The sequence below is a fragment of the Vibrio sp. 1457 genome, from assembly GCF_033340195.1.
In the GTDB taxonomy this organism is placed as follows: domain Bacteria; phylum Pseudomonadota; class Gammaproteobacteria; order Enterobacterales; family Vibrionaceae; genus Vibrio; species Vibrio alginolyticus.
Genome location: NZ_JAWOWA010000001.1, coordinates 230,686 through 432,724 on the forward strand (window position 1 = coordinate 230,686; position 202,039 = coordinate 432,724).

Below are 202,039 nucleotides of genomic sequence, written 5' to 3' on the forward strand. Positions count from 1 at the left end.
ACTCTACTGCAAGCACCATTAGAAAATATACCGTCATTCTGAACGGCGAGGAACGAGTGTGATTCAGAATCTAATCGCTACTAGCACTGTTGCCGGTTTTTACCCCGAATCAAGAACACTAAATTAAAAAAGCCCCTAGGCTCGAGAGCATAGGGGCTTTCACTTATCTATAGCAAGCTTACTTATGACGCTCTTTCAGTTTGTTCACTACGTCATTCATCGATAAGCCTTGGTCTTGAAGCAATACCATTAAGTGATAAATCAAATCTGCTGATTCACACACTAACTCCTCCTTATCGCCCGACGTCGCCGCAAGCGCGACTTCAACGCCTTCTTCGCCCACTTTTTGCGAAATACGCTTGGTGCCACGGGCATAAAGACTGGCAGTATAAGAGGAATCTGGGTCGGCACTCTTGCGGGCAGCCAATAGCTGCTCAAGTTGATGAAGCCACACCATTTGTGACTCCTCTTGAGGGTCCACATCCCAGCAAGTTGTATTACCCAAGTGGCACGTAGGACCAATGGGATTCACCTTAACCAGTAGCGTATCGTTGTCGCAATCTAGCTGCATGTTCACCAATTGCAATACATTACCGGAAGTCTCACCTTTCGTCCAAAGACGCTGTTTAGTTCGAGAGAAAAACGTCACTTGACCCGTTTCGCCCGTTTTTGCCAACGCATCTTGGTTCATGTAACCCATCATCAGCACTTGGCTTGATTGGAAATCTTGTACGATGGCAGGTACCAGACCATCCACCTTTTCCCAGTTGATTCGCTCAGCTAGCGAACTTACTTCGGCGGCTTTCACACTCATAGTCGTACCTCAATGCCTTGTTGTTTCAAATACTGCTTTAGTTCACCAATATTGATGACTTGCTTGTGGAATACCGATGCGGCAAGCGCGCCATCCACATTTGCTTTTTGGTAGGCTTCTGCGAAGTGCTCCATGGCACCTGCACCACCCGATGCAATCAATGGCACGTTACACACTTCACGCACCATATTAAGTTGTTCAATATCGTAGCCGTTACGTACGCCGTCTTGGTTCATCATGTTCAGTACGATTTCACCAGCGCCGCGTTTTTGTACTTCTTGCACCCAATCACGCGTTTCCCATTGAGTTGCTTTGGTGCGTTCTTCATCGCCAGTAAACTGGTAAACCTGATACTTGCCGGTCTCTTTGTCGTAGTATGAATCGATACCAACGACGATACATTGCACACCAAACTTATCAGCAAGGTCAGTAATCAATTGCGGGTTCGCCAAGGCAGGTGAGTTGATAGACACTTTGTCTGCACCAAACTCAAGAATGCGCGCCGCGTCTTCCGCTGATTTAATACCACCAGCCACACAGAAAGGAATATCAATCACTTCAGCAACGCGAGCGACCCAACTTTTATCGACGACACGACCATCACTTGAAGCAGTAATATCGTAGAACACAAGCTCGTCTGCGCCCTCTTCCGCATAACGCTGTGCCAGAGGAACGATGTCGCCAATGATCTCGTGATTACGGAACTGAACGCCCTTTACCACTTGTCCATCACGGACATCAAGACATGGAATTATTCGCTTTGCCAGCATGCAAATGCCTCCTCTGCTGTGAACTTACCATCTAACAGCGCACGACCAACAATCACACCAGTCACACCACTGCCTTTTAGCGCTTCGATATCTGCTAATGAGCCAATGCCGCCTGAAGATTGAAACTGCACTTGTGGATACTGTTTACATAGGTCGACATAAAGCTCTACGTTTGAGCCCTCTAGCGTACCGTCACGAGAAATGTCCGTACAAAGCACATGCTGCAAACCTACCGTTAAATAATCGTTGATCAGAGCTTCGATGGTCACGCCTGAGTCTTCTTGCCAACCAGAAATCGCTACTTTACGTGTGCCGTCTTGATCGATGTTGATGTCTAGCGCGAGAACGATTTTCTCTGCACCGTATTTTTCCATCCAACCTTTCACAAGCTCTGGCTGTTTTACTGCTGTTGAGCCAACGACAACACGCTGAGCCCCCGCTTCTAGCAGATCAATCACGTCTTGCTCTGTGCGCACTCCGCCACCGATTTGGATGTTCGCTGGCGTGCTTGCTAGTAGCTTTGCAATTAAATCAAGTTGACGTGCTGTCGTGTCTTTCGCGCCAGTTAAATCCACCAAGTGCAGCCAGTTAGCACCAGCTTGGTGGTACAAGTTGAACTGCTCTGCTGGGTCGACTTTGTACTCAGTTACTTGGCCGTAATCACCTTGATAAAGGCGAACCACCTGTCCTTCAATTAAATCAAGAGCTGGAATAATCACACTAAATCCCTTTTATAATCCTAAGAAGTTTTGAATAAGCTTCGCGCCCGCTTTTGAAGAACGCTCAGGGTGGAATTGCACGCCGTAGTAGTTACCGCTTTGTACTGCTGCTGTGAACGGGTTGCCGTACTCGCATTGAGCAATCGTGTAATCCCCAACAGGCATTGCAAAGCTGTGCACGAAGTAGAAATGCTCACCTTCTTCAATATCTTTGAAAAGTGGATTACCTGCTTTTGCAGAGACCGTGTTCCACCCCATATGCGGCAACGGCAAATCGCCAGTTTGTAGTAGCTTCACTTCGCCATCACAAAGTCCAAGACACTCAACTAACTCGTCGGCTTTCTGGCCTTTCTCTTGAGACACTTTGCCCAACAGTTGCATGCCTAAACAGATACCTAACAGCGGCTTTTCTACTTGTTTTACCAAGCTGATAAGATCGCGCTCTTCTAGGTTTTTCATCGCTTCGCTGGCGGTTCCCACGCCCGGTAGGAACAACTTATCTGCCGACAACACAACTTGTGGATCTTTTGAAATTGTTACGTCATAGCCTAGGCGTTCAATGGCAAACTTCACCGAAGAGACGTTGGCACAGCCAGTATCGATAATGACAACTTTCTGTTCTGTCACTGTTTTTCTCCTTGCTAAGGTTAGCCTTAAAGCACGCCTTTACTACTTGGTAGCTCAGTGCCTTCTACTTTGATTGCTTGGCGTAACGTACGACCAAACGCTTTAAATAGACTTTCAATGATGTGGTGATCATTGTTGCCCGCAGAAGAAAGGTGCAACGTACATGCTAATGTGTCAGTCAGAGAGCGGAAGAAGTGAACTACCATCTCTGTTGAAAGATCACCCACTTGCTCACGGCTGAATTGCGCGTCGAACTTAAGGTAAGGACGACCTGATAGGTCTAGTGCGCATTGTGCCAAACACTCATCCATTGGAAGGCTAAAGCCAAAGCGACCAATACCACGCTTGTCACCCAGTGCTTCTTTCAACGCTTGACCTAACGCAAGAGCGGTATCTTCCACTGTGTGGTGATCATCAATGTGCAGGTCACCTTCTACTTTGCACACCATCTGGAACCCGCCGTGTGTCGCGATTTGATCCAGCATGTGGTCGAAGAAGCCAAGACCAGTAGAGATGTCATTGCCGCCTTGTTCGTCAAGATTAACGAATACTTTGATGTCCGTTTCTTTTGTGGTGCGAACCACTTCAGCAACGCGTGCCTTCACCGTGAGATCTTTCAGGATCTGTTTCCAACCCATGGTTTCTGGGTTGTATTGAATGCCACGAATTGCCATGTTTTCTGCAAGTTGAAGATCAGTTTGACGATCGCCAATCACAACAGAATTTTGGAAATCCACTTTGCCACCTTGAAGGTACTCTTTTACCAAGCCCAATTTAGGCTTACGGCAAGAGCAGTTATCTTCATCAAAGTGAGGACAAATCAGCACATCATCAAACTTCACACCTTGAGATTCAAAGATCTCCATCATCATGTTGTGTGGTGCATCAAAATCTTCTTGTGGGTAGCTGTCGGTACCCAAACCATCTTGGTTCGTGACCATCACTAGACGGTATCCTGCATCCTGCAACGACAACAGGCTTGGGATAACAAATGGCTCTAGCTTTAGTTTGTCTAAACGGTCTACTTGAAAATCAATCGGCGGCTCGACAATTAAGGTGCCATCACGATCAATAAAAAGGATTTTTTGTTGTTTGCTCACTCGAACTTCCTTATTGCTATTCTTTTGGCGCTCCCGCTATTGAGCGAGAGCGATAAATTCTGTCTCTATTTATGCGTAGTAGTTTCTGATAAATCCAAGCGTTTTTTCGCACTCGTCACGGTTACCCACACTGATACGCACACAATTTTCAATTGGCGAGTTACGCAAAATAATGCCCGTATCCCAAGCCGCTTTGAAAAGGTCATCGCCATCTGGGAATTTCACCAATAGGTAGTTCCCCCACCCTTCAAACACTTCCAAGCCCGGAATCATTGAAAGGCCAACTTGCAAGTAAGCACGGTTTGCATTCAAATCGAGAACTTGAAACTTCGCTCGTGCTAAACCAGCTTCCGAAAGCGCCTGAGTCGCAATTTCTGCCACTGGAACTGGGACTGGGTAAGGTGCGATAACTTTAAGAAGTACATTAATAAGCTCTTCGTTCGCAAGCGTAAATCCACAACGCAGACCTGCAAGCGCAAAAGCTTTCGACAGAGTACGCAGAATCGCAAGATTCGGGTATTGCGCCAGTAGGTCTACCGTTGACGCTTCTGGACAAAAATCGATGTACGCTTCATCCATCACCACGATTGCACGGTCTTTTGTCATCTCAAGCAGAGACACAATGTCCTCACGCTTAACCAAGTTACCCGTTGGGTTGTTTGGCGAACATACAAAAACCAGTTTCACGTTATCCAGATTAGCTTCGATGCCTGCAAGGTCTAGTTGCCAATCTGACGTTAGCGGCACGGTTTTGCGCTCTACACCGATGGTTTCTGCACTGATGGCGTACATACCGTAAGTTGGTGGGCAGTAAAGAATCGCATCTTCACCCGGCTCACAGAATGCACGAATTAATAACTCAATACCTTCGTCTGCGCCGCGAGAAGTCAGTGTTTGTTCTGGTTTCACACCCGCATACGCTGCGTAAGCGGAAATCAGTTCTTTCGGTTGGCATTCGCTGTAACGATTAAGACGAGCAAAGTCTGTTTTGTATTCATTGTTAAATGGTGATTCGTTGGCATTTAGCCATACGTCACCCGTACCACCGATTCGGCGAGCCGACATATAAGGGGTAAGCTGTTGGACTTGTTTACGCGCTAGCTTTTCCATCTCATTACTCTCTTATTCTTTCTTACTTGCTAATTTTTCTACGCGGATAGTAACAGCACGTTTGTGAGCGTCCAGACCTTCTGCTTCAGCCATCGTGACTACCGTTGGTGCAAGGTTCTTTAAACCATCAGCAGAAAGCTCCTGAACCGTCATTCGTTTAGAGAAATCCGCCAAACCTAAGCTTGAATAAGTACGTGTATAACCGTAAGTAGGAAGGACGTGGTTAGTCCCCGATGCGTAATCTCCCGCAGATTCAGGCGACCAATCCCCAAGGAAGATAGAACCTGCGTTATCTAATAGAGGTAGAAGCTCACGAGGGTTCTTAGTCTGAACAATCAAGTGCTCAGGACCGTAGTAATTGGAAATAGAAACTGACTGCGTCATCGACTCGGAAATAATGATCAAGCTTGATGCCAGAGCCTTTTCTGCGATGTCTGCACGAGATAGCTCCTTAAGCTGACGTTGAACCGCATCCGTCACTTGATCAGCAATCACAGGAGAAGGAGTCACCAATACCACTTGAGAATCAGGACCGTGTTCTGCTTGGCTCAAAAGATCCGCAGCGATAAAGTCTGCATCTGCGGTTTCATCTGCAATCACTAACACTTCTGATGGCCCTGCTGGCATATCAATCGCAGCACCGCGGAAATCATTGCTAACCTGTCGTTTTGCTTCGGTCACGTAAGCGTTGCCCGGACCAAAGATCTTATCTACTTTCGATACAGTCTCGGTGCCATAAGCCATTGCAGCAACTGCTTGACCACCACCGACGTTGTACACTTCATCAATGCCACACAGTTTCGCGACATAAAGGATCTCATCTGCGATTGGCGGTGGAGAACAAAGAACGACTTTACGACAACCTGCAATTTTTGCAGGAACGCCGAGCATCAAAACAGTCGATGGCAAAGGCGCACTGCCACCCGGAATGTACAAACCCACTTTTTGAATTGGGCGTGTTACTTGTTCACAAAGGACACCTGGCTGGGTTTCCACCTTGATCGGTTGCGGCTTTTGCGCTTTGTGGAACTTAGAAATATTGGCGTAAGCTTGCTCTAATGCGCTCTTCATTGACTCTGACAAACGCTCTGACGCTGCCTTAATTTCCTGAGAAGAAACACGAATGGATTCAGGCTTAACACGGTCAAACTTTTCGGTCAGCTCAATAAGAGCAGAGTCACCTTCTTCTCGAACTTTAGCAATAACTTCGGCCACAGCAGTGGTGATATTGGCACCTTCTGCAATAGCAGGGCGCTCCAAAATAGAGTCTTGCTGATTCTCACTTAATGATTGCCAAACGACTGTTCTCATGATGCTTACTCCATCATTTTTTCAATTGGTAGAACGAGAATTGAACTAGCACCCAACTCTTTCAGCTGTTCCATTGTTTCCCAGAACAGGTTTTCAGAACTCACTAAGTGAACAGCCATTTTCTGCTTATCTGCAGAAAGAGGAAGAACAGTTGGGTCTTCAGCACCTGGCAGTAGTGCTTTAATTTGATCTAACTTCTCTGCTGGGGCGTGAAGCATAATGTACTTAGATTCTTTCGCTTGCTGCACGCCTTGCATGCGAGTTAACAGCTTTTCGATTAGCGCCACTTTGTCTGCGTCGAACTCACCTGTGCGTTGAATCAATGTCGCTTTTGATTTGAAGATAATTTCAGCTTCTTTAAGGCCGTTCGCTTCCAGTGTTGCACCTGTAGAAACCAAATCAGCGATAGCATCAGCGAGACCCGCGCGAGGCGCAACTTCTACAGAGCCTGTCAGCATACATGTAGAGAATGGAACGCCGGCTTCATCCATGTACGCTTTTAGAAGTTGAGGATACGTTGTAGCAATACGCTTGCCAGCTAAGTCTTGTGGACCGTTGTACTCTTCGTCCTTGTCGATTGCGATAGATAAACGACAGCCACCAAAATCAAGTCGACGAAGCTGAACAAACTCGCAGGGTTCACCTAATGCTTTGCGGTCAAGGCGAACTTCTTCTAGTTCATTTTCGCCAATAAAGCCAAGGTCAACCACGCCATCCATAATTAAACCTGGGATGTCGTCGTCACGAACCAAGAGTAAATCAATTGGCATATTTTCAGAATGGACAACTAAACGCTCGCCCATTACGTTGAACTTTACGCCGCACTGTTTTAGTAGAGCTTGACTCTCTTTGCTAAGACGACCTTTTTTCTGAATTGCGATTCTTAAACGTTGTGTTTGCATTGCTTTGTCCCTATGCAAGATTTTGATATCTAAGTATTTTTCAAACTAATAAAACTAAAAAACCCTCGGGAGATTGAAGTCTCCCGAGGGTTTAAAATCTGCTTTTACTTTGATTTTACCTCCGGGAGTTTCCTGCCTCCCGGGTATGCGTACATCGCCCGAAAGACTAGATTGGGTGATGATGGTGATGAATGTTCATTACAAAATTACGCATACTTATTTCAAGGCTCTTCTCATTTGCTTTGTTACCAACCACACTAACCAAGCTGATTACTTTTTTCAACCCTTAATTTTAAAAAAATTCGAATTGTATAATACAAATAAAAAAGGAGGCCGAAGCCTCCTACAATTTCACCTTTTAAATCAGTGAATTACGCACTCTGGCAAGACGCTATTTTAGACTTTGAAAGCCATGACAAAATAGCGCAAACGATAACGAATGTTATCGACGCTGCAATGAACGAGAACGCAATTGAAGCAGTCATACCAAGGGCAATAAAGCCGACGCATGAAACAAGCGCGACTGATAATGCATAAGGTAACTGTGTTGATACGTGGTCAATGTGGTTACAACGTGCACCCGTCGATGACAGGATAGTCGTATCTGAGATTGGTGAACAATGGTCACCGAATACCGCACCAGCTAAAACCGCACTCAGCATCGGTAGCATTAGCGCTACATCTGTTGCGCCAGCCATATCACCCGCGATTGGTAGCATGATGCCGAACGTACCCCATGAAGTACCTGTTGAGAACGCCATCAGGCCAGACAACAAGAATAGGATAACTGGTAGCCAGTGCGGGTTAATGTTGCCCTGCGCCATTGTCGAAAGGTAAGTACCAGTCTTCATATCACCGATAACAGAACCAATGGTCCAGGCAAATACTAAGATTAGAATCGCACCAAACATAGACTTAGCACCAATCCAAAGTGTACGTGCGATCTCAGCCATTGGTAGACCTTGCTTCACAACAGTAAACAGTGCAACTGCTAAGCCAAGCAAGCTACCGTAGATTAGTGATGTACCTACATCTGTATTTTCAAAAGCACCAAGAAGCGCAAACTCCTTACCATCAGCAGCCAATGCTTGGCCACCCGTGTAAAGCATTGAAGCGATAGTCGCGATAATCAGCGTCACGATAGGAAGTATCAAATCTGACACTTTACCCTTTTCACTTTCACGGATATCTAGCTCTTCGTTTAGGTCATGCGCTTCTTGCGAGTCATTTTCTTTGTCTTTATCAAAGCCACGACCTTGCGATGCAGAGATCTCATGCTCACGCATTTTACCAATATCAAGACCAAACCACGCAACAGCGAACACCATTAGCAGCGCAAAAACGGCGTAGAAGTTCATTGGAATAAGACGAACATATGCGCCAAGAGCCGAATACTCTGTGATCCCATGTGAGACTAAGATCCCGCCAATAATAGTAATAATGTAAGCACCCCAGCTAGAAGCAGGCATAATTACACACATTGGAGCAGCGGTTGAGTCTAGAATGTACGCAAGCTTAGCGCGAGACACATAAAAGCGATCGGTTACTGGGCGAGAGATCGCACCAACAGCAAGGCTATTAAAGTAATCATCGACAAAAATGAATACGCCTAAAAAGGCGGCAAGAAGTTTGGAGCCGCGTTTACTCTTCACTCGAGATTGTGCCCATTCAGCAAAAGCACGAGTACCGCCAGATAGCGTTAATAAAGCTGTTGTCATACCTAATAAGATTAGGAAACCAACAATGCTCATGTTCCAAGTGTTAATTCCGCCATCTTCAATAAAGACAGAAGAAACTTGAGAACTGACGTAACCTGCGGTGTCGCTGATAGACCAGCTATTAAGTAGCACCGCACCTAGCACGATACCTACACCCAAGGAAACTAATACACGTCGAGTCAAAATCGCCAAAGTCAAAGCGACAATAGGTGGCAATAATGAAACAGGAGAACTAGAAAAATCTATTAAATTCATGATCTTCAAAAACCAAAGTTTGGCTAGAGATCTACTGCAGACAAGTCACGTAGCATACGATACGTGCTCATGTTGAACTTAGCGACAGGGAAGCGAACACTCCACCCAACCCTACAGTAGCGCTCCATAGTTTAATGTGAATATATACTATGGCAGTGTTGTTCCTTTCAGATACAACCCCAGCAAGTAACTTTGATGAGTTACTTACTTCGGCAATCTTCGCCTTCCACTATTATTCATTGGCATCACCCCAATAATAGCTACTCTTCGAGACCGCGCCTCTACGGCAACAACAAACAATTAACCACTAACTGTACAAATTAACAACAAATTGTCTGCAATATTGCATCAGGTGGCAGCCATTGTACTTATGATGAGAGTCAATGCAACACATCAAACTAAATTAAACAAATAAATAATGACTGAGATAATTTATAAACCTTGCCTACTTCCATAAGTTTTGTGCAACTGAAATCACATCAATCATGTTATTTATGAAACATTATTACTACCTTAGAAATATCATGGTTTATCTTATATCAATAAATTAAGGATATATGACACAGCATTAAAGATGGATGCTTCATATTTTTAAGTAATAACTCAAATTTTTTTATAAAAAACCAAGCTGTCACTCTCTCTATACAATAATGATTGTTGATTTTAGTTCTCATCTAATAATGATTTATTTCGAGTGTAATAATATTAATTGCTTTAAAAAATAGTCAAATTTAAACAAAATCTTGATTTAGCATTTGCACATAAGGAAAAGATAAAGTTAAATATAAGGACTCTTTGTTTATTTATAGATTGGCATTATTTAATCGTAACGATAAAAAGTGCCCAACACATTAACCTTTTAATAGGAATCGTTATGTCAGAGCTGACTAAAACCCTTCTAAATATCCGTAGCCTTCGTGCATTTTCTCGTGAGCTGACTCTAGAACAATTGGAAGAAGCTCTAGATAAACTCACTACTGTCGTAGATGAGCGTCGTGAAGCAGAAGAAGCAGAACGCGCAGCACAAGCAGAGCAAGAAGCTAAGCTTGCAGAGATTGCTGAGAAAATCGCTCAAGACGGTATTGATGTAGAAGCACTTATTACTGCGCTATCTGGCGAAACTAAGACGAAAGGCAAAGCGAAGCGCGCACCTCGCCCTGCTAAATACAAATACACAGATTCAAACGGTAATGAGAAAACTTGGACTGGCCAAGGTCGTACACCTTCGGCGATTCAAGAGCAACTTGATGCAGGTAAATCTCTGGATGAGTTCCTAATCTAGATCCGTGCTATTTTTAAAAGGCTCCCATAGGGAGCCTTTTTTATTTAAACCATTACAAATAAAAAAGGCACATTTCTTAATGCGCCTTTTACTTTAGTTACAGAATAGTTAATTAAACCGCTTCGTATTAACGTTCCCAGTATGCTTCTTCTAGGCTATCTTCTCGCTCAGGAAGTCCGCGCGACAATCGTGGTGAATGTTGCACGAGAACTTCGTAGCTCGCACGGTTTGCGTATTTGCAGACTTGAGAAAAAGAAGAGTAAGTTAAATACTCGTTACTGTGCTTGCTTGAATTAGGCACATTTTCTTTATGGTATTTATTTGCTGCCATATCATGAAGAACAGCAGATAACGCGGCATCACCTGCGCCATTTGTATTCTTAATTTTTTCTGGACCACCCATATATGGCGAGATATGCGAGTACACTTTTATTGGCGTCTCGCATGAGTCTTTTTTCGCCGGACGACTAAATTCATAACGATTAAATTCAGCAATTGACCCTGGAAGTAATGGCAAAGAAGTTTCGCGCTTCGCGCTATCTTCCGTATACCCAGCCATAAATAGACCTACAGGACCCGCCGTGCACAATACTAAATCAGCCCACTCCAATGTTTTATCAGACGCAGCAAGTGGATCAGATTCCCCCGTCAGTGCTTCTGCTTCATCTTCATTCATCGCAACGACTGAAACGTTATCTCGAATGAATTCTTGCCAATATTTAGGGTCATCTTGAATAACAAACTTTGTGCCTAAAGTCAGAACAACAGGCACATCATTCTTTTTCGCGTACTCAATCGCTTTCATTGTTGCTTCCGGCATTGGGTCGCCGTCTTTGCAACGTACTAGATATGACGTCAGTACAAGTGCTGATGCATTTTTAAAGATTTTCTCTGGAATGCTATCAGGATGGAGTTGGTTCATTTGCCCTTCGCTGATAGCAAAAGTACGTTCGCCGTCTTCTGTGATAAGAGCAAAACAACGGCCAATTGCACCATCTACACCTTGTAGGTAGTTCAAGTCCATGCGGCTTGATGTATTACAAAGATAACGGTAACCGTAGCTGCCAATCTTAATATCCTGGCTCATCACTCCAAGTAGTGTGGAGCGATCATCCGCTAGCACGGAGTAGTTATGTAGCGTGTTACCAATGGTACCGCCCGCATACTCATTGGTAATCAAGTTCTCTTCTTTCAGTTGCTGGTATAACTCTTCTGCTCTTTCGTCATCGATAACCAAAGAGTGACCTTTACTCAGACCGTACTTTTCAATCACATCCGTTGTAACTTTTGCTTCAATATCAACCAAGGTTTGGTCAATACCAATGATGTGAGTGCGCGTCATCTTCTTGCTTTCTTGTGCTTGGCTCACCAGCGGGTCACGAGCATGAACAGGAAAATAGTGCTTCGATTTGCGTTGTCCAGGAAATTTCATATTGTCAGTCTGAGTAAGGGGATGAAAAGGAGAGCGGATTCTATACCGCTAATAATAAAGCAGCAATAAAAGCGATTATAGCAAACGTTTGCTGACAGCTTTTTTCTTTTAGGTGGCTTATTCACCTTCCATAAAGCTGAGATCTGGTAGTTGCTCAAGGTGCTCGCTATAACGCTTTAGGTTGAACTCACCTTCATTCTTCATTACATCAAAAATCTCAATTGACATCGCACATGCCATCATCGCAACCGCATCTTCACGTGGTGTGCCAGTCATCATTAAACGCATAAGGGTTTCTTTTACTTTAAGCGGGTTGCCATCTTCGAGCTGATTTTCAACAATTTCAATCAACTCACTTTCTTGCATAAATTGGTTTTCTTCTGTCATTTGGTGTTTCCTCTTGGATTTTGGCCAACTATGCCATATATACCTCTTCTATACTTGCGAAATTACTCGTTCGAATCTTTGTTGAAGAAAAATCCAGCGAAACGAATTGTGATTTCGATCTCGGATCTGTCACCGGTCTGTGGATTCTGATAGAATCTGCATCCCGTTTATTTAAGTGGTGTTTAGTAATGTCTGATAACAGCCAAAAGAAAGTCATCGTCGGTATGTCCGGCGGCGTTGATTCATCTGTTTCCGCGTATCTTCTAAAGCAGCAAGGCTACCAAGTAGAAGGCCTTTTCATGAAGAACTGGGAAGAAGATGACAACGAAGAATATTGTACAGCGGCAGAAGATCTTGCTGACGCTCAGGCAGTATGTGACAAGCTAGGCATCCACCTACACACTATCAACTTTGCTGCCGAATACTGGGATAACGTATTTGAGTACTTCCTTGCTGAATACAAAGCGGGCCGTACTCCGAACCCTGACATTCTTTGTAACAAAGAAATCAAGTTCAAAGCATTCCTAGAATTCGCTGATGAAGTACTTGATGCTGATTACATTGCAATGGGCCACTATGTGCGTCGCTCTTTCCCAGAAAACGGTGAAAAACCACAAATGTTACGTGGTCTAGATGGCAACAAAGATCAAAGCTACTTCCTGTACACATTAAGCAACGAGCAAATCGCACGTAGCCTATTCCCTGTTGGTGACCTAGAGAAACCAGAAGTACGCCGCATTGCGGAAGAGCAAGACCTAATTACTGCTAAGAAGAAAGATTCAACTGGTATTTGTTTCATCGGTGAACGCAAGTTTACGGAATTCCTAGGTCGCTACCTTCCAGCTCAGCCTGGTAATATCGAGACTCCAGAAGGCGAAGTGATTGGTCAACACCAAGGCCTGATGTACCACACACTTGGTCAGCGTAAAGGTCTACACATCGGTGGCCGTAAAGGCGGCGGTGGTAACGAGGACCCATGGTTCGTTGGTGAGAAAGATCTAGAACGTAACGTTTTGATTGCTGTTCAAGGTAAAGACCATCCAATGTTGAAATCAGAAGGTCTACTTGCATCACAACTTCATTGGGTAGATCGTGAGCCAATTCGCGATGTTATGAAGTGCACAGTGAAAACTCGTTACCGTCAGGAAGATATTCCTTGTACAATCATCCCTATCGATGATGAAAACATTAAAGTTATCTTTGACGAGCCACAAATTGCTGTAACTCCAGGTCAATCAGCAGTGTTCTACAAAGGTGACGTGTGCCTAGGTGGCGGCATCATCGAGCAACGCATTAAATATTCTCAAGCTTAGGAGTCGTTACGTGGCGAATACACTTTATGACCGTACTATCGCTTTCGCTGGGATTTGCCAAGCTGTTGCTTTAGTTCAACAGGTAGCGAGAAACGGACATTGTGATCAAGATGCTTTTGAAACATCAATCAACGCTATTTTGAGCACGAACCCTGCTAACACAGTTGGCGTATTCGGTCGCGAAGCCGATCTAAAGCTCGGCCTAGAATGCTTGGTTAAAGGGATTGATAGCACACCATCAGGCAGTGAAATTACTCGTTACATTATTAGTTTAATGGCGTTAGAGCGTAAGTTAAGCTCTCGTAACGATGCTATGTCTCAGCTTGGTGATCGTATTCAAATGGCCAAGCGTCAGTCAGAGCACTTTGAGCTACTAGACGATCAAATGATCAGCAATTTAGCGAGCATCTATCTGGATGTCGTTAGCCCTATTGGCCCACGCATTCAAGTAACGGGCACGCCATCTGTACTGCAGCAGACGGCAAGCCAACACAAAGTTCGTGCGCTGTTGTTATCTGGCATTCGTAGTGCAGTTCTTTGGCGTCAAGTTGGTGGTAAGCGTCGCCACCTAATCTTCGGGCGCAAGAAGATGGTAGAGCAAGCACAAATCCTTCTTGCTCGTCTGTAGTAAAATATCAAATAAGCAGCTCGCGTTTATCGCGAGCTCATTTTTTTCGACTAAAACAAATCCCGCGCAAACGTTTGCGCAATATTCGTGACAATTGCCACAGTTATTGGTATAAAGCTCACGAAATTTAGAAACCCAATTCAGGAGAACATCATGGAACTGTCAGCATTGACTGCTGTTTCACCAGTAGACGGCCGTTACGGAAGCAAGACAATTGCGTTACGCGAAATTTTCAGTGAATACGGTCTACTAAAATACCGTACTATCGTTGAAATCCGCTGGCTACAAAAGCTTGCTGCTACTGCTGAAATTGCAGAAGTGCCAGCGTTTAGCGCAGAAGCAAACCAATTCCTAGACGACCTTGCTGCAAACTTCTCTGAAGAAGATGCACGCCGTATCAAAGAGATCGAGCGTACAACTAACCACGACGTAAAAGCGGTTGAGTACTTCCTAAAAGAGAAAGTAGCAGACGTTCCTGAACTGCACGCAGTAAACGAGTTCTTCCACTTCGCATGTACTTCTGAAGACATCAACAACACATCACACGCTCTAATGCTTAAAGAAGCGCGTGAGAACGTGATTCTTCCAGAAATCCGTAACCTAATCGACGCTATCAAAGCACTAGCAGTGGAATACCGCGACATTCCTCTTCTATCTCGTACACACGGTCAGCCTGCTTCTCCATCTACTATGGGTAAAGAAATGGCAAACGTGGCGTACCGTATGGAGCGTCAATTCAAGCAAATCGAAAACGTTGAGATCCTAGCGAAAATCAACGGTGCAGTAGGTAACTACAACGCACACCTTTCTGCTTACCCAGAGCTAGATTGGCACAAGTTCTCTGAAGAGTTCATCACAGAGTCTCTAGGCGTAACTTGGAACCCTTACACAACTCAAATCGAACCGCACGATTACATCGCTGAGCTGTTCGACGCTATCGCTCGTTTCAACACTATCCTGATTGACTTCGACCGTGACGTTTGGGGTTACATTGCACTAGGCCACTTCAAGCAAAAAACTATTGCTGGTGAGATCGGTTCTTCAACAATGCCTCACAAAGTTAACCCAATCGACTTTGAAAACTCAGAAGGTAACCTAGGTCTTGCGAACGCTGTATTCGGCCACCTAGCACAGAAACTGCCTATCTCTCGTTGGCAACGTGACCTAACTGACTCAACGGTTCTACGTAACCTTGGTGTTGGTGTTGGCTACGCTATCATCGCTTACACTTCGACACTTAAAGGCATCAGCAAGCTAGAAGTAAACCGTGAAGCCCTTCTTGCTGAACTAGACAAGAACTGGGAAGTACTAGCTGAGCCAGTACAAACCGTTATGCGTCGTTACGGCATCGAGAAGCCATACGAGAAGCTGAAAGAGCTAACTCGTGGTAAGCGTGTAGACGGCGAAACAATGCGTAACTTCATCGACGGTCTTGAGCTTCCTGAGCACGAGAAAGCACGTCTGAAAGAGATGACACCAGCGAACTATATCGGTCAAGCAATCGAGCTGACAGATAAGCTGTAATACTCCTGTAACGACCAGATACTTAAAAGGTTGACGCGAAAGCATCAACCTTTTTTAGTTAGGAGAGTTAGGTCGGGAGAAAATAATTTTAGTTATATGGAATGGATTATTAATTGAAGATCAGCCCCATTTGTTATGGCAGCTTTTGGAAGAACAAGGTTATTGTTCCTACTTCCACACCAAACTTTTTTATTTTCGTTAGATTGAAAACGTGTCTGTCATCCTGACGATAAAGCCAATCATCAAAAGCAACCGTCACTGATGAATCCTCCATTTGTAGCTCAAAGTCATATTGCCACTGTAGCGCATTGCCCTGCTCTTCCCCTGTTGCCACACCTATAATATCGTCTGCCTTACCTTCATAACGACCGTCTTCTAATCTAGTGATAACCCAAATTCGCTGGTCCACCTCTCCGTCATCAAACACGAAGTCTTCCACCAGCGTCAGCGTATCACCCGCTACAGTACCCACTATATCGACTTCAAAGCGACGCGTTTGCTGTCCGGTATAGTCTTGCACCATCCCCCACGCCTTTATGTCGCCTTCGAAATAACCGAATACGTCAAAAGTCGGTTTAGAAGAGCGGTAATTATCAATGTCTGCGGAACATGCCGAAAGAAAAACAGCTGCCACTAAAGTCGCTGATTTAAAAATTCGTTTAAACACTATCTAACCTGCCCTATCAATTGTTTTCGGAGTTTCGGAAATTCTGTGTTGGGTGATAACCATATAGCCAAAAATGCATCGTTCATTCGTTCGTCTTCAATGATGCCAACGTTCTTTACTTGCACGTCCCCAACCCGCTTATAAAAAAGCTGACCAGATTTTCCATCTGTTAGATAAGTAAGCTCGTCACCTTTTTGAATATCAGGAAACATACGATCGAGCTCGCTGATCCAAGCTTTTCGATATGAGTCCGTAAAACCCAATTTCGCCCACTGCTCATCCGTCACATCAAGCAGCTGTTGCTTACTGATGTCTCTCTTGTAATTAATTTCCAACGCAAGGGGATGTGGCGATACGTCATCGCTTACGATGAACTTTCCATCAGGCGCTTTTAATCTTGAGTGATAAATATCGAAGATGAACCAAGTAAGTTGGGCTTCTCCAACAGTTTTCCATCCCTTCCAATTCGCAATGTTGCTAGCAGCTTCGCTGTTTCCAACAGGTTGAGCTTGCAGAGCAAAAGAGCCAGTTACTATTACCAACGCAAGCAGCCTAGTCAGTCTCTGAGTTAAGTCTCTCTTCAAGCTTTTCATTTCCGTACACCTTGAGTATCAAGAGCATCATGACGCACCATTCGACAAACAACATTGCCAGTGTAGCGCCAGTGCTAAATCCAAATTCAACGGCTTGGAGCTTATAGCCAGCAAAGTAGCTCGCTGTTCCTCCGAGTCCGCCTACTATTGATACGTAGGTTTTTGGGAAACGGTACAAAATTGACTTGAGTTGATAGGCATACCAGGCGAACAGAATCCAAAGGCACAAAAGCCAAAGGGGTAACCATTGAGTGGCAAACATGAAAATTGAAAATTGCTGATTTAATGTATCAAGCACGAGACCAATCGTGGCGATAACACCAATACTTTTGAGCGAAGATGCGTCAGTTTTCAAACAATATAGTAGGGTTGCCAAAGTAAGGAATAACGTCACCCATTGCCATTGATAGGTTCCAAGCACCGCTGCAAACCAGCAGAGTTGGAACCATGTCGAAGCAAGAAACACCTTCATAACGAACTACGGGCGTTGAAACGTCATGTGAACGGCACTGATCGTGCGAGCCAAAAAGCCACCTTCACAGTAGCTCAAATAGTAGCGCCACATACGCACAAAGCGGTCGTCGTAGCCAAACGAGCGCACTTCATTCTCTGCTCGATTAAAACGTAAGTGCCATTCGTTCAGCGTCTTGGCGTAGTCCAAACCAATATCGAACAAGTCTCGCGTCACTAAGTCACTGTACTTTGTTGTTGCTTGGGTTAGTGAGGTTACCGACGGTAAAAAACCACCCGGGAAAATGTACTTTTGGATAAAGTCGACGTTGTTACTGTAGTAATCGTAACGCTGATCGGCAATCGTAATCGCTTGAATCGCCATCAAGCCACCAGTCTTCAATAAAGACTCACAGACCTTAATGTACGAAGGCAGGAATTGTTTGCCCACAGCTTCAATCATTTCAATAGAAACGAGCTTGTCATAAGTGCCGGTTAAGTTACGGTAATCTTCTTTGAGTAGTGTGATTTTATCTTCTAAGCCACGCTCTTTGATTTTTTGCTCCGCGTACGCGTGTTGCTCTTCAGATATCGTTGTTGTGGTGACCTGACAGCCGTATTGTTCGGCCATGTAAATCGCCATAGCGCCCCACCCAGTGCCAATTTCAACAACATGATCAGTGGGCTTCAGCTCAAGTTGCTGACATAGACGATCCATTTTGTTGATTTGAGCCTGCTCTAGAGAGTCGTCCGCATGATTGTAAAGCGCCGACGAGTACAGCATATTGGTGTCAAGGAACGCTTCGTATAGGTTGTTACCCAAGTCGTAATGCGCATGGATATTTTTACGTGAGTTCTCTTCAGAGTTTCTGTTTGACCAATGACTGAACTTGTACAGTATTTTAGTCAACCAACTGCCTTGCTCTTCGAGTTTATCTAGAGCACGCATGTTAAGGGCCATCAGTTTCATTAATGAGGTTAAATCGGGGCTATCCCACCACCCATCCATATAAGCCTCACCAGCAGCAATACTGCCGCCCTGCAAGATCCGTGAATAAAAGCCTGGATGTTTTACCTCTATAGTAGCGACAACAGGTTGACCACTGTACTCCCCATTTGGCGCACTAAAACGCTCGCTTCGCTCTGTCGTTTCCGTCTTAAAACTTTCAATAACTGTTAAGCAGCCGATTTCCATTTTTTGCAGACATTGAAAAATAACTCCGCGAGCCGCTTTTTGCGTTGTCGTCAATTTACGCGGCAATGTCATAGAACTAGTATTTAACATGCAGAATTCTCCTTGTGCTTTTTATTTTTTTTGTCTGTTTTTTCAGTATCGGCTTCTATTTCTTCATGCGTTGAATATTTAGGATGAGAATAAAAAGGTGCGCCTTTCACCCAAAGTTTTAATGCGTGCCAATAAATACCAACCATTACTTTTACCGTTTGTATTGGTGTAACGATCAAACACCTCAATAAGGTTTTGCTTGAAAGTGGCTTGGCTTTCATAACCATGGTGGCATCAAAGTGTTTCTCTCCTTTGTGACATTCAAGATGAATATTCAACTTGTCTGTCAAAGGTTTAATTCTCCAGCGGTAGAGTTGGTCAATCGGGTTGAATGGTGAAACATGGAATGCTTTATCTTGTTCCCAACCAAACTTTTCTTCTTCTTTATCTGCTGACACCACGTAGTAATGTCGTTCATTCCAAGGAGTGTTACTCACCTCTGCGAGGAGATACTTCCATTCTCCTTCCTTGTTATAAACGTAGTAGAAATTAACGGGACTGAAATAAAGTCCTAGATAACGCAAGTGACAGACTGCGATTACCTTGCCGGTACAGCGAACACCTGTCAGTTCTTCAATTTTGCTGTGCACTGCCGACTTGACGCTACCTTCACCAATGTAATCACTGCGCTTGAAGCGAGCCCAATGCCACCAACGCGAACCAAAACCCCATACTTTTTTCTCTAAAGCATCGATCTCGTCTACATCGATGGCGGGCATAAATAAAGAGTAGTTCAACTCATGATTCACAGGCGTGAATCGACGGTGACGAACGTTGCCTATAAACAATCGGCTGTTCATTTGGCTATCCATATCACGCTGCGCCTTTTTCGAAAGGAACCACATTTTGTTCGCGGTACTTTTCTTCTAGTTCTTTCACAACATCAAGCGCGCTACGCACGCCATCTTCATGAAAACCGTTGTACCAATAAGCGCCGCAGAACCAGGTACTTTGTTTACCCTGTATCTCATTTTTGCGCTGCTGCGCTGCAATAGACTCAGTGGTGAATACTGGATGATGATAAGTGAACGAACGCAAGACTTTATTTGAGTTAATTTGCTCAGTACTGTTCAACGTTACACAAAACGTGTGTTCTGATTGAATATGCTGAAGAATGTTCATGTTATAAGTGAGCGAAGGGAGGCGTTGCTGTTCCTCTTCACTGCCTTCCAATAGGTAGTTCCATGATGCCCATGCTGCCTTACGTTTTGGTAATACGGCAGAGTCGGTATGAAGAACAACTTCATTTGCTTGGTATGTCATATCCCCCAAGATTTCCTGCTCAATTGGGCTGATATCCTCTAGCATTCTCATTGCTTGATCACTGTGACAAGCAAAGATAACGTCATCAAACCAATGCGTTTCTCCGCGAACTTGAACGCCAACCCCTTTTTCGTTGCGAACCACTTTTTCGACAGGACTATTAAGACGAATATTCTCGGCAAAGCCTTTGGTCAATGGTGGAATGTATGAACGTGAACCACCTTTAATCACATACCATTGCGGTCGGTTAGTCACATCTAGCAGACCGTGGTTGAGGAAGAAACGTAAGAAGAACATAAGAGGGAATGCGCGCATGTCAGCTAAAGTCGACGACCAAATCGCAGCACCCATCGGTAAAATGTAGTTATCGGTAAAGAAAGCACTGAATTTGTGTTCGTCAAGGAACTCACCTAACGTCTGAGAGTGCGAGGATTGCTCGCTAGCGAAGCGCTTGGCAAGTTTATTGAAACGAAGTATCTCGAAGATAAATCGATAAAATTTGGGGTTTGCCCAGTTGCGTTTTTGAGCAAACAATGTCGACACTGTGTGGCCGTTGTACTCTAGTCCGTTCCCATCGTTTCTGACACTGAAGCTCATTTGAGTAGGCAGACCTTCAACGCCAATCTCGCTCATCATTTTAATGAAATTAGGGTACGTACGGTCGTTATAGACGATGAACCCAGTATCTATCGCGTATTCTTTACCATCAAGGCTCACATCAACGGTTGCAGTATGGCCACCGATGTAATCGTTCGCTTCAAACAGCGTTACATCATGTTCTTTATGCAAGTAATAACCACAAGTAAGGCCAGAGATTCCCGTTCCCACAATCGCTATCTTCTTTCTTCCTGCTGTTTTCATTTTTATTCCTTCTTATGATACGAGTTTAGCAGTTAGGCGAGCTTGCCAACTGTATGGAAGTAACGAGATAAAACGTAAAATACTGGTAAATCTCGCTGGGAAATAGATATAGGTCTTGTTGGCGGCTAACTGCTTCCTGATAGAGTCCGACGCTTGCTGAGTAGAAATGATCATTGGCATTTCGAAGTCGTTTTTGTCAGTCAACGGCGTTTCAACAAAACCAGGAAACACCGTTACCACATTGATCCCTTTCTTTTTCAAGTCGACGGCGAGCGTGCGTGCAAAATAACTGACTGCCGCTTTGGATGCGCCGTAAGCTTCAGCACGAGGCAGTGCCACTTCTGATGCGATAGAGCCAACAATAACAATGCGGTGCCCTCTCTCTAAATGCACTTGGCAGCCTTCAACGCAGTTGGCAACACCGACAACATTTACGTTCATCACACGCGCCATGAGTTTCGCGTCGACCACTCCCTCATCCATGTACTCACAATCGCCTGCGTTAAAAACCCATGTGTTTGGCGTAAAGGGCAAATTAGAGAGCGCCTGCTGAGTTTCCTCATAATTTGTCACGTCAAACTGCAATGTATGAATTTTGGAAGAAACTGCCTCCAGTTCTGCAAGAACATCTTGATTCCGACCACAAGCAATCACATTCCATTCTGAGTTCGCGTAATCTAGCGCAAGCTGTCTTCCTATTCCGGAGGTGGCGCCTGTGATCAAGATGGTGTTGTTCATTGTCCTAACCTCTGCTTGATGGTTTTAACGACTGAACCAAGTAACGGTAAATGCTCATAGAGCATCTCTCCGAGATCAAAATAGTCTCGGTGATAAATGACCTGACCTTCGCTAAATTTGAGGTGCGAAACACCATTGACGAGAATAGGCGCACCCTTCTGAAGTTTGGGATGCTGAAGGTCCATTGTCCAAGTTAGGAAGCCTGTATCTCCGACTTGTTGATGCTCATGGATTACAAAGTCACAACTGATGACGTTGGCATATAATGAGGTGAAATAATCCGAAAGTGCTGGCCATCCTTCTAAACGATGCGCTGCGTCCTCAAATACTACATCTTGGTGATATATATCCTTAAGCAGATGTAAGTTCGCTTTGTTGAGCTTTTGATAGATATTGCCAACAGACTGTATGTCCATTTTTTACTCCTACACGCCCATTAAGTTGTACAAAATTATTATATGTACAAGATAGTTCATTCCACCAAAGTTGTACAAAAATAATTTTGTATAACTTTATTTCTGTAAGTAGTACGTGATGAAGTTCGCACGCGATCAATCGGCGAAAAAAAAGGCTTGGTCAAAACCAAGCCTTTTCAGCAGATTAACAATTATTTAAGTAGGAACAATTAGTATTGCTGGCCTCGCAACGCTGCAATACGTTTATCTAGCGGAGGGTGGCTCATTAATAGCTCAGTCAGCGACTGCTTGCCATTGATACCAAACGCCATCATGGTGCCATCCAGTTGAGATTCATGACTCACCTTCAAACGCTCTAGAGCCGCAATCATTTTTTCTTTGCCAACGAGGCGCGCAGCACCTGCGTCCGCGTGGAATTCGCGATGACGGCTGTACCACATAGTCAAGAAGCTAGCTAGGAAACCAAATACCAGTTCAAGCACCATGGATACGCCAAAGTAAACCATCATATTTGTACCTTGGCCTTCTTCATCATCGTTCGATGCCACGATATTGGCAATAAAGCGTGATAGGAAGATAACAAACGTGTTCACGACACCTTGCATCAACGTCATCGTGACCATATCACCATTTGCAATATGGCTCACTTCGTGTGCAAGTACTGCCTCTGCCTCATCACGAGTCATATTGTGTAAAAGACCAGTAGAAACGGCGACAAGAGAGTCATCTCGTTTTGCACCTGTCGCAAATGCATTGATATCTGGTGAATCATAAATAGCCACCGTTGGCATACCAATACCCACTTGTTGAGCTTGACGACCCACAGTTTCGACTAACCAATGCTCCGTTTCGTTGCGCGGGCTTTCAATGACCATACCACCAACCGAGCGTAGCGCCATACCCTTTGACATCATCAACGAAATAAATGCGCCACCAAAACCGAATACAGCAGCCATTACAAGTAAACCTGACAGACTGCCTGGTTGCATTCCAGTTACAGCGTAAACAATATTCAGAACAACACTAAGCACTAGCACGACAGCTAGGTTAGTTGCTAGGAATAACATAATTCGCTTCATTACTTTTCTCCGAGGAAGCTTATCGTTTTTTTAAAACGGATTGTTATAAGGAACAAATGGTAATCGCTATAAAAGCCAATTCCGTTGATTTTCATGTTCCGTGCGTTATAGATATAGTCTATCCGCGATAAAAACAAGGTTAAGCAATAAATTGCAACATTTGTTTTCGGGACTGAAATATTTGATTCAAGCGATTTCAAAACATGCTTTGGTAGGAGCCGGAACCTCCGTTCATATACATTTATCAAAATGATAAAATAAGCTCTGAGCTACCCATCATCTATTGATAGATGATCTTGGTGTTAAATCTATCACCTCTTAGCAACTTAGCTAGAAATTTTTTAATAGACCAAAAACAGTCCGTTAGCTCTGCTATAGACTTTGGTCTTATTGTGCGGCTACATGGACATGCTAAATTCGAATGAGATGAACAAAACAGAGCCACTCTAAGTACATTGCAAAAAGTGCATTGGGTGAGCTCAAAAACTCCATGTATTGAGGGAAAAACCATGGTAGAAACTAACGACTATCAAATGGCTATTGATTTACTGCGTTGTCACCTAGGCATCTCAGAGGACGAGGCAAAGCAACAACTTGGTATTTCAACCGATCATCATATGTCTCAGCGTGTTGCAGAAACACAACAAGCATTGATGGGGCTCAGCCAAGATAAGTAATCTGACTTTTTAGGTTACACCAACAAGAAAGGGCTGCATTGCGCAGCCCTTTGGTTTTTTAGTCTTTTACCCTAAACACCATTAGTCAGTGTTTAGCAACGGCTCTACATTAATGTACTTGCCTAGCTCTTTACGTTTAGCACTTGGAATATATGGAATTTCCCCAAGCTTAGGTGCATCGATACGTGCTTCTAGCATCTCGATAATGTCAGCGTAGTGCTCTGTGCCTGGGTTGACGCGGTTTGCCACCCAGCCAACAAGATTCAAACCATCCGCTTTAATACTCTCTGCTGTGAGTAAAGCGTGGCTCAAACAGCCTAATTTAATGCCAACCACCAGTACAACAGGTAACTGCTCTTCTTTTACCCATGTAGATAAACAGTCCGTATCGGATACTGGCACACGCCAGCCTCCAGCACCTTCAACGAGAACAACATCGGCTTGCTGCTTATGTTGAGCCAGTTTTTGACTCAGAACATCGTAACTTATTTCGACATGTTCATGCTTCGCTGCAATGTGGGGAGAAGCAGGCAACTCTAAAGCGTATGGGTTCACATCATCATAGGCCACATCGAGTGTTGCGGCGTCTTGTAAGTGTAAAGCATCAGAGTTACGCCATCCGGCTTCAGTCTTGTCACTCCCTGCTGCCACTGGCTTATAACCAATAGTGTTTAGTCCTTTTGCGGCGATCGCTTGCAAAATGGCTTTAGACGCTACCGTCTTTCCAACATCAGTATCCGTACCAGCAATAAAAAAAGCATCAATCATAGATGTATTACTCCAAAACAAACCTGATAACTTGCAGGTAGAAGACCTTGATCGTTTTTAAACGCTTGGTACGCATGCTCAACTTTTAACAAAGTCTCGCGACTAGTTAAACCGTGTGAGCGCCCGCTTACGTGATTTGCACCTATACCTTTGAGGTCACGCATAACTGAAAATGCAGAGTCGTACCAAACTGTGATGGTGGTCAAGTCTAGTTGATGGCTGTCACATCGAGATTGCGCTAACGCAATTTTTACCTGATTGAGCGTTAGAAAGTTATTGACGTGTTGATATGCATCAATTTTTTCCCATGATGCACGCAGCTCATACAGTGATCCATCAACCAGTGTAGAGAACCACGCTTTCCCACCATTTTTTAGCACGCGGCGCACTTCTTTTAGTGGGTAACTTAAATCTGTACACCATTGCAGCGCTAAACTTGAAAACACATAATCGAAGCTATCATCGTCAAATGGTAAGTTTTCAGCATCAGCAACTTGGTAGTGCATTCGTACTGCACCACAACGCTGCTCTGCTTTATCTAACATGGCTTGAGAGATATCGCCGCAGACTACTTCCGCACCGCGTTGTTGAAGTAGTTGGGAGAAATAACCCGTGCCACAACCTAAATCCAATACACGTTTTCCCGTCAAGTTTTCAGGAAGTTTATCAAGCAGCTGATGCCCGACATCACGTTGAAAAGCCGCATGTTTATCGTATGTTTCTGCTGCTTTACCAAACGAAGAGGCAATCGCGTCTTTATCTTGATGGAAACTCTCTAACGCGAGCGTTTGCGCTAATGCGGTAGTTGCATTATCCATTACAGCGCTCCTAATGCTTGCTTCAATGCCATTGAAAGCGTTTTAACTTGTTCGTTGGTGTGATTGGCAGTGAGTGTGATTCGAAGGCGAGACGTCCCTTTAGGCACCGTCGGTGGTCGAATAGCGGTAACCCAAATGCCGTTTTGGCGACAAGCGCTCGCAACCTGCAAAGCCAGTTCAGATTCACCAATCACAAACGGCTTAATCGAAGTCTGAGTCTCAACAAAGCCCTCCAGATCGCTGAGGCAGTCTCGATACACTTCACTAAGCTCTGAAAGCTTTTCACGTCGCCAAGACTGCTCTTGAACGATAGAAACCGCATGCGTTAGCGCATAGGCTTGTGCCGGAGGCATCGCTGTGGAATACACATGGTGACGAGCAAACTGAGTTAAAAAGTCCCCCGTTGCGTGGTCACATAAAATAGCCGCGCCAGACATACCAAACGCTTTGCCGAAAGTAACGATCAGTATCTCGGGTTTAACCGTTGCCAACTCACAAGAACCACCACCGGATTGACCAAGAACGCCAATACCATGAGCGTCATCGACAGCAAACCAAGCATCATGACTACGAGTGACTTCAGCTATATCGCTAAGCGGCGCACAGTCGCCGTCCATGCTGAATACCCCTTCAGTCACAACTAGATGGTTGTCTTCGCTATTAATCAGCGACTTTAGGTGCTCGATGTCATTGTGTTTGAAGCGCTTCATCTTAGCTGGTGACAACGCCCCCGCTTCCATCAGTGAGGCATGGTTCAAACGGTCTTGGATCAATACGTCTGATTTTTCCAACAAGGTGAACAACAAGGCTTGATTAGCACTGAATCCAGAACCAAACAGAATTGCTCTGTCGTAACCCAACCATTCGGTCAGTGCGGCTTCTAAATTGCTGTGCGCGGCACTAAAGCCAGTCACCATCGGTGATGCTCCACTGCCACTACCATATACGCTTAAACCTTGCTGCCAAGCCCGAACAAGCGCTTGGTCATTAGCCAATCCCAAATAATCATTACTTGAGAAATTAATGTAGCGTCTACCTTCGTGTTCCAAAACGGACTGGTTACCGGCAAACACCACATTCATAGAACGATTCAACCCTTGCGTTTTACGCTCAGCAAGGGCGGACTCGATACGAGATTTAAACGCTGGCATCGTAGAAAAGGTCGTCTTTTGTCGGACGGGCAGCAACGCGCTCTACGACGCGATCGAGTAACTCGTTTTCTTCGATTTCATCAGGCTTTTGAGACACCTCTTGGCTGTTAATACCGAGCTTGTTGAACAGCATCATGTCTTTGTCTTCAGAAGGGTTTGGCGTGGTCAGAAGCTTGCAGCCATAGAAAACGGAGTTTGCACCCGCCATAAAACACAGCGCTTGCATTTGTTCGTTCATGTTTTCACGGCCAGCGGATAAACGAACGGCTGATTGAGGCATCATGATTCGTGCAATCGCAATCAGGCGAATGAAATCGAAAGGCTCAACATCATCCACTTCTTCCAGTGGTGTCCCCTTTACCTTCATGAGCATGTTGATTGGAACGCTTTCAGGGTGTACCGGTAAGTTAGCCAATTCAACCAACAAACCAGCTCGGTCGTTAGCACTTTCACCCATGCCGATGATGCCACCGGAACAAATCTTCATGCCAGCATCACGAACGTGAGACAAAGTATCTAAACGGTCTTGGTAAGTACGTGTGGTAATGATGTTGCCGTAAAATTCAGGTGAGGTATCTAGGTTGTGGTTGTAGTAATCCAGACCTGCGGTTGCCAATTGCTTTGCTTGATCTGGCGTCAGCATGCCTAATGTCATACACGTTTCTAAACCCATGCCCTTCACGCCTTTGATCATGTCGGTCAAATGTGGCATGTCACGCTCTTTCGGGTTTTTCCATGCTGCGCCCATACAGAATCGAGTAGAACCAGCATTTTTGGCTTTTTGCGCAGCATCGAGTACGCGTTCTACTTCCATCAGACGCTCTTTTTCGATGTCTGTGGTGTAACGAGCACTCTGAGGACAGTACTTACAATCTTCTGGACAAGCACCTGTCTTAATCGACAGAAGCGTGCTTACTTGAACATGGTTGGTTTGTTGATATTGACGATGTACAAGCTGCGCTTCGAATAGGAGATCCATGAATGGTTTTTCCATGAGATCGCGCACTTCAGCATGCGTCCAGTTATGACGAACTTCCACGTGTATTCCTTTAGTCACTTTTGTTGTTGTGTTGACAGTCTACTGAGTCTCGATAAACTGTCAACACAACGCAAAAGAACAAAGTTTACATCTGTCTGTTTTTTAATCTCAATTATTATTGGAATCGCACATGGATCTCGCCTTCGACCGCCAGCATATCTGGCATCCTTACACTTCTACATTGACACCTCTGACCTGCTACCCAGTGGCATCGGCAAATGGTGTGCACATTAAATTGGAAGATGGTACTGAGCTGGTCGATGGCATGTCTTCTTGGTGGTCGACGATCCACGGCTATAACCATCCGCACTTAAATCAAGCCGCTCACCAGCAAATCGATAAGGTCTCTCACGTGATGTTTGGCGGGATTACCCACCAGCCAGCAATCAGTTTGTGTAAGAAGTTGCTATCCCTAGCACCAAGTAATCTTGAACATGTATTCCTTGCCGATTCAGGCTCTGTTGCCGTAGAAGTCAGCTTAAAAATGGCACTTCAATATTGGCATGCAAAAGGCGAACGCCGACCGAAGTTTCTTACTTTGCGACACGGTTATCACGGCGATACGTTTGCGGCGATGTCGGTCACCGATCCTGACAACTCAATGCACTCTCTCTACAAAGGCTTTTTGCCTGAGCATATCTTTGCGGAGTCACCAACTTGTGGTTATTGGGATGAATGGAAGCCAGAAGACCTTACCGACTTCGAGCACAAGATTGAGACGCACCATCAAGAACTTGCTGCGGTGATCCTTGAGCCTATCGTTCAAGGCGCAGGTGGCATGCGTATCTACCATCCAGAATTTCTCAAAGGCGTGCGTAGACTTTGCGACAAATACGGTCTGTTATTGATTGCAGATGAGATCGCTACCGGTTTTGGACGCACAGGTAAATTGTTTGCCTGCGAACATGCGGATATTCAACCAGACATTCTGTGTGTCGGGAAAGCACTTACTGGCGGCTACATGACCCTCTCTGCGACCCTCGCGAGCAAACACGTAGCAGACACTGTTTGTGGTGGTGATGCTGGTTGTTTTATGCACGGTCCAACCTTTATGGGGAATCCACTCGCTTGTGCCGTAGCTACTGCAAGTTTGGAATTGATCGAGCAAGGTGATTGGAAGCAACAAACCCAACAAATTGAAACGCTGTTTTCTGAGTTACTACCAAAACTTGAAGAATACGACTTGGTGAAAAACACCCGTTGGTTGGGTGCTATTGGCGTAGTGGAGACGCTTCGCCCTGTGAATATGGAAACCATCCAAGCCTTGTTTGTTGAACACGGAGTGTGGATTCGTCCATTTGGCAAACTGATTTATATGATGCCGCCGTTCATCAGCAAGCCAGAAGATATTGAGAAGCTAGTTAACGCGATTGATGCAGCGTTGCAACGTAAAGACTGCTTCGCTTCATAGTTCCATTCAATACGAAAACGGTTTGAGTATGAGACTCAAACCGTCTCGTTATTTATTAGAGCAGTAAAGCTATCGAAGTTGACTGTCTTTACTCGCTCGTCGATTGAACAATGCTTGGCGTTGAGATACCAATTCGATTGTTGACTGACATTCGATACACAAACGAACGCCTTTCATTGCAAGACGACGCGCTTCTGGGATCTCATCACCACAATCATCGCAGTAATGGGTGCTCTCACCCTTTGTGATACTGCCACGAACACGGGAAATCTCGTCGTCTATTGTGTTTTGAATTTGTTGGCTGACGCTATCGTCGTTTGCCCACCCTACGGCCATAAGCCCTCCTCGTTACTTGAATGAGAAAATCTACTTACCGTGGTAAGGTGGATGATTATATCGATTACAAATAACAAGATAATTAAGGTAAATACGAAAACACTATTACGTTTTAGTAATAATTACTCTGTAATCGATTATTCGGCGCTCTCATGGAAAAGCAATGCAAGGTTACTCATACTCCCTTCCTCGCATTCAAAATACTGCGTTTGCTCAGGCTCTCTCAAAGTAACACTGAGTATCTTCTCAACCTCATCAAACTCCTCGCTAAAGTACTCACTAACCAATATGACGCGCTCACCAATACTAAATTCCAGTGACTTCTCATCTACCAACGCTCGATGATACTGGTCTAATTTAAAGTCCTTTATAACTAAAGATCTTTCAATACTGCTCCCCCCTAAGCTAAGCTCCGACAGTAGAACCTGACTGTTTATGTTTTCTATTGATATTTCTAGACGGTTAGGATGTGAAGCATCACACTTAAATAGCGCAGTATTAGTGTGGCTGAAAGCACAAGCAGATGAACTAAAAATAAGTCCAAGCAAAGAAATGTTACGCAGCATTTTTAATCGAAGCATATTTTTTGTAAGCCTTTTCTAATTTGACGTCGTATTGATTTTTCTGATACTCAGAACCATTGTAACCACGAGCAAAGGCAGCCCAATTTTTATCTCTTATATGCTCACCTAAGCCAGACTTTTGGATAAACGTAACAAAAGCCTCAAGTTGTTTCTTCTCCGACTCGAATACAGCTTTAACAAAGGATTCAGCGGTAACATGACCAGCTAACTTGAAATTAAAGCCCATAATTTGGAAACGTCCCCAAGATGCGGAGCGGATTGCTGCATTTGAATTCAGTTCAATCGCTTTATTTAGACGTACGTATTCTGAGATACCACCAACATAAAGACTTCGATTCCAATGCCGACTTGAAATACTTGGATGACTGTTATCGTAGGCTCTTGAAGTGAGTCTCGAAAATATATGAGCCTCAAACAAAATCTTTGGCTTACCATTGCTAAAGTAGGCTTCTCCTCGGCTCTCAACTTCCGCTACAGCTTTAATAGCAGCGACTTCGCATCCAAGAGTTTCAGCTACTTTGCGATAATCCAAGTCCGTCAACGCATCTCTTGAGCCAACCAAAGGTAACGTATATGCCACCGCGGTCTCAGGCGTTCGTTTTAAATACTCATTTAGCTTACGATGGCTTCTTCCATTCACATCTATCCTTCCATCTGGCCGAGCCATCCCAACAAGGTTTTTCTGAAAAGCTTTAATTGCGGCGACAGTCTTGGAGTTTTCCGGTCTAGAGCCTAGTTTCCCATCCACTTTAAGCTCCTTTACTCCTTTTAAAGAACCAAGCAATTGGTTAATAGACCTTTGTACCGTACGAATATCAGCATCCACATTTTTACCACCTAAACCAACAGAGCCGCTTATTCTTATTGAAGCCATGAAAGTACCTCCTCTTAATATTTTGGAGGAGCTTGTCATGCTCAATGAAGCTTAGAAAAATATCATTAGGGACTGGTTTTTATAATTTAGGCTAACTATGCAATACCTCATCCTACATTTACATAACAACGTATTTTCACTCGACGCAGATAACAAAAAACCCAGCACTAAGGCTGGGTTTTGGTGTTCTAGTGGTTAATGAATTAACCGATGTGCGTTGCGCCCGCCATGTACTTCTGAAGTACTGTAGGGATTGCAATACGGCCGTCTGCTTCTTGGTTGTTTTCTAGGATAGCAACCATTGTACGACCTACAGCAAGACCAGAACCGTTTAGCGTGTGTACAAGCTCAGGTTTCTTCTCGCCTTTACGACGGAAACGCGCTTGCATACGACGAGCTTGGAAGTCCCACATGTTAGAACATGAAGAGATTTCACGGTAAGTTTCTTGAGCAGGAACCCAAACTTCTAGGTCGTAAGTCTTACGAGCGCCGAAGCCCATGTCACCTGTACATAGAACCACTTTACGGTAAGGAAGCTCAAGAAGTTGTAGAACTTTCTCAGCGTGACCTGTTAGCTCTTCTAGTGCGTTCATTGAATCTTCTGGCTTAGTGATTTGTACTAGCTCAACTTTGTCGAACTGGTGCATACGAATCAGACCACGAGTGTCACGACCGTAAGAACCCGCTTCTGAACGGAAACATGGCGTGTGAGCTGTCATCTTAATTGGTAGATCCGCTTCGTCAGAAATCGTGTCACGAACTAGGTTCGTTACAGGTACTTCTGCAGTAGGGATTAGAGACAGTTTACGTGGCTCTTCGTCGTTTACTTTTTCTACTAGCGGCTCAGTGTGGAAAAGATCTTTACCAAACTTAGGAAGCTGACCAGTACCGAATAGGCTATCAGAGTTTACTAGGTAAGGTACGTACATTTCTGTGTAGCCGTGCTCTTCAGTGTGAAGATCCAGCATGAACTGAGCGATTGCACGGTGTAGACGAGCAAATTGGCCTTTCATCACGATGAAACGTGCGCCAGTGATCTTAACTGCACTTGCGAAGTCTAGACCGTCGCCCATTTCGCCTAGGTCAACGTGATCTTTCAGTTCGAAGTCGTAAGACTTTGGCTCACCCCAACGAGAGATTTCAACGTTGTCGTTTTCATCTTTGCCATCTGGCACTTCATCTGCTGGGATGTTTGGTACAGAACGCGTGAATTCGTCTAGTTGAGCCATTACTTGCTCAAGTTCAACTTTCTTCGCATCAAGATCGCTACCTAGCGTACCGATTTGTTTCTTGATCTCTTCTGCGCCTTCTTTGTCGCCAGCCGCCATTTTTTGGCCGATTTGCTTGGAGATGGAGTTACGCGTGGATTGTAAATTTTCTACTTCTACTTGAATGGACTTACGTTGTTCTTCAAGTTTACGAATAGTATCTACGTCTAGCTTAAAGCCACGACGCGCCAGTTTAGCAGCTGTTTCATCCAGCTCTGTACGAAGTAATTTAGAATCCAGCATTGTTAATCCTATGCTTTTTGTTGTGAAATCACGCGCACTTTCCAAGCGTACGCGTTAAAAAAATTTACTAAACAAATGTATCCAAAAACGCCTACTTTTCATAGCGCTTTTGTGGGCTATTTGCGTCTAAAGTAGCCAAGTAATCTAACTTTTCGCCGATTTTGGTCTCCAGACCACGATTTGTCGGCTGATAGTACCTACGATCGCCCATTTCAGGCGGCAAATATTGCTCACCTGCTGCGTAAGCACCAGGCTCATCGTGAGCATAACGATACTCAGCCCCATAACCCATGTCTTTCATCAAACTGGTTGGCGCATTTCGAAGGTGATGCGGCACTTCATATTCAGGTAAGTTATGAGCGTCCGTTAGCGCTTGTTTCCAAGCAACGTAAACGGCATTACTCTTTGGAGCGCACGCGAGATAAACAATAGCTTGAGCAATCGCACGTTCACCTTCTGCTGGACCAACGCGTGTAAAACAGTCCCACGCGGAGAGTGCCACTTGCATGGCTCTAGGGTCCGCATTGCCGACATCTTCCGATGCTATCGCAAGTAATCGACGGGCAATATAAAGAGGATCACAACCCGCAGCAATCATACGTGCAGCCCAGTAAAGCGCCGCATCTGGGTTAGAGCCACGAATGGATTTGTGGACCGCAGAGATTAAGTCATACCAGATATCACCTTTGTTATCGAAGCGAGAGACTTTCTCCCCTGCCACTTCAGCCAGCAACTTAAGCGTGATCTCTTTTTCACCTTGCGCATTGTCTTCTGCCATGTCGTAGAGCAGCTCAAGATAATTGAGAGACATGCGAGCATCACCGTTTACCAGTTCTGCTAGGCGGTCTAATACGTTATCAGCGAAGTGTGCAGGTGTATTGCCCAAGCCACGTTCTTTATCGCTGATCGCTTGGTTCAGCGCCAGTGAGATTTCATCTCTATCAAGAGACGTCAGCTTGTAGACACGTGCACGTGACAGCAATGCGTTGTTTAACTCAAACGATGGGTTTTCTGTCGTCGCACCAATAAAGGTAACCGTGCCATCTTCGATATGCGGTAAAAACGCGTCTTGTTGAGATTTGTTGAAGCGATGCACCTCATCCACAAATAAGATGGTGCGGCGGCCCGCCATTTTGTTCTCACGTGCTTTCTCGATTGCAGCACGGATTTCTTTCACACCAGACGTTACCGCAGACACACGCTCTACTTCAGCATTGGCATAGTTTGCAGCCACTTCCGCTAATGTCGTTTTGCCTGTGCCTGGTGGTCCCCAAAGGATCATCGAGTGAATGTGACCCGCCTCTAGCGCACGGCGCAGTGGCTTACCGGGACCTAAAATGTGCTGCTGTCCGATGTATTGTTCAATCGTTTCCGGTCTCATACGAGCAGCAAGGGGACGAAAATCTTCGTCCCCCGAGAAATCTAATGTGTAATTGCTCACTACCAATTAATTCCTTTGGTCATCCACTTCCACACCTTTTGGAATTGTGAATGTGAATCTGTCTGCTTTTGGTTTACCCAGCTTCACGTTGTTAAAGGTGAACAAACCTTTTTGACCGTCTTGTTCAACCACATTGAAACCTTTCACCACACCTTTAGCATCAATATTAATCTGGAATTGACCTTGTGTGGAGTCTACTGCACTAGGAATGAGGATGAACTCATCACCTTTTTGGGAAATCTTGTAGTTATCCCAATCACTTGCGCGATTACGCGTTAGCAAAACAAATGGCGTTTGCTCTGTTGCTTGTTCTTGCCAGTAGATACTCACTTGCTCGATGAATGGGCTGTAGTACCACAATGTCTTACCGTCAGAAACCAGTAGGTTTTCATCTGGGAATGTTGTGCTCCAACGGAACAGGCTTGGACGAGCGATTTCAACCGTGCCTTCTCCTTCCATCACCGTTTCGCCTTCAGGGCTGATAACCTGCTGAGAGAAATCCGCACTAAAGCCATCATTCATAGAAAGGCGTTTGTTTAGTTCATCTTTGGGAGACGCGGCGTGTGCAGTAGAGAAGAGAGAAAAGCTTAAAACAAGCGCAGAGAAAAGTTTCGCTGAAAATAGTTTTTTCATTCAGATACCTATTGTTAGAACCACTCACCTCAGTTGGACTGAGGTGAGTAACACAAGTTCATTAATCTTTTGGTGGCGCAGGTGCCAGTACTTCACGGTTACCGTTATGACCCGGAGCACTTACGATGCCCTGCGCTTCAAGCTGCTCTACAATACGGGCGGCACGGTTGTAACCTATCTTAAATCGGCGCTGAACACCGGAAACCGAACCTCGACGTGATTGAACCACGTGCTCAACAACTTGATCGAAGAGTGGGTCTACATCTTCATCCGCTTCCATTTGCTCACCTGGCAATAGACTTTCTGGAGTTTGATCTCCACTGATGATCTCTTCAATGTAGCTCGGTTTACCACGCGCTTTCCAGTTGTTTACAACAGCATGAACATCATCATCTGATGCAAATGCACCGTGAACACGAGTTGTATGACTTGATCCCGGCGGTAGATACAACATATCACCCATACCAAGTAGTGATTCTGCGCCGCCTTGATCTAGGATTGTACGAGAGTCCGTTTTAGTCGATACCGTAAACGCAACACGAGTTGGAATGTTCGCTTTAATTAGACCGGTAATAACATCAACCGATGGACGCTGAGTCGCAAGAATTAAGTGAATACCTGCCGCGCGCGCTTTTTGCGCCAAGCGAGCAATCAGTTCTTCAACTTTCTTACCTACCACCATCATAAGGTCAGCAAATTCGTCAACAACAACGACGATGTAAGGCAGCTTTTCTAGCAATGGCGGTTCAGTATCCATGCTGTCGCCTTCCTGCCAGAACGGGTCATGGATTGGGTGGCCCGCTTCTGCTGCCATCTTCAATTTTTCGTTGAAGCCCTTCACATTACGTACACCTAATGCCGACATCAATTTGTAACGACGTTCCATCTCGCCCACACACCAACGTAGAGCGTTTGATGCGTCTTTCATATCAGTCACAACTTCAGAAAGAAGATGAGGGATACCTTCATAAATAGAAAGCTCTAGCATTTTCGGGTCAATCATGATGAAGCGTACATCTTCTGGGCCTGCTTTATACAGCATGCTCAAAATCATCACGTTCACACCCACCGACTTACCAGAACCTGTTGTACCTGCTACTAGCACGTGAGGCATCTTCGCAAGATCTGCCACCACAGCTTCGCCCGCAATGTCTTGACCTAACACAACCGTTGTTGGTGACGTTGCTTGCTCAAACTGAGGGCTACTGATGACATCAGATAAATAGACCGTCTGACGACTCATGTTTGGCAGTTCCAAACCGATGTAAGGCTTGCCAGGGATTACTTCCACAACACGTACCGCCATCGCAGACAATGCACGCGCTAAGTCAGTTGAAAGACCAGAAATACGACTTACTTTCACCCCCGGCGCCAAATCAAGCTCAAAACGAGTGATCACTGGACCAGGATAAATACCAACCACATCGGCTTTGATTTTGTAGTCAGCGAGTTTGCTCTCTACCAATCGAGCGACCTGCTCTAACGCATCACGGTCGATAAAGTTTTCACGTTTTTCTGGATGATAAAGCAACTCGAGCGTTGGGAGTGGCTCTTCCGGAACTGGCAAGTTTTCTTCTTTCTGTACCAAAAATGGGTTCTGTGTTGCAGCGACTTTGGCTTGCGCATTGGAAACCATATCTTGGAATGCGGTAACGTCTTGGTCGTTGTCTTGGACCTCTTCTACCTCCACTTTTTGAGGTGCAGGTTCAAATGTTGTTGAAGGTGTTGCAACTTGCTGATGAGGCGTTGTTGGCTGTGCTTGCTGTGCAGGCTGAGACTCCACTTCGTCTTCATCATCTAACACATCAAAGTCAGAGATCGTAGGCTCAATATGTTGGCTCGATTCCGTTTGCGCCGTGATGCTATCTAATACAGCAGAATCAATTGCAGGCTCTTCATGTACAGGATGCTCAATACTTGGCTGCTGTACTTGCTCTGCTTCAAATTGTTCGTACTCCGCATAATCTGGTTCAACACTGATCGGTTCTTCTGTAGCTGTATGTTGCTCGACATAGGAAGAATAAGTGTCTGCAAATGATGGGGCAGCCTGTTCTTCAGTTCCCCAGTCATCTGCTTGTTGCGCCGCTGCTTCAAGCTCTTCTATCGTAACATTCAGTTGCTTGGTGCGTTCCAAGAGCGGATCAACGTTATCAGTGTTAACCGTATGGATAGGTTGTATTTGAGGCTCAAGTTCAGAATAAACTGGCGCAGCATTAACCGTAACCTTGCGTTGTGGTGGCGTCGGTTCTACCATCGCCTGTTCCGCAAGCTTATCAGGTTTCGCTTGCGGCATATAAATAGGATACTCATGCGCTGGCGCCGGCTCTTTCGGTTCATCGACATCGTACGCCGTTAAATGAGGAAGCGGCTCATCATCAATTTCATGGTCTACATTGTGTTTAGGTGTAGAGACTTTGTCTTCTACAAACTCATCAAGCTGAGGTTCTAAAACTTCCTGCTCTGAACCTCTTGCCTTATTTGCAAGCGCGGCAATTAATGCTAACGCACGATCACCAAGCCATTCCACGATGTTAAGCCATGAGATGCCAGTGAAGAGCGTAAAGCCCGCTCCCCACAAGAACAGCAATACCAATGTGGTACCGAGTACATTCAATGTAGGTAAAGCGAGACTAGACAACACATCCCCGACCACACCTCCGGATGAAAAATACCAAATGTCATCAAAATTAATATCGGCAAGACCGCAACTGGTCATAATAAGGACGACCAGACCGAGCAGCCTTGTACCCCATAGCATGAAATCAATGGGCTCATCTTCTCCTCGTTTACGGCAAATCACCCATGCAGCCGCCGCTAGCAAGAAAGGGATTGGGTAAGCGAGAGAGCCAAATGTGAAGAATAGAGTATCGGCTAGCCAAGCGCCGAAAAGGCCACCAGCATTATCGATATCCCCTCCCCATGCGGTTTGGGACCAAGAAGGATCGGCCGGACTGAAGGTAAATAGTGCAACCGCAAGCAATACCGAGCTAAGAACGCCAACGATAAAGCAGCACTCTTTTAAGCGTTGGAAGCCATTTAAGCGTGAAGACTGGGGCTCTTCACTGGTTTTGATAATGGTTTCGACTTTCTTTGCGTTCTCTTTGAACATAAATCAACTTGAATATGGAAATGAAATAGGAAATTGCAAAACATTCCGAGCGGCATCAAGCCGCTCGGTAAATTGATTTAACCATATCAAGGAGAAAAACCCAATTACTCTCTGGCGAAAGCGGAAGCATATACCGCTTTCTTTGCAAGAAATTAACGAGTTTTGATCACAAGCTGGTTAGATTGTTTCACTTCTTCCATAACAACGTATGTGCGAGTGTCATTTACGCCAGGTAGACGTAGTAACGTATCGCCCAATAGTCGGCGGTAAGCACCCATATCTGATACACGGGTTTTAAGAAGATAGTCAAAGTCACCTGAAACAAGATGACACTCTTGTATGTCGTCTAGCTTTTGAACAGCTGAGTTAAACTGCTCAAACACATCCGGCGCACCACGGTTTAGCGTAATCTCAACGAATACTAATAGTGATGCATCCAGGAACTGCGGATTCAATAATGCAGTATACCCTGTGATATAACCCTGACGCTCTAAGCGACGCACACGCTCCAAACATGGCGTTGGAGAAAGTCCCACACGTTTTGAAAGCTCAACGTTTGAAATACGACCGTCTTTCTGCAGCTCATTAAGAATGTTGCGGTCGATACGGTCTAGTTCCTTGGACGGCTTTTTATAGTTGTCTGCCATTTTTTATTCCACCTTATTACTTCCTTGCAAAAAAATATACTACAACTTTTTAATATTTGGTGCCAAATTTTACAAATCTATAACTATACTAGTTATTAATTCGACAATAACACCCTACTAACAGTTAATACAACCATTATAGAAAGAGGATACAGGATGATCATTGGCGTACCTAAGGAAATCAAGAATCACGAATATCGTGTTGGTATGATCCCAGCTAGCGTGAGAGAACTCATCTCACATGGTCACCAAGTTTTAGTTGAGACCAATGCAGGTGCCGGCATTGGTTTTTCAGACGATGATTACATCGCTGTCGGCGCATCCATTCTCCCTCATGCTGCTGACGTATTTGCGCAAGCAGACATGATTGTAAAAGTAAAAGAACCCCAAGCAGTAGAGAGAGCAATGCTCCGCGAAGGGCAAATTTTATTTACTTATTTACACCTAGCACCAGATTTTCCACAAACTGATGAGCTAATCAAGAGCAAAGCTGTCTGTATAGCCTATGAGACTGTAACAGATAATATGGGTCGTTTGCCACTGTTAGCACCAATGTCAGAAGTGGCAGGTCGGATGTCTATCCAAGCTGGCGCGCAAACGTTGGAAAAATCGCACGGCGGTCGTGGTCTGCTCCTAGGCGGCGTACCTGGTGTTGAACCTGCAAAAGTCGTTATCGTTGGTGGTGGCGTTGTTGGTGCAAACGCTGCTCGTATGGCGGTTGGCCTTCGCGCTGACGTCACCATTCTAGACCGTAACGTAGACACACTTCGTAAGCTTGACGAAGAATTCCAAGGTCGCGCAAAAGTGGTTTATTCTACTGAAGACGCTATCGAGAAGCATGTTCTAGAAGCGGACCTTGTTATCGGTGCCGTTCTAATTCCTGGCGCAGCAGCACCTAAACTGGTCACTAAAGAGCACATTGCTAAGATGAAGCCTGGTGCAGCAGTGGTTGACGTGGCAATTGACCAAGGCGGTTGTTTCGAAACGTCACACGCGACAACTCACGCAGATCCAACTTACATCGTTGATGAAGTGGTTCACTACTGTGTAGCAAATATGCCTGGCGCAGTTGCTCGCACTTCAACATTTGCACTCAACAACGCTACACTTCCATACATCGTGAAGTTAGCAAATAAAGGCTACCGCGAAGCACTTCTAGAAGACAAAGGCTTCCTTGAAGGTCTAAACGTTATTCACGGAAAAGTAACATGTAAAGAAGTAGCAGAAAGCTTTGACTTGGAATACGTTGAACCAACTCAAGCTATTGCTATGTTCAATTAATGACAAAATAACACATAACTTGTCACGTTTTGTTTACAAAAGCCCACACTGAAGTGGGCTTTTTCATATAGAGCGTTTGGCTATAAAGAATAACTAAATCTTATATGCACAAATTAAAATATTTCTAGGCGTGACCGATTTAGGGCAAAACTCTGACAATCTAACACGGTAACCACGTTCTTCAAGATAAAGCACTTTGTCTAATGCGAGCCAAATCTCCAACGGACGTTGAAAAACAAGTTGCACTAAGCTCATTCTCTCCATTTGCCAGAAGCGTTGTTCGCTTAACTTTTCAAAATGAGAGAAATCGATTTCTTGAGGAAGAACAATGCCTTTTTGCTCCGCTGCCCAGCGACAGAACGATTCAAAACCATCACTTAATTGCGACTTACGGATACTCGGCACAGGCTGATACTCTGCCATTCCCAAAGCTTGTCGCGTGATCAAATCAAACCCAAGACGAAACATCATTTCCTGCTGACGATGACGACGCACGCGCTCTCCTCCCGTCACCGTTTGTTGTAATGGGATACGCAGTTCTTGCTTAGACAATGAGAGAGAAGAAGCCCTGCCCAATTCCGACATCGGCTGGTATTGTTCCGACTGAATCAAGTGGTAACAACAAGGTGATATGGTCATCGCAGCAATCCCATTTTCACTGCCGTACTGCATTAGACGAACGTGAAGGTCACCGCACGCATGCAGTGCTACTGCGTGTTGCGTTGGCTTAAACACGGCTTTCGCTTTGCTATCAAACGCGTCGCCTTGAATAAACGTCATCTTCCAATGATGTTCATTGGCTGCTTGTTGTCCCGAATCGCACAGTGCTTGTTGGTATTCAAAGCTGGTTACAGGCTGATCGGTTTGCGTGGTCAGGATTCGCCCCAAGTAACCTTTACCTGAGCACCATTCTAGCCATTCTTCGCCACAGTGTTGTTGAATTGCAGCTTCACCCATCGAGCTAATTTGCTCCAACTTACGTCCCGGAATACCCTTATCTAAACCACGAGCGAGTTCCAAGCCGTTTAACGACAAAAGCTCTAAATGAGTCAGTTCTGCGAGTTGTTCAAGCTCAGGCAAAAACGGACTAAGTGCTTTTAACGCGAGTTCTGGTGCTGCTTTGTATTCTTCGATTTGAGAGGGAGTAAGAGACGCTAGCCATTGGCACAGCCGAGGATGTTGCTCCTGCCAAGGTAATGAAGTGCGAATGCTGCTTTTAAAAGGCTCGAATCGCCACAAAGATTGGTTTTCGATTAAGCAGTCATTAATAAATTGAAATTGCGTTTTCATAGCTCCCCCTACAACGAGCGCATTGTAGAGGGAATCGAAACATCAATGAAGTGTTATCTGACCGGAAGATCGATGTCTTTAAACATCTCTTCGATTTCTGCATTAGACTTCAACGAAATCGCCTGCTCAACCACTGGACGCGTTAAGTGCGGTGCAAAACGCTCCATAAAATCGAACATGTAAGAGCGTAAGAATGTACCACGGCGGAAGCCGATGCTCGTGGTGCTCGCGCCAAACAAATGGCTCGCATCTATTGCAACCAAGTCACCGTCCTGCTCTTCATCCACAGCCATGCTTGCAATCACACCCACACCAATACCCATACGAACGTAAGTTTTAATGACGTCTGCATCAGTTGCCGTGAACACCACTCGCGGGGTTAAACCTTCGCGGTTGAATGCTGTATCCAGCTCTGAACGGCCAGTAAAACCGAACACGTAAGTGACTAATGGGTAAGCGGCAAGATCACTGATCGTTACTTTGTCTTTCTTCGCTAGTGGGTGATCTTTAGGCACAACTATTGAACGATTCCAGTGATAACAAGGCAGCATGATGGCATCTTGATATAAGTGAAGCGCTTCTGTCGCAATCGCAAAATTCGCTGTGCCTTTAGCTATCGCCTCAGACATTTGTGACGGTGTACCTTGGTGCATGTGTAACGACACTTTTGGATAACGAGAAGTAAAACCTTTGATGACATCTGGCAGTGCATAACGAGCCTGCGTATGTGTCGTGGTGATATTCAGCGTCCCCATTTCTGGATGGGTGTGCTCTCCAGCCACCGCTTTGATACTTTCTACACGAGCGAGAATTTCTTGAGAGATACGTACAATTTCTTCTCCAGCTGGCGTCACTTGCGTTAAGTGCTTACCGCTACGTTCAAAAATCTGAATGCCTAACTCGTCTTCCAGCAACCGAACCTGTTTACTGATACCTGGCTGAGAGGTATATAAGCTTTCCGCCGTTGCAGATACATTCAGATTATGGTTTACAACCTCAACAATATACTTCAGCTGCTGCAGTTTCATCGTAATCCCTTACTTATTCATGAGAGAGTTTATTGGCCACTCAAGCGAGCGATATAATAATTAGTTATAACGCGTTCAAATCGAAATGAACAGCAATTTCTAACTTATACCTCAATCACATACTAATAATCTTCAAGCAAGAAACAATATGCACAAAGTTGAGCCAATAAATGACCGAAGTTCTATGATGTGACTTCTATCAGTAACTAAAACGTGGGAGAGACAAAATAATCAAACAAATAAGGTGCCGAGTAAGATAAGATTCATGTATTCTTTAACGCTAGCCGCAGAAAAGTAAAGCAGACGCAAAGATATGAATATTGGTTTAATAATCGCTTTGGTAGCCATCCTACTGGTGTTAATCCTAGGCTATAACATTATGTTGCAATATAAGGTTAAAGTTGAAACCGCAAAAAGGCAGGAATCAGCACGATATGTAGCCTTGATAGATGGTACTGAAGAGTTGATTGGTCATGCGCACCATATCCCTTTTAGTAAAGAGCTGTTGTTGTGTCTAAACAATCGTATTCTTGACGCGCTAGAGAGCATGCATGAGCTGGATCCGAAGAACAAGCAACTTGCTCAACGTATCGAAAATATGAAGCAGCAGATTACGCAGCTAAAAGAGAATGGCCCTACAGGCGAGAGTACCACTTTCAAGATGCCGAGTAGTGATAAACAAGCTATCGTCATGCTTAAGCTGGTTAAACGACTTCGCGACACTATCCGTAACGAGCACAACAAAGGCCGATTGGATACCCAGACCTACGTCACCGAAAATGCGCGCTTGGAAACGATGCAAATTCGCATCAACATTGAAAATGTCATCAAAAGAGCAAACGACTCTATCTCTCGTGGCCAACCAGGCACCGCGCTTCAACTGCTGCGTAAAGGTATCGATGCTTTGAGCACTAAGAGCGATCCTTATTCTATTCAAGCGAAACAAAAGCTTGAAGAGATGTTAGGTGACTTAGATAAAAAGCGCCAAGATAAAAGCGATGCCGAAATGCAGCAGATTGCTGACAAAGAGCGTGACAATGACATGGAAGCACTCTTCGGCGAGAAGAAAAAGTGGTAACATTCACTTCAGGTCAAAAAAGGCTGCAATTGCAGCCTTTTTTCTATCCGCAAGACAACGGATATGCCCAATAAAAATGTGAAGTACTAAAACTAAAATGATGAATCTAGACGCCTATCAAGATCTTCTTGCTCCCATTAACCAATTTCTGCAATGCAGTACACCTGATGAATGGGTAGAGGAAGCAAAGAAACCAGAGAACCTTCAAACCATTTTGTTAGACCACCTACTGTGCGAACTAAAAGCTGGCCAATCTGCCATGTTTTTAATTCGTAAGTATGCCGTTGACCAATCCAGTTCACATGCTCTACTTGACTGGTTTAAGCCCTACGAAGATTTTGCTTACCGTAACGTAGGCTCATTGGAAACTTTAAAAGGCAAGAGCAATATTTCTAAGTCAATCATGGCTAAGTCCGACTCACCATACAGCCAAGATTTGATCGATAAGATGGTGCTTTTGATAAAAGAGGAGTTACACCACTTTTATCAAGTTTTAGAGATCATGGAAAGTCGTGGAATTGAGTATAAAAATATTCCAGCAAGTCGCTATGCTAAAGGACTGATTTCGCATATGAAGACTCATGAGCCGGAAACGCTGATCGATAAACTCATCATTGGTGCGTACATCGAAGCCCGATCTTGTGAGCGTTTTGCCAAACTAGCACCACATATGGATGACGATATCGCAAAGTTCTACATTTCTTTATTACGTTCAGAAGCACGCCATTACCAGGATTATCTTGTATTAGCGGAGCAAATCGCAGGCAAAGATATCAGCGAGCGCATCGCCTACTTTGGACGTATAGAGGCAGATTTAATTTCTACGCCAGATACAGATTTTAAGTTTCACAGTGGTATTCCAGCCTAGCGAGCATATTCTCCCAAGGTTGAGCATACTCTGAACTTATATAGACAGAGAATAAATAAGCCGGACATTTCGTCCGCCTTATTTATTGTAGCAATGAGGTTAGGAATAAAGCTGAAACACAACAACTAGAGCTGGAATGAACCCATTCGAGTTTTCAAGTTGTGCGCTAGGCTACTAATCTGCTGACAAGCCACAGCCGTTTGTGAAGCTCCCTCAGCCATCTCTGTTGAAGCACTATTAATATGCTCCACGCTACGATTCAGCTCTTCGGATACAGAATTCTGCTCACTGCACGCCGTTGCGATTTGTGTACTCATTTGCGCTATGTTATCGACAGAATGTTCAATTTCTTTTATCTGGCTATCAGCATCATTAACTTGCTCAACACACTGAGAAATACCCTCCTGACAATCACGGCTTGAATGCCCTATTTTACTGCTGCTCTCTTGTAGTTGATTAACAATTTCCACAATTTGTGAAGTGGAGTCTTGAGTGCGTTGCGCCAGAGAACGAACCTCATCTGCCACAACAGCAAACCCACGTCCTTGTTCACCAGCCCGAGCGGCTTCAATTGCGGCGTTCAGTGCTAACAAGTTTGTTTGCTCGGCAATCCCGCGGATCACATCTACGACCACATTGATATTGTTTGAGCTCGATTCAAGCTCACGTGCCAGTTCATCTGATTCTTGGATCGTATGTGATACACGCTCAATTACTGCGATAGTTTGTTGTAACGTCACCGTTCCTTGCTTTGCCACTTCCGCAGCCGAATAAGCAGAGGTTGCGCCAACTTCGGTATTTTGTGCCACTTCACTTACAGCAGCTTGCATTTCTGTCATCGCAGAAGCCACCGAGCTAAGTTCAATTTGTTGATTTTGCATACCAGAAGCGGTCTGAGAAGAAATAGCACTCACTTCCTCTACTGCTGCCGTTAGCTGAATCGTTGAGTCATTAATCTCAGAAACCAACGAATGTAAGTTTGTTTGCATACCGACAAGCTCTTTGAGCAGCGTTCCTAACTCGTCTTTGCTCAATTCGCTTTCGTCGATTTGATTATTCAATTGACCCTTGGCGATTTTGGAAGCGAATTCCAGTGCTCGATCAACAGGCCCGCAGATGACTCGAGAAAGCAACATGGCAGACATTACCATGACCAATGCGACGACAAGCGCACCAACAGCAGCGCTGTATTGTGTAAATGCCGCTTCACTTTGTACTTCTTCGCCAATCAAATTCACCAACTCATCGTTCAACGCGAGGGTATCATCCAAGCTGCTCAACGCTTTTGAGTAGGTATCGAAACTTGATAAAATTACATCATTTGCACTTTCAGCATCGCCTTGGCTTAGCAATACGTTGTAAGTCTTCGTTTCTTTGATGTATTGATTCCAAGTTTCTTTAAAAACGCTAAAGGACTGCGTTTCACGCTTATTAAGGTCGAGCTTTTCGTATTCTGCAATACCAGCCTGCACATCAGAACGCCATTGGTCGAGGCCTTTTAACCACTCACCAATTTTGGGGTGATTTGCGTTTGGCAATAAAGAGAACTCATCTTTACGCACTTTAGTAATATCAACTTGGATACCTTTCAAAATCGCAACAGAAGGTAAACTTTTATCTGTTAGCACTGAGATGTCTTTATTCAGTGTTAACAAACCTTGCACCAACATTACTGACACTAAACCAAACACGGCAAAAACGGTTAAATAACTAACCGATATTTTCTTTACGACACTTAAGTCTTTAATACGCATGCACTTTCTCCCCGCAGCCTTTCCAAACCTCTCACTTAAGTGAAAGCTTAACCTCTAAAACACACTGTTTTTTGCGCTCGATATCATTGAACGCTCTTATATACATCGGCTTGAGAGGTCAAATCTTGACCAGTAATTGATAGTTTTATCACATGCTATTTTAGAGATAGGCTCGCATGCTCCGTATTGTGTCTACATCTTTTCATGAGCGCTTCTCGGCGCAGATCCAAGATCTCATCGATGAGCTTTTCTTTCGCGTTTATCCCAAAATGCTGGGCATAATTTTTTACTTTTGCTATCTCATTAGGCTGCAAGCGGTACACCTCTTTCTTTAAACGCGCTTCTGCTTCACTTCTAATCAGACCTTGCTCTTGTAACAATTTAATGATGGTTTCATCGGTTGGATTTACTGCTCTAGCCATGGTGCTCCATCTATCAATTTGAGTTCTAGCCATATGGCTAGATGAATGACGCCGCACAACTTATAGAGCAAAGATGACAGCTTGATTGCAGTGAATGCAATTCGTTGACTGTTGGTATTATTTTCCACCGCTTCAACGGCAACACACTCAATACCTCCACCCTCACCATTGAATAAAGATCACATTCTGATAACAATTTTCAGCACTGACTTAGATGTCATCCATATTTAACGTGCAAGTAACATTTATAAACAAGAATGATTGCTCTAGTTCAAATGATGGAAAAATAAGATGAAATTTTCGCAGTGGAGCCTTTTAGTAAGTAGCTTGATAGCGTTACCCAGCATTGCAGATACCGACGTTTACCTAACGAATAACTCTGATCAACCGTTAACTATTCAAGTAAAACATGAAGGCAGTGATTTGCTTCAATACGGAGAAGAGTGGCAACAACATGTGCAGGTACTTGGTCCGTGGGAAACTAAATCTGTATTAAGCTTCAACCGCTGGGAGGGCGTGAAATCAAATCAAACTTACCGTTTTGAAACTGTGGTTTCTAGCCCCGAAGGTGAAAGCATAACACTCAATCAAATAATGGAAGGCCATTGGTACAATTCGACCATTGAATACGGCTTGTCCGCAGCCGATGTCGAGTTATCTCTCAAAGATGATCGTAACATTCATCGTGCCAACACTAACGCTTTTGGTGCGAGAGAAACCGAACTGGCATTTAAGTCAGACAGTACCGCTCGATATGATGATCTTTACTACACCATCACGCCAAGCAAGGTAGCGGAATCTGTCGACAACGAAGAACAAAACCTTAAGTTGATGACTTATAACATCTGGGCGTTGACGGCTATTGCATCGCACATTGGAGATCGTTACGAACTGATTCCTCAACATGTAAAAGGTTACGATGTTTTGGCACTGCAAGAGGTGTTTGCCAGCGGCCGTGAAGCATTCTTACGTGAGTTAGCCAAGGAATATCCTTACCAAACAAAGATGTTAGATAAAGAAGGCGTTAATATTCATGATGGTGGCGTAATCATAGTTAGTCGCTACCCTATCGTGAATGAAGCGCAATATGTCTTTCCCGATTGCTCTGGTACAGACTGCTTTGCCGATAAAGGCGTAAATTATGCGGAAATAATTAAAGGTGGTCAGGCTTATCATGTGTTTGCTACCCATACCGCATCTTTCGATACAGACACCGCCCGTGAGTATCGTCAGCGCCAGTTCAAACAAATCCGCACACTCGCCCAATCTCTTAACATTCCTTCAAGCGAAACTGTGGTATACAGCGGCGACTTTAACGTAAACAAAAGAAAGTTTCCTGGTGACTACCAACAAATGATCGCTAACTTAAGTGCCATAGAGCCTCACTACTCTGGTTACACGGAGTCAACCTTTGATCCCCGTATCAATAACTTCGCAGGTGAAGCGTTATCAGGTGGCGAAAACGTGGAATACCTTGACTATGTTATGGTGAGTAGTGAATACGGGGTGAAATCATTCAATGACAACCGTGTAGACGTACCGCGCACAACCGCAGAGAGTTTATGGAAACACTACAACCTTTCTGACCATTTCCCAGTAAGCGCAACAATCAAGCCATGAAGAAAATCGCTTTGATAATCATGTCCGCCATTATGGCGGGCATGATATTTTTAACTTTCAGTCACGATGTTCAAAAAGAAGAGCTCGCTTCCTCTCCTTCCCCTAAGACAAAAAATCAGAATGTCTCCAGTACATCACCACAAACAAGCAGCATCGTGCCCGATACAGATACTTCACCACAAACCGCTAAGCTCCCTTCCACAGTTCAAATAACGACTGAGCGATTAACTCAACTCAAAGGCAGGAAACTTGTCGCCGAACTTGAGACGTTTTGGCAAGAGTGTATGTTGAACCGTAGTTGTGAAGAGCAGGTCGCCTTGTTTGAGGCGCATTTATCTTCAGCTCGATTCCAGCTTTTGGCGAACTACCCTCAGCTCAGCAGCCAATGGCAAGAGAGTGTAGGAAATTTGTTATTTGATGAGCAACAATCACTGGCGTCGCGTATTGCACAGCTGAAGAACGAAGCAAGGAGCATCTGGGGAGAATTGGCTGATGTTGTTTTCGCGGATGAGTTCGCGCTGTACGATTTCAATTTAGAAGCCCAAAAGCTGGACACTCAAAGCCCAGATAACTTTTTGCGAGCTTTCGAGCAACTCACCATTGACTGGCAAGAACATGCAGATGCTATCGGGCTAACAAGCAACCAGGAAAAATATGAGCGTGCGGTCACCCTGATTCCTAATAGTATGAGCCTACCAGATCGCTTGGCGATCATCGCAGAGCTAGAACGAACTTACTTAACGAAAGAAGAAAGTAAAAACATTCATGCTCGTCAGCAGCAAATTACAGAGCAAAAAAAACAAGTCAAAGATTACCAACAAGCATTACAACAACTTGAGTCCAAGCTAAGAACGCAAAGAGCCTCTAGCCATTCACATTTGTCAGAACCGGAATGGCAAAGCTATTACCAACAAGAAGTCGCGGATTTTCGTCGTGAATTTTTTTCTTCTTAACAATGCGCTTTGACTGACTGGGAACTTAAAAAGGCACGTTGCTAACCAGTCGTCGTGCCTTATGTTCAACTCTCTACTTTTAATTCAGAACAAATTTAAACCAAATACATCTTTCACATCAAATAGCACTTTTTCGGTTTTCTCGCGAGAACGCTCACTACCTTGTTTTAAAATATCAATCAGCTGCGCTTTATCATTCAAATACATAGCGCGCTTTTCTCGAATAGGGCGAAGCATCTCTTGTAAGCATTCTTCTAACACTTTCTTGGTCAAACCATCACCTAACCCACCTCGTCGATAATGGTCTTTTAGCTGTTCGACATAATTTTTATCAGGATGAAAAGCATCGAGGTAGATGAATACAATATTCCCTTCGACTTGGCCAGGGTCCTCAATTTTCAGATGATTGGGATCGGTATACATAGATTTCACTGCCGCGGAAATCTCCTTTTCGGAGGCGCCTAAGTTGATTGCGTTCCCCATGCTTTTAGACATCTTATTTTTACCGTCAGTACTCGGCAAACGAGGTGCATCGCTAAGTAATGGACGGCATTCTCTAAGAACCTCTTTTCCAACCAGATGGTTTATTTTTCTCACGATTTCATTAGTTTGCTCTAACATCGGCAGTTGGTCATCACCCACTGGTACTAGCGTCGCATGAAACCCCGTAATATCAGCAGCTTGAGAAATTGGATACGTTAAAAAGCCTGCGGGAATAGAGCGTTCAAAACCTTTACTCTGAATCTCATTTTTAACCGTAGGGTTTCTCTCTAATCGTGCGATAGAAACAAGATTACTGTAATACATTGTCAACTCGGCTAACGCTGGAATTTGAGACTGCAACGTGATCGTAGTTTGAGCGGGGTTGATACCAACAGCCAAATAATCTGCAACGACATTGAGAATATTAGAGAATACCTTTGATGGGTTATGCGCGTTATCCGTCAGCCCTTGCATGTCCGCAACCAAGATCGTTTGCTCGTGCTCCGTTTGCAATTTGACTCGTTGTTGCAATGAACCAATATAGTGCCCGAGGTGTAATGGACCTGTTGCTCGATCTCCGGTAAGTATAATTTCACGCTGAGATGTATTTTTATGGCTATTCATATTTGTCTCCAAGTATTTAATAGATCGCTACTGGAGATAAAAAGATCAAACACTCTTAGCTACCATCCAGCAGCTTAAGAATGTAAGTATTCCGCGCCGCTCTATTTAGAGCGCCACCAAGAGAAGGTTGTTAATGAAGGGCGAACGTGTATTTTCATGTTTTTTAAACTAACAGCACACACCGCAGAACTCAATCTGTTTTGTACTGAATTAGTGTGAGTGTTCCAACAGCCAATTAAGAGGATTACATTGGTAAAGACATCGCAATGACCAAAACCGCACCAAATACCGAACCAGAGACAAACGCACACAGTACAGTTTTGTTGTGTTTCCTTTTCATTGATGAACTCCTATCCATAACTACGATGACCAGCCCTCACATCTAATACGCATGTGGATGCATCACGACAACGAGTTAACCAACATATCGCACGTAGGACCAGTACCGCTTTGTTAAATTGGGACCTCGTCCATAACTTGGAGTGTAAATGACTCCGGAACCTACAACAGAAGAAAATTTCATCACGTTACTGTCCTACCCTCCGGGTTTGTGGCTTAATAGGCAACAGGAACACTTTTTTCTTTTGCTGCGGATACTTACATGGAAGCTGTTTTACATCAGTTGCAATTCTCTTTGTCGATAACCGGACCTATCTGTTTGATGTTGGTACTTGGCGTTCTTTTTAAGCGCTTTGGTCTAATCAACGATAATTTTATCGAAGTAGGCTCTAAACTGGTGTTTCAAGTTACCTTGCCTGCAATGTTATTTGTCAGCATTGTGGCTTCAGAACACGACTTTTCCGCGGCAAGTGGATTCGTCAATTTCGGCGTCATCGCTAGTATTTCGTTTTTCATTTTCACCTACCTTTCCGTCAAACTTCTGTTCAAAGCATCGCCTGACCAAGGCGTTCTCATCCAAGGTGGGTTCCGAGCAAATACAGGTATTATTGGTATCGCTTACGTTGCCAATGCGTATGGTTCTCAAGGTGTGGCGCTAGCAGCGCTCTATGTCGCGGTCACCACATTTATTTATATCGCCCAAGGGGGCAACGTCTGCCTCGCAAGCAGCAAAGATGATGGGCCGAACACTGACTAGGAATCCGCTCATAATCTCCATTGTTCTAGGAATGGCTTTTTATTTACTCGCTATTCCAGTACCGAATGTGGTTATTGACGCAGGAGACTACTTGTCCAAAATGACATTGCCTTTGGCGCTGTTGTGTACGGGTGGCTCACTTGACTTTAGCTTGATGAGAAAAGAGAAAGGTCCATCTTGGTTTGCGAGCAGTTACAAGCTCATCGTAGCGCCAGTCATCATCACCATGGGAGCTTACTTAGTAGGGTTTCGAGGAATTGAGCTAGGTATTCTTTTCTTTATGAACGCCTCTCCAGTCGCTGCTGCCAGCTATGTCATGGCGCGTTCCATGGGAGGCAATGCCACGTTAGCTGCAAATATCATCGCACTCACTACGGTGCTTTCTACCGTGACCTGTACGTTGGGCATCCTATTTCTTAAGTTCTACAGCTTAATATAATTGGTCCGCGATAAAATAAAAACGCTAAACGGCATTGATGTCAGTTACTGGTCGTGATTCGCAAAAGTGAGCTTTCTTACCAGACGAAAAAATTCACTCGCTTCAGATTCCGACAAACAAGAAAAAAACTCTTTCTGTAAATTCGTCATGATTTGATGAACTTGCTTTAAAGCATTTGCTCCCTCTTTTGTCATGCTTAGCATTTTAAGGCGCTGATTCGATTTACTTTTAGAAACTTGAACAAACCCTCTCTTTTCCAGATTGTCCACCATCCGCTTTGCTACACTTCGCTCAGTTCGAACCGCATCAGCCAACGCTTGCTGGCTCATAGGTTGAAATTCTTCTAAAGCGGCCAGTGCACTTGCCATTTCTAGTGTCATCAAATTTTGCCGAGACAGCTCGGCTTGGGCACGATTGCGGTACATGCGCTGCATCACACCGCAGACAAACATAGGGCTTTGATCCAAAACGGAAATTGGGGAAATTTTCTGATCTTTCATCGTCGTTTTTCTTCTTTAGGCTTTCATTCGGCCGAAAAGGCTGTGCTGATACTGCACACAACACGCCGTCTTTCAGGCTCGCGTCATAGACGGTAACCACCAAGTGAAAACATAAAATAAAGAGCGCCGAAGCGCCCTTTAATCGTGTTTATTATCACTAGTATAACTCAGTTAAAACAACCAAGTCCTACTCGCTTTGCTGAGTGGGTTTAGTGCTGGTCTCAGACAACTCTGCCTCCGACTCTTTTCTCGCACGTCGATCAAACAATCGCTCAACCACTACAAAGAAGATTGGGACGAAGAATATACCCAATATCGTGGCACTGATCATGCCACCAAGTACGCCGGTACCTACTGCGTTTTGACCTGCCGATCCCACACCTGAACTGATAGCAAGTGGTACCACACCCAAACCAAAAGCAAGCGATGTCATGATAATTGGGCGCAGACGAACGCGAACAGCATGTAAGGTTGCTTCGATAAGCCCAGCGCCTTTCTCATAGTAGTCCTTTGCAAACTCAACAATCAGAATGGCGTTTTTGGTTGCCAAGCCGACCGTAGTTAATAAGCTCACCTGGAAGAACACATCGTTATCCATACTGCGCGTCATTACCGCAAGCACAGCACCAAGCACACCAAGAGGAACAACTAACACCACGGCGAAAGGTACTGACCAACTTTCATACAAAGCGGCAAGAACTAAGAATACGACGAGGATAGATAGCGCATATAGCATCGGCGCTTGGTTTCCGGAAAGGCGCTCTTCATACGAAATACCATTCCAGTTCACCGTGAAACCTTCTGGTAGCTTTTCTACCATTGCTTCAATTTCTTCCATGGCTTCACCAGTACTTACACCAGGAGCTGCACCGCCTTGAATATTCATTGCTGGCAAACCATCAAATCGCTGCAAAAGAGGAGAACCATATGTCCACTCGCCACTCGCAAAAGCAGAGAAAGGCACCATCTCTCCCTTAGCGTTGCGTACGTACCATGAATCGAAGTCTTTTGGCTGCATGCGGTATTCCGCATCACTTTGCACCATCACTTTCTTCACACGACCGCGGTCAATATAATCGTTAATGTAAGCCCCGCCCCATGCAGCTGACAGGATTTGGTTTACGTCATTGATACTGACATCCAAAGCACGAAGTTTGACGTGGTCAATGTTCACTTTGTACATTGGCGCATCTGCCTGACCGTTTGGACGAACACCGACAAGTTTCGGGTTTTGTGCTGCCATGCCCAGAAGTTGCCCTTGAGCCGCAACTAATGCATCGTGCCCTTTATTCAACGAGTCTTGGAGATAGAAATCGAAACCTGTCGAGTTACCTAGCTCTTGAATCGCTGGAGGGGCGAACGCAAACACCAAAGCTTCTTTAATGGTAGAGAAGTACCCCATCGCTCGACCAGTAATGGAAGCGGCATCGGCGCCAGGCGCTTCACGCTCAGACCAATCTTTCAGACCGATAAATGCCATCCCCATGTTTTGGCCTTGGCCTGCGAAACTAAATCCAGCAACGGAGAAGACAGATTTTACATTGTCTTTTTCGTCTACTAGGTAAAAGTCACGCATTTTCTCAAGTGTTTTTTCCGTCTGTTCTTGTGTTGAGTTAGGCGGCAAAATAGCCATTGAGAATACTGTGCCTTGGTCTTCATCTGGCAAAAATGACGTTGGAAGGTTCATAAATAACCAGCCAGCACCTGCACTCATTGCCAAAAATACAACCAACATGCGACCTGTGCGTTTTAGAAGTTTGGCAACGCCGGTTTCATAGCCTGCTGTCATCGCATCAAACTTGCGGTTAAACCAGCCAAAGAAGCCTTTCTTCTCTAGAAGCTCAGCATCGCCTTTTTTCAGCAACGTAGCACACAATGCCGGAGTCAGAATTATCGCAACCAAAACGGAAAGCGTCATAGCCGCCACAATAGTTATCGAAAACTGACGGTAAATAACCCCGGTAGAACCAGACATAAACGCCATAGGGACGAATACCGCTGAAAGCGTCAAACCGACACCAATCAGGGCACCAGTAATCTGTCCCATCGATTTTTTGGTCGCTTCTTTGGGCTCTAAACCATCTTCATGCATCACACGCTCGACGTTTTCTACCACAACGATGGCATCATCCACCAGCAAACCGATAGCCAGAACCATCGCGAACATGGTTAACGTGTTTACACTAAATCCAGTCGCGTACAAAATAGCGAAGGTTCCGAGCAATACGACAGGCACTGCGATCGTTGGAATGATCGTCGCACGGAAGTTCTGCAAGAACAGGTACATGATTAAGAACACAAGAAGAATGGCTTCTAATAGCGTTTTAACCACTTCTTGAATCGAGGCTTTGACGAATGGCGTTGTTTCAAATGGGTAAGCAATCTGCAACCCTTCTGGGAACGTTGCACTCAGTTGTTCTAAGCGCTCTTTTACCGCATTGGCTGTCTCAAGCGCGTTTGCGCCAGTACCTAATGAAATACCTAACCCCGATGCTGGGAAGCCATTATATTGGCCTCGAATATCATAACTTTCTGCACCACGCTCAACGCGAGCTACATCTTTCAAATAAACATTCGAACCACTGGCGTCGGACTTAAGAATGATGTCTTGGAACTCTTCTACACTGCTCAAACGACTTGCAGACGAAATCGTAGCATTCAACAACTGACCTTCCTGCGCAGGTGCCGCACCAAGTTGACCTGAAGAAACTTGCGCGTTCTGTTCACTGATCGCATTTGCTACGTCGATCGCGGTCAAGTTGAACTGCGTAAGTTTAAAAGGGTCCAGCCAAACTCGCATTGCATACTGCGCACCAAACGCCTGCACTTGTCCTACACCAGTTACACGACTTATCGGGTCTTGAATATTCGTTACAACAAAGTCGCCGATATCGTTTTCTGTAAAGTCAGGATCTTCAGAATAAACTGCGACAACCATGAGAAATGCCGTATTGGATTTATTGACGACAATACCTTGGTTTTGTACCTCCATCGGCAATGAAGTCAATGCCAATTGCAGTTTGTTCTGCACCTGTACTTGCGCGATATCAGGATCAGCTTCGCTATCAAACGTCAGGGTAATTGTCGCATTACCAAATGCATCACTGCTCGATGATAGGTAGCGAAGGTAATCTAATCCTGTCATGTTTTGCTCGATAACCTGCGTTACCGAGTCTTCAACGGTTTTTGCTGATGCACCTGGATAGCGAGCACTGATGGTGATCGTCGTCGGTGAAATCGTTGGGTATTGCGAGACGGGTAAATTGAATAATGACATTACCCCCGCCAACATCGTTAGAATCGCGAGAACCCAAGCAAATACCGGACGATCGATAAAAAATCGTGCCATGATTACTCCTGTTCACCGTTTTGGATAGTTACCGAACTGCCTGGCCCTACCTTTTGTAAACCGGCGGTAATGACTTTATCACCCGCGTTCAAACCATCAATAATGCGCCATTGGCTATTGATCGCTTCGGCAGTCTTCACTGGTTTCGCTTCCACTTTGTTCTCGCCATTAACCGTCATCACTGTCGCTTTACCTGTCGCATCACGAGATACCGTATTTTGTGGTATTAGAATCGCATCAGGGTCGACACCAGTAATGACCGTCGCACGAACAAACATTCCAGGTAGCAACAAACCGTCAGGGTTTGGGAATTCGGCACGAAGCGTCACGCTGCCCGTACTTTCGTTCACATTGACCTCAGTAAATTTCATTGTGCCTTTGTGTTCGTAAGTGCTGCCATCTTCAAGCATCAATGTAACTTGCGCAGAGTCATCTTCTTGCATATGGCCTTGGGAGAGTGATGCTTTCAAACGCAGCAGTTGCGCGGATGATTGCACAATATCAACATTGATAGGGTCAAGCTGCTGAATGGTCGCTAATTTGGCAGCTTGGTTAGCCGTAACCAACGCACCCGCTGTCACACTCGATTTACCGATCACCCCGCTAATCGGAGCTTTGACTTGCGTATAATCTAAGTTGATTTTTGCTGTGTTGATCTTGGCTTTTGCGACTAGGACCTGCGCTTTCGCTTCTTTGTATGCCGCTTCTGCTTCATCCAAGTCTTGTTGGCTGATGGATTTTTTGGTGATCAAGGTTCTGTAACGCTTCACCGTGGCATAGGTCGACTCTGCCGCAGCTTGCGCACGGATTAATTCCGCTTCAGCGCTCAGCAAATCCGCCTGAAATGATGAATCATCAATTTGATATAGCGACTGTCCTTGTTCAACAAGGCCACCTTCAACAAAATTTCGCTCCGAAATAATGCCAGTGACTTGCGGACGAACTTCCGCTTCTTTGAATGCTCGGCTACGACCCGGCAACTCTACTGTCAATGCTTGGCGCGTTGGCTGCACTGTTAACACTTCTACTTCGGTTGCGGGCGCAGGCCCCCCTCCTTGGCTCGATCCTTCTTCGCTAGGTTGACATCCAACCACAAAAAGGCTCGACGCAATCAGCAGAGATAGCGTGGTTTTACGTCTCATGAATTTTTCTCTCTTATCTACCGACAAGCCTTCAAGATTCCTTATTAAAAGCTTCTAGAATGACTTAATAATGACTAAAGGATGTATATCCAGAACAAATTAATTAGGATGATAAATACCCAGTGTTGTACATACAACAAAATTTACAGTTCTATACGCTTACGAAAAACGTTTATGGTAAAGGTGTTATGAAGTTCTCAAATTTGAAGATTTTGGGTTGGAAATCACATTTTCCTGTGTGCAATTGCAATGGTTAAAAAGCAGCAAAAGTGATGATAAAAGCATCATCACGCTGTACAGAGTTTGTTACCGCTGTCTAGGGTTATTTGCCCACTCTGGTATACGAACTAAAGTGAGAAAGGAATGTAAATATAGTCGAAATTTCACAAGTCAGGTTCGCCACTTATCTAAAAAATAACCCGCTAAGAAGCGGGTTATTTCGTCAGTGAGATTGCTGTTCTCAAGCTTATACTTTGAACTGACTGACCTGATGATCTAAACGTTGAGTTTGCTCTGACAACATGGCTAAAGAAGCTTGCGCTTGGTTTACGATTTCCACAATTGAAGTGCTACTGTCTGCAATGCCTTGTACGTTGCTATTTACTTCGTCACTTACTGTACTTTGCTGGCTCGCAGCCGTTGCAATGTGTGTATTCATCTCGTTCATACGTGAAATCGCGTTCAAGATTTCAGAAAGGGATTCACTCGCTCGGCCAGCGGACTTGATCGTTTCATCACTGCTATTTTGGCTACCGCGCATCACTTCTACAGCTTGTCCTGCACCAGATTGTAGCTTTTCAATCATGGTTTGGATTTCTCCCGTACTCTGTTGCGTACGACTGGCTAAAGAACGAACCTCGTCCGCTACGACAGCAAAGCCTCGCCCTTGCTCTCCAGCGCGAGCCGCTTCAATGGCTGCGTTAAGCGCTAATAAGTTTGTTTGCTCGGCAATACCACGAATTACATCCAGTACGGACGCAATGTTACTCACATCATGATCCAATGTGTTAATGACGTGGCTTGCGCTTTCGATTTCACTTGCGAGGCTACGAATTGAGCTAACCGTTTGATCCAAAATAACATTGGTATTGGTAAGTTCATCATTCGCTGTTTGGCTCGCAACCGCAGCTTCGTTAGCGCTATCGCTTACATTTCTGCTGGTGACTTGCATTTCATGCACTGCCGCCGCTACCGCCTCGCTATCTTTTTGCTGAGAAACGGTCGAATTCGCGATGGTCGTGGTCAACGAGCTAAGATTTGCCATTTCGTTACGTAAGGTATTTGAGCTTTCAATTACCTGAGCGACTGTCATTTGAATTTTGGACACAAACTGGTTAAATGCGTCTGCTAAATTGCCAATTTCGTCTTGTGTTTTTACATCGATTCGCTGACTTAGATCACCTTCACCGGACGCAATTTCTGTCATCGCATTTTTAATATTATTGATAGGCTTCACAACCGTTTGCAACAACAAAAACGCCATCGCAATAGCGGCCAGAATAACAATCACAATGCCCGCTTCAAGAATGAGTTCTGCTCTTGTTGCAGCCGCTGATATTTCGTCCTTCAATTGGCTTTGCTTTTCTTCTATTGCATCTTTTACAACGTTAAGCTGCGCTCTAACCTCGATAAATTGGTCTTCAAAGGTATGTTTGTGCTCATTGTAGTAACCACGCCATTGAGATTGAGGTAAACGTAGCATCGCCTCATAACTTGCTAACCATTTTTCACCCAAAGAGACAAGCGTTCGAACTTCATTACCATGTGTAGAAGGCGTCACACCGGCTTGCGATAGCTCAATCATTTGTTCCATACGCGGCAGCGCTTTGTATGCGTTGTCTTTGTATTCACCGATGTGGTGATCAATATCGGTTTGAGTATCAGAAAGAGCAACACCTTGGATTGCAGATGTAGCTTGGTAAAGATCGCGGTAAGCATCCTCAATCGTTAATAAGTTCGGCACGATCCGTTCGTTGAGTGTCTCACTCAATTCAGATTGCTTCCAACTTGTCATAACGTTTAATACAGAGCTCACAATAAACAATCCAATAATCAATGACAGCGGAATCACTATCTTCTGCTTGATCGTTAAGTTCTGGAACATGAATAGACTCTCTTTATTTATGGTATACAAACTGCCGGAAATTATATCAAACAAATAGAGTATACTATTAGGTAAAAGAGGCTATTCAACATGAAATCTAATGACTTTTTGACAAGGGTTCTAATTTCAACAATTAGTTGATTTTATACAAAATTTAACAAAGAGATCTTTTCAAAAGATGCAAATTAAAATGCTCTTTCAAAACGAAAAATATGTAACAGAAAGTGAATTAAAAGGGACCACATTTTGAAGAATAGATCGACTCAATGATTTACTGAGAACACATACAAAACACAGTTCTTGGATTGAGCACCACCGCGGAATATGCAAAGGTCCGAACATTTCTTCTAAAGCTCAAAAAAAACATTGTTTATCTGACGTATTTAAGGGTACTCCTTGATGATGTTAGTCGTGATGTTGGCAGACAGGATGCTTACAAGTTTTCGAAGTTAACCAGTAGCACAGTGAACGATTCAGATTTTCTTGAGCGCCAAGGCAATAAAAAAGTTTGCTATTTTCCTCTCAATAGACGCATTAAAGAAAATAATGCAACCTAGTCACAAAGTCTTGCTACATCTTCAGAAAAGAATGATGTTGCTAAACAAATCTGGTGCAGCATACACATTGAAGCTAAACTCGTTTAAGGAACTTTTTCATATCAATATGAGAAAACATAGATTTCTCAAAGTTACACCGACCATTCAACGATTAAACTAATGTTAGCGTACCGGTACGTCCAAAAACTCCATGCATGAACCATTTGAAAGAGCCAAAATGTTCCAACCCAACTTCGCCTCAGTGGAGTGGCGAGTCGTTTCGCTCGCTCTCCTACTCTCTCTTCCTAACACAGCTCAAGCGGATCCACTAGATAAGGAAATTAGCAACCTTCTCCAACAACGTTTTTCTATCGCGGTTTTGCTGTCCGATACTGACGCAATTGCGTTTGGTATTGGCGACTTTGATCCGAATGCATTATTTGATACCGCCAACCCAGAGTTCGGGACTGACGAGTCAATCAATGAACGTCGAAGCAAATCCGTATATGTTCTCCCTTACACGACTAACTTTGACATAGAGGGCAGCGAGGACTTACATGAGCTGTCGTTTAAGGCATTTACGATACAAACAGAGAATGATCTCAAACTATTCGGCACAAGTAAGGATCTTCTCAAGGAAAGGACATACGGTGCGTCGATTGGTTATGGGTACCTATACAAAGCAAGTGAAAACGTCACCCTTAGCACCAGAACGACGACTCACCTTATGCGTTATAAAAACTCATTCTCTACCGATAATAAACTTTCATCCATCATTGGAAGAATCCTAGACGGCCGTGCCGTTAACGTTTCAGCATGGGCGGCAATAGTTCAACCATCCATTAAAGCCAAATACACGTCTCCCACAAGTTGGGGGAAATGGCATGCCAGTTCGACATTGAATTCATTCATTGGGCACAGCTGGGGAAGCGCAAATAACGGCAATATAGGCAACCCTAAAGGTTGGTACCTATCTAATGAAATCACCGGTTACTACAATATTTATCACGGTGAGCAAGCTTTATTTACTGGGATTAAAAGAGTCGACCTTTCGCATGATTTAAGCGACGAACTTGGAAGTCCGCATTACTACGAAGCTTCTATAGGATGGCTATTTTATGCACCAAAGCCCTTTGATTGGTTGGACAATTTCGGCATAGGCGTTAACTTCAACTACGGCTCGACTCTCAGAGGTGGCAGCATTCAACTTTACTACAACAAACAATAAAGCCGTCAGTACAGGAACCAGTTGGTAGCATATATAACAAGAAGAACGAGAAGACACAAAAGGAATGGCAGAGTTAGCGTCTTCGCAAACTTTTTCATGAGACTTGGGTTATCAAACACCACACCTTCCGCTTCTCTTACCCTTCGCTCTTCGTCAAAATGCCATTTAATGGCTAAGTAGGCTCCTATCCCTAATACAATAAGCTTAAAAGCTCCAGCAAAGTAAGGAAAGAAATTAGCCCAACTGTCGTTCATTATCCATCTCCATCAAATTCAATATCAGCTTTGCGGTGGCAGAATCCAAGATTCATGTAGAATGCCCCCCTCAAAGTCAGACTCTCTGGCTAGCGTCAGTCTACTGCTCGAGATAGCTGTCCACAACTCTCTTTACCATATCGGCATTTATTAATTATTTAATAAATAACAAGAAAGACACTAGCACACTTGCTGAAAAGTAAGTGTCAGTTTGGATTGAAACTCATCAGGAATCGAAAATGGTCCACAGTCGACTTGTTGATCTAGTGAAAGCCGAATTACCTAGCTTTAAATCGTTCGCTAGTATAAAAATGTAGCCTATCGCACTTCTGGTCGAGTCCTAACAAACTTATGATGCATATGTCATTAGCGGTGCAATTTTAAGTTTATCAATTAGCTAAAGTTTCCCACCTTAACTGTCAGTAAGCTTGCTGTGTTTGAGACGATCTCGACATGACTAGTGTATAAATAGTATGGAGGTTCAAAGTGAAGGCAAGGCAAATTTCCTTACTAAAAATATTGTTTCTGTAATTTTATTTCAGGATTATCGAAACCATCATAAGGATAATTCGAACTAATCTTAATCCATGCTCCTTCAGTTACATTTGCTTTCTTTTACTCACTTCTCGCGACTATTAGTGGCATTTTGAGACAATTTCCTACACTCCTTTCTTTGTCTTAGTTGATATAAATCATGGTTAGAAGAAAACAGAATCACCTGTATTTCTCGATACATGAATCCAAACTGCCCGACTTTTCGTAACTAAATTACAGATAGACACGATTTTTAGTATGGCACGTTTTTGAGGAACCAAGATGTTAGATACCCTCATGCTGTCGCGGATCCAGTTCGCGGCCAATATCAGCTTTCACATTCTCTTCCCGACCATCACCATCGCGTTGGCATGGATGTTGGTGTTTTTCAAGTGGCGATATAACCGCACACAAGCCCCCGTATGGCTCGATGTTTATTACTTCTGGGTCAAGATATTCGCTCTCACTTTCGCCTTGGGTGTGGTATCCGGCATTACGATGAGTTTCCAGTTTGGTACCAACTGGCCAGGCTTTATGGAACGAGTCGGAAACGTAGCTGGACCATTGCTCGGATACGAAGTGATGACCGCCTTCTTTATGGAAGCCACCTTCCTGGGTGTAATGCTTTTTGGACGAGGACGAGTACCGGAATGGGTTCATACTCTCGCCACCGTTCTGGTTGCTGTTGGGACAAGTATGTCCGCATTTTGGATTCTGGTGCTTAACAGCTGGATGCACACACCAAGTGGCTATGAAGTGATTGACGGCATTGTTCATGTGACCAGTTGGAAAGAAGTCATTTTCAATCCTTCTTTACCGTACCGTCTTCTACACACGCTATTAGCATCGGCGCTGACTGCCAGCTTCTTGATTGCAGGTATCTCGGCTTATCAAATAATGAAAAAGTCAGATCACCGCTCAGCCAAACTTGGCCTAAAAGTCGCGCTGTTCGCGGCGGCTGGGTTCATCCCGGTACAAATCTTTGTCGGTGACCTTCACGGGTTAAACACGCTTGAACATCAACCTGCAAAAATTGCAGCGATGGAAGGTGTGTGGGAGACCGAGCAAGGCGCGCCTCTTCTACTATTTGCGATGCCAAATGAAGAAACTCGCAGCAATGATTTTGAAGTGGGCATCCCTAAGTTGGCGAGTTTGATTCTTACGCATGACTTAGACGGGGAAATCCAGGGACTTAACGAGTTTGCGCCTGACCACCCACCAGTGAAGCCCCTGTTCTTTGGTTTCCGCGTGATGGTTGGTGTAGGTGTCCTTATGCTGCTGGTTAGCTGGTATGGCGCGGTGACGCTAGCACGCAAAAAAGCGTTACCTAAACCTTACCTGTACACGGTATTAGCCATGACGTTCTCCGGTTGGATAGCCACATTGGCGGGTTGGTATGTTACTGAGATTGGCCGACAGCCTTGGTTGGTCAGCGGTGTATTGCGTACATCAGAAGCCGTCACCACGGTTGCGAGCAGTAGCGTGATGACTTCGCTCATTATGTACTTAGCCATTTATGCTGCATTGCTGGTTGCGTACATCCATACCCTATTCTATTTGGCGCGCAAAGACATTGCAGCCCATGAAGTCCCACTGACACAACAAGAGGCCTAATCATGCTCGACTATCTACCAGAAATTTATCTTCTGCTGCTTGGCTTCTCGGTCTTTATGTATGCTGTGCTCGACGGCTACGACCTTGGCGTCGGTATCCTTTTACCAAGTGATAATGAAGCGCAACGAGACCGAATGATAGCCTCTATCGGCCCTTTCTGGGACGCGAACGAAACGTGGTTGGTGTTAGCCGTTGGTATTTTGTTGATTGCCTTTCCTACCGCTCACAGTTTGATTTTAACGGAGCTCTATATGCCGACCGCCATAATGCTTATCGCACTGATAATGCGTGGCGTGGCGTTCGATTTCCGAGCCAAAGCGAACTCGGATCATAAACCTCATTGGGATTGGTGCTTCAGAATTGGCTCGCTAATCACCGCACTAACTCAGGGTTACATGGTGGGTCGTTACATCATGGGATTTGAACAATCAACCGAAGCATTTGGCTTTGCTTGGTTAAGCGCACTTTGTGTAGCAGCGGCGTACGTTTACATCGGTGGCGCATGGTTAGTACTAAAAACGGAAGGTGATTTGCAAATACGCTCGGCCCGTTGGTCTCGCCGTGCTGGTTGGTTAGCGGCCTTAGGAATCTTGGTGGTTAGCGTTGTAAACCCAATTGTAAATCAACAAGTTGCCTTGCGTTGGTTCAGCTTCCCAGAAATCTTGTTGCTTGCCCCAGTTCCGTTAATTGTGTTGGCGACCATCTTCCTCGTTGATCGCTATTTACGTCAAGTTCCAATGGTGAATGATCTGGGTGTGCGCTGGCCTTTCTTTGGTGTCACCGTCATTTTCGCGTTGAGCTTTCTCGGTCTTGCGTACAGCTTCTTCCCAGAAGTTGTGCCGGGATTAATGACCGCACAAGAAGCCGCCTCCTCGCCTGCGACGTTAATAATCGTGGGCTACGGTGTGATGATTGTTATGCCGGTGATATTGCTTTACACCTTTGTGGTATACCGGATCTTCAAAGGCAAAGCGACAGAACTTAGCTACAAGTAGGAAAGGGAATTCCTCAACAAAGCGCCGCTGCTCATGCGGCGTTTTTTTGCAGTACTCAACGACTAAAGTATCTACCCAAGGCGACTGAGTGGGAACGCTGAGAGAATGTAGCGGCAGCCAGTAGTTTGTTCCTAACTAGAACGAGATAACCGTTTCTCAACTATAGCGATACAGGCACAAAAACAGAAAGAATATTTGATGTTACAAAAGGTAGACCGCCACTTTAAAACGCTTTGAGTATTTTTTGCGCTCAATGAGGTACAAGTATACTTATGCTTTTTATGACTTGTGAACACTCAATTGCATGTTATGTTGCTGTTGAAATCGTACATGAAATAAGGACAAGAACATGAAGATAAGATGCAAAACGACGCAAAGCATTGAAAAATTTAACCCTGATGACCTCAATCCAAACACAGATCTCTTTGGTATGATTGCTGTTGTATTCGTGTTCATGGCTGTTTTGCTTAGCATCTAGTAGCACTACGTTCATTCTTGTGGCCGTATTCATACCTCATGTGATATGGCTGCTAAATTCTAGATTAAAGCGGATAGGCTAACCCGCACCAATCAGATTATGGCGGCCTCTGTATAGCATCTTCAATTTTGGCGTTGTATCGAGGTGAGATGTGAATAGTTGGCTTGTAGATAGAATGGCGCTTGCACCTTGAGCACTCTTGTGTACTTTCAATGACGCATTACTTTAGTGTAGATACGAAAAAAGGCCTGATAAATCAGACCTTTTAGAATGTGGCGGTGAGTGAGAGATTCGAACTCTCGATACGTTGCCGTATACACACTTTCCAGGCGTGCTCCTTCAGCCACTCGGACAACTCACCGAATCAAATTTTGGTTAGCATCATTGGCTAACGAGGCGCTAATTTAATGATTATGTGCCTGATGGTCAAGGCTAAACATAAAAAAAAGCGCCCTTTTCGAATCGATTGCTCACTAAGTAACTAAATTGAGCAAAACTGGGGCATTTAGATGCTTTGAGAATAACCGGGAACACGGAACCAACGGCGGCACATGTCCAAGAAGTACCCATACAACACACCCATGCCACAAGAAATAACAGCGTTACTTGCCACCGCGGTCACAATTTGATCTGTAGACGCGCCAACTGCGAATAAGATACCCGCATAAACTGGAGATTGAAATAGTACATAAGCGACCAGATCAGAGATGTTTTTCATAAAGGAAGACGGTGACACCTTACTACCTTGATGCAGCACCCAATCACGAAAAACCCCATACGGCCAAGCAATGGCGATATTCACTGGAATCGATAGCGTACGCGATGCTAGAGATTGCTCAAATGTCATCCCTGAAATCAAAATCTCGACAATCATCCCTGTGATAAAGCAAAAAACAACCATAGCAAAGGTATCCGCTGCGGCGTGACGAATACAAAATGGTCCACGAGACTTCATTTACAAAACCCTTAAAATCAAACACTGCAATTAATAAAAATAATAAAACTATTAACCACTAAAAAGATACCAAGCCAGTTAATGATGCAATTAGAACACACAAAAACTAGCTTATGGCTCTGTATTTAAAATTAAGTTGTAAATTTATAACCAACTTTTAAAGTAAAAGTAGTTTTTTTCACCAATGACGAGTAAAAACGCCTAAAATTACGTAAAAATGGTACAAAAACACGGATTTCACTTACATAAAAAGGGGTTACGATAATTATTTTGACGTAAAGTTAGAACAAAACTCGGACTGTAAACAGTCACTCCTATAGCTTATGCTACCAAGCTGCGAAAATTCAGAGTATTACCGATATAATCACAGTAGAAGGTCTTGCTGCTTTACTCGTAAAAGTAAAACTGCAAGCCTGTTCATTGCAGGTTAGAAGAGTTTGTCACGAAGCTGGATGACGTATGAATAGTAAGAACAATTCACAGTTGCGCCATATTGATTCAGTTATGGTGAGGCCAGCAAAATCGTTAATGTATCGATATCATCTTGGTCTGGGGATTGCTGACGCTTTAAGTTACTTCTTATCCGTTCAGCGACTGAAGAAACGTCGTCACTGAGTTCAAGGGGAGCCTCCGCAATGATCGCTGAAATAGCCTCAAGTGCTTCATTAAGATGTCCATTATCTAGAGCGACATAGAAGTTGAGTAACCACTTTTCAGCATTAAAGCTATCTGCTGCATTTCCATCAAAGTCCGATTGGTACTGATATAACTGTGTCGCATGAAGATACAGTGCATCATTTAATTCAGACTCCACTATTGGTTTCGCTATTATGTGGTCTGCTCCTACATTAATCATACGTTCTTGTGTTTCTTTGAACACATCCGCTGTACAGCCAAAAATCAGTACCGACTTAGCAGGTGAACTCATTGCTCGAATGGCTGATATGGCCCCAACGCCATCTAGAACAGGCATATGATTATCCATCAGTATCAAATCAAATGGTTTGCTCGCAACCTCATCGACTGCAAGCTGACCATTTTCGACACTTGTGCACTCAAAGCCCTTGGCTCGGAGGAAAGTTTCCATAATGATCGCATTTGTTCGGTTGTCTTCAACAATGAGTGCTTTCAACCCTTTACAGTTCAATTTATGTGTATTGATTGACTCTACTTTACCCGGCTTGCAAGGTGTAAGGGCAATTTCGACAGTAAAAGTCGTTCCAGCGTCCTCCTGACTCTCTACAACCACTTGCCCACCCATATGTTCCGCGATTTCTTTGACTATTGCTAAACCAAGCCCTGTACCACCAAACCGTCTAGTCGTTGATGACTCCGCTTGCTCAAAAGGACGAAAAATGCGTTTTTGTGCCTCTTTTGAAATACCAATTCCTGTATCTTTTACCTTTAGTATCAGCTTGGTGCCTGCCTTACTCGATTTCTCGGCTAGCTCTACCTCTACGATGCCACGATCGGTGAACTTAACAGCGTTATTGAGTAGATTGAACAGTACTTGACGCAAACGGGCTTTGTCATTGTTGTACCAACGACCCGTTGGTAAATGCGAGACGACTCTAAAGCGAAGACCTTTTTCTGCACATAGAGTTTGATAAACACTCTTGATACTGCCGATAATCGACTCAATTGGGAAAGGCTTATTTTCAAACTCAACATGCCCTTGTTCAATTTTTGAGTAATCTAAAATCTCATTGAGTAATGTCATCATGTGATCACCTGAATCATAAAGTGTTCTCAGGTGCTTACGCTGCTCATCGGTAAGTGGTGTTTTTAACAGTATCTGGGCAGTTCCTAGTACACCGTTCATTGGTGTGCGAATCTCGTGGGACAATGTGGCTAAGAATGCCGTTTTAGCGTTTGTCGAAGCCTGAGCTTTTATTCTCTCCTGCTCTAAATAGATCGTCTTTTCATTGAACTTCTCGATAAGCTGTCCGATTTCGTCATCGCTATCGTAGTCAATATCTATGATCCCACCAGTTTTCGAGTCATCAATCTTAGCGGCAATGCGAACAATTGGTTCAACAATATAGCGATTCAGTAAGTAGTAACCGACCAAGACACACAAGAGCAAAAATGGAATGATCCTCCCCTCAACGCTCATCACTTGTTCAAACACTTGATCGGCGACTTTAGCTTTTGCGTTGACAACTTCCATGCGCCAATCGAACTCTCCGAAATCAAGCTCGCTGACATAAATTTCGTCCGTCAGTTGAAAGTTGTGTTCAATAATCACGTTTGAGTCAGCATCGCGAACCACTACCCCCAAAGAATGCTGGTTCGTGTGCTCTCGAATAAACTGAAAAAGTGCATCAAGTGATAGGTCTACCGTTACAACTCCAGCGAATCGACCGTTTTGGTAGTACGGAGAAGACGCGGTAATCATCTGGACCTGAGTAAAGGTATCGATGTAAACCGTAGACCAACTAACAGAACCTACCGGAGCATCGGCGGCAGCGACATACCAGGCTTCATTATCATAACCGCCAGATTCGGGGTTATTGTAGGAGTGAATTTGGTCAATACCACTATCACTGTTTTTATTGAAGAATAGACTTTTATATCTCCATTGTTCTGCTTTGAGTTCGGGTTTAGGCCATACGCCACCACTAACAAGCATCTTGTCACTCAATTGAAGTATATGTGGAATTATTGTGTTGAGAGATTGAATATTTTCAGTCCCTTGGGCTAGCCCTACTAAGCTGCTCAATACACCTGTAGAACTGAGGAGGGGCTCTTTTATCTCAAGAGCCAGGAGTTGGGTACGTAACTCTAGGTTTTGCTCTAGCTTTTGTCTAACCGGTGGCTCAACAACCAAATAGGCGACAGAACCGATAGTGGCGATAAAGAAGCACAGGTAAAGTGTTAGGGCGAGAATGCTTTTTTTTCTAAGTGATGAGCGAATTTCCATAGATGTGTGAATCATTCCCTAATATCGATTTATCACTAATTGATTGGTAAGATGAGCGCAATCAACCAGCCCATTAACAAATGGTATTCTATTTTGAAACTACAAGACATCCTTTCTCTCCCAGAACTTGACGGTAAACTACTAAACCTAGCAAAAACTCAAGGCTTTGTAACAGCGATGGCTGCAGCGCCAAACGTATTAATGCCTCAAGAGTGGTTGCCATTCTTATGGGGTGGAGAAGAAACAGCGCCATTTACTGACGGTGAACAACTAGAGCAGTACATTGACGAGATTGTACAAATGTGGAACCAAACTCGTCCCGCTCTCCTAGAAGGCACTTGGCAGTGGCCTGCAGGGTGCGCGCTAGATGAGCAAGACATTGTAACAAGTCAGGCTCGCGATTTCTGTGAAGGTGTATTACAAGGCTGGCAACTTGCGCGTGATGACTGGGAAACGTTGATGCCTGAGGATAGCGAAGATAATGCCCTACTCGGTGGTGTTTTACTTTCTCTTACTATGCTTTACGACCCAGAAACGACCATTGAAACATTGGCCGAACAAGGTATGGAAGGCTTAGAGCAGTTTGAGGAAATCTTCAATGCAATGCCAGTGATGTTATGTGGTCTTACCCAGCGCGGTGTTGCATTAGCTGAAGAACAATAGACGCAACGCTGTCGACCATCAAGATTGAACGGCTGAATAGACAAAAAGCTCTCCAAATGGAGAGCTTTTTTGATCATGTTAAAATTACATGTGGAATATACCGCGCCATATCTTGAGTCACTAAGCTACTGTCTTCCCTAATCGAAATACCGGCAGCTCTATCATTGACCAACCAACTGCCAATTAACGTATGGTTTTGCCCAAACTTAGGTAGTGGATGGTATTGCTGGACGATATTAAATTTAGATTCATAAGGCCCTGACGTTTTAACAAAACGTTTTCCATCGATGACGATCTCGATGTTCGCGCCCTCTCGAGAAAATAGTGGCTTGATGACATAATCTCTCATAGTGTTCGCTTTTGAATCGTTAGCAAAATAAGCGGGCAAAAGGTTCGGGTGGTTAGGAAAGCGCTCCCACAATAACGGTAAAAGTGCTTTATTGGATAGAATCGACTTCCACATCGGTTCTAACCAGTTTACGTTCGCAGTCGCTAAGTACTTCGCATATTCCTCTTCAAACATAAACTCCCAAGGGTAAAACTTAAACATCCAACGAATCGCTCTGTCGTCAGCATCCACAAACAGACCATCTTCCGTCACTCCAATATCTTCGACATGCACGAATGCCGTTGCTAACCCTGCCTCTCGCGCGCAATCCTCTAAATACTGGACAGTCCCTTTATCTTCTTCAGTGTACTTGCAGCAGCTAAAGTGAAGTGTTTGTCCTGGTTGGTATTTTGCTATTTCGGCAAAGCGCTCGATCAAAAAGTCTTGAAGAATATTGAATTGATCCGCGCTCTGGTGAACTCGACCTTTATTTACAACATCTTCTAGCCACACCCACTGCCAAAAGCCAGTTTCAAACAAGCTGGTTGGCGTATCCGCATTGTTTTCCAGTAATTTTGCTGGCGAGGTCCCGTTGTACGCGAAATCCAGCCGCGAATAAAGCGAAGGTTCGCTTCGTCTCCATGAAGAAGCGACCTGCTCCCACATAGATTCAGGGATCGCACATTGCGTCAGCAACCGCTCACTCCGAACGACTTCATCCACAATAGCCAGGCACATCTGATGCAGCTCTTCAGTGGGCGCTTCTATATCGCGCTCAATTTGCTCCAGCGTGAATTGATAGTAAGCACTCTCATCCCAATACGGTTGGTCATACATGGTATGGAAACCAAAACCAAACTGGCGTGCTAATTCACGCCAGTTTTCGCGCTCTTGTATTTCTCGTCGAAACATAGTGCTTTTTAACCGCCTCGACTGACCGACACCGCTTTACCAAACCCGCCTCGAGACATCGCCCTGCCAATGGTGCCGCCACCACGTTTATTAAGGCTATTCGTCGCAACTTTGGTCGGCTGATTTCGGTAGGAGCCAAAGAATTGTCCTGCTCCATTATAGAATTTGGATTTATAACGGTACATCGGCTCTGAGTAATAGCTCTTGTTATAACCTTTCAACCCGCTTAATGAGCGACTGTAAAAAAAACCGCCAAAGTTAGGTACATAAGCTCGGGAACTGGAACTGTAGTAACAATCATCCTCGTAGAAATCATTCTCGCATTCGAACTCGCTGCGGTAGCGAGGGGCATTTTGTTCGGCACGAGCTAAAGCTTCTTGGTATGCAATGTCACACTGTTCACTAAACTCAGGCGAGTTAGATTTACACTCATCAGCATCAGAAAAAATGTACCCTTCTGTTTTTGACTCGTACGTAGCAAAGAAGAAAATACCACCAAAGGCAGCAAAGGGAAGAATTTTCCCAAGCTTTAAGCTTTTGTCCATGGAAGAACGTTTAACGTTAGAACTCCGCTTCATCGTTCCTCCTAGTAAGTCATGCAAGCGGCATTCAATACGCCGACCGAAACAGAAACTGCGGCTAATACAATACCGGCTGGCAGTTCATCTTTTTCGATACGCTCTGCCACTTTCGGAAGTAAAATAAAGCGTACAATTGCAAATGCGATAATTTGAGCAAGCATTGCAACAACGCCCCACACCATAAAATCGACGATATTGACCGAGTTTTTTGCCGCCCCCGAAATCGCGAGACAATAACCAAGGAAGGCCCCACTTAGCGCAATCGCTGCTGCTGTATTTTGTTTTTCTTTGATCAGATGCCACTCATCGTATGGCGTCAACTTGACGTAGATGAACTTAAACGCCAATACAAAAATAATAGAAACAGAGAAATAGAGTAAAAAGTTTGGGAAGCCTGCTAACAGGCCGGCAATCATGTGCATTATTGTTCCTTGTTCATTTCTTTCCAGGCAAAATCTTCAATACGTTCATCTGCAATGTAAAACAGCTTGGTACTCGCGGGTACTTCAGCATCTAAATCTGGGTTGAGTTGAATACCATCGCCAATATCAAAAGCAATCAGCGTGGCATGATGGCGTCTTTTGAGAAAAACGAAGAGATTCTCAATAGTGGTGGCAGACTGACCCTCGGGATAAATAACTGAGTATTGCGTCATACCTCGTGTTGAAGCCAAAAGCTCCTGATGAAGCGCACTTGAGCCCGGGTCAACCGCCGCTTTTGCCAACATTTCTGCGCCAACAGCAGGTATGCATTCCGCTTTCGGGCAATGCTGACTTAGAAGTCGGCCTAGCGCTTCATCTTTAAAGTAAGCGACCAAATGAGCGGAAGGGTTTACAGATGCGCAGTATAGAGCGGCTGACAAGGTAATGTCGTCCGAGAGATTATCCACAATAATGCAAGCGGCTTCGGCAATATTGGCGTTTTTCATTTCTTGCGAATCGGTATAACTGGTCACTTTGATAAAACTGATTTCGCCAGGTAACGGGTTCTCTATTTCTGAACGGCTGCATAAAACAATCGGGCGCTTTCCCTCTTCTTCATGTTGTAACATGCGAATAAGGTGCATCGTTCTCGATCCATTCCAGCCCAACAATACAATATGGTTTTCCACTCTTACTCTCCGTTTTCCTAAAATACCCGCTCGCCAATAGTCCATCGCTGATCCAGCGACACGCCCCAATAATGCGGCGAATAAGCTCAAACCGCCGGGGATTACAAATAGTACGACAACCCATTTCCCCATATCTGTTACTGGAGAATGGTCGCCATAACCCACCGTACTCGCCGTAACCATGAGGTAATAGATAAAGTTAGCGAAACTGTCTGTTAATGCTGTTTCACCAGCGAGAACCAGCAGCCACCATGAAAGGCTCACATATAAGCCACTAAAGATGAGAAGGCTTCGGTTGCTCAATTTAAAAAGGTGTGAACTAAGCCACTTTTTAACTACTAACCACACCGCCATAAATTTATGACCTCGATATTCATTGATTGCATCAATAGTAACTCATTGATAGTAAGACACAAAAAAACCAGCCATATTCGGCTGGTTTTTGAGATTTACTTTCAGTTACGCCTACTTTTTAAGCATTACCTTTCACTTGCATATTTAGCTGCTCAGCAAAATCTAGCATGCGGTTAAGCGGTATAAGGGATTTAGCACGCAGTTCTTCATCAACAAAAATTTCGTGCTCTTCACCACTTTCACTAAGCGCTTTCTCAATTGCTTTCAAACCGTTCATTGCCATCCAAGGACAGTGTGCACAGCTGCGACATGTTGCGCCTGCACCTGCGGTTGGTGCTTCGATAAGTTCTTTTTCTGGCACAAGTTGCTGCATTTTAAAGAAAATACCTTTGTCTGTCGCAACGATCATTTGTTTGTGAGGAAGCTCTTTCGCTGCTTTGATCAGCTGACTCGTTGATCCAACAGCATCGGCAAGTTCTACGACGCTTGCTGGTGACTCAGGGTGAACCAAAATAGCCGCATCTGGATACACGCTCTTCATTTTGCGTAGCGCATCAGCAGAGAACTCATCATGAACCACACACTCACCCTGCCAAAGCAGCATATCTGCGCCAGTTTTGTTAGCGATGTACGATCCTAGGTGACGGTCTGGTCCCCAAATAATTGGCTTATCTTCAGCGTCTAAGTGCTCCACGATTTCAAGCGCAATACTCGATGTAACGACCCAGTCGGCACGGGCTTTAACCGCTGCTGAGGTGTTTGCGTAAACTACAACCGTATGATCAGGGTGAGCATCACAAAACTCGCTGAACTTATCCGCAGGACAGCCAAGGTCAAGCGAACATTCCGCTTCCAACGTTGGCATTAGAATGCGCTTTTCTGGTGTCAGAATTTTGGCCGACTCGCCCATAAAGCGAACACCACCAATAATCAATGTACTTGCAGGGTGACGATTACCAAACTTCGCCATTTCCAACGAGTCACCAACAAACCCGCCAGTGTCTTCAGCTAGGGCTTGAATCTCAGGGTCGGTATAGTAGTGCGCGATAAGTACCGCATCTTTTTCTTTGAGTAACTTTTTAATACGCTCAATGTAAGATGCTTTTTCTTCTTCGCTTAATGGAACTGGTTTCGGTGGGAATGGGTAAACAGTGTCGATTTTATCTAATATATGGCTCATTGCTCTTGCTCTACGCAACTTCCTTTAATCCGAGTATTGTAACCTCGTTAATTTTCAAAAACCAACTTGTCGCGGGGATTTCTAGCGGTCTAGCCGTATATCTTTGTTACAGGTAGCATTTCCGAGTAGCGAAATTCGGTGCAACATAAGGTCAGAGGCTCTGCATCATTGCTATCGACTTAGCCGTTCTGCACCAACAGAAAATGGAAAAGAAAAAGGAAGCCGAAGCTTCCTTTTCAAAACATAACGTCTTACAGCTTAGAGCTGGCAAGTTTTGCAGATGCACTACCTGGGTATTCATCAACCACTTGTTGGTAGTACTTTTTCGCTTGAGCTGCATTGTTATTACGCTCAGCGATTTCGCCTAACTTAAGCAACGCATCGGCTCGCTTATTGGAGTCTTTATAAGACACAACAGCGGCAAAACTTTTCACTGCATCCTCATCCTGCTTTTTAGCGAAGTACAACTGACCTAGCCAGTAGTGAGAATTCGCTGAATATGTAGAATCAGGATAATCTTTCTGGAACTGCTGGAACGCTGCAATTGCGCCAGTGTAGTCACGTTTCTTGAGGATGAGGTCGACTGCATTTTGGTATGCCGTTTGCTCATCAACATTTGGTGTGTACTGACCACCTGTTTTAGCCGGTTTCGCTTCTTGCGCAGGCGCGGATTTTATCTCTCCACGAACACGATCCAGCTCGACAAACAACTCTCGTTGACGTTGCAACATTTGCTTCATTTCGTAGCTATTTCGCTCTAATTGACCACGTAATTCACTGATCTCTTGTGACATTTGGTCAATTTGCTGTTGCATTTGGAGCTGAACGCGATTGCGGTTTTGGAGCAAACGTTCTAGACGCTCTACTTCCGTTTCAGATGAACGGCTCTTAGAGACGGATGATGTGCTGTTGAGATCAGATACTGGAGCTGGTGCAGCGAACGCAAAGTTCGCTGCACTTGCCAGTAACGTAAGCGCAACAGCGCGCTTAGTGTTACTGAACATGAGGATTACCTCGAATTAGTATACTAGAACCGCGCGACGGTTCTTAGCGTAAACTTCATCTGATTGACCTAGAAGAAGTGGCTTCTCTTCACCGTAGCTAACGATTGAGATTTGGTCAGCTTGAACACCTAGTGCTTGTAGGTAGTTCGCTACTGCTTGTGCACGACGCTCACCTAGAGCAATGTTGTACTCAGGTGTACCGCGCTCATCAGCGTGACCTTCGATAGTTACGTTAAGTGCTGGGTTCTTGCTTAGGTAAGAAGCGTGAGCCGCTAGCATCTCTTCGTAATCTGCTGCAATTGTTGAGTTGTCAAAAGCAAAGTAGATTGTTTGAGTTTCACGTAGCGCTTGCTCTTTTAGCTCTTGCTCTGTCAACTGACCGCTTTGATCAATTGGCGTAGCTACTGTTGTTTCCACTGCGCCATTGTTGTTTGTTGCTGCACCAGTGTTAGAAGCAGCGTCGTCGCTTGAACTACACGCTGTAACAGCCATTACAGGAAGCGCGATTAGTAGCCCTTTTAGAACCTTGTTCAGTTGCATCTTATTTTCCTTTATTAATCAAACTTATTACTACAAAAACGGTGACCATGCAGGCGCTCGAACACGCCCATTTGTTGCCGGTAATCTAGCTTTGAATCGACCATCAATTGACACCATCGATAGTACGTTTTTCTTGTTGTAAATCGAGCTATACACAACCATGCCACCGTTTGGGGCAATACTAGGAGACTCATCAAGCAAGGTCTTAGTTAAGACTTGAAGAGCACCAGTTTCCAAATCTTGTTTCGCCAAATTAAATCCTGCGTTGCTGCGGTTCACCATAACTAGGAATCGCCCATCAGGAGTAATCTGACCACCCAAATTTTGGCTGCCTTGCCAAGTCAAACGGTCAATAGAACCGCTGCCCAAATTTACTTGATAAATCTGTGGTTTACCACCCCTATCCGATGTGAAAATCAACGATTTTCCATCCGGATGCCAGAACGGTTCCGTATTATTTGATCTGCCACGCGTAATTTGCGTCAGTTTACGAGTGTTAAGGTCAAACGTATAAACATGAAGCGAGCCTGTTTTAGAAAGAACAATCGCTAACTTATTGCCATCAGGCGAAAATCTTGGTGCACCATTGTGACGTGGGTATGAAGTAATTTTCTCACGTTCACCGGTGTAGATGTTCATTATGAAGATTTCTGCTTGGCCATTTTGGAAGCTAACATACGCAAGCTTTTTACCATCGGGGGACCACGCTGGTGACATTAATGGTTGCTTAGAGCGTAAAACCAGACGCTCATTGTAGCCATCGTAATCAGCGACTCGAAGTTGGTAAGGGAAACGGTCTTTATCGTTCACTACCACATATGCGATACGAGTCATGAAAGCGCCACGGTCGCCAGTCAACTGCTCATACACCAAATCAGAGATACGGTGAGCGTACTCACGCATACGAGGCCCTTGAACAGTGGCTACTTTATTGAACAGCACATGATCTTTTGACAGAACCAATTCACCGTCACTACCAAGCGCCTTACTCTTCCCACCCGTTAACTGACCACGCACAATATCAACAAGTTGATAGTTGATAACGTAGTCACCTTGGTCGTTTTGCTTGATTGAACCAGTCAATAGCGCATCCACGCCTAAATTGGTCCAAGCATCAAAATTAACTTCTGATTCACTGAACGGTGTTTGTGGCATTTTGCTCGTTGGAACTGGGCTAAATTTACCACTACGTTGTAAATCCGAGGCGATAACAGCAGAAACATCCGTTGGAAGCGCTTGTGTGCCCTCCCACTTAAACGGAACAACAGCAATTGGTCGTGCTGAATCAATACCATCGGTAATGACCAACTCTAATGCGGCATTCGCCACATTTGTCATACTGCTAAACAGTACAAACATTCCTAGTAAAAGGCGTCTAATCACGTCTTATTCCTTTTAGTCCAAAGCAACAGTTATGTTGATGTCTTTTAGTCTTTCATTGACCGCTGATTCTGAAGATTTAGGGAACGTCCCTACCTGAGCTATTGCTCGCTTCGCCGCAGCACATACTCGAGCATCACCACTCAAAACGGTAACACCAGAGACCATCATATCAGTTCCTGTCGGAATCAATTTGATGTTTACCCTACACTCCTTTCCCAGCAAGTAGTCATCCTTAATCAGCTTTTGCTGAATATTTTGAGTATAGATGGATGACATACGAGAAAGTTCGTCGTCAATAAATTGATTGCGCGCAGCACTGTTTTTACTGACCTCATCCTCGAGACCCGCAAAAATATCATCTAACGCGGCTTCTTGAGCTTTACGCTCACGCTCGGCACGCTCAGCTGCTTCTCTCGCTTTACGCTCTCGCTCCGCTGCCTCTTTTGCCGCTTTCTCTTTTGCGATGCGCTCTTGTTCAGCTTTTTCAGCTGCTTCACGCTCACGACGTGCTTTTTCTTCCGCTTCTTTTGCTGCTTTTTCACGAGCTAAACGTTCTTGCTCAGCTTTTGCGATAGCCGCCTCTTTTGCTAAACGCTGCTGTTCAGCTTTACGCACGGCTTCTTCTTTTTCCTTGCGCTCTTTTTCTAGCTTAGCAGCTCGCTCTTTTTCTTTGCGAACACGTTCTTCTTCCTGCTTGCGCTCTTGCTCTTTTTTCTTACGCGCAGCTTCTGCTTCTCGTGCCGCTTGAGCATCTTTCGCTTGCTGCTCTTTCAACTTGCGAATTTGCTCTTCTTCAGCTTTGCGGTTTTTTTCTAGCTGCTCTGCTTCGCGTCTCAGTTTATCAAGACGCTCTTGTTCTTTTTTCGCTGCCTTTTCGCGTTGCTGGCGAATTTCTTTCGCTTGTTGCTGCACAAGTTTTGGATCGATGACAACAGCTTGAACCATTTGCCCTGTAGGCTCTGGTTTAGACATATTGAAGTCCGTCCCCCAAAGCAGGGCTGCAACTAGAATTGCATGCAAACCAACCGATATTGCTATCGGTTTGGTGTATTGGTTGGGTTTGTTCTTGTGATCTTTCATAGATAATTGATGTCTATTCCCTGATATCGGTCATTAGACCTACCTTAGGGATACCAGCTCGACTTAGTTCATCTAGCAATAGAACAACATCGGCATATGGTGTTGCCGCGTCGCCACCTACCGCAACTGGTGAATCTGGCTTAACCTCTCGCTCCGCTTTCACTCGCACAATAACATCTTGCAACGACAAACCTCGCTGAACTTCTTCATCATTTACGCTTAGGCCTAAATTACCCTCGCTATCAATTTCGATGATAATAAAGCTACTGTCAGTCTCGCCAGCAAGGTCTTGCATAGATTCTGCGGTCGATGTTTTCGGAAGATCAACGTCGACGCCTTGAGTCACAAATGGAGCGGTCGCCATAAAAATGATCAACAGTACGAGCATTACGTCGATATACGGAACAACGTTGATCTCCGCTGTCATTTTTCGCTTTTTAGGTTGATAACCCGCCATGCTTTATTCCTTATCCGCGCTGTCTCGGCCAGCCATCGCTTGACGATGAAGGATGCTGTGGAATTCTTCAGAAAATGTTGCGTAAGTGTGCTCTAGTTTACTCACTTTATTGCTTAGGCGGTTGTACGCCATTACTGCCGGAATAGCCGCAAATAGCCCCATCGCTGTCGCGATAAGTGCCTCGGCGATACCCGGTGCAACCATAGACAACGTAGCTTGCTTTACTTCACCCAGCGCAATAAAGGCGTGCATGATGCCCCAAACGGTACCAAATAGGCCGATATAAGGGCTTATAGAACCGACTGTTGCCAAAAACGGTAAGCTTGTTTCTAGCTCATCTACTTCACGAGAAACAGCAACGCGCATTGCGCGGCCAGTGCCTTCCATGATGTAAGCTGGTGAATTTGCGTTGCTCTTACGTAGGCGAGCAAACTCTGTAAAACCTGCGTAGAAGATTTCTTCTGTGCCTTCAATTTCGTCTTTACGCGCTTTTACTTTTTGGTAAAGCTGAGAAAGATCAGTACCCGACCAAAATTTGTCTTCAAACTGCTCTGCATTTTTTGATGCTTGAGAAAGCACTTTGCTGCGCTTGATGATCATTGCCCATGACACAATTGACATGCCAAGCAACGTCAGCATCACAAGCTTTACCAACAGACTGGCCTGAAGAAAGAGATCTAAAATGGAAATATCAGCAGTCACTATTTGTTAGCTCCGAATTTATAAAGGTTGGAATAGCTATTGGTTTCATTTTCTTATTATCGATACATGCTACCTTAACCGAGGCCTTGCACAATATCTTGCCTTGAACATTGACCAACTCTTGACAGAATTGCAGAGAAGCACGTTTTATTTCTGACACTCGGGTTACGACTGTCAGATGCTCGTCCAGCCTAGCCCCTTGGTTGAAATCGATATCCATGTGTCGGACAACAAAGCCGATATTTTGTTCCAGTAACACATGTTGAGAAATGCCTTTAGCACGTAACATCTCTGTCCGTGCGCGCTCAAAGAATTTTAGATAATTAGAATGATATACAACACCGCCCGCATCAGTGTCTTCATAGTACACGGTGATCGGCCAGTGAAAGAGATTTGATGTGCCTTGCAAGGGAGTACCAATATATTCAATTCTTTAAAGTAATTACTATAACTGAAGCGACAGCAATTGGTACCGAGCTAAGGAAATATTTTTGAAATTTGTAGAAAAAATAAAAGCTAGGCGAGATACCTAGCTTTTATTCGATGATTTAGTAACCGACTTTATTACAGCATATTTCAGCCTAAATGAAATAAAGTGCCGTTAGATAAATTAAGATAGCTAACGAGAAATAAGGACTAAACAAAACTTGCCAGTACCAGTTTCTTGGCTTGAAGCCCACCCCATACACCATGCTTGAACATACAGACCAAATCAGTGCTGGTGCGACGATTGAGTTAAAACCACCAATTGCTTGATGGTAAGCTTCAGGGTCCCACATCACCAATCCTACGTGCATAAAGCCAAGGATGAGAGATAAGACTCGTAGCAGAGTCTTATCCATTGGTGCGTGAAGTTTCGCTACCTTATCAGCGAGGTTACTCACTGTCTTTATCCATCATTTCTGAGTGCTCTAGCCAAAGAGCGTTGATGATACCGAATGCACAAGCAAGTAGTACACCTAGAATCCATGCGAAATACCACATAGTAAATGCTCCTTAGTAAAGTGAGTTTTTGTTGTCTTCAATGTACTGGTCATCAAGGCGACCAAACATCTTGTAGTAAGTCCAAGATGTGTAACCAAGGATGATTGGCACCATAACAAACGCAACGCCTGTCATTAGGTTCAGAGTCAGCTCAGATGACGTTGCATCCCACATTGTTAAGCTGTGGCTTGGCATTAAGTCTGAAGGCATGATGAATGGGAACATCGCAAAACCTGCAGTAAAGATAACACCAGCAACACCCAAGCTTGAAGTAATGAACGAAATCGCACATTTTTCAAGACGAGATGCCAATACAGCGAGAAGCGGCATTGCAACACCTAATACAGGAGCAGCCCATAGTAGTGGGTAGTTTTCAAAGTTCTTCATCCACGCACCAGCTTCACGGATAACCTCTTTGTTTAGAGGGTTAGAAGCAGCGTTAGTGTCGATACCGCCAACAATGACGTAGCCATCGATATTTTGGATCCAGAAACCAGCCGCTACAAACGCAGCAACCGTCAGTAAACCAGCCAACTGAGCAACGTTGCGCGCACGCACATGCACTTCGCCTGTTGTTTTCATTTGTAGCCAAGTAGAACCTTGCATCAAAATCATGAACAAGCTTACTAGACCACACAACAGTGCAAATGGGTTTAGTAGACCAAAGAATGAGCCATGGTATGTTGGCATCAAGAACTCACTCAATTGGAATGGTACACCTTGTAGAAGGTTACCAAACGCTACACCAAAGATGATTGGCGGAACAAAACCACTGATTGAGATACAGATATCCCAGGTATTGCGCCATTTTGGATCTTCGATTTTAGAGCGGTAGTCTAGGCCCAGAGGACGAAGCCATAGCGCTGCTAGTGTCAAAATCATCGCTAAGTAGAAGCCTGAAAATGACGTTGCGTAAACCAAAGGCCAAGCAGCGAACAGTGCACCACCAGCAGTGATAAGCCAAACTTGGTTACCATCCCAGTGAGGAGCAATTGAGTTAATCATGACACGGCGTTGCGTGTCGTTTTTACCGATGATAGGTACAAGCGCGCCTACACCCATATCGAAGCCGTCTGTTACTGCAAAACCAACTAGTAGAACACCGATTAGTACCCACCAGATGAGTCGCAAGATTTCGTAATCAAACATCTTGTTATCTCCTTACCTTACGCTTCTACTTGGCGACTAACTTTGTCTTCAACAGAGTCAGCATTTTGCTCGAAGTGGTAGCGACCCGTTTTCAGGCTACTTGGTCCTTTACGAGCGAATTTCAACATTAGGTAAACTTCTGCAATCAGGAATACCGTGTATAGCGCCAGAATTGCGAAGAGTGAAGTCCAGATTTCACCTGCAGTTAGTGCAGAAGCTGCAACATGCACTGGTAAAATTTCACCTACAGCCCAAGGTTGACGGCCGTACTCAGCGACGAACCAACCCGCTTCAATTGCAATCCAAGGTAGTGGAATGCTAAATAGTGCAGCTTTTAGAATCCATTGTTTCTGTTCAATCTTCTGACGACACGTTTGGATAAACGCCGCACCAAAGACAAACAACATGATGAAGCCACAAGCAACCATGATACGGAATGACCAGAATAGCGGCCATACTGTTGGGATTGAGTCGTCCGCAGCAGCTTGGATTTGCTCTTCTGTTGCATCAACAACATTGTCTGTGTAGCGTTTTAGAAGTAGACCGTAACCTAGGTCACCTTTCACTTCATCAAACGCAGTCATGTTTTCTTCTGACTTGTCGCCCGCACGAAGCTTCTCTAGAAGTTCATAAGCGTACATGCCGTCACGAATACGATCGACGTGTTCATCACGTAAATCACGAAGACCTGTTACTTGCTCATCAAAAGAGCGTGTCGCGATAATACCCATTACGTAAGGGATCTTAATTGCGTAATCGGTATGCATCGTTTCCTGGTTAGGAACACCAAATAACGTAAATGCGGCAGGTGCAGGTTCAGTGTGCCACTCTGCTTCAATTGCAGCGAGTTTCACTTTTTGAACTTCACCAAGCTCGTAGCCAGATTCGTCACCAAGAACGATGGTAGATAAGATAGCTGCAATACCGAAAGAAGCAGCAATAGCAAACGAACGACGAGCAAACGCAATGTCACGACCTTTTAATAGGTAGTATGAACTGATGCCTAGAATAAACATTGCGCCACAAGTGTAACCAGAAGCAACCGTATGCACGAACTTAACCTGAGCAACTGGGTTTAGTACAACCTCAGAGAAGCTCACCATTTCCATTCGCATGGTTTCGAAGTTGAAATCTGCGCCTACTGGGTTTTGCATCCAGCCGTTTGCGATAAGAATCCAAAGAGCAGAGAAGTTAGAGCCTAGTGCCACAAGCCAGGTAACCGCTAAGTGTTGGCGTTTAGATAGACGATCCCACCCGAAGAAGAATAGACCAACAAAAGTTGACTCCAGGAAGAATGCGACAAGTGCTTCGATCGCTAGCGGTGCACCGAAGATATCACCTACATAGTGGGAGTAGTAAGACCAGTTCGTACCAAACTGGAACTCCATGGTAAGGCCTGTCGCCACACCAAGTGCAAAGTTAATACCGAATAGCTTACCCCAGAACTTGGTCATGTCCTTATAGATTTGCTTGTTCGTCATTACGTACATCGATTCCATAATGGCCAGAAGGAAGGCCATACCAAGGGTCAATGGTACGAATAGGAAGTGATACATCGCTGTCAGTGCAAACTGCAACCGCGATAGATCAACTACGTCAATCATGGTAACTCCTATGTGTCGGCTGAATGACACTCTCTACATATTGCAATCCATATTCAGGTGTTATTTACACTTGAAAAATGTTGAATTATCACAACTCATTGTTGCAAAAATGTGCTTCATTGGTTAGTTAATTGTTAAGCATCAGCTAATATAGCTGGGGCTAATATTACTTGTAAAAACAGATTGTTTCAAAAGGTTTATAGCCGTAACGCGCTTTGATATACATCAATGTTTATGCGCGGAATTTGCACAAAAATCCATCACATTGATCTAGATCAACCAGTATTGGATACGGATGTTAAGAGAGAGTAATCAGGAGAGAAATTAACCAGTTGCAAGCAAACATCGAGTTAACAATCAATGCTTTTTACTTACTAAACCAGTATGAGAAAAAATTCAAAAAATGTGAGTTTGGTCAACTTTAATGAAGCGCTGGGCAACAAAGGCCCAGCGAGGGAATCTTATTTTTCAATTCCGAAATGCAAATACGCGCGATCTGTCGCGATTCTTCCACGCGGAGTGCGTTGTAAATAACCTTGCTGAATAAGATAAGGTTCAAGAACGTCTTCAATAGTGTCCTTTTCTTCACCTATCGCCGCTGCCATGTTGTCGAGCCCGACCGGACCACCACCAAATTTTTCCATAATCGCGAGTAGTAGCTTACGGTCCATGTAATCGAAGCCTTCGGCGTCCACATCAAGCATATTCAACGCCTTATCGGCAACATCGGCACAAATGTGACCATTGCCTTTCACTTCCGCATAATCACGAACACGGCGTAGCAAACGGTTAGCAATACGTGGTGTGCCACGCGCACGTCTTGCCACTTCCAATGCACCTTCAGGTTCCATTGATAAACCTAAACAATCCGCGCTTCGCTGCACAATATCTTGGAGGTCTTTTATCTTATAAAACTCAAGGCGCTGAGTAATACCAAAGCGATCGCGCAATGGTGACGTCAAAGAGCCCGCTCGGGTCGTCGCACCAATTAACGTAAACGGTGGTAAATCGATCTTAATAGAACGAGCGGCCGGACCTTCACCGATCATAATATCCAGTTGATAATCTTCCATCGCCGGATATAGCACCTCTTCAACCATCGGACTCAAGCGGTGAATCTCATCGATGAACAACACATCGTTTTCTTCAAGGTTGGTTAACAGCGCGGCCAAATCGCCTGCTTTCTCAAGTACAGGGCCTGAAGTAGTGCGAATGTTCACTTCCATTTCATTGGCAACGATATTCGCAAGTGTGGTTTTACCCAAACCTGGGGGACCAAAAATCAAAAGGTGATCAAGTGCTTCGCTACGTAACTGAGCAGCTTTAATGAAGATCTCCATTTGGTCACGGACATGGTCCTGACCTTGGTAATCCGCTAATTTTTTTGGCCGAATAGCACGATCAATGACATCTTCATCACGAAAGGCAGGGTTTTCTGGCGCGATTAAACGATCGGCTTCAATCATCTTTTTACCTTGAAAAATGGTTACCTGAGAGAATAATGCCGCTCGTTTAACAGCAAGTGGCATATTTCTATATCTCGTCATCCTGTACAGCGACGAAGGAGCGTGATACAGGATCTTCTATCCGAGCGATTTATGGTCAAATTGTTTCATTAACCGCTCAGCGTGCTGCTATTAGATTCTCAGTCTCGCCAGGCTCGCTGGAATGACACAAAAAACATCGTTAAGCGATTGGCATTAACCTTAGAGAATGAGTTATCTTGAACAAATGTTCACTGTGCAACCAGCGTTACACCATTGATTTTAGAGCTTCACGGATCATTTGCTCACTGCTCATGTCCGGTTTAGCGATCTGAGATACCACTTTCGACGCTTGAGTCGGCTTGTAACCTAGAGCTAGAAGCGCACTGATTGCCTCTTCTTCTGCGTTGTTGGATGTTGCACCAGAATCCGCAGGAGCAGCATCCGTAAATGGCGTAAATAGATCGCCAGCGCCCCACCCTTTCAAGCGGTCTTTCATTTCAACAACCAATCGCTCTGCGGTTTTCTTGCCAACGCCTGGAAGCTTAACCAGCGTAGAAACGTCTTCATGTTCCACACAAGTAACAAATTGCGTTGCTGTCATACCAGAGAGAATACCAAGACCGAGTTTAGGACCAACGCCATTGGCTTTGATCACTTCACGGAAAAGTGCTCGTTCTTTTACTGTGTTGAAACCGTATAGCAATTGCGCATCCTCACGGACAACAAAGTGAGTATAAATAATGGCTTCTTCGCCAACATTTGGCAGTTCGTAAAAACAGCTCATTGGCATCTGGACTTCATAACCAATGCCATTAACTTCAATTAATACTTCAGGTGGTTGTTTTTCAATCAGTATGCCACGAAGACGTCCAATCACTATAAATACTCTTTGGAAATGAATTTGCGACAGGATAATAAAGAACTGGATAGACATCCAGTTAATTTTAACGGTAGCGCCCTTTTCTGGCACTGGTTGCTTTGCCCGCTAACGCAACGAGAGTCTTGTTAGTATTGGCATGACAAATCGCCACACCTAAAGCATCGGCTGCATCCGCTTGAGGCTTGGCGGGCAATTTAAGCATCTGCTGAACCATATGCTGAACTTGCGCTTTGTCCGCGCCACCAGTGCCGACGACAGCTTGCTTAATAAGACGAGCCGCGTATTCAAATACCGGCAACTCCGCATTCACCGCAGCAACAATTGCACTGCCACGAGCTTGGCCAAGTTTTAGCGCTGAATCCGCGTTTTTGGCCATAAACACTTGCTCGATCGCGAAAACGTCCGGTTGAAACTGGGTAATGATTTCCGTGACGCCTGCATAAATCTGTTTAAGCCGACCCGGAAGTTCTTTTTCTGAAGTACGAATGCAGCCACTACCAAGGTATTGCAAGTGGCGTCCATTTTGACGAATGACCCCATAGCCGGTAATGCGCGAACCTGGGTCAATGCCCAAAATAATTGACATGAATGTTCCTAAAAATGAGGCCTAATTCGGCCTCAGTCTTTTTATTATTACTTGCTAACTTCGGAGCAAATACCGCTCCCGACACCTTGAGTTTAATCTAGCGTAGCCGCAACGTCGTCAGAGATATCACCATTGTGATAAACCTCTTGAACGTCGTCCAGATCTTCCAAAGCGTCAATCAAACGAAGTAGTTTTGGCGCAGTATCCGCGTCCAAATCTGCTTTCGTAGATGGGATCAGCGACACCTCAGCGTTCTCTGCCTCAAACCCTGCGGCATCAAGAGCATCTTTTACGAGTCCAAAATCGCCTGGGGCCGTGTAGACATCAATCGAGCCATCTTCTGCCGTTTCAATGTCATCAGCACCACTTTCTAATGCTACTTCCATTACCGCATCCTCATCTAAACCTGGGCCATATGAAATCACGCCTTTCTTGTCGAAAAGATAGTTGACGCTACCATCCGTCCCCAGATTGCCGCCTGACTTTGAGAATGCATGGCGTACGCCAGATACCGTACGATTTCGGTTATCCGTCATACATTCGACCATGACCGCCGTACCACCTGGACCATAACCTTCATAGATCACGGTTTCCATGTTGTCGTCGCCTTCACCACCAGCACCTCGGCTGACAGCGCGGTTGACAGTGTCACGTGTCATGTTGTTAGACAGTGCTTTATCAATTGCTGCTCGCAAACGTGGGTTATTTTCTGGCTCACCGCCCCCCTCTTTTGCCGCAACAACGATTTCACGGATTAATTTAGTAAAGATTTTGCCGCGCTTCGCATCTTGCGCTGCTTTACGGTGACGAATATTCGCCCATTTACTATGACCAGCCATAATTCACCTTTTAATGTATTTTGACGCTTAATAACAAAACATGTTCTAAAAAGCGTTGCTTGGGAAATTGCTTTGGAAGTTTCTTGGGTTTATTTAAACAAAAACTCCCGCAGTTGCGGGAGTTTTCTTAAAATGTTGTGCGCTTATTCTGCGTCTTTTTCTTTCGCTGCAGTTACTGCGATTGCTAGCTCTTCTAGCGCTGCTGGGTTCGCAATACTTGGTGCGTCTGTTAGTAGACACGCCGCAGCTGTTGTTTTAGGGAACGCGATAACATCACGGATGTTCTCTGTGCCACATAGCAGCATTACTAGACGGTCTAGACCAAATGCAAGACCAGCATGTGGAGGCGTACCGAATTTCAGCGCATCAAGCAGGAAGCCGAACTTAAGCTGTTGCTCTTCAGGTGTGATACCTAGAATATCAAATACGGCTTCTTGCATATCTGCGTTGTGGATACGAACAGAGCCGCCGCCCACTTCGTAGCCATTTAGAACCATATCGTAAGCGTTAGAATTTGCCGCAGCTGGGTTTGCTTTTAGCTCTTCTGCAGTCACACCTAGAGGCGATGTGAATGGGTGGTGCATCGCGTGTAGGTTGCCTTCGTCATCTTCTTCGAACATTGGGAAGTCAACAACCCATAGTGGAGCCCATGCAGACTCATCCGTTAGCTCTAGGTCTTTACCTAGTTTCAAACGTAGCGCACCCATTGCTTCTGCAACGATACCCGCTTTATCAGCGCCAAATAGGATAATGTCACCAGATTCCGCTTGAGTACGATCTAGAATGCCGTTGATCACGTCTTCATTTAGGAACTTAGCGACTGGAGATTGGATACCTTCCATGCCCGCTGCACGGTCATTAACCTTCATCCAAGCTAGACCTTTCGCACCGTAGATGCCAACGAATTCACCGTAGCCATCAATTTGCTTACGAGTCAAAGATGCACCACCTGGAACGCGAATAACGGCAACACGGCCTTTTTCGTCGTTTGCTGGGCCAGAGAATACTTTGAACTCAACATCTTTCACTAGGTCAGCAACGTCTACTAGTTCCAGTGGGTTACGTAGGTCTGGCTTGTCCGAACCGAAACGACGAATCGCTTCGCTGAACGGCATTACTGGGAATTCACCTAGGTCAACGTTTAGTAGCTCTTGCCACATTTCACGAACCATTTTCTCAGTCGTTGCACGAACTTGGTCAGCCGTCATGAATGACGTTTCGATATCGATCTGAGTGAATTCTGGTTGACGGTCAGCACGCAAGTCTTCATCACGGAAACACTTAACGATTTGGTAGTAACGGTCAAAACCAGACATCATTAGAAGCTGTTTGAATAGCTGTGGAGACTGAGGAAGCGCGTAGAAGCTGCCTTTGTGAACACGGCTAGGTACTAGGTAGTCACGAGCGCCTTCTGGTGTCGCTTTTGTTAGTACTGGTGTTTCGATGTCTAGGAAGCCGTTGTCATCTAGGAAACGACGAACAAAGCTAGACGCTTTAGCACGTAGCTTGATGCGGTCGCTCATTTCTGGACGACGTAGATCTAGGTAACGATACTTCAGGCGCTGCTCTTCAGAGTTCTTTTGGTTGAAGTCTAGAGGCAGAACATCAGAACGGTTGATGATTTCAAGACCTTTCGCAAGGATCTCGACTTCACCTGTTGCCATGTCTTTGTTTGCTTGGCTCTCTGGGCGAACGCGCACTTCACCCGTTAGTTTGATACAGAATTCATTACGAAGTGTGTTCGCCACTTCATACGCATCCGCCATATCTGGATCAACAACTACCTGAACGATACCTTCGCGATCTCGCATATCAATAAAAATAAGACCGCCTAAATCACGACGACGGTTAACCCAGCCGCAAAGTTCTACAGTTTGTCCTGCAAGGGACTTGTTCAGGTGACCACAGTAATGGGTACGCATAATGAAATTCCCAATCTCTCAAATGTTGTTAACTACGCTCTGTCAGCCTCATTGCTAAGCAGAGTAAAGATTCAGTTATACGCTGAATGTCCACGAAAATCGACTACTCAACATACAATTACGTGTGTTTTATCATTCACTGGTGCTTTTTAGTACAACAAATGTTCAAAAGCGCACCAAAGCGAAAAAATTGGGGAGGATTATAGCGTGAAATTACCTATTTCAGCAAAACTCTCGTAAAGTATTCACACGAGTAGCAAGCAGTAAAGAATAATGGATAACTTACCTCTTCGACTTGGATTGACAATGTGGTCGCACAATCAATGGCAACAAAGTTTTTACGGCAGCGGGACAAAGCCCGCTGAACGTTTAGAAAGGTATGCGCAAGTGTTTCATACCGTGGAAGGCAACACGACATTTTATGCCACACCGACGCTCAATACAGTGCAAAACTGGAGAGCCGCAACCCACGATGATTTTCGCTTTACTTTCAAACTTCCTAAAGCCATTACTCATGAGCAAATGCTAAGAGGTTGCAGCGAACAACTGAGAGACTTCATGAAAGTCATGGAGCCTTTGCATGACCGTGTAGGCCAATGGACAATTCAATTACCAGCCGCATTTGGTCCTGAGCACCTTGATCGACTGAAAAAGTTCTGCGCGAGCTTTCCACCTAACTTCCCTCTCGGTGTTGAGGTTCGCCATATGGCATTTTTCTCCAAAGGCGAAGAAGAGCGAGCACTTAACCAATGGTTAGTAGAGAATAATATTGACCGCATTATTATGGATAGCCGCCCAGTCTTTGCCGCTAAGCCCGACAATGAGGCGATTATTGATGCACAAATGAAAAAACCACGAGTCCCTGTTCACGCCATTGCTACCGCTTCACATCCTTTGATTCGCTTTATTGGTCATCCAGAAGAACAACAAAATTACGAGTTTTTTAAACCATGGCTCAACAAGTTGCCACAATGGATTGCCGAAGGTAAACAGCCATATGTCATGATCCATACCGCAGACAATATAATTGCGCCAGAGTTGGCCGCAAACCTATATAAAGACATACAAAAGCGTATCACACTCCCTGAGTTATCACCTTTCCCAGCTGACGATGGCAACTCGCAGTTACAGATGTTCTAACGCAACACATGACAGAGGCGCGAAATTCCCATAAAATACGCGCCTTTTTTGGTGCCTGACATTTTCAGGCGGCTTGTATGCAGAGACTTAGTTATGAACCCTAAGAGCAATCCAGATACTATTTTTTCGGCTCCAATCGATAAAATTGGGGATTTCACGTTCGATGAACGCGTAGCGGAAGTATTTCCTGACATGATTCAACGATCGGTACCGGGTTACAGCAATATCATTTCTGCAATCGGTATGCTGGCAGAGCGTTTTGTAAAACCTCACTCAAACATCTATGACCTTGGCTGTTCTTTGGGTGCTGCAACATTGTCTATGCGTCGCCATATCAAACAAGAAGGTTGCCAAATCATCGCAGTGGACAACTCTCCTGCAATGGTTGAGCGTTGTAAACTTCACGTCAACGCTTACCGCAGTGACACTCCTGTGGATGTAGTAGAAGCAGACATTCGCAATATCGAAATTGAAAACGCGTCAGTGGTGGTGTTGAACTTCACTTTGCAATTCCTCTCTCCAGAAGATCGTTACTCCTTGCTCGAAAAAATTTACGCTGGCCTTCGTCCGGGCGGCATTTTGATTCTATCTGAGAAATTCGTCTTCGAAGATGAAGTGTCGAACGAGCTGTTAATTGACCTTCACCACGACTTTAAACGTGCGAATGGTTATAGCGAACTAGAAATCAGCCAAAAGCGCAGCGCGATAGAAAACGTAATGCGCCCAGATTCAAAGAAAGAACATAAAGAGCGTTTCGCTAAAATTGGCTTTTCTAGCTATGACGTTTGGTTCCAATGCTTTAACTTCGGCTCCATGTTCGCGATTAAATAGACCATGCATACCAAGCCTGAACCATACCGATTTCGGCTTTTGTTAATAATTTATACCCATCAACTCAGCGATTAACTAACTATGTTTAACTTTGCAAATTTCTACCAATTGATTGCCCAAGACACCCGTCTTCAACCTTGGCTTAATGTGCTTCCGCAACAGCTAACGGATTGGCAAAATGCAGAGCACGGTGACTTTGGTCGCTGGTTGAAAGCCCTGAACAAAATCCCAGCGGGTAGACCGGACAACATCGACATTGTTGATTCTGTCACGATTTCAAACAATGAGCCGATGCCTCAAGGGGAACTTAAAAAGCTAGAAAGCTTACTTCGTACATTCCATCCTTGGCGCAAAGGCCCATACCACGTACACGGCATCCATATTGATACTGAGTGGCGCAGTGATTGGAAATGGGACCGCGTGCTTCCGCATATTTCACCATTAAAGAATCGCAGCGTACTCGATGTAGGTTGTGGTAACGGCTACCACATGTGGCGCATGCTAGGCGAAGGTGCACGCTTAACTGTCGGTATCGATCCATCTCACCTGTTCCTGATTCAGTTCGAAGCAATTCGTAAACTAATGGGCGATGACCAACGTGCACACCTACTGCCATTGGGCATTGAACAACTACCTAAGTTAGAAGCGTTCGATACGGTATTCAGCATGGGCGTGCTTTACCATCGCCGCTCGCCTCTCGATCATTTAGTGCAACTAAAAGATCAATTGGTATCTGGTGGTGAACTCGTATTGGAAACACTCGTGATTGAAGGTGATGAGAATGCAGTATTGGTCCCGACTTCTCGTTACGCGCAAATGCGTAATGTCTATTTCTTCCCTTCAGCAAAAGCCCTAAAAGTGTGGTTAGAATTGGTCGGCTTTGAAGATGTTCGTATCGTTGATGAAAACATCACATCCGTAGATGAACAACGTACCACAGATTGGATGACGCATAACTCTCTACCTGACTACTTAGATCCGAACGACCCAAGCAAGACTGTAGAAGGCTACCCTGCCCCTCGCCGAGCGGTTCTTGTCGCTCGCAAATCATAATTCGCTGAGATTCCTGACATTGTCTTAACTCATTTTACGAGTTAAGACATTACCCTCTTTCCTCGTAATGAGCGAGTTTGTTTTTTGAATCCATTTTTCACGTCAAAATATAAGCACGCTCTAAATAAGGATGCGCTTTTATGTCCTTGATTTTTGGCTTTTCATCACTATTCCTCAAACAATAAGTAATAGAGAAACATTCTTACTTGTGAGGCTTTATCGATATAAGCTAAACTCCTAAAAAATAAACAACTTAATCCAATCCCAAGGTTTTCAATGTTATTACGATTGACCCCGATTGTTGCCATCGCCTTACTATCTGGATGCTCACTAACCAAAGGCGAACAGTACCACCAAGAAACGTTAGCGGCGATTCAAAATTCAGAAGCGAATGTCAATAATCGCATTACCAACCTAGAGCTGCAGCTCAGCAACCAATCGGACTATATCGACAGCCTTGAAGAACAAGTCGATAAACTACAGGTTGAACTTCTTACATTTCGCGATGAAGCAATGGCAGAAGTAAAAAAACCGAAAGAGCCGATTATTGTCCAATCTCCCGCTCCTGTGGAACCAACCCCAACTCACGATATTGTCCTTGGCTCTATCGAAAAGGTCACTGTAGAGTCGATTAAGCAAACTTTTGATGCACGTATCGACACTGGTGCCGCGACGTCGTCTTTAAATGCCGTTGATATTGAAGAGTTCGAAAGAAATGGCAAAAAATGGGTCCGATTCCACTTAGCAGACACCAGTAAATCCGAAGAAGAGAAAAGTACTTGGATCGAAGCTCCTGTCATTCGCTACGTCAAAATCCGCCAGGTTACCAGTGAAGAGTTAGAACGCCGCGCTGTGGTAGAACTTTGGGTGCGCGTTGGAAAAATTCATGAAAAAGCGCAATTTACGTTGGCAGATCGCTCACATATGAACCATCCTATTTTACTGGGTAGAGAATTTATGCGCGACATAGCACTTGTCGATGTAAGTCGTACCTATATCCAAACGGACGAAGATAAAAAATAATAAGGTAGATTATGACGTCAAAAATACCGTTTTACCTTTCTATCATCTTATTGGTGATTGCGGGCATTGCTCTGAGTGTTTTCAGACATGAAAACTACGGCGTGCCTTGGACGCCAGGCGAAACTCGCCAGGTGTGGGATGTAGAAGCTCGTATTGAGTTCAATGCTAACGGCAACGAAGTAAAAGCGTCACTTGCAGCACCTCATACGCAAAGTGGTTACACACTTATAGGTGAATCTGCTTCCTCATCAGGTTATGGCGTTTCCTACATCAATGACGATTCAGGCCGTCGTGCAGAATGGTCAATTCGCCAAGCTCAAGGGCCACAAACCATATACTACAAAGCCCAGTTCTTAGTAGACCCTCAGGCTAAAGTCACTCCTTTACCGCCAACGGAAGACATTACGCCACCAACGCTATCAGCACCACAAGCAGCAGCGGCAAATGCCCTTATCGAACGTGCGATGAGTCGCTCAGCCGATAATGTGACGTTTACTCGTGAGCTTATCAAAGCGCTTAATGACCCAGATAGCCAAAACTCGTCGCTACTACTGAACGATTTCAGCCGTACTGATGCACTACATAACATTTTGCTTACCGCAGGTATACAGAGCAAAACCGTCGGTGTTATCGAACTAGAAGATGGTCGTCGACGCCAAACAATTCAACCAATGGTTCAGGTTTGGTCAGGTAAAGATTGGGTACTGTTTTCGCCAAAATCCGAACAAAAAGCAGTGAAACCCAACTTGTTAGTGTGGGATGAATCAAACGTATCCTTACTTGACCTTGTTGGTGGTAAAAATAGCCAAGTGCATTTCTCGATGATTAAGCAAGAAATGACACCACAACAAGCTACAAACAACAAAATAGAAGCAGATGGATTACTGAATATTTCAATTCATAGCCTACCTTTGGAAGAGCAAGCGATGTTCAAAACCATCATGCTCATCCCTATTGGTGCTCTGATCGTTGTGTTCTTGCGTGTGATTATCGGCCTGAAAACATCCGGTACCTTCATGCCTGTGTTGATTGCCGTTGCTTTTGTTCAAACTCAACTATTAACGGGTATTGTCGGTTTCTTGCTAATTGTAGGTACAGGCCTGATTATTCGAAGCTATTTGTCTAGGTTGAACTTATTGCTGGTAGCAAGGATATCTGCGGTCATTATTACCGTTATTATGATCATCTCGGTGTTCACCGTTGTTGCGTTTAAAATGGGCTTAACAGAAGGCCTAACAATTACCTTCTTCCCTATGATCATCTTGTCTTGGACGATTGAACGTATGTCAATCCTATGGGAAGAAGAAGGTGCGAAGGAAGTTGCTCTGCAAGGTGGTGGTTCGTTGCTGACAGCGGTATTAGTTTACCTCGCAATGACGAACTCATACATTCAACACTTAACCTTTAACTTCATTGGTCTACAGTTGATTGTTCTGGCCGGTATTCTATTACTAGGTACTTACACAGGTTACCGTCTCACTGAGCTACGACGCTTCAAACCACTAGCGGAGGACTAAACGATGTTCGAAAGTTTTACTTCGCCGTCTAAGCTTCGCCATAAAGGCATTATGGGGATGAACAAGCGTAACCACAGCTATATTGGCCGTTACAATGATCGTTCTAAATACCCACTTGTCGATGACAAGCTAAAGACCAAAATTATTGCACAGGCAGCAGGAGCAACAGTTCCTGCCCTGATCGGTGTCATTCATAACCAAGCTGAAGTTAAGACTATCCACAAAATGGTTGAGAACTGGCCTGGTTTTGTGATCAAACCTGCACAAGGTAGTGGCGGTAAAGGCATTCTGGTTGTTACGTCTCATAAAAACGGGGTATATACCAAACCCTCCGGCTCTACAATTGGTAGGGATGAGGTCGAGCGTCACATTAGTAATGCGCTTGCTGGCCTTTTCTCTCTTGGTGGTAAAAATGACGTTGCTGTGGTTGAAAACTTAATCAAGTTTGATGACTGTTTTGATGGCTTCAGTTATGAAGGCGTACCAGATGTTCGGATCATCGTATTTAAAGGTTATCCAGTTATGGCGATGATGCGCTGCTCTACAGCGGCTTCCGACGGCAAAGCAAACCTTCACCAAGGTGCGGTAGGAGTAGGCATTGACATCGCGACAGGTAAAGCCGTCAGAGCGGTGCAGTTCGATCATCCAGTGACTCATCACCCTGATACAGGTAAAGACCTTTCGACCCTTCAAGTACCGCATTGGGAGCGCTTGCTGGAGCTTGCGTCAAGTGCCTGGGAAATGACAGGTTTGGGATACATGGGTACGGATATGGTGCTGGATAAAGATGAAGGACCTATGGTTTTAGAGCTTAACGCTCGCCCTGGTCTGGCAATCCAAATCGCTAATGGTGCAGGCTTACTTCCTCGTTTGAAACACATAGAGAGCCTTGGCACACCTGCTGAGTATCCAAAACCGATTGAACGCGTCGCTTACGCGGCAGAGCAGTTCGGTGTGAAGCCGTTGTTCTAACCCTCCGACATAATGTTCGTTATTACTCGCCAGTAATTGTCATGATTACTGGCGTTTTTGATCCCGCATCCAAAAACCTTGCACTTACTCTCCTTATTAAACACATCCTTCTCATATATAAGTTGAATCAATGATCGAGCTAACAAAATCAACATAGATCGTTTCTTTTCTACTTTGCCTTTTGAGTATGATGAGAGCTCCCCTTACTCAACTTGAGAGGTTGGGAAATGCTAATAAAAGAAACAAATAATGATGAACCAGAGCTTGAAGAACAAGAGAGCTTAGACCAACACCTACAACGCTTGTCTGAGCTTTCTGTCCAAGCACTCGAAGAGCTTGCTGAAATGATCGAAGTCAGGGACGATATTCCAGAGGAATAAACGTCGCTTCCTCGTGAAGTTCCGCTAATAAGCCGAGACTGCCGTCCTACAGTCTCGGCTTGTCTTATGTTGTTCGAAGCCTACCTCGTAAATAGATACAAAAACGCCCGCGTTCATTGCGGGCGTTTTATTAGATTCGGGGTTTACGATTCAAACTCTTCAATCATCTCTTGCGCTTCAGTCTTAGGCTTATCCGTTTGACCAAAACCACGCAGACCAACTACGTGTACGTGCTCGTGGTCTTTAAACACCTTACGCACCAGTTTGTAGGTCGTACCTTTCTCTGGGCTGATGTTTTCAGGTGCCGCGATGAGAAGCTGCATATCCAGACGGTCACACAATTCGAACAATGTCGCGATCGATTTCGCATCCAGACGCGCGGCTTCATCCAAGAAGAGCAGACGACAAGGCACAATGTCTTTGCTGCGTAGACGACGAGACTCTTCTTCCCAGCTTTGTACTACCATCAATAGGATTGACTGACCAGTACCGATCGCTTCACCTGTTGATAGCGCGCCAGACTCAGCCTGTAGCCAACCATCTGTACCACGGTTCACTTCTACACTTAGCTCTAGGTAGTTACGGTAATCCAGTAGCTCTTCACCCAGAACCTGAGGAGAACGTTGACCCATATCAATATGTGGGTTCACACGTTGGAACAGCTTCGCCATTGCTTCGGAGAAAGTAAAGCGAGTCGATTCAAACAGGTCTTTGTGCTGCTCTTGCTGTGTCGCTAGACCGTTCAGTAGCACTTCGTGACTTTCGCGGATCTTCACGTTTAGACGTACGCCCTTCACCTGACCAAACGAGATGTTCGACAGGCCTTGGTTCAGCATACGAATACGGTTTTGCTCACGCTGAATCGTCTTCTTGATGATACTCGCTACTGACTCAGAGCTGATCGCTAAGCGGTTTTCACGTTGGGTTAGCTCTTCCGTTAGACGCGCTAGCTCAACTTCCATCTCTTCGATCGCTTCAACTGGATCATCAGTACGGATGATATCCTGACGAATGCGCTCGCGAAGATGTTGGTAAACCGCGATGTAGAACAGAACTTTACGCTCTGGACGTGCATTGTCTTCTGATAGACGCAGCGCATCACGCAGGTCGTCATTGTTCGCAACCGCGAGACGCAGCGCACCCAATGATTTATCCGACATTGAACGCAGTTCATCCGCTGACATATAAGCCAGTTCACGCTTGTGTAGACGACGCTCAACATCGTTCTCACGCGCCAGACGAAGTACTGAACACCAGCCAGCTTTCGCTGCAACCACGAACGTACGTAGCTCAACGTATTCTTTCTGAACTTTCTTCAGACGTTTCGCCAAGCCTTTCATCTCTAGTTCAGTAGAGGTGATCGTGCGCTCGTATTCGCTCTTACGACTGCGAGACGTGTGTAGACGCTCGTGCAGTTCGTCACGACGACGCATTGCGCGCTCTTCCGCACCTTCGTCCGCATTAACACCAAACTCTTGAAGTTCTTGTTTGAACTCTTGAACCGTTTCCAGTTTCGCTTGGTGTGAACTCTTCAATGATGCCAATACTTGGTTGTATTGGTTCATTTGACCCTGCGATTGCTTCAACTCTTCACGAGAGCGAGTACGCATTTGTTCAGCTTGAACCAGTTTAGCTTTTAGCTGCTCACTCAGTTCGCTACTCTTGTTCAGTAGGTCTACTGAATCTGAGTAAGCGAAGTAGTGACGACGTTCAACGAGATCCGAGAGTGCAAAGATTTGCTTCTTAAGATCTTGTAGCCGCTCGTCTGCCGCTTTGTATTCTGCTTCTAGTGCATCGAATTGCTCTGGGTCAGCATCAAGCGCAGACGCAATATTCTCTAATTGCCCGACGGCTTTTGCATGGTTGCTTAAGAAGTTCTTCGCCTCTGCAAGCTGAGCGATTTTCTCTTCTAGCTCATCAAAACGCGCTTGCAATGACTCATCTTCAACAAGCACCATGTGTGACGCTAGCTTGTCCAGAGAAGACAACGCTTGCTTGCTGGTTTGAAGCTGAGAACGTTGTTGTTGCTCTTTCGCATCCAGATCCGCCAGCACGCGAGCAATTTGGTTACGCTTATCACGAATAGTTGCCAGTGCTTGTTCTGGATCGGCGTCAAAAGCAACCTGAATGTGGTTAGACACAAATAAGTTAAACGCTTGGTACAAGCGCTGCATTTTCTGAGAATCAAACGCCGCTTTTGCGTGTTTCTCTACCACTTCTTCTCGTTCGTTACGCAGCAACTCTAGACGCTGCTCACGTGCCGCACGGCCAAACAATGGGATCTCAGGCAAGCGAGAGTAACGCATTTGGCGATCGTTCATACGAACGCAAACCGCGCCCTCTAACTCTTCTGCATCGAACGAGCTGTCATCAAAGGCATCGATGTCACCTTCAATGATGTACAAGTCTTCTGGACAGTCGTCTAGCTCTACCAGTTTCTCTTCGATGCCTGACAAGTCAGAAACAACGATAGCGTGACGAGCCGGACCGTACATCGCACTGAAGTAAGGCGCGTCATCAATCGTGATGTCATCGTAGATCTCAGACAGCAATACACCGCCCAGCGTATCTGCCAAACCTTTCAGGCGAGGGTCATTTGAACCACCAGGAGAAGCAAGACGCTCAATCTCAGAGTCTAGCTGGCTACGGCGCTCAGCAAGCTTATCTTTAGCTAAAGACAACTCCCTTTCTTGTTCAAGGACAACTTGCATGTGGTTCATTACCGCATGGCGATCCTCAAGCTCTTCACCGCTCTGCTCTCTCAGTTTCTCTAGCGCATCGTTCGCCGCAATCCAAGCTGGTGCTATTGCTTCAAGCTTACTGATTTCTGCCACCGCGTTTTGCTCTAGACGGCGCTGTTCACCACGCTGATCACGAACTTCTTCTTGAGCTATCTCTAGTGATTCGATTAGCGTCGCATGACGTTCACGTTCTTGTTCAAACGTAACCTCATCGGTTAGTTCAACGTGATATTGCTTTTTGTATTCAGCAACCAGTTCACGTGCTTGACGCTGCTGGTTAAGGCTGCGTTCGAGATCACGGTGTTGTGCTCGCCATTGCTGTTCGTTTTGCGCGATTTGTTGTGACTCACGCGCTTTCGCAATTGCGGTTTTCGCATGTTCAGACGCGTCTTTGCGCTCAACTTGACCAACGATGCTTTGTACTAGTTTAAGCGCGGTTTCAAACTGCTCTGCCGCTGCAGAAGACATGTCCAGTTTGTGCTTAACCGATAGCAACGCATTGGTGCTTTCTGACTCTTTGTTCTTAAGCTCAGAGACAAGCGCTTGAGCCGATTCCGCCGTTAGGCTGTCATCGCCAAGTAGTTGCTTCGCTTTCTCCAGCGCTTGAACTGCTTGTTGATATTGAAGGGCGCGAGTTTGCTGAACGTCAAGAGCTTGCTGGTAATCAGCAAGTTGCGTCTTAAGGCTATCCACCTCTTCTTCTGCAACGGTAGCTTGCTCTTCAGCCATCATCACGCGTTCTTGCGCTTCTTCCACTACCATCATTTGTTCTTCAAGACGCTCGCTCAGCTCTTCAAGATCTTCTTGGTAGCGTTCGATCTTCTCTTGCTGACGCAGCGCGTTTTGCACCAGTTGCAAGTGATCAGAAGCCGCTTGGTAGTCTTGCTCTAAAGAAGATTCTGATTCGATCAGCAGTTCCAGCTCTTCTTGAACGCGGTTAAGCAGATTGTTTTGCTCAATCAAGGTCTCGCGAGAACCAAATAACTCTGAACGCAAAGACAATGTCTGTTCTAGTTTTTTACGGCGCTCGTTGGCATGGCGCATATAGTCCGCTGCCACGTAGTTGGTCGACTCTGTAATCAAATGTTTGAACAAGTCACGGTCTGCTTGCGTGGTTTTGATCGCTTCTAGCGTCATGCGGTTTTCACGCAGCGCCGATTCCATATCTTGGAACGCTTTCTTCACGCCGCCGTTTTGTGGCAGAAGGTAGTCACGTAGCGAACGGGTAATCGCACTTGAGATACCACCGTAAAGCGATGCTTCGATCAGGCGGTAGAATTTAGAACGGTCACCAGAGTTACGCAGTTTCTTCGGAATCACACCGAATTCAAACATTTGCGCGTGGTAATCCACGATAGAAGAGAACGCTTTGAACTGAACGCCTTCAAATTCCGCGATCGATTCTTTTACTTCGTTGATTTGACGTACACGAGCTTGAGTCGCAGATACGCTTTCAACCAAGATATCCGTTGGTTTCACATGGCTTGGAAGACCTTGGATCACAAACGGTTTGATGTCTACTTTCTTATCACGACCCGCAACTTGCTGTAGTTTTACTGCAAACAATAGGCGTTGGTTACGTGAGTTCACCACGTCTAGCGCCGCATAACATGCGCCCGGCTGTAGCTTACCGTACAAACCTTTGTCGCGAGACGATTGGCTGCTGCCCGCTTCTGTCGTGTTACGGAAGTGCAGCAGCGTTTGGTCAGGAATCAATGCGGTGATGAACGCCGCCATTGTGGTTGATTTACCTGCACCGTTACCACCTGATAGCGTGGTGACCAGACCATCGATGTCAAACGTACGGGCAAAGAAGCCGTTCCAGTTGACCATGGTCAGCGATTGGTATTTACCGCGTTCAATCATGCTCATGCTTCACCCTCTTCTGTTGTTTCTTCTTGGGCTTGGTCGTCTTGATCTTCTTCAGACAATAAGCTGCCTTGGCTTGGCTCTTTGGTGTGCACTACTGCTTCACCATCACGGATTAGACGCAGCTGCGCTTCACGCATGTCATCGCCAATACGTACATCGGCACCAAAGCGGAATACCGCTTCACTGATGCTGAATTTACCGGTTTCACCGATGTTGATGATCATGCCTAGGCGACGCAAACGACGAAGTGACGTACGTACTTTTTCAAACAGCTTTTCTTTATCAAGGTCAGAACCAGTCGCACGGTTCGTCACTAGCTTCATCAGCTTGTTTTCATCTGCTAGAGCAAGCAGTTCGTCGTACAGCTCTTGGTTAGTAAAGATGCCTTCGTGCGCAAGACGCTCTGGGCTTAGGTAAAGGAAACACAGTACCTTCCCCACCAGCATATCCAGTTCAGAAAGAACACTACGGCCAATCAGAGACGTTGAACGAGGACGAAGGTAGAAGAAACCTTCTGGCGCTTTCACCAATTCGGTGTTGTAGCGTTGGTAGAAAGAAGAAAGCTCAAGTTCGAAATCCGACAACAACGCGTGATTGTCTAGATCTTCACTTGAGATATGACGCCCTGCTCGAAGCATGCTGTCTAGCGCTGGGAACAGAGGGTTAGAAATTGCTTTTGCCAGATTCTCTGACATGTATTCATTAGTATCGGTCGATGACATTCGCTTGTACCTTTGCCCCAAATTCGTTGATTGCTTTCCAGTCTGGTTGAATCGCTTGGTAATCCGATTCTGAATACCCTAGACGTACAGCTTGATCGACGATAATGCGAGCTAAATCAAAATGATGAGTGTAAGGGTGCTGTGCAAGGTAATCTCGCAGTACCACACTCAAGTCGATTGGTGTGCCTTGATCTTTATGCGCTTTTAGCATGTCACCAATTCGTTCAGACAGCTCATCATTGACTTGTTGAAACTCTTCGTATTCTACTTCCATCGGAACTTGACCCGTTACCTCGTCATCACGCAGTACTAGGGCCTCATCACGAAGGTCAGAAAGCCTCTCCGCATCTGCATAAGTCAGATACCAAGGCGCATCGAAGTAATCTTTGACGGATTGACGCAGACGCGAGCTAAACGCACGGTTCTTATCCATATCGATTGCAGTACGAATAAACTTATGCACGTGTCGGTCATAACCAATCCAAAGGTCGATCGCTTGCTGGCCCCAGCTTGTGATTCGGTCTAGTTTCATTTGCAGACCAAACAAGGCTTCTTCGATAAACTCCAGCTCAGGGTCACCGTAAACAATTTCTTGAATATCGAGGATCTGAGTTTGCAGTTCATCACTGGCGGCTTGCAGCGTATCTTGAAGTTCACGCAACGTGCTTGATGTTTCTGACAGAAGTGCTTCACAGTTGTTGATCGCTTCACGCCAGTCTTTGTTAAGCAGGTCAGCAATCTGTTGTTTCACTGACTGTTGCTGCTCATCCATAACACGTTGGTTGAGATCAATTTGATCGAAGATTTCGCCTACAGAATATTTTAAAACACCGTATACGTTTTTCTTCCAGTGACCCGGTGTGCCACCTTTTTGTGCTGCCTCAATTGCTTTCGCCATTTCATCCGCTACCATGGATAGCTGGATAGATAGACGCAGTTTTGAGAACTCACGGTGACGCACGTAGTAGTCGGTTATTCCTATCGCTAATGGCGACAAGCGGTAAATGCTCGCTCCGTCAGTAATCTCACTGACAAAACGGCTCATAAGACGCTGCTTAACCATCTCGTTGATCGCATTGTTCGCACGAAAAGCGGAGGCTTCGCCGGTCTCATCAAATAGTCGAGTGACGATGGCAAATGCATCATGCAGTTCACCTTCACCCAGTTCTTCATCGAACCTTTCATTACTCAGTACGGCAATGGCTATCAAAAATGCCAATCGCTCTGTGGTCAGGTTCAACGAGAAATCGTGCTGCTTAACCCAGCCAACCAGCTCATCGATTGGTTGCTCTGCAGCATTGAGAGTCATCTCACTCATTGTTATTCCTGTTTATCGTTCTTTTTAGCCCACACATGAATGTAGCGGCCTAATGAGAGGTATGGCTCTTGTCGACAAAGTTGTTTTTCTAGCGCCAACACATCTTCAAACTCGTAATCACCCATGTATTCCATATTGCCTATGTAATCACTAAATGAGCGAATACCAGATTTGCCACAAATATTAAAACCTGAATTTTCTATCCACTGGTAGACTTCTTCAGGTTTTAAGCCTTTTTGCGGCTGTAGTTTAAATCTTTTTCGGTGAGGCATGCCGTCTAATATATGAGGAATGTTGCCACAAACCACGTTTTTATAGACTAAACCGTGGTGGTTGTAGAACATGACTGATGCGATACCTCCCGGTTTTACTTGTTCTAGAACTGTTTCAAGTGCGGCCTTAGGATCAACCAGCCACTCCATCACAGCGTGGAACATAACCAGATCGACCCGTCCATCCATATGTTCACCGATGGATTGGACAGGCGAATGAATCAGGCGATACTGCTCAAGCAAACCGTTTTTTTCAATATCCTGCTTAGCCAACTGCAGCATTTCCGAAGATAGATCACATAAAGCGATTCGATGTCCGAGCTTAGCAAGCTTTTGCGACATTTGTGCCAAACCACCACCAGCGTCCAACACTTCTAGGGGTTGCTGGTCAGCATCTAATTCACTTAGAATCTGTAGAAAATCTTCCCACACAATGATTTGGCGGATCTCCCCTTTATCGGAGCCGTAAATATTTTTTGCAAATTTGTGGGCGATATCGTCGAAATTGCGGTCTTCTGTCACTTCTGCTGAGTTATCATAACGGATTGTGCCGCTATTCTGGCACAAGGAAAGCAGGAATAAAGAGGGATACCCTCATTTTTATTATCAATTGATGTTTTTTCGGACTATTTATGTATGTTTGAGCTGAAAAAAGTAGTGTCAGCCATGCTTATGCCCCTTCCGGCATTGCTGCTGATAGGCTTGTTGGGTCTTGCTCTCATTAGTTTTACTACAAAACGTAAAACTGGCTGCTTCGTTGTTCTATTCTCTTTTGTTGGCATTTTTCTTGTTGCCTTCCAACCTGTTTCAACCAAGCTTCTTATGCCGTTAGAACGAGAGCATAAAGCCTTTTTGCCAGTTTCTGGCACCATCGACTACGTGATGGTTTTAGGGAATGGTCATGTTATCGATGACGAAATTCCACCCACCTCGCAGTTAAGCCGTGCAGCATTAATGCGCTTAACTGAGGGCATTCGTATTTTAAGAATGTATCCAGGCGCGAAATTAATCTTATCCGGCTATGCTGGCGGATCTGAAATTAGCCACGCGCGAATGATGGCGAACGTTGCCCTTGCGTTGGGAGTCGCGAAATCCGATATCATTTTATTAGAAGATGCGAAAGATACGTGGGAAGAGGCGCGTCAAGCGGCTGCATTCGTCCAACAAAAGGAGATTGTGTTAGTCACTTCTGCGAGTCACATGAGCCGTGCATTGTATGAGTTCAACGCAGCAGGCATTAAACCAATCCCAGCCCCGACCAACTTCTTAGCTATTAGCGAGATAAGTCAACCTTGGGATAAATACTCACCTAAAGCGCGTTACTTAGAACAAACAGAGCTTTATTGGCATGAGTACTTGGGCAGTATTTGGCAAAGGTTGCGTGATACTGTCGGCCAAACACCAATGGTTGAAGCAAACTAGTATTATCTTGAAGCCACAAAAAAGGAGAGCCGAAGCTCTCCTTTTCTTTTTACGATTGAGTTATGTTCAAACTAGTCACCAGCAAACATATAGCCTTCGCCGTGCACCGTTACAAAAATCTGTGGGTTCTTAGGATCGAACTCCATTTTTGCGCGCATACGTCGAATAAGAACATCAATGGTGCGGTCATTCGGCGCATCCACTCGATGGCTGATCATGTTCAAAATACGCTCACGACTTAACACCTGGTTAGGGTAAGACGATAATGCCACCAAAAGTTCATACTCTGCTTTAGTTAGTTTTACTGGCTCACCGTTGCGGCTAAGTGCGCGACGTTGAATGTCGAATGTCCACTCCCCAAAGCGCACAATGTGCTCTTCACTGGTTTCATTCGCTTTCGAGCTGCCACTACGCGCTGCTGAAATACGCCACAGCAAGTTTTTAACGCGAACTAACAGCTCTCTCAGTTCAAAAGGTTTTGTCACATAATCGTCAGCACCCATTTCTAGGCCTACGATTTTATCAATGCTATCCGTGCGTCCTGTTACTAATATGATACCAATATCCGATTGGCTACGTAACTCACGAGTAAGCATCAGGCCGTCTTCACCAGGCAAGTTAATATCCAGCATGATCAGGTCTACATCGCCCGCTTGCAAAACTTCACGCATTTCCGCGCCACTCTCTGCTTCGCTGACTTGGTAGCCCTCATTTTGGAAATATCCCGCAAGCTTACTACGAGTTACAACATCATCTTCTACGACTAATACGTGATAGCTCATTTACACCACTTTTCTGTCTTCTTATTATCCAAGACGTATTCTATTCATAACTAGTAACATTTCTAGTCATAGATACATTAAAACGCAAGATTTAGCGTTTTTATTGATTCAAAACAAGCTTGCCCATTGCTATTAATAAACGGTCATTTTTGACCATAAAACATAACAATTATAGTTACTGCTATTCATTTTAATTGATTACACTTAGGGGATATCCCTAATTGACTTTGTGATGCATGACTTGAAGCATCATTCAGGAGCCCAAAATGCAAGAAGTGAAAGCTTTTAATGAAAAACGCGCTGAAATTTACTGGTGGTTTTCGAGCTTGTTCGCAAAAGAACTAACAGAGAAAGAATTGGAAGCCTATCACAGTGTTGAAATTCGCAGTTTTCTCGCAGGTTTAGGTGAAAATGAGTCGCTGAAACCAGCTGTTGATAGCCTAGTTGATGCATTGAATCGGTTACAAGATCGTGAAGATGCACAACTAGAGCTTGCAGCTGACTTTTGTGAACTGTTTTTGAAGACAGAAAAATACGGCGCTCTTCCTTACGCATCCATGTACATTGGTGAATCAGGTTTACTGAATGACAAGCCAGCTGAGGAAATGGAAAAGTTGATGGCTGAATTTGGCGTTCAAGTAGACGAAAACCTAAAGGAACCTGCGGATCACTTAGCCGTTGAGCTCGACTTTCTCGGGAACATGATTATCCGCTCAAACGAGCTTGAACAAGAAAAACACATGGAAGAAGCCTTCGTTAAACAAAACGACTTTATCCAGCAACAATTGATGTCTTGGTTACCTCAGTTTTCAGACAAATGTAAACAATTCGACGAATTTGGATTTTACTCGAGTGTCGCGAAACTATTAGTTGCATTTTGTAAACTAGACAGCGCCTACCTTCTTGGTGAATAATTGCCGCCTATTTTTAGGGAGCCTGCCTATCGGGCTTCCTGTATGCCGAAAGTGACCAATTGTAAGTAACTTGGGTATAATATTCGTTTGCCTTAACTTAGCGCAAAGACGCTTGGTTATTTAGCAGTCAAAATGTGACTTCAAATACACAAATCTCGTGCTGAAAACATTGCTAGTCAGTCCACATAGGGCTAAAATGTGAGCGCAAACGATTAAATATGATTTATATGTAAACCGCTGAAATATAGCGGTTTTTGTGTTTTCTTAACAGGTTGATGGCAATTTCTCATCAGATAGAAAAAAGATAAAATTCATCGACCGATGCTGCTACGCACCCTTTTGTCGCACTTGGATCAACCGCTGCCGAGACACTTAGCGCCAATTTTATATTGCTAGGTGTGAAACCATTAGAGCATCAGGTACATCCAATACGACATATTTCAGTAGCTCGATACAGGACACCATTTATGGCCACGATAAAAGACGTTGCTCGCTTAGCCGGCGTTTCCACTACGACAGTTTCGCACGTTATCAATAAAACGCGTTTCGTTGCAGAAGCAACGCAAGAAAAAGTAATGAAAGCCGTTGACGAGCTGAATTACGCGCCAAGTGCCGTTGCACGCAGCCTAAAATGCAACTCAACTCGTACGATTGGCATGTTAGTAACTCAATCAACTAACCTATTTTTCTCAGAAGTGATTGATGGCGTTGAGAGCTACTGTTACCGCCAAGGCTATACTCTGATTTTATGTAACACAGGCGGGATTTACGAAAAACAACGCGATTACATTCGTATGCTGGCTGAAAAGCGCGTTGATGGCATCCTAGTGATGTGTTCTGACTTAACCGAAGAACTAAAAGAGATGCTTGACCGTCATGCGGACATTCCTAAAGTGGTCATGGATTGGGGCCCAGAGAGCTCGCAAGCAGACAAAATCATGGATAACTCAGAAGAAGGTGGCTACATTGCGACCAAACATCTGATTGACAATGGTCATACGGATATCGCTTGTCTAAGCGGTCATTTTGAAAAGCTTGCTTGCCAAGAGCGCATTGCAGGTTTCCGTCGCGCAATGAGCGAAGCGAACCTAGCTGTAAATGAAGACTGGATCCTTGAAGGTAACTTTGAATGTGATACGGCCGTATTAGTTGCAGATAAAATTACCGCAATGGACAAGCGCCCGACGGCGGTATTCTGTTTTAACGACACAATGGCTCTAGGCCTAATGAGCCGCTTGCAACAAAACGGGATCAAAATTCCTGAAGATATTTCAGTGATCGGCTACGACAACATCGAGCTTGCAGAATACTTCTCTCCACCGCTAACGACTATCCACCAACCTAAACGTCGTGTTGGTAAAAATGCATTCGAAATTCTACTTGAGCGTATCAAAGATAAAGAACACGAAAAACGAATTTTCGAAATGCAACCTGAGCTTGTAATTCGAAATACTGTGAAAAAAATGAACTAAATTTTACTGTATTTAACCGTGTTAAATAAGCGCTCTACAGGGGCGCTTATTTTTTTGGAAAAATTAAGCATTCTCTAATACTTCACACCACTCTAATAACAATTGACTAACGTTAACTCCCTGTTTTATATAAATGTAATATATATTAAGAACTCCTTTTCAAAGGCCAATTTGCACCTTTCCATATGCAAAATAGAGCATTCAATCTATCATTTTTATTGAACCGATATCACACTTTTAACGCTAAACCGTGATGTTAATTCAATATAAGAAGTATGCTCATTGTGTCACGCACAGGGCAAACCATTCGAAAGAGTGGGACGCAAAGCCTCCGGCCTGAACCATATTACGATATGGAAGGTAGCGGGGTTACCGATGGCAAGTGTGTAAGCAATGACTTTACTCTGTAATGACATTGTTTTTACGCATGTTTGCTACTCTCTCGGACCTGACTTTTGGTGGCGTAATATTAATTACACCGAGATAACAAAACATGGATAAACCGATACTCAAAGACTCTATGAAGCTATTTGAGGCACTTGGTAATATCAAGTCGCGCTCAATGTTTGGTGGCTTCGGACTATTCGCTGATGAAACAATGTTTGCACTAGTGGTAAACAATCAGCTTCATATCAGAGCAGACCAAAAAACTTCATCTGACTTCGAGAAACAAGGGCTAAAGCCTTACGTTTATAAAAAACGTGGCTTTCCAGTCGTTACAAAGTACTACGCTATTTCCAGCGATTTATGGGAATCAAGCGAACGCTTAATCGAAGTAGCGAATCAATCATTGAAAAAGGCAAAGCTTGAGAAAGAACAGCAAGCAAGTACAAAACCTAACCGTTTGAAAGATTTGCCTAACTTACGACTGGCTACCGAGCGCATGCTAAAAAAAGCCGGCATCGAATCCGTAGAGAAGCTTGAAGAGGAAGGTGCGCTTAACGCCTATAAAGCGATAAGAGATACGCACTCTGCAACCGTCAACATTGAGTTGCTATGGGCACTAGAAGGTGCTATCAACGGCACTCATTGGAGTGTGGTACCTCAAGCTCGCCGAGATGAGTTGATGAACGGCCTCCAATAAAAGTCGGCCTAAAAACTATCTTGTAAAACCGCAGTCTAATCTGCGGTTTTTTTGTGAAATTTTTTCGGTTTTCCTACTGTCTTATTACATATATCCCAAATTGGAATCAAAATTATGAATAAGAAACTGATATTAGGTCTCATCCTACTAGCGGCTATCGTCTTTTTAGGTATTAACTTTGGCCAGTATTTAACCTTAGAGAATGCAAAAGCCCAACAAGAAGCACTAACTACATACATCGATCAGAATTTTGTATTCTCGGCTGCGATTTACTTTTTTACCTACATTGCAATTACCGCTTTTTCTATCCCAGGAGCGGCAGTAGTCACCTTACTTGGTGCAGCCTTATTTGGTTTTTGGACAAGCTTGCTACTGGTTTCTTTCGCTAGCACTATGGGGGCAACACTGGCCTTCTTGAGCAGCCGATACTTATTGCGTGACTGGGTACAAAACAAATTCGGAAATAAACTCAACGCAATTAATCAAGGTGTCGAAAAAGACGGAGCTTTTTATCTATTTTCCTTGCGTCTAATCCCTGTATTCCCTTTCTTTCTAATCAACTTACTGATGGGCTTAACACCGATGTCTGTAGGTCGATTTTATCTCACTAGCCAAATAGGTATGCTGCCAGGCACAGCCGTATATCTGAATGCAGGTACTCAATTAGCAACAATTGAAAGCCTATCGGGCATTGTTTCACCCGCAGTATTAGCGTCTTTTGCGCTATTGGGACTATTTCCAATCATCACTAAATGGGTTATGAATAAAGTAAGGCCGACACCAAGTCAGCAAAACTCGTAATTGGTGAAGTGGGTATTTTGATGAAAATATTTATCGCTAAAAACCCAGCAGAAGCACACATTGTATGTGAGCTGCTTAAAGTGGAACAAATTTACTGTGAAGTTCGCGGAGAAGGTATTTTCGGCCTAAAAGGAGAACTGCCGTTTGGTGATGATACCGATCCTTATGTGTGGCTTTTTGACACGGCACAAAAGATGAAAGCTGAAGAAATAGTAAAAGCATATCGAAAACAATCCGATAGGCATGAGTATCAAGATTGGCAATGCCCAAAATGTCATGAAATAAACGAAGGGCAATTTGGTGCATGTTGGCAATGTGGATATCAACTAGGAGAGCTATAGCGGCTCTCCTATTCAGTGGATGCACTCAGTTTTAAGCACATACAGCTTGCTGTTTAATAAACTCGATGGAGTGTTGATTGAAGTCTTCTGGACGCTCTACATTGCATACATGACCACAATTCGGGATTTCTCGTAGAATGCTGAGCTTATGTGCTGCAACCATTTCTTTGACAGGTTTAATAAACATGTAATCCCTGTCGCCCATTAAGTAAAGAGTCGGAATGGGTAACTCTCGATCTTTAAAATATTTCATTAACGGATTTACATCAGCGGCAAGAATAAACCAACGTTTAAATTCTTTTTGGCAAAGCTTCTTGGCTTCGCGAATAAAAAGGTGGCGAGATTCTCGTTGGCTTCTTTGAGGCATAACAATATAAGCGAACAGTTTGTAGAGCCACATGTACGGTAGGATATGCTTACAAAAATTACCTAATTTCACCAATATCTGAGAACGAGTGTTAAGCCTTGTGACAGCACCGCCGAGCACCATCGAACGTACGCGCTCTGATGACAATTCAGCAAGGTTTCGAACAATAATAGTACCAAGCGACATACCGACAAAATGAGCGGATTGGATCTTTAAATGGTCCAATACTTTCAAAATATCTTGGGTAACTTCCGTAAAGGTATAACGGCTAGCAATGAGCTCTTTAAGTAACTGATTTGACTTTCCATGCCCTCTTAAATCGATCAGCAATAAGTTAAAGTGTTGCTTGTAAGCTTTAATTTGCTTGAACCAGATAGAAGAGCTACCACCAGCACCGTGCACAAATACAACCCACTCATTACTAGTAGGGTGCAAATAGGTTTTATGAAAAAGTAGCGGCTGGGTCATATTGAGTATCAAAAAGATCGTGCTATTGAGTAAAAAGCCATCCTACCACACTCCCCTTACTCAAGATAATAAAGGCACCTCATTCGGTGCCTTTCGTTACAATTTTAAGTCAAACTAACGCTGAGTGGTAAAGCTGCAAATAAGATTCTGCGGCCTTTTGCCAACAAAAGTCTTGTTGCATCGCGTGCAACTGTACTTTATTCACTTCAGGCTCGTTTTGAGCGTAGAGCAACAGTGCCCTTAGCATCGTTAACAACAATGCCTGCGGTGTCGGTTCGAAAAAAACAAACCCCGTTGCTTCAGATGGGTTTACATCATAATCGCTAACGCTGTCCTTTAAGCCACCAACACCGCGTACTATCGGTAATGTCCCATAAGCCATACTATAGATTTGGTTTAAGCCACATGGTTCAAACTCAGAAGGCATCAAGAAGAAATCAGAACCAGCTTCAACGATATGCGCAAGTTCATTGTCATACGCTTCTACAAAGGCAAATTTGCTAGAAAACTGCGCGGCAACCTCTCGTAACTGAGCGGCAAGAACAGGGTCTCCGGTCCCAACGACAACTAGCTGAACATCGTGCTTCAAAAAGTCGGCCAAAGCAGGCAACAAGTAATGAACGCCTTTCTGCTGGGTCAACCGACAAACCATACCGAACATAGCTACATTTTTTTCGGGCAAATTTAGTCGTTGTTGTAATGCTTTTTTACAAGCTTTCTTCCCTTGCGACATACTTTGCTGGTCGGCGCAGTAATTAACCGGCAAGTAGGTATCAGTTTCCGGATTCCAAGCGCTGTAATCACAACCATTCAAGATGCCGACTAAGTCCTGCGCACGTTGCTGAAACTCCCAAGCCATGCCGTGACTGCCAAGCTCTGTTTTTAGTTCCTCTGCGTACGTAGGGCTAACCGCGTTTATCTTATCTGCATTCATTACACCAGCTTTAAGCATCGTAATATGCGTTGCACTCACCGCAGCATCGGGAACGTTTCTACAATGAAACTCTGGCAAACACTGCACGTCTTCATAACTAAATACGCCTTTAAAGACCGCATTGTGAATTGAAATGACGCTTTTAGTATGAGCAAAAAACGGATCATTGCCATACCTGTGCTTGAGCAAAAATGGAACAAGACCTGTGTGCCAATCGTTCGCGTGTATGATATTAGGTTGAAAGGCGAGCTTGGGTAACATATCGAGACATGCTGCACTAAAAAACGCAAAGCGCTCGCCGTTATCAGTATACGCTTGGTTGTTCTCCGCATACATTGATGGTCGATTGAAATACGGCGGACAATCAATCAGGTAAACAGGATTTTGACCTAACATGAGCCGCAAAACTCGATACTCCGTATGCGGCCATGATGTTAATTCTGTTTCTAATACAACTTCTGCGTCTGCGAGTTTATCAATACTACTGTACGCAGGGATGGTAATTCTTACGTCTTGCTGTAGGTTTTGAAGGGCTTCCGGTAGTGCCTTGGCAACATCTGCCAAGCCACCACTTTTAATGAGGCCTTCAACCTCAGAAGCTACAAACAGAATAGATAAGTTGTTAGTAGCCAACTCGAGCTCCTTTCGGAATAACAACAATGCCCTCCTCAGACACGTGGAAGTGTTTTTTATCTTCTTGAAGATTCACACCAATCTGAGTACCAGGAGCAATATCGGCATCCTTGTCGACAATCACACGACGTAAAACACAGCCTTCGCCAATTTTTACGTCACCAAGAAGTATACATTCGCTGATATCGCAAGCAGAAGCAATATTACTGCGAAAACCAAGCACCGACTTTTCGATTCTTGAGCCTCTAACATAGCTGCCATTACACACTAAACTATCGATTATCTGCACACGACCATTATCAGAGTCGGTAAATGTCGCAGGTGGCAATGGTGGGTAGTAGGTGTGCAATGGCCATTTACGGTTGTACAGCGAAAATGGAGCATCTTTTTCTAGCAGATCCATATGCGCTTGCCAGTACGCATCAATAGTTCCGACATCACGCCAGTACACCTCTTCTTTTTCGCCACTGATTTTGTTGGTACTGAAGTCATACACGAACACATCACCTCTAGGGAACATCTTTGGAATGATGTCCTTTCCAAAATCATGTGATGAAGCTTCATTATCCGCATCTTCGACCAACTCTGAGAACAGTACCTGAGCTTCAAAAACATAGTTACCCATTGAAACTAAAGCGTAATCAGGGTCACCAGGAATCGACTTTGGATTTGCTGGTTTTTCTTCAAAGCCAATCATACGACCTTCACTATCCACTTCGATAACCCCAAATTGCGACGCCTCTTTTAGTGGCATGCGCAATGCAGATACCGTCAGAGAAGCCTGCTTTTCTGAGTGGAAGTTCAGCATTTGTTTGATATCCATCTTATAGATATGGTCAGAGCCAAAAATACAAACTTGCTCTGGTTCCTCTAATTCCATAAAACGCAGGTTTTGATAGATCGCGTCCGCCGTCCCTTCGTACCAACGTTTACCAGTACGCATTTGAGCGGGAATAGGATCGATAAAGCGGTCTGTAATGCCGTTGATGTTCCACCCCTTTTTTAAGTGATGGAATAAAGATTGAGATTTAAATTGGGTTAGGACGTAAATGCGCATCAGATCCGCATTAACAAAATTGTTTAGAGCAAAATCGATCAATCGATAACTACCACCAAACGGTACCGAAGGTTTACTGCGAGATTCCGTTAAAGGTCTCAAACGAGAGCCTTCACCACCAGCAAGAATCATTCCCAAAACACCAGCCATTTGTTGTTCTCCATATCGTTATAGCTTGGATTTGGTACTCGCTTGAATGAGTCATACTCGGGGAGTCAAGCGAATACATTTAGCAACCGTCTCTGAGTTTCTGTGAACTCTTACAACACGGATAAAAAAGCTACGGCACTTCCAGTATGCAACGTCCACTCTTTCCTTATTTTTTGACGCAAACAATGCACACAGTTGCACTAATTTTTGTAATAAATTATCTAAGCGGGTTCTAAATTACAATTTTTAATACGCCATTCTGTGTACCATACAGCTCTTGCGTACTCAAGACGATATCTAGATCACACATGGAAAAGCAAACGATTACATTGTGAAAACAATTTACGAACGGATTCACTACACCACCGATTTTTTAGCCCAATGTATAACAAATATGTGAATGCAAAATGAAAGTTACAACGAATATTTTTTACATAAAAAATACATCAGCGACTACGAAATATTGATGCTGGGATCTTCTCGCGTCAGCAAAACTCAGTCAAAGCAGCAAAGATCTATACGAACAACACAGTGGCCTTTACGCAAAAACAAAACGCAAAAAAGGCAGCGATATCGCTGCCTTTTTACATTACTTAGATCGTACGTTATTATGCTTTCGCTTTTTTACGCTTATCAGTGACTTCCCACTTACCGTCAACAAAGAGCGCTGTCCAACCAGATGGTTTGCCATTCTCTTCCGAACGAACGTAGTTCTCTTTTGTTTTGCGACTAAAGCGTACGACTGCAGGACGACCATCAGGATCTTCTTGCGGTGCGGTCGCTAGGTATTTGAACTTCTCAGGTAAACGCTCTTCAAAACGTGCCAGTTCAGCAACCAAAGGAGCACGTGTCTCGCGCGATTTCGGGAAGTTGCTTGCCGCCATAAATAGACCTGAAGCACCATCACGAAGTACGAAATACGCATCTGAGTTTTCACATGGCAACTCGGGGAAATGAACAGGATCTTCTTTCGGTGGCGCGACTTCGCCATTCTTAAGAATCTTACGAGTGTTCTTACACGTTTCGCTCGTACAATCCATGTATTTACCAAAGCGACCGTTCTTAAGCACCATATCAGAGCCACATTTGTCACACTCAACAACTGGACCATCGTAGCCTTTTACTTTGAACTCGCCGTATTCAACAAGGTAGCCTTCACAATTCGGGTTATTACCACAAACATGCATCTTACGCTTGTCATCAATCAGGTATGCGTCCATCGCTGTTTCACAGATCGGACAACGCTTTTTAGCACGAAGAGCTGCGGTTTCAACGTCTTCTTCTAGAACGTTAATAATACCTTCTTCGTCACCCAAGTTGATGGTTGTCTTACAACGCTCTTTTGGTGGTAACGCGTAACCTGAACAGCCTAAGAACACACCTGTCGAAGCAGTACGGATGCCCATTGGACGGCTACACGTCGGACACTCGATATCCGTCATGACGATGTGGTTTAACTTCATACCGCCTTCTGACTCATCCAGCTCCGCTTTTTCAAGATCGCCAGTAAAATCAGCAAAGAAGTTGTCTAACACAGCTTTCCAGTTCACTTCACCTTCAGCGATTTGGTCCAATTTCTGTTCCATACGCGCAGTAAAGTCGTAGTTCATCAAATCGTTAAAGCTGTCATCAAGGCGGTCAGTAACAATTTCACCCATTTTTTCAGCGTAGAAACGGCGCTGATCAACTTTCACATAGCCACGATCTTGAATCGTAGAAATGATCGATGCGTAAGTCGACGGACGACCAATGCCTCGTTTCTCCAGCTCTTTAACCAGTGCTGCTTCAGTGTAACGCGCAGGTGGCTTTGTAAAGTGCTGTTTAGGGTCAAGTGACTCTAAGCTTAGCTTATCGCCAAGTTGTACCGCTGGAAGGATTGTATCCTCGTTTTTGCCCATTGGACGCTGTACACGAGTCCAGCCGTCAAATTTAAGGATACGACCTTTCGCTTTAAGCGTGTATTCTGCCGCTTTTACGCTGATGGTTGTTGAATCGTATTCTGCTGGCGTCATTTGACACGCTACAAACTGATTCCAAATCAAAGCATAAAGTTTGTGCGCATCAGCATCGACACCTTGCAGGTCTTCCGCCTTAACACCCACATTTGAAGGACGGATCGCTTCGTGCGCTTCCTGTGCCCCTTCTTTGCTACCGTACGTCAATGGTTTCGCTGGCAGGTACTTATCACCAAACTCAGAACCAATAAAGTCACGTACAGCGTCCACAGCCTCGGCACTTAGGTTAGTCGAGTCAGTACGCATGTAAGTGATGTAACCGGCCTCATAGAGGCGCTGAGCTAGCATCATGGTCTTTTTCACGCCGTAGCCCAGACGTGTACTCGCTGCCTGTTGAAGCGTAGAGGTGATGTAAGGTGCTGAAGGCTTGCTCTTTGTAGGACGGTCTTCACGCTTACATACTTCGTAACTTGCATTCTCAAGTACAGACATCGCTGCTTTGGTTTCTGCCTCATTAACTGGCTTAAACGCAGAACCGTCTTTCTGCGCAACAAGCAGTTTAAAGTCCGCTTTGTCTTTCGTTTTCGTATTCGCATGAATGTCCCAGAATTCTTCTGGTACAAACGCGTTAATCTCACGCTCACGCTCAACTAACAATTTCACCGCAACAGACTGCACTCGACCAGCAGATAAGCCACGAGCCACTTTTTTCCAAAGTAAAGGTGAAACCATAAAACCAACGACACGGTCCATGAAGCGACGTGCTTGTTGGGCATTTACACCATCCATGTTCAGCTCGCCAGGTGTCTGGAAAGCTTGTTGGATCGCGTTTTTCGTAATTTCGTTAAAAACTACACGTTTGTATCGCTCTTCATCGCCACCGATGATCTCACGAAGGTGCCATGCGATTGCTTCCCCTTCGCGGTCCAAATCGGTTGCGAGATAAACGCAATCTGCGTCTTTGGCGAGTTTTTGTAGTTCGTTGACAACTTTTTCTTTGCCTGGAAGGATTTGGTAATTCGCTTCCCAGTCATGATATGGGTTAATCCCCATTTTTTTGATCAACGCTTTGCGGTCTTTCTCTTTTTTAACGCGCGCTTTCTCTTCCGGACTCATCCCTTTAGTTGAGATGGCTGCGGCTTTTTTCTCACCAGTGCTTTGACCGGCCGTAGGCAGATCACGCACATGACCAACACTAGACTTAACAATAAAGTCTTTACCAAGGTACTTATTTATCGTCTTTGCCTTGGCTGGTGACTCCACTATAACGAGTGATTTACCCATAACTGACTCTAACGTCCTTCATAATAATGCGGGTAGAAACCTTGTTTAAAGGCCACCCGCATAATGTTCTATTTCATTGCTTCTTTTTTTACTATTGTGCGAGATGAAAAGAAGATCAACTGCTTTTTTGAAATTCAGATCCGATTGGTTGACAATTCATCGTCTTTATACTTCAAAGAGACAGGGTTCTGAAAGGTATTGAGCGGCATATCTAAACAGGCAAACTTAGCATCCGCTAATCCAATGCAATAAATTTTGTTACCCATCACAAAATAGTTTGGTTCAATGCTCTGCCATCTTCCTTCGCATCATGCTTATACTCTAAAAATTGATCTGTTTAGTCTTACTGAACGATTGACTGAATTAATCATGCAAACCCATTTTAGTTGTAGGTATACTCAGCGTTCTTAACTGAATAGGATGGTAGAAAGAATATGTCTGATAGAACGTTTATCGAAGAGTTCGACCTTCTTTTGATCGCTAACCAAATCATCCAAGAGCACGATGATTACATCGAGGGGATGCGAGCAACAAGCGTAGAAGAAAAAGAAGGTGTTTTAGTTTTTAAAGGTGAATACTTCCTTGATGACAAAGGTTTACCAACTTCAAATACGACTGCAGTATTCAATATGTTCAAATACTTAGCGCATCACCTTTCTAAGGAATTTACGCTGGTTAAATAGTATTGGGAAACAAAAAAGCCAGAGTGTTATTCACTCTGGCTTTCCTGTTTTAGGTCAGAATATTTAGCAGCTTAAAGCCTTAAGTTTGTCGAAGTAGTCAGGGAACGTTTTCGACGTACACTTTGGATCGTTAATCGTCACAGGCGTATCACTAAGTGCCACCAGCGAAAAACACATCGCCATACGATGATCATCGTAAGTATCAATCGCTGCATGCTTTAACTGAGAGACAGGTTTGACGATGATGTAGTCTTCCCCTTCTTCCACTTCCGCACCAACTTTACGTAACTCAGTCGCCATAGCTGACAAACGGTCTGTTTCTTTTACACGCCAGTTATAAACGTTACGAATAGCGGTAGTGCCTTCGGCAAATAACGCTGTTGTCGCGATGGTCATTGCAGCATCAGGGATATGGTTGTAATCCATATCAATGCCTTTTAATTGACCAACACGTGAAATTACGTAGTCATCACCCCATTCAATTTCTGCACCCATTTTTTCAAGCGCATCAGCAAATTGAATATCACCTTGAATGCTGTTTTTACCGATACCCGTGACTTTAACTTCTCCGCCTTTGATGGCTGCCGCCGCCAAGAAGTAAGAAGCAGAAGACGCGTCACCTTCAACCAAGAAATCACCTGGAGCGATGTATTGCTGACCGGCTGGGATCACAAACTCTTGATAGTCGTTGTTGATCACATCGACTCCAAACTGCTTCATGATATGCAGGGTGATATCGATATAAGGCTTAGAAACCAAATCGCCTTCGATGTTGATGCGAATTTCACCTTCAGCCAATGGCGCAGACATTAAGAAAGCGGTCAAGAACTGACTTGAAATGGACCCATCGATAGAAACTGTACCTGCTTTTAGGCCAGTACCAATTATTTTGAGAGGCGGAAAGTTCTCGTTTTCCATGTACTCAACGTTCGCACCAGCATCTTTCAGTGCCGTGACAAGGTGACCAATTGGACGCTCTTTCATACGAGGTTCGCCCGTCAGTACATACTCCCCTTCTCCAAGACAAAGAGCCGCAGCTAATGGTCGCATCGCAGTGCCAGCATTGCCGAGAAATAACTCTACCGGCTCTGAGACAGAAAACGGACGCCCAAGACCTTCAACGAGACATTCTGTTTTATCTTCGGAAAGTTGGTATTGAACGCCTAGTTTAGTCAGCGCATTCAGCATATGACGGATATCATCACTGTCGAGGAGATTAGTAAGGCGAGTTCTGCCTTTAGCAAGAGCAGCAAGTAAAAGAGCTCGATTAGAAACGCTTTTAGAGCCAGGAAGGTTCACTTCCCCTTGAATTTTATTGATAGGTTGTAACGTTAGGCTTTCCATTAAAAGTTGATAATCCTTTGTGCCCTCAACATACGATTTTTTATGAGGGCTAAACAATTCTTCGTGAATTCAGACTACCCAAAAAAACACGACAAAACCAGAGTAAATCGGTGCTAATTTATGAATATCCTCAAGCAGCCTAAAGATACAGAATTAAAGGCATTGCCAGCGATGTAAATCAGAGCGAAAGAAGCACGGCGAAACAGCAAACTATTTCGACTTTATTTGACGATAAGCCAGCCCGACTGTACATGCCTGATTAGGCTTCGTTAGGCTAAAACAACCTAGGGTTAATAAGTGATATCAACCCTGACTCCATCATCAAAATATAAAATACGAACTTCATCCCCTCGACTAAATAACATATTTTTATCAACATCTTGGATGACATTAATTAGCTTATCACCCTTCACTTTGATGAGTAGCTCAACTAACTTATATTCAACCGTGTATTGGTAATTACTTTGGTTTTGAGCAACTGCGGCACCTGCAAGCGCACCCACTGCCGTCGCGACTTCTCTTCCCGTACCGCCACCAAATTGATTACCGACTAAACCACCGATAGTGGCACCAAGTAGTGTCTTCCAACCGTTACTTTTCGATTGAACAACCTCTTGTTGAGTAATATAACGGACAGAGTCAATCTTCCCGTAAACTACTTCATTAACTGGCTTGGCAACATTTCTTTCATAGGCTGCGTTGGCGACAAGTGGTAAAAACAGTATGATCCCAAGCCATACTTTTACGATATTTCTTAACCAGGTCATCATAAACTCCTCTGACTCCAATGTTGGTAACGACTTCTTATGGCTATTTATTTAACTGAACTCGATGAAACGTTCAACTTCCCCTCACCCTATAAAGCACTCAGCGACCCAAATGGTTTGCTGGCTTTTGGTGGTGACTTAAACCCCATGAGAATCCTCAATGGTTACTATCAAGGCATTTTCCCTTGGTATGGTCCTGGTGAACCTATTTTATGGTGGAGCCCTTCTCCGCGCGCTGTGTTTGACCCATTGCAGTTTAAGCCATCTAAAAGTCTCAAAAAGTTTCAGCGTAAACATAACTATAAAGTAACACTCAATTTCGCGACAGAAGAAGTGATTAGACTATGTTCTTCAACACGCCCTGCAGAGGAAACATGGCTCAACGAGGAAATGCAAACTTCCTACATTGAGTTAGCCAAACTTGGTCACTGTCACTCTGTAGAAGTATGGCATGACAACAACCTGATTGGCGGACTATATGGCATTTGCGTGGGCCAACTTTTTTGCGGGGAGTCGATGTTTAGCCTAAAAGATAACGCATCCAAAATTGCATTGTGGTACTTATGCAACCATTTGGCGTCAAAGCAAGGTCAATTAATCGATTGCCAAGTTATGAATTCTCACTTGGCATCACTTGGCGCATTTGAACTTGAGCGTGACGAATTTATGCAAAAACTACTATCTTTAAGAGAAAAGCAAACACTATTTGATGCCTATCAACCCCAAGTTTTGCAGGATTCAGTATGAGTACGGATATACAACATATTCGAATAGGGTTGACGAATAATCACCCTTGTAGTTATTTGCCTGAACGGCAAGAGCGGGTTGCGGTGGCGCTTGATGAAAGGCTGCATACTGAAGAAAATTACCAGTTGCTCATGGCTAACGGTTTTCGTCGTAGCGGAGATACCATATATAAACCGCATTGCGAGCATTGCACCGCTTGCCAGCCAATTCGAGTCTCGATTCCAGACGTTAGATTATCAAAAAGTCAGAAGAGGCTGCTTAATAAAGCACAGTCTTTACGCTGGGAAATGAAACCTGAAATGGATGAGGAATGGTTTGAGCTTTACAGTCGGTACATCTGCAAACGGCATAGAAACGGCACTATGTACCCACCAAAGCGTGATGAGTTTGCTCGATTTGCTCAAACCAGCTGGCTGACAACGTCGTTTTTACACATTTACGATGAATCAGATCAATTGCTCGCCATTGCAGTGACAGATTTGATGCCACAATGCTCGAGTGCTTTTTATACTTTTTTTGACCCTGACTACGAGTTATCTCTTGGCACGTTAGCAGTGCTTTATCAAATTAAATACTGCCAAGAAAACAAACAACAGTGGCTATATTTGGGATATCAGATTGATGAGTGCCCAGCAATGAGCTACAAAACACGCTTTCAACGCCACCAAAGGCTAGTAAATCAGCGTTGGCGAGGGTAGAATACGCCTCAACTTTACATAATTACTATTTAGCGGCAGAATATAGCCCGCTAATATTGCCTAATTTCTAAAGAGGATTAAATGGCTAAAGAAGACGTAATCGAGATGCAAGGCACTGTCCTTGACACTCTACCAAACACTATGTTCCGTGTTGAACTTGAAAACGGTCACGTTGTGACTGCTCACATCTCTGGCAAGATGCGTAAGAACTACATCCGTATCCTAACGGGTGACAAAGTAACTGTAGAGATGACTCCATACGACCTGTCAAAAGGCCGCATCGTCTTCCGCGCTCGTTAATCTCTGATTTTCGGATGCAATAAAAAACGGAGCAAGCTGCTCCGTTTTTTATTGCACAATTTTTTCCGATTTAGTTCAGATAAAAAAAAGCGTACGATCTTCTCGTACGCTTTTGCGTTTGTTACCGACTAACGATTAATGCATCGCTGTCTCTTTCTCACTTAAGTATTCAAACTCAAGCGTATCGTTGACCAGCGTTACCTTCACTGTACCGCCGTCAACTAAAGATCCAAACAACAGTTCGTTAGCCAAAGGCTTCTTAAGCTGTTCTTGGATAACACGCCCCATTGGGCGAGCCCCCATAGCTTTGTCATAACCTTTATGTGCTAACCAATGGCGAGCGTCTTGCGATACTTCCATTGAAACGCCTCTCGCATCAAGTTGCACTTGCAGTTCAACAATGAACTTATCAACCACTTGATGGATAACGCTTTCATCAAGGCTGTTAAACCAGATGATGTTATCAAGACGGTTACGGAACTCAGGAGTAAACACCTTCTTAATTTCCGCCATTGCATCATGACTGTTGTCTTGTTGAATCAAACCAATTGATTTCTTCTCGGTTTCCGCCACTCCTGCGTTAGTTGTCATAACAAGAATGACATTACGGAAGTCTGCTTTGCGACCATTGTTGTCCGTTAGCGTACCGTTATCCATGACTTGCAACAGCAGGTTAAAGATATCAGGGTGCGCTTTTTCAATCTCATCAAGTAATACGACTGAATGTGGGTGCTTAATAACAGCATCAGTTAGCAAACCACCTTGGTCATAACCGACATAACCAGGAGGCGCACCAATTAAGCGACTTACGGAGTGACGCTCACCATACTCAGACATATCAAAACGAAGTAGCTCGATACCTAGAAGCTTAGATAACTGCACCGTCACCTCTGTTTTACCAACCCCTGTTGGGCCTGCAAACAAGAATGAACCAACAGGTTTGTTGTCTACACCTAAACCTGCACGTGTCAGCTTGATCGCCTCGGATAATGCATCAATCGCATTATCTTGACCGAATACCAACATCTTCATTTTGCTATCTAAGTTTTTCAAAATGTCTTTATCTGAAGAAGAAACCGACTTCTCTGGAATTCGCGCCATTTTGGCAACCATTGATTCGATATCAGCCACTCCGACCGTTTTTTTACGACGGCTTGCAGGAGCAAGACGACTACGAGCACCAGCTTCATCAATGACATCAATGGCCTTATCTGGTAGATGGCGTTCATTAATGTATTTAGCCGACAGTTCTACCGCGGCACGCAGTGCTTTATTGGTATAACGTACTTCATGGTGAGCTTCGTACTTCGGCTTCAAGCCCATCAAGATTTTAGTTGTATCATCCAATGAGGGCTCTACAACGTCTATCTTTTGGAAACGGCGAGACAGCGCACGCTCTTTCTCGAAAATGTTGCTGTATTCTTGGTATGTCGTCGAACCAATACAACGCAACTTACCACTACTTAAAAGAGGCTTAATAAGATTTGCTGCATCGACTTGACCACCAGATGCCGCGCCTGCACCGATGATGGTATGTATTTCATCGATGAACAAAATGGCATCTTCTTCTTTTTCAAGTTGTTTCAAAATCGCCTTGAAGCGCTTTTCAAAATCACCGCGATATTTGGTACCAGCGAGCAAAGAGCCAATATCTAGTGAATAAATCACGCTGTTTTGAATGACCTCAGGGACCTGCCCTTCAACAATTCTCCATGCAAGACCTTCCGCAATGGCTGTTTTACCAACCCCTGCCTCACCCACTAGTAGGGGATTATTCTTGCGGCGTCGACAAAGTACCTGAATAGTGCGCTCTAACTCTTTATCACGTCCAATGAGTGGGTCGATGTTTCCATCTTTAGCGACTTGATTAAGATTCGTCGCAAAGCTTTCTAGGCGTTCTTCAGAATTAGGCTCTTCAACACTTTCTGAGCTAAACGAGTCTGATGATGAATCCTCACCTGCACCTGATGCTTTAGTAATACCGTGGGAGATGAAATTAACAATATCTAATCGGGAGATGTCATTTTTCTTCAGTAGGTAAGCGGCATGCGACTCTTGCTCACTGAAGATAGCAACAAGCACGTTGGCGCCTGTTACTTCATTACGACCAGACGACTGTACATGAAAGACGGCGCGTTGTAGTACACGTTGAAAACTCAAAGTCGGCTGCGTTTCACGCGTCTCATCACTATCTGGGATAAGAGGCGTAGTTTGATCGATGAAAATATCGAGTTCGTTGCGTAAAGCGTCAAGATCCGCCTTACAAGCTAGAAGGGCTTCCTTAGCTGCATCATTTTCCAACAATGCAAGTAGGAGGTGTTCGACAGTCATAAACTCGTGGCGTTTATCTCGCGCCCGAGCAAATGCACCGTTAAGGCTTGACTCTAGTTCTTTATTTAGCATAAGTACCTCCCGAAAAAACAACTGGGGTTGTTCGAGCAAGTCTTCTTTGTTTACGCTTGCTCCATAGTGCAAAGTAGCGGATGTTCATTTTCCCTTGCGTACATCGTAACTTGCGCTACTTTTGTTTCGGCAATTTCTGCGCTGTATGTGCCGCAAATTGCCTTTCCTTCATAGTGGACCTGAAGCATGATTTGAGTTGCTTTATCAATATCATGTGAGAAAAATCGCTCAAGCACCTCTATGACGAAATCCATAGGTGTATAGTCATCATTATTGAGTACGACATTGTACAGCTTAGGTGGCTGGACTTTCGTACTTTCTCGCTCCAGAAGATCAGAGTCCGGAGTGACCCATTCAAAATTTTTACTCATGGCAATCTAAAGATATCGTATCAAAGGGTTGATGTTTTCGACCTATAAAAACAATCTACCACAAGCGTGCAGCGCGGTGTAGTGAGTTATGGCACCGAATTCGATCTTTGATCGATAAAAGTTGCTACCTAATATAGAGACTAATGCACGTCTTGATACGGCGCAAATAAAAGATGCTTGTCGATAAGTTACACATTTTTTCTTATAAAAGAACTTTCTATTTATTGCTTTTGGACTATTGCAAACCACCCCATCATCTTCTATCTGGATCACACTTCCTCATTGAGAATACGGTAATTATCACGAAAACTTCATTTTTTATTCAGTCAGAGGATTCTTCTCCCATAAGCAACACGGACAGTATGGCTTTTTCAGTATGAGCCACTTCATAGGCAAATTGACTAAACTTCTGCGTATATACGAAAAACTGTTTGCAAATTTGTTAATCTCAAAAGTGATTTGTTTTCAATTATGTTTCTGTTTGTTGCTCACTGCTATTGACTGTCGAAATTCATTGACTACAGTGGAAAGTGTCGATGCATAAATCATCATTTTGAAACTTCTCTTCTTTAAGTGGTTTGATGAATGTGACTTATCATTGATTTGACGTTTGTTGGCATTCGCTGACAATGGTAGTACCAAGTTAAAGGTATAACTTGGTTGCAGTAACAACATCAGTAAAAAATGCATGAGGGATGTAAAGCATGGCTACAGGTACAGTAAAGTGGTTTAACAATGCCAAAGGATTTGGGTTTATTTGTTCAGATGAAGAAGAGGGAGATATCTTTGCCCACTACTCAACTATCCAGATGGACGGTTATCGTACACTGAAAGCAGGCCAACAAGTCTCTTACGAGATTGAAAAAGGTCCCAAAGGCTGTCACGCGAGTAGCGTCGTGCCTCTTGAAGGCCAAGCCAAATAATTAGAGCGCTGTCGAAATATAAAAATATTGCTCTCGAAACACCACGTTGATGTTTTGAAGAGAAAAATAAACCCGCCAAGATAGCGGGTTTCTTACTATTTAGAGCACGTGTTACAAAAGGAACACTTACAACGCACTTACAGGATAGGAAACACGCCGAAAACGACGTGTTTTTTAACACTAACTTACTTGTTAATGATTGCGTTAAAGGTTTCGCTTGGACGCATCAATTTAGAAACCAATGCATCGTCTAGTAAGTAGTAACCTCCTAGCTCACCTTTCACGCCTTGCGCATTATTTAGCTCAGCAACGATCGTTTCTTCCTGCTCTGACAGCGCTTTTGCAATTGGTGCAAATTCAGCAGCAAGATCCGCATCATCCGTTTGCTCTGAAAGCGCTTTCGCCCAGTAAAGTGCAAGATAGAAGTGGCTTCCACGGTTATCTAGCTCACCCACTTTGCGTGACGGAGATTTGTTGGTGTCTAAAAACTCACCGGTCGCTTTATCTAGTGTATCTGCGAGAACCTGAGCCTTAGGATTGTTTGTCGCTACACTTAAATGCTCTAACGAAGCTGCAAGCGCTAGGAACTCGCCCAAAGAATCCCAACGAAGGTGATTCTCTTTTTCTACTTGTTGAACGTGCTTAGGAGCAGAACCACCAGCGCCTGTTTCAAATAGACCACCACCATTCATCAATGGAACAATAGATAGCATCTTAGCAGACGTACCTAACTCGAGAATTGGGAACAAGTCTGTTAGGTAGTCACGAAGAACATTACCTGTAACAGAGATAGTATCTAGGCCCGCTTTCATACGCTCTAGTGAGTACTTACAAGCTTCAACAGGAGATAGGATCTTAATCTCTAGACCGTCAGTATCGTGATCTGGTAGGTAGGCGTTTACTTTCTTGATGAGCTCAGCATCGTGCGCGCGGTTTTCATCTAGCCAGAATACAGCTGGAACACCTGTTGCACGTGCGCGAGTCACTGCTAGTTTAACCCAATCTTGGATTGGTGCGTCTTTAACCTGACACATACGGAAGATATCACCTTCTTCAACCGCTTGCTCTAACAGTACGTTACCTGAAGCATCAACAACGCGAACAGTACCCGCAGCGTCTAGAATGAATGTCTTGTCGTGAGAACCATATTCTTCAGCTTTCTGAGCCATTAGACCAACGTTAGGTACGCTACCCATAGTGGTTGGATCAAATGCGCCGTGCTCTTTACAGAAATCAATAACCGCTTGGTAAATACCTGCGTAGCTACGATCTGGAATCATCGCTTTGGTGTCTTTTTGTTTACCATCTGGTCCCCACATTTGACCCGAAGAGCGAAGCATTGCTGGCATAGAAGCATCTACAATAATGTCACTTGGTACATGTAAGTTTGTGATACCACGATCAGAGTCAACCATCGCAAGTTCTGGTTGAGTTTGGTAAACCGCTTGAATGGCCGCTTCAATTTCTGCTTTTTGCGCTTCAGGTAGAGACTCAATTTTTGAGTAAACATCACCGATGCCATTGTTTACATCAACACCTAGCTCTTCAAACAGCTTACCGTACTTATCGAAAACGTCTTTGTAGTAAACTTTTACGGCATGGCCGAAAATGACAGGGTCAGAAACTTTCATCATCGTCGCTTTCATATGAAGAGACAGCAGCACGTCTTGTGCTTTCGCTTCAGCAATCTCTTTCTCGAAAAATTCAACCAACGCCTTCTTCTTCATTACTGAAGTATCAATGACTTCTTTATCTAGTAATGGGAACGCAGACTTAAGCTCTTTAACTGTACCATCATTACCGACAAACTCGATTTTGACCTCTGTTGCACCAGAGATAGTTGTAGACTTTTCGCTACCAAAGAAGTCATTGTCTGACATGCTCGCAACATGGGACTTAGATTCTGCTGACCATGCACCCATTGAGTGTGGGTTTTTCTTCGCGTAGTTCTTAACCGAAGTCGGAGCACGACGGTCTGAGTTACCTTCACGAAGTACTGGGTTAACCGCACTACCTTTGATTTTGTCGTAAGCCGCTTTAATCGCTTTCTCTTCGTACGTGCTCGGCTCTTCTGGGTAGTTTGGTAAATCGTAACCTTTCGCCTGAAGCTCTTTAATCGCCGCTTTAAGCTGAGGAACTGAAGCTGAAATGTTAGGTAGCTTGATGATATTTGCTTCTGGAGTTTGAGCTAGTTCACCAAGCTCAGTCAACGCATCGCCAATGCGCTGTTCTTCTTTTAGATGCTCTGGGAAGTTAGCGATAATTCGACCTGCTAGTGAAATATCACGAGTATCTACATTGATGCCAGACGATGCTGTGAATGATTGAATGATTGGTAGTAATGAATAAGTTGCTAGCGCCGGCGCTTCATCAGTGATGGTGTAGATAATTGTAGGTTTTTCTGTAGGCATGAAATTTCCCTATTTTTTAATCAACTTGTTGGCTGATCAACTCAGCGTCTGAGTTGGTTTAATTGACGCATTGCTGCGCGTTAGCAGTACATGTCTCCTCACTAACGCCACATGCGGTTCGCACTCTTTGTTGTAGTTTGAAGCTCTAAGCTCTGAATCCATGAGTGCACTGATATAATTAAACAAATAACACGAATTAGTCTATCATTCTGTGCGCGTTTGTTAGTTTTAGGCGCGCAAATCATATCCGATCATGAGAAAACTTAAAACTTTCAAACACAGTTCATTTACATTTTTGCAGGGTAGTTAACATGTCATCTCGTACAGGTCAGGAAAAAGGTCGCAGTCGTAACCAGTCTAAAACGGGCCATTTTAAACACTCAGGAGCTCGCAATGGCTCGAAGACTCGTACTCAGCAAGACCGCCGCCCTAATCGCCCAACAAAGAGCCAAAAGCCAAAAGTGCCCCCTAAAGATCGTAAAGTCATTATTTTCAATAAGCCTTACGATACGCTCAGTCAATTTACCGATGGCGATGGTCGCAAAACGTTAGCGGACTATATCCCGATCAAAAATGTCTATGCGGCTGGCCGATTGGACCGAGACAGCGAAGGTTTAATGGTACTCACTAACGATGGCATCTTGCAGGCGAAGCTAACGCAGCCAAAGTCAAAATCGCCGAAGACTTATTGGGTTCAAGTCGATGGCGCTCCTCAGGAGCAAGATCTTGAAAAATTGAGAAAGGGAGTAGAGCTAAAAGATGGTATGACTCTACCAGCCGAAGTTGAAGTTATTCCAGAACCACAAGTCTGGGACAGAACGCCTCCTGTTCGTTTTCGAGCAAATATCCCTACAACTTGGTTAGCCATTACCATTATTGAAGGAAGAAATCGTCAGGTGCGTCGCATGACTGCGCACATTGGCTTCCCTACCTTGCGCCTCATTCGTCATTCGATGGGTGATATCGTCCTTAACGACCTAATGCCTGGTGAATGGAGAGAAATCTCTCTCTAATAAGCAGAAAAGATAAAAGCAGGCTTAAAGCCTGCTTTTTAGATTCGTACTTTTTCAGTTAAGCCCTATCTAATGAACTAAGGGATTACTGCTCAGCAAGCCAGTTTTTAAAGGCCTCTTTTTCCGCCGGAGACGCTTTCTGGTACATCGTCTTTAATACATCAACCATTGGGCTGTCGTTCGATGCGGCTGTTGAACGGGTATCACTAGTCTCAACTCGAGGCTCGATATCACTTACTGATTGTTGATGCTGATTCACAGTTACATAGCTAACAGCAACACTCGCGATACCGCCAGCAATATTGTAGTTACGAGTTTCTTGAGGGTAATTACGACCAATTTGAACACCATCTGACTCTAATACATCTTCGACCAAAGCAATAGGTTGGCCTTTGGTATCCAGTAATTGCCAATCTAGAGGCGAGATGTTGTTTTGCGCTTGGCGAAGAGTTTTAAACTCTGGCAGTTCAAACGTTAGCTTTTCGTTTTCAGCATCAAATTTAGCAACGATTACATCACTGTAAACCGTCTTAAGGTTTTCGTTAATTTCGAATGTAGGTTGATATTTGAAGACAATTTGATTCGTTCCGTCAGGTAGTTCGATTGTCTTCTCACTAGAAAAAAGACCACCTTCTAGATCTGGCTTCTCCATGTTGACGGCCAATAACTTCACGTCTTCTGGAACCACTAAAGTCGTTGCAGCGTAGAGGTTTGTACTGGCAAAAATAGACAGTGCCATTGCCACTTTTAATGATAACTGCATAGAATTTTTCATCCTTATCTTCATAGTAAAAGACCCAGCATATAGCTGGGTCTTACAATATCAAACTGGGTATTGATTACCAGTAGAAACGAGCACCAACACCGAAGTTAGTTGCGTCGTCTGTGTCTTTGTTGTCGAAGTCAGTACCTTCGAAAGTGTAACCCGCTTCTGCGAATACACGTGCCCATTTAGAGAACTTGTATTCAACACCAGCGTAGAACCAAGAAGAGTCTGCGTCTACTTTACCTGCTTCGTCAGTAGACTGAGCTAGGTACTCGTAACCAGAGTATAGAGTTGTTTTAGGAGCGACAGCGAACATACCAGCTACAACGATGTAGTGTGAATCAACTGTTGATTTACCTAGCTTATCTTCGTTTTCGTTGTAGTAGTACGTAGCACCTAGAGTGTGCTCGTTTAGTGCGTACTCAGCAGTTACTTCAAAAGATAGGTTTTCGTTATCAGTACGCTCTGTGTGAGAAACTGTTTGCTCTACACCATTAAGAACTAGTTTTTTCTCTTTAGTTACGTTGATGTCGTTGTTCGCAGTAAGTACACCAGCGTGTAGAGATAGGTCGTTGAAAGATTTACCAACGAATACTTCTAGTACTTCTTCGTTAGAATCTTTTTCGCCTAGCGCGTAACCAGCTTTTAGCCAGAACGCGTCATTTTCGTAAGCGTATTTGATTTGAGAATCGTTGTTCCAAGCGTGACCGTATGCAGTTTCCGCTGCGTTACCACCGAAGAAGTAAGAGTAATCTGCGAAGTATACGTCATCAGCCCAAGTACCTTCTTTACCGAAGCGAAGAGTACCCATATCACCCATATCAAAACCGATGATGTGGCGACGTACGTATACAGAGTCATCTGTACGCTCGCTTGAATCAGCACCTGCGTCGTAGTTGTCACCTAGAGCAACACCGATTTCAACTTCACCCAGAACTTTTAGGCTTTCGTCAACAACGTAAACCGCGTTCACACCAGTACGAGAAGAGCTAGTGTTTAGCTCTGCTGTGTGATCAGTTTTTTCTGTGAATAGAAGAGTTGGACGTAGCTGACCGTAGAAATCTACAGAACCTTCTTCAGATTTGAATACTTCAGCTGCGTTCACTGAAGTTGCAGACGCAACTACAGCTAGTGCTAATAGAGTTTTTTTCATAATTAATCCACTGCCTTTTCTTAGTTCGGGATATCCTTGTCCGGTTCCCTTTTTTTATATGTTTGAGGTAGAGCGTTAACAAAACGTTATACAGCACCTCCTCAAAATCTGGAGCTAAGAGTGCAAAAGATTATTCTGGCTGTCAAATTTTCTAAATACCAATGTAAAAAAAACAAAATGCCATTATAAAACAATAACTTGATAAGTTTACCTTTATTTATTCGACGAACATCTAACCAATCTCCATTATTATTTGTAATTTACAAAATTATTAACAAATGGTTTTTTAATCCAATAAGTAAATTTAAAAAAACAAAAAAAAGAATAAAAACCCACAAATCAGACCAAGTTGGAGTTTTATATTTTTCATATAATGAAATTAATTTCATTAAGATAAGGTTCAATATTTTTTTGTGAAGGAGATCTACATTCCTTATAAAAGCATTCCGTTTTGTGAACTACTGTACAACTAGTGATGTGTGCTACTATTCGCCTCCAACGCATTTGAGGCCCGTATGCTGACCAGTAACATTCAAAAATCGATTCGTAATAGCTATCAAAACCTTCAAGATCAACTTGATAACTTTGTGCCTAGAAGAGCACAAAACTACCTTGTTGCAGAGATTGCAAAAACGCTGTGCGGTCAGTATCACAAATCTAACCGAATACTCGTTGCAGAAGCAGGGACTGGAATTGGTAAATCGCTCTCCTATCTAATGGCGACCATTCCCGTGGCTGTACATAACAATAGAAAAGTGGTTATCTCAACGGCGACCGTCGCTCTGCAAGAGCAGCTCATAAACAAAGACCTCCCTCTTTTTCGTCGGATTACCGACCGAGAGTTTTCTTTTATTTTGGCAAAAGGCCGTCAACGCTATTGTTGTGCAGAAAAGCTCGCTACTGCTAGCGGTGCTGATGGTGGCCAGTTAGCCATGTTTGAAACCAAACCTAAGCAAAAAGATATAGAGCTGTTAGAAACAATGCATCGCTCTCTTGCGCAAGGTAAATGGGACGGTGACCGTGATTCTTGGCCTAAACCCATCGACGATAAGCTTTGGCAACTGATTGTCAGTGATAAACACAGTTGCAATAACAGTTTACCAGGCCACCGCGGCTGCCCATTCCAAAAAGCGCGCTCAGAGTTGGATAAAAACGATGTCATCATTGCTAACCACTCTCTCGTCATGGCAGACGCAGATTTAGGTGGCGGCGTGATTTTACCTGAGCCAGAAAATACGATATACGTCTTCGACGAGGCACATCACTTACCTCACGTCGCTCGTGACCATGCTTCAGCATCTGCGAGTTTAAAAGGTGCGGCAGCATGGCTTGAGAAGTTAAATCAGTCGATTAGTAAGTTTTCATCACTCGCAGACGAGAAACGCGTAGCTCGATTTCGCAACGACCTTCAAGACGCGGTTCAGAACTTGATACCGGCACTGACTCAATTGCCCAAACAGTTCGACCCAGCTCAATTTGAAGAGGGTATCTACCGCTTCGAACACGGTGAACTACCTGAGTGGCTAGAGAACCAATCCAAAGAACTAAAACAGTTCAGTAAAAAAGCAAATCAGAGCGTGGCAAAAATTGCCGACCTTATTGCGGAAAGAGTAAAAGACGGGGAGCTTGCGACAAGGTTGGCTGAACCAGCGCTTGCAGAGCTCGGTTTCTACATTCAAAGGTTAGAAAACCTAGCGCAAGTATGGCATTTAATGGCTGAACCAACTCGTGAAAAAGGTGCGCCTTTAGCTCGCTGGTTAGAAACCCACCCCGATCGCGAGGGTGATTTCATTGTGAGTGTTTCGCCACTTGAAATTGGATGGCAACTCGACCAACAGATTTGGAGCAGATGTATTGGCGCCATTTTGGTTTCCGCAACGATGCGTGCATTAAACTCTTTCCATTACTTTTGCCATCAGGTTGGTATTGATGGAAAACCAGAATCAGGCACTCAGTTTTTAGCGCTTGCGTCACCATTCGATTACCAAAACCAGGCAGAATTGCTCATCCCTGCGATGAAATATGAACCACCAGCGCCTCAATTTACTGAATATCTTATCGAGATATTGCCTAAGTACTTGGAAGACAAGAAAGCCAACTTAGTATTATTCTCATCCTATTGGCAGATGAACCAAGTCGCGAAGGCACTCTCTTCGGAGTTCATAAAAAAAGGCTGGGCGTTGCAAGTTCAAGGTGAAAGCTCACGTCAAGAAATTCTAAAAAAACATAAAAAGTTAATAGCATCAAATAAAACCAGCGTCTTATTTGGTACTGGCAGTTTCTCTGAGGGGCTAGACTTACCTGGCGAATTACTTGAAAACTTGGTGATTACAAAAATTCCATTTGGCGTTCCAACCTCCCCTGTTGAGCAGGCTCATTCCGAATACATTGAGAAAAAAGGAGGAAACCCGTTTATGCAAATAACTGTACCAGACGCAAGCAAAAAGCTGATCCAGAGCGTAGGTCGCTTACTGCGTAAAGAGAGAGATTCTGGTAGAGTAACGATTCTTGATCGACGCCTAGTCACTAAGCGATACGGACAAGCCTTAATCGACTCACTACCTCCATTTAAACGTAAAATAGAATATTAGAAGAATCACCATTTATGGAAATGATTGAGCCAACCATGCTGTTGGTGTTGGCGCTTGTCGCTTTTGTCGCTGGATTTATTGATGCAGTTGCCGGTGGTGGTGGCATGCTTACCGTACCTGCTCTACTGTCGCTGGGCTTGCCGCCTCATATTGCACTAGGCACCAATAAACTTGCCGCTACCTTTGCTTCTTCTACTGCGGCATTTACGTACTACAAAAAACGTCTATTCAAGCCTCAATGCTGGCGGCGTGCATTCGTGGCGACACTCTTCGGAGCGACATTAGGTACGCTATTTGTAGATGCGATTAGTACGGATTGGCTGGAAAAAGGATTGCCGCTTGTTATTTTGGCGGCAGCGTTGTATACCGTTTTTCATAAAACGCCCCACTCTGCTCATCAAAGTCCAATACCCGAGCCTTGCCCAAAACTTCATAAAAAACAGTACATGCAAGGCTTATCCATAGGATTCTACGACGGACTCGCAGGGCCTGGAACTGGGGCTTTTTGGACAGTAAGTTCAATGGCGCTGTACCGACTGAATATCTTGCTCGCCTCTGGCTTAGCAAAAGCAATGAACTTTACCAGTAACTTTACCTCTTTGATCACTTTTGCTTTCCTCGGACACATCAACTGGGTGCTAGGCTTAACAATGGGAGTATGTTTAATGGCTGGTGCTTTTGTTGGCGCGCACTCCGCTATTAGATTTGGTTCTAAATTCATTCGTCCTGTATTTGTTACTGTCGTCAGCATACTAGCCATTAAATTGGCTTATGACGCATGGTTTGTAGGTTTGTCATGAACATTTCTCAACTCCAGGAAAATCTAGAACAAATGGCGAATCAAGCCGCTGTTCTTGACCGTCAAAGAGGCGAACATCATGTTCCGCTTTTTGATGAGCGTTTATTTGGTTGCCGCTCTCGCTTACTTACTCCTTGCGTAAAAGAAGCAAAAGCCACGCTGGATGCGATTGTGCGTGAGCAAAATGAAGGTAAGCTCACCGCTTTGCGTGCTGAGTACCTCACTGAACGGTTAGTGGCGCAAATCGGTGCAATTCAACGCGAGATTTCTACCACTAAAATTCGTAAGAATGAAATCAAACATAGCAGCTATTTCCGCAAGCCTATCAACGTGCTTTATCAGGAACTCGCTCAACACCAAGAGTGGGCAAGACGCTTGCGCGAGATGGTGTTAGAAAAAGAACGTGCTGTCGAAAGCGCTCCGAGTTTTATGCGTGCCGACGCTCAAAAAGTATTACTAGCAACCGAGCAACGTTTAGCGCGTTGTGAAGCAGCACTTCTTAAGCTAGAGAACCAAATTACACATAGGGAAAAACATCAATAATGGCTGATCAACCAACCTCGCCTTTAGATGACGCACCTGAAGAGATCAAACTGGCTGTCGATTTAATCTATTTGCTTGAGAGCAATGAGATAGATCCAGAAGTTGCGCTTAACGCTTTAAAGATCGTGCAAAACGACTTAGAAAACAAATTAAAAGCAAAGTAGCTCAGAGCGTTTCAATCCTTTCACCGAGACTCATTTTCAGTGCTCTTACACAATGATACTATTCATAAAAAAGTACGCCCCCAAAAGGATAAATAATGAAAGTAATCAGCTTTAACATCAATGGACTACGTGCGCGACTGCACCAACTCCAAGCGCTAATCGACAAACACCAACCTGATGTGATTGGTCTTCAGGAAATTAAAGTTCACGATGAAGCATTCCCGATTGAAGCTGTCGAAGCCATGGGCTACAAAGTGTATTTTCATGGTCAAAAAGCACATTACGGCGTAGCAATGCTTTGTAAGCAAGAGCCTCTACACGTACAAAAAGGGTTCCCGACGGATAACGAGGAACATCAAAAGCGCATGATCATGGCAACGTTTTTAAATGAAAACGGCGAAAAGGTCACTGTGCTAAACGGCTATTTCCCTCAAGGGGATAACATCAGCCACGAAACCAAATTCCCATACAAGCGCCAATTCTATAAAGATCTGATGACCTACCTAAACGATCATCACAATAACGACGAGCAATTGATTGTTATGGGTGACATCAACATCAGCCCTATTGATGCAGATATCGGTATCGGCGAGCCAAACCGTAAACGTTGGCTAAAAACAGGTAAATGTTCATTCCAACCTGAAGAGCGCGAATGGTTGAAAACCTTACTAGACTGGGGCTTTGTGGACACCTTCCGTAAGCTATACCCAGAGGTGAACGATCAATTTTCGTGGTTTGACTACCGTTCTCGCGGTTTTGATGATAACCGTGGCCTACGAATTGATGTCATTTTGGCAACCCCTTCTCTAGCGGAAAAGTGTATTGAATCTGGTATCGACTATGAGCTTCGTGGTATCGAGAAGCCTTCAGATCACGCACCAATCTGGTCGACATTTAAGTAATTTATTGCAAAGCTATAAGCGAGACTCAACGCTAAGCTTAGTCCAATAAAAAGGGAGACTCAGTCTCCCTTTTTCATACAAATTACTATTTAATCACTGATTCAGCGGCCAAACCGTTTGACCATCAATAGTTATCGGTGTTTGAGCAAATTCGTTCAGACAGTAGCCGGTATTGCTGCTTGCAAAGTAAGTGAGCGGCATCGGCGGTAGATTCAGCGCCATAACCTGCTGTTTCGCTTTTTCTGTGAACGAGAAGCCCCACATATCTAAATAGCTCGTCATGTCTCGCTGAGAGATGTAGCTCAGAGCAATAAGCAACCAGTCGTTGTTTGAGATGCTATTTGCTTCTTCCCGAGAGTAGTTGGCGAAACCAATACTCAATCGTCTCTCATCCCAAAGCGCATCGTCCGATTTTAAGCGGTTAAACTCACGTTCAATCAGGTGCAAGCGCGCCAATAAATGCCAACCATTTTTAAGCACACCTTCATGCTGCGCCGCCATCATCATTTGAATGTAAACACGAGCGCCCCAACTCCAACTGGTTTGATTTTGCGCAGCCATGTATGCGTTTGGATCCGCTTGAGTTCGACTAGCTTGCAATAATTCAAACTGGCCTTTGAAATCCAAGCTTTGGCAAGTTGAAACTTTCCCCGTATTCTGGAAGAAACGAGACTTACTATAATACGAGTAGTAATTGGTCGTTGAATGCCCTTCCCAGCCTGAAAATCGGAATCGACCTTTTTCTAAACCATGGCCAAGCTCATGTAAATCACCGTGACCGAGTGGGCTGAATGACCAATAAGCATCGTAAGGGTTACCCGAACAACCATAACCACACGTCGCTTGGTCGGCGTTCATGTGCTTCACTATATCAATATTGGCGATTTCCCAACCTTGGTTTTGGGCGTATTGAATAATTTCAGGCACTTCATCTATGCCCGGCCCTTGGAAACCTGCCAGCACATGCGGGTAGTTGTGAACATATTCTTCTGTTGCAAGCGCCATTTCCGAAGGGGTAGACCACATTTCATCGTTGACCGACTCCAACATTTTGTCGCGCTTTGAGTGTACTTCAAACCCAGGAGTGATCAGCTCAGCCCAATCGAATAAATTGGCTTCTAACTGTTGAATAAAAGCGTCGTTGTCCTTCTCACTTCTCCAAACTGGATGCTGTGCCACATGATTAAATTTCAGTTCAACCGGAACATCATTTTTGTCAAAGTGAACCTGTACTGGACCACCATAAGGAGAAGTCAGCGTGATGGTTTCACCCGGCTTCACTTCATAGCCGAATGAAGTCAGCAGTTTTGGTCGCGTGTATCCATCTTTGCTGAACTCATGAGTTGCACCATTTCTTAAAGTGTTGATGACAATCTTAGTCGCCACATCATTGCTGTCATTACGTTTAACCGTAAAGGTTTCCCCAGGAAGCGCATACACACTAGCCGAACGGAAGTTACGCTTTGATTCCATATTAATCGTTGCACTGATTCTCTTTATGTCAGGGCTAAACTCACTACGGCTGAAGTTCCCCATATTTGGTTGTTTTGGGTTTACGCTTCGGCTGTTGTATTGCACGTAATCGGCAAAGTACGACTTTAGGAATTCGGTCGTTTGGGTTGATTGTTTGTCCATCGGGAAGACAACCGTTTGACGATAATGATCAGCCAGCAATACCATGAGTTTTTCGTATTGGTAGCCGTTTTGATTAAACAAATCTACTTTTTGTTCATCAAGCTTTTGCAACCAATGGCGAATGCTGTTTGCCCCTACATAAAATTGACTGTCCATATTCGCAGTGTCAGGACAAGATTTGTCATCACACTTTGACAAGTCAACGTTGAAATTTTGAGATTCAAAACGAGACAACAGCGCTTGTTGTGTGATGACAGAGTCCGGCACAACGTTCATCAACGATGAAGGTTCCCAGTCGACCAAGCCTAACTTACGCCAATAGTTATCTCCCACATAATCAACATGGAATTTTTCCAAAATGTCTTGGCCAAGATAAGTTAGTCCTCCATCCCAATGCAGGTATAGAACAGGAATTTGGGCTTGCTCAGCGTATTCCAAAGCTTCGAGTACTGGTTTGTTGGTATCTCCAGATTGCAGATGCTGTGACAAGATCAATAAGTTTGGAGTATTGGTTTGCAAGCAGCTAAGTAGCTTCGAACCATCGCATAGGTTGGCCTCGTTAAACGCCAGCTCTTGTGAAACATTGTCTTTCAGCCAATTCCGAGTCGCTTGCTCATCCGGAAAGTAATAAGACTGATCCATTTGCGCGATGACGACGTTTGAAGTAACTCCGCCCGACAACCAAGTGACCAGGTTACTTAACCATTGCGTCATCGCTGCGTTGGAAGAGTCGGGAAAACGTTGTGCCGTTCTAAATGGGTTACTACCTAATAGTGCGTAACGTTGACCATTAGACTTTTCCCCGGCAACGCCAATTGACAGAGCTTGACCATTGTAACCGCTTGCCATGGCCTTATTGGTCATCAAGATGGTGTCGTTGAAGCCATACTGAGGTGCCAAGATCGCGGCATCATGGGTTGGATCCCAATAAAGACCTGAAAGGTTTTTCGCAATTGCAGATTTGATCGTATTCGACTGCATCTTGTGAGCTTCTACAACCTGACGACTTTTACGAATGAATTCGCTCGGGTCAGAAACGAGCAGTGCATTACCAGTTTCAAGAGCTTGTTGAACTGGAGCTGGCGTTGGTTTTACTTGAGCATTAGGTTGTGATTCTCCCTCTCCCCCACCACATCCTGTGGCTAAGGCGGCAATGCCCAACGATAGAATTGTTTTTTTCATTTTTACTTACTAAACAATGAGTTTACCGAATGTTAATGTAAGTTGATGAATAATAAGAAAGAGTCTTTTACATCGACTGAAAAAATAGGAATGAAGATAACAAAATTATCAAAAGCAATAGCACCCACTCCGATGCTATTGCCTCTATTGATAATTAGCTTAAAGGACGCAGATAAGCTAAGAAACGCTTCTCTGCCACTTTGAAACACCACAAGATCATAAACGTCAGTGCCATGTAGAACAGCCCCGCCGTCAGGAAAGACTCAAATGGTGCATAGTAGCGCGAGTTAACTAGACGCGCAGCACCAGTTAAATCCATGATGGTAACGATGCCCGCGACTGCACTTCCGTGCAGCATAAATATGACCTCGTTGGAATAAGCTGGTAATGCTCGACGCAATGCACTCGGCAAGATAATACGTCTGTATGTCATAAACTTACTCATGCCATAGGCTTTCGCAGCTTCCACCTCACCTTTCGGCAAACCATTAATCGCACCACGAATAATTTCTGCGGTGTAAGCCGATGTATTCAGAATAAAAGCGACCAAAGCACAGAACCAAGCGTTCTCCCACAAGGTATCTTTCACAGGGAAAAACTGATCCATGCCGTAGTAAATCAAATACAGCTGAACCAATAGCGGCGTTCCACGGAAAAAGTAAATGAATCCCCAAGAAGGTAAGCTTAGAGCGTAATTGGTACTATTGCGTGCCACGGCTAATGGGATAGAGACAAACAAGCCAATAACCAACGCTAATCCCACTAACCAAACTGTTGTCCAAAGTCCCTGAAGATAAGTTGGAAAGCTTTCAATAATCAAAGAAAAGTCCATAACTTACCTCGCATGAATACTGAACTTACGCTCAACAAGCTTGAGTAGCCCGGTCGAAACGCTGGTAAAAAATAGAAAGATGAGCGCGACAGCCATGTAAAAGGTGAACGGCATTTTCGTTGTACCTGCTGCCAATGAGCTCATTCTCACCATGTCATCCAGACCAATAATGGAAACTAACGCTGTGGTCTTAAGTAACACTAACCAGTTATTACCAAATCCAGGTAATGCATGACGAATCATCTGAGGAAGTAAGATTCTTCTAAACGATAAAGCAGAACTCATCCCATAAGCTTTCGCCGCTTCTAATTCACCCTTGTCCACCGCCATGATCGCTCCACGAAAAGTCTCCGCCATGTAGGCGCCAAAGATAAAACCAATCGTGAGTACACCAGCTATAAATGGGCTGACATCAATATAATCAGGTAAGTAAGACGTCCATTCATGGTTTGGATCACTCGAGGCAAACCACTCGTTGAGCGTTTCGTTGATGGAGTAAAGGCTGTTATTTAAAAGTATTTGTCCACCAAAGAAAATTAGCATCATCAGAACCAAATCTGGAATGCCGCGAATGACGGTGGTGTAAAGAGTGGCAATCGCCCTTGCCCATTTGTAAGGTGCTAACTTAGCTAATGCGCCAAGCATGCCTAAGACCATGGCGAGAATGAGTGAAAGCACTGCAACTTCTATTGTTACTAAAGCTCCTTTCAAAATCGAAGCTTCGTATCCTTGTAAATCTAGCATAGGTGAGTTCCTAATCCCTAAACTCAAAAAATCGACCGTTGACTACTTCTAGGAACAAGCCAACGGTCGCTTAATTACGGTTTATTCACCGTACACATCGTAGTTAAAGTATTTACCAGCAATTTCTTGGTAAACACCTTTCTCACGTAGTGAAATAATTGCTGCGTCGAGTTTCTTCGTTAGATCTTTGTCTTGTTTACGAACAGCGATACCCATACCTTCGCCAAACCATTTTGGATCGGTTAACGATGGTCCAACAAACTCATAAGCTTCGCCACCTGCTTTGTTGATCACACCCTCTTCTAGAGCAGAAGCATCACCTAAAACAGCAGCAATTCGACCATTTTCTAGATCAAGATACGCTTCATCAAAAGAGCCATAACGCACAATTTCAACATCATCGCCGTAGTTGTCAGTTAAGTACTTGTCATGTGTCGTCGCACGTTGCACGCCAATTTTGACATCTTTAAGATTATCAAAATCTAGACCAGCACCTTTCTTAGCGATAAATTTATTTGGAATTTGTGCGTACTTGCCAGTGAAATCGACTTTTTTCTTGCGCTCTTCAGTGATAGACATTGCTGCGATGATGGCATCGTACTTACGTGCAAGCAGAGAAGGAATAATACCATCCCAATCTTGAGCGACGATTTTGCACTTCACTTGCATCTCTTCACAGAGTGCATTTGCCATGTCTACGTCAAAGCCTTTTATTGAGCCATCAGTTTCTGTCCAGCTAAACGGAGGGTAAGCACCTTCGATACCAAAGCGAACTGTTTTCCATTCTTTCGCTTGGGCAACACCTGATACTGCCGTTGCAGCAATCGTTGCTGCTAATAACCACTTTTTCATTTCCATACTCCTGTGATTGCTATTTTATTTCGTTTTGTTTGTTGTGTTGGCTTAGGAGGCAATAGTCTGCCGCCTAACAAATATTAGTAAATGGATGAGATAAACTGCTGTAATCGTTCTGAATCCGGGTTTGTAAATAGCTTAGCTGGATTTCCCTGTTCTTCCACTAAGCCTTGATGTAAAAACATCACATGGTTTGATACGTCACGCGCAAACGCCATTTCGTGCGTGACCACCAGCATGGTTCGTCCTTCATCTGCCAAATCTCTCATTACCCCCAGAACTTCTCCTACAAGTTCTGGGTCAAGCGCAGAAGTTGGCTCGTCAAACAACATCACCTCTGGGTCAACTGCTAGCGCACGGGCAATAGCTGCACGTTGCTGCTGGCCGCCAGATAAGTGCCCAGGGTAATAATCTTTACGCTCATATAGGCCTACTTTCTTAAGCAAGACTTCTGCGTTTTCAATCGCTTGAGCTTTTGGCACGCCTAAGACATGAACAGGCGCCTCAATCACGTTTTCTAGTACGGTTAGGTGAGACCAGAGGTTGAAACCTTGGAAAACCATTGCCAGGCGTGAGCGAATACGTTGGACTTGCTTTTCATTAGCAGGAACAGATTCACCTGCTCTGTTGTTCTTCATTTGGATTAATTCACCATTTACCCAAATTTCGCCCGCGGTAGGCGTTTCTAGCAAGTTGATACATCTGAGAAAGGTACTCTTACCTGAGCCGGAAGAGCCAATGATGGAGATAACATCTCCTTTGTGCGCGGCAAGTGAAATGCCTTTTAAAACTTCATTTTGTCCAAATGTTTTGTGCAGGTCTTTTATATCTAGCGCTGGTACATCATTCATGCGCCCTACTCCCTGTGTTTTTGTCACTGCAATTAAGGGACTCCGCCCTCTCTAATTCGGAACAAATTAGCACCGCCCTTTGAAACTTGCAACAAATTATTAACCTAAATAATTCGAATAGAAAGATACGATAGGCAAATTAATATGCAATATATAGCAACATATTCTTCAAAAGTTGAATATTAAATATAAAAAAGCCCCTTTCAAAGGGGCTTAATTAATTTACAAAAGTGTTAAGACGCTACTTAACCAATACCATAAAATCAGATTTCTGAGCATTCGTATTGACCTTCTCAGAATCAACTTCACTGATCACAAGACCATCGTGATCCACTTTAAGATCGGTCACATCACCATGAGAGAAAAGAGAAACAAAGTCATAGCTATTTAGGTTTGCTTCAGCAGACTCCACGACAATAGATTGTGAGTAATCACTGGTAGAAGAAACTTTCAAATCTTGCTTCACACTGTCATCGAATGTGTAGTAGTACAATTCCGGAACAACGACATCACTCTCTAAAGTTGTAAATATCTTGTGTGTTACTCGGTGTAGTGTTCCAGAGTTAGACTCTGCACGATATGCGAGGCGGCTAAAGCCTTTATCTTGGTCAGTGAAAGCAAAACCAGTATCAATAGTTGAGCCTCTCACCACATGCGACGCAGGCAGAGCATTTAGGTTGTAGTAAGCGCTTGGCTCAATTGAGATATCCCAATTTGCGTCCTGATACATCTTTTGGTTCAGCACTACCGTCCAACCATTGATAGGTTTTTCAGCTGTAACACTGTAAGTCCAAGTTTCCGTTTTTGGCTCAAGCGGGTGGTAGAACTTCGTCGTTGACATAGGTAGCTCTGCAACTTCGTAGTTGTAATCACCAACAAGTACACTGATGTCTAAAGTGTCATATTTAAAAAGTGTTGGGTTCAAGATTGGAGAAGAACCATTCATGCCAACCAACGGCAATGGTGATTCACTCGACCAATCGCGAATACCATACTGGTGCAGTTCTGTTTTCGCTGCGTCTGCATATTGTAGCACGACTGTCGACTCCATCTTCGAACCAATTGCTCTTACATCCAAAGAATCAATAGAATAGGTAGGCTTAGACTCTTTCGCAATTTTAGATATGAAGTTGTACTCTAAGCCACCAGCCTCCGTTGCTTCATATTTAAGGTCAGTTCGGGTAGCCTTACGGAAGTTGCCATTTTTATTGCAAGCAGACACCGCCTCTCGATTCATTGAGAACGTTGAGTTTCTAAGGTTATTGTCCTTTAAAAAATCTCGACCGAAGCTGTTTGCCGTAAATACTGTTCCAGAAGCATCAAGCAACTGATAAGTAAAATAGCCGTCCTCAGGAATGTCTTCTAGAACAAATTTCAAAGTAGTGCCTGATGGGTAGATAAAGTCGCCTTGACGGACACCATTCTTGTCTGAATAGAAACCGACGACTTTACCTCCTGTTAGCTGTGCACTTACGGCTGGTTGATAGGTCAATACCTGCTCGATGCCGTTGCCATCTACTCTTCGGTCGTAAATAGTACAGCTGTCTTTTTGTGCATTTGTTTCACTAATGACATTTGGAGCTGCAAAAGTAAAAGTGAATGTAGTTCTTGGTGTGGAACTACCGCCACCGCCGCCACCGCCGCCGCAACCGACCATTAACCCTGAGATGATTGCCACTAGTGGCAGTACTTTAAGCTGTTTCATGTCTTTTTCCTAAACTGAGCGGCAATGATTAGCCAAAAAATTGTCTTTGCTCTGTCCAAAGCAAGAATAAAGCCAGCTTTATATAATCACCGTGAATATTGACATTTAATCTGCATCTCGTGCAAAAGGACAAAAAGTTCTAATTTTATGCAACTTGTGTAATGAAATTACACAAGATCTCCGCATCTCATTCGCATGCCAGAAACTTTCTGTAGTTTTATTTCACAACCATTCTTAAAGTGATCTAAATCAATCACCCTAAATGGCTATCTTGCTAGACTCCTGCCAAAAGATGAGGCTTTTTTTTGCGCCTCAACACAATAAGTTATTAGCTATGCTTAGGCACAGTGTCGACGTGTAACAAATCTAACAATAGCTAGCATAAGCGTGCCGCAGGATGCGGATTAACACAATTGAATGAAGAATTCATAACTTTTAAATATATGAGGAATCTATGTCAGACGCAGTTAACAAAACGCACTCTGATTCAGATATCGAGACCAAGAGCTACCGTGAGCTTCATCGTCCAGCATCTGAGTTCGCAAGCCGTTCAGACTACCTAGACCACGAACTACAAATTATGAAACCACGTCGTTTTGGCTTGAACTTGCCAGGTCGTGACTTCCGCTTTGAGCTTGAAGACCTTGTTCCAGCGCTTGCTGGTACTATCGGTATTATCGCAATGTACTCTGCGGTAATGATGTCTTGGGCTGAAGGTCTTACTGCAGCATGGGACCACGTAAACTTAGGCAAGGACTTTGCTATCGAAGTTGCGCGTGTAGAAATGCTCATCCCTGCACTTCTTTTCTGTGTACTTGCCTCTGGTTTTATTAACCCTAAAGCCAACCTAGCAGGCAACCACGGCCCAATGATCCCTCTTATTGGTACCATCGCTCTTGCTGGTGCTCACCCTCTTGCATTAGCAATTCTCATTGGTGTGTTTGGTTTGATTTTGAGCCTCTTAAAAGGTGGGTCAAAACTGGTTAACCTCACCTCTGAAGGTACGGCTGGTGGCCTTCTTATTTTCCTAGGTTTAACCGGAACCATGAGCCAAATTAACTCTATTCAAGCTTGGGCTGTTGGTTTGCAATCCGATACGGTTGCCGCTGGTAGCATGGGTTACATCGGTCTGATTGTTCTTGCGGTTACCATTGGCTTATACGCGTTCCTTGCTAAAGTGAACAAACGCTGGCTAGCGATCCCTGTTTGTGCCTTCACTGGGCTTGCAATCGCACTGGCTCTTGGCGCAGGCTTCGATATTAAATTCGTAACCGAGACAGGCCTTCCAAACCTAAATCCAATCTACTGGTGGGGTTCAACAGAAGAAGGTTGGATGCTTGGTCTTCCTAATATGGAACACTTCATCGCTTCACTACCATTCGCCATTCTTGCGGTAGCAATGTGGTCACCTGACTTCTTGGGTCACCGTATCTTCCAAGAGATGAACTACCCACGTAAGAGTGAGAAAGTGCTGATGGACGTTGATGACACAATGACAATGTGTTCCGTTCGCCAAATGGTCGGTACTGCAGTGGGTGGTGGTAACATCACATCATCTTGGGGGACTTACATGATCCCTGCTGCAATCGCGAAACGCCCTATTCCTGCTGGTGCCATCTTACTAGGCTCTCTATGTATTATTGTTGCAATCCTTGGTTTTCCTATGGACGTTGCAGTATGGCCTCCAGTTATGCGCGTTGCTCTTCTCGTTGGTGTATCTCTACCACTGCTTGAAGCTGGCATGCAGATGGTGAAGGACTCGAAAGACTCACAAGCAGCAGGTATCTGTATCTTTGGTTCTGCCGTTGTTAACCCAGTTCTAGCTTGGGCACTAACTATGCTTTTAGATAACAACGGTTTAATTGGAGATAAAGAGCGCGCGTCTCGCCTATCATTTGTAGACAAGATTGTGATCCCAGTAAGCGTACTTGTTATCTGTTTAGTTGCTATGCTTGCAGTTGGTATGCTTGAAGGCCAGTATGGCATCCAAGCTTGGCTATAAGCTAGCAGTCTAGAAATTTGTGGGTAGCGCTCGTCGCTACCCCATTTTTATCGAGATTTTTGAGGATTTATTGATTTAGTTTAAGGTTTGCAAAAAAATTTTAGTTTAACCTCTAACTGTTGCTTAAAAAGAGAAACGTTAAAACTAGTGACAATATTTATAGTTTTGTAAATCGAATACGTAAATTTAAGACTATAAATATTGTTATTCATAAGAGTGTACTGTTCCCCTCTTTTATCTGGGGATAGCTGGCTCAACGGCGAAGCAGTACGTATTTTTTTCTACTAAAAAGGTAGGTATGTCATGGCAGAGCAATTTGCTAAAGCTTGGGAAGGTTTTGCTGCAGGCGACTGGCAAAACGAAGTAAACGTTCGTGATTTCATTCAGAAGAACTACACTCCGTACGAAGGCGACGAATCTTTCCTAGTTTCTGAAGGTACTGAAGCGACTAACAAGCTTTGGGCTAAGGTAATGGAAGGCATCAAACAAGAGAACGCGACTCACGCTCCTGTTGATTTTGATACTTCAGTTATCTCTACCATCACTGCTCACGATGCAGGCTACATCGAAAAAGACCTAGAAACTATCGTAGGTCTTCAAACTGACGCTCCTCTAAAACGTGCGATCATCCCTAACGGTGGTATCCGCATGGTTGAAGGTTCATGCAAAGCCTACGACCGCGAGCTAGACCCACAAGTTAAAAAAATCTACACAGAATACCGTAAAACTCACAACCAAGGCGTTTTCGATATCTACACTCCTCAAATCATGGCGTGTCGTAAATCTGGCGTACTGACTGGTCTTCCAGATGCATACGGTCGTGGTCGTATCATCGGTGACTACCGTCGTGTTGCTCTATACGGTATTGACTTCCTAATGAAGGATAAATTCGCGCAGTTCTCTTCTCTACAAGAGCGTTTTGAGAACGGCGAAGACCTACAAATGACAATGCAGCTTCGTGAAGAGATCGCAGAGCAACACCGTGCTCTAGGTCAAATCAAAGAAATGGCTGCAAAATACGGTTGTGATATTTCTCGTCCTGCTGAAACTGCGCAAGAAGCTATTCAGTGGACTTACTTCGGTTACCTAGCTGCTGTTAAATCTCAAAACGGTGCGGCTATGTCTCTAGGTCGTACTTCTACGTTCCTAGACATCTTCATCGAACGTGATATCGCGGCTGGTAAGCTAACTGAAGAACAAGCTCAGGAAATGATCGACCACTTCGTAATGAAACTACGTATGGTTCGTTTCCTACGTACTCCTGAGTACGATGATCTATTCTCTGGCGACCCTATCTGGGCAACTGAGTCTATGGGTGGTATGGGTCTTGACGGTCGTACGCTAGTTACTCGTACAAACTTCCGTTTCCTAAACTCACTATACACTATGGGTCCTTCTCCAGAGCCAAACATCACTGTTCTTTGGTCTGAGCAACTACCTGAAGGCTTCAAGAAGTTCTGTGCGAAAGTATCTATCGATACTTCTTCTATTCAGTACGAAAATGACGACCTAATGCGTCCAGACATGAACTCTGACGACTACGCGATCGCATGTTGTGTATCTCCAATGGTTGTTGGTAAGCAAATGCAGTTCTTCGGTGCTCGTGCGAACCTTGCGAAAACAATGCTTTACACCATCAACGGTGGTGTGGATGAGAAGCTAAAAATCCAAGTTGGCCCGCAAATGCCTAAGATCGAAGGCGATGTTCTTAACTACGATGAACTGTGGGAGAAAATGGACCACTTCATGGATTGGCTAGCGAAACAATATGTGACTGCACTAAACGCTATCCACTTCATGCACGATAAGTACAGCTACGAAGCGGCACTAATGGCTCTACACGACCGTGACGTTAAACGTACTATGGCTTGTGGTATTGCTGGTCTATCTGTTGCGGCTGACTCACTATCTGCAATTAAATACGCAAAAGTTAAGCCAATTCGTGACGAAGACGGTCTAGCAATCGACTTCGAAATCGAAGGCGATTACCCTAAATTCGGTAACAACGACCCACGCGTTGATGACATTGCATGTGAACTTGTTTCTGTATTTATGGGCAAAATCCGTAAGCTTAAGACTTACCGTGATGCAATCCCTACTCAGTCAATTCTTACTATCACTTCAAACGTGGTTTACGGTAAGAAAACTGGTAACACGCCTGACGGTCGTCGTGCTGGTGCTCCATTTGCTCCAGGTGCAAACCCAATGCACGGTCGTGACGAGAAAGGTGCTGTAGCATCACTAACTTCAGTTGCTAAACTGCCGTTTGCTGACGCACAAGATGGTATCTCTTACACATTCTCTATCGTACCTAACGCACTAGGTAAAGATGAGGGTTCACAACGCGCTAACCTTGCTGGTCTTATGGATGGTTACTTCCACCACGAAGCGGGTATCGAAGGTGGTCAACACCTAAACGTGAACGTTCTTAACCGTGAAACTCTAGAAGACGCAGTTAAGCACCCAGAGAAATACCCTCAGCTAACAATCCGTGTATCTGGTTACGCTGTTCGCTTCAACTCTCTAACTGCAGAGCAACAAGCTGACGTAATCGCGCGTACATTCACTGAGTCTCTATAAGACTATAGCGAAATAACGTTCTAGTAATACAACAAAGGCTGATGCTAAGTAGCATCAGCCTTTTTTTATTTCTTGAATGAAAGTTGTGATATCGCGAAAGACTTTTGCCCGCATTCTTACGTATGATGCGAAAAAAGTTAGCAAATAAAGTCTATGAGATTTAGTAAATTAATTATTCTTACCCTTCTTTCTCCAGTTGCAATAGCATCCACTAAGTCTACGGTTTCTTTTACCATCGACAACGATGGTATTTTTGGCGTCGATCAAGACTATACGAATGGTGTTTTCCTTTCTTACGCGACAGACCAACTGACACAAGAAAGCCAATGGAAATGGCTGAGTCTAACTAACTCAGAGCACGCCAATATCGATAAAATAGAGTTGGTTCTTGGCCACAAGATGTGGACTCCAAGCGACATTGAAGCCGATTATCCACTAATCAATGATCGCCCATATGCCGGTTACCTACACACCGAAATCAACTACCTTTCCCTAACGAGTGACAAAGCTGTACGGTACAATTTCACCATAGGAACTACGGGTGAAAGTTCGCTATCAGAAAAGGCGCAAGAAATCGTTCACGGCATAACAGGATCGACGGACCCTCAAGGTTGGGATTACCAGATTGAAGATAAAGTGGCGTTCAGCCTTGGTTACCGCGTATTTAACAAATTGATGCGCAGCGAAGAACAAAAAACACAATGGGAGATCACCAACATTAACGACATCAATGCGGGTAACTTCCGTAGTGATGTCTCTCAAGGCGTCATGTTTCGTTGGGGTACAAACCTAGCGAATAGCATCGGAGCCGCCAATATCAGTGTCGAAAGCCCTTTCTCAGCAAGTATGATCGCTCAGAACACGTCGAGTTGGTTCTTGTTCACCGGGTTTGAAGGTCGTTACCGCTTTAATGACATGACTATCGAAGGAGATCGTCCTGGCATTCCTGAACCGTCAGCGCCATACGACGTCACACTGCAAAATTGGCAAGCAAGTGCCGTCGCGGGAGTATCTTGGTACAACCAAAATTACGGTGCAAGCATCACCTTTACAATTAAAACACCGGATTATGAAGAAGCCCAAACCGATGTTTATGGGACAGGCTCGTTCTCCGTGTTCGCCTTTTTCTAAAAACTGGATTATCCCAGCATCGAAGTCAATCTAGATACACGGCAAGTTCTCGGGGTAGGTATTAACCACCTCGTGTTCAAGCGTTTATGTAGATTGGCTCCATCTATTTTCTTTCTTCAAATAACCTTGCCTTTAGTACCGACAAAGCTGTTTTAACCCTGCTTTTTGTAATAAAATAACAGCTAGAATTTACTAGTAATGAGAGCAAAAGATGTCAACAGCTGGTCGTATTCACTCATTTGAGTCATGTGGTACCGTAGACGGACCTGGTATTCGATTTATCGTCTTCTTGCAAGGTTGTTTAATGCGCTGTAAGTATTGCCATAACCGCGATACTTGGGACACGCATGATGGCAAAGAAGTCACGGTTGAAGAAATCATTTCCGAAGCGAAAAGTTACCGCCACTTCATGAATGCATCAGGTGGTGGCGTTACTTGTTCTGGCGGCGAAGCGATGCTTCAACCGGAATTCGTACGTGATTTTTTCCGCGCAGCTAAAGCCGAGGGCATTCATACATGTCTAGATACTAACGGTTATGTTCGTAAGCACACTGATGTTATCGATGAAGTACTGGATGCAACAGACTTAGTCATGCTTGATATCAAACACATGAAAGACGAAGTGCACCAAGATCTCATCGGTGTATCCAACCGACGCACATTGGACTTTGCTCGTTACTTACAAAAAATCGGAAAGAAAACATGGATTCGCTATGTCGTCGTGCCTGGTTACACAGATGACCCAGAAGCAGCACACATGCTTGGTGAATTTATTAAAGACATGGATAACATCGAAAAGGTCGAGTTACTTCCTTACCACAAATTAGGGGCTCATAAATGGGAAGCGTTAGGCTTAGAATACCCACTCGAAGGCGTAAACCCGCCACCGAAAGAAACCATGGATGAAATTCAATCCATTCTTGCTCAATACAACGATAACGTAAAATACTAAGTGAACCGCAAGACTAACCTCTTTAAAATACCAGCTTATTGCTGGTATTTTTTTGATTATATCTAAGCCTTATCAGTGAGTTTCTCTGCGGTCATTTAGGTATAAAAGAACGATAGAAATGATTGCGTCATGTTCGCATAGGAAGGAAGTAACATGGATCTGTTTAACTTAGGCTCTCTTGTTGTCTCAATTTGGATAGTAGTAGTCTACTGCCTACCAGATTGGAAAAAAGTCGTTTGGCCCAAACTGGAAAAAGAAAAAGGATTTCAGCACCTCGTTTTTGCAACGCTATTCTTTTTCAGTATTTTATGGACAGCTCAAGCAGGTGTAAAAGAAGGATTACAGATTCATTTTCTTGCACTAACAACGCTGACGATGATGTATGGTTGGCGCATGGCATTTCTACTCAGCATTCCCGCTATGTTGGTCAACCACCTACTACATGATGTGTCCTTGCTACTCTTACCCACGTCGTTAGTTCTATCTGCCCTAATTCCGATTTTCATTAGTTACTTAGTGTTTCTTCTGAGTTACCACTACTTGCCACGAAACATTTTTGTTTTCATCTTCGTTGCTGGATTTTTCAATGGCGCGATAACAGGAAGTCTGCACCTCATCATTAACTCTTTTTATCACCTATCAGTTGGTCACTACGATTGGGAAACCATTCAACATAACTACTTTGTTTTTGTGCCGTTGCTCGCCTTTCCAGAAGGTCTATTAAATGGTATGGCACTGGCGGTTTTAACCGTATTCAAGCCAGAGTGGCTGAGAGTATTTTCAGACCGAGACTACATATACAATCATTACCATAAATAAGTGTTTTCAAACTGGTCAAAAGTGACAGTTCTTGCCATTTTTTAGTATTAAATATGTGTTGAGATCATGTTTCACTCGTGTCTTAAGAGTTAACCTAAGCACATTAAAAATGTATTAGATATATAGTGAGGCCACCATGGAAATGTCAAACGCTCAACGTTTGATTCTATCAAACCAATACAACCTTATGTCTCAACTTGATCCAAGTAATGCGGCCAAATACAAACGCTTACAAACGATAGTTGAACGTGGTTATGAACTACAAATGCGAGAGTTGAACAAAGATTTCGGCTGCCTCTCAGAAGCAGAATGTCGTGAGATCATCGACGTTATGGAGATGTATCATGCGATGCAAGAATCTTACAACATGCTAGAAGATGAAGATCGCAGCAACGTGGATCAACGTCGCTTGAAGTTCTTGGGATTTGATATCGCTTCAGAAGCGCAACAAGTACATTACGTACGTTTTCTCATCGATTCTGAAGGTTTGTACCCTCAGTTTGACAAGGCAGATCATCACTTTAACAGCCAAATGCCGATGCTAGATAAATACCGCCGTATGCTGCAAACTTGGCGTAACTGCCCTCGTCAGTATCATTTATGTGAAAACGAACTAGCGCAAATCTTCAGCGCATAAAATGGTCGTCTAAGAATGAGGAGAGCGCCCGCTCTCCTTGTTATTTACCCTGTCACAAACTTATCTAAGACTTTGCTCTCTTCCTACCTCTTTCACTTGCCTTGCTCAAGGTAGAACAACGAATCACTGAGACTCTTCTGTCTTTGCCAAATATTTGATTTCTATTGCACCTATTCACGACATAAATTCGTCCTTAATAAAAGAGTGATTCAAATGTCACTTTTACAATAAATTCATAATTGTTAAGCAAAATTGCAAATCCCCGACTAGGCTTAAGTAGAGAAAGGCTGTGATTGAAAAATTCATATCCACCGCTCACCGTTGTAACGAAAAAACCGTCCATAAAGCAAAGTCTTTGGTGTCGCCAATCTTACATTCTGTACGAACCAAATGTGATAACAGGACGTATATTCAAACAACAACGAGCATAACTGTTGGTGGAAAGCCTGAATCAACGTTCGTCGGTAGACTGACTATTAAAGGGGAAAGCGACATGAGTATTTTCGACCACTATCAATCAAGATATGAAGCTGCAAAAGATGAAGAGATGTCGTTACAGGAGTTTTTAGCCCTGTGTAAAGATGACAAAAGCGCTTATGCTAATGCAGCAGAACGCCTACTGATGGCGATTGGTGAACCAGAGATAATCGATACGGCAAAGGATCCGAGACTAAGCCGAATCTTCTCGAATCGTGTTATCTCTCGTTATGAAACCTTTAAAGACTTTTATGGCATGGAAGATGCCATAGAACAAATTGTGTCTTACCTAAAACATGCGGCGCAAGGCCTAGAAGAGCGTAAGCAGATTCTTTACCTACTCGGCCCTGTAGGTGGCGGTAAGTCTTCGCTTGCAGAAAAGCTTAAGGCTCTGATGGAACAGATGCCTATTTATGTTCTTACTGCTAACGGCGAACGCAGCCCAGTGAATGACCATCCATTCTGCCTATTCAAAGCCACAGAAGATGGCGATATTTTGAAAAAAGAATATGGCATCGAGCACCGTTATCTTCGCTCGATCATGTCTCCTTGGGCCGCTAAACGTCTTCACGAGTTTGGTGGTGATATCACCAAATTTAAAGTAGTGAAAGTACGCCCTTCTATCCTTGACCAAATCGGTATTGCCAAAACTGAACCAGGCGATGAAAACAACCAAGATATCTCATCATTGGTTGGTAAAGTCGATATTCGTAAGCTTGAACACTATTCGCAAGACGATCCAGACGCTTACAGCTACTCCGGTGCGCTGTGTAAAGCAAACCAAGGTTTAATGGAATTCGTTGAGATGTTCAAAGCACCAATCAAAGTGCTTCACCCGCTGTTAACAGCAACGCAAGAAGGCAACTTCAACGGTACAGAAGGCCTTTCTGCGATTCCATTCGACGGTATGATTCTGGCTCACTCAAACGAATCTGAGTGGCAGACCTTCCGTAACAACAAGAACAATGAAGCGTTCTTGGACCGTGTTTATATTGTGAAAGTACCTTACTGTCTACGTGTTTCAGAAGAAGTCAAAATTTACCAAAAACTTCTTGAAAACAGTGAGTTGTCTCAAGCCCCTTGTTCACCTAGTACGCTCGAGACTCTGGCACAATTCAGTATTCTTTCTCGACTTAAAGAGCCTGAGAACTCGTCCATCTTCTCTAAGATGCGCGTATACGATGGTGAAACGCTGAAAGATACGGATCCAAAGGCAAAAAGCTATCAAGAGTATCGTGATTATGCTGGTGTCGATGAAGGCATGAACGGTCTCTCAACACGTTTTGCCTTTAAGATTTTGTCACGCGTATTTAACTTCGACCAAACCGAAGTGGCAGCCAACCCTGTACATCTATTCTATGTGATTGAACAACAGGTCGAGCGCGAACAGTTCCCTGCTGAAACAGCAGAGAAGTATCTCGAGTTCTTGAAAGGCTACCTAGTACCTCGATACGTTGAGTTTATCGGTAAAGAGATTCAGACTGCTTATCTTGAGTCTTACTCTGAATACGGCCAAAACATCTTCGACCGATATGTCACCTATGCAGACTTCTGGATTCAAGACCAAGAGTACCGAGATCCAGAAACCGGTCAGCTATTTGATCGCTCTTCACTGAATGCAGAGCTAGAAAAGATCGAAAAAACAGCTGGTATTTCTAACCCGAAAGATTTCCGAAACGAAATCGTTAACTTTGTGCTTCGTGCGAAAGCGAATAACAATGGTCAAAACCCGGTTTGGACCAGCTACGAAAAACTGCGCACAGTAATCGAGAAGAAAATGTTCTCCAATACCGAAGAGCTACTTCCGGTTATCTCATTTAATGCGAAAACCTCTTCTGAAGATCAGAAGAAGCACGACGACTTTGTCGCTCGCATGATGGAAAAAGGCTATACCGAGAAACAGGTTCGCCTACTTTCTGAGTGGTACCTACGAGTACGTAAGTCATCCTAACCCAGTATTGAGTTAGGTCGCTTGTGAAACATGAAGAGGGCTATTTCATGGCGCAATTTATAGACCGAAGGCTCAATGGCAAGAACAAGAGCGCTGTTAATCGACAGCGCTTCTTGAAGCGCCACAAAGAGCAAATAAAAGAGTCGGTAGCAGACGCAGTGAATCGACGCTCGATTACGAATACGGAAACGGGCGAAGACGTCTCTATCCCTCACAAAGACATCAACGAGCCTATATTTCATCAAGGCAAAGGTGGTGTTCGCGAACGAGTTCATCCCGGTAACGACCAATTCATTACTGGTGATAAAATTGAGCGTCCCAAAGGTGGCGGTCAGGGTAGCGGCTCAGGAGAAGGGAACGCCAGTCCAGATGGAGAAGGCCAAGACGAATTTGTATTCCAAATATCAAAAGATGAGTACCTCGATATTTTGTTCGAAGATCTCGAGCTGCCTAATCTAGAAAAAAACCAAATTGCCAAAATCACTGAATGGAAAACACACCGTGCAGGCTTTCAAACTGCCGGTATCCCTTCCAATATCGCCGTAGTACGTTCTCTGCAACAATCTCTTGCGCGCCGTACTGCAATGACTGCTGGTAAGAAACGACTTCTTAAAGAGTTAGAAGACGAACTTGCTCGCATCAAAAATATTGAACCTGCTCAGCAGTTTGAAGAGAACCGCTTGAAGGCTGAAATTGAAGAACTGCGCAAGAAAATCGAAAGCGTGCCTTTCATCGATACCTTCGACTTACGCTTCAAGAACTATGAGAAACGCCCGGTACCATCGAGCCAAGCGGTCATGTTCTGTCTAATGGACGTATCCGGTTCGATGGATCAGGCAACGAAAGACATCGCAAAACGCTTCTATGTTCTTTTGTACTTGTTCTTAACTCGTACCTACGAGAATGTCGAAGTCGTCTTTATCCGCCACCATACCCAAGCGAAGGAAGTGGACGAGCACGAATTTTTCTACTCACAAGAAACCGGGGGTACCATTGTATCTAGCGCGCTCAAGTTAATGGATGAAATAGTAAAAGAGCGATACCCGATTGGTCAGTGGAACATATATGCAGCTCAAGCATCCGACGGTGACAACTGGGCAGATGATTCGCCAAGATGCCGGGATCTGTTAGTGAACAAATTACTTCCAAACTGTCAGTACTACTCTTACATAGAGATCACGCGGCGCTCGCACCAAACTCTATGGCATGAGTACGAAAAACTCACTGAAGAGTTTCCTAATTTCGCAATGAAAAACATTCGCTCTGTGGAGGATATTTTCCCAGTCTTTCGTGAACTATTCCAAAAAGAAACGGCGTAAGGAGGCTAGCGATGAATACCGCAACGAGAAACCTCTCAGGAGAGGCGCCTAAGAAGCGTAACAGTAAAGTGTTGCCAGATGGACCAGATTGGACATTTGAGCTGTTAGAGCGATACCACAAAGAAATTAAGCGTGTCGCGGAGCATTATCGCCTAGACACTTACCCTAACCAAATAGAAGTGATTACTTCAGAGCAGATGATGGATGCCTATTCAAGTATCGGCATGCCAATCAATTACAACCACTGGTCATTTGGTAAAAAATTCATTCAAACAGAGCAGAACTATAAACATGGTCAAATGGGGTTAGCCTACGAGATTGTGATTAACTCCGACCCTTGTATTGCTTATTTGATGGAAGAAAATACGGTAACAATGCAAGCACTCGTGATAGCGCACGCGTGTTACGGCCATAACTCTTTTTTCAAAGGTAATTACCTATTCCAAACGTGGACTGACGCCAGCTCTATTATCGACTATCTGCTGTTCGCGAAAAAGTATTTAGCCGAGTGTGAAGAACGGTATGGCGTAAAAGAAGTGGAAAAGCTGCTCGACTCTTGTCATGCGTTAATGAACTTTGGTGTAGACCGCTACAAGCGTCCAGAGAAAATCTCAATTACAGAGGAAAAAGCAAGACAAGAAGAACGCGAAGCATACCTACAATCTCAAGTTAATGAGCTTTGGCGCACCGTACCGACAGCCAAGACGAAAGAGGAAGACATTAAAGAGCGATTCCCAAGCGAGCCTCAGGAAAACTTGCTCTACTTCTTCGAAAAACATGCGCCGTTGCTAGAGCCGTGGCAACGTGAAGTTGTTCGGATCGTCCGTAAGATCAGTCAGTATTTTTATCCGCAAAAACAAACGCAAGTCATGAATGAGGGCTGGGCAACGTTCTGGCACTACACCATACTCAACCATCTTTATGATGAGGGCTTGGTGTCTGAAAAATTCATTCTAGAGTTCTTACATAGCCACACCAGTGTCGTGGCTCAGCCGCCTTATAACAGTCCTTACTTTAATGGCATTAACCCCTACGCGTTAGGCTTTGCCATGTTCCGAGATATTAAGCGTATCTGTGAAGAACCAACTGATGAGGACAAAGAGTGGTTTCCAGACCTAGCAGGAACCGACTGGTTAGATGCAGTGCATTTCGCGATGCATAATTTCAAAGATGAAAGCTTTATTAGCCAATACCTTTCTCCGAAATTAATGCGTGATTTCAAGTTGTTTGCGATCAACGATGATGATCATAAGAACTTTATTGAAGTCGCTGCGATACACGATGAGATGGGTTATAAACGCATTAGAGAAACCCTAGCCGCTCAGTACAACTTATCTAATCTTGAGCCAAACATTCAGGTGTTTAATGTCGATGTCCGTGGTGATCGATCGCTTACGTTGCAGTACGTTCCTCACAACCGCATCCCACTTGATGATAGTTACGAAGAAGTTCTAAAGCACGTGTATCGATTATGGGGCTTTGATGTCATTCTCCAAGAAGTGAAAGACACCGGTCACCGAGAGGTCTTAGCGACCTGCCCTAAACGGAACCAATACGACACTAACATTTAACTAATACCTCGATACAAGTAAAACAAAAAGGCTCCTAATTCAGGAGCCTTGTTTATTCTTAAATCTATCTGAGCATTTGTTACGCTTGCTTTGCAACAATCGCGCGCACGGCTTCTAGGTCTTCGGGCGTATCAACCCCTGCCGCTGGTGCTTCTTTCGCTACCGCCACATGAATTTTTTCACCGTACCAAAGCACTCGCAGTTGCTCAAGACACTCAATCTGCTCTAATGCACTTGGTGCCCAATTGACATACGTATTAATGAAACCAGCTCGATAAGCATAAATACCAATATGACGCATTAATGGGTTGGCAATGGTTTTGTCTTGTTTAGCAAAGTTATCGCGATCCCAAGGGATGGTTGCTCGACTAAAGTACAACGCATAGCCTTGCTCATCTGCGACAACTTTAACAGCGTTCGGGTTGAACACTTCCTCTTCCGAGTCTATTTCTACAGCTAACGTCGCCATCGGGGCTTCACACCCAGATAAGTTATCAGCAACCTGACGAATGATGGACGGCGGAATCAAAGGCTCATCCCCTTGCACATTAACAATAATGTGGTCTGACGGAATAGCCATTTTTTCAACAACTTCTGCAAGACGCTCCGTACCTGATTCGTGGTGGGGAGAGGTCATACAAACTTTACCACCAAATGACGAAACCGCTTTCGCAACACGCTCGTCATCAGTTGCAACGATGACATCTTCCGCACCCGCTTGTAGCGCTTGTTCATAAACCCACTGAACCATAGGCTTACCACCAATATCCGCTAGCGGTTTACCAGGCAAACGGCTCGATGCGTAGCGCGAAGGGATGACAACCGTAAAAGACATTAGCGTCCCTCATCCATGCTCATAGTGCGAGCTTCAGGCTCTAGCAGAACTGGAATACCCTCTTTGATCGGGTAAGCAAGGCGATCCAATTTGCAGATCAACTCTTGATTATCTTTATCGTACGTCAGCTTACCTTTGCAAACAGGGCAAGCTACAATCTCAAGTAGACGGTGATCCATAAGCCGCTTTAACCTCTTTTATTCTATTTAAAATTTGCTCTGCATCGTTTGACTCAAACTGGGCAGATACAGGCAGATACCACCAATTATCTTGCGCATAATGGCTGCACTTGACGGCATCTTTCTCGGTCATAATCACATTGGTCCCTTGTTGAGCCAATGCTTCTAATTCTTGTTGATCAAAGTCTTGATGGTCAGCAAAACCTTTTGTGACTTTAACATCTGCGTTCATCGAGTTTAGTGTATGAAAAAAACGCGGAGGATGCCCAATGCCCGCAAATGCGACGAGATCTTTCAACTCCGAGACATCCACATGTTGCTTAGTCTTAAGATTAATAGCTTTAGAGGGTGCTAAAGCCATTGCGATTTCGCCCGTATGCGCTTGACCGCCATTGGTGATGATAAAGTCGACTTCTTTAAGTCGCTCAATACCTTCACGTAAAGGACCTAATGGAATCAGGCTTTCATTCCCAAACCGGCGATTCCCATCCACAATCACTAACTCAATATCACGGCCTAACGCATAATGTTGTAATCCATCATCCGTAATTATGATATCCACATCCAAATCTAGCAGTGCTTTCACTGCATTTGAACGCACAGGATCTACCGCAACAGGTGCTCCTGTACGGCGATGAATCAACTTAGGTTCATCGCCACAATGCTTCGCTGGCGTATCTTCTTTTAGCACTAACGGATAGGCAGGAGCCTTTGCCCCATAACCACGAGAAACAACCCCCGGCTTAAAGCCCATTTGCTGTAGTTGCTCAACAAGCCACACAACAACTGGTGTTTTACCATTGCCACCAGCAGTGATATTGCCAACCACAACAACAGGTATAGGCGCATTATAAGCTTGCTTGCGGCCAGTTTGGTATTGCTTTCGCTTTGACTTGCTTATCGCTCCAAATAATAAACTCAGTGGCCACAAAAGCGGCCACAAGAGATATTTTATTGGATGGCTTTCAAACCAGATTTTTTCAATCACCGCGCTTATTCACCAAACTGAATACGGTGCAATTGTGCATACGCACCATTTTTCTCAATAAGCTCAGCGTGGTTGCCACGTTCAATGATGGCACCATCATCAACCACAAGAATTTCATCGGCTTTCTCGATTGTGGATAAGCGGTGCGCTATTACAAGTACCGTTTTGTCTTTTTGCAGCTCATCAAGTGCAGCTTGAATAGCTCGCTCGGATTCGGTATCCAAAGCCGAAGTTGCCTCATCAAGAATCAGCACTGGAGCATCACGCAATAGAGCTCGCGCAATCGCAACACGTTGGCGTTGACCACCAGACAAGCTAGCACCATTTTCACCAATCATGGTATCAAGTCCATCATCCATTTTGCCGATGAACTCCATCGCATGCGCGAGTGTTGCCGCTTTCTCGATATCACTGCGCTCGTATTGGCCATCCGTTGCGTACGCAATATTGTTTGCTATCGTGTCATTAAACAAATGAACATTTTGCGATACTAGTGCAAATTGCTGACGTAAATTCTTTAGCTCGTAATCACGAATATCATGCCCATCTAATGTGATAGATCCACTGTCAACATCATAGAAGCGGTTGAACAAGTTCGCGATGGTACTTTTACCTGAGCCAGAACGGCCAACTAGCGCCACCGTTTTTCCTCTTGGAATATCGAAGCTGACATTTTCCAATGCTGGTTTTTCTGCACCAGTGTAAGTAAAGCTTACGTTTTTAACTGAAACATCGCCATTTGCGCGTTCAACTGTCAACTTACCTTCGTTTTTCTCAGGCTCGAGGTCAATTAACGCGAAGAGCGTTTGGCTCGCGGCCATACCACGTTGGAACTGAGAAGTAACGTTAGTCAGCGCTTTAAGTGGGCGCATCAGACCAAACATTGCAGAGAAGACAACAGTAAATGTACCTGGAGTCAGTTGCTCTTTAATCGAATCAATACTTGCTAAATAAAGAACGGCAACAATTGCAAGTGATGCAATCATTTGGATGATAGGGTTAGCCGCCGCTTGAGCCGTCACCAACTTCATGCTTTGTTGACGCATTTGGTTGCTGACTTTTTCAAATCGTTTACGTTCGATGTCTTGGCCGCCATAGCTCAACACAACTTTATGGCCTTTCAGCATCTGCTCTGCTGATGCAGTTACGTTACCCATCATGGTCTGCATATTTTTGGATATTTTTCTAAAACGTTTAGAAACAACACCAATACCCCATGCCACAACGGGAGCAACAGCAAACAGCACTAGCGACAATTGCCAGCTGTTGTAAAACATCAAGACTAACAGACCAATGATACTTGCGCCTTCACGCACAATGCTCACCAACGCTTGGCTAGTTGCCGCTGATACTTGCTCTGAGTCGTAGGTTATACGCGACAATAAGTTGCCCGTCTTTTCCTTATCAAAGTAAGACACTGGCATATGCATAAAGTGATTGAACACCATGCGACGGACTTGCATAACTACGTTGCCAGATACCCAGCTCAAACAGTAGGTGGAGACAAATCCACTTATGCCACGGATGAACATCATGGCAAAAATAATCAATGGAAGCGTGCGTAAAAAATCAGACTCAGCGTTCCCAAAACCTTCATCGAGTAGTGGTTTTAGTAGGGAAATCATATAGGTATCTGATATGGCATTAATAACTAATGCAATGACTGCAACGACAAGACCTGACTTGTAAAGGCGAATAAATTGCCATAGACGCTTAAACGTCTGCCAAGTCGTTTCATCAGTATTTATCGACATAGAAGTGCTTTATTTTCTTACATTAAGACTCTCATTCTACTCCCTTACGCAGCATCTGCCTATACCAAGGCTCAAATGTATCGCTACGTTTGGTTTCTGAGCGCCAATTATCACGGTGAATAAAGAAGCTTACCTGACCACCCTCACCAGTATCAAGCCAAGTGACGCCAAGTTTTCGGTATGAAGCAACGACATTTTCCGCTGGCATTCCCCATCGATTGTTTTTTGCTAAAGAAGCAACCGCCACACTCGGGCTCACCGCCTCGATAAATCGAGGATTCGATGAACTTTTACTCCCGTGGTGAGGGACTAGCATCACATCGCTTTGTAACTTTCCGGGTTCTCTAAGCAAAATCCACTCGCTAATGGCCTCAATATCACCAGTAAAAAGCATACTAAAGTTAGAAATAGGGTCAGTAAGTCGTAATACACAGGAGTGCGGATTATACGCACGTTGAACAAGTGCAGGAGGCCAGAGCACTTCCATGTTTAATCCTTGCCATTTCCATTGGTCGCCTCTAGTGCAAGGCTCATATTCGATAAAGAATTGACTACTAAGTTTACGCTGTGGAGAAAAGGCATCTTCAATGAAAAAGCGGCCGCCTGCGTGATCATTATCGGAATGGCTTAGAATCAGTGTATCTATGCTTTCATAACCTCGTTGATGCAAAACCGGAGTGACGACCTGCTCTGCGATACTGCCGCTTTGCCATGCTTTACCAGTGTCATACAGCAACACCTTGTCGTCTTTTTCTACAACCACTGCAAGGCCATGACCTACATCTAATACATCGATACGCCAATGCGGTTCATCCTCCGCTGCAAACTTGATACTAATAACGATGCCGAGTAACAAATACCACGCGTACTGAGACATGAACCGTTGAAATATTAAGCAAACCACTATCACCATAACCAGCATTGTCATTTCCATGCTAATGGGTTGCCAAGAACCTACTGCGTACTGTATTGACGTGCTCAATGGCTGTAATGACCAGTCCACCAAATGCCACAGAGGCTTCGCTATCATTTCAAGAAACAAAGATGAGAACAGGGCTAGAAACATCAAAGGTACAACGATAAATCCGAACCAAGGAATAAATACCAAGTTGTAGGCTATTGAGGACAAACTAAAACCGGAGAAGAAATGGCCACTAACAGGTACGATTAAAGCGCTCAACATCAATTGAGTAAGCAATAACGCTTTTAATCGCGCTTTCCAACCTCCCCTTTGATGTCGAATCAAATTAATTGCGAACAATACCGCACAAACGGAGAGGTACGATAACCAAAAGCTCATACTGTAGGATGCAAAAGGTTGGACAAGCAGTTGTAGAGATACTGCAAGCAAAAGAACTCGCCAAGAAGTCCAGTGCACCAGAGTATACTTCAGGAGAACGTAAACAACGCATACCGACACTGCTCGCGTAGTAGGCAGAGAGAAATCCGCTAACCAAGCGTAGGCAACAGCGAAGATCAGCCCATATAAGCTAGGCAACAACTGGTATTGGGGTAATAGATAACGAACGGTACCGCCCACGACTAGCCCAAAAGTAAACGCCATACCAATATGTAAACCAGAAATGGAGACCAAATGCAGTAAACCACTGTCCCTGAGCACTTGCCAATCTTCCTTAGACAACCAAGAACGGTCAGCAAAAACTAACGCACTTATTAACGAGAAATGATGAAGGGAAGACACATCATCAGCGACATCGGCAATAATGGATTGACGCAGAGATACATTAGAACGAACAATCCACTGAGCGTCTTTGTTAACAACCGCTCGGGCGATAATATTTTTACCCATCGCGTGCTTTTCAGCATCAAAGCCAGCTTCGTTGCGTAGACCTGTAATCGGCTTTAACGAGATGGATGTCGTAAACTCACTGTTAACATCGAGTGGAAAAGGCGTAATAAGACGGATTTTAGGTTTAAGAAAAGGTAACAGAGTTTGAGAATTTACCGCTTCTATAGCGACAATACCTTCATAACCGTGACTTATTTGCGTAAAAGGGCTGTCAACTTTACCAATTATGGTAATATTCTCCCCTGCTTGAAAAAGGGCTTGTCTCTGAGACTCCAATACATTGCCGTGGACGATGACAACCATAAAGCCCGCAATTGCGCCTATGCTAATTAAGCCACGACGTAATTTGATTATTGAGCCAGTGGTTATTATTCCCAGCAGCAACCAACGCCAATCTGGTATTGTCGGCCACCAAGCTGACGAGATTACGCTCGCTACAAATAACGCCAAGGTCCAACTTTTTTCTGAGAGAGTCATGCTGTCCTATGCCTAGAAAGCTGATAAAACGCTTCATGCCAGATCATGAATTGATCAAACGCCAAAAAGCATTGAAGGTCTTCGGCAATGTGTTGTACAACCCGAACTTGTGGTGCTTAAACCGCCGCTCGGCATCAGGGGCTTTTGCTGTCGGGTTATTTATGGCTTTTGTTCCGCTGCCGAGCCAAATGATCATGGCCGCTGGCTTGGCCATTATGTTGGGTGTCAATCTGCCCCTCTCCGTCGCTTTGGTATGGATCAGCAACCCTATCACTATGCCTGTGCTATTTTACTTTGCGTACAAGCTAGGTGCTCTAGTGATGCGTCTTCCCCCGCAACCTTTTCACTTTGAACTATCGTGGGAATTCATCATGCAGCAAATGAGCACCATTGGACCTCCATTTCTATTGGGCTGCGCAATTTGTGGGGTTGTATCCGCGATTATTGGCTACTTCGGAATTCGAGGGCTTTGGCGCTACTCAGTGGTACGGAGCTGGCAAAAACGCAAAATAAGATAAGACCTTACTGCGTAAAAATCAGCATTTGAGCTATCAGTTGAGGGGCATCTAACAGTTAGAATGAAACGCGATGTTACTCAAGTCGGATAAATACAAAAAAGGACCGAATTCGGTCCTTTTTGTTTTTCGCATATTGTAAAACAATCAGCTATTTAGAACTCAGTACAGCCGCCGGATTCAACCTTGCGGCACGAGAAGCAGGATACCAAGTCGCAAGTAAACTAAGCACTATCGCCGTCACTGACACCAATGCGACATCTGGCCAGTGTAGTTGTGATGGTAAGAAGTCAACAAAGTAAATATCACCCGATAAAAACTGATGACCGATTAAGCTCTCTAGCCCTTTAATTAACGGAGTCAGGTTTAACGCTACTAAGACACCGATAACACTGCCGACGAGACTACCAAATACACCAGAGAATACACCTTGCCAAACAAAGATCCGTTTGATTAGGCTATCTTTTGCTCCCATTGTTCGCAAAATTGCAATTTCCGCCGCTCGGTCTTTCACTGCCATCATCAACGTAGACACAATATTAAAACATGCCACGCCAATCACCAGTACCATCACCAAGTACATAATGGTGCGCACGAGCTGAATATCGCGATACAAAAAACCAAACTTTTGCTGCCAGCTTTTCAAATACACGTAAACATCAACCATGCTACCAACCTCGCGAACAATAGAAGGCGCATTGAGAACATCGTCCGTTTTTAGTGAAATGCCAGTGACCCCTTCCCCTAACCTCGCGTATTGCTGAGCATCCGCTAATGGTACTAACGCTAGAGAGTGGTCGATTTGGCCATTCAACGTTAAGAACCCTGACACCTTCACGCGCACACGCTTAGGAGCCTGCACTTTATTTGCGCCGCCTGTTTGCGGAATCATTAACGTAACGTAATCCCCCACGGCGACATTTAGCTCGTTTGCTACACCTCGGCCTAAGATCACTTGCTGCTGACCGGCATAAAAGTTTTGCCAAGCTTCTTGATCAATAAAATTCGATAAGCTCGACACCGCTTGCTCGAAAGTAGGCTCTACACCACGAACTTCTATCGCTTTTAGCTTACTGCCTTTTTCTGCCAAGCCCGTAAAACGAACATACGGTGCTGCCGCAACAACATGTTCATGTTTTAGAGCTTGATTCATCGTTTTGGTGTAGTCATGAAGTGGTCCATTAACACCTTCTAACTCGCCGTGTGGAATCACAGACAACACACGCGACTGCAGCTCGCGCTCAAAGCCATTCATTGCAGACAAACCGATAATAATCACGGCAACGCCAACCGCAATACCAATAGTCGAAGAAAGCGATATAAAAGACACCATCTTGTTGCGCTTTTTCGCTCGACTGAAGCGACCACCAATCATCAAAGCTAAAGAGGTAAACAAAACTAGCCCTCCGCAGATGCTGTATCAGTCACAAAACGATCTACGAGCAAACCATCTTGCATGTGCATTTGACGATCCATTTTTGCTGCCAGCTCTTTGTCATGCGTGACAACCAAAAATGCAATGTTTGACTCTTTATTGAGCTCGCGCATCAAATCATAGATAGACAGTGCCGTATTGTGATCTAAGTTCCCCGTAGGTTCATCAGCCAAGACCAGATCAGGTTTATTCACCAATGCACGCGCAATCGCAACACGCTGACGCTCACCGCCCGATAACTCGGAGGGTCTATGTTGTATCCGATGACTCAAACCAACTTTATCTAACAGCGCTTTAGCCGCCTGTTTTGCATCCGCTACTTTAGCACCGCCAATCATCAGTGGCATCGCCACATTTTCAAGCGCAGTAAAGTCAGCCAACAAGTGATGAAACTGGTATACAAAACCAAGGTGCTTGTTGCGTAATGCCGCCTGTTTGTTCGAGCTCAAAGCTGATAGGTTTTGCCCTAGAAAATCAACTTCACCATGAGTTGCGTCATCTAACGCACCTAAAATATGCAATAAGGTACTTTTTCCCGAACCAGAAGAGCCAACAATAGAAACCAACTCCCCTTTGTCGATATCGAAACTTACGCCTTTCAACACTTCCGTATCTAACGAACCCTCTCGGTAGACTTTACGAATATCACGACATTCTAATAGCTTATTCATAGCGAAGTGCCTCAGCAGGTTTAACAGAAGATGCTCGATAAGAAGGATAAAGCGTAGCAGCAAGGCTAAGAGCAATCGCCAATACCACCACTAAAAGAATTTGCAGTGAATCAATCAAGATGGGTAGATGACCACCAAAGCTGAATAGCGCCACACCAGCAGATTCAAGAATCGCATTTAGATTAAGTGACAAGATCACGCCCGCAGCGCCACCAACAATCGCGCCAATTACACCACTGCTTGCACCTTGCACCATGAAAATGGTCATCACTTGAGATTGAGTCATGCCTTGAGTTTTCAATATTGCGACTTCTGATTGCTTCTCCATTACCACCATGATTAAAGCGGAGATAATATTGAATGCAGCGACACCCACAATTAGACCTAGCATAAGTCCCATCATGTTCTTTTCCATTTTCACCGCTTGGAAAAGCTCACCACGCTGTTCGCGCCAATCACTCCATTCCCATCCATCAGGCATGGGTTGGTCAGCAAAATCCGTCACCATAAATGGGTCAGAGAAAAAGACACGCCAACCAGAAACCGTGTCTTTAGGGAAACGCATCAGCTTAGATGCATCCGTCATGTTCACAATCATTAATTGACCATCAACGTCCGATCCCGTATTGAAAATGCCTGAGACAGTGAAGTTTCGCTGGCTAGGAATACGACCAAGTGGGGTAAACTGCGTCGCGTTGGTCACCATCAAGCGTACTTTATCCCCGATTGAGACCTTTAGTGAACGTGCCAAACTGTGACCCAAAAATACATTGTAGTCACCTGCTTGAAGTGACGATAATCGTCCGGCAATCAAATGGTTGCTAATCGGATCGCCTTTCTTAGGTTCAATACCGATGAGGTAACCAGCCGTCAGCTGTGCAGAACTCTGAATAACAGCCTCTCCTCTAACGATAGACTCCGGCTGGGATTCACTCGACATCGCTTGAACAAATGGAGGAGCAGACTCGGTCATAGGTGTTTTTCCATCGTGTTGCGAAACAACGGCATGAGGTAGCACACCTAAAATGCGTTCTTTTAACTGCGATTCAAACCCGTTCATCACAGAAAGAACCGTCACCAACGCCATTACACCGATCGTAATACCCGCCGTCGACATATAAGAAACAAATCGGCTGAACCTATCTCCAGAGCGTCCCCGAAGATACCTTAAGCCAATAAACAATGAGATAGGATGATACATATAAGACAAACCAACTGGTTGTTTTGATATAAAGCTTTAGCGGATTATCTTACCTTACTCTTCTCATTAAGAAGACAAGAGAATCGCTAAATTTGTCAACGACATGCAATAAGTCTGTATTTAGGGCAAAAAGTTCAAGGACAAATCGGCTAAACTTGATAACTTCATTCAGTTAGCGATAATCAGTGCCCTATTTCTCTTTGTTTGTTGAGTGAACAGGGAGCGCTCACAGGCAAAAGGATGACTATATGACAGAGCAAGAATACTTTACCGTCCATCATAACCTCACCATCAACGTCGAAACGTTAAGTGAGGACTTTGCTTTGCCAGATGAAGAAACGTTTGTCTCCGAAATTCCAGCACCATTTATTGTCGCCAGTGAATTTAGTCACTTAGATATGTTGGCAGACAACGCGCGTCTAGAGCTGAAAAACAAAGAGTTAAAGCATGTAATCAACTTGCTTGATACGCAAAACGCGAAACTTAACCTCTTGTTGAGCTTTATGCTTTCACAACAAGATGACGCCTCCATTCGCTATCAAACGACGCAGTTTGGTGCTAGTCAACTCAGTTTCCGCTCAGATACAGCGTTAACTACTCAACAACTCGTTCGTGTTAAACTGTTCCTCGATCACCCTGCTGCGGCGATTTACTGTTACGCTCAAGTAGAAGAATGTGATGCTTCAGAGCAAGATTTCATTATCACGCTTAGATACAAGATGCTCCGAGAATCTGATCAAGATTTACTGATAAAGGCGGCACTGTATCAACAACAAAAACTTTTACGTCAGCGCTCGATGGAGCGAGATAAAAAATAATTCCTATGACAAAAGCAACGATTCTTTCCGTCACAAACCCTTCAGAGCGTGGCGACAAAAAACAGCTAGGTAATTTGCCGGGCGCAGCTCTACCTCTAGCCATTGCAGAGCTGGCCAAGCAGCATTCGAGTCACTCGCTACTCGTTGTGCCTGACCCGCAAATCGCTTTAAAGCTTCAGGCAGAGATTGAGCAATTCACCGACCAAACGGTAAGCCTGTTCCCCGACTGGGAAACGCTGCCTTACGATAACTTTTCTCCGCATCAAGAAATCATCTCTGAACGTATCGCACGCCTATACCAACTGCCAAGTCAACGTGATGGCATAACCATCGTCCCGGTCAGTACCGTATTGCAACGCCAATCGCCACGTGATTTTTTGTTGCAACACACTTTAATGGTGAAAACTGGTGATCGGCTCTCGCTAGAGAAGTTACGTGTACAACTTGAAAATTCAGGCTACCGCCATGTAGATCAAGTATTTGGACCAGGTGAATATGCAAGTCGTGGGTCTATTCTGGATCTCTTTCCTATGGGCAGCAATGACCCGTACCGCATCGACTTCTTTGATGATGAAATAGATACCATTCGCACGTTTGATCCAGAGAACCAACGCTCTATCGACGATATTCAGCAAATCCAATTGCTGCCTGCACATGAGTTCCCAACCACTAAAGAAGCGATTGAAGATTTCCGTACACGTTGGCGCACCCAGTTCGACGCACGCCGCGAGCCTGAATCAATCTACATGCAAGTGACCAAAGGCACGTGGCCCGCTGGTATTGAGTATTGGCAGCCGCTGTTTTTTGACCATACCGAGACTTTATTTGAATATTTGCCAGAAGACTCTCAAGTCATCACATATGGTGATATCGAATCTGCGGTCGATACTTTCTTAACCGATGTCGAATATCGATACGACCAGAAAAAAGTTGATCCGCTGCGTCCTCTTTTGACTCCTGAACAGCTTTGGTTGAAAAAAGACGAACTTTTCAGTCAACTAAAACAGCTCCCTATCGCTCAATTGAGCCTAGATAAAGTGGTTAAGCGTGCCGGTCGTCAAAACCTACCAGTACAATCGTTAGCCGAGCTTGGCGTTCAACAACAAAATAAAGAGCCGCTCTCGCGCCTTCGTCAGTTTAGTGAGCAATTCAGCGGCAAAATCGTTTTCTCGGTAGAGTCAGAAGGTCGTCGTGAAGCACTAACGGAGCTGTTGCAAGGCATCAAAGTTCGGCCAGTCGTACATGGCTCACTTTACCAAGCTCTAGACTCGGGTGATCGATTCAGCTTGATCTTAGGCGCAGCAGAGCATGGTTTCATTCACGAAGAGCTGAACTTCGCTCTGATCTGTGAAAGTGATCTACTCGGTGACCGTGTTATCCAGCGACGCCGCAAAGATAAAAAAGCCGTCAACAGTGACACCGTTATTCGCCATCTTGCGGAACTAAAACCCGGTCAACCTGTGGTTCATATTGATCACGGTATTGGCCGCTACATCGGTTTACAAACACTTGAAGCCGGTGGCATGAAAACGGAATACGTCACCCTTGAGTATCAAAACGATGCCAAGCTCTACGTGCCAGTTTCATCACTGAATCTTATCAGCCGTTATTCTGGCGGCGCTGAAGAGAGTGCGCCACTGCATAAATTAGGTGGTGAAGCGTGGGCAAAAGCACGTCGTAAAGCGGCAGAAAAAGTGCGTGATGTCGCGGCAGAATTGCTGGATGTGTATGCTAAACGAGAATTAAAACCTGGCTTCAAATTTGAGCTAGATCGTGGGCAATACGCAACATTTAAAGCAACATTCCCGTTTGAAGAAACAGATGACCAAGCGATGGCCATCAATGCCGTATTGTCAGACATGTGCCAGGCAAAAGCGATGGATCGCTTAGTGTGTGGTGACGTGGGCTTTGGTAAAACGGAAGTCGCTATGCGCGCAGCATTTGTCGCAACGGATAACAGTAAACAGGTCGCCGTACTCGTACCAACAACCTTGCTTGCTCAGCAGCATTTCGAAAACTTCCGTGACCGTTTTGCCAACTTACCAATCCGAGTTGAAGTACTGTCTCGTTTTAAATCTGCCAAAGAACAAAAAGTCATTCTGCAAGACGTTGCCGATGGTAAAGTCGATATTGTCGTTGGTACGCATAAGCTGCTTTCGAGCGACATTAAATTCAAAGATTTAGGTTTGTTGATCGTTGATGAGGAACACCGCTTTGGGGTTCGTCAAAAAGAAAAGGTCAAAGCAATGCGTGCGGATGTGGACATTCTTACCCTCACCGCAACACCAATTCCACGTACACTGAATATGGCAATGAGTGGCATGCGAGACCTGTCGATCATCGCGACACCTCCTGCACGCCGTTTAGCCATTAAAACCTTTGTTCGACAAAAAGAAGAGCCAGTGGTCCGTGAAGCGGTACTGCGTGAAATTATGCGTGGTGGTCAGGTTTACTTCCTGCACAATCAGGTTGAAACCATTGAAAAAACGGCAGAAGACTTACAGAAACTCATCCCAGAGGCACGCATTACCGTGGCTCATGGTCAAATGCGCGAGCGCGAACTTGAGCGAATCATGAGTGACTTCTACCATCAGCGCTTTAATGTGTTGGTGTGTACAACCATCATCGAAACCGGTATCGACGTACCAACGGCGAATACCATAATCATGGATCGTGCGGACAATCTTGGCTTGGCGCAGTTGCATCAATTACGTGGCCGTGTTGGACGTTCGCACCATCAAGCCTATGCTTACTTATTAACGCCACATCCAAAAGCCATGACCAAAGATGCCATCAAGCGTCTTGATGCGATTGCTTCACTGGAAGACTTAGGTGCTGGCTTTACGTTAGCAACCCACGATTTAGAAATCCGTGGTGCTGGTGAGCTGCTTGGTGATGAGCAAAGTGGGCAAATTCAATCCGTTGGTTTTACACTTTATATGGAAATGCTGGAACAAGCAGTGCAAGCATTAAAAGAAGGCAAGGAGCCATCTTTGGATGAGCTGCTTCGTGAGCAAACTGAAGTGGAAATGCGAATCCCAGCGCTCTTACCAGATGATTACATTCCGGATGTAAACACACGACTGTCGATGTACAAACGCATTGCGAGTGTCACAAGCAGTGATGAACTATCAGAGCTAAAAGTGGAACTGATTGATCGCTTTGGTCTGCTTCCAGACGCAACAAAGAACTTACTTGCCGTCTCAGAATTGAAAATTTCGGCTGGTAGTTTAAAAGCGAAAAAGATAGAAGCCCATGATAAAGGTGGATTTATCGAGTTTTACCCTGATGCTGACATAAATCCAGCGTATTTAGTTAAACTGCTGCAATCACAGCCGCAAAAATTTGCAATGGAAGGTCCAACTAAGTTCAAGTTTAGCGTACCATTGGTGGACCGACGTAAACGCATTCAGTTTGTTCAAGACTTACTGAATGATTTTAAACAGAATTTATTACCAACGAGCTAATAGTCGAATGAGAATACTGATCCCGTTATTGCTTCTATGTGTCTCAATGCCCTCTTGGGCACAGCGCCAATTTGATATTGAAGTGATCATTTTCAAGCGAGCAGTCGACGCTGAAAGCACAACAGAATCTTGGCCGAATCAACTGCCAAAAATCGATATGGAAAATGTCGGTAGCCTAGAGAGTGAATCCTACCGCCGCTCTAAAGGCGTGACGCTTTTGCCAAGTTCTTCTTTCCGTCTCAACGCGCAAGAAGCGGCACTAAATAATCATGCCGGCTTTAAAGTGCTTAAACACGTAGCCTGGCGTCAAGGTGACCGAGGTAAATCTAGCGCCCCAATTTTCCGCATCGTTGGCGGGCGAGATTTCTCTGATTCTTATCAAGCAGATGGCCGCCCAATCAATGGCAATAGTAATCAAACATTTTCCAGCGACGGTTACAGTGAAGAGACGGTCAATGGTCCTTTATATGAACTAGATGGTCGATTCCAAATATACGTACAGCATTACCTCTTCGCTGAAACAACACTAGATCTGCGCGAACCAAGTGTTAGAGAGGTGCGTTTTGAACCAACCTCAACTGAGCAATTGGCGGATGACTTAGGTGAAGTAGATGGTAACGTCCAAGTTGGTAACTTGGCAGAAATATCGCCGACAGTAACCGAAGAGAAATTCCTGAAGAGTTATCGAATGGATCAAAAACGTCGTATGCGTAGCAGCGAGACTCATTACCTAGATAACCCGTTGATGGGTATGATCATTCAAGTTCGTCGGGTTCGATAAGCACGAGCGGTTCGACAAAGCGCAGCAAAGCTGCGCTTTGTTTTTATCTGCTATATCTCAGTTATTCCTAACCAACGCAGAGCAAGGAAAATAGCTGCGTTCAAGTATAAATAGACAGCTTTCAATTTACTTACACTCAACATGGAAGTCGTATTAGTTCATGAGTCCAGACTTTGAAATCATTGCGCCCCGCTTAGCGCTCAAGCTCATCCCTGCTGAAGAAGCACATTCACTACAACGATTACTTGCAGAATCCCCTTCGCTGCACCAATGGCTTGACTGGTGTGATAAAAACGTCACATTGAAAACCGCGCAGGACTTTCTGTTGGCAACCCGTCTTAACTGGGTCAAAACTGAGGCTTTTGGTTTCGGTATCTATGAGCGGCAAAGTAACACTTTGGTTGGAATGGCAGCGGTTAATGAGTTATATCATACGTTTAATATGGCGAGTATTGGTTACTGGGTTGCCGACCGCTATCAACGGCAAGGCTATGCCCAAGAAGCCGTTAAAGCCTTAGCAGAATTCTGCTTCGCAAAGCTAAGTTTAACTCGACTAGAGATTGTTTGTGACCCCGACAACGAAGCTAGCCAAGCCTTAATTGAGTCCGTCGGTGCACAAAAAGAAGCCATCGCCAGAAACCGGTTTATTTTTCATGGTAAGCCTAAAGATGGCGTTGTGTACTCACTTTTACCGACAGATCTAACATAAACAAAAAGCCACCGACTTGCGGTGGCTTCTGCATTTTTTAAGATACAACACATCCACACAGAGTGGATTTAAAACCTTAGTGCAGCTTAAGGTTTGGACGCAGCACGCGATTAATGCGGCCGACGAGCATCATCAGACCGGTTTTGAATACACCGTGCAACGCCATTAGGTGCATACGATACAATGAGATGTAAACGACACGAGCAATACGGCCTTCTACCATCATCGACCCTTTAGTTAGGTTCCCCATCAGACTACCAACGGTTGAGAAGCGACTTAGAGACACTAATGAACCGTGATCTTTATATACATAGTCTTTCAACTCGCGCCCGTTGATCTTCGCGACGATGTTACTAAATGCCTGGCTTGCCATTTGGTGTGCAGCTTGAGCGCGTGGCGGCACGAACGAACCGTCAGACTGGGTGCATTGTGCTAAGTCACCAATAACAAAGATGTCATCATCTCGTGTTGTCTGTAGTGTGTTTTTCACTACAAGCTGATTGATACGGTTCGTTTCTAAGCCAGCGATATCTTTAATAAAGTCTGGAGCTTTGATACCCGCAGCCCAAACCATGATTTGAGCTGGGATCTTCTCACCATCTTTTGTAGTAAGGCCATCTTTTTCAGCTTTAGTCACCATAGTGGCGGTGCGCACGTTTACGCCCAACTTCACCAACTCTTGATGAGCAGCAGAAGAAATACGTGGAGGTAACGCTGGTAAAATACGCTCACCTGCTTCAATCAGATTGACGTTCAACTTGCTAGAATCAAGATCACCGAAGCCATAAGTGCGCAGCTCTTTAACAGCATTATGTAACTCAGCTGATAGTTCAACGCCAGTTGCACCAGCACCAACAATCGCAATATCGACCGTACCGTTACCGTTTTTCGCGTGCAGCTTTAGGAACTCGTTGTTCATTTCTGTACGGAAACGGTGTGCTTGCTCAGGGCTGTCTAGGAAAATACAGTTTTCACGAACGCCAGGCGTGTTGAAGTCGTTTGATGTCGAGCCAATCGCCATCACTAGAATGTCGTATTCTAGCTCACGGCTTGGCATAAGAAGTTCACCGTGTTCGTCTTTAAGCTCACTTAAGATGATCACTTTACGTTCACGGTCGATGTCTTGAAGACTACCCATTTGGAAGTCGAAGCTGTGGTTTTTTGCATGAGCTCGATAGCTCAGTGCATCTACTCCTTCGTCCAAAGAACCTGTAGCAACCTCATGCAATAATGGCTTCCACAAGTGGCTCGCTTTTCGATCGACTAGCGTAATTCGCGCACGGTTTTTGCGACCTAGAGTTCGACCAAGCTTAGTTGCCAACTCAAGACCACCTGCACCGCCGCCTACAACGATAATGCGTGTCACAATGATTTTCCTCTACAAAAATGAATATATGGGGTTCAGCTCGATGCATGACTCACAAACATTTGTGGCATCCATCCAACCGATGAATTCTTGGTTCTTAGAGGTGTCTCAATTACTTGGATTAAAAAACTACCACCCACTTTGATTCTTTATCTATCAATGACTTGTCAGGGTTTGGCATGTTTATCTGGTACGCATACGACGCCAGAAGTTTTTGGGCAAGTTTATTACTCGCTCTCAATTTTTTTTGATATTTATCAAATTATTTTAGTCCGGTTCATTATATAGAGACCAACTTTGAAGGCAACCAAAATCCGTGTAACGAGTACGGATTGACTACTTTTCGACTACTCTACAACAAGGTGTTCGTGCTACATAGGAGGGAAGTAAGAAAACGGTAAGGAGAACACAATATTCAAAGCGTTAAACCAAGAAAATGTGCCTTTCAAAGAGACAGTGGCTCGGCATACTCAAGAGAAGGAATCGCAGCAAAGCAGCCGATAAAAACGCCGCTTTACTGTCTACACTCAACATTAATAAGTATTTTTAAATGCCTTTATCGCTTGTAAATGATGAGAGATTTTTTTGAACTTATGAGACTGAGTTTCATCCCAAATGATTTGATAGTGTTTTTCTAGCTCAGCTGCCGTTTTCGAATTGTCATGCACTTCATCATCTTTAGAGAGAATCACTAAGCAGTGAGCTTGATTTTTCGCTCGGAACTGATCAACACATTTTGTTGCGATATCTTCGTACTCTTCTGGGCGATCGATTCGACCAGCCATCGTTTTTTCTGGGTGCAAGTTCGGGTTGAACATCACTTGCTTGATACCGCATAGAAAACCAATTCGCTCAGACCAGTAACCACCTAAACCAACCCCACAGATTAACGGGTTTGGGTCATCAGATTGATCGATAACTTTAGACACTTCTTTTAACAAGTGTTGCATGTCGTGCTTTGGGTGAAGGGTGCTGTAATTGATAAAACGAACGTCGTCGTCGATAAATTGCAGTTGAAGAACTTTTTCGTGGTTACCCGGGCTTGTACTGTCAAAGCCGTGTAAGTAAATAATCATCTGTACCTCTCCCTGTGTGTATCTGGTACTTTTATTAAAACTACCACTATTTCCTTACTGTTAAAGAGGAAAATATCACGAGTTCTCAAAACAGTGATCTTCCATACACAATGAGCCTTTCAACTCATACGCACTGTTTAAGTATTGTTCATCTCCCCACAATTTATAGGCAAGTAGATACCAGAGCATCGCCATCACCAAGGTTCTTGGTTGCCAAGCGTGTACACCTCTCATCCAAAGAGACACATCTTCGATACCTCGAAGTTGGCAATACTGCTTTACCGCTTCATCCACAGGCGCATTCGCGACCTGAATAGTTAAGGTCAAATCAAGCCTAGGGTCAGCAATCCCGGCATACTCCCAATCAATGACTTTCACCCCACTCTCCCCTCGCACTAGGTTGTAACACCCCAGATCGAAGTGACATAGGGCAAGCGGAACAGGTGCAACGTTCGGTTCCGTGCGCCACTTCATGTACAAAGCCTCAAACTCCGTACCCACATACTGACCATCAAGCTCAAGCCAATAATGATCGATGCGAGAAATATATGAAAATGGAACCAAAGGAATTGCGCTTATCGGATATTGATGAATCTTCGCCGCAATGGATAATAAATAGCTTAGTACTAAGCCTAACTCCGTCAGTGCCTCTCCTTCTATCCATTCCACCAGCAACCCTTGCTCATGAATAAAAACTGGCTTGGGGCCAATTTCCAATGAAGAGACTGCATTCAGCACTTGATATTCACTGTGACGAGAAATTGAAAAAGCCTTGCAGACATGACTGGTCGGTCGCCAGATGTATGCAAGGCCTTGAGAAGATTCCAACCGCCAACAGCGGTTGGTTAGCCCCCCGGTAATAGTTTGTACTTTTACCGGAGGCTCCGTAAAGAAGCCATCGAGAGCGTTAAGACTCGGATCTAACTGTTTTGCTTGTTGCCAAGAAAACCATGCCATTGATGACTTCTCCACCCTGTTCGATTAAAGACCGAATAGGCTCTTAGATTGCGCTTTACGAATTTCAGTTTCATCCGCCCACTCAATCAAACCTGTTTCTAGGTCCATTAGGCGCATGGTCATCTTGTAGTATACATCTTTATCGCTACCTGCATTTTTCACAATGCTAGATAGGTTGCCGTAAAGCATGTATTGAGCACCAACCATTTTACCAAATTGGATCGCTGTGCTTTGGTTAACAAGCTCATCCGTGTTTTGGAAGTTAAGTTGTTCACGCACAGACTCAACACGATCCATATCAACAAAGCGGAACTTACCTGAGTTCAACATCTTAGTAGAGATCGTGTCAGTAATGGATTCAGTGTCAATATGTTCACTGGTTTTGTTCTTAATTCGCTCAACAAAAACGATAGGACGTTGGTCACGAGTAATTGCTGCTACAGAGCCCGACATCATCATGCTATCCACCATTTCAGCCGCGATTTTTTGTAAATCTGTTGAGCCAAAATCGATAGTCGTGGTTTCTGTTGCTTGCGCATCGCCGTAAGAGACTTTGTTAGAACAGCCACCTAAAATGACGGCAAGACCTAAAAGAGCAATAATACTTTTTTTCATGAGAGTTCCTTAGTTTTTCAATACCAGCGCATCGTTAGCGCGGCAGCTTCGGCAGAGCCGTTAAGATTAATCGTCTTGTGCTTCTCTAATTTGCACACGGAATTTTGTGCCATTTGGATTCACAGTAACTTCAGATAACGTGACTTGCTCAAATCCTCGCACAATCATTTTTCGCCACGGACCAGGTTTGGTATTCACTTCTAAACCATTGTTGTCATACCAATAAAATCGGTAAAGAATGTGCTGATCACCTTTGTAATTGCTACTCAGCTGCACGACTCCTCGTGGGCGATCATCAACGTAAGTGGTGGTGATGTTGTCAACTAATAAGCGACTACCTAAAACGTTATCATTAAAAAATACTTTTTGCGTTTGGCCATCAATTCGAATACCAGCCGTGTTTTCGGCGCATCCAACTAAACCAATAGCCATTGCTAAACAAGCAAGCCATGCTTTCATTACAGTCTCCCTAGCTGTTTATGCCACACGGTTGAGTGTGCTCCCTGACGAGATACCCATACCAATGTAGTCTGCTGTGCAGGCACTTCAAACTGATAGGTTTGATCACCCAAGTTTAAACTTTGTGTTCCCGGTTTCACGATTTTTGAAGCCGTTTTCACTTGCGCTGGCAATGTTTGCCAACTTCTTGTATCTGGCTGTTCGGTCAATGTGTTCCATACATTGAAAAGTATGTTGCCCACATCATCGCCTTTTTTCGCCGCCTCTTTTCGGATTCGATCTTTTGCCCAAACACGAAGAGCTTGACGGATCACTATTGTAGTAAGACGTTCATTAAGATCGTTTTGCGCCATCGCATTAACATCAGTCAGCGTACTGGAAGGCAATACCTGACCATTTAAAACAACATCGCTAAAACGTTGAGCACCTCGGTTCTGATAATAAGGAAGCGCCAACGAATAAATCGCGCCATTATCGCGACTGTCGTAAATCGGTAAATCAATACGCCACCCTTTCATCGCCTCAACAACACCCTGCTCATCAATAACGATGACTCGCCCTTGTGACTGAGTTAATCCAGAAGGTGCTTTGCCATACCGCTTCTCTAGCATGCGCAAGTCTTCACGCATGCCCAGCTTCTTAGCAGCGTATAAGGTGCTTTCCACAACTTGCTTGTTGTCTGGCATTACAGCGAGTGCTCGTCGGTAATCAACATAAGCACTGTTTAAGTCTCGCGACGCTTCATATAACAAGCCAGAAAGATAGAACAGATAACCATTTTGTACCGCGCTTAGTTTTTTACCAGCATCAGGGTAGTTCGCTAACACACTGCCTAAATTGGCAGACATGCCTTGCTTGTTAAGGTCTTTCTCTGCTGCTTTTAGCTCTTTTTCACGCGCCTTTCTTGCTGCTTCCTGAACTTGATTAGCTCGACGCACTTCAACTAGTGCCCCTTCTAAATCGTTTTTCTGTAAGTAATTTAGTCCTAGATACAGGTGCAAAAAGCCAAGTTCGTAATCGGCGGGATGATAGTCTTGGAGATTGTCGTTCACTGCGAGAGAGCCGACGCTCGTTGCCGTGTCTGACACAGATATCGTCGCACGATCTTGTTGAACACGTACAGCACGATCGCTGCTTTCTAGCGCATTTAAACTTGTTGGGTAATCTTCAGCAAGAAAAGAGATACGACCTTTTTCAAAATTGCCAAGTATCTCGCCACCCACTTCACTTGATTGAAGTTGTTTTGCTTTGGCATATTCCCCTGCAACAACGGCTTGATAAACTTCTTGATTCTGGTTGCTGTAATGGCTAAACAGATTGCCCGCAGATAAATTCGCACAGCCAGAGGCCATTAAAGCCCAGCTCATCAGCCCTAACAGCTTTACACCTAGTTTCACATTTATCTCCACAAATGTGTCATTCGACAGGAAAAAGAAGTGGGTGAATCGCCACCCACTTTTAAAAGCTTAGCTCAATACCATTGGACCTAGAGGGCGGCCGCCTAGTAGGTGCATGTGAATATGGTAAACCTCTTGGCCACCATGTGGATTACAATTAACGATTAGGCGATAGCCGTCTTCAGCAATACCTTCTTCTTTCGCTAACTTTCTAGCAACAGTGAACAAACGCCCCATCATTGCTTCATCTTCAGCTTCTACATCATTCGTTGTTGGGATCAGTTTATTCGGAATAATGAGAATATGGCTTGGTGTGCGAGGGTTAATGTCGCGAAACGCAGTCACCAAATCATCTTGATAAAGGATATCGGCAGGGATTTCCTTGCGAATAATTTTACTAAAGATCGTTTCTTCCGCCATGAGGACTCCATTTTATAAACGTAATTAGACCCCAATTAGTATGCGCCAACCAAAAGCGGAGCTCAATAAAAACAGTGTTCACTTAACATTATTAATCAAATGCTAATTAACGAAGCTTTTTTTGTCGTGTGCGTCATAAAATGCGCATCACAAACTGAATACAATCCAATGAATTTTGTTACTTTTTTAAGACAATTATTATTTTTATACCCAAGTAAATTCAAAAATACTTGGGTAGCTTGTCTATTTTTGGGAGAGGAAGCTCACTTATGCGAGGTTCAGTTATTAAAAGGATGTATGCCGGCTTTGCACTGATCATCATCCTATTTGCCGTCACAATTGCCATTATGATGGGAGGAATGAGTGATATTCACGGAAAATTTGGCACGGTTTCTAAATCATCCCTACCGTTGGTATCGTTATCTAATCAAACCAGTGTTGAGCTGCTTTCTGCCGACAAATCATTTAAAGACTTCCTGACGACAGAGAATAAACAACGCATGGATGAAATGCGTCAGGAATTTGCTAGATCTCAACAGCGCTTCGAATCCACATTGGCTCAACTGAAAACCGCAAGCCAAATCTACCCTTCTCTTGCCGAACCGTTTTCACAGTTAAAAACGTTAGAGCAGAGCTATTTTACAGAAGCTCTAGAGGCCATGGACAACTACGAAGCAATGTTTGCGGCTCAAGAAGAAGTGCAAAAATCCTCACGCCGCTTCCAAAAACTGAATACCGAACTTTCGGTTGGTCTTAAAGAATATGTGGCAGATCAAACCAGCATTTCTGTCAAAGTCATGGCAAAGAGCTACTTTATCAAGTTAAAAGATGCCGAAGTAATTACCTCTGATGCCCTCGCCAGTTCCAACCCTGAGTTTGTTACGCAAGCCGTAGCTAAAAACCGCAAAGCAGTAACGCACTTGAATTACGCATTCCGCGGGTTGGTGACTCAGCTTCCTGAGCTAGAAAAAGCTTTTGGCGAATCTGTAGAGCAATTTACTCGTGACGTTGGTATGCGTGGCGGTGTGCTAGACCAACATAATAATTACCTCAATGCTCGCGCCGCTTTGTATAACAATATCGCCAACCTAGCAAATAAAGTGGATTCAACCATGGCGATTCTTGAGCAATTCACGACAACCGCAACAGATAAGCTCAATGAATCATTGGCAGACGCAGGTGACATATATTCGGCGGGTGTAACGAAAGCCATCATCATTGGCGTTATTGTCGTTTTACTCGCGACAGCGATTGGCTACCACATCGCTCAAAGCGTTCGCGAACCGTTGACTCGTATTCTAAAAGTGTTAGAAAGCCTGACTGAAGGTGATATGACACAGCGTATCGACATTCGCTATAACAACGAATTCAGCCGTGTGAGTGGACACATTAACTCACTCGCCGACAACCTTCACGAGATCTTGGTGAAACTCAACGAAGCGTCAGAAAACCTATCGTCAACCGCGACAACCAACGAACGCACCTCTTCGCAAGCACAAATTAAATTGAGCTCTCAACGCGAACAAACGGCAAACGTCGCTACCGCGATGACAGAAATGTCTCATTCAGTGCAGGAAGTCGCGCAAAGTGCGCAAGGCTCGCTAGAAATGGTGCAACGCGTCGAATCTGCCTCTGAAGAAGGCAGAAATGTTATGAGCAGTAACATCTCAACCATTAATCAACTAGAAACACGTTTGAACGAATCGGTCTCCGCAGTTTCTGAGCTACAAAAGATGAGTGGTCAAATTGGGTCTATCCTTGATGTGATCCGCAACATTGCGGAGCAAACCAACCTACTGGCATTGAACGCGGCAATTGAAGCGGCTCGCGCTGGTGAACAAGGTCGCGGCTTCGCGGTAGTGGCAGATGAAGTACGAGTGCTCGCATCAAGAACGACTCAATCAACCACTGAAATTGAATCCATGATCAGTAATCTGCAAGCTAGCTCGCAATCGGCGAACCAAGTCATACAAAGCTGTATGAGCGATATGGAGATATCGGTTGAGCAAGCATCAAAAGCGAACAGCTCAATGGAAGAGATCCAGGCGCTAATCATCGAAATCAGCCAAATGAGTACGCACATTTCACAAGCAGCAGCAGAGCAAAGTGAAACATCAACAGACATTGCTCGCAGCATTGAAGATATCAACAGTATCGCCGATGAAAGTTTCCAAGCCATGTCGAGTATCGCACAAACCAGTGAATCACTGACCCACTTGGCTCATCAGCAAAATGAATTGGTCCACCGCTTTAAGTTATAAATACTTTATAACTAAGAGCATTAATTAGTGCAATCAACTGTATAAGGGCGACTTTTTGTTAAGTCGCCCTTGTTTTTTGTCGGCCATGTCTACATATGATTAATAAGGCCAGCTCATCCCCTTGCACAACTCTTTTCGAGCGGCCTCATAAAAAGGAAAATCTATGGCTGTTCATGTTGGTATTATCGACCAAGACCCAGTGAGATTGGTCACTCCTCTATTAGATAATCGTACGCTAAGCACACATATCGTCTTCATCGGAGACAAGAGCCAGTTAGATATATTTGACCGACTGAGTGCCGTTTTAGATCAACGAGAAATTACTTCTGAATTTTTTGAAATTCCATCCGCTGTTAATACATCTCTGATCAAACAAGCAATTCAAAAACTGGCAAAAGACCTCCATGAACGCGGCGAAGATGTAAAATTGAACGCGAGCTGTGGTCTTCGTCATCGCTTGTTGTCGGTGTACGAAGTTTTCCGTACCTATCGCTGGCCAATTTTTGTGGTAGAGCCTAGTAGCGATAAGCTTTGTTGGTTATACCCTGATGGCAAAGAAGATACCCAAGTCGAAGATCACATTACGATTGCAGATTACCTCACTATCTTTGGTGCACGCGGCGAGTTTCACCACGTTGATTTACCACCTCTTCTTGATAAAAAATTGTATGAACTTGGTGAACGATGGGCCTCAAATGCGCTTGAGCTTGGGCCAGGTCTAGCAACACTTAACTACCTTGCAACCACATGCCGCAAAGAACAAAAGCTTGATGTCGAGCTCTCCGAAAAACAGCAGGGCTACCGTGAGCTCAACATGTTGCTTTCAGATTTAGTAGAAGCAGAAATCGCCACCTATGAGAATGGCGTTTTAACGTTTGCAGATGAAGATGCTCGACGCTTTTCAAATGGTGAGTGGTTAGAAACTTTGGTTCACAGCACCGTGAAGCAAATCCAAGACACCATGCCGACGATCCAAGATCGATCGTTAAATGTTCAGGTTTATCGCAAACTTGGTGAAAGTGAAGTACGCAATGAGTTAGATGTCGCAACAGTTGTAAACAACAAGCTGCACATCATCGAGTGCAAAACCAAAGGCATGAGAGATGACGGCGACGATACTTTATATAAGTTAGAATCGCTTCGCGATCTATTAGGTGGCTTACAAGCGCGCGCAATGTTGGTGAGCTTCCGTCCTCTTCGTCACAATGACATTACTCGTGCTGAAGACTTAGGGCTAGCCCTGATTGGCCCTGATGAGCTTAAAGATTTAAGAACGCACTTAACTGCTTGGTTTAAAGACGCGGGCGGTTCAGACGAGATATAGTGCCATTAAGAAAAGCTAAAATTCACAACGATAAAAAGCAGCATTAATGCTGCTTTTTTTATACCTAAATTTTAGCTGTACGCATTTCTATAAGTAGAAAAAAACCAGAGGTTAGCCTCTGGTTTTTTCTGTTTGTTTAAATGCCAACTATAGCGGCTTAAAGCATTTTACGCGCTGCTTCTACAACCACTTTAATTGAACGCGCTTCCGTTTCTTTCAGAGTTGAATGATCTGGAATCTCTTTTTGTGTACGGTTGATGATAACACCAGCCACACAACCCGCTTTTAAACCAGAGCTCGCACACATTGTTAGCAGTGTTGCAGACTCCATCTCGAAGTTAAGTACGCCCATGTCTTGCCATTCTTGCATAGAGCCTTGGAAACGCTTAACAACACGACCAGAGAACGTATCGTAACGTTCTTGACCAGGGTAGAACGTGTCGCTTGATGCAGTCACACCCATGTGAACTGTAGCGCCAGACTCTTCTACTGCTGCTTTCATTGCGGTTGCTACTTCAAAGTCAGCAACTGCTGGGAATTCCATAGGAGCAAAGTGTAGGCTCGCACCGTCAAGACGAACTGACCCCGTCGTTACGATCATGTCACCCACGTTTACATGTGGTTGAATTGCACCCGTTGTACCAACACGTAGGAAAGTACGAACACCAAGCTGTGCCAATTCCTCAACTGCGATAGAGGTAGAAGGACCACCAATACCTGTAGAACAAACCACAACAGGTTTACCGTCTAACTCTGCACGGTATAGCGTGTATTCACGATGGCTTGCTAGAAATACTGGATTTTCCATTTGTTCTGCGATTTTTTGAACACGCGCTGGGTCACCAGGAATGATCGCTAGAGTCGCACCATTAAGATCAGCTTCAGTAACACCTAAATGGAATACAGCTTGAGACATAAGTCGCTCCTTATTGTGGCTTATTTTATGAACAATAAGCTCATTAATCAGTTATTGGGTACAGATGCACTGTAGCGAACCTTTCACCAACATAGAGTGATCACAATCACAATGACAAAATGTAATGAAAATGAAATTTCAAACAAAACTGGTATTGATCACACTTTAAGGGGCGTTAGATCATTTTGTTGCATAGCAATGCGTGATTTCAAGGACGAGAAAAACGTCTGATCGCATCAGGTGAATACGGTTAAAAAAAGCCCGATACACGAATGCCTCGGGCTATTAATGAGTGGGATCATTGGTTAGGTCAGTTATTTGATCTGTTTGGACTCAAAACGAAGTAATCTCAACGCATTCAATGTCACCAGTGCTGTTGCACCACTGTCAGCTAATACTGCAACCCACAACCCAGTAACCCCAAGTAAACTTGTCACTAAGAATACACCTTTCAAACCTAGCGCTAACGCGACATTCTGACGAATGTTACTTAGCGTCGCACGCGACAGTTCTATCATGGCAGGTAGCTCAATCAACCGGTTGTGTGTTAACGCCGCATCAGCAGTCTCGAGCGCAACATCCGTACCGCCTCCCATCGCAATACCAATGCTCGAAGCTTTCATGGCTGGAGCATCATTGATACCGTCTCCCACCATCGCAACGGTATGTTGTTGTGATAGTTTCTCGACGTAATGCACCTTGTCTGCAGGTAACAAACTCGCTTTATAATCCAAGCCTATTCTATTTGCCATTGCTTCTGCACTTCTCGGGTTGTCACCCGTTAGCATCACCGACGTGACCCCAAGTTCCTTCAACATTGCGATGGCTTGCTGGGCATCTGAGCGCAATGTATCTTGCCATGCGATCACGCCAATGACCTCGTCATCGTAACGAACAATGACAACCGTTTTACCTTGTTGTTCCAACGTAACCACTTGCTCTTTGGCTTCTTGAGAAAGTGGAAAGTCTGCCTTTGAAGGCGTGACCACTTGGACCATTTTTCCATCGACGTAACCAGTGACACCAGAGCCTACTTGCGCGGTTTTATCCAACGCTTCAGGAATAGTAAGCCCCTGCTCTTGCACTTTGGTAACTAAAGAAACCGCTAGAGGATGACTTGAACCAACCTCGATTGACGCAGTTAGGCTAAGTAACTTGTCTTCATCCATATCAAAAGCAAAGACGTCGGTCACTTCTGGTTTACCTTGCGTCAGTGTCCCAGTTTTATCAAATGCGACAGACTCAACCTTGCCAAGCAACTCAAGCGCCGCTCCACCTTTGATCAATGCGCCCCGCTTAGCCGCTGCCGCCAAGCCAGAAGTGATCGCCGCAGGCGTTGAAATGACTAATGCACATGGACAAGCAATCAACAGCAGGGCGAGTCCTCGATAGATCCACGTTTCCCACGGTTGGGCAAATAGTAATGGCGGCGTAACGATAACCATCAGAGACACCAACATCATTAGTGGCGTATACCAACGGCTAAATTTATCAAGAAAGCGTTCTAATGGTGCCTTACGGGATTCTGCTTCTTCAATCAAATGAAGAATTCGATCTATCGCATTCTCGCCCTGACGGGAAGTCACCTGTAAACGAACCACTTTATCGACAACCACAGCCCCGGCCATCACTTTGCCACCGGTTTGATGTTCAACGGGAACAGATTCTCCCGTTAACGCACTTTCGTCAAAACTCGCAAGCGCATCTTGCAAAACACCGTCGGCAGGCAAACGACCTCCGGGTGCGACTTCTATGATATCCCCTGGTTTAAGCTGCGCAGCTGGTACTTCTTTGCGTTCACCATCAATAATTAAAATTGAATTTTCTGGGACTAAGTCCATTAACGCCTGGACACCGCTTCGCGCGCGAGATGATGCATATGCTTCTAACTTTTCACCAATAAGGAAAAGCAATAACACCATTGCGGCTTCGGCGGTTTCACCTAAATATAAAGCGCCGAGCGCCGCTACACTCATTAACGTTTCAATCGCAAAAGGCGTACCGCTACGCGCCAACTTAAATGCTTTGAGCGCGATTGGGTATAAACCAAGTAAACACGTCAAAGTGAATAACCAAGCGCTTATTTGAGGGTCGATCTTAGAAATTACTGCCGCAGTAGCCATTGCACCAGCAATCGAGAGAATTTGGATGTTGTCTCTTATGACGCCAAGCCAGCCTTTCTTTGTAGTGCTTGGTTTTGGAGCATCAAGTGAAAAGAGCGGGAAACCCGTTTTTTGGGCTGTCTGCTCTATCGTAGCTATCAGCTCTAGACCATCAAAATCGACGACCAGTTTTTCTGTTGCAAACAAAACCTTGGCTTGGCTGACGCCTTGTAAAGACGTAATGGCTTTCTCAAGCTTTTGCGCACAAGATGGGCAATCCATACCTGACACAAGCCAAGCGTTCCGAACGGAGGAATTACTCTCCCTTGTGGGATCGTCTTCCTCGCCTGTGTCAACGCTGCAGCCTCCTCCACTACAGCAAGAGCTTTCAGAAACATCAACACTGGCCTGAGAGATATTGAGCGAAGATTTTACTGGCGCACAGCATGACTCGCTTGCACCAAGCGGCACCGCAGTTTTGATTTTGCTAGATTGGCAACCTTGATGTTTTGTACACATAATTTTTTCCTTATTGGTATCGGTGATTTACCTATTGCTAAGGATAAACCTTAGAGTAAGCTCCAAGGTCAAGATAAATTTGTACAGTTCGGCGATAGAAAATAAAAAAGACGCCGAAGCGTCTTTCCAAACCAGTTTAAAAGCAATATTCCGTAAAGTTTAAACAGAGAGGTTAAACGGGATGCTTAAAACACTCATTTAATGTCATTCCTATGGCACGCAGCACGTCTCTTCTTGTGATAACACCAACCAACTTACCTTTGCCATCCACCACTGGATACATTTTCGGCTTTCCAACTTTCATCATGTCAGCCAGTTCAATTACTGACATTTCTGGAGAAACAGATAAGACATCATCATGCATACACTCTTGTACCGTATGTGTATCTTGGCAGTGATAACTTGCTTTCACCAACTTATCTAATAAGTCTTGCTCCGATAAAAACCCAACCACTTTTTCATTTTCATCAATGACAGGGCCACCTAGTGTGACACTTTGCATTACTTTGTTTAAAGCTGCCGAAAGTGACATATCTTTCGTGAAAGTCACCGCTTGCAACGTCATGTAATCTTTTACTTTTAATGAATGCATTCTTATCTCCTTAAGGGCATTTTATTGCGGCCTTTAGATAAGTGTCGCCTAATTTCCTGATTTTACTAAATGGAAAGGAGTAATTTTATTTATAGGCACAGCCTATTGAACTAAAACAAAATTAACTCACCGAACAACATTCACTGTATTTCGTTAAACGCAAGATTCAGCCAGGCTGATTTTTCTAGGCAAAATACAACAAAGCCAGTCAATTGACTGGCTTTGTTATTATGTAATTGTTGCGTTAGCTATGTTGGCGGCGCATGTTGTCTAAAATAATGCCAGTCGCCATCGCGACATTCAGTGATTCGGCACCGCCAAACGCCGGAATCGTGATCTTATCTGTCACGAATTTTGCTGCGGCTTCACGCACACCATGAGATTCGCTGCCCATCAACAAAATACCTTCAGCAGCGAAATCCGTTTTATGAACGCTCTCTCCTTCCAAAAACGCGCCATATACTGGCAATTTGGCGTGTTCCAAGTAACTTGGCAAATCCACCAAACTCACTTGTACGCGGCCAAAGCTGCCCATGGTCGCACTGATCGTTTTAGGATTATAAGGATCAGCACAATCTGTACTCGCAATAATGTGCTTGATGCCATACCAGTCTGCAACACGAATAATCGTACCTAGATTACCAGGGTCGGATACACCATCTAGCGCAATCATCAAGCCTTTCGCTTGAGGCTCTTTTACACTCGGAATTTCAACCACAGCAATGGCCGCATTATTGCTCACAAGCGTGCTCGCTTTGGTCAATTCATCAAGCGATGCTTCAACACAATCAAAACGATTTAGCGTACCAGCATTTTGTTCGAGAAATGCCGCTGTTGCAAAAACCTGCTTCACCTTCAATGAACTACTTGCTAGCTCTAGTACGTTCTTTTCACCCTGAACTAGGAATAAGCCATGCGCTTTACGCTGTTTCTTTTGACCTAAAGCACGAAGCAGTTTTAATTGGTTTTTTGAAATCATTAAAGTATCCCAGGTGAAAATGGTTATTCGGCGAGTGTACCCTAAACAATCTTCACGAAAGTTCGGTATCGAGCGGATGAGATTATAAATTATACCTAAATAACCTCAAGAAGCTTGATCATCAGAAGACGTTGAACACCAAGCGTAGCCAAAATAAAAGAAGGCTCAAAAACGAAAAAAGCCCTGCGATAACGCAGGGCTTTCAAAGGGTGGGACCCCAGCCACATCCCGGCACACAAGTCACACGCTGCGGCTGCTTCCTTCCGGACCTGACCGAGTTCACGAGCTATTGTTGCGAGAGGACCAGAGCCCCATAATTCTTTTCGAGAGGTCTTGCCTCAATCGATGGGGCGATTATTCAGTATCAGCTCTCATAATGCAAGAGCAAAAACCTTGAATTTCATCATTTCATTACCGTTTGAACAAAACTCGATCAATTCATTCCTTTATGATGAAACCGTGCAGTCACGATAAGAGGAGTCGTGCCGTGAGGACTGCTTACTCATGTACATGTCTTCATCAGCCAAATGCATCGCTTGCTCTAAGCTCATGTGCCGTTCCCTTTTTGCAGAGAAACCAATAGAGATACTTATAGACTCCAAATCACTACATAATTTGCCTTTCACATCGATTCTACTGAGCTCTCTCATTGCTCTAGTTAACTCGGCTTGCGTAGGATAACCCAGTAATATGAACTCATCCCCTCCAATTCGATAACATCTTCCCGACCAGACATAATGAATTTTTAGCGCCAGTAGTTGTAAAACTTCGTCCCCAGCGCGATGACCATAAGTGTCATTGATTCGTTTGAAATGATTAATGTCTAAGTAAAGTATGGATAGATCTTTGTTTACTCCTTTTCGATACTTTACTTGCAACGCACGACGATTCCTTAACCCTGTTAAGTTGTCAGTGTTCGATTGACGGTAAAGATAAAGCGAAACACAAATAGCAAACAATAATACAAAGATAAACACAGCTTGTGTTTGCGTCGCTAATCGAATCTCATATTCAAGTGCGGTACGCCAATCTGGGCGTACATCGTACTGAGCAATGATCTTATCAACTTCTAACATCGCTATCGCTCGACTGAAGAAAGGCGCAAGCATGGCTCCTTTTTCATTCGCGACCAATCCAACAGAGAGTTGTGACTCATAAAACTCGCCAATAGCGGTATCCTGCTCTATCGGAACCAATTCACTGAGACGTAAAAAATGATTGAGCATCGCCGTATCCATCGGAATGTAATCGACTTCTTCATTTAGTAGCTCCTGAATGAGCTCTTGTTGGGTACGATAACGTTTGAGTTCTTTTAGCGGTAACAGTTGCGTCATCATTTGATCGAAAAAGTCATCCTTAACTACGCCAATCCGCTCAGATATCAACTGTGAAACATGAGAGTATGTGCTCGGTTTGTAACCTAAACGCTTGACCATCACCGATGCTGGCGCGTAATGGGGCTTTGGAAAGTAGCTAAATGCGCGCCGCTCACGGCTGACCGTTAACGGCGCCAAAATTTCGAAATTACCTTGGATAAACTCATGGTACATAGAACCCCAGCTTTCACCAGGCTCACTAATGATCAAGCAGTTTAAAGCCAAGATCTCACAGCTTCTCAGGACTACATCAGCCGTCATCCCTTCGACACTACCATCTGCGTTGTATACAACATATGGAAAGATAGATTCGAGCTTAATCCGTATTGGTTCATTAAAATCAAGGGGTAATAAACGAATAGAATCACGCAACGCTGCTCGCCTTAATTCAAATTGATACTGGGAAATTTCTTCGCGAAGCTGCTTTTGCACCGCTTCCCCGTGAATAAACGTAGCGAACGTGTCCAACTCTTCAAGATGATGATCTTTTTTACTGATGATGGATACGGGCTTTATCGAAATCTGATCATTGAGCATCTTGGCGTCAAACCCCTCCATCAGCATCGGCTTGAGCTGGTTAATGGCATCGACAACGCCATCCACAGCACCTGAACGTAGCAGTGTTACTGCTTGTTCGTGACCTTGATAAGAGATCTGTTCTAGCTCAGGGTAGTGTTGTTTAAGTAATTGGGCATAAACTGTATCTTTGGGGACGCCAACACGCGAAATGTCACTCAACGTCGAATCTTTTAAACCAAAGAGGTAGGTATATTCGATATTTGTTGGGCGGGAATAACTAAAACGTTGAGCACGTTCTTGTGTGTAAGTGATATTCGCAGCAAAGTCCGCTTCCCCATTCGCTACTGAATTTAGAATGGCATCAAAGCTGGAGTAGTTCACGTATTGAACGGTAAAGCCAAACTCCTTTGAAGCAGCATTGAAAAGAACACGAGTGACGACATCATCCGCTTCAGTCGCGACTTTATAATGAGCAATTAAAGGGGCTTCGGATTTTACATTCAAACTCAAGAGGCAACATGCAAAAAGCAACAGTGTTCGAGCAAAAGTTGTCATGACAAACTTATCTTAAATCAACCACTTATATTGTGGTTATTATTATTGGAAGTGTAGTAAATATGAAATGAAGAACATATACTAATCTCCATTTTGTTCCACAACCAATTCGATACTCTGCCGCACATGTCACTTTTTACCTGACTAAAAACTCATAATTCAGCCTGTTCATCGCTACTACGTAAAATATAGTCAGTCATCCAAGCCGTCCCTAACAAACAGATCCAAACCACGAAAACAGGGTTTGGCACATCCGTGGTCGGGCTGACGACTAAAGCGGCAAAACCCACAGTCGGCAATGTCCAACATAATAATTTGCTCCAACGAATGGTATGTTGAAGCTTCACAAGTGCTTCCATTGACGCTAACATTCCCGTCAAACTTAACGCCATAAGAACGGCGTACGGTAGGCCTGCAATCCACAATGGGAGCAACAAAAACAACGGCCACCAGCTGTGTTTATTGGATGGCGTCCAATGCGCAGCCGACCACCACATCGCCATAACCGCAATGGTTTGAACCACTGTAACCCAAGCAGACCCATCCAGCTTACCGCCTTGCTGTGTGACCATAAGACCAACTTGCAGTGTAAGTACAATAAGACCAGCGGTGAGCAACACACCTAAAGAGCTTCTACGAGAAAATACCACCATTAAAAGTGGGAAAAGGATCAAAACACCAACCGACAAAGCAATTGGCTGCATTGAGAGTGTCGCACCAAAAGCCATCATCGCGCCCAGTAATACTAGGCCAGCGAACCCACCTTGTGGCAGAACCCACAGCGCGGGGATCATAAGTGCAAGAACGGGAATGTCACCCTCGCTCAAACTCATCGCCCGAACGCAGACAACAGCGAGTAAGGTCGTAACGAAAAATTGAAGTGTCGATAAAATCATAGCGCCTCCTGGCTTCCCCACCTACTTGGTAACTCAACGGCAAAAACTGGGATTGAAAGTCGTTGAGAGGGTCTAGATTCAAGCTTAGCTTGCGTTTGCTTCATGCTGTTTAAGGCTCATCAACCAACGACACTAAAGAACAGAAAATGTAATTCTTCAAAGTGAGTCGCTGGCAACACAAGGGTTAAGAACCGTTAGCAATATACAAGTCCAATGGTTTACCATTCCTTAGTAATCCAAAATAGACACTTTTGAGTATGGACCAATTTTTAGCGCAAATCTTTGCTGTAATTCACCAAATTCCAAAAGGAAAAGTCTCCACCTATGGGGAAATTGCAAAAATGGCCGGTTATCCGGGCTATGCGAGACATGTTGGTAAAGCACTGGGCAACTTACCAGAAGGCAGTAAACTCCCCTGGTTTAGAGTGGTAAATAGCCAAGGAAAAATATCTTTAAAAGGCCGAGACTTAGAGCGACAAAAAAAGAAATTAGAAGCAGAAGGGATTGAAGTATCGGAAGTTGGCAAAACTTCACTTAAAAAATACAAATGGCAGCCTTAAGCTGCCATTTTTTGTTCTCAGTACGTCGTATTAACGTGTTCCAACTAGACGAATATCTAATTGGTGAGTTTGTGCTTCATCTGTAATAACACCGTTATGTGTGTCGCTGATAAAACGCAGCTTTCCATCTACCTCAATGCGAGCACGAACGCTGTAACGATGGTTTGGTTTGATTTCATTGCTGTCGTAACTCAACTCAAAAGAAAGAGGAACTTGCTTACCTTCTGTTTCGAATGTCTGTTTCGCCAACACTTTTGCTGGCGCATCCGCCAAGGACACATCTTCTAACGCAATAGTAACCACTGCGTTTGGTGGCAAGGCAATCCGCTCGCGATAAGCCACTGTACCTGTAATCGTCTTCATTGACGCCTCTGTAGATTCCATTTCTGTATTTTGAGAAGTTTGGCAACCCACTAACGCAGCCCCAAAGAGTAGAGAAGTAACAAGTAGTAGTGTTTTTTTCATATATTCCTCGAAAAGAGCATTAAACCGAAGCAATTATAGGTGTGGAATATAAAACTGTCTGCTTCCTGTCACTTTATTTGACAATAGTTTGACTGAGTTAGAATTTATCAAACAATTGATTTTGTTTCATAATTGGAACAATACTATTTCTAAGTTACTCAATAGTTCTTAACTATACCACTTCACAAGAGTGAGGCTGTTGAGGTAACTTGGAATGAAAGACAACGGTGAGGAGACACAATGAGTAAACCACTACGAGAATTGCTCAGCCTACTACAACTCGAAAAATTAGAAGAAGGCTTGTTTCGTGGCCAAAGTGAAAACCTAGGTTTGCCTCAAGTTTATGGCGGTCAAGTAATTGGGCAAGCACTTTCTGCTGCACGCTACACCGTTGAAGAAACACGCACGGTACACTCCTTCCATAGCTATTTTTTGTACCCTGGCGATCCAGAAAAACCTATTATTTATGACGTAGAAAATCTGAGAGATGGCCGTAGCTTTAGCACTAGACGCGTAAAGGCAATTCAAAATGGACGCCCTATTTTTTACCTAACCGCATCCTACCATGGCGATCAACCTGGGTTTGATCATCAAAAAGAAATGCCAGATATCCCTGGTCCAGAAAACTTTGCCTCAGAGAGTGAGCTCGCAAGCCATATTGCAGAATTTCTACCCAAACGCTTACGCAAAACATTTTGCGGGGAAAAGCCAATCGAAACTCGCCCCGTTACGGTTATCAACCCTTTGAAGCCCAAAAAAGCAGAACCCAAACAGTACCTTTGGATTCGTGCTAATGGTGAAATGCCAGAGAATCAGCTAATTCACCAGTACCTTCTGGCCTACGCATCCGATTGGGGATTCCTTGTAACAGCAATGCATCCACATGAAGTCTCATTAATGACGCCTAACTTTCAAGTGGCCACCATTGACCACTCTATCTGGTTCCATCGCCCGTTTAAGATGGATGAATGGCTTCTATATGCGATAGAGAGCCCAACGGCGAGCAATACTCGTGGGTTGGTCCGTGGCGAAATATACAACCAGCAAGGTCACTTAGTGGCGACCGCCGTGCAAGAAGGGGTGATGCGCTACACGAAATAGCTCGTGTTCGCTAGACGAAAAAAGGAGTGCTGTTCCGCACTCCTTTTTTAATGGGTATCAAACGATGATTAATTTGGTTGATACTTCATGTTAATAACCGACCATTCGTAAAGTGATTTCGGGTAACCATATTCGCCTTTCCCGTAAATGACATTTGGGTCGGCATAGAATCCACCTTTATTCGTTGCTAAAAATTCACGACCCCCACGACGGTAAGTAATCACAGGTGCTACTAACTCATACTCTACCTTTTCCATCTTCGAGTCATCAATTATTAAGAACCGAGTCATACGAATCGTGCTGCCGTTGGTGCAGTACCCTGGGTCATCATAGTCAATTGCTTCAAAAGGCTTGAGATCATCTTCGAACAGTTCTGATGTACATCCATCAAATCGAGCCACATGTACCCACGCAGCTTTTATTAGAGTTAGGTCATCGTTACCCACCGGCTTAAACATAAGCTTCGCAACCTTACCTTTGCCGTATGATTTCAATTCTTCGTCCGTTGGCTCACGCACTGAACGAACGTTCATCAAACCAAACTCACTTTCTTCTAAGTTGGAAAATTCAAGCTTATTCAGAGTACTAATCAACACCGTTTGTTCTTTCTCAAACAATTCATATTGATCCGCAACACCTTTGTCAGCGAAGCTTATAAAAACCTGAACATTCTTACTTTTCAGCGCTTCGTAATCTCGAGATTCCCCTTCCGAAACGTCAAGAGAAATCCAACGTCTTTTTACTGGTGGGAGGTCAAGTAACGTCAGCTCTTCCTTATCAACATCTAATGAAGCGACACCGTTAGTTGTTGAGCCGGATATTTGATAGCTGCGGTTTCCTATTGGTGTACCAAAGTCTAGCTTAACCTTTTTAAATGGTTCAAATTCCACCTTCATTGTAGAAGCACTTAAACCAGGGTGATTCGCTTTGTTAATAGTGCCATTTACGACGATTGTTTTAGCTTTGTAGTTGCGTCCAGTAAGAGTAACCTCTACTTGGTACTCGCCTGCGTGCAAAATCTTCAAACGCCCTGTATCAGGAGAAACTAGCTCGACCACAGGATCTTTTTGGTTAATAAGACGGTAACTTGCCTTCGCAGTCCCACCACTCATCACTGGTGAGATAACACTACCAGCGGAGAATTCTACCGTTGGGTAAGTAACCGATACAGGGTTTGTGCCTTGTTTAATCGTGACCGAGAAACTACTTTCACCCGGATCCACTTTGTCGTCCCCCGCATCCGAAACAATAATTTTTGTGCTACCCGCGTTAAGAATTTGCATGGCACCCGTTTGGCTGTTTAAGGAAACTACATCTGTTGCTGCGTTGTCTGCAAATCGGTACGTAACTTCCCCAACCGTACCAGAGATTTTCGGCGCAACAAATGTTTGGCCAACCTTCCAAATCTCTTCCACATCGGATTGAACTTCAATTCGGCTCGGCGCACTCAAAATTGTCACGTAGACTTTTTGATCAGGACCAACGGTATAATTCGCGCTCTCTTTTCTGCGCACAGTTAGCGTCGCTTTACCCGCTTTATACACATGGAGACGTCCTTCACTAAAACCACCGACAACATCTGGTGCGGTGTTATCTACAATCTCAATTTGCTCGTCAGCACTCAAACCAAAATCACGGTGAAGATCAAAACTGTATTTGTTGCTGTATACAACGTCATAATCGTGCGTTGCCATGGGTTGGCCTTCAGCCTTTGCAACTTTAATGACGACATTAAATTGAATAGGTTGGTAGAACTCCCCACCATCGTCTTCAAACTTAAGGCCGTACTCACCCGCAGTCACTACCTCCAACTTGCCGTCAGTCATTCGTAAGCCATTAGGTAAGCTGCTAACTAGATTTACGTTACCTTTTTGCCCTTTAAACGCCAGAGGGATTGAAAGATTTGGTTGATAGGTAAGCGGCATTTCAATGTCTTTTATAACGGGATGAGGCGCGCGATTAACTTCAAGATCAAAACGAGTTTTGCTTGCAGAATAATTACGCATATCATGCTCGTAAATTTCCACTTCAGCAGCACCAACCCCTTTGATCAGTAATGCTTCACCATTTTCTGTTTTAGCAACAACGTCTTCACCACGAATGATTCTCAGCTCATAGTCACCGTAGGCGTTCGTCACCTTAGGGAAAATTCGTCCACCTTCCTCATAAGTTGTGACGATATCCGCTGCGCTGATTTCTTGACGCTTGCCTTGTTTTATATCCACAAAAAATTGCGCTGTTTGCTGTTTATCCAGAAACGCGTCGCTGTAAGTTGCAGTCGCTTCAACCGTTAATCGACCAACATTATGAACAAGAAGCAAACCCGTTTCAGGATCTAGCAACTCGGCCACCTTGCTGTCTGGTACGCTATTTATAATTTTGTAAGAAATACGTTGCGTTTGAGCTTTATCTAGACGCACTGGTTCTAACGTCAACCCTTCTCGATACTCGTCTTCAAGCAAAGCGAACTGTAATTGCCCCGGAGCTACTGCATGCAGTTTAACCGTAGCGCGAACTTGTTTCGGCAAGTAAAAGTCGTTACCTGAATCGGTAATCAGCACCGATGCCTGACCAACTGAACCTAATGAATATACCGAACCGTTCTCATCAACACGAATCAAGTTATGACCACTTTCTACCTCATAACTCAGTTCGCCTTTTTGGCCACGGACGATCAACGCTTTTCCTTCTGACTCAATCGCATTGAAATTCAGATCACTCACTGAAAGTTCAGTATTGATGCCTCGCTCTACAGTGACAGAAAATCTTGCTTCAGAAGATTCATAAGCAGAGCTACTATCTGTAGCAAGAATAGTCGCCGTTCCTGGGCGCAGAATTTGTAGTATTCCTGAGTCATTAATTTTCACGACATTTGGCGGATTAGAATCAATGACTTGGTAAGATACCGACCCATGTACATTGCTCAGTTTTGCTTCAGTAACCGTTCCCACTCCTTCAAACTTCAATACCGTGTCTTCCACTTTTAATTGCGGACGGTTCTGCTTTGTTATCGTAGTTGGTGTCTTCGTATTGTTCGGCTTAGAGTCTCCCCCACCGCCACAGCCAGCGAGTAAAGCTGCGAGAAAAAGCAAATAGTAATTTCTGTTCATTTTTAGTAATACTTTGTTACATACAAGATGGGGCGATAATAATACGATGTTTTATTAATCACTATCCCCATTTTTGAGTACTTTATTACTTAAGTAATTGCTACTGTATTAATCCTAAAAACAAATACTCAAAAATAGCGACCAAATTACATGAAAACACAAAAAGCAAACGTTTAAATCAAACTCTTCCATTAATTTAGTAAAAATTAATATTCAATAAAATAAAACATGAAAAAGAAAGAGAAAAAATTGCGTTATTTTTTCTTTCATTATGATATATGGGATTAATGGACTGCAAAAACAAATGGTTAATGAAAAATGGAAGAGAGAATAAATATCGTTTATATTTATGAAAATCTGATAGGAAATAGTTTTAAAAGCATAATCAAACTACCTTTTAACATTTAAAATACTAAAAGGTAGAATTAACATTAGATAGAATTCTTATAGGGCGAGTTATTTTAGGATTGGTAACTCTGTTGTGTATTTAATGGACTCCATAGCAAATGTTGAAGTCACATTAGATAGCCCTTTTACGCTATTAACTAACCGCTTATAGAATTCGTCAAAACACTTCATATCTTTGACTAGTACTTTCATCATGTAGTCATACTCGCCAGCCATACGATAAAACTCCATTACCTCAGGAAAGTCACTCACAGTTGTAACAAAATGGTGATACCAACCTTCGGAATGATCAATCGTTTTTAACTGAACAAATGCAATGAAAGATAGCTCGAGCTTTTCTGCACTTAACAACGCCACGCGTTTTTCGATGTAGCCCTCTTCTTCCAACCTTTTCAAGCGCTTCCAGCATGGTGTTGTAGTAAGATTGACTCGCTCAGCCACGTCATTTAATGACGAGGTGCTGTCGGTTTGTAGTAAAGCAAGCAGCTGCTTATCTATTCGATCTAAACTCATTTCTATAAACCCATAAAATGTAGAAAATTTTTCTACAAAAATCTTTATTAAGAGTAACAATAGCAAAGTTTTTCTCGAAAATTATAGATAAATTATCCCTATCTAATACTTATCTATCGATTTCCCCAGGAGAGACGCCATGTGTACTGACCACAATTGGATCAACAATGCAGTGCGTAAAATTGAAGCAGACTTCCAACGTTCTGCTGATACTCACTTATTTAAACTCGAACTACCTTCTCTTGATGGTATCGATATCTATCTAAAAGATGAGAGTACGCACCCTACAGGCTCTCTTAAGCATCGATTGGCGCGCTCATTGTTTCTTTATGCTATTTGTAATGGATGGATTGGTCCTGAAACCACTGTAATCGAGGCGTCCTCAGGCAGCACTGCCGTTTCGGAAGCGTATTTTGCGCGTTTACTTGGCTTACCGTTCATTGCCGTCATGCCGAAAACCACTGCACGTAAAAAGATCGAACAAATTGAATTTTACGGTGGTAAAGCGCACCTTGTTGAACGATCAGATCAGATTTATGACGAGTCTCGACGCTTGGCTCAAGAGCTAAATGGTCACTACATGGACCAGTTTACTTATGCTGAACGCGCTACTGACTGGCGCGGTAACAACAACATCGCGAACTCTATCTTTAGCCAAATGGAGTTAGAAGATCACCCGATTCCTAGCTGGGTAGTGATGAGTCCTGGAACAGGCGGCACATCAGCAACCATTGGCCGTTTTATTCGTTACCAAAAATACGACACTAAGCTTTGCGTGGTAGACCCTGAAAACTCAGTGTTTTACGATGCTTTTCAGTCAGGTAATCACTCATTAAAAGGTGAGACCGGCAGCAAAATTGAAGGTATCGGGCGACCACGTGTCGAACCAAGCTTTATTGCTGGTGTCATTGATGAAATGCGCAAAATTCCAGACGCAGCCAGTGTGGCAACCGCCCATTGGGTATCTCAGCTGATTGGACGTAAAGTCGGCGCATCAACAGGCACCAATCTTTACGGTGTGCTGCAATTGGCTTGTGAGATGAAACAACGCGGTGAGAAGGGTTCTATCGTGACGCTTCTATGTGATTCTGGAGAGCGTTACCTAGATACGTATTATGACTTAACATGGGTAAAAGAGAACATCGGCGATATTCAACCTTACTTAGCTCAACTCGAAGTCATTCAAGCAAAAGGTTGCGTTGAGCCAGCTTGTTGCGGCTCAACTAACGCTTAACGTGCAAACTGGACTTTAAAAAACAGCCCAACTTCATGCGGGCTGTTTTTATCGCTGGGTTTTACTTTTTCTGGCGCGCTTCAAACGCAGCCAATTGTTCTGGCGTTGCCGCTGGTTGATGATTTTGTTTCCACTCATCGTAAGTCATGCCGTAAACACGTTCGCGAGCGTCATCAATATCTAAATCCAAACCGAGATTTTCAGCCTCAGATTTATACCATTTGCTAAAGCAGTTGCGACAGAAGCCCGCAAGGATCATCAGATCGATGTTTTGTACGTCTTTGTTGGCATCTAAATGCGCCAATAAACGGCGAAATGTCGCCGCGTCTAACTTATCTTGTTCTTCTTGAGTCAAGTTTTTATATTTGAATTCAGCCACTTTCCTTTCCTTCTCTCTTATTTGACTAGCTTTCGTCACCATATCTAGTTAGTTGGTAGTCATGAGTAAGAAGTATGCTTTAGCGCAACAATTCCCATTCTAAAATCACTACCTTTGATAAAAGCTGATATGATAATTACCACCCATCCTATTGATTAAATTAACATTTAAACAAATCATTACAACGGTCTTTTACCAAGGTTATCGTCTAGTTATGAAAAACGCCATTCTATTATTGTCTACCTTGACCATTAGCGTGCCAACTTTAGCTGCTCAAGAACAAGCTCATCAATCTTATTTTTATCTAGGTACTGGTAACGTTGGTTTTGATACACCGTACTTCGGCTCGGATAGAGACAATGAGTGGTCAACACCACATATCACAGTTGGCTGGGGTTACCATGTAAACCAATACCTCGCGTTTGAAGGGGTTCTGCGCTATTCACAAAATGAACTTAAGAACGATGCTCTAAAAACTGACTTAGATCTTCACTATTACCAAGCAGGTATGTCTGCTGTTGTAACGAGTGATGACTTAGGCGATACGCCACTATCACTATTCGGTCGCGCAACAGCGCTTGGCACTCAAGCCGAAATGTACGTACCAAACGAACAAAAGGTCACAGATGACTCAGGCGCACTATTCAACATCGGTGTTGGCGTCCATTGGGATATGAGTACAGATATCTGGTTACGCGCAGAGTACATTTATAATGTCGCAGATATGGGTTTTGAAGATTTTTACGACAGCTACGAAGGTGTACAAATCAGCCTAGGGAAACGCTTCTAATCGAACGCTTCCGAGCTAACGTTAAACCGATAAAGAGAAGCCGAGGTTATTACCTCGGCTTTTATGTTTTAACGTTTGATTTAAGGGTGCGCTATACGGCCCTTCGTATCATGGCTAATTGCTTTGTTTAACTCTGCTTCTACATGACCTGGTGCTTGTGTTTTCGCCGAAATCAATCGGTACATTGCCGGGATAACAAACAAGGTCACCAATGTCGCAAACCCCATCCCGAAAAAGATTACCGTACCCACGGCAATACGGCTCTCATAACCCGCCCCTGTCGATACTATCAACGGAATTGCGCCAGCAAGTGTGGTAAACGCAGTCATCAAGATTGGACGTAGACGTCGCGCAGCTGCATCAATGATCGCTTTTTCAAACTCAACGCCACGATCACGTAGCTGATTGGCAAATTCTACGATCAAAATACCGTTTTTCGTCACCATACCAATCAACATGATCATGCCGATCTGACTATAAATGTTCATACCTTGGCCCATAATAACCAAACCAAGAAAGCCACCAAATACACCCATCGGCACCGTAAACATGACCACTAACGGGTTTACGAAGCTTTCAAACTGAGCCGCCAACACGAGATACGCCACTAGCAGTGCCAATGCAAACACAACAGCAACACTCGCTTGGTTCTCTTTAAAGTCTTTCGACTCCCCCGAATAACTCACCGAAATGTCACCCGGTAAGTTGTCGATGGCTTCCTGGTCTAGGTAATTCAGCGCATCTCCTAATGTATAACCTTCCGACAGGTTGGCAGTAATAGTGATGGACTTCTGTTTGTTGTAGTGAGAAAGACGAATAGAGGCCGCCACTTCTTCAATTTTTGTGACCGCATCTAACGTCACTAGCTGACCGCTATTCGTGCGCAGATAAATCTGACTTAAATCTGCAGCATTATTAAAGCTATTTTCATCACCGCGAAGATACACATCGTACTCTTCGCCACGCTCAACATAAGTCGTTTCGCTTTTACCACCGAGCATGATTTCTAGGGTGTCAGAAATGTCTTTAACACTGACTCCTAGCTCTGCGGCACGCTGTCGGTCAACTGTAACCAATAACTCAGGCGTTTTTTCCGAGTAATCTATCTCTGCTCCTTCCATCATTGGTGATTCTTCTGCTTTGTTCTTTAGCATTTCAGCCCAAACAACGAGCTCATCGTAATCAGAGCCGCCTAATACGAACTGAACTGGCTCACTCGAACCACCTTGGAAACCTGGCATAAATGGGAACACTCGAACATCTGGGATACCTGCCAATTCTTTCCGTACTTTGTTAAGGGCTTGCTGAGCCGTGATATCACGTTCGTTCCAATCTTCTAGAATCATGATCACAAAGCCAGTCTGGTCTCCTGCCTGGCCACCAAACGCTGGCGTTTGGATGCTGAATGACTTCAGATAACCTTGCCCTAGTAATGGCATCAATCGGTCTTCGACAATATCCATATTGGCTGACATACGATTGTATGACGTAGCATCTGCACCGCGCACAAACGCAAATATCACACCGCGATCTTCTTGTGGGGTCAACTGGGCCGGTACCTGATTCATCAAGAAATAGCTACCGCCCAAACAAGCTAGAATCACCAGCGGAGCAGCCCAACGTACTTTCAATGCGCCTTTCAATAATGCGCGATAGCCACTCTCAAGCTTGCTAAACAAGCGATCAACCGCTTCATTGAATCGATTTGGTTTTACATTCGCCTTCAAAATCTGACTACCTAATACAGGAGTCAGCGTCAGGGCAATCAAAGAGGAGAATATGACCGACATAGCTAGCAATACAGAAAACTCTGTAAATAGTAGACCTACCATGCCATCCATAAAGGAGATCGGTAAGAACACCATCACCAGCACTAATGTTGTTGCTATAACAGCAAAACCAACCTCTCTTGTGCCTTTATATGCGGCGAGTAATGGCGATTCACCGCGTTCGATATGGTGGAAGATATTCTCTACAACCACAATTGCGTCATCCACCACCAAACCAATCGATAATATCAATGCCATCAAGGTGATCAAGTTGATAGAAAACCCAAAGTAGTACGCGGCAATGAACGAAGAAATCAGAGAAACAGGTACCGTAACCGCAGGAATTAAGGTTGCACGAGCTTGACCGATGAAAATGTACAACACCAAAATCACCAAGCCGCCCGTGATAAATAGCGTGCTGTACACCTCTTCGATTGAACGCTCGATAAACACTGTCGCGTCGTAATCTATCGCAAGACGTGTACCTTCTGGTAAGAACTTCTGGATGTTATCGACTTCAGACCTAACCAGCTTCGCTACTTCTAACGGGTTTGCGTCTGACTGCGGTACCACACCAAGACTGATGTTTACTACACCATCACTTTTGAAGGTTGAGTTTTCGTTTTCTGCACCAATGAAGACATCTGCTACATCTTTTAAATAGATAGGTGTATTGTCGCTTGCGCGTTTAATGACAAGATATTGAAAATCTTCAGGCGTGTTATAAGTACGAGCCGTACGCACGGACATTACTGTTGAGTCGTTGCGAACTTCACCACCTGGGCTTTCTAGGTTCTCACTTCGCAAAGCTGATGTAATGTCCGAAGCTGTAACTGAACGTCCAGCCATTAGTTCTGGCTTAAGCTTCACGTACATTACCTTGTACAAACCACCGGAGAGATCAATGGAGCTAACCCCAGAGATCAGGCTAAAGCGGTCCATCAATACACGTTCGGCATAATCCGTTAATTGAGTACGGTCCATCTCTGCAGAACTGAGATTGATGTAGAGCGACGCCTCTCCCGAGCCATTGTTCTTATAAACAATAGGGTCATCCGCTTCATCAGGTAGCGAGCGCTGAGCACGAGCTACGGCATCACGCACGTCGCTCACACCTGTGTTGAGATCGTAACCTAACTCAAACGTGATCGTGATACGCGACATGCTGTTACGAGTAGTGGAGCTAATTTCATCAACCCCACTGATCCCGGAAAGCTGGTCTTCCAAAACGGAGGTAATTTGGCTTTCAATAATAGTCGCCGATGCACCCTCATAACGCGTACTGATAGAAACGACTGGGCTTTCTATATCAGGCATTTCACGAACGGCTAATTTGGTGAATGACACAAAGCCAAACACACACAACAGCATGCTCAGAACCAACGCCGCGACAGGGCGTTTAACTGAAACGTCGGACAGTAACATTAGTTTTCTTCCTCATCCGATTCACTGTCATTGCGTGTCACATCCGTGGTGTTCGCTTTTAGTGGCGCGACAATTTCTTTCACTTCGACACCATCACGCATGTTAACAATGCCTTGAACCACAATCTTGTCACCAATCTCAACACCAGATTCGATCACCACCTCGTTGCCAACACGAGCACCTAGCGACACTTCTTGACGAGTAGCTTTGTTATTTTCATCAATTACATATACAAAACGTTTAGTTCCGGAGTATTCAAGTGCTTGAACAGGAATGATTGGCGCCTTAATAGCAGGAAATGCTAGTGAAGCGTTCATCAACATGCCCGGCTTCAATTGATTTTCTGGGTTATCAAACTCAATACGCACGCGAAGATTCAGTGTTTCGGCGCTGATCCGCGTATCAATACCTGTGACTTTACCAGTAAAGGTCTGGCTACCCCATGCACTGGTTTTAGCGATGACTTCCATACCAATAGAAAGCATCGATAAATAGCGCTCCGGTACTTGTAAATCCAGTTCCATGACGGAAAGATCATCCAACGTCAAAAGTTCAGTACCCGCACTGACCATTTTGCCGCGGCTAAAATCGATAAAACCAACAGTGCCAGAAAATGGGGCAGTAATATGGAGATCAGCTAAATTGGCTTGAGCAGCATCAAGCCTCGCTTGTGCTATTTCAACACTGGCTTTTTGTGCATCGATTTCAGTTTGAGTAATCGCATTCCGCTTAACCAAACGTTGGAACTCTTTTAACTTACGCTGTTCATCTTTAAGGTACGCCTTTGCCTCAATCAAAGCGGCTTGAGCCTTATCGTCATCTAACTTAATTAATAGCTGGTCTTGCTGGACATTTTGATTCGCTTTAACAGCGATTTGATTCACTTTGCCGGCGACTTCCGATGCGACAACCACAGACTCCGCTGCCTTTAATTTGCCGATAAGAGTTAAGGATTGATTGATCTCGTGCGTTTCTACTTGTTCAGTCACAACGGTAACCGCTGAGCCTCCTCGCATCGCAGCGCAAACCGATGGAGAACTCAGTAATATAGAAAGCGTTAAAACAGATAACGATAACGTGGCTTTCATGCTCATGATATTGACTTCTAAACGAATAAACTTATGTCATTAAACTGCTTACAGTTTATCAGTAGATACGGTGTTTAACGTCAAGTAGTGTAAATTCAAGTAAAAAGCGCGCTTCTCTTCTGTTCAAAGGACAAACAAAACGCTGACTTTCTACCATCTTTGCCCAAAAAGACAGCATTCAACGTAAAAACGTAAGAAAAACGCTTTACAGCCTGAGCGAGTTTGCTATGATGCGCTCCGCACTTGGGAGATGAGTTGGGAAAACATCTTACTAAGTATAAAAATCCTCTGGAGGGGTTCCCGAGTGGCCAAAGGGAGCAGACTGTAAATCTGCCGGCACTGCCTTCGATGGTTCGAATCCGTCC

At 44.3% G+C, this 202,039-nt stretch carries 174 protein-coding genes, 2 tRNA genes, 1 other RNA gene, 1 pseudogene, 2 riboswitches and 1 other annotated feature; of the genes and pseudogenes, 62 read left to right on the top strand and 116 right to left on the bottom strand.

Annotated elements, in window-relative coordinates:
• Nucleotides 1-178: 178 nt before the first annotated feature.
• The 9 genes from hisIE to tet(35) all read right to left on the bottom strand — a co-directional run bounded on the left by hisIE (nucleotide 179) and on the right by tet(35) (nucleotide 9,326).
• Nucleotides 179-814 carry a bifunctional phosphoribosyl-AMP cyclohydrolase/phosphoribosyl-ATP diphosphatase HisIE gene (hisIE, locus tag R7Z41_RS01060; RefSeq protein WP_206969759.1) on the bottom strand — a complete coding sequence of 212 codons (636 nt, stop codon included), beginning with the start codon at nucleotides 812-814 and terminating at the stop codon, nucleotides 179-181.
• The gene (gene hisF / locus R7Z41_RS01065; protein WP_004749837.1) at nucleotides 811-1,584 is read right to left on the bottom strand and encodes an imidazole glycerol phosphate synthase subunit HisF; all 774 of its coding nucleotides are present in this window, start codon (nucleotides 1,582-1,584) and stop codon (nucleotides 811-813) included. Before hisF ends, hisIE begins: the two co-directional genes overlap by 4 nt.
• Nucleotides 1,566-2,303 (bottom strand): 1-(5-phosphoribosyl)-5-[(5-phosphoribosylamino)methylideneamino]imidazole-4-carboxamide isomerase, encoded by a 738-nt coding sequence (gene hisA, locus R7Z41_RS01070; protein WP_054575134.1) that lies wholly within the window; start codon nucleotides 2,301-2,303, stop codon nucleotides 1,566-1,568. The genes hisF and hisA overlap by 19 nt, the downstream gene beginning before the upstream one ends.
• Nucleotides 2,304-2,315: 12 nt before the next feature.
• Nucleotides 2,316-2,930: an imidazole glycerol phosphate synthase subunit HisH gene (gene hisH / locus R7Z41_RS01075; RefSeq protein WP_225477391.1), complete on the bottom strand. Its 615-nt coding sequence runs from the start codon at nucleotides 2,928-2,930 to the stop codon at nucleotides 2,316-2,318.
• A gap of 26 nt (nucleotides 2,931-2,956) precedes the next feature.
• Complete coding sequence (hisB, locus tag R7Z41_RS01080) at nucleotides 2,957-4,030, bottom strand: bifunctional histidinol-phosphatase/imidazoleglycerol-phosphate dehydratase HisB (protein WP_033905090.1); 1,074 nt, start codon at nucleotides 4,028-4,030, stop codon at nucleotides 2,957-2,959.
• Between the two features lie 69 nt (nucleotides 4,031-4,099).
• Nucleotides 4,100-5,140 (bottom strand): histidinol-phosphate transaminase, encoded by a 1,041-nt coding sequence (gene hisC / locus R7Z41_RS01085; RefSeq protein ID WP_017634689.1) that lies wholly within the window; start codon nucleotides 5,138-5,140, stop codon nucleotides 4,100-4,102.
• 12 nt (nucleotides 5,141-5,152) lie between these two features.
• Nucleotides 5,153-6,451 (bottom strand): histidinol dehydrogenase, encoded by a 1,299-nt coding sequence (hisD, locus tag R7Z41_RS01090; RefSeq protein WP_054575132.1) that lies wholly within the window; start codon nucleotides 6,449-6,451, stop codon nucleotides 5,153-5,155.
• A 5-nt stretch (nucleotides 6,452-6,456) separates the two neighbouring features.
• A complete protein-coding gene (gene hisG, locus R7Z41_RS01095; RefSeq protein WP_005378180.1) occupies nucleotides 6,457-7,353 on the bottom strand; it encodes an ATP phosphoribosyltransferase in 897 nt (298 codons plus the stop codon).
• Nucleotides 7,354-7,406: 53 nt separating this feature from the next.
• Nucleotides 7,407-7,544: a sequence feature (His leader region), on the bottom strand.
• A 180-nt stretch (nucleotides 7,545-7,724) separates the two neighbouring features.
• Nucleotides 7,725-9,326: a tetracycline efflux Na+/H+ antiporter family transporter Tet(35) gene (tet(35), locus tag R7Z41_RS01100; RefSeq protein WP_005378182.1), complete on the bottom strand. Its 1,602-nt coding sequence runs from the start codon at nucleotides 9,324-9,326 to the stop codon at nucleotides 7,725-7,727.
• Nucleotides 9,327-9,435: 109 nt separating this feature from the next.
• A riboswitch (Lysine riboswitch) is annotated at nucleotides 9,436-9,618 on the bottom strand.
• Between the two features lie 582 nt (nucleotides 9,619-10,200).
• Between tet(35) and R7Z41_RS01105 the strand changes: the two genes are divergently transcribed.
• Nucleotides 10,201-10,608 (top strand): H-NS family nucleoid-associated regulatory protein, encoded by a 408-nt coding sequence (locus tag R7Z41_RS01105; RefSeq protein WP_005378185.1) that lies wholly within the window; start codon nucleotides 10,201-10,203, stop codon nucleotides 10,606-10,608.
• A gap of 127 nt (nucleotides 10,609-10,735) precedes the next feature.
• Here the strand turns inward: R7Z41_RS01105 and R7Z41_RS01110 are convergent, their stop codons facing one another.
• Nucleotides 10,736-12,040 carry an inosine/guanosine kinase gene (locus R7Z41_RS01110; protein WP_005378187.1) on the bottom strand — a complete coding sequence of 435 codons (1,305 nt, stop codon included), beginning with the start codon at nucleotides 12,038-12,040 and terminating at the stop codon, nucleotides 10,736-10,738.
• Between the two features lie 117 nt (nucleotides 12,041-12,157).
• Entirely contained in the window at nucleotides 12,158-12,427 is a 270-nt protein-coding gene (locus R7Z41_RS01115; RefSeq protein WP_005378190.1) for a hypothetical protein, read from the bottom strand.
• A gap of 188 nt (nucleotides 12,428-12,615) precedes the next feature.
• Here R7Z41_RS01115 and mnmA point away from each other — a divergent pair, with 188 nt between their 5' ends.
• The 3 genes from mnmA to purB all read left to right on the top strand — a co-directional run bounded on the left by mnmA (nucleotide 12,616) and on the right by purB (nucleotide 15,892).
• On the top strand, nucleotides 12,616-13,740 hold the full coding sequence (mnmA, locus tag R7Z41_RS01120) for a tRNA 2-thiouridine(34) synthase MnmA (RefSeq protein ID WP_005378192.1): 1,125 nt from the start codon (nucleotides 12,616-12,618) through the stop codon (nucleotides 13,738-13,740).
• Between the two features lie 10 nt (nucleotides 13,741-13,750).
• Nucleotides 13,751-14,368, top strand: coding sequence for a high frequency lysogenization protein HflD (hflD, locus tag R7Z41_RS01125; protein WP_005378194.1), 618 nt, complete (start codon nucleotides 13,751-13,753; stop codon nucleotides 14,366-14,368).
• 153 nt (nucleotides 14,369-14,521) lie between these two features.
• Nucleotides 14,522-15,892 (top strand): adenylosuccinate lyase, encoded by a 1,371-nt coding sequence (gene purB / locus R7Z41_RS01130; protein WP_206969751.1) that lies wholly within the window; start codon nucleotides 14,522-14,524, stop codon nucleotides 15,890-15,892.
• 133 nt (nucleotides 15,893-16,025) lie between these two features.
• Here purB and R7Z41_RS01135 read toward each other — a convergent pair whose 3' ends face one another.
• The 9 genes from R7Z41_RS01135 to htpX form a co-directional block, all read right to left on the bottom strand.
• Entirely contained in the window at nucleotides 16,026-16,559 is a 534-nt protein-coding gene (locus R7Z41_RS01135; RefSeq protein WP_017821713.1) for a DUF3833 domain-containing protein, read from the bottom strand.
• Entirely contained in the window at nucleotides 16,559-17,152 is a 594-nt protein-coding gene (locus R7Z41_RS01140) for a chalcone isomerase family protein (protein WP_206969748.1), read from the bottom strand. Before R7Z41_RS01140 ends, R7Z41_RS01135 begins: the two co-directional genes overlap by 1 nt.
• Entirely contained in the window at nucleotides 17,112-17,624 is a 513-nt protein-coding gene (locus tag R7Z41_RS01145) for a DUF2878 domain-containing protein (protein WP_042522066.1), read from the bottom strand. The genes R7Z41_RS01140 and R7Z41_RS01145 overlap by 41 nt, the downstream gene beginning before the upstream one ends.
• A 6-nt stretch (nucleotides 17,625-17,630) precedes the next feature.
• Nucleotides 17,631-18,887 carry an SAM-dependent methyltransferase gene (locus R7Z41_RS01150; RefSeq protein WP_042522068.1) on the bottom strand — a complete coding sequence of 419 codons (1,257 nt, stop codon included), beginning with the start codon at nucleotides 18,885-18,887 and terminating at the stop codon, nucleotides 17,631-17,633.
• Nucleotides 18,881-19,699, bottom strand: coding sequence for a DUF1365 domain-containing protein (locus R7Z41_RS01155; protein WP_206969746.1), 819 nt, complete (start codon nucleotides 19,697-19,699; stop codon nucleotides 18,881-18,883). Before R7Z41_RS01155 ends, R7Z41_RS01150 begins: the two co-directional genes overlap by 7 nt.
• A gap of 1 nt (nucleotide 19,700) precedes the next feature.
• The gene (locus tag R7Z41_RS01160; protein ID WP_171342737.1) at nucleotides 19,701-21,011 is read right to left on the bottom strand and encodes an NAD(P)/FAD-dependent oxidoreductase; all 1,311 of its coding nucleotides are present in this window, start codon (nucleotides 21,009-21,011) and stop codon (nucleotides 19,701-19,703) included.
• A gap of 12 nt (nucleotides 21,012-21,023) precedes the next feature.
• Nucleotides 21,024-21,749: an SDR family oxidoreductase gene (locus R7Z41_RS01165; protein ID WP_005378209.1), complete on the bottom strand. Its 726-nt coding sequence runs from the start codon at nucleotides 21,747-21,749 to the stop codon at nucleotides 21,024-21,026.
• Nucleotides 21,746-22,165, bottom strand: coding sequence for a nuclear transport factor 2 family protein (locus tag R7Z41_RS01170; protein WP_005378211.1), 420 nt, complete (start codon nucleotides 22,163-22,165; stop codon nucleotides 21,746-21,748). The genes R7Z41_RS01165 and R7Z41_RS01170 overlap by 4 nt, the downstream gene beginning before the upstream one ends.
• Before the next feature lie 209 nt (nucleotides 22,166-22,374).
• Nucleotides 22,375-23,244 (bottom strand): protease HtpX, encoded by an 870-nt coding sequence (gene htpX / locus R7Z41_RS01175; RefSeq protein WP_005388085.1) that lies wholly within the window; start codon nucleotides 23,242-23,244, stop codon nucleotides 22,375-22,377.
• Between the two features lie 509 nt (nucleotides 23,245-23,753).
• Between htpX and R7Z41_RS01180 the strand changes: the two genes are divergently transcribed.
• Nucleotides 23,754-23,921, top strand: a complete 168-nt coding sequence (locus tag R7Z41_RS01180; protein ID WP_005378215.1) for a hypothetical protein — start codon at nucleotides 23,754-23,756, stop codon at nucleotides 23,919-23,921.
• Nucleotides 23,922-24,002: 81 nt separating this feature from the next.
• On the opposite strand, the gene bioD is transcribed toward R7Z41_RS01180, so the two are convergent.
• The 4 genes from bioD to bioB are packed head-to-tail and all read right to left on the bottom strand — an operon-like array spanning nucleotide 24,003 to nucleotide 27,697.
• Nucleotides 24,003-24,689, bottom strand: coding sequence for a dethiobiotin synthase (bioD, locus tag R7Z41_RS01185; RefSeq protein ID WP_005378217.1), 687 nt, complete (start codon nucleotides 24,687-24,689; stop codon nucleotides 24,003-24,005).
• Nucleotides 24,686-25,507 carry a malonyl-ACP O-methyltransferase BioC gene (bioC, locus tag R7Z41_RS01190; RefSeq protein WP_005388087.1) on the bottom strand — a complete coding sequence of 274 codons (822 nt, stop codon included), beginning with the start codon at nucleotides 25,505-25,507 and terminating at the stop codon, nucleotides 24,686-24,688. Before bioC ends, bioD begins: the two co-directional genes overlap by 4 nt.
• On the bottom strand, nucleotides 25,507-26,658 hold the full coding sequence (bioF, locus tag R7Z41_RS01195) for an 8-amino-7-oxononanoate synthase (protein WP_064376604.1): 1,152 nt from the start codon (nucleotides 26,656-26,658) through the stop codon (nucleotides 25,507-25,509). Before bioF ends, bioC begins: the two co-directional genes overlap by 1 nt.
• Nucleotides 26,645-27,697, bottom strand: a complete 1,053-nt coding sequence (bioB, locus tag R7Z41_RS01200; protein WP_206969744.1) for a biotin synthase BioB — start codon at nucleotides 27,695-27,697, stop codon at nucleotides 26,645-26,647. The genes bioF and bioB overlap by 14 nt, the downstream gene beginning before the upstream one ends.
• Before the next feature lie 130 nt (nucleotides 27,698-27,827).
• Between bioB and bioA the strand changes: the two genes are divergently transcribed.
• Nucleotides 27,828-29,108, top strand: coding sequence for an adenosylmethionine--8-amino-7-oxononanoate transaminase (gene bioA, locus R7Z41_RS01205; RefSeq protein WP_033905079.1), 1,281 nt, complete (start codon nucleotides 27,828-27,830; stop codon nucleotides 29,106-29,108).
• A gap of 69 nt (nucleotides 29,109-29,177) precedes the next feature.
• Here bioA and R7Z41_RS01210 read toward each other — a convergent pair whose 3' ends face one another.
• From R7Z41_RS01210 to lrp, 8 genes are all read right to left on the bottom strand, one after another.
• Nucleotides 29,178-29,444, bottom strand: a complete 267-nt coding sequence (locus R7Z41_RS01210; protein ID WP_206969742.1) for a DksA/TraR family C4-type zinc finger protein — start codon at nucleotides 29,442-29,444, stop codon at nucleotides 29,178-29,180.
• Nucleotides 29,445-29,581: 137 nt separating this feature from the next.
• Entirely contained in the window at nucleotides 29,582-30,010 is a 429-nt protein-coding gene (locus R7Z41_RS01215; protein WP_054575142.1) for a hypothetical protein, read from the bottom strand.
• Nucleotides 30,000-30,902 (bottom strand): N-acetylmuramidase domain-containing protein, encoded by a 903-nt coding sequence (locus R7Z41_RS01220; protein ID WP_206969741.1) that lies wholly within the window; start codon nucleotides 30,900-30,902, stop codon nucleotides 30,000-30,002. The genes R7Z41_RS01215 and R7Z41_RS01220 overlap by 11 nt, the downstream gene beginning before the upstream one ends.
• Nucleotides 30,903-31,105: 203 nt before the next feature.
• Nucleotides 31,106-32,413, bottom strand: coding sequence for a serine--tRNA ligase (gene serS, locus R7Z41_RS01225; protein ID WP_170890556.1), 1,308 nt, complete (start codon nucleotides 32,411-32,413; stop codon nucleotides 31,106-31,108).
• A 91-nt stretch (nucleotides 32,414-32,504) separates the two neighbouring features.
• Entirely contained in the window at nucleotides 32,505-33,860 is a 1,356-nt protein-coding gene (locus tag R7Z41_RS01230) for a replication-associated recombination protein A (protein WP_242531641.1), read from the bottom strand.
• Nucleotides 33,861-34,487, bottom strand: a complete 627-nt coding sequence (lolA, locus tag R7Z41_RS01235; protein WP_206969732.1) for an outer membrane lipoprotein chaperone LolA — start codon at nucleotides 34,485-34,487, stop codon at nucleotides 33,861-33,863. It abuts the gene before it with no gap.
• Nucleotides 34,488-34,548: 61 nt separating this feature from the next.
• Nucleotides 34,549-37,596, bottom strand: a complete 3,048-nt coding sequence (locus tag R7Z41_RS01240; protein ID WP_206969730.1) for a DNA translocase FtsK 4TM domain-containing protein — start codon at nucleotides 37,594-37,596, stop codon at nucleotides 34,549-34,551.
• Between the two features lie 152 nt (nucleotides 37,597-37,748).
• The gene (lrp, locus tag R7Z41_RS01245; RefSeq protein WP_005378234.1) at nucleotides 37,749-38,243 is read right to left on the bottom strand and encodes a leucine-responsive transcriptional regulator Lrp; all 495 of its coding nucleotides are present in this window, start codon (nucleotides 38,241-38,243) and stop codon (nucleotides 37,749-37,751) included.
• A gap of 156 nt (nucleotides 38,244-38,399) precedes the next feature.
• Here lrp and ald point away from each other — a divergent pair, with 156 nt between their 5' ends.
• Nucleotides 38,400-39,524, top strand: a complete 1,125-nt coding sequence (gene ald, locus R7Z41_RS01250; RefSeq protein WP_005378241.1) for an alanine dehydrogenase — start codon at nucleotides 38,400-38,402, stop codon at nucleotides 39,522-39,524.
• Nucleotides 39,525-39,617: 93 nt separating this feature from the next.
• On the opposite strand, the gene R7Z41_RS01255 is transcribed toward ald, so the two are convergent.
• Together R7Z41_RS01255 and cysB are read right to left on the bottom strand one after the other, a co-directional pair.
• Nucleotides 39,618-40,814, bottom strand: a complete 1,197-nt coding sequence (locus tag R7Z41_RS01255) for a methyltransferase (RefSeq protein ID WP_213896739.1) — start codon at nucleotides 40,812-40,814, stop codon at nucleotides 39,618-39,620.
• Nucleotides 40,815-40,867: 53 nt separating this feature from the next.
• Nucleotides 40,868-41,842 carry an HTH-type transcriptional regulator CysB gene (cysB, locus tag R7Z41_RS01260; protein WP_053307457.1) on the bottom strand — a complete coding sequence of 325 codons (975 nt, stop codon included), beginning with the start codon at nucleotides 41,840-41,842 and terminating at the stop codon, nucleotides 40,868-40,870.
• Nucleotides 41,843-42,155: 313 nt separating this feature from the next.
• Here cysB and R7Z41_RS01265 point away from each other — a divergent pair, with 313 nt between their 5' ends.
• Together R7Z41_RS01265 and miaE are read left to right on the top strand one after the other, a co-directional pair.
• Complete coding sequence (locus R7Z41_RS01265; RefSeq protein ID WP_033905073.1) at nucleotides 42,156-42,920, top strand: hypothetical protein; 765 nt, start codon at nucleotides 42,156-42,158, stop codon at nucleotides 42,918-42,920.
• A 97-nt stretch (nucleotides 42,921-43,017) separates the two neighbouring features.
• Entirely contained in the window at nucleotides 43,018-43,788 is a 771-nt protein-coding gene (gene miaE, locus R7Z41_RS01270; protein ID WP_005388968.1) for a tRNA isopentenyl-2-thiomethyl-A-37 hydroxylase MiaE, read from the top strand.
• A gap of 125 nt (nucleotides 43,789-43,913) precedes the next feature.
• Here the strand turns inward: miaE and R7Z41_RS01275 are convergent, their stop codons facing one another.
• Complete coding sequence (locus R7Z41_RS01275) at nucleotides 43,914-45,542, bottom strand: methyl-accepting chemotaxis protein (RefSeq protein WP_017634953.1); 1,629 nt, start codon at nucleotides 45,540-45,542, stop codon at nucleotides 43,914-43,916.
• Nucleotides 45,543-45,697: 155 nt separating this feature from the next.
• The gene (locus R7Z41_RS01280) at nucleotides 45,698-45,964 is read right to left on the bottom strand and encodes a hypothetical protein (protein WP_017634954.1); all 267 of its coding nucleotides are present in this window, start codon (nucleotides 45,962-45,964) and stop codon (nucleotides 45,698-45,700) included.
• A gap of 291 nt (nucleotides 45,965-46,255) precedes the next feature.
• Here R7Z41_RS01280 and R7Z41_RS01285 point away from each other — a divergent pair, with 291 nt between their 5' ends.
• Nucleotides 46,256-47,584 carry a sphingomyelin phosphodiesterase gene (locus R7Z41_RS01285; protein ID WP_042522087.1) on the top strand — a complete coding sequence of 443 codons (1,329 nt, stop codon included), beginning with the start codon at nucleotides 46,256-46,258 and terminating at the stop codon, nucleotides 47,582-47,584.
• A complete protein-coding gene (locus R7Z41_RS01290; RefSeq protein WP_206969721.1) occupies nucleotides 47,581-48,537 on the top strand; it encodes an ATP-dependent dsDNA exonuclease in 957 nt (318 codons plus the stop codon). The genes R7Z41_RS01285 and R7Z41_RS01290 overlap by 4 nt, the downstream gene beginning before the upstream one ends.
• An 84-nt stretch (nucleotides 48,538-48,621) precedes the next feature.
• Here the strand turns inward: R7Z41_RS01290 and trpS are convergent, their stop codons facing one another.
• Entirely contained in the window at nucleotides 48,622-49,644 is a 1,023-nt protein-coding gene (gene trpS / locus R7Z41_RS01295; protein ID WP_206969719.1) for a tryptophan--tRNA ligase, read from the bottom strand.
• Nucleotides 49,645-50,245: 601 nt separating this feature from the next.
• Between trpS and R7Z41_RS01300 the strand changes: the two are divergent.
• Nucleotides 50,246-51,179 (top strand): annotated as a pseudogene (locus R7Z41_RS01300) (AEC family transporter).
• Nucleotides 51,180-51,223: 44 nt separating this feature from the next.
• Here R7Z41_RS01300 and R7Z41_RS01305 read toward each other — a convergent pair.
• The 4 genes from R7Z41_RS01305 to R7Z41_RS01320 form a co-directional block, all read right to left on the bottom strand.
• Nucleotides 51,224-51,679: a MarR family winged helix-turn-helix transcriptional regulator gene (locus R7Z41_RS01305; RefSeq protein WP_017635039.1), complete on the bottom strand. Its 456-nt coding sequence runs from the start codon at nucleotides 51,677-51,679 to the stop codon at nucleotides 51,224-51,226.
• Between the two features lie 187 nt (nucleotides 51,680-51,866).
• Nucleotides 51,867-55,028: an efflux RND transporter permease subunit gene (locus R7Z41_RS01310; protein WP_005378264.1), complete on the bottom strand. Its 3,162-nt coding sequence runs from the start codon at nucleotides 55,026-55,028 to the stop codon at nucleotides 51,867-51,869.
• Between the two features lie 2 nt (nucleotides 55,029-55,030).
• Nucleotides 55,031-56,170 (bottom strand): efflux RND transporter periplasmic adaptor subunit, encoded by a 1,140-nt coding sequence (locus tag R7Z41_RS01315; protein WP_042522092.1) that lies wholly within the window; start codon nucleotides 56,168-56,170, stop codon nucleotides 55,031-55,033.
• A gap of 466 nt (nucleotides 56,171-56,636) precedes the next feature.
• Nucleotides 56,637-58,274 carry a methyl-accepting chemotaxis protein gene (locus tag R7Z41_RS01320; RefSeq protein WP_149191921.1) on the bottom strand — a complete coding sequence of 546 codons (1,638 nt, stop codon included), beginning with the start codon at nucleotides 58,272-58,274 and terminating at the stop codon, nucleotides 56,637-56,639.
• A 774-nt stretch (nucleotides 58,275-59,048) separates the two neighbouring features.
• On the opposite strand from R7Z41_RS01320, the gene R7Z41_RS01325 reads away from it, so the two are divergent.
• Nucleotides 59,049-60,038: a Solitary outer membrane autotransporter beta-barrel domain gene (locus tag R7Z41_RS01325; RefSeq protein WP_025766900.1), complete on the top strand. Its 990-nt coding sequence runs from the start codon at nucleotides 59,049-59,051 to the stop codon at nucleotides 60,036-60,038.
• A gap of 5 nt (nucleotides 60,039-60,043) precedes the next feature.
• On the opposite strand, the gene R7Z41_RS01330 is transcribed toward R7Z41_RS01325, so the two are convergent.
• Complete coding sequence (locus R7Z41_RS01330) at nucleotides 60,044-60,292, bottom strand: hypothetical protein (RefSeq protein WP_005378271.1); 249 nt, start codon at nucleotides 60,290-60,292, stop codon at nucleotides 60,044-60,046.
• Nucleotides 60,293-61,108: 816 nt separating this feature from the next.
• On the opposite strand from R7Z41_RS01330, the gene R7Z41_RS01335 reads away from it, so the two are divergent.
• From R7Z41_RS01335 to R7Z41_RS01345, 3 genes are all read left to right on the top strand, one after another.
• Complete coding sequence (locus R7Z41_RS01335) at nucleotides 61,109-62,440, top strand: cytochrome ubiquinol oxidase subunit I (RefSeq protein ID WP_206969718.1); 1,332 nt, start codon at nucleotides 61,109-61,111, stop codon at nucleotides 62,438-62,440.
• A gap of 2 nt (nucleotides 62,441-62,442) precedes the next feature.
• Entirely contained in the window at nucleotides 62,443-63,435 is a 993-nt protein-coding gene (locus R7Z41_RS01340; protein WP_053307466.1) for a cytochrome d ubiquinol oxidase subunit II, read from the top strand.
• A gap of 349 nt (nucleotides 63,436-63,784) precedes the next feature.
• The gene (locus R7Z41_RS01345) at nucleotides 63,785-63,913 is read left to right on the top strand and encodes a hypothetical protein (protein WP_017635045.1); all 129 of its coding nucleotides are present in this window, start codon (nucleotides 63,785-63,787) and stop codon (nucleotides 63,911-63,913) included.
• 273 nt (nucleotides 63,914-64,186) lie between these two features.
• Here R7Z41_RS01345 and R7Z41_RS01350 read toward each other — a convergent pair.
• The 3 genes from R7Z41_RS01350 to R7Z41_RS01360 all read right to left on the bottom strand — a co-directional run bounded on the left by R7Z41_RS01350 (nucleotide 64,187) and on the right by R7Z41_RS01360 (nucleotide 67,791).
• Nucleotides 64,187-64,274 (bottom strand) — tRNA-Ser (locus R7Z41_RS01350).
• A 144-nt stretch (nucleotides 64,275-64,418) separates the two neighbouring features.
• A complete protein-coding gene (locus tag R7Z41_RS01355) occupies nucleotides 64,419-64,868 on the bottom strand; it encodes an L-alanine exporter AlaE (protein WP_054575116.1) in 450 nt (149 codons plus the stop codon).
• Between the two features lie 502 nt (nucleotides 64,869-65,370).
• On the bottom strand, nucleotides 65,371-67,791 hold the full coding sequence (locus R7Z41_RS01360; RefSeq protein ID WP_054576387.1) for a hybrid sensor histidine kinase/response regulator: 2,421 nt from the start codon (nucleotides 67,789-67,791) through the stop codon (nucleotides 65,371-65,373).
• Between the two features lie 51 nt (nucleotides 67,792-67,842).
• Between R7Z41_RS01360 and R7Z41_RS01365 the strand changes: the two genes are divergently transcribed.
• Nucleotides 67,843-68,454, top strand: coding sequence for a YecA family protein (locus R7Z41_RS01365; RefSeq protein WP_005378278.1), 612 nt, complete (start codon nucleotides 67,843-67,845; stop codon nucleotides 68,452-68,454).
• A 73-nt stretch (nucleotides 68,455-68,527) separates the two neighbouring features.
• Here the strand turns inward: R7Z41_RS01365 and R7Z41_RS01370 are convergent, their stop codons facing one another.
• The 21 genes from R7Z41_RS01370 to aspS all read right to left on the bottom strand — a co-directional run bounded on the left by R7Z41_RS01370 (nucleotide 68,528) and on the right by aspS (nucleotide 87,537).
• Complete coding sequence (locus tag R7Z41_RS01370) at nucleotides 68,528-69,694, bottom strand: glutathionylspermidine synthase family protein (protein ID WP_225477385.1); 1,167 nt, start codon at nucleotides 69,692-69,694, stop codon at nucleotides 68,528-68,530.
• Nucleotides 69,695-69,702: 8 nt separating this feature from the next.
• Nucleotides 69,703-70,272 carry a DUF1190 domain-containing protein gene (locus tag R7Z41_RS01375; protein WP_025766906.1) on the bottom strand — a complete coding sequence of 190 codons (570 nt, stop codon included), beginning with the start codon at nucleotides 70,270-70,272 and terminating at the stop codon, nucleotides 69,703-69,705.
• Nucleotides 70,273-70,280: 8 nt separating this feature from the next.
• On the bottom strand, nucleotides 70,281-70,697 hold the full coding sequence (locus tag R7Z41_RS01380; protein ID WP_005378281.1) for a DUF350 domain-containing protein: 417 nt from the start codon (nucleotides 70,695-70,697) through the stop codon (nucleotides 70,281-70,283).
• On the bottom strand, nucleotides 70,697-71,740 hold the full coding sequence (locus R7Z41_RS01385) for a potassium channel protein (RefSeq protein WP_053349446.1): 1,044 nt from the start codon (nucleotides 71,738-71,740) through the stop codon (nucleotides 70,697-70,699). Before R7Z41_RS01385 ends, R7Z41_RS01380 begins: the two co-directional genes overlap by 1 nt.
• 118 nt (nucleotides 71,741-71,858) lie before the next feature.
• Nucleotides 71,859-72,920 carry a quinolinate synthase NadA gene (gene nadA / locus R7Z41_RS01390; RefSeq protein WP_225477383.1) on the bottom strand — a complete coding sequence of 354 codons (1,062 nt, stop codon included), beginning with the start codon at nucleotides 72,918-72,920 and terminating at the stop codon, nucleotides 71,859-71,861.
• A gap of 251 nt (nucleotides 72,921-73,171) precedes the next feature.
• Nucleotides 73,172-73,924, bottom strand: coding sequence for a tol-pal system protein YbgF (gene ybgF / locus R7Z41_RS01395; RefSeq protein WP_005387926.1), 753 nt, complete (start codon nucleotides 73,922-73,924; stop codon nucleotides 73,172-73,174).
• 15 nt (nucleotides 73,925-73,939) lie between these two features.
• On the bottom strand, nucleotides 73,940-74,464 hold the full coding sequence (gene pal / locus R7Z41_RS01400) for a peptidoglycan-associated lipoprotein Pal (RefSeq protein ID WP_005378293.1): 525 nt from the start codon (nucleotides 74,462-74,464) through the stop codon (nucleotides 73,940-73,942).
• A 30-nt stretch (nucleotides 74,465-74,494) separates the two neighbouring features.
• Nucleotides 74,495-75,847 carry a Tol-Pal system beta propeller repeat protein TolB gene (tolB, locus tag R7Z41_RS01405; protein WP_005387925.1) on the bottom strand — a complete coding sequence of 451 codons (1,353 nt, stop codon included), beginning with the start codon at nucleotides 75,845-75,847 and terminating at the stop codon, nucleotides 74,495-74,497.
• Nucleotides 75,848-75,859: 12 nt separating this feature from the next.
• Nucleotides 75,860-76,927, bottom strand: a complete 1,068-nt coding sequence (gene tolA, locus R7Z41_RS01410) for a cell envelope integrity protein TolA (protein WP_170897172.1) — start codon at nucleotides 76,925-76,927, stop codon at nucleotides 75,860-75,862.
• A 13-nt stretch (nucleotides 76,928-76,940) separates the two neighbouring features.
• On the bottom strand, nucleotides 76,941-77,384 hold the full coding sequence (locus R7Z41_RS01415; RefSeq protein ID WP_005378298.1) for an ExbD/TolR family protein: 444 nt from the start codon (nucleotides 77,382-77,384) through the stop codon (nucleotides 76,941-76,943).
• A gap of 3 nt (nucleotides 77,385-77,387) precedes the next feature.
• Nucleotides 77,388-78,086 (bottom strand): protein TolQ, encoded by a 699-nt coding sequence (gene tolQ / locus R7Z41_RS01420; protein ID WP_005378301.1) that lies wholly within the window; start codon nucleotides 78,084-78,086, stop codon nucleotides 77,388-77,390.
• The gene (gene ybgC, locus R7Z41_RS01425) at nucleotides 78,076-78,495 is read right to left on the bottom strand and encodes a tol-pal system-associated acyl-CoA thioesterase (protein ID WP_054576384.1); all 420 of its coding nucleotides are present in this window, start codon (nucleotides 78,493-78,495) and stop codon (nucleotides 78,076-78,078) included. Before ybgC ends, tolQ begins: the two co-directional genes overlap by 11 nt.
• A 172-nt stretch (nucleotides 78,496-78,667) precedes the next feature.
• Nucleotides 78,668-78,970 carry a cyd operon protein YbgE gene (gene ybgE, locus R7Z41_RS01430; RefSeq protein ID WP_017820043.1) on the bottom strand — a complete coding sequence of 101 codons (303 nt, stop codon included), beginning with the start codon at nucleotides 78,968-78,970 and terminating at the stop codon, nucleotides 78,668-78,670.
• Nucleotides 78,963-79,070: a cytochrome bd-I oxidase subunit CydX gene (gene cydX, locus R7Z41_RS01435; RefSeq protein ID WP_000270284.1), complete on the bottom strand. Its 108-nt coding sequence runs from the start codon at nucleotides 79,068-79,070 to the stop codon at nucleotides 78,963-78,965. Before cydX ends, ybgE begins: the two co-directional genes overlap by 8 nt.
• Nucleotides 79,071-79,082: 12 nt before the next feature.
• Entirely contained in the window at nucleotides 79,083-80,219 is a 1,137-nt protein-coding gene (cydB, locus tag R7Z41_RS01440; protein ID WP_006742909.1) for a cytochrome d ubiquinol oxidase subunit II, read from the bottom strand.
• A 17-nt stretch (nucleotides 80,220-80,236) separates the two neighbouring features.
• Nucleotides 80,237-81,823, bottom strand: a complete 1,587-nt coding sequence (gene cydA / locus R7Z41_RS01445) for a cytochrome ubiquinol oxidase subunit I (RefSeq protein WP_005378311.1) — start codon at nucleotides 81,821-81,823, stop codon at nucleotides 80,237-80,239.
• 461 nt (nucleotides 81,824-82,284) lie between these two features.
• Nucleotides 82,285-83,289 carry a Holliday junction branch migration DNA helicase RuvB gene (gene ruvB / locus R7Z41_RS01450; RefSeq protein ID WP_005378312.1) on the bottom strand — a complete coding sequence of 335 codons (1,005 nt, stop codon included), beginning with the start codon at nucleotides 83,287-83,289 and terminating at the stop codon, nucleotides 82,285-82,287.
• Between the two features lie 286 nt (nucleotides 83,290-83,575).
• Nucleotides 83,576-84,187 (bottom strand): Holliday junction branch migration protein RuvA, encoded by a 612-nt coding sequence (gene ruvA, locus R7Z41_RS01455; RefSeq protein WP_005378313.1) that lies wholly within the window; start codon nucleotides 84,185-84,187, stop codon nucleotides 83,576-83,578.
• A gap of 67 nt (nucleotides 84,188-84,254) precedes the next feature.
• A complete protein-coding gene (gene ruvC, locus R7Z41_RS01460) occupies nucleotides 84,255-84,776 on the bottom strand; it encodes a crossover junction endodeoxyribonuclease RuvC (protein ID WP_005387909.1) in 522 nt (173 codons plus the stop codon).
• 92 nt (nucleotides 84,777-84,868) lie between these two features.
• Nucleotides 84,869-85,615 (bottom strand): YebC/PmpR family DNA-binding transcriptional regulator, encoded by a 747-nt coding sequence (locus tag R7Z41_RS01465; protein WP_005378402.1) that lies wholly within the window; start codon nucleotides 85,613-85,615, stop codon nucleotides 84,869-84,871.
• A 143-nt stretch (nucleotides 85,616-85,758) separates the two neighbouring features.
• Entirely contained in the window at nucleotides 85,759-87,537 is a 1,779-nt protein-coding gene (gene aspS / locus R7Z41_RS01470; RefSeq protein ID WP_005378401.1) for an aspartate--tRNA ligase, read from the bottom strand.
• 306 nt (nucleotides 87,538-87,843) lie between these two features.
• On the opposite strand from aspS, the gene R7Z41_RS01475 reads away from it, so the two are divergent.
• From R7Z41_RS01475 to R7Z41_RS01505, 7 genes are all read left to right on the top strand, one after another.
• Nucleotides 87,844-88,677 (top strand): DUF72 domain-containing protein, encoded by an 834-nt coding sequence (locus R7Z41_RS01475; protein ID WP_225455363.1) that lies wholly within the window; start codon nucleotides 87,844-87,846, stop codon nucleotides 88,675-88,677.
• A gap of 93 nt (nucleotides 88,678-88,770) precedes the next feature.
• The gene (gene cmoA / locus R7Z41_RS01480) at nucleotides 88,771-89,508 is read left to right on the top strand and encodes a carboxy-S-adenosyl-L-methionine synthase CmoA (RefSeq protein ID WP_017635063.1); all 738 of its coding nucleotides are present in this window, start codon (nucleotides 88,771-88,773) and stop codon (nucleotides 89,506-89,508) included.
• An 81-nt stretch (nucleotides 89,509-89,589) separates the two neighbouring features.
• The gene (gene cmoB, locus R7Z41_RS01485) at nucleotides 89,590-90,561 is read left to right on the top strand and encodes a tRNA 5-methoxyuridine(34)/uridine 5-oxyacetic acid(34) synthase CmoB (protein WP_005387902.1); all 972 of its coding nucleotides are present in this window, start codon (nucleotides 89,590-89,592) and stop codon (nucleotides 90,559-90,561) included.
• A 276-nt stretch (nucleotides 90,562-90,837) separates the two neighbouring features.
• Nucleotides 90,838-91,584, top strand: coding sequence for an ATP-dependent zinc protease (locus R7Z41_RS01490; RefSeq protein WP_005378391.1), 747 nt, complete (start codon nucleotides 90,838-90,840; stop codon nucleotides 91,582-91,584).
• 11 nt (nucleotides 91,585-91,595) lie between these two features.
• Nucleotides 91,596-93,101, top strand: a complete 1,506-nt coding sequence (locus tag R7Z41_RS01495) for an inactive transglutaminase family protein (RefSeq protein ID WP_005378389.1) — start codon at nucleotides 91,596-91,598, stop codon at nucleotides 93,099-93,101.
• Nucleotides 93,102-93,104: 3 nt separating this feature from the next.
• Nucleotides 93,105-94,073 carry an alpha-L-glutamate ligase-like protein gene (locus R7Z41_RS01500; RefSeq protein WP_005378387.1) on the top strand — a complete coding sequence of 323 codons (969 nt, stop codon included), beginning with the start codon at nucleotides 93,105-93,107 and terminating at the stop codon, nucleotides 94,071-94,073.
• Nucleotides 94,074-94,300: 227 nt separating this feature from the next.
• Complete coding sequence (locus tag R7Z41_RS01505) at nucleotides 94,301-94,453, top strand: hypothetical protein (protein ID WP_005378381.1); 153 nt, start codon at nucleotides 94,301-94,303, stop codon at nucleotides 94,451-94,453.
• A gap of 143 nt (nucleotides 94,454-94,596) precedes the next feature.
• On the opposite strand, the gene mukB is transcribed toward R7Z41_RS01505, so the two are convergent.
• From mukB to cmoM, 4 genes are read right to left on the bottom strand one after another with little or no spacing between them, the layout of a single operon-like run.
• Nucleotides 94,597-99,060: a chromosome partition protein MukB gene (mukB, locus tag R7Z41_RS01510; RefSeq protein ID WP_225477416.1), complete on the bottom strand. Its 4,464-nt coding sequence runs from the start codon at nucleotides 99,058-99,060 to the stop codon at nucleotides 94,597-94,599.
• A 2-nt stretch (nucleotides 99,061-99,062) separates the two neighbouring features.
• The gene (gene mukE, locus R7Z41_RS01515) at nucleotides 99,063-99,788 is read right to left on the bottom strand and encodes a chromosome partition protein MukE (RefSeq protein WP_005378379.1); all 726 of its coding nucleotides are present in this window, start codon (nucleotides 99,786-99,788) and stop codon (nucleotides 99,063-99,065) included.
• On the bottom strand, nucleotides 99,769-101,106 hold the full coding sequence (mukF, locus tag R7Z41_RS01520; protein ID WP_017634722.1) for a chromosome partition protein MukF: 1,338 nt from the start codon (nucleotides 101,104-101,106) through the stop codon (nucleotides 99,769-99,771). The genes mukE and mukF overlap by 20 nt, the downstream gene beginning before the upstream one ends.
• 2 nt (nucleotides 101,107-101,108) lie before the next feature.
• Nucleotides 101,109-101,900 (bottom strand): tRNA uridine 5-oxyacetic acid(34) methyltransferase CmoM, encoded by a 792-nt coding sequence (cmoM, locus tag R7Z41_RS01525; protein WP_065275056.1) that lies wholly within the window; start codon nucleotides 101,898-101,900, stop codon nucleotides 101,109-101,111.
• Between the two features lie 114 nt (nucleotides 101,901-102,014).
• Between cmoM and elyC the strand changes: the two genes are divergently transcribed.
• The gene (gene elyC, locus R7Z41_RS01530; protein WP_005387893.1) at nucleotides 102,015-102,800 is read left to right on the top strand and encodes an envelope biogenesis factor ElyC; all 786 of its coding nucleotides are present in this window, start codon (nucleotides 102,015-102,017) and stop codon (nucleotides 102,798-102,800) included.
• A 71-nt stretch (nucleotides 102,801-102,871) separates the two neighbouring features.
• Here elyC and torR read toward each other — a convergent pair whose 3' ends face one another.
• Nucleotides 102,872-103,582 carry a two-component system response regulator TorR gene (gene torR, locus R7Z41_RS01535; RefSeq protein ID WP_005378370.1) on the bottom strand — a complete coding sequence of 237 codons (711 nt, stop codon included), beginning with the start codon at nucleotides 103,580-103,582 and terminating at the stop codon, nucleotides 102,872-102,874.
• Between the two features lie 266 nt (nucleotides 103,583-103,848).
• Between torR and torD the strand changes: the two genes are divergently transcribed.
• From torD to R7Z41_RS01560, 5 genes are all read left to right on the top strand, one after another.
• Entirely contained in the window at nucleotides 103,849-104,496 is a 648-nt protein-coding gene (torD, locus tag R7Z41_RS01540; RefSeq protein ID WP_017820035.1) for a molecular chaperone TorD, read from the top strand.
• A 467-nt stretch (nucleotides 104,497-104,963) separates the two neighbouring features.
• Nucleotides 104,964-105,968, top strand: a complete 1,005-nt coding sequence (purR, locus tag R7Z41_RS01545) for an HTH-type transcriptional repressor PurR (RefSeq protein ID WP_005378368.1) — start codon at nucleotides 104,964-104,966, stop codon at nucleotides 105,966-105,968.
• 287 nt (nucleotides 105,969-106,255) lie between these two features.
• Nucleotides 106,256-106,345, top strand: a riboswitch (cyclic di-GMP riboswitch).
• A gap of 116 nt (nucleotides 106,346-106,461) precedes the next feature.
• Nucleotides 106,462-107,052 carry a TfoX/Sxy family DNA transformation protein gene (locus tag R7Z41_RS01550; protein ID WP_005378367.1) on the top strand — a complete coding sequence of 197 codons (591 nt, stop codon included), beginning with the start codon at nucleotides 106,462-106,464 and terminating at the stop codon, nucleotides 107,050-107,052.
• A 114-nt stretch (nucleotides 107,053-107,166) separates the two neighbouring features.
• Nucleotides 107,167-107,853 (top strand): TVP38/TMEM64 family protein, encoded by a 687-nt coding sequence (locus tag R7Z41_RS01555; RefSeq protein ID WP_005378366.1) that lies wholly within the window; start codon nucleotides 107,167-107,169, stop codon nucleotides 107,851-107,853.
• A 20-nt stretch (nucleotides 107,854-107,873) separates the two neighbouring features.
• On the top strand, nucleotides 107,874-108,194 hold the full coding sequence (locus R7Z41_RS01560; protein WP_017820033.1) for a DUF2007 domain-containing protein: 321 nt from the start codon (nucleotides 107,874-107,876) through the stop codon (nucleotides 108,192-108,194).
• A 31-nt stretch (nucleotides 108,195-108,225) separates the two neighbouring features.
• On the opposite strand, the gene R7Z41_RS01565 is transcribed toward R7Z41_RS01560, so the two are convergent.
• The 4 genes from R7Z41_RS01565 to topA all read right to left on the bottom strand — a co-directional run bounded on the left by R7Z41_RS01565 (nucleotide 108,226) and on the right by topA (nucleotide 115,042).
• Entirely contained in the window at nucleotides 108,226-109,029 is an 804-nt protein-coding gene (locus tag R7Z41_RS01565; RefSeq protein WP_017820032.1) for an alpha/beta fold hydrolase, read from the bottom strand.
• A 109-nt stretch (nucleotides 109,030-109,138) separates the two neighbouring features.
• The gene (gene glgA, locus R7Z41_RS01570; protein WP_017820031.1) at nucleotides 109,139-110,596 is read right to left on the bottom strand and encodes a glycogen synthase GlgA; all 1,458 of its coding nucleotides are present in this window, start codon (nucleotides 110,594-110,596) and stop codon (nucleotides 109,139-109,141) included.
• Nucleotides 110,586-111,803: a glucose-1-phosphate adenylyltransferase gene (glgC, locus tag R7Z41_RS01575; RefSeq protein ID WP_017634726.1), complete on the bottom strand. Its 1,218-nt coding sequence runs from the start codon at nucleotides 111,801-111,803 to the stop codon at nucleotides 110,586-110,588. The genes glgA and glgC overlap by 11 nt, the downstream gene beginning before the upstream one ends.
• Nucleotides 111,804-112,411: 608 nt before the next feature.
• Nucleotides 112,412-115,042 carry a type I DNA topoisomerase gene (gene topA / locus R7Z41_RS01580; RefSeq protein WP_005378351.1) on the bottom strand — a complete coding sequence of 877 codons (2,631 nt, stop codon included), beginning with the start codon at nucleotides 115,040-115,042 and terminating at the stop codon, nucleotides 112,412-112,414.
• 434 nt (nucleotides 115,043-115,476) lie between these two features.
• On the opposite strand from topA, the gene R7Z41_RS01585 reads away from it, so the two are divergent.
• Nucleotides 115,477-115,725, top strand: a complete 249-nt coding sequence (locus tag R7Z41_RS01585) for a YciN family protein (RefSeq protein ID WP_005387884.1) — start codon at nucleotides 115,477-115,479, stop codon at nucleotides 115,723-115,725.
• A gap of 63 nt (nucleotides 115,726-115,788) precedes the next feature.
• Here R7Z41_RS01585 and aroA read toward each other — a convergent pair whose 3' ends face one another.
• Complete coding sequence (aroA, locus tag R7Z41_RS01590) at nucleotides 115,789-117,069, bottom strand: 3-phosphoshikimate 1-carboxyvinyltransferase (RefSeq protein ID WP_005387883.1); 1,281 nt, start codon at nucleotides 117,067-117,069, stop codon at nucleotides 115,789-115,791.
• A 290-nt stretch (nucleotides 117,070-117,359) separates the two neighbouring features.
• Nucleotides 117,360-117,836 (bottom strand): glycine zipper 2TM domain-containing protein, encoded by a 477-nt coding sequence (locus R7Z41_RS01595; protein ID WP_005378348.1) that lies wholly within the window; start codon nucleotides 117,834-117,836, stop codon nucleotides 117,360-117,362.
• Between the two features lie 39 nt (nucleotides 117,837-117,875).
• Between R7Z41_RS01595 and aat the strand changes: the two genes are divergently transcribed.
• The 3 genes from aat (at nucleotide 117,876) to infA (ending at nucleotide 119,581) form a co-directional block, all read left to right on the top strand.
• The gene (gene aat / locus R7Z41_RS01600; RefSeq protein WP_005378347.1) at nucleotides 117,876-118,583 is read left to right on the top strand and encodes a leucyl/phenylalanyl-tRNA--protein transferase; all 708 of its coding nucleotides are present in this window, start codon (nucleotides 117,876-117,878) and stop codon (nucleotides 118,581-118,583) included.
• On the top strand, nucleotides 118,580-119,281 hold the full coding sequence (locus tag R7Z41_RS01605; protein WP_047100846.1) for an arginyltransferase: 702 nt from the start codon (nucleotides 118,580-118,582) through the stop codon (nucleotides 119,279-119,281). Before aat ends, R7Z41_RS01605 begins: the two co-directional genes overlap by 4 nt.
• An 81-nt stretch (nucleotides 119,282-119,362) precedes the next feature.
• On the top strand, nucleotides 119,363-119,581 hold the full coding sequence (gene infA / locus R7Z41_RS01610) for a translation initiation factor IF-1 (RefSeq protein ID WP_001040192.1): 219 nt from the start codon (nucleotides 119,363-119,365) through the stop codon (nucleotides 119,579-119,581).
• Between the two features lie 135 nt (nucleotides 119,582-119,716).
• On the opposite strand, the gene clpA is transcribed toward infA, so the two are convergent.
• Together clpA and clpS are read right to left on the bottom strand one after the other, a co-directional pair.
• Nucleotides 119,717-121,984, bottom strand: a complete 2,268-nt coding sequence (clpA, locus tag R7Z41_RS01615; protein WP_005387879.1) for an ATP-dependent Clp protease ATP-binding subunit ClpA — start codon at nucleotides 121,982-121,984, stop codon at nucleotides 119,717-119,719.
• A 50-nt stretch (nucleotides 121,985-122,034) separates the two neighbouring features.
• Nucleotides 122,035-122,355 (bottom strand): ATP-dependent Clp protease adapter ClpS, encoded by a 321-nt coding sequence (clpS, locus tag R7Z41_RS01620; RefSeq protein WP_005378419.1) that lies wholly within the window; start codon nucleotides 122,353-122,355, stop codon nucleotides 122,035-122,037.
• A gap of 704 nt (nucleotides 122,356-123,059) precedes the next feature.
• Between clpS and cspD the strand changes: the two genes are divergently transcribed.
• On the top strand, nucleotides 123,060-123,278 hold the full coding sequence (cspD, locus tag R7Z41_RS01625; RefSeq protein WP_005378407.1) for a cold shock domain-containing protein CspD: 219 nt from the start codon (nucleotides 123,060-123,062) through the stop codon (nucleotides 123,276-123,278).
• Between the two features lie 185 nt (nucleotides 123,279-123,463).
• Here the strand turns inward: cspD and R7Z41_RS01630 are convergent, their stop codons facing one another.
• On the bottom strand, nucleotides 123,464-125,689 hold the full coding sequence (locus R7Z41_RS01630) for an NADP-dependent isocitrate dehydrogenase (protein ID WP_005378404.1): 2,226 nt from the start codon (nucleotides 125,687-125,689) through the stop codon (nucleotides 123,464-123,466).
• A gap of 311 nt (nucleotides 125,690-126,000) precedes the next feature.
• Here R7Z41_RS01630 and R7Z41_RS01635 point away from each other — a divergent pair, with 311 nt between their 5' ends.
• Nucleotides 126,001-126,702 (top strand): pseudouridine synthase, encoded by a 702-nt coding sequence (locus tag R7Z41_RS01635; protein WP_042522115.1) that lies wholly within the window; start codon nucleotides 126,001-126,003, stop codon nucleotides 126,700-126,702.
• Nucleotides 126,703-126,787: 85 nt separating this feature from the next.
• Here the strand turns inward: R7Z41_RS01635 and R7Z41_RS01640 are convergent, their stop codons facing one another.
• Both R7Z41_RS01640 and R7Z41_RS01645 read right to left on the bottom strand, forming a co-directional pair.
• The gene (locus R7Z41_RS01640; RefSeq protein ID WP_017820027.1) at nucleotides 126,788-127,465 is read right to left on the bottom strand and encodes a DUF2057 family protein; all 678 of its coding nucleotides are present in this window, start codon (nucleotides 127,463-127,465) and stop codon (nucleotides 126,788-126,790) included.
• Nucleotides 127,466-127,541: 76 nt separating this feature from the next.
• Nucleotides 127,542-128,621: a porin gene (locus R7Z41_RS01645; RefSeq protein WP_005378424.1), complete on the bottom strand. Its 1,080-nt coding sequence runs from the start codon at nucleotides 128,619-128,621 to the stop codon at nucleotides 127,542-127,544.
• Nucleotides 128,622-129,136: 515 nt separating this feature from the next.
• Between R7Z41_RS01645 and dinG the strand changes: the two genes are divergently transcribed.
• The 5 genes from dinG to xthA all read left to right on the top strand — a co-directional run bounded on the left by dinG (nucleotide 129,137) and on the right by xthA (nucleotide 133,620).
• On the top strand, nucleotides 129,137-131,212 hold the full coding sequence (gene dinG / locus R7Z41_RS01650; RefSeq protein ID WP_169628367.1) for an ATP-dependent DNA helicase DinG: 2,076 nt from the start codon (nucleotides 129,137-129,139) through the stop codon (nucleotides 131,210-131,212).
• Nucleotides 131,213-131,226: 14 nt separating this feature from the next.
• Nucleotides 131,227-132,012, top strand: coding sequence for a sulfite exporter TauE/SafE family protein (locus R7Z41_RS01655; protein WP_005378430.1), 786 nt, complete (start codon nucleotides 131,227-131,229; stop codon nucleotides 132,010-132,012).
• Nucleotides 132,009-132,554: a primosomal replication protein gene (locus R7Z41_RS01660; RefSeq protein WP_318136295.1), complete on the top strand. Its 546-nt coding sequence runs from the start codon at nucleotides 132,009-132,011 to the stop codon at nucleotides 132,552-132,554. Before R7Z41_RS01655 ends, R7Z41_RS01660 begins: the two co-directional genes overlap by 4 nt.
• Nucleotides 132,554-132,718 (top strand): pleiotropic regulatory protein RsmS, encoded by a 165-nt coding sequence (gene rsmS / locus R7Z41_RS01665; RefSeq protein WP_005378432.1) that lies wholly within the window; start codon nucleotides 132,554-132,556, stop codon nucleotides 132,716-132,718. The genes R7Z41_RS01660 and rsmS overlap by 1 nt, the downstream gene beginning before the upstream one ends.
• Before the next feature lie 95 nt (nucleotides 132,719-132,813).
• Nucleotides 132,814-133,620 (top strand): exodeoxyribonuclease III, encoded by an 807-nt coding sequence (xthA, locus tag R7Z41_RS01670; RefSeq protein WP_005378433.1) that lies wholly within the window; start codon nucleotides 132,814-132,816, stop codon nucleotides 133,618-133,620.
• Nucleotides 133,621-133,713: 93 nt separating this feature from the next.
• Here the strand turns inward: xthA and R7Z41_RS01675 are convergent, their stop codons facing one another.
• From R7Z41_RS01675 to R7Z41_RS01700, 6 genes are all read right to left on the bottom strand, one after another.
• Nucleotides 133,714-136,437 (bottom strand): ImpA family metalloprotease, encoded by a 2,724-nt coding sequence (locus R7Z41_RS01675; RefSeq protein WP_318136296.1) that lies wholly within the window; start codon nucleotides 136,435-136,437, stop codon nucleotides 133,714-133,716.
• Between the two features lie 154 nt (nucleotides 136,438-136,591).
• Complete coding sequence (locus R7Z41_RS01680) at nucleotides 136,592-137,269, bottom strand: ABC transporter permease (RefSeq protein WP_053349436.1); 678 nt, start codon at nucleotides 137,267-137,269, stop codon at nucleotides 136,592-136,594.
• Nucleotides 137,270-137,272: 3 nt separating this feature from the next.
• Nucleotides 137,273-138,013 (bottom strand): ABC transporter permease, encoded by a 741-nt coding sequence (locus tag R7Z41_RS01685; protein WP_005378436.1) that lies wholly within the window; start codon nucleotides 138,011-138,013, stop codon nucleotides 137,273-137,275.
• Nucleotides 138,014-138,094: 81 nt separating this feature from the next.
• The gene (locus tag R7Z41_RS01690; protein ID WP_005378437.1) at nucleotides 138,095-138,865 is read right to left on the bottom strand and encodes an ABC transporter substrate-binding protein; all 771 of its coding nucleotides are present in this window, start codon (nucleotides 138,863-138,865) and stop codon (nucleotides 138,095-138,097) included.
• A gap of 83 nt (nucleotides 138,866-138,948) precedes the next feature.
• The gene (locus R7Z41_RS01695) at nucleotides 138,949-139,719 is read right to left on the bottom strand and encodes an ABC transporter ATP-binding protein (protein ID WP_005378438.1); all 771 of its coding nucleotides are present in this window, start codon (nucleotides 139,717-139,719) and stop codon (nucleotides 138,949-138,951) included.
• A 241-nt stretch (nucleotides 139,720-139,960) separates the two neighbouring features.
• On the bottom strand, nucleotides 139,961-141,424 hold the full coding sequence (locus R7Z41_RS01700; RefSeq protein ID WP_170897178.1) for a 54K polar flagellar sheath protein A: 1,464 nt from the start codon (nucleotides 141,422-141,424) through the stop codon (nucleotides 139,961-139,963).
• A gap of 454 nt (nucleotides 141,425-141,878) precedes the next feature.
• On the opposite strand from R7Z41_RS01700, the gene R7Z41_RS01705 reads away from it, so the two are divergent.
• The 9 genes from R7Z41_RS01705 (at nucleotide 141,879) to R7Z41_RS01745 (ending at nucleotide 154,863) form a co-directional block, all read left to right on the top strand.
• A complete protein-coding gene (locus R7Z41_RS01705; protein WP_005378441.1) occupies nucleotides 141,879-143,426 on the top strand; it encodes a DUF3360 family protein in 1,548 nt (515 codons plus the stop codon).
• Between the two features lie 303 nt (nucleotides 143,427-143,729).
• Nucleotides 143,730-146,006, top strand: a complete 2,277-nt coding sequence (gene pflB, locus R7Z41_RS01710; protein WP_005378442.1) for a formate C-acetyltransferase — start codon at nucleotides 143,730-143,732, stop codon at nucleotides 146,004-146,006.
• A gap of 153 nt (nucleotides 146,007-146,159) precedes the next feature.
• The gene (locus R7Z41_RS01715; RefSeq protein WP_225477379.1) at nucleotides 146,160-147,137 is read left to right on the top strand and encodes a lipid A deacylase LpxR family protein; all 978 of its coding nucleotides are present in this window, start codon (nucleotides 146,160-146,162) and stop codon (nucleotides 147,135-147,137) included.
• 211 nt (nucleotides 147,138-147,348) lie between these two features.
• On the top strand, nucleotides 147,349-148,089 hold the full coding sequence (pflA, locus tag R7Z41_RS01720) for a pyruvate formate lyase 1-activating protein (protein WP_005378444.1): 741 nt from the start codon (nucleotides 147,349-147,351) through the stop codon (nucleotides 148,087-148,089).
• Between the two features lie 153 nt (nucleotides 148,090-148,242).
• Nucleotides 148,243-148,908 carry an energy-coupling factor ABC transporter permease gene (locus R7Z41_RS01725; protein WP_005378445.1) on the top strand — a complete coding sequence of 222 codons (666 nt, stop codon included), beginning with the start codon at nucleotides 148,243-148,245 and terminating at the stop codon, nucleotides 148,906-148,908.
• Nucleotides 148,909-149,044: 136 nt separating this feature from the next.
• A complete protein-coding gene (locus tag R7Z41_RS01730) occupies nucleotides 149,045-149,545 on the top strand; it encodes a YfbU family protein (protein WP_017820021.1) in 501 nt (166 codons plus the stop codon).
• 493 nt (nucleotides 149,546-150,038) lie between these two features.
• Nucleotides 150,039-151,973, top strand: coding sequence for a PrkA family serine protein kinase (locus R7Z41_RS01735; protein WP_005378447.1), 1,935 nt, complete (start codon nucleotides 150,039-150,041; stop codon nucleotides 151,971-151,973).
• Between the two features lie 47 nt (nucleotides 151,974-152,020).
• On the top strand, nucleotides 152,021-153,292 hold the full coding sequence (locus tag R7Z41_RS01740) for a YeaH/YhbH family protein (protein WP_005378448.1): 1,272 nt from the start codon (nucleotides 152,021-152,023) through the stop codon (nucleotides 153,290-153,292).
• Nucleotides 153,293-153,303: 11 nt separating this feature from the next.
• Nucleotides 153,304-154,863, top strand: a complete 1,560-nt coding sequence (locus tag R7Z41_RS01745) for a SpoVR family protein (RefSeq protein ID WP_005378449.1) — start codon at nucleotides 153,304-153,306, stop codon at nucleotides 154,861-154,863.
• Nucleotides 154,864-154,942: 79 nt separating this feature from the next.
• Here the strand turns inward: R7Z41_RS01745 and kdsB are convergent, their stop codons facing one another.
• Genes kdsB through R7Z41_RS01770 form a run of 5 tightly spaced genes read right to left on the bottom strand, consistent with a single transcriptional unit; the run spans nucleotide 154,943 to nucleotide 160,906 of the window.
• Nucleotides 154,943-155,698: a 3-deoxy-manno-octulosonate cytidylyltransferase gene (gene kdsB / locus R7Z41_RS01750; RefSeq protein ID WP_005378450.1), complete on the bottom strand. Its 756-nt coding sequence runs from the start codon at nucleotides 155,696-155,698 to the stop codon at nucleotides 154,943-154,945.
• On the bottom strand, nucleotides 155,698-155,877 hold the full coding sequence (locus R7Z41_RS01755) for a Trm112 family protein (protein WP_005378451.1): 180 nt from the start codon (nucleotides 155,875-155,877) through the stop codon (nucleotides 155,698-155,700). Before R7Z41_RS01755 ends, kdsB begins: the two co-directional genes overlap by 1 nt.
• Nucleotides 155,858-156,865 carry a tetraacyldisaccharide 4'-kinase gene (gene lpxK, locus R7Z41_RS01760; protein ID WP_054729263.1) on the bottom strand — a complete coding sequence of 336 codons (1,008 nt, stop codon included), beginning with the start codon at nucleotides 156,863-156,865 and terminating at the stop codon, nucleotides 155,858-155,860. Before lpxK ends, R7Z41_RS01755 begins: the two co-directional genes overlap by 20 nt.
• A 5-nt stretch (nucleotides 156,866-156,870) precedes the next feature.
• Complete coding sequence (msbA, locus tag R7Z41_RS01765) at nucleotides 156,871-158,619, bottom strand: lipid A ABC transporter ATP-binding protein/permease MsbA (protein ID WP_042522131.1); 1,749 nt, start codon at nucleotides 158,617-158,619, stop codon at nucleotides 156,871-156,873.
• Nucleotides 158,620-158,650: 31 nt separating this feature from the next.
• Nucleotides 158,651-160,906: a DNA internalization-related competence protein ComEC/Rec2 gene (locus tag R7Z41_RS01770; protein WP_213891599.1), complete on the bottom strand. Its 2,256-nt coding sequence runs from the start codon at nucleotides 160,904-160,906 to the stop codon at nucleotides 158,651-158,653.
• Nucleotides 160,907-160,914: 8 nt separating this feature from the next.
• Between R7Z41_RS01770 and R7Z41_RS01775 the strand changes: the two genes are divergently transcribed.
• The gene (locus R7Z41_RS01775; protein ID WP_005387834.1) at nucleotides 160,915-161,424 is read left to right on the top strand and encodes a DUF2062 domain-containing protein; all 510 of its coding nucleotides are present in this window, start codon (nucleotides 160,915-160,917) and stop codon (nucleotides 161,422-161,424) included.
• Nucleotides 161,425-161,572: 148 nt separating this feature from the next.
• Here R7Z41_RS01775 and lolE read toward each other — a convergent pair whose 3' ends face one another.
• The 3 genes from lolE to lolC are packed head-to-tail and all read right to left on the bottom strand — an operon-like array spanning nucleotide 161,573 to nucleotide 164,728.
• Nucleotides 161,573-162,817 (bottom strand): lipoprotein-releasing ABC transporter permease subunit LolE, encoded by a 1,245-nt coding sequence (gene lolE, locus R7Z41_RS01780; protein ID WP_025766930.1) that lies wholly within the window; start codon nucleotides 162,815-162,817, stop codon nucleotides 161,573-161,575.
• Nucleotides 162,818-162,819: 2 nt separating this feature from the next.
• The gene (gene lolD / locus R7Z41_RS01785) at nucleotides 162,820-163,527 is read right to left on the bottom strand and encodes a lipoprotein-releasing ABC transporter ATP-binding protein LolD (protein WP_025766931.1); all 708 of its coding nucleotides are present in this window, start codon (nucleotides 163,525-163,527) and stop codon (nucleotides 162,820-162,822) included.
• A complete protein-coding gene (gene lolC, locus R7Z41_RS01790) occupies nucleotides 163,520-164,728 on the bottom strand; it encodes a lipoprotein-releasing ABC transporter permease subunit LolC (RefSeq protein WP_044129437.1) in 1,209 nt (402 codons plus the stop codon). Before lolC ends, lolD begins: the two co-directional genes overlap by 8 nt.
• A 248-nt stretch (nucleotides 164,729-164,976) precedes the next feature.
• Between lolC and R7Z41_RS01795 the strand changes: the two genes are divergently transcribed.
• The 4 genes from R7Z41_RS01795 (at nucleotide 164,977) to R7Z41_RS01810 (ending at nucleotide 170,503) form a co-directional block, all read left to right on the top strand.
• Entirely contained in the window at nucleotides 164,977-165,546 is a 570-nt protein-coding gene (locus R7Z41_RS01795; RefSeq protein WP_025766933.1) for a hypothetical protein, read from the top strand.
• 5 nt (nucleotides 165,547-165,551) lie between these two features.
• Complete coding sequence (gene mfd, locus R7Z41_RS01800) at nucleotides 165,552-169,013, top strand: transcription-repair coupling factor (RefSeq protein ID WP_025766934.1); 3,462 nt, start codon at nucleotides 165,552-165,554, stop codon at nucleotides 169,011-169,013.
• A 7-nt stretch (nucleotides 169,014-169,020) separates the two neighbouring features.
• A complete protein-coding gene (locus tag R7Z41_RS01805) occupies nucleotides 169,021-169,794 on the top strand; it encodes a peptidoglycan binding protein CsiV (RefSeq protein WP_005387825.1) in 774 nt (257 codons plus the stop codon).
• A gap of 160 nt (nucleotides 169,795-169,954) precedes the next feature.
• Nucleotides 169,955-170,503 (top strand): GNAT family N-acetyltransferase, encoded by a 549-nt coding sequence (locus R7Z41_RS01810; RefSeq protein WP_025766936.1) that lies wholly within the window; start codon nucleotides 169,955-169,957, stop codon nucleotides 170,501-170,503.
• Nucleotides 170,504-170,579: 76 nt separating this feature from the next.
• On the opposite strand, the gene R7Z41_RS01815 is transcribed toward R7Z41_RS01810, so the two are convergent.
• The 7 genes from R7Z41_RS01815 to hinT all read right to left on the bottom strand — a co-directional run bounded on the left by R7Z41_RS01815 (nucleotide 170,580) and on the right by hinT (nucleotide 176,793).
• Entirely contained in the window at nucleotides 170,580-171,869 is a 1,290-nt protein-coding gene (locus tag R7Z41_RS01815) for an NAD(P)/FAD-dependent oxidoreductase (RefSeq protein ID WP_025766937.1), read from the bottom strand.
• Nucleotides 171,870-172,402: 533 nt separating this feature from the next.
• Nucleotides 172,403-172,945: an alpha/beta hydrolase YcfP gene (ycfP, locus tag R7Z41_RS01820; RefSeq protein ID WP_005378464.1), complete on the bottom strand. Its 543-nt coding sequence runs from the start codon at nucleotides 172,943-172,945 to the stop codon at nucleotides 172,403-172,405.
• A 75-nt stretch (nucleotides 172,946-173,020) separates the two neighbouring features.
• Entirely contained in the window at nucleotides 173,021-173,902 is an 882-nt protein-coding gene (thiK, locus tag R7Z41_RS01825; protein WP_025766938.1) for a thiamine kinase, read from the bottom strand.
• Nucleotides 173,903-173,926: 24 nt separating this feature from the next.
• Nucleotides 173,927-174,517, bottom strand: a complete 591-nt coding sequence (gene lpoB, locus R7Z41_RS01830; protein ID WP_005378467.1) for a penicillin-binding protein activator LpoB — start codon at nucleotides 174,515-174,517, stop codon at nucleotides 173,927-173,929.
• A gap of 66 nt (nucleotides 174,518-174,583) precedes the next feature.
• Complete coding sequence (locus tag R7Z41_RS01835; RefSeq protein ID WP_025766939.1) at nucleotides 174,584-174,976, bottom strand: YcfL family protein; 393 nt, start codon at nucleotides 174,974-174,976, stop codon at nucleotides 174,584-174,586.
• Complete coding sequence (locus R7Z41_RS01840) at nucleotides 174,976-176,373, bottom strand: COG3014 family protein (protein ID WP_025766940.1); 1,398 nt, start codon at nucleotides 176,371-176,373, stop codon at nucleotides 174,976-174,978. Before R7Z41_RS01840 ends, R7Z41_RS01835 begins: the two co-directional genes overlap by 1 nt.
• A 69-nt stretch (nucleotides 176,374-176,442) precedes the next feature.
• Nucleotides 176,443-176,793 carry a purine nucleoside phosphoramidase gene (hinT, locus tag R7Z41_RS01845; RefSeq protein WP_005378473.1) on the bottom strand — a complete coding sequence of 117 codons (351 nt, stop codon included), beginning with the start codon at nucleotides 176,791-176,793 and terminating at the stop codon, nucleotides 176,443-176,445.
• Nucleotides 176,794-177,062: 269 nt separating this feature from the next.
• Between hinT and R7Z41_RS01850 the strand changes: the two genes are divergently transcribed.
• Together R7Z41_RS01850 and R7Z41_RS01855 are read left to right on the top strand one after the other, a co-directional pair.
• A complete protein-coding gene (locus R7Z41_RS01850) occupies nucleotides 177,063-179,054 on the top strand; it encodes a methyl-accepting chemotaxis protein (RefSeq protein ID WP_025766941.1) in 1,992 nt (663 codons plus the stop codon).
• Between the two features lie 163 nt (nucleotides 179,055-179,217).
• A complete protein-coding gene (locus tag R7Z41_RS01855; RefSeq protein ID WP_005378476.1) occupies nucleotides 179,218-180,378 on the top strand; it encodes a DUF1887 family protein in 1,161 nt (386 codons plus the stop codon).
• A gap of 157 nt (nucleotides 180,379-180,535) precedes the next feature.
• Here R7Z41_RS01855 and udp read toward each other — a convergent pair whose 3' ends face one another.
• The 7 genes from udp to R7Z41_RS01890 all read right to left on the bottom strand — a co-directional run bounded on the left by udp (nucleotide 180,536) and on the right by R7Z41_RS01890 (nucleotide 188,832).
• Nucleotides 180,536-181,294 carry a uridine phosphorylase gene (gene udp, locus R7Z41_RS01860; protein ID WP_005378479.1) on the bottom strand — a complete coding sequence of 253 codons (759 nt, stop codon included), beginning with the start codon at nucleotides 181,292-181,294 and terminating at the stop codon, nucleotides 180,536-180,538.
• A 314-nt stretch (nucleotides 181,295-181,608) separates the two neighbouring features.
• The gene (locus R7Z41_RS01865) at nucleotides 181,609-183,915 is read right to left on the bottom strand and encodes a zinc/cadmium/mercury/lead-transporting ATPase (RefSeq protein WP_025766942.1); all 2,307 of its coding nucleotides are present in this window, start codon (nucleotides 183,913-183,915) and stop codon (nucleotides 181,609-181,611) included.
• A gap of 172 nt (nucleotides 183,916-184,087) precedes the next feature.
• Nucleotides 184,088-184,507, bottom strand: a complete 420-nt coding sequence (locus R7Z41_RS01870) for a CBS domain-containing protein (RefSeq protein ID WP_005378483.1) — start codon at nucleotides 184,505-184,507, stop codon at nucleotides 184,088-184,090.
• A 244-nt stretch (nucleotides 184,508-184,751) separates the two neighbouring features.
• On the bottom strand, nucleotides 184,752-185,486 hold the full coding sequence (locus R7Z41_RS01875) for an RNA methyltransferase (RefSeq protein WP_005378485.1): 735 nt from the start codon (nucleotides 185,484-185,486) through the stop codon (nucleotides 184,752-184,754).
• A 212-nt stretch (nucleotides 185,487-185,698) separates the two neighbouring features.
• Nucleotides 185,699-185,795: signal recognition particle sRNA small type (gene ffs, locus R7Z41_RS01880), an RNA gene on the bottom strand.
• A 137-nt stretch (nucleotides 185,796-185,932) separates the two neighbouring features.
• Nucleotides 185,933-187,936 (bottom strand): GGDEF domain-containing protein, encoded by a 2,004-nt coding sequence (locus tag R7Z41_RS01885; RefSeq protein ID WP_225477377.1) that lies wholly within the window; start codon nucleotides 187,934-187,936, stop codon nucleotides 185,933-185,935.
• 152 nt (nucleotides 187,937-188,088) lie between these two features.
• A complete protein-coding gene (locus tag R7Z41_RS01890; RefSeq protein WP_169628357.1) occupies nucleotides 188,089-188,832 on the bottom strand; it encodes a hypothetical protein in 744 nt (247 codons plus the stop codon).
• A gap of 257 nt (nucleotides 188,833-189,089) precedes the next feature.
• Here R7Z41_RS01890 and R7Z41_RS01895 point away from each other — a divergent pair, with 257 nt between their 5' ends.
• The gene (locus R7Z41_RS01895; RefSeq protein ID WP_005378570.1) at nucleotides 189,090-189,392 is read left to right on the top strand and encodes a DNA base-flipping protein; all 303 of its coding nucleotides are present in this window, start codon (nucleotides 189,090-189,092) and stop codon (nucleotides 189,390-189,392) included.
• A 30-nt stretch (nucleotides 189,393-189,422) separates the two neighbouring features.
• On the opposite strand, the gene R7Z41_RS01900 is transcribed toward R7Z41_RS01895, so the two are convergent.
• Nucleotides 189,423-189,857, bottom strand: coding sequence for a YbaY family lipoprotein (locus tag R7Z41_RS01900; protein WP_005378572.1), 435 nt, complete (start codon nucleotides 189,855-189,857; stop codon nucleotides 189,423-189,425).
• 240 nt (nucleotides 189,858-190,097) lie between these two features.
• Between R7Z41_RS01900 and tesB the strand changes: the two genes are divergently transcribed.
• Complete coding sequence (gene tesB / locus R7Z41_RS01905; RefSeq protein WP_005378575.1) at nucleotides 190,098-190,958, top strand: acyl-CoA thioesterase II; 861 nt, start codon at nucleotides 190,098-190,100, stop codon at nucleotides 190,956-190,958.
• Between the two features lie 68 nt (nucleotides 190,959-191,026).
• On the opposite strand, the gene R7Z41_RS01910 is transcribed toward tesB, so the two are convergent.
• Nucleotides 191,027-194,068, bottom strand: coding sequence for a cadherin repeat domain-containing protein (locus R7Z41_RS01910; RefSeq protein WP_169628356.1), 3,042 nt, complete (start codon nucleotides 194,066-194,068; stop codon nucleotides 191,027-191,029).
• Between the two features lie 456 nt (nucleotides 194,069-194,524).
• A complete protein-coding gene (locus R7Z41_RS01915) occupies nucleotides 194,525-194,989 on the bottom strand; it encodes an Lrp/AsnC family transcriptional regulator (RefSeq protein ID WP_005378579.1) in 465 nt (154 codons plus the stop codon).
• 139 nt (nucleotides 194,990-195,128) lie between these two features.
• Between R7Z41_RS01915 and R7Z41_RS01920 the strand changes: the two genes are divergently transcribed.
• The gene (locus tag R7Z41_RS01920; RefSeq protein WP_169628355.1) at nucleotides 195,129-196,223 is read left to right on the top strand and encodes a PLP-dependent cysteine synthase family protein; all 1,095 of its coding nucleotides are present in this window, start codon (nucleotides 195,129-195,131) and stop codon (nucleotides 196,221-196,223) included.
• A 61-nt stretch (nucleotides 196,224-196,284) separates the two neighbouring features.
• Here R7Z41_RS01920 and R7Z41_RS01925 read toward each other — a convergent pair whose 3' ends face one another.
• Nucleotides 196,285-196,602, bottom strand: a complete 318-nt coding sequence (locus tag R7Z41_RS01925) for a DUF1244 domain-containing protein (protein WP_005378586.1) — start codon at nucleotides 196,600-196,602, stop codon at nucleotides 196,285-196,287.
• Between the two features lie 214 nt (nucleotides 196,603-196,816).
• Here R7Z41_RS01925 and R7Z41_RS01930 point away from each other — a divergent pair, with 214 nt between their 5' ends.
• Nucleotides 196,817-197,392 (top strand): porin family protein, encoded by a 576-nt coding sequence (locus R7Z41_RS01930; RefSeq protein WP_047100886.1) that lies wholly within the window; start codon nucleotides 196,817-196,819, stop codon nucleotides 197,390-197,392.
• An 80-nt stretch (nucleotides 197,393-197,472) separates the two neighbouring features.
• On the opposite strand, the gene vmeF is transcribed toward R7Z41_RS01930, so the two are convergent.
• The gene (vmeF, locus tag R7Z41_RS01935) at nucleotides 197,473-200,586 is read right to left on the bottom strand and encodes a multidrug efflux RND transporter permease subunit VmeF (RefSeq protein WP_025766946.1); all 3,114 of its coding nucleotides are present in this window, start codon (nucleotides 200,584-200,586) and stop codon (nucleotides 197,473-197,475) included.
• Nucleotides 200,586-201,680: an efflux RND transporter periplasmic adaptor subunit gene (locus R7Z41_RS01940; protein ID WP_017820000.1), complete on the bottom strand. Its 1,095-nt coding sequence runs from the start codon at nucleotides 201,678-201,680 to the stop codon at nucleotides 200,586-200,588. Before R7Z41_RS01940 ends, vmeF begins: the two co-directional genes overlap by 1 nt.
• A 292-nt stretch (nucleotides 201,681-201,972) precedes the next feature.
• Here R7Z41_RS01940 and R7Z41_RS01945 point away from each other — a divergent pair.
• Nucleotides 201,973-202,039, top strand: a tRNA-Tyr gene (locus tag R7Z41_RS01945).

Excerpts from the sequence above, each read along its gene's own strand:
- R7Z41_RS01630 (WP_005378404.1), bottom strand. The coding sequence starts at position 125,689 with ATGCCTACAGAAAAACCTACAATTATCTACACCATCACTGATGAAGCG.
- hisC (WP_017634689.1), bottom strand. The coding sequence starts at position 5,140 with ATGGAAAAGCTAGCGCGTAAACAAGTCCAACAGCTTACCCCTTATATG.
- lpoB (WP_005378467.1), bottom strand. The coding sequence starts at position 174,517 with ATGAAAAAAAGTATTATTGCTCTTTTAGGTCTTGCCGTCATTTTAGGT.
- glgC (WP_017634726.1), bottom strand. The coding sequence starts at position 111,803 with ATGGCTGGTGTTTTGGGAATGATTCTTGCTGGTGGTGAAGGCTCTCGT.
- R7Z41_RS01305 (WP_017635039.1), bottom strand. The coding sequence starts at position 51,679 with ATGAAAGATCAGAAAATTTCCCCAATTTCCGTTTTGGATCAAAGCCCT.
- R7Z41_RS01220 (WP_206969741.1), bottom strand. The coding sequence starts at position 30,902 with ATGGCTTCAATAAGAATAAGCGGCTCTGTTGGTTTAGGTGGTAAAAAT.
- cmoB (WP_005387902.1), top strand. The coding sequence starts at position 89,590 with ATGTTTAACTTTGCAAATTTCTACCAATTGATTGCCCAAGACACCCGT.
- pflA (WP_005378444.1), top strand. The coding sequence starts at position 147,349 with ATGTCAACAGCTGGTCGTATTCACTCATTTGAGTCATGTGGTACCGTA.
- R7Z41_RS01285 (WP_042522087.1), top strand. The coding sequence starts at position 46,256 with ATGAAATTTTCGCAGTGGAGCCTTTTAGTAAGTAGCTTGATAGCGTTA.
- R7Z41_RS01310 (WP_005378264.1), bottom strand. The coding sequence starts at position 55,028 with ATGGCACGATTTTTTATCGATCGTCCGGTATTTGCTTGGGTTCTCGCG.
- R7Z41_RS01585 (WP_005387884.1), top strand. The coding sequence starts at position 115,477 with ATGTCTGATAGAACGTTTATCGAAGAGTTCGACCTTCTTTTGATCGCT.
- R7Z41_RS01635 (WP_042522115.1), top strand. The coding sequence starts at position 126,001 with ATGTCATCTCGTACAGGTCAGGAAAAAGGTCGCAGTCGTAACCAGTCT.
- R7Z41_RS01280 (WP_017634954.1), bottom strand. The coding sequence starts at position 45,964 with ATGGCTAGAGCAGTAAATCCAACCGATGAAACCATCATTAAATTGTTA.
- R7Z41_RS01150 (WP_042522068.1), bottom strand. The coding sequence starts at position 18,887 with ATGTTAAATACTAGTTCTATGACATTGCCGCGTAAATTGACGACAACG.
- bioF (WP_064376604.1), bottom strand. The coding sequence starts at position 26,658 with ATGCCAGCGTTTAAATCTCGTATCGAGTCCGCCCTTGCTGAGCGTAAA.
- hisG (WP_005378180.1), bottom strand. The coding sequence starts at position 7,353 with ATGCAAACACAACGTTTAAGAATCGCAATTCAGAAAAAAGGTCGTCTT.
- ybgF (WP_005387926.1), bottom strand. The coding sequence starts at position 73,924 with ATGTTCAGTAACACTAAGCGCGCTGTTGCGCTTACGTTACTGGCAAGT.
- R7Z41_RS01210 (WP_206969742.1), bottom strand. The coding sequence starts at position 29,444 with ATGGCCGTAGGGTGGGCAAACGACGATAGCGTCAGCCAACAAATTCAA.
- R7Z41_RS01930 (WP_047100886.1), top strand. The coding sequence starts at position 196,817 with ATGAAAAACGCCATTCTATTATTGTCTACCTTGACCATTAGCGTGCCA.
- trpS (WP_206969719.1), bottom strand. The coding sequence starts at position 49,644 with ATGAATAGCCATAAAAATACATCTCAGCGTGAAATTATACTTACCGGA.
- R7Z41_RS01695 (WP_005378438.1), bottom strand. The coding sequence starts at position 139,719 with ATGAATGATGTACCAGCGCTAGATATAAAAGACCTGCACAAAACATTT.
- R7Z41_RS01805 (WP_005387825.1), top strand. The coding sequence starts at position 169,021 with ATGAGAATACTGATCCCGTTATTGCTTCTATGTGTCTCAATGCCCTCT.
- R7Z41_RS01865 (WP_025766942.1), bottom strand. The coding sequence starts at position 183,915 with ATGTGTACAAAACATCAAGGTTGCCAATCTAGCAAAATCAAAACTGCG.
- R7Z41_RS01795 (WP_025766933.1), top strand. The coding sequence starts at position 164,977 with ATGACAGAGCAAGAATACTTTACCGTCCATCATAACCTCACCATCAAC.
- R7Z41_RS01495 (WP_005378389.1), top strand. The coding sequence starts at position 91,596 with ATGACGTCAAAAATACCGTTTTACCTTTCTATCATCTTATTGGTGATT.
- R7Z41_RS01850 (WP_025766941.1), top strand. The coding sequence starts at position 177,063 with ATGCGAGGTTCAGTTATTAAAAGGATGTATGCCGGCTTTGCACTGATC.
- cydB (WP_006742909.1), bottom strand. The coding sequence starts at position 80,219 with ATGTTTGATTACGAAATCTTGCGACTCATCTGGTGGGTACTAATCGGT.
- R7Z41_RS01680 (WP_053349436.1), bottom strand. The coding sequence starts at position 137,269 with ATGGACTTTTCTTTGATTATTGAAAGCTTTCCAACTTATCTTCAGGGA.
- htpX (WP_005388085.1), bottom strand. The coding sequence starts at position 23,244 with ATGAAGCGAATTATGTTATTCCTAGCAACTAACCTAGCTGTCGTGCTA.
- R7Z41_RS01740 (WP_005378448.1), top strand. The coding sequence starts at position 152,021 with ATGGCGCAATTTATAGACCGAAGGCTCAATGGCAAGAACAAGAGCGCT.
- R7Z41_RS01705 (WP_005378441.1), top strand. The coding sequence starts at position 141,879 with ATGTCAGACGCAGTTAACAAAACGCACTCTGATTCAGATATCGAGACC.
- kdsB (WP_005378450.1), bottom strand. The coding sequence starts at position 155,698 with ATGTCTTTTACGGTTGTCATCCCTTCGCGCTACGCATCGAGCCGTTTG.
- lrp (WP_005378234.1), bottom strand. The coding sequence starts at position 38,243 with ATGGCAGACAACTATAAAAAGCCGTCCAAGGAACTAGACCGTATCGAC.
- R7Z41_RS01645 (WP_005378424.1), bottom strand. The coding sequence starts at position 128,621 with ATGAAAAAAACTCTATTAGCACTAGCTGTAGTTGCGTCTGCAACTTCA.
- hinT (WP_005378473.1), bottom strand. The coding sequence starts at position 176,793 with ATGGCGGAAGAAACGATCTTTAGTAAAATTATTCGCAAGGAAATCCCT.
- R7Z41_RS01920 (WP_169628355.1), top strand. The coding sequence starts at position 195,129 with ATGTGTACTGACCACAATTGGATCAACAATGCAGTGCGTAAAATTGAA.
- R7Z41_RS01555 (WP_005378366.1), top strand. The coding sequence starts at position 107,167 with ATGAATAAGAAACTGATATTAGGTCTCATCCTACTAGCGGCTATCGTC.
- R7Z41_RS01475 (WP_225455363.1), top strand. The coding sequence starts at position 87,844 with ATGTGGTCGCACAATCAATGGCAACAAAGTTTTTACGGCAGCGGGACA.
- R7Z41_RS01500 (WP_005378387.1), top strand. The coding sequence starts at position 93,105 with ATGTTCGAAAGTTTTACTTCGCCGTCTAAGCTTCGCCATAAAGGCATT.
- R7Z41_RS01115 (WP_005378190.1), bottom strand. The coding sequence starts at position 12,427 with ATGACAGAAGAAAACCAATTTATGCAAGAAAGTGAGTTGATTGAAATT.
- R7Z41_RS01900 (WP_005378572.1), bottom strand. The coding sequence starts at position 189,857 with ATGAAAAAAACACTACTACTTGTTACTTCTCTACTCTTTGGGGCTGCG.
- bioC (WP_005388087.1), bottom strand. The coding sequence starts at position 25,507 with ATGGATAATGCAACTACCGCATTAGCGCAAACGCTCGCGTTAGAGAGT.
- elyC (WP_005387893.1), top strand. The coding sequence starts at position 102,015 with ATGTTTGAGCTGAAAAAAGTAGTGTCAGCCATGCTTATGCCCCTTCCG.
- ald (WP_005378241.1), top strand. The coding sequence starts at position 38,400 with ATGATCATTGGCGTACCTAAGGAAATCAAGAATCACGAATATCGTGTT.
- rsmS (WP_005378432.1), top strand. The coding sequence starts at position 132,554 with ATGGCTGATCAACCAACCTCGCCTTTAGATGACGCACCTGAAGAGATC.
- R7Z41_RS01565 (WP_017820032.1), bottom strand. The coding sequence starts at position 109,029 with ATGACCCAGCCGCTACTTTTTCATAAAACCTATTTGCACCCTACTAGT.
- R7Z41_RS01385 (WP_053349446.1), bottom strand. The coding sequence starts at position 71,740 with ATGGCGGTGTGGTTAGTAGTTAAAAAGTGGCTTAGTTCACACCTTTTT.
- cysB (WP_053307457.1), bottom strand. The coding sequence starts at position 41,842 with ATGAAACTGCAGCAGCTGAAGTATATTGTTGAGGTTGTAAACCATAAT.
- R7Z41_RS01110 (WP_005378187.1), bottom strand. The coding sequence starts at position 12,040 with ATGAAATTTCCTGGACAACGCAAATCGAAGCACTATTTTCCTGTTCAT.
- pflB (WP_005378442.1), top strand. The coding sequence starts at position 143,730 with ATGGCAGAGCAATTTGCTAAAGCTTGGGAAGGTTTTGCTGCAGGCGAC.
- R7Z41_RS01315 (WP_042522092.1), bottom strand. The coding sequence starts at position 56,170 with ATGAGACGTAAAACCACGCTATCTCTGCTGATTGCGTCGAGCCTTTTT.
- R7Z41_RS01240 (WP_206969730.1), bottom strand. The coding sequence starts at position 37,596 with ATGTTCAAAGAGAACGCAAAGAAAGTCGAAACCATTATCAAAACCAGT.
- R7Z41_RS01940 (WP_017820000.1), bottom strand. The coding sequence starts at position 201,680 with ATGAGCATGAAAGCCACGTTATCGTTATCTGTTTTAACGCTTTCTATA.
- R7Z41_RS01560 (WP_017820033.1), top strand. The coding sequence starts at position 107,874 with ATGAAAATATTTATCGCTAAAAACCCAGCAGAAGCACACATTGTATGT.
- torR (WP_005378370.1), bottom strand. The coding sequence starts at position 103,582 with ATGAGCTATCACGTATTAGTCGTAGAAGATGATGTTGTAACTCGTAGT.
- R7Z41_RS01775 (WP_005387834.1), top strand. The coding sequence starts at position 160,915 with ATGCCTAGAAAGCTGATAAAACGCTTCATGCCAGATCATGAATTGATC.
- R7Z41_RS01355 (WP_054575116.1), bottom strand. The coding sequence starts at position 64,868 with ATGAAGTCTCGTGGACCATTTTGTATTCGTCACGCCGCAGCGGATACC.
- R7Z41_RS01890 (WP_169628357.1), bottom strand. The coding sequence starts at position 188,832 with ATGATTTTATCGACACTTCAATTTTTCGTTACGACCTTACTCGCTGTT.
- cydX (WP_000270284.1), bottom strand. The coding sequence starts at position 79,070 with ATGTGGTATTTCGCATGGATTCTAGGTGTACTACTTGCTTGTGCATTC.
- clpS (WP_005378419.1), bottom strand. The coding sequence starts at position 122,355 with ATGAGTAAAAATTTTGAATGGGTCACTCCGGACTCTGATCTTCTGGAG.
- R7Z41_RS01370 (WP_225477385.1), bottom strand. The coding sequence starts at position 69,694 with ATGTTTCGACGAGAAATACAAGAGCGCGAAAACTGGCGTGAATTAGCA.
- R7Z41_RS01640 (WP_017820027.1), bottom strand. The coding sequence starts at position 127,465 with ATGCAGTTATCATTAAAAGTGGCAATGGCACTGTCTATTTTTGCCAGT.
- R7Z41_RS01885 (WP_225477377.1), bottom strand. The coding sequence starts at position 187,936 with ATGACAACTTTTGCTCGAACACTGTTGCTTTTTGCATGTTGCCTCTTG.
- R7Z41_RS01745 (WP_005378449.1), top strand. The coding sequence starts at position 153,304 with ATGAATACCGCAACGAGAAACCTCTCAGGAGAGGCGCCTAAGAAGCGT.
- hisD (WP_054575132.1), bottom strand. The coding sequence starts at position 6,451 with ATGAGAACAGTCGTTTGGCAATCATTAAGTGAGAATCAGCAAGACTCT.
- mukF (WP_017634722.1), bottom strand. The coding sequence starts at position 101,106 with ATGAGTGAGATGACTCTCAATGCTGCAGAGCAACCAATCGATGAGCTG.
- aroA (WP_005387883.1), bottom strand. The coding sequence starts at position 117,069 with ATGGAAAGCCTAACGTTACAACCTATCAATAAAATTCAAGGGGAAGTG.
- R7Z41_RS01505 (WP_005378381.1), top strand. The coding sequence starts at position 94,301 with ATGCTAATAAAAGAAACAAATAATGATGAACCAGAGCTTGAAGAACAA.
- R7Z41_RS01380 (WP_005378281.1), bottom strand. The coding sequence starts at position 70,697 with ATGCACATGATTGCCGGCCTGTTAGCAGGCTTCCCAAACTTTTTACTC.
- R7Z41_RS01910 (WP_169628356.1), bottom strand. The coding sequence starts at position 194,068 with ATGAACAGAAATTACTATTTGCTTTTTCTCGCAGCTTTACTCGCTGGC.
- R7Z41_RS01335 (WP_206969718.1), top strand. The coding sequence starts at position 61,109 with ATGTTAGATACCCTCATGCTGTCGCGGATCCAGTTCGCGGCCAATATC.
- R7Z41_RS01810 (WP_025766936.1), top strand. The coding sequence starts at position 169,955 with ATGAGTCCAGACTTTGAAATCATTGCGCCCCGCTTAGCGCTCAAGCTC.
- R7Z41_RS01215 (WP_054575142.1), bottom strand. The coding sequence starts at position 30,010 with ATGCTGCGTAACATTTCTTTGCTTGGACTTATTTTTAGTTCATCTGCT.
- R7Z41_RS01655 (WP_005378430.1), top strand. The coding sequence starts at position 131,227 with ATGGAAATGATTGAGCCAACCATGCTGTTGGTGTTGGCGCTTGTCGCT.
- R7Z41_RS01365 (WP_005378278.1), top strand. The coding sequence starts at position 67,843 with ATGAGCGCAATCAACCAGCCCATTAACAAATGGTATTCTATTTTGAAA.
- R7Z41_RS01340 (WP_053307466.1), top strand. The coding sequence starts at position 62,443 with ATGCTCGACTATCTACCAGAAATTTATCTTCTGCTGCTTGGCTTCTCG.
- dinG (WP_169628367.1), top strand. The coding sequence starts at position 129,137 with ATGCTGACCAGTAACATTCAAAAATCGATTCGTAATAGCTATCAAAAC.
- R7Z41_RS01415 (WP_005378298.1), bottom strand. The coding sequence starts at position 77,384 with ATGGCGGGTTATCAACCTAAAAAGCGAAAAATGACAGCGGAGATCAAC.
- R7Z41_RS01330 (WP_005378271.1), bottom strand. The coding sequence starts at position 60,292 with ATGAACGACAGTTGGGCTAATTTCTTTCCTTACTTTGCTGGAGCTTTT.
- R7Z41_RS01360 (WP_054576387.1), bottom strand. The coding sequence starts at position 67,791 with ATGGAAATTCGCTCATCACTTAGAAAAAAAAGCATTCTCGCCCTAACA.
- R7Z41_RS01675 (WP_318136296.1), bottom strand. The coding sequence starts at position 136,437 with ATGAAAAAAACAATTCTATCGTTGGGCATTGCCGCCTTAGCCACAGGA.
- R7Z41_RS01255 (WP_213896739.1), bottom strand. The coding sequence starts at position 40,814 with ATGAAAACGCAATTTCAATTTATTAATGACTGCTTAATCGAAAACCAA.
- R7Z41_RS01875 (WP_005378485.1), bottom strand. The coding sequence starts at position 185,486 with ATGATTTCAAAAAACCAATTAAAACTGCTTCGTGCTTTAGGTCAAAAG.
- R7Z41_RS01715 (WP_225477379.1), top strand. The coding sequence starts at position 146,160 with ATGAGATTTAGTAAATTAATTATTCTTACCCTTCTTTCTCCAGTTGCA.
- infA (WP_001040192.1), top strand. The coding sequence starts at position 119,363 with ATGGCTAAAGAAGACGTAATCGAGATGCAAGGCACTGTCCTTGACACT.
- R7Z41_RS01605 (WP_047100846.1), top strand. The coding sequence starts at position 118,580 with ATGAGTACGGATATACAACATATTCGAATAGGGTTGACGAATAATCAC.
- hisIE (WP_206969759.1), bottom strand. The coding sequence starts at position 814 with ATGAGTGTGAAAGCCGCCGAAGTAAGTTCGCTAGCTGAGCGAATCAAC.
- pal (WP_005378293.1), bottom strand. The coding sequence starts at position 74,464 with ATGCAACTGAACAAGGTTCTAAAAGGGCTACTAATCGCGCTTCCTGTA.
- hisF (WP_004749837.1), bottom strand. The coding sequence starts at position 1,584 with ATGCTGGCAAAGCGAATAATTCCATGTCTTGATGTCCGTGATGGACAA.
- R7Z41_RS01275 (WP_017634953.1), bottom strand. The coding sequence starts at position 45,542 with ATGCGTATTAAAGACTTAAGTGTCGTAAAGAAAATATCGGTTAGTTAT.
- ruvB (WP_005378312.1), bottom strand. The coding sequence starts at position 83,289 with ATGATTGAAGCCGATCGTTTAATCGCGCCAGAAAACCCTGCCTTTCGT.
- lolC (WP_044129437.1), bottom strand. The coding sequence starts at position 164,728 with ATGTATCATCCTATCTCATTGTTTATTGGCTTAAGGTATCTTCGGGGA.
- cydA (WP_005378311.1), bottom strand. The coding sequence starts at position 81,823 with ATGATTGACGTAGTTGATCTATCGCGGTTGCAGTTTGCACTGACAGCG.
- R7Z41_RS01465 (WP_005378402.1), bottom strand. The coding sequence starts at position 85,615 with ATGGCTGGTCATAGTAAATGGGCGAATATTCGTCACCGTAAAGCAGCG.
- R7Z41_RS01375 (WP_025766906.1), bottom strand. The coding sequence starts at position 70,272 with ATGAAGCGGAGTTCTAACGTTAAACGTTCTTCCATGGACAAAAGCTTA.
- vmeF (WP_025766946.1), bottom strand. The coding sequence starts at position 200,586 with ATGTTACTGTCCGACGTTTCAGTTAAACGCCCTGTCGCGGCGTTGGTT.
- R7Z41_RS01145 (WP_042522066.1), bottom strand. The coding sequence starts at position 17,624 with ATGAAGGTGTTTCTTGCTTCGACATGGTTCCAACTCTGCTGGTTTGCA.
- R7Z41_RS01180 (WP_005378215.1), top strand. The coding sequence starts at position 23,754 with ATGGTAGAAACTAACGACTATCAAATGGCTATTGATTTACTGCGTTGT.
- cspD (WP_005378407.1), top strand. The coding sequence starts at position 123,060 with ATGGCTACAGGTACAGTAAAGTGGTTTAACAATGCCAAAGGATTTGGG.
- aat (WP_005378347.1), top strand. The coding sequence starts at position 117,876 with ATGGCTATTTATTTAACTGAACTCGATGAAACGTTCAACTTCCCCTCA.
- udp (WP_005378479.1), bottom strand. The coding sequence starts at position 181,294 with ATGTCTCAAGCTGTATTCCATTTAGGTGTTACTGAAGCTGATCTTAAT.
- R7Z41_RS01735 (WP_005378447.1), top strand. The coding sequence starts at position 150,039 with ATGAGTATTTTCGACCACTATCAATCAAGATATGAAGCTGCAAAAGAT.
- ycfP (WP_005378464.1), bottom strand. The coding sequence starts at position 172,945 with ATGATTATTTACTTACACGGCTTTGACAGTACAAGCCCGGGTAACCAC.
- lolA (WP_206969732.1), bottom strand. The coding sequence starts at position 34,487 with ATGAAAAAACTATTTTCAGCGAAACTTTTCTCTGCGCTTGTTTTAAGC.
- ruvC (WP_005387909.1), bottom strand. The coding sequence starts at position 84,776 with ATGTCAATTATTTTGGGCATTGACCCAGGTTCGCGCATTACCGGCTAT.
- R7Z41_RS01155 (WP_206969746.1), bottom strand. The coding sequence starts at position 19,699 with ATGGATAGCCAAATGAACAGCCGATTGTTTATAGGCAACGTTCGTCAC.
- thiK (WP_025766938.1), bottom strand. The coding sequence starts at position 173,902 with ATGGCATGGTTTTCTTGGCAACAAGCAAAACAGTTAGATCCGAGTCTT.
- tesB (WP_005378575.1), top strand. The coding sequence starts at position 190,098 with ATGAGTAAACCACTACGAGAATTGCTCAGCCTACTACAACTCGAAAAA.
- R7Z41_RS01595 (WP_005378348.1), bottom strand. The coding sequence starts at position 117,836 with ATGACCTGGTTAAGAAATATCGTAAAAGTATGGCTTGGGATCATACTG.
- mukB (WP_225477416.1), bottom strand. The coding sequence starts at position 99,060 with ATGATTGAACGCGGTAAATACCAATCGCTGACCATGGTCAACTGGAAC.
- mfd (WP_025766934.1), top strand. The coding sequence starts at position 165,552 with ATGACAAAAGCAACGATTCTTTCCGTCACAAACCCTTCAGAGCGTGGC.
- R7Z41_RS01755 (WP_005378451.1), bottom strand. The coding sequence starts at position 155,877 with ATGGATCACCGTCTACTTGAGATTGTAGCTTGCCCTGTTTGCAAAGGT.
- aspS (WP_005378401.1), bottom strand. The coding sequence starts at position 87,537 with ATGCGTACCCATTACTGTGGTCACCTGAACAAGTCCCTTGCAGGACAA.
- mukE (WP_005378379.1), bottom strand. The coding sequence starts at position 99,788 with ATGTCATCGACCGATACTAATGAATACATGTCAGAGAATCTGGCAAAA.
- R7Z41_RS01265 (WP_033905073.1), top strand. The coding sequence starts at position 42,156 with ATGAATATTGGTTTAATAATCGCTTTGGTAGCCATCCTACTGGTGTTA.
- purR (WP_005378368.1), top strand. The coding sequence starts at position 104,964 with ATGGCCACGATAAAAGACGTTGCTCGCTTAGCCGGCGTTTCCACTACG.
- R7Z41_RS01895 (WP_005378570.1), top strand. The coding sequence starts at position 189,090 with ATGGACCAATTTTTAGCGCAAATCTTTGCTGTAATTCACCAAATTCCA.
- R7Z41_RS01870 (WP_005378483.1), bottom strand. The coding sequence starts at position 184,507 with ATGCATTCATTAAAAGTAAAAGATTACATGACGTTGCAAGCGGTGACT.
- R7Z41_RS01170 (WP_005378211.1), bottom strand. The coding sequence starts at position 22,165 with ATGGACATACAGTCTGTTGGCAATATCTATCAAAAGCTCAACAAAGCG.
- purB (WP_206969751.1), top strand. The coding sequence starts at position 14,522 with ATGGAACTGTCAGCATTGACTGCTGTTTCACCAGTAGACGGCCGTTAC.
- R7Z41_RS01325 (WP_025766900.1), top strand. The coding sequence starts at position 59,049 with ATGTTCCAACCCAACTTCGCCTCAGTGGAGTGGCGAGTCGTTTCGCTC.
- R7Z41_RS01550 (WP_005378367.1), top strand. The coding sequence starts at position 106,462 with ATGGATAAACCGATACTCAAAGACTCTATGAAGCTATTTGAGGCACTT.
- R7Z41_RS01290 (WP_206969721.1), top strand. The coding sequence starts at position 47,581 with ATGAAGAAAATCGCTTTGATAATCATGTCCGCCATTATGGCGGGCATG.
- R7Z41_RS01730 (WP_017820021.1), top strand. The coding sequence starts at position 149,045 with ATGGAAATGTCAAACGCTCAACGTTTGATTCTATCAAACCAATACAAC.
- bioA (WP_033905079.1), top strand. The coding sequence starts at position 27,828 with ATGGATCTCGCCTTCGACCGCCAGCATATCTGGCATCCTTACACTTCT.
- R7Z41_RS01165 (WP_005378209.1), bottom strand. The coding sequence starts at position 21,749 with ATGAACAACACCATCTTGATCACAGGCGCCACCTCCGGAATAGGAAGA.
- R7Z41_RS01105 (WP_005378185.1), top strand. The coding sequence starts at position 10,201 with ATGTCAGAGCTGACTAAAACCCTTCTAAATATCCGTAGCCTTCGTGCA.
- R7Z41_RS01855 (WP_005378476.1), top strand. The coding sequence starts at position 179,218 with ATGGCTGTTCATGTTGGTATTATCGACCAAGACCCAGTGAGATTGGTC.
- R7Z41_RS01320 (WP_149191921.1), bottom strand. The coding sequence starts at position 58,274 with ATGTTCCAGAACTTAACGATCAAGCAGAAGATAGTGATTCCGCTGTCA.
- topA (WP_005378351.1), bottom strand. The coding sequence starts at position 115,042 with ATGGGTAAATCACTCGTTATAGTGGAGTCACCAGCCAAGGCAAAGACG.
- xthA (WP_005378433.1), top strand. The coding sequence starts at position 132,814 with ATGAAAGTAATCAGCTTTAACATCAATGGACTACGTGCGCGACTGCAC.
- R7Z41_RS01835 (WP_025766939.1), bottom strand. The coding sequence starts at position 174,976 with ATGAAAGCATGGCTTGCTTGTTTAGCAATGGCTATTGGTTTAGTTGGA.
- nadA (WP_225477383.1), bottom strand. The coding sequence starts at position 72,920 with ATGAGCCATATATTAGATAAAATCGACACTGTTTACCCATTCCCACCG.
- tolA (WP_170897172.1), bottom strand. The coding sequence starts at position 76,927 with ATGAAAGATCACAAGAACAAACCCAACCAATACACCAAACCGATAGCA.
- R7Z41_RS01140 (WP_206969748.1), bottom strand. The coding sequence starts at position 17,152 with ATGAAAAGCTTGAAGAGAGACTTAACTCAGAGACTGACTAGGCTGCTT.
- R7Z41_RS01660 (WP_318136295.1), top strand. The coding sequence starts at position 132,009 with ATGAACATTTCTCAACTCCAGGAAAATCTAGAACAAATGGCGAATCAA.
- clpA (WP_005387879.1), bottom strand. The coding sequence starts at position 121,984 with ATGCTAAATAAAGAACTAGAGTCAAGCCTTAACGGTGCATTTGCTCGG.
- miaE (WP_005388968.1), top strand. The coding sequence starts at position 43,018 with ATGATGAATCTAGACGCCTATCAAGATCTTCTTGCTCCCATTAACCAA.
- mnmA (WP_005378192.1), top strand. The coding sequence starts at position 12,616 with ATGTCTGATAACAGCCAAAAGAAAGTCATCGTCGGTATGTCCGGCGGC.
- R7Z41_RS01490 (WP_005378391.1), top strand. The coding sequence starts at position 90,838 with ATGTTATTACGATTGACCCCGATTGTTGCCATCGCCTTACTATCTGGA.
- cmoA (WP_017635063.1), top strand. The coding sequence starts at position 88,771 with ATGAACCCTAAGAGCAATCCAGATACTATTTTTTCGGCTCCAATCGAT.
- R7Z41_RS01770 (WP_213891599.1), bottom strand. The coding sequence starts at position 160,906 with ATGACTCTCTCAGAAAAAAGTTGGACCTTGGCGTTATTTGTAGCGAGC.
- R7Z41_RS01160 (WP_171342737.1), bottom strand. The coding sequence starts at position 21,011 with ATGAAAACAGCAGGAAGAAAGAAGATAGCGATTGTGGGAACGGGAATC.
- lolD (WP_025766931.1), bottom strand. The coding sequence starts at position 163,527 with ATGAATAAGCTATTAGAATGTCGTGATATTCGTAAAGTCTACCGAGAG.
- R7Z41_RS01690 (WP_005378437.1), bottom strand. The coding sequence starts at position 138,865 with ATGAAAAAGTGGTTATTAGCAGCAACGATTGCTGCAACGGCAGTATCA.
- R7Z41_RS01700 (WP_170897178.1), bottom strand. The coding sequence starts at position 141,424 with ATGAAACAGCTTAAAGTACTGCCACTAGTGGCAATCATCTCAGGGTTA.
- R7Z41_RS01685 (WP_005378436.1), bottom strand. The coding sequence starts at position 138,013 with ATGCTAGATTTACAAGGATACGAAGCTTCGATTTTGAAAGGAGCTTTA.
- msbA (WP_042522131.1), bottom strand. The coding sequence starts at position 158,619 with ATGTCGATAAATACTGATGAAACGACTTGGCAGACGTTTAAGCGTCTA.
- serS (WP_170890556.1), bottom strand. The coding sequence starts at position 32,413 with ATGCTGGATTCTAAATTACTTCGTACAGAGCTGGATGAAACAGCTGCT.
- R7Z41_RS01345 (WP_017635045.1), top strand. The coding sequence starts at position 63,785 with ATGAAGATAAGATGCAAAACGACGCAAAGCATTGAAAAATTTAACCCT.
- torD (WP_017820035.1), top strand. The coding sequence starts at position 103,849 with ATGCAAGAAGTGAAAGCTTTTAATGAAAAACGCGCTGAAATTTACTGG.
- R7Z41_RS01725 (WP_005378445.1), top strand. The coding sequence starts at position 148,243 with ATGGATCTGTTTAACTTAGGCTCTCTTGTTGTCTCAATTTGGATAGTA.
- bioD (WP_005378217.1), bottom strand. The coding sequence starts at position 24,689 with ATGATTGATGCTTTTTTTATTGCTGGTACGGATACTGATGTTGGAAAG.
- R7Z41_RS01915 (WP_005378579.1), bottom strand. The coding sequence starts at position 194,989 with ATGAGTTTAGATCGAATAGATAAGCAGCTGCTTGCTTTACTACAAACC.